This is a genomic window from Metallosphaera sedula DSM 5348 (genome assembly GCF_000016605.1).
GTDB lineage: Archaea > Thermoproteota > Thermoprotei_A > Sulfolobales > Sulfolobaceae > Metallosphaera > Metallosphaera sedula.
The window spans coordinates 1-222913 of sequence record NC_009440.1; the positions used below are offsets into that span (position 1 = coordinate 1).

262 protein-coding genes and 14 tRNA genes are annotated in these 222913 nt (G+C 44.5%); 192 read left to right on the plus strand and 84 right to left on the minus strand.

Translation table 11 applies throughout. The annotated features are described in order from the left end of the window. Nucleotides 1-330 precede the first annotated feature (330 nt). Nucleotides 331-1521, plus strand: coding sequence for an ORC1-type DNA replication protein (locus tag MSED_RS00005; protein WP_011921147.1), 1191 nt, complete (start codon nucleotides 331-333; stop codon nucleotides 1519-1521). Next, nucleotides 1514-2017: an endonuclease dU gene (locus MSED_RS00010; protein WP_318248710.1), complete on the plus strand. Its 504-nt coding sequence runs from the start codon at nucleotides 1514-1516 to the stop codon at nucleotides 2015-2017. The genes MSED_RS00005 and MSED_RS00010 overlap by 8 nt, the downstream gene beginning before the upstream one ends. A gap of 20 nt (nucleotides 2018-2037) precedes the next feature. On the opposite strand, the gene MSED_RS00015 is transcribed toward MSED_RS00010, so the two are convergent. The 4 genes from MSED_RS00015 to cyaB are packed head-to-tail and all read right to left on the minus strand — an operon-like array spanning nucleotide 2038 to nucleotide 4778. After that, nucleotides 2038-2973 (minus strand): acyl-CoA thioesterase, encoded by a 936-nt coding sequence (locus MSED_RS00015; RefSeq protein WP_011921149.1) that lies wholly within the window; start codon nucleotides 2971-2973, stop codon nucleotides 2038-2040. Next, nucleotides 2970-3434 carry a nicotinamide-nucleotide adenylyltransferase gene (locus MSED_RS00020; protein ID WP_011921150.1) on the minus strand — a complete coding sequence of 155 codons (465 nt, stop codon included), beginning with the start codon at nucleotides 3432-3434 and terminating at the stop codon, nucleotides 2970-2972. The genes MSED_RS00015 and MSED_RS00020 overlap by 4 nt, the downstream gene beginning before the upstream one ends. Nucleotides 3435-3445: 11 nt before the next feature. Beyond that, entirely contained in the window at nucleotides 3446-4249 is an 804-nt protein-coding gene (locus MSED_RS00025; protein WP_011921151.1) for an SAM hydrolase/SAM-dependent halogenase family protein, read from the minus strand. After that, a complete protein-coding gene (gene cyaB / locus MSED_RS00030) occupies nucleotides 4230-4778 on the minus strand; it encodes a class IV adenylate cyclase (RefSeq protein ID WP_011921152.1) in 549 nt (182 codons plus the stop codon). The genes MSED_RS00025 and cyaB overlap by 20 nt, the downstream gene beginning before the upstream one ends. Here cyaB and MSED_RS00035 point away from each other — a divergent pair, their 5' ends adjacent. The 6 genes from MSED_RS00035 to MSED_RS00060 all read left to right on the plus strand — a co-directional run bounded on the left by MSED_RS00035 (nucleotide 4779) and on the right by MSED_RS00060 (nucleotide 9925). Beyond that, on the plus strand, nucleotides 4779-5789 hold the full coding sequence (locus MSED_RS00035) for an RsmB/NOP family class I SAM-dependent RNA methyltransferase (RefSeq protein WP_011921153.1): 1011 nt from the start codon (nucleotides 4779-4781) through the stop codon (nucleotides 5787-5789). Then, nucleotides 5768-6238: a hypothetical protein gene (locus MSED_RS11770; RefSeq protein ID WP_011921154.1), complete on the plus strand. Its 471-nt coding sequence runs from the start codon at nucleotides 5768-5770 to the stop codon at nucleotides 6236-6238. Before MSED_RS00035 ends, MSED_RS11770 begins: the two co-directional genes overlap by 22 nt. A gap of 66 nt (nucleotides 6239-6304) precedes the next feature. After that, entirely contained in the window at nucleotides 6305-7279 is a 975-nt protein-coding gene (gene radA / locus MSED_RS00045) for a DNA repair and recombination protein RadA (protein WP_011921155.1), read from the plus strand. 34 nt (nucleotides 7280-7313) lie between these two features. After that, nucleotides 7314-7823, plus strand: a complete 510-nt coding sequence (locus MSED_RS00050) for an HIT family protein (RefSeq protein ID WP_011921156.1) — start codon at nucleotides 7314-7316, stop codon at nucleotides 7821-7823. Between the two features lie 26 nt (nucleotides 7824-7849). Continuing rightward, complete coding sequence (ilvA, locus tag MSED_RS00055; protein WP_011921157.1) at nucleotides 7850-9058, plus strand: threonine ammonia-lyase; 1209 nt, start codon at nucleotides 7850-7852, stop codon at nucleotides 9056-9058. Nucleotides 9059-9136: 78 nt separating this feature from the next. Next, nucleotides 9137-9925 (plus strand): prephenate dehydratase, encoded by a 789-nt coding sequence (locus MSED_RS00060; protein WP_225938916.1) that lies wholly within the window; start codon nucleotides 9137-9139, stop codon nucleotides 9923-9925. Here MSED_RS00060 and MSED_RS00065 read toward each other — a convergent pair. The 5 genes from MSED_RS00065 to MSED_RS00085 form a co-directional block, all read right to left on the minus strand. Next, nucleotides 9918-10883, minus strand: a complete 966-nt coding sequence (locus MSED_RS00065; protein ID WP_011921159.1) for an Lrp/AsnC family transcriptional regulator — start codon at nucleotides 10881-10883, stop codon at nucleotides 9918-9920. The genes MSED_RS00060 and MSED_RS00065 overlap by 8 nt on opposite strands. A gap of 45 nt (nucleotides 10884-10928) precedes the next feature. Next, nucleotides 10929-12335, minus strand: coding sequence for an NAD(P)/FAD-dependent oxidoreductase (locus MSED_RS00070; RefSeq protein WP_011921160.1), 1407 nt, complete (start codon nucleotides 12333-12335; stop codon nucleotides 10929-10931). 1 nt (nucleotide 12336) lies between these two features. Then, on the minus strand, nucleotides 12337-13350 hold the full coding sequence (locus MSED_RS00075; protein WP_011921161.1) for an adenylosuccinate synthetase: 1014 nt from the start codon (nucleotides 13348-13350) through the stop codon (nucleotides 12337-12339). Between the two features lie 135 nt (nucleotides 13351-13485). Next, the gene (locus MSED_RS00080) at nucleotides 13486-14529 is read right to left on the minus strand and encodes a formate--phosphoribosylaminoimidazolecarboxamide ligase family protein (protein ID WP_011921162.1); all 1044 of its coding nucleotides are present in this window, start codon (nucleotides 14527-14529) and stop codon (nucleotides 13486-13488) included. After that, nucleotides 14526-15524: a formate--phosphoribosylaminoimidazolecarboxamide ligase gene (locus MSED_RS00085; RefSeq protein WP_011921163.1), complete on the minus strand. Its 999-nt coding sequence runs from the start codon at nucleotides 15522-15524 to the stop codon at nucleotides 14526-14528. Before MSED_RS00085 ends, MSED_RS00080 begins: the two co-directional genes overlap by 4 nt. Before the next feature lie 50 nt (nucleotides 15525-15574). On the opposite strand from MSED_RS00085, the gene purB reads away from it, so the two are divergent. From purB to tes, 4 genes are all read left to right on the plus strand, one after another. Next, entirely contained in the window at nucleotides 15575-16951 is a 1377-nt protein-coding gene (gene purB / locus MSED_RS00090) for an adenylosuccinate lyase (protein ID WP_011921164.1), read from the plus strand. A gap of 23 nt (nucleotides 16952-16974) precedes the next feature. Then, nucleotides 16975-17060 (plus strand) — tRNA-Thr (locus MSED_RS00095). A gap of 14 nt (nucleotides 17061-17074) precedes the next feature. Further along, a complete protein-coding gene (locus MSED_RS00100; protein WP_011921165.1) occupies nucleotides 17075-18016 on the plus strand; it encodes a thiamine-phosphate kinase in 942 nt (313 codons plus the stop codon). Between the two features lie 67 nt (nucleotides 18017-18083). After that, nucleotides 18084-19829: a tetraether lipid synthase Tes gene (gene tes, locus MSED_RS00105; RefSeq protein ID WP_011921166.1), complete on the plus strand. Its 1746-nt coding sequence runs from the start codon at nucleotides 18084-18086 to the stop codon at nucleotides 19827-19829. A gap of 22 nt (nucleotides 19830-19851) precedes the next feature. On the opposite strand, the gene MSED_RS00110 is transcribed toward tes, so the two are convergent. From MSED_RS00110 to MSED_RS00140, 7 genes are all read right to left on the minus strand, one after another. Further along, nucleotides 19852-20472 (minus strand): 2,5-diamino-6-(ribosylamino)-4(3H)-pyrimidinone 5'-phosphate reductase, encoded by a 621-nt coding sequence (locus tag MSED_RS00110; protein ID WP_011921167.1) that lies wholly within the window; start codon nucleotides 20470-20472, stop codon nucleotides 19852-19854. Between the two features lie 167 nt (nucleotides 20473-20639). After that, the gene (locus tag MSED_RS00115) at nucleotides 20640-21164 is read right to left on the minus strand and encodes an MBL fold metallo-hydrolase (RefSeq protein WP_011921168.1); all 525 of its coding nucleotides are present in this window, start codon (nucleotides 21162-21164) and stop codon (nucleotides 20640-20642) included. Beyond that, nucleotides 21161-21868: a phosphoribosyltransferase family protein gene (locus tag MSED_RS00120; RefSeq protein WP_011921169.1), complete on the minus strand. Its 708-nt coding sequence runs from the start codon at nucleotides 21866-21868 to the stop codon at nucleotides 21161-21163. Before MSED_RS00120 ends, MSED_RS00115 begins: the two co-directional genes overlap by 4 nt. Nucleotides 21869-21946: 78 nt before the next feature. Continuing rightward, nucleotides 21947-23374 (minus strand): Asp-tRNA(Asn)/Glu-tRNA(Gln) amidotransferase subunit GatB, encoded by a 1428-nt coding sequence (gatB, locus tag MSED_RS00125; protein WP_011921170.1) that lies wholly within the window; start codon nucleotides 23372-23374, stop codon nucleotides 21947-21949. A 2-nt stretch (nucleotides 23375-23376) separates the two neighbouring features. After that, nucleotides 23377-23781 (minus strand): cytidine deaminase, encoded by a 405-nt coding sequence (cdd, locus tag MSED_RS00130; protein ID WP_011921171.1) that lies wholly within the window; start codon nucleotides 23779-23781, stop codon nucleotides 23377-23379. Continuing rightward, the gene (gene upp, locus MSED_RS00135; RefSeq protein ID WP_011921172.1) at nucleotides 23756-24403 is read right to left on the minus strand and encodes a uracil phosphoribosyltransferase; all 648 of its coding nucleotides are present in this window, start codon (nucleotides 24401-24403) and stop codon (nucleotides 23756-23758) included. Before upp ends, cdd begins: the two co-directional genes overlap by 26 nt. A 4-nt stretch (nucleotides 24404-24407) precedes the next feature. Then, nucleotides 24408-24650 (minus strand): 30S ribosomal protein S28e, encoded by a 243-nt coding sequence (locus MSED_RS00140; RefSeq protein ID WP_011921173.1) that lies wholly within the window; start codon nucleotides 24648-24650, stop codon nucleotides 24408-24410. Nucleotides 24651-24723: 73 nt separating this feature from the next. On the opposite strand from MSED_RS00140, the gene MSED_RS11890 reads away from it, so the two are divergent. After that, a complete protein-coding gene (locus MSED_RS11890; protein ID WP_011921174.1) occupies nucleotides 24724-24909 on the plus strand; it encodes a 50S ribosomal protein L24e in 186 nt (61 codons plus the stop codon). Nucleotide 24910: 1 nt separating this feature from the next. Further along, nucleotides 24911-25333 (plus strand): nucleoside-diphosphate kinase, encoded by a 423-nt coding sequence (ndk, locus tag MSED_RS00145; RefSeq protein WP_011921175.1) that lies wholly within the window; start codon nucleotides 24911-24913, stop codon nucleotides 25331-25333. Here the strand turns inward: ndk and infB are convergent. After that, on the minus strand, nucleotides 25323-27116 hold the full coding sequence (infB, locus tag MSED_RS00150; RefSeq protein ID WP_011921176.1) for a translation initiation factor IF-2: 1794 nt from the start codon (nucleotides 27114-27116) through the stop codon (nucleotides 25323-25325). The two genes, ndk and infB, sit on opposite strands and share 11 nt — an antisense overlap. Nucleotides 27117-27199: 83 nt before the next feature. Between infB and MSED_RS00155 the strand changes: the two genes are divergently transcribed. From MSED_RS00155 to MSED_RS00190, 8 genes are read left to right on the plus strand one after another with little or no spacing between them, the layout of a single operon-like run. After that, entirely contained in the window at nucleotides 27200-28486 is a 1287-nt protein-coding gene (locus tag MSED_RS00155) for an NAD(P)-dependent malic enzyme (protein WP_011921177.1), read from the plus strand. A gap of 55 nt (nucleotides 28487-28541) precedes the next feature. Continuing rightward, nucleotides 28542-28793, plus strand: a complete 252-nt coding sequence (locus tag MSED_RS00160) for a DNA-directed RNA polymerase subunit H (RefSeq protein WP_011921178.1) — start codon at nucleotides 28542-28544, stop codon at nucleotides 28791-28793. Nucleotides 28794-28795: 2 nt separating this feature from the next. Then, the gene (locus tag MSED_RS00165) at nucleotides 28796-32170 is read left to right on the plus strand and encodes a DNA-directed RNA polymerase subunit B (protein WP_011921179.1); all 3375 of its coding nucleotides are present in this window, start codon (nucleotides 28796-28798) and stop codon (nucleotides 32168-32170) included. Continuing rightward, nucleotides 32163-34823: a DNA-directed RNA polymerase subunit A' gene (gene rpoA1, locus MSED_RS00170; RefSeq protein WP_011921180.1), complete on the plus strand. Its 2661-nt coding sequence runs from the start codon at nucleotides 32163-32165 to the stop codon at nucleotides 34821-34823. The genes MSED_RS00165 and rpoA1 overlap by 8 nt, the downstream gene beginning before the upstream one ends. A 5-nt stretch (nucleotides 34824-34828) precedes the next feature. Next, entirely contained in the window at nucleotides 34829-36007 is a 1179-nt protein-coding gene (gene rpoA2 / locus MSED_RS00175) for a DNA-directed RNA polymerase subunit A'' (protein WP_011921181.1), read from the plus strand. 7 nt (nucleotides 36008-36014) lie between these two features. Continuing rightward, nucleotides 36015-36326 (plus strand): 50S ribosomal protein L30e, encoded by a 312-nt coding sequence (locus tag MSED_RS00180; RefSeq protein WP_011921182.1) that lies wholly within the window; start codon nucleotides 36015-36017, stop codon nucleotides 36324-36326. A 12-nt stretch (nucleotides 36327-36338) separates the two neighbouring features. Continuing rightward, complete coding sequence (locus tag MSED_RS00185) at nucleotides 36339-36770, plus strand: NusA-like transcription termination signal-binding factor (protein ID WP_011921183.1); 432 nt, start codon at nucleotides 36339-36341, stop codon at nucleotides 36768-36770. 11 nt (nucleotides 36771-36781) lie between these two features. After that, nucleotides 36782-37222: a 30S ribosomal protein S12 gene (locus tag MSED_RS00190; RefSeq protein WP_011921184.1), complete on the plus strand. Its 441-nt coding sequence runs from the start codon at nucleotides 36782-36784 to the stop codon at nucleotides 37220-37222. A gap of 19 nt (nucleotides 37223-37241) precedes the next feature. Here the strand turns inward: MSED_RS00190 and MSED_RS00195 are convergent, their stop codons facing one another. Continuing rightward, nucleotides 37242-37706, minus strand: coding sequence for a bifunctional nuclease family protein (locus MSED_RS00195; RefSeq protein WP_011921185.1), 465 nt, complete (start codon nucleotides 37704-37706; stop codon nucleotides 37242-37244). A gap of 87 nt (nucleotides 37707-37793) precedes the next feature. Here MSED_RS00195 and MSED_RS00200 point away from each other — a divergent pair, with 87 nt between their 5' ends. From MSED_RS00200 to MSED_RS00220, 5 genes are all read left to right on the plus strand, one after another. After that, the gene (locus tag MSED_RS00200; RefSeq protein ID WP_011921186.1) at nucleotides 37794-38378 is read left to right on the plus strand and encodes a 30S ribosomal protein S7; all 585 of its coding nucleotides are present in this window, start codon (nucleotides 37794-37796) and stop codon (nucleotides 38376-38378) included. Nucleotides 38379-38431: 53 nt separating this feature from the next. Beyond that, the gene (gene tuf, locus MSED_RS00205) at nucleotides 38432-39739 is read left to right on the plus strand and encodes a translation elongation factor EF-1 subunit alpha (RefSeq protein WP_011921187.1); all 1308 of its coding nucleotides are present in this window, start codon (nucleotides 38432-38434) and stop codon (nucleotides 39737-39739) included. Nucleotides 39740-39759: 20 nt separating this feature from the next. Beyond that, entirely contained in the window at nucleotides 39760-40068 is a 309-nt protein-coding gene (rpsJ, locus tag MSED_RS00210; protein WP_011921188.1) for a 30S ribosomal protein S10, read from the plus strand. 21 nt (nucleotides 40069-40089) lie between these two features. Continuing rightward, a tRNA-Ser gene (locus tag MSED_RS00215) sits at nucleotides 40090-40185 on the plus strand. Nucleotides 40186-40200: 15 nt separating this feature from the next. Beyond that, nucleotides 40201-41490, plus strand: coding sequence for a cobyrinate a,c-diamide synthase (locus MSED_RS00220; RefSeq protein WP_011921189.1), 1290 nt, complete (start codon nucleotides 40201-40203; stop codon nucleotides 41488-41490). Here the strand turns inward: MSED_RS00220 and MSED_RS00225 are convergent. Further along, the gene (locus tag MSED_RS00225) at nucleotides 41464-42219 is read right to left on the minus strand and encodes a DUF2208 domain-containing protein (protein WP_011921190.1); all 756 of its coding nucleotides are present in this window, start codon (nucleotides 42217-42219) and stop codon (nucleotides 41464-41466) included. The genes MSED_RS00220 and MSED_RS00225 overlap by 27 nt on opposite strands. Before the next feature lie 548 nt (nucleotides 42220-42767). On the opposite strand from MSED_RS00225, the gene MSED_RS00235 reads away from it, so the two are divergent. From MSED_RS00235 to MSED_RS00255, 5 genes are read left to right on the plus strand one after another with little or no spacing between them, the layout of a single operon-like run. After that, nucleotides 42768-43430 carry a 3,4-dihydroxy-2-butanone-4-phosphate synthase gene (locus MSED_RS00235; RefSeq protein ID WP_011921192.1) on the plus strand — a complete coding sequence of 221 codons (663 nt, stop codon included), beginning with the start codon at nucleotides 42768-42770 and terminating at the stop codon, nucleotides 43428-43430. Between the two features lie 47 nt (nucleotides 43431-43477). Beyond that, on the plus strand, nucleotides 43478-43897 hold the full coding sequence (ribC, locus tag MSED_RS00240; protein WP_048060216.1) for a riboflavin synthase: 420 nt from the start codon (nucleotides 43478-43480) through the stop codon (nucleotides 43895-43897). Further along, a complete protein-coding gene (gene ribH / locus MSED_RS00245; RefSeq protein WP_011921194.1) occupies nucleotides 43878-44333 on the plus strand; it encodes a 6,7-dimethyl-8-ribityllumazine synthase in 456 nt (151 codons plus the stop codon). The genes ribC and ribH overlap by 20 nt, the downstream gene beginning before the upstream one ends. Nucleotides 44334-44338: 5 nt before the next feature. Next, the gene (locus tag MSED_RS00250; RefSeq protein ID WP_011921195.1) at nucleotides 44339-45031 is read left to right on the plus strand and encodes a GTP cyclohydrolase IIa; all 693 of its coding nucleotides are present in this window, start codon (nucleotides 44339-44341) and stop codon (nucleotides 45029-45031) included. After that, entirely contained in the window at nucleotides 45010-46110 is a 1101-nt protein-coding gene (locus MSED_RS00255; RefSeq protein WP_011921196.1) for an amidohydrolase family protein, read from the plus strand. The genes MSED_RS00250 and MSED_RS00255 overlap by 22 nt, the downstream gene beginning before the upstream one ends. Here MSED_RS00255 and MSED_RS00260 read toward each other — a convergent pair. The 3 genes from MSED_RS00260 to MSED_RS00270 are packed head-to-tail and all read right to left on the minus strand — an operon-like array spanning nucleotide 46082 to nucleotide 48773. Further along, nucleotides 46082-46825 carry a DNA polymerase sliding clamp gene (locus MSED_RS00260; protein WP_011921197.1) on the minus strand — a complete coding sequence of 248 codons (744 nt, stop codon included), beginning with the start codon at nucleotides 46823-46825 and terminating at the stop codon, nucleotides 46082-46084. The genes MSED_RS00255 and MSED_RS00260 overlap by 29 nt on opposite strands. Next, nucleotides 46825-47133, minus strand: coding sequence for an RNA polymerase subunit Rpo13 (locus MSED_RS00265; RefSeq protein ID WP_011921198.1), 309 nt, complete (start codon nucleotides 47131-47133; stop codon nucleotides 46825-46827). The genes MSED_RS00260 and MSED_RS00265 overlap by 1 nt, the downstream gene beginning before the upstream one ends. Then, nucleotides 47130-48773, minus strand: a complete 1644-nt coding sequence (locus tag MSED_RS00270) for an ATP-binding protein (protein WP_011921199.1) — start codon at nucleotides 48771-48773, stop codon at nucleotides 47130-47132. The genes MSED_RS00265 and MSED_RS00270 overlap by 4 nt, the downstream gene beginning before the upstream one ends. A 39-nt stretch (nucleotides 48774-48812) precedes the next feature. Here MSED_RS00270 and MSED_RS00275 point away from each other — a divergent pair, with 39 nt between their 5' ends. The 7 genes from MSED_RS00275 to MSED_RS00305 all read left to right on the plus strand — a co-directional run bounded on the left by MSED_RS00275 (nucleotide 48813) and on the right by MSED_RS00305 (nucleotide 54267). Next, complete coding sequence (locus tag MSED_RS00275) at nucleotides 48813-51530, plus strand: DEAD/DEAH box helicase (protein WP_011921200.1); 2718 nt, start codon at nucleotides 48813-48815, stop codon at nucleotides 51528-51530. A gap of 41 nt (nucleotides 51531-51571) precedes the next feature. Beyond that, entirely contained in the window at nucleotides 51572-51862 is a 291-nt protein-coding gene (locus tag MSED_RS00280; RefSeq protein ID WP_011921201.1) for a 50S ribosomal protein L14e, read from the plus strand. Then, nucleotides 51863-52117 carry a tRNA pseudouridine synthase A gene (locus tag MSED_RS00285; RefSeq protein ID WP_011921202.1) on the plus strand — a complete coding sequence of 85 codons (255 nt, stop codon included), beginning with the start codon at nucleotides 51863-51865 and terminating at the stop codon, nucleotides 52115-52117. A gap of 64 nt (nucleotides 52118-52181) precedes the next feature. Continuing rightward, nucleotides 52182-52883 carry an RNA-guided pseudouridylation complex pseudouridine synthase subunit Cbf5 gene (locus MSED_RS00290; protein WP_011921203.1) on the plus strand — a complete coding sequence of 234 codons (702 nt, stop codon included), beginning with the start codon at nucleotides 52182-52184 and terminating at the stop codon, nucleotides 52881-52883. Beyond that, on the plus strand, nucleotides 52871-53431 hold the full coding sequence (locus MSED_RS00295; protein ID WP_011921204.1) for a class I SAM-dependent methyltransferase: 561 nt from the start codon (nucleotides 52871-52873) through the stop codon (nucleotides 53429-53431). The genes MSED_RS00290 and MSED_RS00295 overlap by 13 nt, the downstream gene beginning before the upstream one ends. Nucleotides 53432-53454: 23 nt before the next feature. After that, a tRNA-Ser gene (locus tag MSED_RS00300) sits at nucleotides 53455-53550 on the plus strand. Between the two features lie 644 nt (nucleotides 53551-54194). Next, nucleotides 54195-54267: transfer RNA gene (locus MSED_RS00305), tRNA-Gln, on the plus strand. 87 nt (nucleotides 54268-54354) lie between these two features. On the opposite strand, the gene MSED_RS00310 is transcribed toward MSED_RS00305, so the two are convergent. Continuing rightward, a complete protein-coding gene (locus tag MSED_RS00310; RefSeq protein ID WP_048059934.1) occupies nucleotides 54355-55947 on the minus strand; it encodes a hypothetical protein in 1593 nt (530 codons plus the stop codon). Between the two features lie 155 nt (nucleotides 55948-56102). Here MSED_RS00310 and MSED_RS12235 point away from each other — a divergent pair, with 155 nt between their 5' ends. Further along, entirely contained in the window at nucleotides 56103-56258 is a 156-nt protein-coding gene (locus MSED_RS12235; RefSeq protein WP_155464914.1) for a hypothetical protein, read from the plus strand. Nucleotides 56259-56541: 283 nt separating this feature from the next. On the opposite strand, the gene MSED_RS00315 is transcribed toward MSED_RS12235, so the two are convergent. Continuing rightward, nucleotides 56542-56616, minus strand: a tRNA-Asp gene (locus MSED_RS00315). A gap of 417 nt (nucleotides 56617-57033) precedes the next feature. Between MSED_RS00315 and MSED_RS00320 the strand changes: the two genes are divergently transcribed. Further along, nucleotides 57034-58632, plus strand: coding sequence for a hypothetical protein (locus MSED_RS00320; protein ID WP_011921206.1), 1599 nt, complete (start codon nucleotides 57034-57036; stop codon nucleotides 58630-58632). A gap of 136 nt (nucleotides 58633-58768) precedes the next feature. Here the strand turns inward: MSED_RS00320 and MSED_RS00325 are convergent. Beyond that, nucleotides 58769-58865: transfer RNA gene (locus tag MSED_RS00325), tRNA-Leu, on the minus strand. An 81-nt stretch (nucleotides 58866-58946) separates the two neighbouring features. Between MSED_RS00325 and MSED_RS00330 the strand changes: the two genes are divergently transcribed. Genes MSED_RS00330 through spn form a run of 8 tightly spaced genes read left to right on the plus strand, consistent with a single transcriptional unit; the run spans nucleotide 58947 to nucleotide 64016 of the window. Continuing rightward, a complete protein-coding gene (locus MSED_RS00330; protein WP_011921207.1) occupies nucleotides 58947-59246 on the plus strand; it encodes a 50S ribosomal protein L21e in 300 nt (99 codons plus the stop codon). Between the two features lie 13 nt (nucleotides 59247-59259). Then, nucleotides 59260-59598 carry a DNA-directed RNA polymerase subunit F gene (locus MSED_RS00335; RefSeq protein WP_011921208.1) on the plus strand — a complete coding sequence of 113 codons (339 nt, stop codon included), beginning with the start codon at nucleotides 59260-59262 and terminating at the stop codon, nucleotides 59596-59598. Between the two features lie 44 nt (nucleotides 59599-59642). Further along, nucleotides 59643-60278: a DUF655 domain-containing protein gene (locus MSED_RS00340; RefSeq protein WP_011921209.1), complete on the plus strand. Its 636-nt coding sequence runs from the start codon at nucleotides 59643-59645 to the stop codon at nucleotides 60276-60278. After that, the gene (locus MSED_RS00345) at nucleotides 60275-60928 is read left to right on the plus strand and encodes a 16S ribosomal RNA methyltransferase A (RefSeq protein ID WP_011921210.1); all 654 of its coding nucleotides are present in this window, start codon (nucleotides 60275-60277) and stop codon (nucleotides 60926-60928) included. The genes MSED_RS00340 and MSED_RS00345 overlap by 4 nt, the downstream gene beginning before the upstream one ends. Beyond that, nucleotides 60880-61479: a HemK2/MTQ2 family protein methyltransferase gene (locus MSED_RS00350; RefSeq protein WP_011921211.1), complete on the plus strand. Its 600-nt coding sequence runs from the start codon at nucleotides 60880-60882 to the stop codon at nucleotides 61477-61479. Before MSED_RS00345 ends, MSED_RS00350 begins: the two co-directional genes overlap by 49 nt. Further along, nucleotides 61451-62146 carry a tRNA (cytidine-2'-O-)-methyltransferase TrmJ gene (gene trmJ, locus MSED_RS00355; protein ID WP_011921212.1) on the plus strand — a complete coding sequence of 232 codons (696 nt, stop codon included), beginning with the start codon at nucleotides 61451-61453 and terminating at the stop codon, nucleotides 62144-62146. The genes MSED_RS00350 and trmJ overlap by 29 nt, the downstream gene beginning before the upstream one ends. 33 nt (nucleotides 62147-62179) lie before the next feature. Next, nucleotides 62180-62830 (plus strand): 30S ribosomal protein S3ae, encoded by a 651-nt coding sequence (locus tag MSED_RS00360; protein ID WP_011921213.1) that lies wholly within the window; start codon nucleotides 62180-62182, stop codon nucleotides 62828-62830. Beyond that, on the plus strand, nucleotides 62802-64016 hold the full coding sequence (gene spn, locus MSED_RS00365; protein ID WP_011921214.1) for a bifunctional sugar-1-phosphate nucleotidylyltransferase/acetyltransferase: 1215 nt from the start codon (nucleotides 62802-62804) through the stop codon (nucleotides 64014-64016). The genes MSED_RS00360 and spn overlap by 29 nt, the downstream gene beginning before the upstream one ends. Before the next feature lie 78 nt (nucleotides 64017-64094). Here the strand turns inward: spn and MSED_RS00370 are convergent, their stop codons facing one another. Then, nucleotides 64095-65297, minus strand: coding sequence for a redox-regulated ATPase YchF (locus MSED_RS00370; RefSeq protein WP_011921215.1), 1203 nt, complete (start codon nucleotides 65295-65297; stop codon nucleotides 64095-64097). Between the two features lie 70 nt (nucleotides 65298-65367). Between MSED_RS00370 and MSED_RS00375 the strand changes: the two genes are divergently transcribed. The 15 genes from MSED_RS00375 to MSED_RS00445 all read left to right on the plus strand — a co-directional run bounded on the left by MSED_RS00375 (nucleotide 65368) and on the right by MSED_RS00445 (nucleotide 76346). Next, the gene (locus tag MSED_RS00375) at nucleotides 65368-66018 is read left to right on the plus strand and encodes a 50S ribosomal protein L15e (protein WP_011921216.1); all 651 of its coding nucleotides are present in this window, start codon (nucleotides 65368-65370) and stop codon (nucleotides 66016-66018) included. Between the two features lie 5 nt (nucleotides 66019-66023). Further along, nucleotides 66024-66467, plus strand: coding sequence for an RNA-binding protein (locus MSED_RS00380; protein WP_011921217.1), 444 nt, complete (start codon nucleotides 66024-66026; stop codon nucleotides 66465-66467). After that, entirely contained in the window at nucleotides 66442-66981 is a 540-nt protein-coding gene (locus MSED_RS00385; RefSeq protein WP_011921218.1) for a hypothetical protein, read from the plus strand. Before MSED_RS00380 ends, MSED_RS00385 begins: the two co-directional genes overlap by 26 nt. After that, nucleotides 66962-67387 (plus strand): Rpp14/Pop5 family protein, encoded by a 426-nt coding sequence (locus tag MSED_RS00390; protein ID WP_011921219.1) that lies wholly within the window; start codon nucleotides 66962-66964, stop codon nucleotides 67385-67387. Before MSED_RS00385 ends, MSED_RS00390 begins: the two co-directional genes overlap by 20 nt. Nucleotides 67388-67480: 93 nt before the next feature. Beyond that, entirely contained in the window at nucleotides 67481-68203 is a 723-nt protein-coding gene (psmA, locus tag MSED_RS00395) for an archaeal proteasome endopeptidase complex subunit alpha (protein WP_011921220.1), read from the plus strand. A 14-nt stretch (nucleotides 68204-68217) separates the two neighbouring features. Continuing rightward, on the plus strand, nucleotides 68218-68916 hold the full coding sequence (locus MSED_RS00400) for a ribosome assembly factor SBDS (protein WP_011921221.1): 699 nt from the start codon (nucleotides 68218-68220) through the stop codon (nucleotides 68914-68916). A 1-nt stretch (nucleotide 68917) separates the two neighbouring features. After that, nucleotides 68918-69661: an exosome complex RNA-binding protein Rrp4 gene (gene rrp4, locus MSED_RS00405; protein WP_011921222.1), complete on the plus strand. Its 744-nt coding sequence runs from the start codon at nucleotides 68918-68920 to the stop codon at nucleotides 69659-69661. Then, nucleotides 69627-70364, plus strand: coding sequence for an exosome complex exonuclease Rrp41 (gene rrp41, locus MSED_RS00410; protein ID WP_011921223.1), 738 nt, complete (start codon nucleotides 69627-69629; stop codon nucleotides 70362-70364). The genes rrp4 and rrp41 overlap by 35 nt, the downstream gene beginning before the upstream one ends. A gap of 1 nt (nucleotide 70365) precedes the next feature. Next, nucleotides 70366-71208, plus strand: coding sequence for an exosome complex protein Rrp42 (gene rrp42, locus MSED_RS00415; RefSeq protein WP_011921224.1), 843 nt, complete (start codon nucleotides 70366-70368; stop codon nucleotides 71206-71208). Next, complete coding sequence (locus MSED_RS00420; protein ID WP_011921225.1) at nucleotides 71208-71426, plus strand: 50S ribosomal protein L37ae; 219 nt, start codon at nucleotides 71208-71210, stop codon at nucleotides 71424-71426. Before rrp42 ends, MSED_RS00420 begins: the two co-directional genes overlap by 1 nt. Before the next feature lie 82 nt (nucleotides 71427-71508). Next, nucleotides 71509-71910 (plus strand): hypothetical protein, encoded by a 402-nt coding sequence (locus MSED_RS00425; protein WP_048059936.1) that lies wholly within the window; start codon nucleotides 71509-71511, stop codon nucleotides 71908-71910. 216 nt (nucleotides 71911-72126) lie between these two features. Then, the gene (locus MSED_RS00430; RefSeq protein ID WP_011921228.1) at nucleotides 72127-72513 is read left to right on the plus strand and encodes a prefoldin subunit beta; all 387 of its coding nucleotides are present in this window, start codon (nucleotides 72127-72129) and stop codon (nucleotides 72511-72513) included. A gap of 33 nt (nucleotides 72514-72546) precedes the next feature. Further along, the gene (gene xpf / locus MSED_RS00435) at nucleotides 72547-73239 is read left to right on the plus strand and encodes a 3'-flap repair endonuclease Xpf (RefSeq protein ID WP_011921229.1); all 693 of its coding nucleotides are present in this window, start codon (nucleotides 72547-72549) and stop codon (nucleotides 73237-73239) included. Between the two features lie 164 nt (nucleotides 73240-73403). After that, entirely contained in the window at nucleotides 73404-75614 is a 2211-nt protein-coding gene (locus MSED_RS00440) for an elongation factor EF-2 (RefSeq protein ID WP_011921230.1), read from the plus strand. A gap of 6 nt (nucleotides 75615-75620) precedes the next feature. After that, nucleotides 75621-76346, plus strand: a complete 726-nt coding sequence (locus tag MSED_RS00445) for an HAD family hydrolase (RefSeq protein ID WP_011921231.1) — start codon at nucleotides 75621-75623, stop codon at nucleotides 76344-76346. On the opposite strand, the gene MSED_RS00450 is transcribed toward MSED_RS00445, so the two are convergent. After that, on the minus strand, nucleotides 76329-77633 hold the full coding sequence (locus MSED_RS00450; protein ID WP_011921232.1) for an aminopeptidase: 1305 nt from the start codon (nucleotides 77631-77633) through the stop codon (nucleotides 76329-76331). The genes MSED_RS00445 and MSED_RS00450 overlap by 18 nt on opposite strands. A gap of 34 nt (nucleotides 77634-77667) precedes the next feature. Between MSED_RS00450 and MSED_RS00455 the strand changes: the two genes are divergently transcribed. The 34 genes from MSED_RS00455 (at nucleotide 77668) to MSED_RS00620 (ending at nucleotide 99667) form a co-directional block, all read left to right on the plus strand. Further along, nucleotides 77668-78240 carry a DUF447 domain-containing protein gene (locus MSED_RS00455; RefSeq protein WP_011921233.1) on the plus strand — a complete coding sequence of 191 codons (573 nt, stop codon included), beginning with the start codon at nucleotides 77668-77670 and terminating at the stop codon, nucleotides 78238-78240. Nucleotides 78241-78252: 12 nt separating this feature from the next. Beyond that, nucleotides 78253-79263 (plus strand): isocitrate/isopropylmalate family dehydrogenase, encoded by a 1011-nt coding sequence (locus tag MSED_RS00460; protein ID WP_011921234.1) that lies wholly within the window; start codon nucleotides 78253-78255, stop codon nucleotides 79261-79263. A gap of 50 nt (nucleotides 79264-79313) precedes the next feature. Beyond that, complete coding sequence (gene ileS / locus MSED_RS00465) at nucleotides 79314-82463, plus strand: isoleucine--tRNA ligase (RefSeq protein WP_048060219.1); 3150 nt, start codon at nucleotides 79314-79316, stop codon at nucleotides 82461-82463. Continuing rightward, a complete protein-coding gene (locus MSED_RS00470; protein ID WP_011921236.1) occupies nucleotides 82464-83192 on the plus strand; it encodes a putative RNA uridine N3 methyltransferase in 729 nt (242 codons plus the stop codon). It begins immediately after the preceding gene. 154 nt (nucleotides 83193-83346) lie between these two features. After that, nucleotides 83347-84372 carry a 50S ribosomal protein L3 gene (locus MSED_RS00475; protein WP_011921237.1) on the plus strand — a complete coding sequence of 342 codons (1026 nt, stop codon included), beginning with the start codon at nucleotides 83347-83349 and terminating at the stop codon, nucleotides 84370-84372. A 5-nt stretch (nucleotides 84373-84377) separates the two neighbouring features. After that, complete coding sequence (rpl4p, locus tag MSED_RS00480) at nucleotides 84378-85169, plus strand: 50S ribosomal protein L4 (RefSeq protein ID WP_011921238.1); 792 nt, start codon at nucleotides 84378-84380, stop codon at nucleotides 85167-85169. Then, complete coding sequence (locus tag MSED_RS00485; protein WP_011921239.1) at nucleotides 85166-85411, plus strand: 50S ribosomal protein L23; 246 nt, start codon at nucleotides 85166-85168, stop codon at nucleotides 85409-85411. The genes rpl4p and MSED_RS00485 overlap by 4 nt, the downstream gene beginning before the upstream one ends. 9 nt (nucleotides 85412-85420) lie before the next feature. Continuing rightward, the gene (locus tag MSED_RS00490; protein WP_011921240.1) at nucleotides 85421-86137 is read left to right on the plus strand and encodes a 50S ribosomal protein L2; all 717 of its coding nucleotides are present in this window, start codon (nucleotides 85421-85423) and stop codon (nucleotides 86135-86137) included. 32 nt (nucleotides 86138-86169) lie between these two features. After that, complete coding sequence (locus tag MSED_RS00495; protein WP_011921241.1) at nucleotides 86170-86592, plus strand: 30S ribosomal protein S19; 423 nt, start codon at nucleotides 86170-86172, stop codon at nucleotides 86590-86592. A gap of 5 nt (nucleotides 86593-86597) precedes the next feature. Beyond that, nucleotides 86598-87068, plus strand: a complete 471-nt coding sequence (locus tag MSED_RS00500; protein ID WP_011921242.1) for a 50S ribosomal protein L22 — start codon at nucleotides 86598-86600, stop codon at nucleotides 87066-87068. Nucleotides 87069-87071: 3 nt separating this feature from the next. Continuing rightward, nucleotides 87072-87794, plus strand: a complete 723-nt coding sequence (locus MSED_RS00505; RefSeq protein ID WP_011921243.1) for a 30S ribosomal protein S3 — start codon at nucleotides 87072-87074, stop codon at nucleotides 87792-87794. Beyond that, nucleotides 87775-87981, plus strand: a complete 207-nt coding sequence (rpmC, locus tag MSED_RS00510) for a 50S ribosomal protein L29 (RefSeq protein ID WP_011921244.1) — start codon at nucleotides 87775-87777, stop codon at nucleotides 87979-87981. The genes MSED_RS00505 and rpmC overlap by 20 nt, the downstream gene beginning before the upstream one ends. Continuing rightward, the gene (locus MSED_RS00515; protein WP_011921245.1) at nucleotides 87968-88222 is read left to right on the plus strand and encodes a ribonuclease P protein component 1; all 255 of its coding nucleotides are present in this window, start codon (nucleotides 87968-87970) and stop codon (nucleotides 88220-88222) included. The genes rpmC and MSED_RS00515 overlap by 14 nt, the downstream gene beginning before the upstream one ends. Before the next feature lie 4 nt (nucleotides 88223-88226). Further along, complete coding sequence (locus tag MSED_RS00520) at nucleotides 88227-88562, plus strand: 30S ribosomal protein S17 (RefSeq protein WP_011921246.1); 336 nt, start codon at nucleotides 88227-88229, stop codon at nucleotides 88560-88562. A gap of 6 nt (nucleotides 88563-88568) precedes the next feature. Further along, complete coding sequence (locus MSED_RS00525) at nucleotides 88569-88985, plus strand: 50S ribosomal protein L14 (protein WP_011921247.1); 417 nt, start codon at nucleotides 88569-88571, stop codon at nucleotides 88983-88985. 9 nt (nucleotides 88986-88994) lie between these two features. Further along, nucleotides 88995-89330 (plus strand): 50S ribosomal protein L24, encoded by a 336-nt coding sequence (gene rplX / locus MSED_RS00530; protein ID WP_011921248.1) that lies wholly within the window; start codon nucleotides 88995-88997, stop codon nucleotides 89328-89330. Further along, complete coding sequence (locus tag MSED_RS00535; protein ID WP_011921249.1) at nucleotides 89327-90052, plus strand: 30S ribosomal protein S4e; 726 nt, start codon at nucleotides 89327-89329, stop codon at nucleotides 90050-90052. The genes rplX and MSED_RS00535 overlap by 4 nt, the downstream gene beginning before the upstream one ends. 1 nt (nucleotide 90053) lies before the next feature. After that, nucleotides 90054-90578, plus strand: coding sequence for a 50S ribosomal protein L5 (locus MSED_RS00540; protein ID WP_011921250.1), 525 nt, complete (start codon nucleotides 90054-90056; stop codon nucleotides 90576-90578). Between the two features lie 10 nt (nucleotides 90579-90588). After that, nucleotides 90589-90753, plus strand: a complete 165-nt coding sequence (locus MSED_RS11900; protein WP_011921251.1) for a 30S ribosomal protein S14 — start codon at nucleotides 90589-90591, stop codon at nucleotides 90751-90753. A 5-nt stretch (nucleotides 90754-90758) separates the two neighbouring features. Next, complete coding sequence (locus tag MSED_RS00545) at nucleotides 90759-91160, plus strand: 30S ribosomal protein S8 (RefSeq protein WP_011921252.1); 402 nt, start codon at nucleotides 90759-90761, stop codon at nucleotides 91158-91160. 9 nt (nucleotides 91161-91169) lie between these two features. Continuing rightward, on the plus strand, nucleotides 91170-91715 hold the full coding sequence (locus MSED_RS00550; RefSeq protein WP_011921253.1) for a 50S ribosomal protein L6: 546 nt from the start codon (nucleotides 91170-91172) through the stop codon (nucleotides 91713-91715). Further along, entirely contained in the window at nucleotides 91715-92119 is a 405-nt protein-coding gene (locus MSED_RS00555) for a 50S ribosomal protein L32e (RefSeq protein WP_011921254.1), read from the plus strand. The genes MSED_RS00550 and MSED_RS00555 overlap by 1 nt, the downstream gene beginning before the upstream one ends. Before the next feature lie 2 nt (nucleotides 92120-92121). Continuing rightward, the gene (locus MSED_RS00560; RefSeq protein ID WP_011921255.1) at nucleotides 92122-92577 is read left to right on the plus strand and encodes a 50S ribosomal protein L19e; all 456 of its coding nucleotides are present in this window, start codon (nucleotides 92122-92124) and stop codon (nucleotides 92575-92577) included. Nucleotides 92578-92583: 6 nt separating this feature from the next. Beyond that, a complete protein-coding gene (locus MSED_RS00565) occupies nucleotides 92584-93171 on the plus strand; it encodes a 50S ribosomal protein L18 (RefSeq protein WP_011921256.1) in 588 nt (195 codons plus the stop codon). Beyond that, complete coding sequence (locus MSED_RS00570) at nucleotides 93171-93815, plus strand: 30S ribosomal protein S5 (protein ID WP_011921257.1); 645 nt, start codon at nucleotides 93171-93173, stop codon at nucleotides 93813-93815. Before MSED_RS00565 ends, MSED_RS00570 begins: the two co-directional genes overlap by 1 nt. Before the next feature lie 7 nt (nucleotides 93816-93822). Then, nucleotides 93823-94284, plus strand: a complete 462-nt coding sequence (locus MSED_RS00575) for a 50S ribosomal protein L30 (protein WP_011921258.1) — start codon at nucleotides 93823-93825, stop codon at nucleotides 94282-94284. Nucleotide 94285: 1 nt separating this feature from the next. Further along, nucleotides 94286-94720 (plus strand): uL15 family ribosomal protein, encoded by a 435-nt coding sequence (locus MSED_RS00580; RefSeq protein WP_011921259.1) that lies wholly within the window; start codon nucleotides 94286-94288, stop codon nucleotides 94718-94720. Nucleotides 94721-94736: 16 nt separating this feature from the next. Continuing rightward, nucleotides 94737-96128, plus strand: coding sequence for a preprotein translocase subunit SecY (secY, locus tag MSED_RS00585; protein ID WP_011921260.1), 1392 nt, complete (start codon nucleotides 94737-94739; stop codon nucleotides 96126-96128). A 2-nt stretch (nucleotides 96129-96130) separates the two neighbouring features. Beyond that, a complete protein-coding gene (locus MSED_RS00590) occupies nucleotides 96131-96715 on the plus strand; it encodes an adenylate kinase (RefSeq protein ID WP_011921261.1) in 585 nt (194 codons plus the stop codon). Between the two features lie 473 nt (nucleotides 96716-97188). Then, a complete protein-coding gene (locus MSED_RS00600) occupies nucleotides 97189-97416 on the plus strand; it encodes an eL34 family ribosomal protein (protein ID WP_048060220.1) in 228 nt (75 codons plus the stop codon). Then, nucleotides 97413-97955 carry a (d)CMP kinase gene (cmk, locus tag MSED_RS00605; protein ID WP_011921264.1) on the plus strand — a complete coding sequence of 181 codons (543 nt, stop codon included), beginning with the start codon at nucleotides 97413-97415 and terminating at the stop codon, nucleotides 97953-97955. Before MSED_RS00600 ends, cmk begins: the two co-directional genes overlap by 4 nt. 18 nt (nucleotides 97956-97973) lie before the next feature. Beyond that, nucleotides 97974-98210, plus strand: a complete 237-nt coding sequence (cedA1, locus tag MSED_RS00610; protein WP_011921265.1) for a DNA import protein CedA1 — start codon at nucleotides 97974-97976, stop codon at nucleotides 98208-98210. 9 nt (nucleotides 98211-98219) lie between these two features. After that, the gene (gene cedA / locus MSED_RS00615) at nucleotides 98220-98990 is read left to right on the plus strand and encodes a DNA import protein CedA (RefSeq protein ID WP_011921266.1); all 771 of its coding nucleotides are present in this window, start codon (nucleotides 98220-98222) and stop codon (nucleotides 98988-98990) included. Nucleotides 98991-99259: 269 nt separating this feature from the next. Then, complete coding sequence (locus tag MSED_RS00620) at nucleotides 99260-99667, plus strand: archease (protein WP_011921267.1); 408 nt, start codon at nucleotides 99260-99262, stop codon at nucleotides 99665-99667. An 11-nt stretch (nucleotides 99668-99678) separates the two neighbouring features. Here MSED_RS00620 and MSED_RS00625 read toward each other — a convergent pair. Continuing rightward, a tRNA-Phe gene (locus MSED_RS00625) sits at nucleotides 99679-99766 on the minus strand. 221 nt (nucleotides 99767-99987) lie between these two features. Here MSED_RS00625 and MSED_RS00630 point away from each other — a divergent pair. Next, nucleotides 99988-100293 carry a hypothetical protein gene (locus tag MSED_RS00630; protein WP_144418718.1) on the plus strand — a complete coding sequence of 102 codons (306 nt, stop codon included), beginning with the start codon at nucleotides 99988-99990 and terminating at the stop codon, nucleotides 100291-100293. 108 nt (nucleotides 100294-100401) lie between these two features. Here the strand turns inward: MSED_RS00630 and MSED_RS00635 are convergent. Then, nucleotides 100402-100476, minus strand: a tRNA-Gly gene (locus MSED_RS00635). 129 nt (nucleotides 100477-100605) lie between these two features. Next, nucleotides 100606-101142, minus strand: a complete 537-nt coding sequence (locus MSED_RS00640) for a hypothetical protein (RefSeq protein ID WP_011921269.1) — start codon at nucleotides 101140-101142, stop codon at nucleotides 100606-100608. Between the two features lie 124 nt (nucleotides 101143-101266). On the opposite strand from MSED_RS00640, the gene MSED_RS00645 reads away from it, so the two are divergent. The 6 genes from MSED_RS00645 to MSED_RS00670 all read left to right on the plus strand — a co-directional run bounded on the left by MSED_RS00645 (nucleotide 101267) and on the right by MSED_RS00670 (nucleotide 106222). Then, nucleotides 101267-102160, plus strand: coding sequence for a DUF1464 family protein (locus tag MSED_RS00645; protein WP_011921270.1), 894 nt, complete (start codon nucleotides 101267-101269; stop codon nucleotides 102158-102160). After that, nucleotides 102121-103011 (plus strand): hypothetical protein, encoded by an 891-nt coding sequence (locus MSED_RS00650; protein ID WP_011921271.1) that lies wholly within the window; start codon nucleotides 102121-102123, stop codon nucleotides 103009-103011. The genes MSED_RS00645 and MSED_RS00650 overlap by 40 nt, the downstream gene beginning before the upstream one ends. After that, complete coding sequence (locus MSED_RS00655; protein WP_144418800.1) at nucleotides 102971-103855, plus strand: triphosphoribosyl-dephospho-CoA synthase; 885 nt, start codon at nucleotides 102971-102973, stop codon at nucleotides 103853-103855. Before MSED_RS00650 ends, MSED_RS00655 begins: the two co-directional genes overlap by 41 nt. Then, on the plus strand, nucleotides 103839-104273 hold the full coding sequence (locus MSED_RS00660) for a metallophosphoesterase family protein (protein ID WP_011921273.1): 435 nt from the start codon (nucleotides 103839-103841) through the stop codon (nucleotides 104271-104273). The genes MSED_RS00655 and MSED_RS00660 overlap by 17 nt, the downstream gene beginning before the upstream one ends. A gap of 99 nt (nucleotides 104274-104372) precedes the next feature. Then, complete coding sequence (locus tag MSED_RS00665) at nucleotides 104373-105032, plus strand: DUF5752 family protein (protein ID WP_048059938.1); 660 nt, start codon at nucleotides 104373-104375, stop codon at nucleotides 105030-105032. After that, nucleotides 105029-106222 (plus strand): glycosyltransferase, encoded by a 1194-nt coding sequence (locus MSED_RS00670; RefSeq protein WP_011921275.1) that lies wholly within the window; start codon nucleotides 105029-105031, stop codon nucleotides 106220-106222. Before MSED_RS00665 ends, MSED_RS00670 begins: the two co-directional genes overlap by 4 nt. Nucleotides 106223-106710: 488 nt before the next feature. Here MSED_RS00670 and MSED_RS00675 read toward each other — a convergent pair whose 3' ends face one another. Then, entirely contained in the window at nucleotides 106711-106953 is a 243-nt protein-coding gene (locus tag MSED_RS00675) for an ArsR family transcriptional regulator (RefSeq protein ID WP_011921276.1), read from the minus strand. Nucleotides 106954-107345: 392 nt separating this feature from the next. Between MSED_RS00675 and MSED_RS00680 the strand changes: the two genes are divergently transcribed. Continuing rightward, nucleotides 107346-107573 (plus strand): hypothetical protein, encoded by a 228-nt coding sequence (locus tag MSED_RS00680; protein WP_011921277.1) that lies wholly within the window; start codon nucleotides 107346-107348, stop codon nucleotides 107571-107573. A gap of 626 nt (nucleotides 107574-108199) precedes the next feature. Here MSED_RS00680 and MSED_RS00685 read toward each other — a convergent pair. From MSED_RS00685 to MSED_RS00700, 5 genes are all read right to left on the minus strand, one after another. Beyond that, complete coding sequence (locus MSED_RS00685) at nucleotides 108200-108511, minus strand: type II toxin-antitoxin system RelE family toxin (protein ID WP_048059939.1); 312 nt, start codon at nucleotides 108509-108511, stop codon at nucleotides 108200-108202. Nucleotides 108512-108615: 104 nt separating this feature from the next. After that, a complete protein-coding gene (locus MSED_RS12240; RefSeq protein ID WP_187146786.1) occupies nucleotides 108616-108762 on the minus strand; it encodes a hypothetical protein in 147 nt (48 codons plus the stop codon). Between the two features lie 108 nt (nucleotides 108763-108870). Further along, the gene (locus tag MSED_RS00690; protein WP_011921280.1) at nucleotides 108871-110484 is read right to left on the minus strand and encodes a helicase C-terminal domain-containing protein; all 1614 of its coding nucleotides are present in this window, start codon (nucleotides 110482-110484) and stop codon (nucleotides 108871-108873) included. Then, entirely contained in the window at nucleotides 110475-111779 is a 1305-nt protein-coding gene (locus MSED_RS00695) for a ParB N-terminal domain-containing protein (RefSeq protein WP_011921281.1), read from the minus strand. Before MSED_RS00695 ends, MSED_RS00690 begins: the two co-directional genes overlap by 10 nt. Next, on the minus strand, nucleotides 111779-112075 hold the full coding sequence (locus tag MSED_RS00700; RefSeq protein ID WP_011921282.1) for a MarR family winged helix-turn-helix transcriptional regulator: 297 nt from the start codon (nucleotides 112073-112075) through the stop codon (nucleotides 111779-111781). Before MSED_RS00700 ends, MSED_RS00695 begins: the two co-directional genes overlap by 1 nt. Nucleotides 112076-112173: 98 nt before the next feature. On the opposite strand from MSED_RS00700, the gene MSED_RS00705 reads away from it, so the two are divergent. From MSED_RS00705 to MSED_RS00735, 7 genes are all read left to right on the plus strand, one after another. After that, nucleotides 112174-112467: a winged helix DNA-binding protein gene (locus MSED_RS00705; protein WP_010979338.1), complete on the plus strand. Its 294-nt coding sequence runs from the start codon at nucleotides 112174-112176 to the stop codon at nucleotides 112465-112467. 111 nt (nucleotides 112468-112578) lie between these two features. After that, nucleotides 112579-112902 (plus strand): hypothetical protein, encoded by a 324-nt coding sequence (locus tag MSED_RS00710; RefSeq protein WP_011921283.1) that lies wholly within the window; start codon nucleotides 112579-112581, stop codon nucleotides 112900-112902. Nucleotides 112903-112907: 5 nt separating this feature from the next. Further along, nucleotides 112908-113204 carry a hypothetical protein gene (locus MSED_RS00715; protein WP_011921284.1) on the plus strand — a complete coding sequence of 99 codons (297 nt, stop codon included), beginning with the start codon at nucleotides 112908-112910 and terminating at the stop codon, nucleotides 113202-113204. Next, complete coding sequence (locus MSED_RS00720) at nucleotides 113201-113374, plus strand: ribbon-helix-helix protein, CopG family (RefSeq protein WP_011921285.1); 174 nt, start codon at nucleotides 113201-113203, stop codon at nucleotides 113372-113374. Before MSED_RS00715 ends, MSED_RS00720 begins: the two co-directional genes overlap by 4 nt. Before the next feature lie 86 nt (nucleotides 113375-113460). Continuing rightward, the gene (locus MSED_RS12245) at nucleotides 113461-113601 is read left to right on the plus strand and encodes a hypothetical protein (protein WP_158497963.1); all 141 of its coding nucleotides are present in this window, start codon (nucleotides 113461-113463) and stop codon (nucleotides 113599-113601) included. 2 nt (nucleotides 113602-113603) lie between these two features. Beyond that, the gene (locus MSED_RS00730) at nucleotides 113604-113789 is read left to right on the plus strand and encodes a hypothetical protein (protein ID WP_048059941.1); all 186 of its coding nucleotides are present in this window, start codon (nucleotides 113604-113606) and stop codon (nucleotides 113787-113789) included. Continuing rightward, complete coding sequence (locus MSED_RS00735; protein WP_011921287.1) at nucleotides 113786-114091, plus strand: hypothetical protein; 306 nt, start codon at nucleotides 113786-113788, stop codon at nucleotides 114089-114091. Before MSED_RS00730 ends, MSED_RS00735 begins: the two co-directional genes overlap by 4 nt. Here the strand turns inward: MSED_RS00735 and MSED_RS00740 are convergent. From MSED_RS00740 to coaBC, 3 genes are all read right to left on the minus strand, one after another. Next, nucleotides 114078-115364, minus strand: coding sequence for a tyrosine-type recombinase/integrase (locus MSED_RS00740; RefSeq protein WP_011921288.1), 1287 nt, complete (start codon nucleotides 115362-115364; stop codon nucleotides 114078-114080). The genes MSED_RS00735 and MSED_RS00740 overlap by 14 nt on opposite strands. Nucleotides 115365-115475: 111 nt before the next feature. Further along, nucleotides 115476-115550 (minus strand) — tRNA-His (locus MSED_RS00745). A 19-nt stretch (nucleotides 115551-115569) separates the two neighbouring features. Then, the gene (coaBC, locus tag MSED_RS00750) at nucleotides 115570-116799 is read right to left on the minus strand and encodes a bifunctional phosphopantothenoylcysteine decarboxylase/phosphopantothenate--cysteine ligase CoaBC (RefSeq protein ID WP_011921289.1); all 1230 of its coding nucleotides are present in this window, start codon (nucleotides 116797-116799) and stop codon (nucleotides 115570-115572) included. 49 nt (nucleotides 116800-116848) lie between these two features. Here coaBC and rimI point away from each other — a divergent pair, with 49 nt between their 5' ends. Then, nucleotides 116849-117349, plus strand: a complete 501-nt coding sequence (rimI, locus tag MSED_RS00755; RefSeq protein WP_011921290.1) for a ribosomal protein S18-alanine N-acetyltransferase — start codon at nucleotides 116849-116851, stop codon at nucleotides 117347-117349. 107 nt (nucleotides 117350-117456) lie between these two features. On the opposite strand, the gene MSED_RS00760 is transcribed toward rimI, so the two are convergent. Next, nucleotides 117457-117554, minus strand: a tRNA-Met gene (locus tag MSED_RS00760). Nucleotides 117555-117794: 240 nt separating this feature from the next. Here MSED_RS00760 and MSED_RS00765 point away from each other — a divergent pair. The 3 genes from MSED_RS00765 to MSED_RS00775 all read left to right on the plus strand — a co-directional run bounded on the left by MSED_RS00765 (nucleotide 117795) and on the right by MSED_RS00775 (nucleotide 120173). Then, a complete protein-coding gene (locus MSED_RS00765) occupies nucleotides 117795-118073 on the plus strand; it encodes a hypothetical protein (protein ID WP_011921291.1) in 279 nt (92 codons plus the stop codon). A gap of 67 nt (nucleotides 118074-118140) precedes the next feature. Continuing rightward, nucleotides 118141-119673, plus strand: coding sequence for an acetyl-CoA carboxylase biotin carboxylase subunit (locus tag MSED_RS00770; RefSeq protein WP_011921292.1), 1533 nt, complete (start codon nucleotides 118141-118143; stop codon nucleotides 119671-119673). Further along, the gene (locus MSED_RS00775; RefSeq protein ID WP_011921293.1) at nucleotides 119670-120173 is read left to right on the plus strand and encodes a biotin/lipoyl-binding protein; all 504 of its coding nucleotides are present in this window, start codon (nucleotides 119670-119672) and stop codon (nucleotides 120171-120173) included. Before MSED_RS00770 ends, MSED_RS00775 begins: the two co-directional genes overlap by 4 nt. A gap of 5 nt (nucleotides 120174-120178) precedes the next feature. Here MSED_RS00775 and MSED_RS00780 read toward each other — a convergent pair whose 3' ends face one another. Together MSED_RS00780 and MSED_RS00785 are read right to left on the minus strand one after the other, a co-directional pair. Next, a complete protein-coding gene (locus MSED_RS00780) occupies nucleotides 120179-121162 on the minus strand; it encodes an MBL fold metallo-hydrolase (RefSeq protein ID WP_011921294.1) in 984 nt (327 codons plus the stop codon). A gap of 22 nt (nucleotides 121163-121184) precedes the next feature. Next, a complete protein-coding gene (locus tag MSED_RS00785) occupies nucleotides 121185-122981 on the minus strand; it encodes an ATP-dependent DNA ligase (protein WP_011921295.1) in 1797 nt (598 codons plus the stop codon). Nucleotides 122982-123117: 136 nt separating this feature from the next. Between MSED_RS00785 and dcd the strand changes: the two genes are divergently transcribed. Then, on the plus strand, nucleotides 123118-123636 hold the full coding sequence (gene dcd / locus MSED_RS00790) for a dCTP deaminase (RefSeq protein WP_011921296.1): 519 nt from the start codon (nucleotides 123118-123120) through the stop codon (nucleotides 123634-123636). Here dcd and MSED_RS00795 read toward each other — a convergent pair. The 5 genes from MSED_RS00795 to MSED_RS00815 all read right to left on the minus strand — a co-directional run bounded on the left by MSED_RS00795 (nucleotide 123626) and on the right by MSED_RS00815 (nucleotide 126488). Beyond that, complete coding sequence (locus MSED_RS00795; RefSeq protein WP_011921297.1) at nucleotides 123626-124282, minus strand: hypothetical protein; 657 nt, start codon at nucleotides 124280-124282, stop codon at nucleotides 123626-123628. The genes dcd and MSED_RS00795 overlap by 11 nt on opposite strands. Nucleotides 124283-124335: 53 nt before the next feature. Then, complete coding sequence (gene pdo / locus MSED_RS00800) at nucleotides 124336-125028, minus strand: protein disulfide oxidoreductase (RefSeq protein ID WP_011921298.1); 693 nt, start codon at nucleotides 125026-125028, stop codon at nucleotides 124336-124338. 104 nt (nucleotides 125029-125132) lie between these two features. After that, entirely contained in the window at nucleotides 125133-125798 is a 666-nt protein-coding gene (locus MSED_RS00805) for a TIGR00296 family protein (protein ID WP_011921299.1), read from the minus strand. After that, nucleotides 125734-126234 (minus strand): DUF5615 family PIN-like protein, encoded by a 501-nt coding sequence (locus tag MSED_RS00810; protein WP_011921300.1) that lies wholly within the window; start codon nucleotides 126232-126234, stop codon nucleotides 125734-125736. Before MSED_RS00810 ends, MSED_RS00805 begins: the two co-directional genes overlap by 65 nt. Before the next feature lie 5 nt (nucleotides 126235-126239). Next, nucleotides 126240-126488, minus strand: a complete 249-nt coding sequence (locus MSED_RS00815; RefSeq protein ID WP_011921301.1) for a hypothetical protein — start codon at nucleotides 126486-126488, stop codon at nucleotides 126240-126242. Nucleotides 126489-126536: 48 nt separating this feature from the next. On the opposite strand from MSED_RS00815, the gene MSED_RS00820 reads away from it, so the two are divergent. From MSED_RS00820 to MSED_RS00830, 3 genes are all read left to right on the plus strand, one after another. Continuing rightward, the gene (locus MSED_RS00820; protein WP_048060221.1) at nucleotides 126537-128312 is read left to right on the plus strand and encodes an Rqc2 family fibronectin-binding protein; all 1776 of its coding nucleotides are present in this window, start codon (nucleotides 126537-126539) and stop codon (nucleotides 128310-128312) included. Between the two features lie 151 nt (nucleotides 128313-128463). Then, on the plus strand, nucleotides 128464-128745 hold the full coding sequence (locus MSED_RS00825) for a hypothetical protein (RefSeq protein ID WP_011921303.1): 282 nt from the start codon (nucleotides 128464-128466) through the stop codon (nucleotides 128743-128745). Then, a complete protein-coding gene (locus MSED_RS00830; protein WP_235579886.1) occupies nucleotides 128699-129520 on the plus strand; it encodes a carbohydrate kinase family protein in 822 nt (273 codons plus the stop codon). The genes MSED_RS00825 and MSED_RS00830 overlap by 47 nt, the downstream gene beginning before the upstream one ends. Here MSED_RS00830 and MSED_RS00835 read toward each other — a convergent pair. Then, entirely contained in the window at nucleotides 129486-130358 is an 873-nt protein-coding gene (locus MSED_RS00835) for an NAD(P)/FAD-dependent oxidoreductase (RefSeq protein ID WP_011921305.1), read from the minus strand. The genes MSED_RS00830 and MSED_RS00835 overlap by 35 nt on opposite strands. A gap of 31 nt (nucleotides 130359-130389) precedes the next feature. Further along, nucleotides 130390-130698 (minus strand): hypothetical protein, encoded by a 309-nt coding sequence (locus MSED_RS00840; RefSeq protein ID WP_011921306.1) that lies wholly within the window; start codon nucleotides 130696-130698, stop codon nucleotides 130390-130392. Nucleotides 130699-130835: 137 nt separating this feature from the next. Here MSED_RS00840 and cedB point away from each other — a divergent pair, with 137 nt between their 5' ends. Beyond that, on the plus strand, nucleotides 130836-132611 hold the full coding sequence (gene cedB, locus MSED_RS00845) for a DNA import protein CedB (RefSeq protein WP_011921307.1): 1776 nt from the start codon (nucleotides 130836-130838) through the stop codon (nucleotides 132609-132611). Here cedB and MSED_RS00850 read toward each other — a convergent pair. Beyond that, the gene (locus tag MSED_RS00850) at nucleotides 132585-133007 is read right to left on the minus strand and encodes a hypothetical protein (protein WP_011921308.1); all 423 of its coding nucleotides are present in this window, start codon (nucleotides 133005-133007) and stop codon (nucleotides 132585-132587) included. The genes cedB and MSED_RS00850 overlap by 27 nt on opposite strands. Before the next feature lie 55 nt (nucleotides 133008-133062). Here MSED_RS00850 and argC point away from each other — a divergent pair, with 55 nt between their 5' ends. The 12 genes from argC to MSED_RS00915 all read left to right on the plus strand — a co-directional run bounded on the left by argC (nucleotide 133063) and on the right by MSED_RS00915 (nucleotide 141583). Further along, nucleotides 133063-134112 carry an N-acetyl-gamma-glutamyl-phosphate reductase gene (gene argC / locus MSED_RS00855; RefSeq protein WP_048059942.1) on the plus strand — a complete coding sequence of 350 codons (1050 nt, stop codon included), beginning with the start codon at nucleotides 133063-133065 and terminating at the stop codon, nucleotides 134110-134112. 2 nt (nucleotides 134113-134114) lie between these two features. Continuing rightward, the gene (locus MSED_RS00860) at nucleotides 134115-134903 is read left to right on the plus strand and encodes a [LysW]-aminoadipate/[LysW]-glutamate kinase (RefSeq protein WP_011921310.1); all 789 of its coding nucleotides are present in this window, start codon (nucleotides 134115-134117) and stop codon (nucleotides 134901-134903) included. Next, entirely contained in the window at nucleotides 134900-135325 is a 426-nt protein-coding gene (gene lysM / locus MSED_RS00865; RefSeq protein WP_011921311.1) for an HTH-type transcriptional regulator LysM, read from the plus strand. Before MSED_RS00860 ends, lysM begins: the two co-directional genes overlap by 4 nt. Before the next feature lie 65 nt (nucleotides 135326-135390). Continuing rightward, on the plus strand, nucleotides 135391-135561 hold the full coding sequence (gene lysW/argW / locus MSED_RS00870) for an alpha-aminoadipate/glutamate carrier protein LysW (RefSeq protein ID WP_048060222.1): 171 nt from the start codon (nucleotides 135391-135393) through the stop codon (nucleotides 135559-135561). After that, nucleotides 135558-136409 carry a lysine biosynthesis protein LysX gene (lysX, locus tag MSED_RS00875; RefSeq protein ID WP_011921313.1) on the plus strand — a complete coding sequence of 284 codons (852 nt, stop codon included), beginning with the start codon at nucleotides 135558-135560 and terminating at the stop codon, nucleotides 136407-136409. Before lysW/argW ends, lysX begins: the two co-directional genes overlap by 4 nt. After that, the gene (lysJ, locus tag MSED_RS00880) at nucleotides 136406-137566 is read left to right on the plus strand and encodes a [LysW]-aminoadipate semialdehyde/glutamate semialdehyde transaminase (protein WP_011921314.1); all 1161 of its coding nucleotides are present in this window, start codon (nucleotides 136406-136408) and stop codon (nucleotides 137564-137566) included. The genes lysX and lysJ overlap by 4 nt, the downstream gene beginning before the upstream one ends. Beyond that, complete coding sequence (locus MSED_RS00885; RefSeq protein ID WP_011921315.1) at nucleotides 137517-138554, plus strand: N-acetyl-lysine deacetylase; 1038 nt, start codon at nucleotides 137517-137519, stop codon at nucleotides 138552-138554. The genes lysJ and MSED_RS00885 overlap by 50 nt, the downstream gene beginning before the upstream one ends. Next, complete coding sequence (gene uppS, locus MSED_RS00890) at nucleotides 138539-139306, plus strand: polyprenyl diphosphate synthase (RefSeq protein ID WP_011921316.1); 768 nt, start codon at nucleotides 138539-138541, stop codon at nucleotides 139304-139306. Before MSED_RS00885 ends, uppS begins: the two co-directional genes overlap by 16 nt. A 38-nt stretch (nucleotides 139307-139344) precedes the next feature. Beyond that, nucleotides 139345-139731, plus strand: coding sequence for a 30S ribosomal protein S8e (locus MSED_RS00895; protein WP_011921317.1), 387 nt, complete (start codon nucleotides 139345-139347; stop codon nucleotides 139729-139731). After that, the gene (locus tag MSED_RS00900; protein WP_011921318.1) at nucleotides 139728-140021 is read left to right on the plus strand and encodes a hypothetical protein; all 294 of its coding nucleotides are present in this window, start codon (nucleotides 139728-139730) and stop codon (nucleotides 140019-140021) included. Before MSED_RS00895 ends, MSED_RS00900 begins: the two co-directional genes overlap by 4 nt. A gap of 99 nt (nucleotides 140022-140120) precedes the next feature. Beyond that, nucleotides 140121-141041 carry an NAD-dependent epimerase/dehydratase family protein gene (locus tag MSED_RS00905; protein ID WP_011921319.1) on the plus strand — a complete coding sequence of 307 codons (921 nt, stop codon included), beginning with the start codon at nucleotides 140121-140123 and terminating at the stop codon, nucleotides 141039-141041. Between the two features lie 450 nt (nucleotides 141042-141491). Then, a tRNA-Lys gene (locus tag MSED_RS00915) sits at nucleotides 141492-141583 on the plus strand. Nucleotides 141584-141664: 81 nt separating this feature from the next. Here MSED_RS00915 and MSED_RS12250 read toward each other — a convergent pair. Continuing rightward, complete coding sequence (locus tag MSED_RS12250; protein ID WP_155464916.1) at nucleotides 141665-141826, minus strand: PIN domain-containing protein; 162 nt, start codon at nucleotides 141824-141826, stop codon at nucleotides 141665-141667. A gap of 254 nt (nucleotides 141827-142080) precedes the next feature. Further along, entirely contained in the window at nucleotides 142081-142335 is a 255-nt protein-coding gene (locus MSED_RS00925) for an AbrB/MazE/SpoVT family DNA-binding domain-containing protein (protein ID WP_048059944.1), read from the minus strand. Between the two features lie 218 nt (nucleotides 142336-142553). On the opposite strand from MSED_RS00925, the gene MSED_RS00930 reads away from it, so the two are divergent. From MSED_RS00930 to MSED_RS01000, 15 genes are all read left to right on the plus strand, one after another. Continuing rightward, a tRNA-Lys gene (locus MSED_RS00930) sits at nucleotides 142554-142627 on the plus strand. 263 nt (nucleotides 142628-142890) lie between these two features. Further along, nucleotides 142891-143415 (plus strand): hypothetical protein, encoded by a 525-nt coding sequence (locus tag MSED_RS00935; RefSeq protein ID WP_011921322.1) that lies wholly within the window; start codon nucleotides 142891-142893, stop codon nucleotides 143413-143415. Continuing rightward, on the plus strand, nucleotides 143412-143996 hold the full coding sequence (locus MSED_RS00940; RefSeq protein ID WP_011921323.1) for a hypothetical protein: 585 nt from the start codon (nucleotides 143412-143414) through the stop codon (nucleotides 143994-143996). The genes MSED_RS00935 and MSED_RS00940 overlap by 4 nt, the downstream gene beginning before the upstream one ends. Beyond that, entirely contained in the window at nucleotides 143957-145060 is a 1104-nt protein-coding gene (locus MSED_RS00945) for an ATP-binding cassette domain-containing protein (RefSeq protein WP_011921324.1), read from the plus strand. The genes MSED_RS00940 and MSED_RS00945 overlap by 40 nt, the downstream gene beginning before the upstream one ends. Before the next feature lie 17 nt (nucleotides 145061-145077). Next, on the plus strand, nucleotides 145078-145692 hold the full coding sequence (locus MSED_RS00950) for a trimeric intracellular cation channel family protein (protein WP_011921325.1): 615 nt from the start codon (nucleotides 145078-145080) through the stop codon (nucleotides 145690-145692). A 112-nt stretch (nucleotides 145693-145804) separates the two neighbouring features. Beyond that, nucleotides 145805-146134 carry a 4Fe-4S dicluster domain-containing protein gene (locus MSED_RS00955; RefSeq protein WP_011921326.1) on the plus strand — a complete coding sequence of 110 codons (330 nt, stop codon included), beginning with the start codon at nucleotides 145805-145807 and terminating at the stop codon, nucleotides 146132-146134. 139 nt (nucleotides 146135-146273) lie between these two features. After that, nucleotides 146274-146468, plus strand: coding sequence for a hypothetical protein (locus MSED_RS00960; protein WP_048059945.1), 195 nt, complete (start codon nucleotides 146274-146276; stop codon nucleotides 146466-146468). 14 nt (nucleotides 146469-146482) lie between these two features. After that, entirely contained in the window at nucleotides 146483-146734 is a 252-nt protein-coding gene (locus MSED_RS00965; protein ID WP_048059946.1) for a hypothetical protein, read from the plus strand. A gap of 101 nt (nucleotides 146735-146835) precedes the next feature. Beyond that, nucleotides 146836-148023, plus strand: coding sequence for a glycosyltransferase (locus tag MSED_RS00970; protein ID WP_011921328.1), 1188 nt, complete (start codon nucleotides 146836-146838; stop codon nucleotides 148021-148023). Between the two features lie 146 nt (nucleotides 148024-148169). Further along, nucleotides 148170-149381, plus strand: a complete 1212-nt coding sequence (gene thiD / locus MSED_RS00975; protein WP_011921329.1) for a bifunctional hydroxymethylpyrimidine kinase/phosphomethylpyrimidine kinase — start codon at nucleotides 148170-148172, stop codon at nucleotides 149379-149381. Next, entirely contained in the window at nucleotides 149378-150253 is an 876-nt protein-coding gene (locus MSED_RS00980) for a ribokinase (protein WP_011921330.1), read from the plus strand. The genes thiD and MSED_RS00980 overlap by 4 nt, the downstream gene beginning before the upstream one ends. Nucleotides 150254-150301: 48 nt before the next feature. Continuing rightward, nucleotides 150302-150988 (plus strand): MBL fold metallo-hydrolase, encoded by a 687-nt coding sequence (locus MSED_RS00985; RefSeq protein WP_011921331.1) that lies wholly within the window; start codon nucleotides 150302-150304, stop codon nucleotides 150986-150988. Continuing rightward, nucleotides 150981-151685: a class II glutamine amidotransferase gene (locus MSED_RS00990; RefSeq protein WP_011921332.1), complete on the plus strand. Its 705-nt coding sequence runs from the start codon at nucleotides 150981-150983 to the stop codon at nucleotides 151683-151685. The genes MSED_RS00985 and MSED_RS00990 overlap by 8 nt, the downstream gene beginning before the upstream one ends. Nucleotides 151686-151833: 148 nt before the next feature. Continuing rightward, a complete protein-coding gene (locus MSED_RS00995; protein WP_011921333.1) occupies nucleotides 151834-152664 on the plus strand; it encodes a zinc ribbon domain-containing protein in 831 nt (276 codons plus the stop codon). Between the two features lie 57 nt (nucleotides 152665-152721). After that, a complete protein-coding gene (locus tag MSED_RS01000) occupies nucleotides 152722-153777 on the plus strand; it encodes a M24 family metallopeptidase (protein WP_011921334.1) in 1056 nt (351 codons plus the stop codon). On the opposite strand, the gene MSED_RS01005 is transcribed toward MSED_RS01000, so the two are convergent. Together MSED_RS01005 and MSED_RS01010 are read right to left on the minus strand one after the other, a co-directional pair. Next, nucleotides 153774-154904, minus strand: coding sequence for an aminotransferase-like domain-containing protein (locus tag MSED_RS01005; RefSeq protein WP_011921335.1), 1131 nt, complete (start codon nucleotides 154902-154904; stop codon nucleotides 153774-153776). The genes MSED_RS01000 and MSED_RS01005 overlap by 4 nt on opposite strands. Then, nucleotides 154889-155800, minus strand: a complete 912-nt coding sequence (locus MSED_RS01010) for an ornithine cyclodeaminase family protein (RefSeq protein ID WP_225938825.1) — start codon at nucleotides 155798-155800, stop codon at nucleotides 154889-154891. The genes MSED_RS01005 and MSED_RS01010 overlap by 16 nt, the downstream gene beginning before the upstream one ends. A 91-nt stretch (nucleotides 155801-155891) precedes the next feature. Between MSED_RS01010 and MSED_RS01015 the strand changes: the two genes are divergently transcribed. Further along, nucleotides 155892-156206: a winged helix-turn-helix transcriptional regulator gene (locus MSED_RS01015; RefSeq protein ID WP_011921337.1), complete on the plus strand. Its 315-nt coding sequence runs from the start codon at nucleotides 155892-155894 to the stop codon at nucleotides 156204-156206. A 73-nt stretch (nucleotides 156207-156279) separates the two neighbouring features. On the opposite strand, the gene MSED_RS01020 is transcribed toward MSED_RS01015, so the two are convergent. Genes MSED_RS01020 through MSED_RS01030 form a run of 3 tightly spaced genes read right to left on the minus strand, consistent with a single transcriptional unit; the run spans nucleotide 156280 to nucleotide 159479 of the window. After that, the gene (locus MSED_RS01020) at nucleotides 156280-156759 is read right to left on the minus strand and encodes an RNA-binding protein (protein WP_225938824.1); all 480 of its coding nucleotides are present in this window, start codon (nucleotides 156757-156759) and stop codon (nucleotides 156280-156282) included. Next, a complete protein-coding gene (locus MSED_RS01025; RefSeq protein WP_011921339.1) occupies nucleotides 156749-158887 on the minus strand; it encodes a xanthine dehydrogenase family protein molybdopterin-binding subunit in 2139 nt (712 codons plus the stop codon). Before MSED_RS01025 ends, MSED_RS01020 begins: the two co-directional genes overlap by 11 nt. Before the next feature lie 25 nt (nucleotides 158888-158912). After that, nucleotides 158913-159479, minus strand: coding sequence for a M48 family metalloprotease (locus MSED_RS01030; RefSeq protein WP_011921340.1), 567 nt, complete (start codon nucleotides 159477-159479; stop codon nucleotides 158913-158915). An 86-nt stretch (nucleotides 159480-159565) separates the two neighbouring features. Here MSED_RS01030 and MSED_RS01035 point away from each other — a divergent pair, with 86 nt between their 5' ends. Continuing rightward, on the plus strand, nucleotides 159566-160582 hold the full coding sequence (locus MSED_RS01035; RefSeq protein WP_011921341.1) for a zinc-dependent dehydrogenase: 1017 nt from the start codon (nucleotides 159566-159568) through the stop codon (nucleotides 160580-160582). On the opposite strand, the gene MSED_RS01040 is transcribed toward MSED_RS01035, so the two are convergent. Both MSED_RS01040 and MSED_RS01045 read right to left on the minus strand, forming a co-directional pair. Continuing rightward, entirely contained in the window at nucleotides 160511-161419 is a 909-nt protein-coding gene (locus MSED_RS01040) for a cobalamin biosynthesis protein (protein WP_011921342.1), read from the minus strand. The genes MSED_RS01035 and MSED_RS01040 overlap by 72 nt on opposite strands. Further along, nucleotides 161386-162126 (minus strand): adenosylcobinamide-GDP ribazoletransferase, encoded by a 741-nt coding sequence (locus MSED_RS01045; RefSeq protein ID WP_048059947.1) that lies wholly within the window; start codon nucleotides 162124-162126, stop codon nucleotides 161386-161388. Before MSED_RS01045 ends, MSED_RS01040 begins: the two co-directional genes overlap by 34 nt. Nucleotides 162127-162143: 17 nt before the next feature. On the opposite strand from MSED_RS01045, the gene MSED_RS01050 reads away from it, so the two are divergent. Together MSED_RS01050 and MSED_RS01055 are read left to right on the plus strand one after the other, a co-directional pair. Continuing rightward, nucleotides 162144-163547, plus strand: a complete 1404-nt coding sequence (locus tag MSED_RS01050; protein WP_011921344.1) for a cobyric acid synthase — start codon at nucleotides 162144-162146, stop codon at nucleotides 163545-163547. Next, complete coding sequence (locus MSED_RS01055; RefSeq protein ID WP_011921345.1) at nucleotides 163547-164656, plus strand: GMP synthase (glutamine-hydrolyzing); 1110 nt, start codon at nucleotides 163547-163549, stop codon at nucleotides 164654-164656. The genes MSED_RS01050 and MSED_RS01055 overlap by 1 nt, the downstream gene beginning before the upstream one ends. A gap of 6 nt (nucleotides 164657-164662) precedes the next feature. Here MSED_RS01055 and MSED_RS01060 read toward each other — a convergent pair whose 3' ends face one another. Next, nucleotides 164663-166288 carry a thiamine pyrophosphate-binding protein gene (locus MSED_RS01060; protein WP_048059948.1) on the minus strand — a complete coding sequence of 542 codons (1626 nt, stop codon included), beginning with the start codon at nucleotides 166286-166288 and terminating at the stop codon, nucleotides 164663-164665. 45 nt (nucleotides 166289-166333) lie between these two features. Continuing rightward, nucleotides 166334-166445: transfer RNA gene (locus tag MSED_RS12120), tRNA-Cys, on the minus strand. A 59-nt stretch (nucleotides 166446-166504) separates the two neighbouring features. Here MSED_RS12120 and MSED_RS01065 point away from each other — a divergent pair. Next, the gene (locus MSED_RS01065; protein WP_011921347.1) at nucleotides 166505-167068 is read left to right on the plus strand and encodes a nucleotidyltransferase; all 564 of its coding nucleotides are present in this window, start codon (nucleotides 166505-166507) and stop codon (nucleotides 167066-167068) included. On the opposite strand, the gene MSED_RS11910 is transcribed toward MSED_RS01065, so the two are convergent. Further along, the gene (locus tag MSED_RS11910) at nucleotides 167055-167225 is read right to left on the minus strand and encodes a 50S ribosomal protein L40e (RefSeq protein ID WP_011921348.1); all 171 of its coding nucleotides are present in this window, start codon (nucleotides 167223-167225) and stop codon (nucleotides 167055-167057) included. The two genes, MSED_RS01065 and MSED_RS11910, sit on opposite strands and share 14 nt — an antisense overlap. 70 nt (nucleotides 167226-167295) lie before the next feature. Between MSED_RS11910 and MSED_RS01070 the strand changes: the two genes are divergently transcribed. After that, the gene (locus MSED_RS01070) at nucleotides 167296-167802 is read left to right on the plus strand and encodes a transcription elongation factor NusA (RefSeq protein ID WP_011921349.1); all 507 of its coding nucleotides are present in this window, start codon (nucleotides 167296-167298) and stop codon (nucleotides 167800-167802) included. Further along, nucleotides 167802-169091, plus strand: coding sequence for an aspartate--tRNA(Asn) ligase (gene aspS / locus MSED_RS01075; protein ID WP_011921350.1), 1290 nt, complete (start codon nucleotides 167802-167804; stop codon nucleotides 169089-169091). The genes MSED_RS01070 and aspS overlap by 1 nt, the downstream gene beginning before the upstream one ends. On the opposite strand, the gene truD is transcribed toward aspS, so the two are convergent. Continuing rightward, nucleotides 169092-170183 carry a tRNA pseudouridine(13) synthase TruD gene (truD, locus tag MSED_RS01080; RefSeq protein WP_048060223.1) on the minus strand — a complete coding sequence of 364 codons (1092 nt, stop codon included), beginning with the start codon at nucleotides 170181-170183 and terminating at the stop codon, nucleotides 169092-169094. Nucleotides 170184-170185: 2 nt separating this feature from the next. Beyond that, entirely contained in the window at nucleotides 170186-170539 is a 354-nt protein-coding gene (gene pth2 / locus MSED_RS01085) for a peptidyl-tRNA hydrolase Pth2 (protein WP_011921352.1), read from the minus strand. A 142-nt stretch (nucleotides 170540-170681) separates the two neighbouring features. On the opposite strand from pth2, the gene MSED_RS11915 reads away from it, so the two are divergent. From MSED_RS11915 to MSED_RS01170, 18 genes are all read left to right on the plus strand, one after another. Continuing rightward, complete coding sequence (locus MSED_RS11915; RefSeq protein ID WP_011921353.1) at nucleotides 170682-170879, plus strand: zinc finger domain-containing protein; 198 nt, start codon at nucleotides 170682-170684, stop codon at nucleotides 170877-170879. A 9-nt stretch (nucleotides 170880-170888) separates the two neighbouring features. Then, nucleotides 170889-171164 (plus strand): elongation factor 1-beta, encoded by a 276-nt coding sequence (locus MSED_RS01090; RefSeq protein ID WP_011921354.1) that lies wholly within the window; start codon nucleotides 170889-170891, stop codon nucleotides 171162-171164. Nucleotides 171165-171220: 56 nt separating this feature from the next. After that, on the plus strand, nucleotides 171221-173527 hold the full coding sequence (locus MSED_RS01095; protein ID WP_011921355.1) for a CDC48 family AAA ATPase: 2307 nt from the start codon (nucleotides 171221-171223) through the stop codon (nucleotides 173525-173527). 6 nt (nucleotides 173528-173533) lie between these two features. Beyond that, a complete protein-coding gene (locus tag MSED_RS01100) occupies nucleotides 173534-173764 on the plus strand; it encodes a hypothetical protein (protein WP_011921356.1) in 231 nt (76 codons plus the stop codon). Further along, nucleotides 173761-174810, plus strand: coding sequence for a flap endonuclease-1 (fen, locus tag MSED_RS01105; protein WP_080512748.1), 1050 nt, complete (start codon nucleotides 173761-173763; stop codon nucleotides 174808-174810). Before MSED_RS01100 ends, fen begins: the two co-directional genes overlap by 4 nt. A 45-nt stretch (nucleotides 174811-174855) precedes the next feature. Further along, complete coding sequence (locus MSED_RS01110) at nucleotides 174856-175518, plus strand: precorrin-2 dehydrogenase/sirohydrochlorin ferrochelatase family protein (protein WP_225938903.1); 663 nt, start codon at nucleotides 174856-174858, stop codon at nucleotides 175516-175518. After that, nucleotides 175502-176776, plus strand: a complete 1275-nt coding sequence (locus MSED_RS01115) for a glutamyl-tRNA reductase (RefSeq protein WP_011921359.1) — start codon at nucleotides 175502-175504, stop codon at nucleotides 176774-176776. Before MSED_RS01110 ends, MSED_RS01115 begins: the two co-directional genes overlap by 17 nt. Then, entirely contained in the window at nucleotides 176688-177698 is a 1011-nt protein-coding gene (gene hemB, locus MSED_RS01120; protein ID WP_011921360.1) for a porphobilinogen synthase, read from the plus strand. Before MSED_RS01115 ends, hemB begins: the two co-directional genes overlap by 89 nt. Continuing rightward, the gene (gene hemL, locus MSED_RS01125) at nucleotides 177695-178948 is read left to right on the plus strand and encodes a glutamate-1-semialdehyde 2,1-aminomutase (protein WP_011921361.1); all 1254 of its coding nucleotides are present in this window, start codon (nucleotides 177695-177697) and stop codon (nucleotides 178946-178948) included. Before hemB ends, hemL begins: the two co-directional genes overlap by 4 nt. Continuing rightward, nucleotides 178945-179817, plus strand: coding sequence for a hydroxymethylbilane synthase (gene hemC, locus MSED_RS01130; RefSeq protein WP_011921362.1), 873 nt, complete (start codon nucleotides 178945-178947; stop codon nucleotides 179815-179817). The genes hemL and hemC overlap by 4 nt, the downstream gene beginning before the upstream one ends. Continuing rightward, nucleotides 179798-180472, plus strand: a complete 675-nt coding sequence (locus tag MSED_RS01135) for a uroporphyrinogen-III synthase (protein WP_011921363.1) — start codon at nucleotides 179798-179800, stop codon at nucleotides 180470-180472. The genes hemC and MSED_RS01135 overlap by 20 nt, the downstream gene beginning before the upstream one ends. Further along, nucleotides 180465-180728, plus strand: coding sequence for a hypothetical protein (locus MSED_RS12125; RefSeq protein WP_011921364.1), 264 nt, complete (start codon nucleotides 180465-180467; stop codon nucleotides 180726-180728). Before MSED_RS01135 ends, MSED_RS12125 begins: the two co-directional genes overlap by 8 nt. After that, complete coding sequence (locus tag MSED_RS01145) at nucleotides 180729-182330, plus strand: alkaline phosphatase family protein (protein ID WP_011921365.1); 1602 nt, start codon at nucleotides 180729-180731, stop codon at nucleotides 182328-182330. It abuts the gene before it with no gap. Then, nucleotides 182314-183693 (plus strand): hypothetical protein, encoded by a 1380-nt coding sequence (locus MSED_RS01150; RefSeq protein WP_011921366.1) that lies wholly within the window; start codon nucleotides 182314-182316, stop codon nucleotides 183691-183693. The genes MSED_RS01145 and MSED_RS01150 overlap by 17 nt, the downstream gene beginning before the upstream one ends. A gap of 5 nt (nucleotides 183694-183698) precedes the next feature. Continuing rightward, nucleotides 183699-184796 carry an NAD(P)/FAD-dependent oxidoreductase gene (locus tag MSED_RS01155; RefSeq protein WP_011921367.1) on the plus strand — a complete coding sequence of 366 codons (1098 nt, stop codon included), beginning with the start codon at nucleotides 183699-183701 and terminating at the stop codon, nucleotides 184794-184796. Nucleotides 184797-184928: 132 nt separating this feature from the next. Beyond that, nucleotides 184929-186287, plus strand: coding sequence for a phosphoglucosamine mutase (gene glmM / locus MSED_RS01160; protein WP_011921368.1), 1359 nt, complete (start codon nucleotides 184929-184931; stop codon nucleotides 186285-186287). 1 nt (nucleotide 186288) lies between these two features. Then, entirely contained in the window at nucleotides 186289-186675 is a 387-nt protein-coding gene (locus MSED_RS01165) for a Trm112 family protein (RefSeq protein ID WP_011921369.1), read from the plus strand. Between the two features lie 72 nt (nucleotides 186676-186747). Continuing rightward, nucleotides 186748-187167: a DUF2153 domain-containing protein gene (locus tag MSED_RS01170; RefSeq protein WP_011921370.1), complete on the plus strand. Its 420-nt coding sequence runs from the start codon at nucleotides 186748-186750 to the stop codon at nucleotides 187165-187167. Nucleotides 187168-187322: 155 nt separating this feature from the next. Here the strand turns inward: MSED_RS01170 and MSED_RS01175 are convergent, their stop codons facing one another. Both MSED_RS01175 and MSED_RS01180 read right to left on the minus strand, forming a co-directional pair. Beyond that, nucleotides 187323-187802 (minus strand): hypothetical protein, encoded by a 480-nt coding sequence (locus MSED_RS01175; protein ID WP_011921371.1) that lies wholly within the window; start codon nucleotides 187800-187802, stop codon nucleotides 187323-187325. 4 nt (nucleotides 187803-187806) lie between these two features. Then, nucleotides 187807-188490 carry an orotidine 5'-phosphate decarboxylase / HUMPS family protein gene (locus MSED_RS01180; protein WP_011921372.1) on the minus strand — a complete coding sequence of 228 codons (684 nt, stop codon included), beginning with the start codon at nucleotides 188488-188490 and terminating at the stop codon, nucleotides 187807-187809. A gap of 92 nt (nucleotides 188491-188582) precedes the next feature. Here MSED_RS01180 and MSED_RS01185 point away from each other — a divergent pair, with 92 nt between their 5' ends. Further along, a complete protein-coding gene (locus MSED_RS01185; RefSeq protein WP_011921373.1) occupies nucleotides 188583-190178 on the plus strand; it encodes a CTP synthase in 1596 nt (531 codons plus the stop codon). On the opposite strand, the gene MSED_RS01190 is transcribed toward MSED_RS01185, so the two are convergent. After that, complete coding sequence (locus MSED_RS01190) at nucleotides 190140-190445, minus strand: ArsR/SmtB family transcription factor (RefSeq protein ID WP_048060224.1); 306 nt, start codon at nucleotides 190443-190445, stop codon at nucleotides 190140-190142. The genes MSED_RS01185 and MSED_RS01190 overlap by 39 nt on opposite strands. Nucleotides 190446-190548: 103 nt before the next feature. Here MSED_RS01190 and MSED_RS01195 point away from each other — a divergent pair, with 103 nt between their 5' ends. Continuing rightward, nucleotides 190549-190812, plus strand: a complete 264-nt coding sequence (locus MSED_RS01195; RefSeq protein ID WP_011921375.1) for a U6 snRNA-associated Sm-like protein LSm6 — start codon at nucleotides 190549-190551, stop codon at nucleotides 190810-190812. Between the two features lie 33 nt (nucleotides 190813-190845). After that, complete coding sequence (locus MSED_RS01200) at nucleotides 190846-192063, plus strand: methionine adenosyltransferase (RefSeq protein ID WP_011921376.1); 1218 nt, start codon at nucleotides 190846-190848, stop codon at nucleotides 192061-192063. On the opposite strand, the gene MSED_RS01205 is transcribed toward MSED_RS01200, so the two are convergent. Together MSED_RS01205 and MSED_RS01210 are read right to left on the minus strand one after the other, a co-directional pair. Beyond that, entirely contained in the window at nucleotides 192050-193858 is a 1809-nt protein-coding gene (locus MSED_RS01205; RefSeq protein WP_011921377.1) for a DUF460 domain-containing protein, read from the minus strand. The genes MSED_RS01200 and MSED_RS01205 overlap by 14 nt on opposite strands. Next, nucleotides 193855-194712, minus strand: a complete 858-nt coding sequence (locus tag MSED_RS01210; protein WP_011921378.1) for an RIO1 family regulatory kinase/ATPase domain-containing protein — start codon at nucleotides 194710-194712, stop codon at nucleotides 193855-193857. Before MSED_RS01210 ends, MSED_RS01205 begins: the two co-directional genes overlap by 4 nt. 130 nt (nucleotides 194713-194842) lie before the next feature. On the opposite strand from MSED_RS01210, the gene MSED_RS01215 reads away from it, so the two are divergent. From MSED_RS01215 to MSED_RS01225, 3 genes are all read left to right on the plus strand, one after another. Then, the gene (locus MSED_RS01215) at nucleotides 194843-195619 is read left to right on the plus strand and encodes a nucleotide-binding protein (RefSeq protein WP_048059951.1); all 777 of its coding nucleotides are present in this window, start codon (nucleotides 194843-194845) and stop codon (nucleotides 195617-195619) included. Nucleotides 195620-195669: 50 nt separating this feature from the next. After that, nucleotides 195670-195897, plus strand: a complete 228-nt coding sequence (locus MSED_RS01220; RefSeq protein ID WP_011921380.1) for a hypothetical protein — start codon at nucleotides 195670-195672, stop codon at nucleotides 195895-195897. Between the two features lie 40 nt (nucleotides 195898-195937). Then, nucleotides 195938-196012: transfer RNA gene (locus MSED_RS01225), tRNA-Val, on the plus strand. A gap of 258 nt (nucleotides 196013-196270) precedes the next feature. On the opposite strand, the gene hxlB is transcribed toward MSED_RS01225, so the two are convergent. The 8 genes from hxlB to MSED_RS01265 all read right to left on the minus strand — a co-directional run bounded on the left by hxlB (nucleotide 196271) and on the right by MSED_RS01265 (nucleotide 204996). Next, nucleotides 196271-196855 carry a 6-phospho-3-hexuloisomerase gene (gene hxlB / locus MSED_RS01230; RefSeq protein ID WP_048060225.1) on the minus strand — a complete coding sequence of 195 codons (585 nt, stop codon included), beginning with the start codon at nucleotides 196853-196855 and terminating at the stop codon, nucleotides 196271-196273. 343 nt (nucleotides 196856-197198) lie between these two features. Next, nucleotides 197199-198014 carry a class I fructose-bisphosphate aldolase gene (locus tag MSED_RS01235; RefSeq protein WP_011921382.1) on the minus strand — a complete coding sequence of 272 codons (816 nt, stop codon included), beginning with the start codon at nucleotides 198012-198014 and terminating at the stop codon, nucleotides 197199-197201. A 287-nt stretch (nucleotides 198015-198301) separates the two neighbouring features. Next, entirely contained in the window at nucleotides 198302-199819 is a 1518-nt protein-coding gene (locus MSED_RS01240; protein ID WP_011921383.1) for an MATE family efflux transporter, read from the minus strand. A 60-nt stretch (nucleotides 199820-199879) separates the two neighbouring features. Continuing rightward, a complete protein-coding gene (locus MSED_RS01245) occupies nucleotides 199880-200266 on the minus strand; it encodes a CBS domain-containing protein (protein WP_011921384.1) in 387 nt (128 codons plus the stop codon). A gap of 113 nt (nucleotides 200267-200379) precedes the next feature. Continuing rightward, on the minus strand, nucleotides 200380-201135 hold the full coding sequence (locus MSED_RS01250) for a nucleotidyltransferase family protein (protein WP_011921385.1): 756 nt from the start codon (nucleotides 201133-201135) through the stop codon (nucleotides 200380-200382). Between the two features lie 159 nt (nucleotides 201136-201294). Continuing rightward, nucleotides 201295-202449 carry a UDP-sulfoquinovose synthase gene (gene agl3, locus MSED_RS01255; RefSeq protein ID WP_011921386.1) on the minus strand — a complete coding sequence of 385 codons (1155 nt, stop codon included), beginning with the start codon at nucleotides 202447-202449 and terminating at the stop codon, nucleotides 201295-201297. Between the two features lie 61 nt (nucleotides 202450-202510). Then, entirely contained in the window at nucleotides 202511-203470 is a 960-nt protein-coding gene (gene htpX, locus MSED_RS01260; RefSeq protein ID WP_011921387.1) for a zinc metalloprotease HtpX, read from the minus strand. Nucleotides 203471-203568: 98 nt separating this feature from the next. Then, nucleotides 203569-204996 (minus strand): gamma-glutamyltransferase family protein, encoded by a 1428-nt coding sequence (locus MSED_RS01265; protein ID WP_011921388.1) that lies wholly within the window; start codon nucleotides 204994-204996, stop codon nucleotides 203569-203571. A 42-nt stretch (nucleotides 204997-205038) separates the two neighbouring features. Between MSED_RS01265 and MSED_RS01270 the strand changes: the two genes are divergently transcribed. Genes MSED_RS01270 through MSED_RS01280 form a run of 3 tightly spaced genes read left to right on the plus strand, consistent with a single transcriptional unit; the run spans nucleotide 205039 to nucleotide 207926 of the window. Next, entirely contained in the window at nucleotides 205039-205398 is a 360-nt protein-coding gene (locus MSED_RS01270) for a hypothetical protein (protein ID WP_011921389.1), read from the plus strand. Next, nucleotides 205388-205633, plus strand: coding sequence for a MazG nucleotide pyrophosphohydrolase domain-containing protein (locus MSED_RS01275; RefSeq protein ID WP_011921390.1), 246 nt, complete (start codon nucleotides 205388-205390; stop codon nucleotides 205631-205633). The genes MSED_RS01270 and MSED_RS01275 overlap by 11 nt, the downstream gene beginning before the upstream one ends. A 4-nt stretch (nucleotides 205634-205637) precedes the next feature. Continuing rightward, nucleotides 205638-207926, plus strand: coding sequence for a tRNA(Met) cytidine acetyltransferase TmcA (locus tag MSED_RS01280; protein WP_011921391.1), 2289 nt, complete (start codon nucleotides 205638-205640; stop codon nucleotides 207924-207926). 26 nt (nucleotides 207927-207952) lie between these two features. Here the strand turns inward: MSED_RS01280 and MSED_RS01285 are convergent, their stop codons facing one another. Further along, nucleotides 207953-208729, minus strand: coding sequence for a hypothetical protein (locus MSED_RS01285; RefSeq protein ID WP_011921392.1), 777 nt, complete (start codon nucleotides 208727-208729; stop codon nucleotides 207953-207955). A gap of 307 nt (nucleotides 208730-209036) precedes the next feature. Continuing rightward, nucleotides 209037-209621 (minus strand): ParA family protein, encoded by a 585-nt coding sequence (locus MSED_RS01290; RefSeq protein ID WP_144418805.1) that lies wholly within the window; start codon nucleotides 209619-209621, stop codon nucleotides 209037-209039. A gap of 129 nt (nucleotides 209622-209750) precedes the next feature. On the opposite strand from MSED_RS01290, the gene MSED_RS01295 reads away from it, so the two are divergent. Both MSED_RS01295 and MSED_RS01300 read left to right on the plus strand, forming a co-directional pair. Then, nucleotides 209751-210071 carry a hypothetical protein gene (locus tag MSED_RS01295; protein ID WP_011921394.1) on the plus strand — a complete coding sequence of 107 codons (321 nt, stop codon included), beginning with the start codon at nucleotides 209751-209753 and terminating at the stop codon, nucleotides 210069-210071. 189 nt (nucleotides 210072-210260) lie between these two features. Then, nucleotides 210261-211661, plus strand: coding sequence for an APC family permease (locus MSED_RS01300; RefSeq protein WP_011921395.1), 1401 nt, complete (start codon nucleotides 210261-210263; stop codon nucleotides 211659-211661). A gap of 6 nt (nucleotides 211662-211667) precedes the next feature. Here MSED_RS01300 and MSED_RS01305 read toward each other — a convergent pair whose 3' ends face one another. From MSED_RS01305 to MSED_RS01325, 5 genes are all read right to left on the minus strand, one after another. After that, the gene (locus MSED_RS01305; protein WP_011921396.1) at nucleotides 211668-212435 is read right to left on the minus strand and encodes an ABC transporter permease; all 768 of its coding nucleotides are present in this window, start codon (nucleotides 212433-212435) and stop codon (nucleotides 211668-211670) included. Then, nucleotides 212432-213385 carry a daunorubicin resistance protein DrrA family ABC transporter ATP-binding protein gene (locus tag MSED_RS01310; protein ID WP_011921397.1) on the minus strand — a complete coding sequence of 318 codons (954 nt, stop codon included), beginning with the start codon at nucleotides 213383-213385 and terminating at the stop codon, nucleotides 212432-212434. The genes MSED_RS01305 and MSED_RS01310 overlap by 4 nt, the downstream gene beginning before the upstream one ends. A gap of 37 nt (nucleotides 213386-213422) precedes the next feature. Then, complete coding sequence (locus MSED_RS01315; protein WP_011921398.1) at nucleotides 213423-213815, minus strand: universal stress protein; 393 nt, start codon at nucleotides 213813-213815, stop codon at nucleotides 213423-213425. A gap of 64 nt (nucleotides 213816-213879) precedes the next feature. Beyond that, nucleotides 213880-215199: an MFS transporter gene (locus MSED_RS01320; protein ID WP_011921399.1), complete on the minus strand. Its 1320-nt coding sequence runs from the start codon at nucleotides 215197-215199 to the stop codon at nucleotides 213880-213882. A 35-nt stretch (nucleotides 215200-215234) separates the two neighbouring features. Beyond that, a complete protein-coding gene (locus MSED_RS01325; protein WP_011921400.1) occupies nucleotides 215235-216422 on the minus strand; it encodes an MFS transporter in 1188 nt (395 codons plus the stop codon). A 193-nt stretch (nucleotides 216423-216615) separates the two neighbouring features. Between MSED_RS01325 and MSED_RS01330 the strand changes: the two genes are divergently transcribed. The 7 genes from MSED_RS01330 (at nucleotide 216616) to MSED_RS01360 (ending at nucleotide 222864) form a co-directional block, all read left to right on the plus strand. Further along, nucleotides 216616-217563, plus strand: a complete 948-nt coding sequence (locus MSED_RS01330; protein WP_011921401.1) for a 2-hydroxyacid dehydrogenase — start codon at nucleotides 216616-216618, stop codon at nucleotides 217561-217563. Then, nucleotides 217547-219727, plus strand: a complete 2181-nt coding sequence (locus tag MSED_RS01335; RefSeq protein WP_011921402.1) for a tRNA(Met) cytidine acetyltransferase TmcA — start codon at nucleotides 217547-217549, stop codon at nucleotides 219725-219727. Before MSED_RS01330 ends, MSED_RS01335 begins: the two co-directional genes overlap by 17 nt. A 76-nt stretch (nucleotides 219728-219803) precedes the next feature. Then, nucleotides 219804-220988, plus strand: a complete 1185-nt coding sequence (locus tag MSED_RS01340) for an MFS transporter (protein WP_011921403.1) — start codon at nucleotides 219804-219806, stop codon at nucleotides 220986-220988. A gap of 69 nt (nucleotides 220989-221057) precedes the next feature. Continuing rightward, nucleotides 221058-221426: a hypothetical protein gene (locus MSED_RS01345; RefSeq protein WP_011921404.1), complete on the plus strand. Its 369-nt coding sequence runs from the start codon at nucleotides 221058-221060 to the stop codon at nucleotides 221424-221426. Between the two features lie 52 nt (nucleotides 221427-221478). Then, a complete protein-coding gene (locus MSED_RS01350) occupies nucleotides 221479-221862 on the plus strand; it encodes a putative metallopeptidase (protein WP_011921405.1) in 384 nt (127 codons plus the stop codon). A 61-nt stretch (nucleotides 221863-221923) separates the two neighbouring features. After that, complete coding sequence (locus tag MSED_RS01355) at nucleotides 221924-222328, plus strand: hypothetical protein (protein WP_011921406.1); 405 nt, start codon at nucleotides 221924-221926, stop codon at nucleotides 222326-222328. After that, on the plus strand, nucleotides 222328-222864 hold the full coding sequence (locus tag MSED_RS01360) for a hypothetical protein (RefSeq protein ID WP_011921407.1): 537 nt from the start codon (nucleotides 222328-222330) through the stop codon (nucleotides 222862-222864). Before MSED_RS01355 ends, MSED_RS01360 begins: the two co-directional genes overlap by 1 nt. The last annotated feature ends 49 nt before the right edge of the window (nucleotides 222865-222913 follow it).

Consider the following 222913-nt stretch of genomic DNA (forward strand, 5'->3'; position numbering starts at 1 on the left):
TTTATTTTATGAGTATATCTGAAATAGTGAAGAAAGAGGAAACAAAACCGACGCTCCCTGAACCTCTGCAAACCATTATATCACGCTTCGCAGAGACCCCTTCATTTCCTCTGGAAACACTCGGTTTTGGCTTCTCAACTCTTCTCTCACCCTTTTATACAAACCGTTTCTTTCGCCCTCTCCACTCTCTAGTTCACTAACTTTCTCCAGTGGAAACAGAGGGGTGTCTCCACTTTCCAAACTTTCTCCAGTGGAAACAGAGGGGTTATTTACTCCCCGGTTAAAGCCAGTCCGAATCCTTAAAATCAGTAGAGATCAAGTACAACCAATATGAGTGACATTATCGACGAAGTGTTATCCTCAGTTAAGAACTCAGCCATCTTCAAGAACAGGGAATATCTCCTCCCCGACTACATCCCAGAGGAGTTGCCTCACCGTGAAAATGAGATAAAGAAGCTTGCAAGCATTCTCGTTCAGTTGTACAGGGGGGAGAGACCCAGTAACATCTTCATTTACGGTCTCACAGGTACTGGAAAGACCGCAGTAACCAAGTATGTTCTGAGTAATCTGCAAAGGAAGCTCAATAACTTCGAGTACGTGTACATAAACGCCAGACAGACCGACACCCCCTACCGGATCCTGGCAGATATAATTGAGATCCTAGGGGATAAGGTTCCCTTCACGGGCCTTTCCACGGCGGAGCTGTACAGGAGGATGGTCAAGGTTTTGGAGAGGTCAGAAAGGGTTATGATTATCGTGCTGGATGAGATTGATGCACTGGTCAAGAAGCACGGTGATGATATACTCTACAAGTTAACCAGGGTGAATTACGACGTTCATAAGAGTAAGATCTCCATCGTAGGAATAACCAATGACGTAAAGTTCATAGATGGGCTCGATCCCAGGGTTAGGAGTAGCCTTGGAGAGGAGGAGTTGGTGTTTCCCCCATACAACGCTGAACAACTGGAGGATATCCTCAAGAAGAGGGCAGTCCTGGCCTTCAGGGAGGGAGTGGTATCGGAGTCCATCATCAAGTTATGCGCAGCCATAGCTGCCAGGGATCACGGAGATGCCAGGAGGGCCCTAGATTTGCTTAGGGTTGCCGGGGAGATCACGGAAAGGGAGAGGAAAAACCAGGTAGGCGAGGAAGAAGTTGAGAAGGCCAGGGTAGAGATAGAGAGGGATCGCGTGTATGAGGTAATCGCGACCTTACCCTTCCACTCTAAGCTGGTCCTGTTATCCATCATTAAGGGTCTAACCAAAAATACCAGGCTTACCACGGGGGAAATTTACGACCTTTACAGGAACATTGCCACCTCGATGGGATCCGAATTTGTGACCCAGAGGAGGGCAAGTGACATAATAAACGAACTGGACATGATGGGGATAATCTCAGCTAGGGTGGTGAACAGGGGAAGATATGGTAAGACAAAGGAAGTTGTTCTGGCAGTCGACTCCGGAATAGTCCTGAAAGCCCTCCTGGAGAGTGACGAAAGGTTTGCTGATTTCTGGAGTGGATGATGGATATTTTCCCTTGAGATATAAGGGTCAGAGGGGTAAGGCTCCCCTCGTGGTTACTCTTTTTGACGGAATGAGACTTAAGGACTTGAGGATAGGCCTTATCACGGTAGATGGTAGAGATGCTAGAGACGTCTTCTCTCAAATTAACTGGGGAGTTATAACCATGTATGACGGGATAACTTTCGGTGGCTTCAACTACATTATTCCAGAGAGGAACTTCATCGTGGTATATGGGAATAAACCCAACCTAGAGGAAGTTGAGAAGGCCTTGAGGGCCCATTTTCAGGATGATAGAGGGAGGGAGATAATGGGCGTTCTTGAGAGGTTAACCAGGATTGAGACTAGGTGGGGCCCCCTATACCTCTATACTGACCTGGATCTAGCGGACGCGAGGAGGATCGTGGAGGGGTACCAAGTCATTTCCAAGTACCCGGAGCCCATAAGGTATGCCCACGTCATAGGAAGGGCTGTGGGCATGTGGAGAGAAAAATCCTAGCTGGCGTTATCGTACCCGTGTCACGAATCGTAGCAAGTCCTCTTCTGAAGAGACTTACCCATGCTTATCCTTTCCTCCCTTTCCTTAAGCCTCTCCTCCATGATCCTTCTCTCGTATTCTGAGGAGGGTTCCAGTTTCTGTATGGGCCTAGGTTTCCCATTCTCGTCGATGGAGACGAAGGAGAACACTGTCCTAGATACTAGCCTCCTGCTACCGGTGAAGTGATTTATGGCAAATATCTTGGCTCCCACATCCAGGGAAGTATTCCCCGTATATTCCACTGCTCCCTGAATTTCAAGTATATCACCTATCTTCACTGGAACAAGGAAGTCGGCCGAACCTGCACTCGCCGTGAAAGTGTTACCCTTAGAATACATCTTCGCGACTATGGCCAACGCCTCATCTAGCATCATGTACATTTTCCCTGCGTAAAGTATACCGTTTCCGAAACCGTGTTCTGGATATATGGTCCTTATGTAACTTCTTCCGAAGGTCATTCCAGGCAGGAGTTCAGACGTGTCCTCAGAGACCATTTTCTTCCTTTCCAGTCTTTTCACTCTTCTCTTCTCGGCTCCTTCATCGCCCTCTATCTTAACGGTGAGGGGTCTGGGTCTCCCGTTTTCATCCACGGCGACGTAACTCATTAACCCTATGGCACCCAACTCCTCTGTATTCCCCCTCTTGATACAACCAGTTACCTCAATTTCCACCGAACTTTTCCACGAGGCCTTGGCCTCAGCAGTAACTCTCAGAATGTCTCCCAATCTAGCTGGCTTGAAGAGGTAGAGGTAATCCACAGAAGCCAGGAGATAGTTTCCTTGGCTCACCGATGACATGAGAATGCCTGCAGTATCTATGAGCCAGCTCATGTAGATTCCGCCGTGAAGCGATCCGAAGTGGTTAGTGTGCCATGGGAATACGTTATAGTAAGTTTCTGTTCTATACGTGTACGTCACCTCTTATCAGTACCTACTATTTCTCTTAATCGTTCATCTCCCTTAATACTCTTTATGAAATCTGATACCTCTCCTGGAACTAAACTTTCCCACTTCTCTCCTGTTATCATATTCTTCCTGATTAGGGTGGAGTTGTACTTCTCCCTGTGGAATGAGGGGGGTATGAGGATCTCGCTTCCGGCTTCCTTAAACAGTCTTAGTACCAGTGGGTTCCTAGCTATAACCGCCTCAAACGACGGAACATACATCTTGACGTGATATGCCCACACGTTGTTCATGAGGATATCCGGTACTGGTATGAGATAGTACCTGTCTCCCGGTATTCCCTCGGCTTTCATGGCTCTCCTAATCATCTCAATTCTCTCCCCAGCCGTGAAGGGATTAGAGAGAGTGTGACTCTCTTGGGCGCTCCCAATTAGGATTATTAGCTCATCTAACCTCTCCAACCCCCACTTAACCACGCTTAGGTGGCCTAAGTGAAAGGGCTGAAATCTTCCAGGATAGATTCCTCTAAGCAGACATCATCACCTTCTTTTACATTAAGCACTACTGAAGCATCTGCCTTATTTAATCCTAATTCAAGGAACCCATATCCGTTTCGGTAAATTATGAGGTCGCTTCCCCCTTCCTGGAATGTTCTAGCCCCAATTCCGGTGAAGGTTCCATCCCTGGTTCTTATCTTAGCCTTTTCCCCAAGTTTGATCCTGACATTTCTCAGGGATAGGGCTACATTACCGAAGTGGTCAACGAAGAACACCTTGGAGCATATCATTCCGTTCTCTCTCCTACTCTCAAGATTTAACTTCACGAGATCAGTTTCGTCCACTCTCGTTCCCAAAGTCTCTATTGGAACTCCCCTACTCAACAACGCTGCGCTCACGGAGAAAATATCTCTCCCGTGAAATGTATTGGATATTTCCCTAGATAGATATATCCTTTCATTATCAATGCTGTGAACCTTGAGTATGCCGTCCTCCCTTATCGCAGGTAGGAGGACACCGTTATCGGGACCCACAAAGAAGTAGTTTCTGGTCCTCACGGCTAGGGGTCTCCTTCTAGTTCCTACCCCTGGATCTATCACCACAAGGAAGGTGGTGTATTTCCTAAAATACCTATAGGAAGTGTAGAGCTGATATGCCCCCGCAATCACGTTAAAATTTTTCGAGTTTGGTGAAATGTAGACTACATCAACATTCTTGTTAATTCGCCTTATTACGGCCTCCATTACACCGTTATAGTTGTCGGAGATCCCGAAATCAGTTAGAACTGCTAGCAAGCTTCTCGACCTTAAGCTCCAGGTAAGATTTCGTGATAACTTCACCACTTATTCCAAATCTAGATTTAAATTCCTTAAAGAAGTCGAGTAGCTTCTCCTCGTCGATGTCTATTCCCTCTATCTCAACGAAGTTACCCAAACCCTCCACTATGTCTATGCAGACGCTGAACTCCCCCTTCTTCAGCACATGGCGCGTTTTTCTCACGCTCTGTGCCTCCCTGTACCCCAGCTTCTCGAGAATCCTTATCATGCTATCCTTGTCGTCGAGGGAGACAGTTATTTCCTCCCTGGATTTGCTCCTGGAGCCCATCTTGGGGCCCTTGTAGGTAAGCTCTATTTTATCGTTCACAAGCCGTATCCTCAATGCCTCATCTGTCTTCCTAAAGTCCCTTGTATCTCCGTTGAGATAGATATCCTCTTGGGTTTCCTTGCCCACGTATACGTAGCCGTCCTGCAGTAGTTTTTCCATCAAGGATTGGGGGTCAACGTTGAGCTTCACTTTTATTTCACGTTCAATCACATCGGTCATATGAGTGAAATTGATTCCTATCTAAAAAATAATGATTCGCTCCTTTACACTTATCGTATCACTCCAGATATAAAAAGAATTGCTGAGAAGTATGGCTTCCTGGACTACATGGTTGAGAGGTACCTTGAATTTCTAGGAGAAGGGACAGAGGATTTCCTTTCCTCCTGTTCCGTGCCATTGACGAAATCCATAAGGTGCAATTCTCTAAAGATAGATTGCGGGAAGCTGGAGAAGCGGTTAACTGATAAGGGCTTCTCGCTCAAAAGGATTGAGTGGAGCAGGTTTGGATACAGGGTGGAAAAGGTCCCACCTAGGCCTACTCTTGGGGCAACAGTGGAGTACATGAAGGGTTTCTATTACATTCAGGGAGAGGCTTCCATGATTCCTCCTGAGGTCCTATCACCCAAGGAGGGTGAGCTGGTTCTGGACATGGCTTCCTCCCCTGGAGGAAAGACCACCCACATGGCTCAGTTGATGAATAACAGGGGGACAATAGTGGCACTTGAGAAGAATCCCGCAAGATTAAGAAAAATAAGATCCAATATCTCTAGGTTGGGAGTATCCAATGTTGTGCTGTTGTGGATGGGTGGAGAGGATGTCCCAAAGCTAGGAATCGAGTTTGATAAGATATTGTTAGATGCACCTTGCTCGGGCGAGGGATTAATACCCCTGGATCCTTCCAGGAAAACCAAGACCAAACCGGAGGATCTGAAAAATTTTCAGCGAACTCAATTAACACTCCTTGCGTCTGGGTTTAAGGTACTTAAAAGAGGTGGATATATGGTTTACTCAACGTGTAGTATAGCCCCTGAAGAGGATGAGGTAATAGTTGATTTCGCAGTTAAGTACCTAGGCATGAGGGTTGAGAAGATACAGGGAATACCGGGAGAGAGGGGCTTAACTAGCTTCAAGGGTCTCTCCTTCTCTCCAGAACTCACCCAATGTCTTAGGATCTATCCTCATCTGCAACACATGGAGGGATTTTTCGTTTGCCTGCTGAGGAAAGAGTGAGAAAGGTTAATCCAGGTTTACTCGCTCACGTCCTTCACGAGTATGGATGTGACAAAATCCCCGTAAAGCTGGACCTCTATGAGATACGGAATGTAATCTACGGTACTACGGTAAATCCAGGGGTAATAGACATGTTGAATGGAAATCTTGTTGAGATGATTGGTGTTCCCCTTCTCCTGAAAAAGAGAACTGGGATGGTCCCCCTCCTACCCCTCGGTGATTACATGGTTAAGTCCTGTTCCCACAAGGTTATCTTGCCAGACAAAATAATTGAGAAAGTACTCTACGGAAAGCCTGTGATCGTTGAGGAGGTATATAATTTCAGAAGGGCTTTGCTGGTCGATGGGTACAACGATTTCGTGGCCTTCGTCACTCTCAGGAGGAGGAACAGGGGTACTGAGATAATACCGGTTCTAGATATAGGATGGTATTTAAGGGGCGGGGGCTAATAATAGGCAAATATTTATTGTTAGACACACGTCTATTAACTTTAGAAAAGGTGAAGTGGTGGAAAAATGGCAGACCAAGTAGAGGAGAAGAAAAGGATCAAGACAGTCAAGGATCTATCGGGCGTAGGCCAGGCAGTACTTAATAAGCTCACGGAGGCCGGTTACTCAACCCTAGAATCCATAGCGGTGGCATCTCCACAGGATTTGAGTACCGCTGCTGGAATACCCATAACCACAGCTCAACGCATTATCAAGGAAGCTAGGGATGCCCTTGATATTAGGTTCAAGACTGCCCTAGAGATAGAACAGGAGAGAGCGAGTGTTAAGAAAATAACTACCGGAAGCCAGGCCCTAGATGGCCTTCTAGGAGGAGGTATAGAAACAAGGACCATGACAGAGCTATTTGGCGAATTCGGTTCGGGCAAGACTCAGATATGCCATCAGGTTTCCGTTAACGTTCAGCTTCCCCCAGAAAGGGGTGGACTTTCCGGCAAGGCGTTATACATAGATACTGAGGGTACCTTTAGGACTGAGAGAATAAAGGCGATGGCATCTGCGCTAGGCCTTGAGCCCAAGGAGGTTCTTCAGAACATCATGAGTATAAGGGCCATAAACACCGATCACCAAATTGCCATAGTTGAGGAACTGCAGGATATAATAGCAAAAGACAACTCCATTAAACTAGTGGTAGTTGACTCTATAACGTCTCATTTCAGGGCAGAGTATTCAGGGAGAGAGAACCTGGCGGTTAGGCAACAGAAGTTGAACAGGCACCTGCACCAGCTTGTGAGACTGGCCGAGATATATGACTTGGCAGTAATAGTTACTAACCAAGTTATGGCTAGGCCAGATATGTTCTACGGAGATCCAACGGTTGCTGTGGGTGGCCATACCCTATATCACGTTCCAGGGATAAGGGTTCAGATAAAGAAGAGTAGGGGCAATAGAAGGATTGCTAGGATGGTTGACGCACCTCATCTCCCAGAGGGAGAGGTAGTCTTTAGCATAACCAACACGGGTATAAGGGACGCAGAGGAATAAAACTTCTTAATAATCCGCTTCCATAAAACACTCCATGGATCATTTGTGGGCGCCTTGGCGCTCTAAGTATATTATGGATGCCTCTAAGGGAAAACAGGAAAGTTGTCTTTTCTGTAGAGTTACAACCGAAAAGAGGGACCAGGAGAACTTAGTCGTGTGCAGGGGCAAGAAAGCTTTCGTCATACTCAATAAGTATCCCTACAACCCTGGTCATCTCATGATAGTCCCATATAGACATGTGCCTACGCTTGAACTTCTTGATCAAGAGGAGGGTTCAGAACTCATTGTATTAACCTCAAGGGCTGTGAAGGCGTTAAGAGACATCTATACTCCTGACGGTTTTAATGTTGGGATTAACATTGGTAGGGTAGCTGGAGCTGGAATAGAGCAACATATTCATGTTCACGTAGTGCCTAGATGGAATGGGGACTCAAATTTCATGCCGGTAATAGGCAATACAAAGGTTCTTCCAGAAACGCTAGAAGAGACGTATAAAAAGCTTAGTGATAAGTCAATATGTGGTGAAGAAGTCTTCGATCGCTGATTGATGAAGAGGGCAGGGTTTTACTGATGATGCGAAAAATTCTAGATGATATATTTAGGGCAAGGGAGAGAATATCTCCCTATATCCATGAGACGCCCGTGGACTATTCCACTACTTTTTCGAGAATGACTCAGTCCGAAGTTTATCTAAAACTGGAGAACCTACAGAAGACTGGCTCATTCAAGGTTAGAGGGGCCTTTAATAAGATCTTGGAAATGAAGGAAGAGGAAAGAAAGAGAGGCGTAATAGCCGTTTCTGCCGGCAATCACGCCCAGGGTGTAGCCTATGCTGCAATGACATTGGGTATAAAGTCCACCATTGTTATGCCAGAAACTGCCCCTATCTCCAAGTATAAGGCAACAAAAGGTTACGGCGCCGAGGTAATTCTATACGGGAAGTTCATCCACGAGAGCATGAAGAAGGCGGAGGAGTTGATACGGGAGAGGAACTTGACCCTTGTTCATCCATACGATGATCCGTTGATAATCGCTGGCCAAGGGACAGCTGGGCTTGAGATGGCAAAGGAGAAACCTGATGTCGTAATAGTACCCATTGGAGGTGGAGGGTTAATCTCTGGAGTTTCAGTTGCCCTAAAGGGGATTAACCCAAACACTAAGGTGATAGGAGTTCAATCTTTCGCCTCTCCTTCGTTAAAGATCTCAAAGGAACTTGGAAGGTTAACTGATATAGAGCCCTCCTATTCTATTGCGGACGGAATCCTGGTTAAGTCCCCTTCTTCCCTCACATTTGAAATCGTCTCAGAATATGTAGACGACATAGTTCTAGTGGATGATGACGAGATAGCCTGGGCTATGATGATGCTTCTGGAAAGGAGCAAGACGGTAGTAGAGCCTGCAGGAGCTGCTCCATTGGCAGCGCTACTTAGCGGTAAAGTTGAGGCTAGAGGGAAGAAAGTTATGGCACTCCTTAGCGGAGGTAATGTAGATCTGTCCCTTCTGGCGAGGATAATTGATAAGACATTGTATAAGACCAAGAGGATTGTTAAGGCAAGGGTAATAGTTCCGGACAAACCTGGCTATCTTAACAAGGTTCTTAATCACGTAGCCCAAATACGAGGAAATATAATTGACGTGGTTCACGATAGGGTAAGCAGTGATGTTTTGCCTGGTTACACAAAAATATATGTCATGTTTGAGGTCGCAGAACAAGAGGATCTAGGAAAATTCATAGTAAGCCTTCAAAATGAGAATATAGAGGTTAAACTCATAGAATAGGTTCTATTTCAACCCTCTCTTCATTCGAAATTCTTAATAACTAGAAGCTATGAGAACTCACTGGTTGATCCAGATGGAATTTACTATCTAGGGCCTAAGGGTAGTTTCTCCCACGAGGCTGCACTTAAAATTGAGGGAAATCATATAGAAGCCTCTTCAATATCTGAGATATTCGATAAGCTATCCACAAATGCGATTGGGGTTGTTCCGGTAGAAAACACACTAGAGGGGCCAGTTAATGAAACATTGGATAACCTATACACCAGAAAGGGAGTGTATGTGAACAAAAGGATAGACATGAAGATAGACCTAGTCTTAGCCTCAAGGCCTGACGTAGAACTGGAATCAGTGACTAAAGTTTACTCCCATAATCACGCAATACATGAGGCCAGAAACACCCTATCCAAACTCGGACTTACAAATTTCATTCCAGTGAACAGTACATCTAAGGCGGCTCAACTAGCCCTAGAGGATAAACAATCTGCGGCGATATGTTCTAGATTTGCGGCGAAGTTGTACGGGTTAAAAATTCTCAAGGAGAACATCCAGGATGGGGTTAATATAACTAGGTTCCTTGTGGTGTCCAGAGAACTGACGGAGGTTGGCGAGAGGACCATAGTGTTTTTCACAGTTCCCGACGTTCCAGGTTCACTATTCAAGGTCCTAGAGAAATTCTATTTGCATAACGTTAATCTGTCAATGATTTACTCTAGGCCAACCAAGATAATTCCATGGAATTACTATTTTTATCTGGAGTTTGAGGGAAGCATTTCCGAGGCAAAGAGAACAGGCCTTCTGGACGAGTTATCCAAGGTTACGCAGGAACTAAAAATAGTAGGAAGCTACACTACAATACCTGTCACATAACTATTCCGGGCTTTAAATTGTCAAGACTGTATAGGAGCATGTAGCTTTTAGCTCCGGTTATCCCCAAGGCCTTCATGGAGGCTTCCCTTATAACTGCCTTGCTCCTACCATGCAGCATGCAGTAGCACAGGTAATCCCAGGGCTTATTGCTTTCCCTTAACACCACGTGCGTGGCCTCGTTCAGATTTTCAGCTATCCTGTTACAGGATTCTTCGATATTATCAGTATTGATGAGTAACATAGCGTTCTCAGTAATTCCTACCTTTTCTCCATTTACTGTGGCTCCGTAATCCTTGATAACGTGCTTTGATCTTAATTCAGAAATCAAGTCCACGAGTTCCGCTTCTCTATACCCAAATCTCTCGGCAAGTGCCTTGAAAGGCCTCTCTACTATGGGAAGGGGATAGGACAAAGCCTTCAGGAATTCCATGTTTAGCCCTAGTTCATCAGCCGTGGGAATTTTCTCAGGTGTTTTCTCATTTTTGCTCCATGAGATCCCGCGTATTAAATCGTACTTTACACTTAATTTGAGATTCCTCTTGGAGAAAAGTATTACATAGTCTTCAGCTTTTACCTCCTCCATCAGATCCCTGACCCTCTTCTCTAAGGCTTCTTTCGATTCAGCCTTAAGGACGTACCAGACGTTATATCTTGGATGGTTCCTGATGAAGTTATGCGTGAGTTCCCTTATGTGAAGCGCTTCTCTCCTGAACTTATCCAGTTGATCTAGGGGTATGGATGCGGCAATTAACGCTCCTTCCATTCCCTTAGATCTAAAATTGACATACATTCCAACTCTTTTTATAATTTCAGAATCTATAAGATTCAGTGTTTCCTTGAGGACTAGGTCAGTTCTTAGATTCAGCTTGCCAGCTACTATATCGAAGGGTTTCTCATCGAGAGGGAAGTTGTATTGAAGTTCCATGAGAAGCTTAATCTGGGTATCGGCAAGATCCATGATTATATAGCAAGTTTACTGGATTAAAAACCCGTTATTTGTCTCTCAATAATCAATTCCCAGCTTATTCAGTATTCCTCTAGCTGCTAGAACCCCAGTCGCAGCGGCTATATTTATACCTCTAGAGAGACCAGCACCATCTCCTGCAGCATATAAGTTATCTACCACTGTTTCCATATTACTGTCGACAACTGCCTTCATGCTGTAATATTTTATCTCTGGAGCATAGAGGAGCGTATTGGACGAGTAAATCCCAGAGGCCATGTTGTCTAGCCTCTCTAGACCCTCAACCAGGTCTGCAACTACCCTGTAAGGCATACCCATGCTGATATCTCCAGGTGTCACGTCCTTAAGCGTAGGCTTAACCGTGGATCTCCCTATTCTCTCCCACGTGCTTCTCCTACCCTTCTCAAAATCTATAAGCCTCTGAAGGATTGGTTTTTCTCCACCTAGTCTAGTCATTAGTCTGGCCACGCTCTTTCCGTACTCAATAGTATCCTCTAGGGGATCCGATAGTTTTACAGTTGCGAGGAAGGCAAAGTTGGTATTTCTGCTTTTCTTATCCACATAAGTTTCGCCGTTAACACCTATGGTACCATCATCGTAAACTTCCTTCATAATGAATCCTCCTGGATTCACGCAGAAAGTTCTAACCTTGTCGTCATACTTCCTGGTGTACATGATAACCTTGGGATCCCAGACAGCGCTAGTTAGGTCTTCCATGATAAATGATTCCACCTCAACCCTAACACCTATATCTAGTGGCCCTGATACCATGTCCACACCAAGTCTCTTGGCCTGGTCATAGAACCACTTCGCGCCTGAACGACCTGGCGCAGCTAGCACTGTTTTGGCTTCTATCTCTCCCTTATTCGTCTTTAGGTTGAACATGTTTCCCTTCTTCTCGAGTTGGTAAACCTCCGTGAGCTCCGAGATTTTTACACCGTTTTTCTCCACATAGTTTGTCATCTCCTCTATTACAATAGGGCTCTTGTCAGTACCTATATGTCTCTGAACAATCGGAACAAATTCCGCACCAGCCTTAGCTGCCTTTCTCTGAACTTCCTTGACCCTCTCCTCATTGGGTCTAAATAATCTGTCCTTAGGAGCGCCAAACTTCACGAAAACCTCATCAATATAGTTGACCAGGTTTTGTGCCTTCTCCCAGCTCCTCATTATCTCGTGAAGTTCTCCGCCTATGTCGGGCCTAAGATTTATTATTCCACTGCTAAACGTACCTGCACCTCCAAGCCCGTAGTTTATATGACACGGAGTGCAGAAGGTACACTTTTCCTTGGGGGTTAGCAGAGGGCAACTCCTTCTAGACGCCCTAACTCCCTTGTCTAACAACAAGACCCTATATTCTCCGTTCTTAGGCATAGCGTTGGCTATCTCATATGCTGCGAACAGGCCAGCGGGACCTCCTCCTATAATTACCACGTCATACTCCATCTCAATCACCCATCTTCTCCTTTCGTAGATCTATGGTATCCAGGGCGTCCTCCCCGGTTCCAATGAGTGTAACTGGAACTCCAAGCTCATTTTCCACGTTCTCAACCCATCTCTTAGCTTCCCCTGGTAGTTTAGAGTATTCTCTGACCCCCTTGGCGTCCTTGAACAGGGCGTCCAGCTTTGTTATGGCAACCTGCGTGGCTGAATTTATTTGAATTGCCCTTTTAGCAAGAGTTAAGTTAAATGGAGCAGCTCTTCTCATTCTCCCAGTAACGGTTCCCCTTTCCACAAGACCCATCTCCTCCGCCTTCTCCTTGGGTAGTTCGTTCTCCAGGTAGCCTTCACCAACTCTGGTCACAAACGACTTGAATATTATGATAATTTGGTCCACGTATTTAGGCCCGACCCCAATTTCGCTTAAAACTCCTCCAGACGTAGTATTCCTGCTTGTTACGAAGGGATACTCCCCATGATAAAGACTCAAATAAGTTCCCTGAGTTCCCTCACCTAATACCCTTTCGCCCCTCTCAATGAACTCTAGCACACTCTCTGGCACATTTGAAATATATTTCTCAAGATCTTTAAAATCCTTAGCAAGTTTAAGTTTTCTAAGTACTCTTTTGGCCTCAGAGGTTCCTACACCCTGACCCGTACTACCTATCACTTTCATTAGATATTCGTCTTTTCTTTCCTCCTCTACTTCAGTTTGGGTGATAATCCCCACGTGTGGATCTATCATGAATCTATCCGTTGAGCCGGTTTCGTTTAATTCCTTCATTAGTTGCTCCACGCTTGTTAGTGCCCCTGGCCCCAGAGCTAGCTTAACCTTAGGATTAACGAAGGCAGAAGGTATTATCCTAATTTTCCATGTTTTACCTCCATATGACACCGTATGACCAGCATTTATGGATCCAGTCCTCACAGCTAGGGAATATCCGCCATTCAAACCTAGATAAGATGCTATTTTCCCCTTACCTTCGTCTCCATAAAAACCTCCAACCAAAATATCTAGCATTAAGCACCGTTTTGGTTAATCTCCTTCCATAATATAAAAACCTTAACGTAGGGAATTTATAATGATAAATCTCCGATAAATGGAGAGATTGAATAATGAGTCTAGTTCTTTATGTGGATAAATGTTAATTATCAACTAGCTTATAACCTTGTCCAGCTCCTTCTTCTGTATAGCTTCCTTGATTTCTATGGCTATTCTTCTTCCTAGACTGATGGGCTTGCCGAAGTATAATTTAGAGTATTGACTTCCTATTCCCATGTACGCGTTAGTTCCGCCACCTATCCTTGGGGCAACGTCGAAGACCACAATGTCTAAGTCTGGAGTAACTGCAAGTTGAAGGGTGAAAGGCCCAATTATACCCCCCTTTTCCAGCTTTCTTGTAGTCTCTACGAACGAGTAGCCCGCGTCGAACAGCTTTTCGAGCATGCTTTCCCTGATGGTCGCAGGCTCGTGGCCCACCTCAATTAGTCTTGGATATCTCCCCAGCTTACTCTGTATGTCAGAGGGAAGTCTGTAAAATGAGTCCCAATCGCTTTGTATCCTTCTATCTACGCTAATTATTTCAACTCTATCAAATATTGGCGAGTAAAAGTAGTTGATATTGAAATAAGCCCCAAAAATGAACTCCTCTATGACCATTTGCGATATTCCCTGTTGATCTATTATCCCATCCTTCTCCAGTTTCCTCAACTTTTCCTGAAAATCTTCCCTATTAGCTGCGAAGAAAAATCCCCTTTCTACCTTTCTCTTAGCCTCGGGTATTTTGACTATAACAGGTCTATCAACTTCCTCAGGCCTTAGGGTCTTAGGCCTCCTTATTTTAGCCTCGTCAAGTATCCTGTAGTAATTCTTTTCACCAGTCCTCTCCTCCCATCTAAGCATCATTCTATTACCGAAGAACTTGACCTTCATGGCCTCTATGGCATCGTAACCTAGATACACTGCCATACTTCGGTTCGGGACTATTAGCGCGTCTTGCTCGATCAGTCTCGTCTGAATCTCGTCACTGGATATCTCCTTAAAATCGTTGAGGATGATGCAAGTGTCAACTATTCTCTTGAATTCCTTATATGGTCTTTCTCTCCCCTTTTTACAAAGGGCTATTGTACTAAATCCCTCGTCCTTAGCACCATCAAACACGTCCAGGGCTGAGTGGCTGGCTACCGACGCTATTTTCATGTGGTCACCTCATTTAACCTGTTCTTTTGGATTGCTAGATTTATTTCTCTCCCTATCCTTCTTCCGACGCTCATGGGTTCATCCCAATAGAGCCAACTGTAGGGACTCCCATCCACATAAAGGTTAGTTCCGGCCACTATCCTTCCCGAGAACTCAAAGACAACCACATCAAGGGTATCCGTAACTATGGATTCAAGGCAGAAGGGACCTATGGCCCCGGGAGGCACCACATTTTTTGTAGTTTTAACAAAATTTTCTGCGTATTCATATACTGAAGGCAATATACTCTCTCTGGCTACCGCTGGGATGTTGCCTGCGACCACGAACGTGGGCTCGGCTTTAATATCACTTGGAAGTCTCCTCAGACCGTCAACGTTGGTCTCATACCTGATATCAATCCCAGTCATCTCCACACGCTGTAGCATTGGACTGTAGAAGAATTGAAAGTACATAGGAATCCCAATCACGTATTCCTGTATTATTAATTCCTCTACGTTGTTGATCAGCCCTTTTTCCTGGAGCCTCCTTATCCCCTCCTTGACCTCCTGTTTATTCCTACCTATGAAGTAACCTCTTCCACCCTTGGCACCTGGCAATTTCACGATAACCATTCTATCGACATCCTCAGGGTTTTCAAACTTCATCGGTGTTTTTATATTGCTTAGCTCCAATAATTTCATTTTTTTGGATTGATTTGATTCCCATGGAAACAAGTTCCTGTTACCGAAAATGGGCGTCCTTATCCGTGAAACCCTCTCCATGCCGATGTACTCGATGAGACTTCCATGTGGTACAAAAACGGAGTTGGAAGTGCCATTGATCTTTTCCACAGCCTCATCTTCACTGGAATACACATAGAAGTTATCTATGAAGCTGAATCTTCTGTAAAAACCTTCCCTCTTGCCATTTACAACTATCCCAGTCTCGAAGCCTTCCCTTTTGGCCCCGTGAAGAATCTGAAGCGAGGAATGGCTTGCTAGAGTGAGTAATAGCATTTCGGGACTCACAATAGGGAAATGTACTTTTAAACTTCCTTGATCTTGCAATGAGTATGGATGTGGTTTGTCCCATAGACTGGAGATATGGTAGCAAGGAAATGAGGAGGATATTCACTAGAGAGGGAATCATTGAGTACAGAATTAAGGTTGAATTAGCGTTACTTTACGCCCTAAAGGAACTGGGCTACGTATCTGAGGAGGAATATGGTAAGGTGGAGAAAGCCTCAGAGAGCGTCACGCCCGAAGAGGTGGATAACCTAGAGGCCAAACTTGGACATGATGTGATGGCCCTTGTGGTATCCATGGCAGAAAAGGCTGGGGATGCGGGTAGATTCGTACATTTTGGTGCAACTAGTTACGATATAGTGGACACTGCCTATGCCTTGATGTTCAGAGATGCGCTATCCATCCTGAAGGCTAAGTTCGTCAAATCTTTAGATAAATTAAAAGATCTTAGCCTGAAGTATCAGGACCAGGTTATGGTGGGCAGGACTCACGCTCAACATGCAGTACCCATCACCTTGGGATTCAAATTCGCGAACTACTTGTATGAGATGACAAGGTCATTGGAAAGGTTGGTAGAGACCGAGAAGAGGGTAGTCCTGGGTAAAATGAGCGGAGCTGTCGGTACTATGGCGAGTTGGGGAAAGGATGGACTCAAGGTGGAAGAGTTGGTTATGAGGAGGCTTAACCTGAGGCCTCACTCCATATCCACTCAGGTTGCACCTAGGGACGGTTTTGCCGAGTTGATCAGCGATCTAGCCATAGCTGGATCGGTGATGGACAGGTTCGCGATAGAGGTTAGGGAGCTCATGAGGCCTGAGATCGGGGAGATGGCCGAGGGAGTAGGGGACAGGGTCGGTAGCAGTACCATGCCCCACAAGGAGAACCCGGTAACTGCGGAGAAGATTAGTGGTCTCTCCAAGTTACTAAGAGGAATGGTCGTATCTGAACTGGAAAATATTCCACTCTGGCATGAGAGAGATTTAACCAATAGCTCAAGTGAGAGATTTATCATATCCCACGCCTTCCTTGTTATGGACGAGATGCTAGACAGCTTTAATGAATTATTATCTAACTTGAGAATTAATTTAGACGCCATGGAAAGGAATCTTCGGCTAAGTAAAGGATTGAATATGGCTGAAAGCTTAATGATTAACCTCACATTGAAGGGTTTACCTAGGCATAAGGCCCATGAGATAGTTAGCAAGATCTCCAGAGAGGCCAGAAAAGGAAATTCCAGTCTCCTGGAGGAGGCCATCAAAGACAAAACAATCTCGTCGATGTTCAGTCAAGAGGAGCTTGAAAGAATATTGAATCCCAAGGCCTATCTGGGCCAGTATAAAACACTTATACAACGGGCTATAGATTACTATGAGAACCTAGTAAGAGAGCTTAATGAGACCAGGGGAGTAATACATTAATACTCCAAGCCAAAATTTTCCATGCCGCTGTAGCTCAGCTGGTAGAGCGCCGGCCTCGTATCCCTGGAGAGATAGCCGGTGGTCGCGGGTTCAAATCCCGCCGGCGGCTCATTGGTGATTCTGATGAAGCTAAAGGAGTTAGGAGAGCACAGTTTCATTGAAACAGTCATTTCCAAGTACGTAAATTCGGATGTGAACCTGGACGTCTACAGGCAAGGAAATGTTGTTCTGAAAATAGACGGATTTCCTATTAAATATACAATGCCCTTTATGGACTTTTATGATCTAGGATGGAAGGCAGTAGTTGCCGCTATGAGTGATCTAGTCTCCTATGGCGCTACACCTCTAGTTGTTCTATCGTCTTTCGGGCTTAGTCCTGAAATAGAGTCTAAGAACGCCGAGATGATGATAATGGGAATAAGTGACGCCTCAAAATATTACGGAGCTACCTATGGCGGAGGGGATACAAATTCTTCAGAAGACTCTGGCTGGATCGATATAGCGATATTTGGTAATCCTGTTTGTAACACAAGACCCAAGGCAGAACCCGGAGACTTAGTTTATGTTACAGGAGAGTTAGGAAGAACTACAGGCGCCTTTCTCTGGTATAGTTCGGGTGGGAAGTTTCCCCTACCCTTAGACTCAGTGATCAAGCTTAGACATCCTGTAATCAACAGGGCCATTTTGCGTGCTCATAGGGAGCTCTGTAGCGTTGTGGCACTTGGAACTGATGTGAGTGATGGGATTCTAGTTAGTCTTAACAAAATAGCCCACTATATTGGACACGGAATTGACATTGCTAATATTCCATTAGTGGAATATATACAGGAGTTAGTTGATAAGAACATAGTTAGTCTAAATGAAATATTAAAATCTGGAGGAGAAGAATATGAGACGATCTTCGTAGTGAAGAAGGAGACATCATCCATTTTTCTGGACGCAATGAAAAGGTATGGCGTGATCGTTAAAGAAATTGGAAGAGTAATTGATAGTGAACCAGAAATTAGATTGAATTCAAAGAAATACGAGGTTCACGGTTGGGATAACTTCAAGGGTTGGTTTTAGCCAAATAACCAGTTTGTAAGGAGAATAGACTTATATATAGTCCTAGCAATTTCATGTGTAGATCTACATGGCTCAAGTTGAGACAGAAAATAAGGGTTTTAGACTGCTACCAGCGCCATCAAAATTCGAAAATGGGGAAGTAAAGTTTGGCGACAGGGACATCAAGATTGGGGGACCTTTACCTAAGCTTGCCCAGGACGAGAAGCTTATCAGGGTTACGCATTCTTTGTGTCCTGCTTGCTACAGGCTATTACCAGCAACCATATTTGAGAAGGACGAAAAGATGTACATTAGGAAGATATGTCCTGAGCATGGAGAGTTTGAGGACCTTTATTATGGAGATGTGGGGATGTACTATAAGTTCGATTACTGGGAGTATGAGGGTAAGGGTCCTAGAGTTCCTTACGTTGACCTTAAGTCTCCCTGTCCTTATAACTGTGGACTATGTCCAATGCATCATCAGCACTCGGCACTTGTGAACCTGGTTATAACTAACAGATGTGATTTGTCTTGTTGGTACTGCTTCTTCTATGCCGAGAAGGCTGGCTACGTCTTTGAGCCAACACTGGAGCAGATAAAGTTCATGGTAGATCAGTTAAAGAGGCAGGATACTACCATAGTTATCCAGGTTACAGGAGGCGAACCTACACTTAGGGAAGATATTGTTGAGGTAATTAAGCTCCTCAGGGAGTCAGGTGTCAGACATATTCAGCTCAACAGTTGGGGGGGAACTTTCGCCAAGATGTACATGGCTGATCCGGATAAGGCAGTGAGATACGCCATAGCCCTGAGGGAGGCAGGAGTCAACACTGTTTACATGAGCTTTGACGGGACTACCAGAAAGACCAATCCCAAGAATCATTGGGAGGTTCCTTACACCTTAGAAGTGTTCAGAAGGGCAGGGATGACCAGCGTCGTTCTAGTACCCACAGTTATCAAGACTGTAAATGACCATGATCTAGGAAATATAGTGAAATTCGCTGCAAGGAATATGGACGTTGTGAGAGCCATAAACTTCCAACCTGTCAGCTTGACAGGAATGATGAAGAGGAATATGAGGGCCAAGTTTAGAATAACCATTCCAGAAGTCCTGAAGAACATAGAGGACCAGACGGACGGCGAGGTCACTAGGGACAGTTGGTATCCAATAGGCACTTCAGTCGTGTTCTCGAGATTAGTCGAGGCTTTAACAGGTAAGGAGCAATTCGAAATGGCCAATCACCCAAGTTGCGGTGCTGGCACCTATATCTACATAGAGTGGAGAAACGGAGAACCACACTTCATACCCATTTCCAAGTTCATTGACCTAGAGGGTCTTCTAGAGTACTTCAAGGAGAAAGCAGAGGAACTCAAGGAAGGAGCTAACAAGTACTGGATTGGGATGAAGTTACTCTATAACGTCAGGAAGTTCATCGACAAGGAGAAAGGACCCAAGGACTTCGATGTATATAAGATGCTGTATAATGTGGTGGTAAGTCACAACTATGAAGCTCTAGGCGAATGGCATTACAGGACATTGTTCCTGGGAACCATGCACTTCATGGACCTCTACAATTACGATATTAACAGGGTCATGAGATGCGATATTCACTATGTTGTACCAGATGGGAGAGTAATTCCATTCTGTACCTACAACGTTCTTAATGATCTATACAGAGATAAAGTACTCAGGGAGTATCAGATACCTCTAGATGATTGGATAAAGAAGCATGGGGAGAACAGTCTTGGAGATGCAATGAAGTATAGAAGGGTTGCAAGTACTCTAGAGAAGGGAGAAATATACAAGGAGACGTACAAGTACTTTAACGAGTGATTTTCTTTTAATTTTTGTTTGACTACTTCTTGTAGATTAAGACTATTTCTTCTCCACACTGGCATCTATATGCTGAATGTAGCTTAAGAGTAGGTGACATGGATCCTGGAAAACCATCTCCATCAAAGATAGAGGTGCCGGAACCAAATACTCTTGGAGAAACAGTTACCCTGACCTCATCTACGCATCCTTCTTTCATGAGTGACCAATTCAGTTTCCCTCCACCCTCAACCATTACCGTTCTCACTGAAAACGTTTTATAAAGATCAGCCATTGCATCACATAGAGTCGAAAACGTTCTAACGTATACACCCTTTTTTGTCAGCTCTTTTAGGGAATCGCTAAGATTCCTGGTGTAAACTACTGTGGATGGGGGAATATTGAATATTTTCAATCCAGGATCCAAATCCCCGCTGTTAGTTACGATAACCCTGATAGGATTTTTCCCCGTGTAGTATTTTAGAGTCAGGCGTGGATTATCCACCCTAGCAGTTCTGGCTCCTATCATCACAGCATCTACTTGCGCTCTTAACATATGTTGCCTGATCTTGTCATACCTACAGCTGAGTTCGCTGAACGAATCCTTAGCTGCAATCTTACCATCAATTGTCATCGTGCTAGAGATAATTATGTAAGGTCTCATCTCATCGAATTACGGGCTTTAGGCTATAAAACCAAACTCTCAGATCGCATTTAGATCTCTTTTCGCAATTTACACAGCATTCATGGCACACATTGATATTCCTTACACCGCAGAACTTGACTATTCTGGGCCTAAAGCAAGATCCACAATTTTCCTCGTATACCATTTTAGTACCTCTTGTATTCATATAAGCCGAAAATATATTTAATCTTGGGGTCGAATGGGGTCAACCTTGAAGCCCCAACGAAGAGGCTATCGTTGTTCCTCAAAATAATCGAACCTTGTGTAGGCGAACTGGATCTAATTATTTCAAGGTTTCCTAAGCGAGTCTTCTTTTCCCTTATTACCATAAAAGGTGAAGTGGCTGGATATTCTTCTTTAGCGCAACTTCCCATCCTTAGCCCTGTCGAATCCCTCTCGTGAATAATTATTCTAGCGTTTATCATGTCAACTAGAAATTTTGCACCAGCAGCAGCGTCCCTTAAGCAACTAGTCAAAATCACATTCATGGATTTAGTTTTTTCCTTGGCTATCTCCAGGACATTTCTTAGTAATTCAGTTGGCTGTTCATTCCCACCCGTGTCAACTAGGTAGAACGTATCTTCACTTTCAATTAAATAAGAGTTTGCTAGATACCCATACGTCTTACCAGCTACCATGTAAACTCCCTTAGCTATCCTGGCAATACTCAAAGGTCGAATACTACCTCCATCGGAAACTCGTTTACGGAGTTAATGTTTTCTCTCTTGGCTACAACGATGAGAGCCCCTGCTACTCTACCACCTGCTTTTCTGACAAGTTTTGACGTGGAAAGTAATGTTTTCCCGGATCTCATGACATCATCGACTATGAGAACCCTGTCTGATTTAGAAATGAAATCTTTCCTTGCATATATGCTAACAACAACACTATCCGATTCCCTCACACTCTCTTCCACATATGTCAGATGTATGGAGTCCTTATGTTTCTTAACGATGATTAGCGGTTTATCAAGTATGGTGGCTACGATGGTGGCAAAGGGTATTCCATTACTTGCTATACCAACAATCTTTTCTACGTCCTCGAAGCGAGAAACGTGAGTTTCTAGGAGTATCTTTAACATGCTAGGGTAATGAAGGAGCTCAGACGTATCTATAAAGGAATCTGGAAATTTCCTTATTTTATCCTGAAAAAATCTGTGAAGGAACCCTTTCTGACCTACCTTACTAATCAAGTCTCTTGCCTGTTGCTCGCTAGGGACCGTAGATCCATTGACATATCTGCATAGGAGGCTCTCCTGTAGTCCCAATAGCCTAGAGAGTTCTTTATAGGTGTACTTGTTTTTTAGTTCCCTTAGCAGATCTACAGCCAAAAGCCTATCCCTTAGGTCCCTGTCCTTGCTTCCATCGCGAATCATTAAAATATCCCCTTCCAATTCTTGTTACAGATGATTGAGATCTTAAGTGCTGATCAAATGATGTAAAAAAATCACTGATTAAATGCCTAGCTTTCTTTTGATGATGTCATTGACTAGCTTAGGGTCTGCTCTCTTTCCTGTTTTCTTCATTACTATTCCTACGAGGTAATTGGCGACCTTAGGATCCTTCTTAACCTTCTGAAGTAGCTCGGGCTCATTCCTCAGTGCTTCGTCGACTATCCCCTCTATTAATTTTTCATCTGACACTGTAGTCAGACCCATCGCCGTTACTATATCGCTGGGCATCTTACCCTCGGTGATTATAATGGGCAATATCTCCTTAACGATCTTTATCGTTATGGTACCCTTATCCATTAACTCTAGCAACTGGCTCAGGTGTTGTGGTGTGGCCTTAGAATCTGTTATCTTCATGTTTTTGTCGTTTATCCATCTGAGGTAATCGTTGATTATTAAGTTGGATAATTTCTCGTAGTTATTGTAATTCTTGGCAGTCGCCTCAAATAGGTCAGCCAGGGCCTTGTCCATCACTAGAACTGTAGCATTATACCTACTTATTCCATATTGTTTTATCATTCTCTCTATCCTAGCATCCGGAAGCTCTGGTAGGTTTTCCCTAATCTTCCTGATAAGATCGGAGGAGATCTCATAAGGAGGAAGGTCTGGGTCTGGAAAATACCTATAATCTTCATCGGTCTCCTTTGCCCTAGACGAGACTGTAACCTTCCTGGCAGAATCCCAGTGCCTAGTTTCTCTCGGCACCTTTTGCCCCTGTAATATAGCTGCCCTCTGTCTGGCTACCTCATACTCTATTGCTTCCTTAACGTCCTTGGGGGATCCAACGTTCTTGACTTCAACTCTCTCTCCCCCCTCCACAGAGATGTTTACGTCAGCTCTCATGGAACCTTCAATCTCACAATCGCACACTCCTAAGTGTTCCAATATAGACTTTAGCTTGTCCAAGAATAATTTGGCTTCCTTAGAGTTTTCTAGGTCAGGCTCCGTAACTATTTCTAGCATTCCCATTCCAGACCTGTTGTAGTCCAGGAGAGTATATGTACTGGTTAACATGGATCCTGTGGGATAGATAGTCTTAGCTGGATCTTCTTCTATATTTATCCTTCTAATTCTAATAATTTTTTCACCAAGAGCGATCTTACCATTTCTCGCAATAGCCATACTTCCTGGCCCATCATACTGAGAAATTTGATAATTTTTTGCCATATCAGGATAGAAATAATGCTTCCTAGTAAAAGTCAGATACTTGGGATACTCGCATTCCAAGGCTATAGCGACCATCAAGGCCTTGTTTAGGGCCTCTTCATTTAGTACTGGTATGGCACCGGGAAGACCTAGGCAAACTGGGCACAAATCCGTGTTGGGATCCAGATTCACGTAATCCGCGGGGCAAGGGCAGAAAAGTTTCGTTTTCAGGGAAGTCAAGTGGACGTGAACTTCCAGACCTATTCTAGCCTTAGGTTCGCTCATCCTTACTCACCTTTCAATGTAAATGAATGCGGTAACAGATCATCTAAATAAAATGTTGTGGTTTTCCCAGTTTTATCTCTAGTTATCACTAGGATATCCCTTCCAAACTCCCTAAGGACTTGCCTGCAGGCTCCGCACGGCATTATCCCGCTCCCATCAGAAAGGGAGATAGCGATTTTCTTGAATTTTCTAATACCCTTCGTTACCGCGGTGAACACTGCAACCCTCTCGGCACAAATGGATAAACCATAGGACGAGTTCTCCACGTTAGTGCCCAGTATAACCTCTCCGTTCTCTCCAACTAATGCCGCCCCTACCCTTATCCCTGAGTAAGGCGAGTAGGAATTTTTGGCTGCGTTTGCAGCCAGATTCAAGAGTTCCTCATCCGAAGGATCTGTCACCTGCATCACCCAACCCAGGCACAATGTAGCCCCTGTTATTTATCTCAGGATCTATGGACACCGTGAAGATATCAACATCGGGATACTTGTTACGTATTTTGGTTATTCCGTATTCAGACGCGATCACAGATGCAATAATTATTCTCTTGGGTTGAAGCTGAGATACCATGCCAAGTATCCTCATCATGGTGCTCGCGGTAGCTATCATAGGATCGGCAATAATAGCGATGTCATTTTTTGAGATTTTTGGAATCTTCATGTATGTTATTTCAACTTCCATCTCCGTGGGTGGAGAGGAACTTTCCATCTCCCTTCTGGAGGCGGCCACGACACCCTGCTTCGCTGCCGGAAATGCTTTCAAGAGCCCCTCAACTAGTGGTGTAGCTGCTCTTAACACATTGACGATCATTATGTTATCTAGGTCTTTAATTACTACCCCCTTTGCTTCCACTCCTAGCGGAGTGACCACCTTAACTATATCGAAATCGAGGTGGTTGGCTATTTCGTACCCAATAAGCCTTCCTAATCTGACCATGCCTTTCCTAAACATTATTTGATCTGTCTTAATATCTCTCAACTGAGTTAATATATGTAAAAATAAAGGCTTATCAAGTAAAAATACAGCCATGAGGTTACCTCTTGGTTGTTAGCTTTCTTGCCTCCCTTTCTGTCTCCCTAAGAATTACAATGTCACCCAGTCTCACTGGACCCTTAATATTTCTGGTTAGTATCCTACCCTTGTCTCTTCCTTCAAGAACCCTTACCCTTACCTGTGTAACCTCCCCAGTTACTCCAGTTCTGTCTAATAATTGAATGACCTCAGCTGGAAAGCCGAATTCCTCAATGATTGAAGAGGACTGTTGTTTTTCGCTCATGTTTTCTTACCTTGTATAAGCTCACAGCAATTCACTTATATACTTCACTCATATTGAGATAAGGTAGATCAAGATGGTAGTTTCCCACAAGTGCAGTTTCTGTGGAGGAGATATACCGCCAGCCACTGGCATGATGCATGTGAGAAATGACGGTACGATTCTTTGGTTCTGCTCAAACAAATGCAGGAAATATATGCTAAAGTATCATAAGGATGCTAAAAAACTGAAGTGGACAACCTCCTACTCGAGGGTAAGATAAATTGGCTACCCAGAAGACCTTTGTAATGATAAAGCCTGACGGTGTTAGAAGGAAACTCATAGGAGAGATAGTAGGAAGGATAGAGAGGAAAGGGCTACGAATAGCCGCAATGAAGATGGTCAAGATTGATAGGGAAACAGCTAACAAGTTATACGAGGAACATATAGGGAAGTCATTCTTCAACGAGCTTGTAAGCTATATTACTTCAGGTCCAGTAGTTTGTATGGTAGTGGAAGGAGACGAGGCTGTTAGGGTCATGCGTACTCTCATAGGAGCCACCGATCCCAAGGAAGCCTCACCTGGTACCATTAGGGGGGACCTTGCTCTATCAAAGGCTGAAAACGTTATACATGCCTCAGACGCAGAAGAGAAAGCTAAGAGGGAGATGTCACTTTTCTTCTCTCCAAACGAGATCACTGAATGAAAATACCATAGAGGGGATTCTCGGCCTTTTTTATCTTTATTAGCTCCTTGATTACCTCCATCATATCCTCTGTGATCGAGTCCTTATAATTCTTGAAGAGGATCTCTAAGTCCTCTTGAGGAACATCGGTGTACAGAACGTCTCCCTCCTGGACCTGTCTACCTATCATAATGTTTCCTTTTATTGACATGGAAACCTCCATCCCCTTTGTGGCTCTCTCAATGTTTTTCTTATTATCCTGAATAGCTAAGACCTCTCCCACTCTCTGTCCATCCTCTCTTATCAAGGGATACTTTGGCCTCACTACGCCTCCTAAAACTTCTACACCTACTATAGCCGGATCACTTCTTCTAAAAACATATCCCGGTAAGATCTTGATCTTTCCTGGTAACACAAGGGAATCCAGGGTCCTCCTTTTTCTCCTCTCCCTGAGATCTTCAATGTATTTGATAGTGTCGTCTATCAACTGGTAGATTATATCGTTGTAAATTATCTTAACCTTAGATGTGTCTAATCCTGGGATGGGTTTTACTCTGAAGGCTGCAATTATTCCGTACTCCTCAACCTCCTTGGCTGAGAGCTCAGCCTCGATCAAATCCCTCTTAGTGATTGGGCCTATATCAGCCACTCTTACTGGAATTCCTATTTTTTCGAATCCTGCGACCAAGGACTCCAGTGATCCTAAGCTATCTGCCTTTACCACTATACCTGTGGAGTTTTTAGAAAACCTCACCTTAGATAGCTCCTCTTCAATAAGTTTTCTAGCTTCCTGAAGTTTGGCCTCATCGTTAGCCACGTATAGGGGGGATCCTGCAAGAGCCTCCTCAAGGCCCGGTGCTGAGATTTTAACTCCTGCTGCCGCGGATATTTCATCTATGCTCCTATAACCTGATCTAGTCATTCTCATATCCTGTAGGGGTGCAGGTAGTAGGATGTTCCTAATTTTAGTGACTATTACTCCGTTTATTCCGCCCAGAACTATCGTGTCACTTTTTCTTAGTATCCCATCATAGATTATCACATCGATAGTATGTCCTAACCCTTGCTCCTCCTTGACCTCGAGAATTACCCCTTTAGCAGGTCCTTCCACTGCCCTTAGTCTTGTCTTAAGATATTGCTGTGTCAGACCCGCTAAAAGCGCCAGCAATTCAGGTAAGCCTTCACCAGTCTTCCCAGAAACTGGAACAATGGATACGTAACGTGTGAAGTCCCTTACTCGGTCAAATCTCTCTGCGTTAAAGCCCATTTCTGCCAACTGCATTACCAGTTTGTATACATAATTATCTAGGGCTTTCTGAACACTCTGTGATTGAGATCTAAAGGATTTTGTAAACGTTTCGTTCTCTATGGGCCTCCATCCAGGTATCCTGTCTATTTTATTGGCAGCGACTAGGAAGGGTACCTTCTTATCTTTTAAGATCTCAATAGATTCTATGGTCTGTTTCTGAAATCCTTCTGTTATGTCTACCACTAGAATTGCAATATCAGCTACGCTTCCACCTCTCCTCCTTAAATTTGAGAAAAGCTCATGACCTGGAGTGTCTATGAAAAGCAATCCAGGAATCTCAAGCTTCACGGGGATTATACCTTTTAAGGGTTGAGCAACTTTTTCGATAACGCTGCTTGGGACGAAACTAGCCCCAACCTCCTGGGTCATTTCGCCTGGTTCCTTCTTAACAACTGCAGTTCCCCTAATCTTGTCCAAAAGGGTAGTCTTACCGTGATCAACATGACCTAATACCACGACAATTGGCTGTCTAAGTCTCACTTCTGTCTTTGACAAACAGAATCACCGAACCTGAATGATATGATGGAGCTTTGTTTATTATTTTTAAGTAAGTACGGTTTTTCCTTTGATTGAGAAAAATGGTCGTAACTGATTTCGAGAGTATGGCTTTGGACGTTGCAGTGAGATACAAAGGGAAAATCCAGGTAATGCCTAAGGTTCCTGTGAACTCCCTGAACGATTTCTCTATACTTTATACTCCCGGGGTGGCGGCCGTTTCTCAGGCTATACACAAGAATAGAGAGCTATCATTTCATTATACATATAGGTGGAATGCTATCGCAGTGGTCACAGATGGATCCAGGGTACTGGGTTTAGGGGATATTGGTCCTGAGGCTGCCATGCCAGTCATGGAAGGTAAAGCACTCATCTTCAAGTTTCTAGGTGGGGTAGATGCTATACCCCTTCCCTTAGGGACAAAGGACGCAGACAAGATAGTGGAGACAGTTAAGTTATTGGAACCTGCATTCGGAGGAATCAACCTTGAGGACATAGAATCCCCTAAGTGCTTCTACGTTCTTGAGAGACTCAAGAGCATTATGGAGATCCCTGTTTGGCATGACGATCAGCAAGGTACTGCAGGCGCTACCTTGGCGGGATTGATTACAGCCCTTGAAATAACTGGGAAGAACCCTAAGAACATCAAGATTGTTCTCTTTGGTACAGGTGCAGCTAACATAGCTACCGCGCGATTGCTTGGAAAATTTGGAATTCCTCTAAAAAACATAGTTCTTGTAGATTCCGCAGGAGTCATATACAGGGGGAGACAGGACGAGGAAAGAATGAAAACAGAAAATCCCTGGAAGTACGAGTTACTTAGGGAAACCAATGGAGAAAATGTGACCACTATAGAGGATGCCTTCAAGGGAGCTGACGTTGTGATAGCGGCCTCAAAGCAGGGACCAGATGTGATTAAGAAGAGTTGGATAAAGCTCATGAATACTGACCCCATAGTATTTGCTCTAGCTAATCCAACACCTGAAATATGGCCAGAGGAGGCAAAGGAAGCCGGAGCTAAAATTGTGGCGACTGGAAGAAGTGATTTCCCGAACCAAGTCAATAACTCCCTCATTTTCCCAGGTGTTTTCAGGGGTTCCCTAGATGTTAGGGCCAAGGCGATAACGGACGAGATGGTGATTGATGCAGCAAGGGAGCTGGCCAGTCACGTAAGGGAGAAAGGAGCAACGCCTGACTATATAATTCCCAAGATGACGGAGTGGGAAATATATCCTCGTGTAGCGGCAGCCGTGGGTGTAAGGGCCATACAGCAGAACGTCGCTAGAGTGTCTAGAAATTATAATGAACTATTTGACAACGCTAAGACCTTGATCGAGAAGGCAAGAACCCAGTTAAGATCTATAGCTTAAATTTTTATAACTATATACACTATGAACCTTTGCCTAGTATACTAGGGTGTAGGTTATGCGTTCATCTTCTAAAAAGATAGATCCGAGTGTGCATGTGCTTGTTCCTAAACATGAAGTACTCTCTGTTGAGGAAGCGTTCAAGGTCCTTAAGGAGCTTGGTATTGGGCCTGAGCAACTTCCTTGGATGAGAGCCTCAGATCCTATGGCGAGGACAATCAATGCAAAGCCGGGAGATATAGTGAAAATAACCAGGAAAAGTCCCATAGTTGGAGAACTTGTAGTTTATAGGTATGTGGTGAGTGGATAAGCATGCTTTCAGTTGACGATAGATGGGTAATAGTAGAGGCATACTTTAAGTCCAGAGGGTTAGTAAGACAGCATTTAGACTCATTTAATGATTTTATAAAGAATAAGCTTCAGGAAATTATAGATGAGCAGGGAGAAATAATCACCGAGATACCTGGTCTAAAGATTAGACTAGGTAAGATAAGGGTAGGAAAACCTAGGGTTAGGGAAGCAGACAAGGGCGACAAGGAGATAACGCCCATGGAAGCCAGGCTGAGAAACCTGACCTACGCTGCCCCAATTTTCCTAACCATGACACCTGTAGAGAACAACATAGAGGGAGATCCCACCGAGGTTCATATAGGCGATATTCCTATTATGCTCAAATCGATAGCTGATCCAACTTCGGAGTTCAGCCAAGACAAACTAGTGGAAATAGGAGAGGATCCAAAGGACCCAGGTGGATACTTTATCATTAATGGAAGTGAAAGAGTAATCGTAACTCAGGAAGACTTAGCAACAAATAGAGTTCTGACTGATGTGGGAAAGGCGGGCTCCAATGTTACCCATACAGCTAAAATAATTTCGAGCACCTCTGGGTATAGGGTTCCTATCACCATAGAGAGATTGAAAGATTCCACAATCCACGTTTCATTCCCTTCAGCGCCCGGTAGAATTCCATTCGCAATATTAATGAGAGCCCTTGGGGTAGAGACCGACGAAGATATTACACTGGCAGTGTCCCTTGACCCACAAATACAGAACGAACTTTTACCTTCTTTGGAACAGGCGAGCTCTATTTCTTCAAAGGAAGACGCATTGGACTTCATAGGCAACAGGGTAGCTATAGGTCAGAAAAGGGAAATGAGGATACAGAAAGCTGAACAGATTTTAGATAAATATTTCTTACCACATATAGGTACTAATCCATCAGATAGAGTAGCCAAGGCTTACTATCTGGCCTTCGCAGTCTCAAAGCTGATCGAGCTTTATCTTGGCAGAAGGGAACCCGACGACAAGGACCATTATGCTAACAAGAGGCTGAAATTGGCGGGAGACTTATTCGCTAGTCTCTTTAGAGTAGCGTTTAAGGCCTTTGTTAAGGACCTAGTGTTTCAGCTCGAGAAGTCAAAGGTTAGGGGAAGAAGGTTAGCCATTAATGCCCTTGTAAGGCCTGACATAATTTCGGAGAGAATTAGGCATGCACTTGCCACAGGAAATTGGGTTGGAGGAAGAACAGGCGTAAGCCAGCTTTTAGATCGTACCAATTGGTTATCAATGTTAAGCCATCTAAGGAGGGTTGTATCTTCCCTAGCCAGGGGTCAGCCTAACTTTGAGGCCAGGGATCTACACGGAACCCAATGGGGCAGGATGTGCCCATTCGAGACACCAGAGGGTCCTAACAGCGGTCTTGTGAAGAACATAGCTCTCCTGGCCCAGATATCAGTTGGAATAAATGAGAAGAGCCTTGAGAGAACTCTTTACAATTTGGGTGTAGTCCCTATAGACGACGCCATAAAGAAGGTTAAGTCTGAGGAAGGCCAATCTGAGAATTATCAGACCTGGAGCAAGGTAATTCTAAACGGGAGACTAATAGGCTATTATCCTGATGGGCGTGAACTGGCAGAGAAAATAAGAGAGAGCAGAAGAGAGGGTGAGTTAAGCGATGAGGTTAATGTAAGCTATAACATTACAGAAACCTTTAACGAGGTATACATTAATTCAGATAGTGGAAGAGTAAGAAGGCCCCTTATCGTTGTTAAGCACGGTAAACCACTTGTGACTAAGGAAGATATAGAGAACCTGAAAAAGGGTAAGATAACCTTTGATACCTTAGTTAAAGAGGGGAAAATTGAATTCCTTGATGCAGAGGAAGAAGAGAATGCGTATATAGCTCTTGAGCCAAAGGATGTAACCAAGGACCATACCCACTTAGAGATATGGGCTCCAGCAATTCTAGGCATAACAGCTTCAATTATTCCATACCCTGAGCACAACCAGTCTCCTAGAAATACCTATCAGTCGGCTATGGCAAAGCAGGCCTTAGGACTGTATGCAGCCAATTATCAAATAAGGACAGACACTAGAGCTCATCTCCTTCATTATCCTCAGAAGCCAATAGTCCAAACTAGGGCTTTAGAGGCCATAGGATATACGGAGAGACCTGCAGGAAATAATGCGATATTTGCCCTTATGTCCTACACAGGATACAACATGGAAGATGCCGTTATCATGAATAAGTCGTCCGTGGATAGAGGGATGTTTAGGTCCACTTTCTTCAGGCTTTACTCCGCCGAGGAAATCAAGTATCCAGGAGGGCAAGAGGATGAAATCCTTCTTCCCGAGCCCGGCGTAAGGGGATATAAGGGAAAGGATTACTATAGGCTTCTGGAATCTAACGGAATAGTTTCTCCTGAGGTTGACGTTAAGGGAGGAGATGTATTAATAGGGAAGGTAAGCCCACCAAGGTTCCTTCAGGAATTCAAGGAATTGTCACCTGATCAGGCTAAGCGTGATACGTCGATAATAACTAGGCACGGAGAACGTGGTACTGTAGATCTAGTATTGGTGACCGAGACCTCTGAGGGAAATAAGTTAGTAAAGGTGAGAGTTAGGGACCTGAGAATACCAGAAATAGGAGACAAATTCGCTACTAGACATGGGCAGAAGGGAGTAATAGGAATGCTAATACCCCAAGTGGACATGCCATATACAACTAGTGGGCTAGTTCCAGATATAATACTGAATCCTCATGCGCTTCCCTCCAGAATGACTGTAGGTCAGATAATGGAAGCGATAGCAGGAAAGTTCGTAGCAGCCACTGGTAATCCTATTGACGCAACACCGTTCTATAATACTCCCATAGAGGAAATTCAGAGGAAGCTTCTGGAACATGGTTATCTAAGCGACGGATCAGAGGTTGTATATGATGGTAGAACAGGAGAGAAATTGAAAGGAAGAATATTGTTTGGTATAGTTTACTATCAAAAATTACACCATATGGTAGCGGATAAGATGCATGGGCGTGGTAGAGGGCCAGTTCAAATACTCACTAGACAGCCCACCGAAGGAAGAGCTAGGGAAGGAGGACTTAGATTTGGGGAAATGGAAAGGGACTGCCTTATAGGATACGGTGCAGCGATGTTAATCAAGGATAGATTACTAGATAACTCAGATAGGGCAACAGTATACGTTTGTGAACAGTGCGGATATGTAGGCTGGTATGATAGGACTAAGAACAAGTATATATGCCCAATTCATGGTGATAAGACAACTTTATACCCCGTGGTAATATCATATGCCTTCAAGTTGTTGCTTCAGGAACTTATGAGCATGGTTATCGCACCTAAGTTAGTTCTGGGAGACAAAGTTCCTGTTGGAGGTAATTCCAATGAGTGAGAGGTATCAAGTTAACGAGAAGATAATAAAGGGAGTTAGATTCGGGATACTCTCCCCCGATGAAATAAGGAAGATGTCAGTTACTGCCATAATAACCGCTGATGTGTATGACGAAGATGGGACGCCCATAGAAGGAAGCGTAATGGATTCAAGACTCGGGATAATAGAGCCTGGTCAGAAGTGTCCAATCTGTGGAAATGTTATAGGCAACTGTCCTGGACACTTTGGACACATTGAATTAGTAAGGCCCGTTATACATGTTGGATTCGTTAAGCATGTCTATGATCTATTAAGATCCACATGTAGGAGATGTGGTAGGGTAAAGATCAGCGAGAATGATATAGAGAAATACAGGAAGATTTATGACGCGATAAAGAAGAGGTGGCCCTCAGCGGCTAAAAGACTCATTGATCACGTGAAAAAAACGTCTATGAAGGCAGCTGTATGTCCGCATTGCTCAGAGAAACAACTGAAAATCAAACTGGAGAAGCCCTACAACTTTTACGAGGAGAGAAAGGAGGGTGTAATGAGGCTCACTCCCTCCGATATCAGGGAAAGATTAGAAAGAATACCTGATTCTGATGTGGAGCTTCTAGGTTATGATCCAACCACTAGCAGACCCGAGTGGATAATTCTTACCGTACTACCTGTACCTCCTATTACCATCAGGCCCTCAATAATGATAGAGAGCGGGATAAGGGCAGAGGACGATCTAACTCACAAGCTCGTGGACATAGTTAGAATAAATGAGAGACTAAAGGAGAGCATAGATGCAGGTGCCCCTCAGTTAATTGTGGAAGATCTTTGGGATCTCCTGCAGTATCATGTGGCTACCTATTTCGATAATGAGATACCAGGCCTGCCCACATCTAAGCATAGATCGGGTAGACCGCTTAGAACTCTGGCACAAAGACTCAAGGGTAAAGAGGGAAGATTTAGAGGTAACCTTTCAGGAAAGAGGGTTGATTTTTCAGCCAGAACCGTAATATCGCCTGATCCAAATATCAGTATAGATGAGGTTGGAGTTCCATACGACGTCGCACAAATTCTCACTGTACCAGAGAAGGTAACTAAATGGAACATAGAGAGAATGAGACAATACGTTATAAACGGTCCAGATAAGTGGCCCGGTGCCAATTATGTGGTTAGGCCTGATGGAAGGAGAATAGACCTTAGATATGTTAAGGACAGAAAGGAGCTGGCTGCAACCCTAGCTCCTAACTTTATAGTGGAAAGGCATTTGGTTGACGGAGATATAGTAATTTTCAACAGACAACCATCGCTTCATAGAATATCCATGATGGGTCATAAGGTGAGAGTTCTCCCAGGGAGAACCTTTAGGCTTAACCTTTTGGTGTGTCCACCGTATAACGCTGATTTTGATGGCGATGAGATGAACCTCCATGTTCCTCAGTCAGAGGAGGCAATAGCGGAGACCAAGGAATTGATGACAGTTCATCGCAATATATTAACCCCTAGATACGGAGGCCCCATTATAGGTTCAGCCCAGGATTATATTAGTGGCGCATATCTGCTCACCGTCAAAACGACTCTACTCACAGAAGATGAAGTTCAGACGATACTGGGGGTAGCTAACATTAACAAGAATTTAGAGGAACCAGCGATCCTGGCCCCTAAAAGGCTCTACACGGGGAAGCAGATAGTCAGTCACTTCCTTCCTGAAGATTTTAACTTCCACGGTCCTGCAAACATATCGAGCGGTGTAAGGTCATGCAAGGATGAGGACTGCCCTCATGACTCTTACGTGGTGATCAAGAAGGGGAAACTCCTGGAGGGAGTGTTTGACAAGAAAGCGCTAGGAAACCAGCAGGCTGAGAGTATACTCCACTGGCTCGTCAGAGAATATGATGAGGATTATGTTCTCTGGTTAATGGACAATCTGTTTAAGGTATTCCTTAGGTACATCGAGCTCCACGGTCTAACCATGACACTCTCTGATGTAACTATTCCGGAGGAAGCCACAAAGAAAATCGCGGAAAGGGCACAGGAGGCGAGGAAAAAGGTTAACGAGCTCATTGAAAGTTATGAAAAAGGCCAACTCGAGGTCATCCCTGGTAGAACGTTAGAAGAAAGTTTGGAAAGTTACATCCTTGATGCGCTAGACAAGCTAAGAAATGAAGCTGGAGAGATAGCCACGACTTATCTGGATCCATTTAATAATGCCTATATCATGGCAAGAACTGGAGCAAGGGGAAGCGTACTCAATATCACTCAAATGGCAGCCATGCTAGGTCAACAATCAGTCAGAGGAGAGAGAATAAAACGTGGGTATGCCACTAGGACGCTCCCTCACTTTAAGCCTGGGGATATAACGCCAGAGGCTAGGGGATTCATTTACTCGTCCTTCAGAAGCGGATTAAATCCAATCGAGACCTTCTTCCACGCTGCAGGTGGTAGAGAGGGTCTAGTGGACACCGCTGTGAGGACGTCTCAGAGCGGTTACATGCAGAGGAGGCTCATAAACGCGCTCTCCGACCTCAGGGTTGAGTACGATGGTACGGTTAGAACGCTGTATGGAGAGATGATCCAGACTCTCTACGGTGGAGATGGAGTCCATCCAATGCAAAGTGCACATGGCAAGACCATAGATGTAGATAGAGTCCTAGAGAGAGTAGTTGGTTGGAAGAGGTGATCCACATGATAAATAACACAGATAATGAATATCTGGAACAGAAGTTATCCGAATTAAGTAAAAAAGTTCCTGCCTCAATTATATCAAAGTTAAGGGAATCAATAACTAATTCCCCTATAGAGATTACAAGGGATGAAATAGACAAAATAATAGAAATAGTAATGAAAGACTATCTAAGTTCCCTTGTCCATCCTGGAGAGGCAATAGGTGTTGTGGCTGCCCAATCAATAGGCGAGCCGGGTACGCAGATGACATTGAGGACCTTCCACTTTGCGGGTGTAAGGGAGTTAAACGTAACCCTAGGTCTTCCGAGGCTCATAGAGATTGTAGATGCGAGGAAAGTTCCTTCAACTCCTATGATGACCATTTATCTCAACGAGGAGTATGCAAAGGACCGTGATATGGCATTAGAGGTTGCTAGGAGAATCGAATATACTAGAGTGGAGCATGTGGTGGAGACGGTTAACCTGGACGTTGGTGGTATGGGCATTATACTCAAACTTGATCCAGTACTGCTTAAAGATAAGGGATTATCCACAGAGGATGTGGAAAAGGTCATCAAGAAGCTCAAGATGGGCGATTATAGGGTAGAAAACTCCGATGAATATACAATAGCGATATACTTTGAAAACATGGAGACAGTGACCGGATTATTCAAGGCTAGAGAGAAAATCCTTTCAACGAAAATAAAAGGGGTTAAGGGAATTAAGAGGGCGATAATCAGGAAAAAGGGTGACGAATACGTTATTATTACCGATGGGTCTAACCTTGAGGGTGTTCTTGGAGTTAAGGGAGTTGATGTCTCGAGGATAGAGACAAATAATCTACACGAGGTAGAAAGCGTGCTGGGTGTGGAGGCAGCAAGGGAGTTAATAACGAGAGAGATAAAGAGGGTCCTCGAGGAACAGGGTCTGGACGTCGATATTAGACATATCGAACTAGTTTCCGATATAATGACAAGGACAGGGGAAGTTAGGCAGATAGGGAGGCATGGTGTCACAGGTGAAAAGACTAGCGTATTGGCAAGAGCCGCCTTCGAGGTTACAGTAAAACACCTTCTCGATGCCGCTGCTAGAGGTGACATGGAAGAGTTTAAAGGAGTGGTAGAAAACATTATTATAGGCCAACCAATTAAGCTGGGTACCGGAATGGTTGAACTTTTAATGAGACCCGCAAATAGGTGAATGAAAAATGTCACAATCAATTACTTTCGAGTCAGAAATTAAGGTCCTTCTCAAGACAGGCAAAGTACTCCTAGGAAGTAAAAGGACTATAAAGGCCTTGAAGATGGGGAAGTTAAAGGGTGTGATAGTGGCTTCAACGCTCAGAGGTGATATAAAGAGTGATATCATGAGATACGCATCTTTAGCTGGGATCCCAGTAGTCGAATATAAGGGAAGCGGATGGGAATTAGGAACTATTATGGGTAAGCCTTTTCTTGTATCTGCTGTGGGCGTAGAAGAGCTTGGAGATTCTCAGATAATGAAATTAGCGAATGGATAGCGGTGATATTAAGTGCCTGATATAAAGTTAACCCCTGAAGAAATGCGATACATGTCCCTTTTCCAAGACGTTACAAAGGTCACTGTTAGGGACTGTGTAATAGATGAGGAAGGCAATAGAATAATTTTCCTAGTAGATCCAGAAAATATGGGAATGGCTATTGGAAAAGGAGGAATGAACATCAAAAAACTAAAGAAGATTATCGGTAAGGACATCGAGGTAGTAGCATATAGCGAAAACTTGGAAGATCTTATAAAGAACCTTATGTCTCCCGCTAGGGTTAAGAGCGTCAAAACTATAGATAGTAATTCAAGGAAGACGGTACACGTAACAGTAGATCCTCAAGACAAGGCTATAGCAATCGGTAAAGCAGGCAGAAACGTTTCTCGGGCCAAAATAATTTTAAAAAGATACATGGACATAGACTCCGTGATAATTAATTAAGAGGTGTCGATTTGGCAGATAAGTCTCCAAAAGGTATATTTGCGGCTAGAAAATTAAAGCTCAGAAGATTAAAGTTTAGGTGGAGTCAGAGGAAGTTCAAGACCAGGGTATTGCAATTAAAGAAGAGATTTGATCCTTTGCAAGGAGCTCCCATGGCAAGGGGTGTGGTTCTGGAGAAAGTTGGGATAGAGTCTAGACAACCCAATTCAGCTGTAAGAAAGTGTGTAAGGGTTCAGCTAGTCAAGAACGGGAGAGTCGTAACTGCGTTCGTTCCAGGTGACGGTGGAGTGAACTTTATAGACGAACACGACGAGGTGATTATAGCCGGAATAGGTGGCACTTTGGGTAGGTCCATGGGTGATTTGCCCGGAGTAAGATATAAGGTAATAATGGTAAACGGAGTCTCCCTTGATTCGTTGTACAAGGGGAAGAAGCAAAAGCCCGTTAGATAACTTTCTAGTTCTTTCTAGTTTAGGCTTTATTTCCTCTCTCTGTAGATCTATCTACCAGCTCCTTCTTTACCTTTATTGGTTTCCCGGTCAATAGGGCAAGATATATAGCATGGCTTGGGATCATTCTCTTTTGGATTATTAAACCGCCAAAGTTTAACTCCACCGTAGCAATGTAAATATCATCTTGTATATCGTCAATGATAACCTGAGTGACTCTTTTCTCCAACTCCTCTATTACTTCTGGGATAAACGAGATAATATCATATACTGTCTCCCTCCTGGCCAGCTCCGATAGACTTCCAGTATCATTAGGTTCATTTTTTAGTAATTTGTTTATTGCATTTACTATATCAGGGGGAACATAAAACAGATTGAATTCCCTACCATCCTCTAGATAGCATATTATTACTGGCACACCGTTCATGGGCGATATGAAAGCATCTACCTTATTTACTCCTATGAGATCGTGCTCCTGTTCAGCCATTATATATTATCTTATCCCACGAAGACTATTAAACCCTTCATGAATAGTTATTTAACCCGTTAAGTTCGTATAGTGGTGAGTGTAGAAATGGATAGTTACGAGCTATCAAAACTGGATATAAGGATATTCGGCAAATGGGATACCAAAGTAGATATACGAGACCCTAGTTTGAAGAAGTATATCTCACTCATGCCAGTATATCTACCTCACTCGGGAGGAAGGCATGAGCATAGGAGGTTTGGAAAAGCTAGGGTCTCCATCGTGGAGAGGTTGATAAATGAGCTGATGAGGCCGGGAAAGAATAAGGGAAAGAAGATCCTGGCATATAACATTGTGAAGGCTACCTTTGAGCTGATTAATGCTAGAACAGGTCAAAATCCTCTGCAGGTATTAGTTAGGGCTATTGAGAACTCAGCGCCTAGGGAAGAGGTGACAAGGATCATGTACGGTGGAATAGTTTATTACGTCGCTGTTGACGTCTCTCCCCAAAGAAGAGTGGATATAGTTCTAAGGAACCTAGTAGATGGTGCTAGACAGGCTGCGTTTAACAATCCGAAGCCCATAGAGGAGGCATTGGCTGATGAGCTAATCGCTGCTGCCAACGGTGATAACAGAAGCTTCGCCATAAGGAAGAAAGAAGAGATGGAAAGGATAGCCCTGAGCTCCAGATAAATAGCTAAACTTTTATTAACTAAGACCTTTATCTCGGGTAGGAGTTGAGCTAGATGTCTCAAAAGCCACACTTGAATTTGATTGTTATAGGACACGTAGACCACGGAAAGAGCACTCTAGTTGGAAGACTTTTAATGGATAGGGGTTTCTTGGATGAAAAGACCATTAAAGAGGCAGAGGAAGCTGCAAAGAAGCTAGGAAAAGAGTCAGAGAAATACGCTTTCCTTCTAGATAGGCTCAAGGAGGAGAGGGAAAGAGGTGTTACAATCAACCTAACATTCATGAGATTCGAGACAAAGAAGTACTTCTTTACTATAATTGATGCTCCTGGGCACAGGGACTTCGTCAAGAACATGATCACTGGAGCTAGTCAGGCCGACGCAGCAATATTGGCAGTTTCGGCTAGAAAAGGTGAATTTGAGTCAGGAATGAGCCTAGAGGGTCAGACTAGAGAGCACATAATACTTGCCAAGACCATGGGTCTTAACCAAGTTATCGTAGCTATCACAAAGATGGACGTAGCAGAACCGCCATACGATCAGAAGAGATATAATGAGATAAAGGAGACCATCGAGAAGTTCATGAAGTCCTTCGGATTTGACATGTCTAAGGTTAAGTTCATCCCAATTGTCTCAATCACTGGTGAGAATGTAACCAAGAGATCAGAAAACATGAAGTGGTATAACGGACCCACGCTGGAGGAAGCCCTAGATATGTTGGAGATCCCACCGAAGCCAGTTGACAAGCCTCTAAGGCTACCCATACAGGAAGTCTATTCAATATCAGGTGTTGGTACCGTACCAGTCGGCAGAGTTGAGAGCGGTGTCATGAAGGTGGGCGATAAGATAGTTTTCATGCCTGCAGGGAAATCCGCAGAGGTCAGATCTATCGAGACTCACCACACTAAGTTGGAGAAAGCAGAACCAGGAGACAACATTGGTTTCAACGTGAGGGGTATAGACAAGAAAGATGTTAAGAGGGGAGATGTAGTAGGTCATACTACTAACCCACCCACAGTTGCTGAGGAATTCACGGCGAGGGTAATAGTTGTGTGGCATCCAACAGCTCTGGCAGTTGGTTATACCCCGGTCGTTCACGTTCACACAGCGAGCATTGCTTGTAGGGTTTCGGAGATAGTAGCAAGATTGGATCCGAAGACCGGTAAGGAGGCTGAAAAGAACCCACAATTCATTAAGCAAGGAGAGTCGGCTATAGTCAAGTTCAAGCCCATAAAGCCGTTATGTGTTGAGAAGTTCAGCGACTTCCCGCCATTAGGAAGATTTGCTATGAGGGATATGGGCAAGACTGTAGGTGTGGGAGTAATAAACGACGTTAAGCCCAGTAAGATAGAGATAAAGTGACAGGATAACGGTGTACATTAATGCCAAATAAAGCTAGAATACGACTGTGGAGCACCAACGTTAACAACCTTAATTATGTTGTAAATCAGATAAAGGGTATAGTGGATAAGACAGGCGTCAGTATGAGAGGGCCTATACCACTTCCCACGAGGAGAATGGAAGTACCTGTGATGAGGTTGCCGCATGGCGAGGGAAGGAAGAAGTGGGAGAAGTGGGAAATGTCCCTCCACAAGAGGATAATTGATATTTCTGCTGATGAAAGGGTAATGCGCCAGCTAATGAGAGTAAAGGTTCCAGAGGACGTGTATATAGAGATTCAACTTATTTAGGACGTTTTTCCCTTCAAAGGTGCCGGGGTGCCCGAGCGGACCAAGGGGCTGGCCTGGAGAATGTTCCGGCTAGCCAGTAGGGGCAACCCTACGCGGGTTCAAATCCCGCCCCCGGCGCGTTAGGTGATTTTCATGCTTCCCAGAGTTCTGGTCTCAGCTGATCGTAGTGGATCAGGAAAGACTCTCGTAACATCAGGTATCATGAAGGCCCTCTCGAAAAGAATGAATGTGAGAGGCTTCAAGGTTGGACCAGACTACATTGATACAGGATACCACAAACTAGCTACTGGAAGACCATCAATTAACCTAGATCTTTTTATGATGGGAGAGGAGGGTGTAAAAAAGTCCCTTGTTAAGTATTCCCGCGGAAGTGATATTTCTGTAATAGAGGGAGTGATGGGGCTCTATGATGGCCATGGTATAGAGTATAGCACATATAGGTTATCTCAGGCTACTCAGACTCCAATTATCCTTGTCCTTGACTGTAGTTCCATGGGCACTACGGCTGCGGCTCTAATTCATGGGCTCAAGAGTTTTGGTAATGCAAATATAAAAGGCGTTATCTTTAACAAGATAGCCTCTGAGCCCCACTATTCCTATTGCAGGGAGAAGGTGACTGATGTCAAAGTGTTAGGTTATATTCCAAGGATTAACTTAACAGTACCCTCTAGGCATCTTGGACTTTTCACGATTGAAACCTATAACAAGGCCATGGAAGCGGTTGAGGAAATGTCTAGACTGGTGGAATCTTTCATAGACCTCGATGAGATAGTAAACATTGCTAGTGAGGCCCCTGATATACAAGTAGACTTGGAGGACGACACAACGAGCAAGAAGAAAGGTATCATGGCAATTGCATACGATTCTGCATTTTCTTTTTACTATCAGGAAAACTTGGATATACTCAGTAAGTTCTATACTATCAAACTGTTTAGCCCAATAAATAACGAGACTGTGGATGAGGCAGATTTTATCTACCTTGGCGGAGGATATCCGGAACTGTTCCCCAAAGAACTTTCTGAGTCCTACTCTACTATCAAGTGGATAAGGGAGTCAGTCTATTCAGGAATCCCAGTTATTGCAGAATGTGGAGGACTCATGTATCTCTCAAGTTATATCAGAACTAAGGAAGGTAAGTTCCCCATGGTGGGTGTTTACGATATGGGAATTTCAATGAGCAAGCTTACTCTAGGTTACAGGATGACAGATATCATAGAAGATATTCCTCTCGGAAGGACAGGAGACATCATTAGGGGACACGAATTTCACACCTCATCTCCAGAATATGTTAATGAGAAAAGGTTTACACTAAAACATAGAAATGGAAAAGGTATACAGGACGGTTTCGATGGTGTTAGGGTAAATAACGCGATAGGATCTTATCTTCATGTGCATTTAGCCAGTTTGAGACTGTCTCTTTAATTCTAGTCTCTTTACTCTCTCCAGCATGTCCAATAGTTTGTCAATATCCTTAGCATAAAGTCTAATCTTGTATGGATATTTTGCCTCAGTCGAGTCTATCTCAACATATTTCTTTTCCCTATTAACCACAAAATTGGAGTTAAGTAAATGCTTGGCGTGAAGAAAGACAGACATACCTCCCGATCCAATTACTCCCTTCTCCGTTACCTTATAACTTAATGGAGCCATTGTTGACATCATGCTAGGCTTAAACAGCCTCCTGTATACAAAGAATCCAAACAGATATATTATTTCAAAATAAACTAGATAAACTGCAAGCCTATAATATGGGTCCGTCTGAGAGGTAGCAATTTTAGAAACGTAACTATACACGAAGAATAATACAACAATATAGATAAGGTACGAGAACAACATGGTCATATTCTTCTTGGCGAACTGCATGTACTCCCTTTGATATTCCTCGTCCTTCATGACAAGATCATTAGCGTTCTTCTCCTCATATAACGTTCCAGAATTTGCCACTTCCATCATTAATTTCCTATCCCTAAGCATTGGATTAGACTTGTAAGTCATGGAAAAAGTGATTGCCATTATTATAATGAAATAAGAGATAAACGCCTCAAGGAAATATTTTGGATAAAATCCTAATACTATAGATATTACAACGAGATATGTCTGGCTAATAAGCGCAAATTTCCAATTATAAGGATTGGGTGTCGCTGAAGACATACTAACTGGTATATAACGGTGTGACTTATATACTTATATAACAATGCGTGAACTTTTTCTCCTACTCTTGGCGTTCAGCTCCGTATTGTCTCAGCAGAGTACATTTACCTATTATTTTCAATCCCCAAATCAAACCCTTATTGTAAACGTAACTTCTGTACCCTCGGATTACGCGAAGCCTTACAATCTCTCCAATGGAATTTTATTGGTTCTTAACTCTACCCCGCAGAATATCTCATCTAATGTCTCGTTTGATAGGATAAACTCCACTGCCGTCATTATACCCCTCTATGCGCTGGAACCCAACTCGATATATCAGATAAATTTCACCCTCCCAAAGCTCACCGTGGTGGTCTACCTATCCTCCACGCTTAGAAATGATAGTTATCATCCAGTGAGCTCAGGTAAAGATTCCTCCTCCAATACAAACCTACGAAACCTACCTTTCATCGTTTTTATTGTAGTAATGGTTATCATTTCAATACTATTAAACCGGAGAAAACGACATTAGTATATACGCTTTTATACTATTCTGAGTATAACTCCCCATGCTAAGGTTGGAAGAGATAAGAAAGGATCTGGAAGCCGGTATCCCAGTTTTGATATACGATTTTGACGGTAGGGAGGAAGAGGTGGACATGGTATTTTACGCCGGTGCTGTCTCCTGGAAAAGTGTGAAAGCTCTGAGAGCTCTGGCTGGGGGTCTAATTTGTTATGCCACTGGGAAAAAGGAGGCAGAGTTGCTGGGTCTTCCTTTCCAGGTCGATATTCTAAGGAGTAGTCAGGAGCTTTCGAGACTCGTGAAGAGGCCCAAATATAATGACGAGCCAGCTTTCTCCATATGGGTCAATCACGTGGATACCGTGACAGGGATATCGGACCAAGATAGGGCCCTTACCATAACAGAACTCCATAAAGTAGTGTCACATCTAAGTGAAGATAGCGAGAACTACAAGGAGTTGTTCTACGAGAAATTCTATTCTCCGGGTCACGTCCCCATACTCATTTCCAGAGGAATTAGAAATAGACGTGGACACACTGAACTGAGTGTAGCGTTAGCAGAGGCACTGGGTCTAGAGAGGAGTATGCTCTTCGCCGAAATGTTGGGAGAGAAGACTAGCCTGAGAAAGGAAGAGGCCATAAAGTTTGCAAAGCATAACGGGTTTCATTTCCTAGAGGGGAAGGACATTCTACAAGAGGTGGTAGCGTGAAGGAGAGGGTGTACGGAGTGGCCGATACGACTTTCTCAAGGGTTAATATGGGCGAGATAGCGATCAACACCATCAGGAGGGAGGATCCAGAGGCCGACATAGTCCGTTATACAGTACCAGGTATTAAGGATCTACCAGTGGCTGCCAAGAGACTTATCGACTCAGGATGTAACGGTGTTATAACCCTAGGCTGGGTAGGGAAGACACAGTTGGACAAATACAGCTACCTTGCCACCAGCATAGGATTGATTACCGTTCAGATCATGACCTCGACTCACGTCATCGACGTAACTGTCCACGAGGATGAGGCTGAGGATGAGGAATCACTTAAGGAGATAGCTATTGATAGAACCAGGAAACACTCTGTGAACCTGGTTAGACTGGTTAGGGACGGCAAGAACGCGCTCACCGGGATGGCCGGTAAAGGATTGAGGCAGGGGTATAGAAATGCAGGACAGCTCGATTAAGCTAGGGATAGTGGTTGCGGAGTTTAACTACGACATCACCCACTTGATGCTAGACAGGGCGATTTCTCACGCTAAGTTCCTCAATGCGGAAGTCAGGGCAGTATTCAAGGTCCCTGGAACCTTCGAGATCCCTCTCGCCGTGAAGCAGTTGCTGTCCAGGGATGATATAGACTGTGTTGTTACCCTGGGGGCAGTAATTAAGGGAGAAACTAAACATGACGAGGTAATTGCCAATCAGGTAGCCAGGTTGGTATCGGACCTATCCCTTGAGTTCAACAAGCCTGTTTCCCTGGGGATTATAGGACCCGGAGCCACGCATGAGCAGGCCATGGAAAGAATTGAGGAGTATTCCACTAGGGCAGTCGAATCAGCCGTGAAGATGGCAAGGAGAATGAGATCCATGATGGAGGGTAGTTCCTCGGTGAACATAGAGTGAAGGTGATGGTTGTCGAGCTGTATAACTACAGGGAATGGACTGAATTGCTGGGAAATGACAGGGAGTGGAAGATCCAGGTGAATCAACATCTTCTCTCGTCAAAGATGATCTGGAAGGCGTCTCAAATGGGCGGTATGGTTTTTCCCATGAGATATGATCAAGCTATCATGCTTGCTGACGGGATAAAGCCCAGTGATCTTAGGGCTTTCCTCCACTACGTGTCAAGGGTAGCTCCTGTAAATATTAGGGCATGTCTAGGATACGGGGAAACTCCACGTAGGGCAGAGGAAAATGGGTACAGTTGCCTTAAGGGGTTGGAGCCCGGAACTTTTCAGGTCTTAGCGTATCCTGACTCACCTGTTGCTGTGGCCCATTTTGACCTCAACGGTTTCACCGACTTCACCAATGGAACCTCCACGTATAGGTCCTTCACAGAGGCACAGAAGTTTTATTCTGAGATAGTAGCGCACATCTACTCACTGGGTGGTATAGCCCAGTATATGGGAGGGGATAACATTGTTACAGTGATCAGCACAGACGTGATAGACCAGGTTATAGCTAAGGTGGAGAATGAACAAAGAATGAAGGTAGGTATAGGAATCGGTAAAAATGCGAGAGATGCCATGAGGAACGCGACAAAGGCCTTAACTGAAATCAGGAAAGATAGGCGAGAAACTTGGAAGCTTCTTCAAGAATAGTAAACGTAGAATATGCTCTACTGGGTCAAGATTTAGAACTGGTACACAAAATTCACCTGGAGATCAGTGACGGGATAATCTCCCACATAGGAAAGGGATGGGATGTTAAGGGCGAATCCTACCCTAATTCCCTTCTCATGCCTGGGCTGGTAAACTCCCACGTTCATACCTTCGATGGGATCGCACCTGAGTTAGGATGGAACCTAACCCTTAAGGAGGTGGTAGGCGACCCTCATAGCGAGAAGTATAGAGTACTCTCCCTGAGGAGCCTCCCTGAGTTAAGGGCCTCAACCCTTAACTTCCTTAACAGGTCCTTGGAGCTTGGGATTTTCACTGTAATCGACTTCAAGGAAATGGATATCAATGGTGCAAAAATCTCGAAAGAGGTTAAGGAAATCTCACCCATTAACTACGTGACTCTGGGGAGATTGGACGGTGAGATAACAAGGGATAGACTTGAAATCCTCAAGGAGTTGGTGGACGGGTATGGGGTAAGTAGCGTATCCATAGGGATGGAAAAGCTTAGCCTCATTCGAGAGGTATTTAGGGATAAGATGACCGCTATCCATGTTTCTGAAACGCTTAGGCATAACTTGGCCTCAGACCTTGAGACCTCTCTTTCCACTCTTAAACCTGATATGGTGGTTCATGGCATCCATCTATCTGAGGAGGAGATGGAACTCTTGGCAGAAACGGACACCAAACTGGTTATATGTCCTCGAAGTAACCTATGGTTCTCAACGGGTATTCCCAACATTCCCATGATGATAAGAAAAGGGGTTAGACTACTAATCGGAACCGACAACGCCGGGATCACCGATCATGATCTCTGGAAGGAGTTAGAGGTTGCATTACTTCTATCGCGACTTCTGGATCCAGGAAGTGATTTTTCCAGGGATATCCTTAAGTCTGCTACCGTTAACCCTGGAAAAGGGGTTTATCCAATAGAGGAGGGAAATAGGATGACAGGAATAATCATGGGGCCACTCCCCAGGTTCGAAGTCTCAAATAACAGGTATATGGCACTAATCAAGGAACCTGGAAAAATAATTAGAGTCTTGGGGCTACCCAAAATCTAATGCCCGCACCCTTCTCAAGGGGGGCCGTTAATTTCATGGGAATCCCTGCCCCAAAGCCTATCTCTATTTCCTTGGAGAAGGAAAGTGCACTTGATACCTTTTCCAGGATTGCTAAACTATACCTGGAACTTCCCTGTTTCTCTATTTCAAGCTTCGTCAGCGGTTTCCCGTTTTTTAGAACGGCGGAATATTTTTTCCCGGCCTCTTCAACTTCAAATGACACGTGATCATCCTCGGCCTTTATTTCCACTTCTTCCCCTACCTGCATGGATTCGTCAACCAGAATCGAGAGTATATCACCACCGATCCCCATGGTAACAGAGTGGGCTACGGAAGGCTCCTTCAAAATTTGAGGTTCCCCCTTCTCAGCCTTGATTGAGAGACTACTCCTTGTGCCCGTTTTCTCATCCTTCATGGATATCCTGATACCTTCGTTAGTTTCAGTTATCTCGACACTGGACCTCCCCTTCATCTTCGAAAGTATCTTCTTCAACTCTCCCAAGTTGAGCTTTACAGAAATCGGCTTCTCAATGCTATATTCCTCTAGTGCATCTTTACCTATCTCAACTACCCCCATCATTACCTTATCGTCAGTAAGGTATTTGCTACCTATTCCTTCCTCCGTGAAATTAAGGGTTAACTCGTCACTGATCTTAGAAATGGAGGACACAATGTAGTAGAAATCCCTAGAACTGCCGTATATTGCCCTGAACATTACTCTTCCTTACTCTTCTTGGTTTTTTTAGTTTTCTTAGTCGTCCTTTTCTTGGCTGTCCTCTTTTTACCTTTCTCGGTCTTACTCACGAAAATCGAGTTATTGTCCTCAAACTCTTTCTTTGCCTCCTCTATACTGATTTTCCCTGACATAAGTCTGTGCCACACCTCGGTGTTCTTTGTAAGTAACTCTATATCCTGAAGGGACATAGCTGGTACTCCTTCTTCGTCTTCCTCCACTTTGCCAGCTTCATCCACCGATGTTTCCGGTTCATTTTCGTCATCGTAATCCTCTGACGTGGAAATCACCCCTGATTTAGGCGAACAACTACTATATCATTCGCCGTTATATCTCTTGTTATCACCTTTCCCCTTTCAAGTACCGAAAGAGTTTCGTAAATAACTCTCCTCGCCTCTTGACTCTCTCCTCCAATCAACCTAGCGATGTAATTTAATTCGTCGGGATCATTCATTCCCATTATCATGGTCATTGAGGCATTGTTTATCATCTTTTCAAGTTTATCGGAATATTGTGAAATTAGTATAAAGCCATATCCAAATTTTCTTCCCTCAGCGAAAAGTCTTTCGGCTAGGGCCTCACCACTCTCCCTTCCCAGTAGAAAGGGTGCCTCGTCTATCACTACGAGCTTTCTTAGTGAGGCAGATTTCTCAAGGTACATACTCCCCAGAATAGAGGTTAGAACGGTCTCCATGAGGATGTACTTTATGTTCGTGGTGGTTATCCTAGAGAAGTCTAGTATAACTTTTCCTTCAAGTAGTTTTCCCAGGTCCTCGCTCCCATAAAAGATGTTTGAGTCTAGGAACCTCAGGTAAGGATCTATGCTTCCCCACCTATTCAAATCCTGTGAATTGAATGATGCCCTCTTTTTCCTTTCTAGGAGTAGAAGCACATCCCTTATCGTAGGAGGGTCTAGAGACCAAGTCCTCTCATCCTCGTCATATATTCCCCTTTCCTGGTACGCCTCAACGAACAGGTTCGATAGGTCCATGGTCTGAATACTTCCCAGATTGAAGATAGATTTAAGCATCAGGGCAATTTCAATGGATCTCTGTTTAGGGGACCTCCCGAAAAGAGAGAGAGGATTTACCCCGTTAAGGGACATATCCATCCTCCTCCCTGGGACATCTTCATATTCCCCGTGTAGGTCGAAGACGATGTAATCTACGTTAGTTTTTGAAAGGATTAATTTAGCCAGGGTGGACTTCCCATATCCGCTCGACCCCACTATTACCATGTTGTAATTCTTCATCTTAGAAAAATCCACACAAAAGGGCTTCTTCACATTAATCCATTTATATCTGTATCCTGCTTGAAACAACCCAGGTGTAAGACTTCTAACCAACACCTTCTCTTCATTGCCTATACATATCCCAGTACTAGTTTCCTTGGGTTCTACCATGAGAAGGTAGGGAAGAGAGATCCAGGATAGGGAGGACAAAGGGCTCAACTCGATCCTTCCGATAAAGGAGAGAATAGCCCCGTCTATTATCACTCCAGTGGCCATAAATGGCGATCTCGTGAGTGCATAGACAGCCGGTGCTAGTATTGCCGAGACTAGGAGGATCTTCAGGTCAGGTGTCCTCTTGATCCTTCTCCATAGCCTAAAGGTAGTATCCCACAGCGACCTCGTTAAGTAAAGGAATGCCGATGATATCCCAACCCCGGAGAGATATTCCAAAAGAATGAGGGGATCGACGGACCCATAAACTAGATTAAATAAGGCAAATATGCTGAGGGAGAAGAGAAGGCTCGGGATCAGGGAATCCAAAACTAGGAGGGAAAAGACCCCATCCAGAAATAATAGAACGGATAATATTAGGGCACCGTTAAACCCGCCAATGATAGGTTGGAGGCTTTCCAGCTCAACGAAGATCATCTCCGCAAGCACTAAGCCTATTGCTATGAGATACCGCGTTACTTTTTGCATATGCTTAATAAGCCTTAGGGCCGAGAGTAATATGCCTTCATGTCTTCAGTATCTCAAGAGTTTATCTCTAGGCTACAATCTCTAGGATACAGGGAACTTACACCCATTCAGAAGCTGGCAATTCCTAGTATTCTAAAGGGCAAACACACACTGGTCATAGCTCCTACAGGTTATGGTAAGACGGAAGCTGCCATAATTCCAGTAATGTATCAGATCTTTGCCAAGGGATATGAAAGGATATCAGCGCTTTACATTACTCCCTTAAGGGCACTCAACAGGGATCTGGAAGGGAGATTGAAGAGCTTTAGTCAGACCTTTGGAATTAGGGTAGCAACTAGACATGGGGACAACTCCAGAAAGGAGAGAAGGGAGATCATCCTTAATCCTCCAGATCTTCTCATTACAACACCTGAGACCCTACTCTATCTAATCGTGGATAAGAGGGTTAAGAAGCTACTAGCTAACCTCAAATGGGTTATCATTGACGAATTGCAAGAAATGCTTGACCAGAAGAGGGGTTATGAGCTATCTGTGGTACTTCAACGCCTCAAGAGGATCTCCAGAAACCCGAGATTTATTGGCCTCTCCGCAACTATCAGCGACGTTGAACTGGCGAAGTCCTATCTGAGCCTAGACGAGGAGGTCGAGGTTGCCAAGGTAGATGGGAGGAAGGACACGGAAATTCTCATTGAGACCCCAGAGCCCTCACAGGAGGTCGTTGATCTAGCGGTAAAGAGAGGAATGGACCCCATACTGCTAGCTAGATTACTCAGGCTTAAGGACGTAATAGAGAAAAATAGGCCAGTTCTCATTTTTACCAACACAAGGGAGACCGCAGAATTCCTTGCCAATCAACTACAAACCATGTTCAATCTGAGGGTTGCAACCCATCACGGTTCGCTCTCCAAGGAGATTAGGACTAACATGGAGTCCAGTTTTAAGGCAGGTGAGCTGGACGCAATTGTTGCGACGTCAAGCCTGGAACTGGGTATAGACATAGGTACTATTTCCCTAGTGGTTCAGTACATGTCTCCAAGACAGACCATAAGGCTTCTACAGAGGGTTGGGAGGAGCGGACATTCCCTTAACAGGAAGGCTAGGGGACTCGTCATCCCTGGGAATTACATGTACGACGTACTTGAATGTAAGGCTATTACGGAACTATCTAAGTCCTATTTAGAGCCCATGATAAAGGAGGAGAACCCCCTGGACGTATTGGCCCATCAGATAGCAGGGATGGTGATAGAGGGACCGCTTCTCATGTCAGATGCACTTGAAATATTTAGGGGCTCCCCCTACTTCAGAAACCTCACCCCAGAACTCCTTGAGGCAGTCGTGGAACAACTTGAGGCAGAGAGGGTAGTGAAAAGGGAGGGAGAGGTCCTGAAACCCTCTAGGAGGACTTGGAAGTACTATTACACTGTGAACATGATTCCAGACTCCAACATGTCCTACCTCGTCATTAACACCAACACCAACTCCAGGATAGGAAATCTAGATTTCGATTTCGTGTCAATTCTAGACGAGGATAGCGTTTTCGTCCTAGGAGGGAGACTTTGGAGAGTGGTGTCCATAGAGGAGGGTAAGGTCTTTGTGTCCCCAGCTGAACTCAAGAAGGGTGATCTACCCAGTTGGTTCGGCGAGGCCATACCAGTGGAGAAGGAGGTCTCAATGAAGGTTTACGAATATCTAACCGAATCCTTTGCGGGAAGAAGGGAGATCGAGCCTGAACTCAAGGCCAAGATAGAGAGTCACCTCTCGAGGAATTACCCAGCCCTAAGGAGGGATTTGATCCTGGTGGAACTAGTGAACTCGGATCTCCTTGTAATCCACTCTCCCTTCGGTACTAGGGGTAACAACACCTTGGGGTCACTCATATCCGCTGTTCTCTCCTCCATGGGATACAGAACCTCGTTCAGAAGCGACCCCTATCATGTGGTGTTAACCTCCATGGTGCCTCTAGATGTGGGGGTAGTGGAGGACGTCCTGGGCAAGGTTAAATCCATGGACCCTGAATATGCCTCCAGGTTACTGGAGCAGCAAGTCGTTAATGAACCTGAATTCAAGTGGATTTTACTCATAGAGGCACAGCGTTTTGGTGCCATAGAGAAGGGAACCGAAATCAAACTGGGCCATTACGTCCTGAGGGCCTACATTGACACCGTGATAGGGAAAGAGGCGATCAAGGAGTTTATGCTAAGATTTCACGATGTATCTATCCTTTCAATTCTCAAGGGGATGGCATGGGAAGTCGTGGAAGTTCCTTCGCCATCTCCTCTTGCCCAGGAGTTTCTCGATCGTCTCCTTGTCTTCACCTCCATAGATGACAAACCAGTTATGGTCGAGGTATTCAAGAGGAGACTCCTGAACAAGGAGATACTTTCAATCTGCCTATTATGCGGTTGGAACTCCAGGGTGAAGGTATCCGATGTCCCAGAGAGATGCCCCAAATGCGGGTCGGTGTTCATTACCTCAACCTTTCCAGATGACAGGGAAGCTCTCGATATCGTGAAGAGAAACATAAGGGGAGAAAAGCTCAACAGAAAGGAACAGAAAAGGCTCTCAGAGCTAAAGTCCATAGCCTCGCTTTACTCGAATTATGGAAGGACAGCCTTTCTGGCCCTTGCCGTTAGGGGAATAGGCCCTACTAACCTAGGCAGAGTCCTGAGGTCCCTCTCCAAAGGAGAGGATAAGTTTTATCAAGCTCTCATGGAGGAGGAGAGGAAGTTCATCAGGTACAGGAAGTACTGGCAGTAAGCTTTTAATAGTGACCGAGAACTTTTCACAAGTGTTCTGATATGGCCATAATTGAAGTGGGTAGGATTTGCGTTAAACTATCTGGACGCGAAGCCGGGAGTAAATGTGTCATAGTTGATATAATAGACAATAATTTCGTCCTTGTAACAGGTCCAAAGAGCATCAGCGGGGTTAAGAGAAGGAGGGTAAACATATCCCATCTGGAGCCCACCGATAAGACAGTGGAGATAGGGAAGGGAGCCTCGGACCAAGAAGTAGAGGCCAAGCTGAAGGAGCAAGGACTAGTAGATTTTATGAAGGAAAAGGTGAAGGTAAAAATTCCAGTGATTTGAATGGATTTTTCTCCCTTCGTGGAAAGGATAGACAAGTTTTGTGGTTATAATCAACCCTGGGAAGTTCGGAAGGATTACGTTCCGGCTGGGGATTTCGGAGTCCAGCCTGATAAGAGAACTATCAAGGACCTCATAAATACCTCTATTATTAACGTGGATAAGCCCCCTGGGCCAACTAGTCATGAAGTGGCCTTCTGGGTAAAGACCATGTTTAACCTACCCAGGGTGGGACACGGAGGGACCCTAGAGCCCTAATGGGCGGGGCAATCCCAAGGTAACCGGCGTCCTACCCATAGGTTTAGGGAAGGCCACCAAGATAATGAGCGTGGTAACGAAGTCGGGTAAGGAGTATGTATGTTTAATGGAGGTCCATTGTGATTTTCAGGAGGAAAGGCTTAGGGCGATTGCCAAGGAGTTCGTTGGGACAATATATCAAAAGCCACCCGTGAGATCTTCGGTGAAGAGAAGGGTAAGGAAGAGGAAGATCTATTCGCTGGAGGTTCTTGAGATGGAAGGAAGAAGAGTCCTCATGAAAATCTCCTCAGAACCTGGAACCTACATGAGGAAGATTTGCCACGACATGGGCATCCTCCTGGGTTGCGGTGCCCACATGAGGGAATTGAGGAGAACAAGGTCAGGAATATTCACCGAGGATACAGTTGTAACGTTACAACAGGTTTCGGAGGCCCTCTATCTTTACCGCAACTGCGGTGAGGAGGATGAGCTGAGGAGAATACTCATTCCCATGGAGATGGCCTTCTGCGGGATACCCAAGATAATCGTAGACGATGAGACAGTGAACTCCCTAGCCTACGGCTCCCCCTTGATGGCGCCAGGAATAGTGGCCTTTCAGGGATTTAAGAAAGGAGATACGGTGGCGCTCATAACTTGGAAGGGAGAGGGAATAGCCTTGGGAAAGGCCCTGGTAGATTCAGTGAGTATGGGTAAGAGGGGAGAGGTAGTGAAGCCTGAAAGGGTATTAATGGATAAAGATGTGTACCCGAAGGCATGGAAGAAATGATGTTCGTGGTAACCGACGTGGTTAACGGAGTCCCTCTGAACTTGATCAGTTACCCAGGTCTCTTCTCCAAGAAGAGGCTAGACCTGGGAACTAGGGTACTCCTGGAGAACCTCATAATCCCTGAGGAGGGAGCAGTAGCTGATGTGGGATGCGGTTACGGACCCATAGGGATATACGTTGCCATCATAAATCCTAGGCTCTCAGTTTACATGCTCGACGTGAATCCGTTGGCGGTGAAGGCCTCAAGGGAGAACGTAGAGAGGTATGGATTAGGGGATAGGGTGAAGGTGCTCAAGAGCGATCTGCTCTCAGGATTTGAGTTCAGGGTTAAGGCCATTTACTCGAATCCTCCGCTTTCCAAGGGAGTAGATGTACTGGAAAGGCTTGCCAGAGATGCTCCAGAAAGACTGGAGAAGGGTGGATGGGTGCAAATGGTCCTGTATAAGGGAGAGGGAAACGCTGTGAAAATATTTAGTGAGTACTTCCCTGAAGTTAAGGTCATGAAAAGCGTGAAGGGATACTCAATTGTCCTTGCCGTAAACAATTAAAGAGAGCAGACAGATAGTTAAGTGCCGGGGTGCCCGAGCGGACCAAGGGGCTGGCCTTGAGAGCTTCCTGGTTAGCCAGTAGGGAACTCCCTGCGCGGGTTCAAATCCCGCCCCCGGCGTCTGGAATCCTTTTAGTCAGTTGGTAGGTTCCTTGGAAGGTATTATGAACCCATCGCTCTACAGGTAGCCAGTTGTACAATGCTAGATACTCGCCATAAGGAACGGGCTCATGCGTCCTCGATTAGGTTTAATTGGTATCAGCCCTCTTGGTCGGAGACCGATGGGTAAGAAGTCTAGGGGCTGACCTTCTGTCACAAAAGTAGTGAAACGAGTTTACTCAAAACTTGTGCAATTCATTGTCCATTCTTGTTGGTTACACCTCAGTTGATAGACTCCTAAGACCTAGCTAAACTGGAGGGGTATGAATGCCTCCAACTGTCCAAAACTTAGCTCAGGATGTTCTTTAGATTTGAGCGTTCAGCGGGTTTTTAGTCCTCTATTAGAAAATCAGAAAATGTGAAATCGGCAGCTCTTGCGCTCGGAAGCTGTACGAGTTAAGGTTCCTAACCTTTTGCGCTACTTGTAGTGCTATCCTGTTGGATATTTCCCTCAAGCTTACTGTCCAAAATAAGTAGCTTAAAGATTTTAAAGTACCATCTAGGATGATTCAACAAAATAGCTCAAGGAGCGGACATCGATCTTGACGGAAACTTAAGGACTCCCTTAAGGAAGCTTTATAACGCAGAATTCTAAATTCCTAATTAGCCGGGTAGTCTAGCGGCCAAGGATCCAGGGCTTTGGCCCCTGGGACCAGGGTTCGAATCCCTGCCCGGCTACCTCCTCGTGATTTTTTGGGTCCTAAAATCCCACTTGATACACTAATTCACGTGAATTTGACATTCTTTCCATGGACTAACCTCGCGTTATGGCACCGCTAGAAGCATGGATATAACAGATAAGATTACGAGAACCAGGAGTACATTCCTATACTCCTCTCTCAACTCCCTCTCCACTAAAACGAAGGCCAGTTCTAAGACCACCACTATTGCAAACTCTATTTCTAGATACGCGAACGAAACGTAGCTCAAGGGATTTCCTTTAATAGATCCAAACTCCCCTAATAGGCCCACAATTGTCATGATCATTATGACGAGTAAGGATATAGCCTCTGGTTGTCTCCTTGATAACCTCCCCAGCAAGGATCGTATGGCCTTACCAACGTAACCTATGTTGGCCTGGATGTAATACGGGAAGGAAAGCAGTCCTACCACTAGGCCAAGCAAGAACGCTAAACTAAACCCAAAAGACGATATTTCGAACCCAGGGATTCCCAGAAGCTTGAATGTTTCCCCCAGGTGCACCACAAACTCCTGTAGAAAGAGTCCCCACAACAACATGTTCATCAACCAAAGAAAAGACCTCCAAAAGCTAAGGTATTGAAACTCTAGATTGTACGTAACCTTAACGTAGACCTGGGTCCCCTTTGAATCGATTTCGGTTCTAAACTGCATATCTATGGCACTATTGGACTCGATTACCCCATTAACGGGTTCTGGGTTACCGAATAAGTCCAACTTGACGCCAGGGAAAAGTTCAACCTTCCTCTTATTCCAATTATCTAAACTCACCGTTTTTTCTTCGGGTCTCTCCTCCTCCAAACGGGTAAAGCTGATTTTTCCCAGATTACTAATCACCTTGTAACCTCTAGGCGGTATTATTACTATACCCTCCGTTATGTTCCCAAATAGCTGTATCTTTATCTCGAACCCTTTCTGGTCTCTCCTTATCTCATCATATCCCTTGAAGCTTATTATACGACACTCTCCAGGATTAAGTTCTCTCTCCAACTCAGCAATCACAGTGAACTCAACCCTGTTCACATCTTCGCCTAATAGTTCCCTCAGTTGGCCATTTGTTAACAAGATGAGAGACTCACGGTTCTCCTCCACACGTAAACCTCTGACGTAACTATCTAACTTGAAGTAGACATGTTTTACGGGAAAATCCGTGTTGTTACAGATTGTATATTCATGTTTTCTGAGGCCCCTCATGGAATCTTCATGCTTGAAGAATATTCTCGTTCTGGTGATGGAGAGATTGTCTACGATCTCCAGGCTATCAACTTGGATTTGAGACTGGGTAATCCTCATCTCACCGGACATGTTAAAGTATACGTATCTAGGTTTCCCTGACTCAGCCAGATAAATTGCGAGATTGAGGAGATCAATCACCTTTAGCTGAAACCCTTCTACCTGACCTTCTTCCTCCTTTGGTTCAGCGACGCTGGATAACACGGTGGAATTTATCCTAAGCCGGTTAAACTGAACAGAGAAGACTTTACCATCCTCTGCTATTGCCCTGACCTCTGCCTCTATCTTTGAGTCTCGTTCCCTCTTCACCGTTATTTCCAGTTTAGTCAAGATAATGTAGGATTCGTGAGATTCGCGATACCTCAATTTCAAATAAATTCTGTACGCAACTCTCTCTGAAATAGCACCTGTACTATCCTTTTCCATGGACATGAACAATAAGAGAATTTAATAAGTTTCAACCATTCCCACGTTTATTTCTGTCGCTATCTCGTCGTTATGCTCTTGTCCAATTACTAGCAGTTCCAAAGATTATATCAGATAATTTTAAAACGTAAATAGATTAGTATAATCTTGGAAGGATGGTCGAAGTCAAGATAATCGGAAAGGATATATTTGAGACCATTAAGGAACTGGAGGAAGGGCCCAAGATGCCAGGATGGGCCGAATGGAGAGCGGTAGAAGCTAACGGGAAGGATAAAAGAAGATCTCAAAATCGGGCAAAGAGTCTATTCTAACCTTGAAAACCAAGCCTTTTGTTACGCTCAAGCTGTAAATGCCCTAAACTGTTTAGGAAAATAAGCCAGGAAAATTACTGAGACTTGGATTGGCCATGAAGGTGTAGGATAAGATATTTCATGTGTGTTAATCTTCTGGTTAAGCGCAGGCCATGCTAACTTTGTTTTGAACCCCAGTGTTTGTGACTAGGTCGATGCCTAGACCTGAGGCTTAACAGTCTGAATTAATCAGGAATTCGACTGATATCCTGGTCCGAAGAGATCAAACTTTTAAAATGAAAGGCGCCGCAGCCGGGATTTGAACCCGGGTCAGGGGCTCGACAGGCCCCCATCCTAGACCGGGCTAGACTACTGCGGCATATTAATATTATTACATTCAATATTTAAAGTTATCTTTTCTTTTTCTTCGGCTATAAATGGGACTAAGTTCAACTGTTCTGATGGTGTTATTAGAACTTTCTAAGAAAAATCTAAAGGCAAACCTCCAAATTTGCTAACTTTGATTGTAGAACCTTGATAGCTGTTAAATCGTGAAGCATTGGCTGGATGTTTGGTTATTGCTGAAGTTAGTGGGTAGCTTGATCCCACTGCCCACTCCACCAAAGTAACTGAGTGGTCCAAACGCGACGAGCCTTATTTACGTTCTAGAAATATCGCCAAAATGACAATGCCATCCGAGGATATATGCATATGTGTGGCAAGTCCACTTACTTTCGGCTAACCCTGTAGTATATAAACTAGATATACTTATATAATCCTAAAACTATTGTTATCCATGGAAACCCTTCAAAGAGAACAGTTAGTTCAGGCCGAGATAAACGGGGATTCTCAGGCCGTTTTGACCCAAATGAGGGTGATCAATGAGCAACTCAATAACTTTGTTCAGAACGATAGGGTACTGGAATCGATCTCCTTTAACGCAATAGCCATGGTGCGGGTTGGGTCACCTTTCACGTATATCACCAACAACGATGAGGCCAACGAGGAGGCCAGATGTAACGGCAGAACCGAGGATAACATGAGGGATAGATTCAACGCGGGGGACAGGGAGTACATGAAGCTCGCCTTCGTTTCCATAGCCAGCGACGATGACATATCTGCGCAAATCGTGGGCAAGCCCGTCAAGGAAGCTCCCAAGCTCGTGTTCAGACAGGGCGTTATGGTAAAGCTCACGAATCCCTCAGGAAAGGAAATTATGGTATACGTGGGTGGAATCTCGCCAGAGTGGAGAGGGGATAGAGTCTCAACTTATCAGTACGGTGCAGAGAGGAGATTTAAGTTCAGTTCCGGGGTTAGGAATAGGATCTCGGGCGTGTTGGGCAGGTTCAACATTGGCGTGCTCTTTGGCGCAGAGAGGGCATCTCAGGTATTTGTGAATCCTCCCTCACCCAAGTCGTCAAGCTACTCCGCGTTCTTGCAGTCATATAGGAGAGATATACTGGAGGATAGCATCAAAAAAGGCCCTGGCCTATTTTACAAAACTCCAACTTCGCACGGAGGGTGTAATGCATGTACCTCTATAGCGTTATCTACTAGCTCTAACTTTCCAGATCTTCTCCCGGCTTTCTCCACTCCCTTTGTCCCATTCATTGACCAGAGCTATTACTTGATCCCTGGCTATCCTGAGAACCCCATAGACGAGTATTACCTTGGGTCTCCCGTCTATGCTGGTAACTCCAACTGCGACACACCCACCATCGTAGGTTTCATCTCCTCCCTTGTACCCTTTTCCCAGGCCCTTCAGGCTTACGCCCAACTCCAGAACAGGTCAGTCCAGTCTAGTAATCAGCTAGAAAGTCAGCTGAACCAGTTCCTCTCATCCTCCTCGGTCGCATTCGTCTTCCCCCCACCAAGGAGCTGGAGCTACGACGACGTAATACAGTGGTCCTACTCCTTGGGCTACTCGCAGGACTACATATCCACGGCCGTCAATTTCGCGGTGGTGTTGGGAATTATCCTTTCCCAGTACCCTGAGGACGTCGTCGACGACCTCGAGAAAGAGCTGTATAGGCACGAGTTCAGTTGTTCCAACCAGGACCAATGTTACTCTGAGATGAGCAAGATAACGCAGGATATCTACAACGTGCTCTCCCAGCAGGGTTCGGACAAGGAACTTGAGGCATTACGTGTATGTCACGCGGAGGCCACCACGCTCGACGAGACCTGTTACTGGAACTGTGTGGATAGGGTCTACGAGTCCCTCAAGCGTCTCCCGCTCTTTGAAAGGCTACACATATCACCTTCGCCCGAGGAGTTAAGGTGGGATGCGCAAACCCAATGCAAGGAGGCCTGCATCAAGTTTAACGAGAAGAGGTACCTCGAATGTCTGAAACAGATATATCCCTCCAGGGGCACTCACGTGACGCCCCAGTGAGGAAACCAAACATTCTTTCTCGATCTCGTGTTTCAAGATTCTCACGTTACGGTTATTGAAATCGTGTGATACATGAGTCACCCACAAAACTCTCTATTTCTAGGGCCAGGTTCTCACAAGCTCATCCAAGATGAAGTGCGGGGGGCGGGATTTGGACCCGCGCAGGACTGCTCCAGCGGATCACCTATGTGATCTTAAGTCCGCCCCCTTTGACCAGGCTCGGGCACCCCCGCAGAAATAAACTTGATCCAGTTGCTTAAAGGTTTATCCGAAAATTTAATTTATCACTGATACTCTCTGTTACCAGATTTACGATGGTGAAGCATTCGAGAGGAAACAGGACAAGGAGCAGGAAACTTCTCAAGAAGTCACCTAGGGAAAGGGGAGCGGTTCCTTCTTTGGGTAGGCTAATGCTTGACCTGAAGGAAGGTGAAAGGGTAGTTATAAAGATAAACTCCTCCACCCATAGTGGGATGCCACACAGGAGATATCAGGGTAAGGTTGGAACCATTCTCGGGAAAAGGGGCAAGTCCTACGAAGTTAAGGTAAAGCTGGGAGATAAGGAAAAGATCCTCATAGTTAGGCCAGAACACCTGAATCAGATAAAGGCTTAAAAGTGATTTTTCTATGTCCTCTATCCAGATCATTGAGGAAGATTACGTTCCCTACTCGGTGGCCAAGGAGATTCTAAAGGAGGCCATTGAGTCAGGATCTTCCTCCTCCATTCTACAGAAGACCTTCGAATACCTTAACTCTCTAGAGAAGTGCAGCGCTGAAAACGCGCGGAAACTCATGGAGGAGCTTAAGGGAATGATCTCCAAGAAGGAGGTTATGGCAATGATAAGCAGTCTTTGCCCCGACAACCCCGATGGCCTTAGGGCTATCCTCACCCTAGAGGGTAAGACGTTTTCACAGGAGGAACTTGAAAAAATTCTAGATTTAATAAAAAGATACAGAAACAACTGATTGTCTTTAATATTCTAATTGCATATATCCTTATCTGTGGCACTATGAGTAAGAGAGGGCCTAGGGAGCGCTACGTTTATGTGTTAGACCACCTTAGGGAAGGAAATCCGCTGGATAAGCACAAGTGGCATAAGAACAAGCCCCTGGTACAGGTCATAGGTGAGGATTACTTCATTCTAATGGAGGCTTTCCCGTTAACTGAACAGATTCAGATAGAGGAGAGGATAGATAGGGATCAGGAACCCCCCGTACTCAAGGTCGATGTCCTCATTGATTACGAGGACCTTACCTCGCTTGCCAAGGATAATCTGGGAAAGATCCTGGAGAAGATAGTTACGGCAAAGGAGAGTCAATTTGTCAACTTCTTCAATAAGGCCGAGCCTCTAACCCTGAAACTTCATGCCCTTGAGCTTCTCCCAGACATAGGGAAGAAGACTCTGAGAACAATCCTGGAGGAGCGAAAACGCCTCCCCTTCTCCAGCTTTGCAGACATAGAGACGAGGGTGGGAATTAAGAACGTGAAGGAGATACTCGTGAAGAGGTTGCTCATAGAGATTAAGAGGGAGGACAAGTATTTCCTTTTCGTGTATCCAGGTGAGTCCGAAAGGGGGATTGAGGGAGAGAGGAAGCCTCAGGAGCAGAAATATATAGGCTACTTAGAAAGATTAAAGCAGGGATGAATTATTCACAGAATTTTCTGGTAGATCAAGAAATAATTTCTCGTATTGTGGGTTATGCTTCTGAATTGAGGCCCCTCATAGAGATAGGATGTGGGAAGGGGAATCTCTCCAGGTTTCTAAACCCCGACGTCTGTATTGAGCTGGATTCTCGCCTACTTCCCTTTCTTTCCCAGTATAACCCTGTTCAGGGAGACGCTAGAAAGCTTCCAGTGTCCAGGGGACAGATAGTTTCCTCGCTTCCATACTCCATAACCTCAGATTTTTTCGTCGAAGTTTCAAGGCTGGACTCATTCCCTAGGCTTCTCCTTGTTCTACAGGAGGATTTCGTGAATAAGATACTGGATTACCCGACCTTTCTATCCTTTCTCCTGAATTATTATTACAGGATTAGCGAGCTCATGGTGATCCCGCCCAAGGCATTTAGGCCCGTACCCAAGGTTTTCTCATCCTTGGTTCTCCTCGAAAGGAGGAGGAATTACAACGAGATAGTGACTGAGATAATAAAATGTTTGAGCAGTTATAGAAACAAGACCTTGAAAAATGCCTCGCAACTGTGCGGTTTAAGCTCAACTGAAACTAGAAGGGTGAGGGACTTCAAGCCATGGATGGTTACAGAGTTATTGGGTTCGGTGGGTATAAGCTCTGCGTGAATGAGGAGGTTTATGAGCCAGCGGAGGACTCTGAGATTCTAGCCTCTATTCTGGACGTAAAACCGGGAGAAAAAGTGATAGATGTGGGCTCAGGAAGCGGGATATTGGGGATAGTTGCAGGCAGGATGGGAGCCTCTGTCATCTCAATAGACGTGAACCCCTACGCCACAGAGGCGACCCTATGTTCCTCGAAGTTAAATCACGTGAATATTGAGGTGATAAATTGCGATTCGGTTACGTGTTTGAGGGGGTTCAGGGTTGATGCCTTGATATTCAATCCGCCCTATCTACCCGTGGAGGAGACATCTAGCTGGATAGGATATAGCTGGTCCGGGGGAAAGGGAGGGACTGAGGTCCTCATAAGGGTAATGAGCGAAGTCAACGCAAGGAGTTACTATTTTGTGTACTCTAGCTTCACAGATGAGGAGGAGATAGACAGGTTCCTCAAGTCTCGTGGTTTAGAAATAAATAAAGTCAAAGAAAGGGTAATCGGGTTTGAGGTTCTCAAGGCGGTGAAGGTAGTTGCTAAGGGTTATACTGGTGGAGCCTGAAGGGGAATATAACGTAGGATTTGTAGCGAGATTATGTAAGAACTTTGAAGTCGATCAACTATACATAGTTAATCCCAGGTGTGACCTCAACAAGGCCTTGGAGTTCTCGGCAAAGGGAAGAGATTTCATGGAGAAGGTAGTAGTTACCTCAACCCTGGAGGAGGCGCTGCGTGACTTGGATCTAAAGATATCCACATCTAGTATTGCCGATTCTAAGGGAGATATGTTACGAAAGTCCATGCCTCCCTGGGAGATCGTCAAATTGATGGAAAATAGGAAGACAGGTTTAGTGTTTGGCAGGGAGAGCGTGGGCTTAACGAGGGAGGAGATATTAATGACAGATATCATGGTTCACATCCCAGCCAATAGAAGCTACCCAGTCCTCAATCTGTCTCATGCTGTTGGAATAGTTCTCTATGAGATCTGGAAGTCCACCCATCTGCGTGGAGGCGAGACCGGTCCTGCTCCTTCCCAGGAGACATTGAGCCTAGTTGATAAGTACGTGAAGACCCTTTACGACGCGATCAAGAGGTCTAACGGAGATGAAGCAATGTATATTGCAACCAAGAGGTCACTACTGCGGGGCATTAGGGACGAGGAAGAGGGGAGAGCAGTGGTTAGGTTCCTTAGAAAGGTCTACATGAGAATGATCCATAGCAATGAATGAGTTTTTATACTCTTTACTAAAGATGTTTGTTCAATGTCAGCTAGATCAGGTGCCAAGGGTAGTGCTGGTGCACTTAAAGATAAGTGGAAGATGAAGAAATGGTTCTCAATATATTCACCTAAGGTATTTGGAGAAGTATCCTTGGGTTCTACCCCAGCCTTTGACGTATCACAGACCATGGGCAGGAAAGTGGAGACTACGCTTTACGACCTGACAGGAGACTTCAGCACGGTATACGTTCACCTTTACTTTAAGGTTGTGAGGAATGAGGGAGAAAGGCTTTTCACTGAATTTGCTGGTCACGAACTCTCAAGGGATTATGTGAGGTCTTTGGTAAGGAGAAAGAGTTCCAAGATTAACAAGGTGGTAGACATAACCACTAAGGATGGCTTCACACTTAGGGTTAAGACTTTGGCCTTAACGGCCTACAGGGTTCACAGGGAACAGGCTACTACCATTAGGAAGATCATGGAGGATGTGGTTAAGAAGACGGCAGAGGGTAAGACCTTCGATGAATTCGTTCAGGAAATGATATTCGGGAATTTAGCAAATAATATATTCAATGAGGCAAAGAAAATAGCTCCTCTTAGGAAGGCCGAGATAGAGAAGTCCAAGGTTCTCTTTGCACCCCTTATTAAGGAGGGTAAGCAAACCGTTGAAAGTAGTGCTCCTGGCAGCGGGTAAAGGAGAAAGACTGGAACCCATTACCCATACCAGGCCTAAGCCCTTTGTTCCCGTTCTCGGCGAAACCCTTATTGAGAGGAATTTAAGGATTGTCAAGGATATTGTGAAAGATCCTGATATTTTTGTAGTAATCCCTGAGGAGTATCCTCGCGAGTATGAGAATTTCTTTTCGCGATTGCAGGGAGTAAGGCTCGTGAAACAGGGCGAAAGAAAGGGAACGGGAGGCGCTCTTCAGTATATTCCTAAATTCTCCGATGACGAGGTTGTCATTTTTTACGGTGACGTATACACCACTAGGAACTCCGTGGAGAGGTTGATATCTGAGCCAGGTAATGCCATGCTTGGTATTGAAGTTCCCAATCCCAGCGAATACGGATCTCTTCAAATTGATGGGGAAGGGAACCTTCGAGGAATCGTGGAGAAAAGTCCTAACCCACCCTCTAAGGTGATTAATGGAGGAATCTATAAGCTGTCATCGTCAATCTTAGATTTGGTGGACTCCCTGGAGATCTCTCCCAGGGGAGAGTATGAGTTTACTGACGCTCTTACGGCCTTCGCCAAGACACATAAGGTAAAGGTGGTTAAGAGCAATGATTTCTGGAGGGATGTGGGAAAGCCCTGGGATGTCATTGACATAAATAAGGCTGAACTGGACTCAATTCCAGGTAGAATAGAAGGGGAATTGGAGGAAAATGTTAAGATAGTAGGAAAAGTGATCATTGAAGAGGGAGCTAAGGTCCTATCTGGTACAAGGATAGAGGGACCTGTATTCATAGGTAAGAACTGTGTAGTGGGACCTAATGCCTATCTAAGGCCCTACACCCTTCTCACTGGTAACGTGAAGATAGGGTCATTCGTGGAGATTAAGGAATCGGTAGTAATGGAGGGGACAAAGATTCCTCACCTGAGTTACGTTGGGGATAGCGTGATCTCAGAGGACGTTAATTTTGGGGCCGGTACATTAGTGGCGAACTTAAGGTTTGATGAGAAGGAGGTCTTCATGAATATTAAGGGAAAGAGACAGGGAACTGGCAGGAAAAAGATGGGAACTGTAGTGGGGGGACATGTAAGAACAGGGATAAACGTGTCCATTCTGCCTGGAATAAAGATCGGGGCTTACGCCATGATTTATCCAGGAGCAGTGGTAAACAGGGACGTGAACAGGGGAGAATTCTATAAGGGGTAGGATACTACAAGAACTTTCTATAGTTACATGTACGTGATGGCAGGAATATAATGGACCCTGGGGAGTTAAGGGTTCCAGCTATGCCTTAGCCAATGTGGACACTATCTTTATCACATCTCCATCTCTGAGTTCGTAGTCCTCTCCTACCCTAACCCTTTTCTTAGCCTCTATGGCGTATAGGAACCCCTTTCCCAAATCCGTGTGAATGAGAAAAGCCAGATCCCTCGGCGTTGAACCTTTCTCCACAAGGAACACGTCTGGTAGAACATCTCCATCCTTGTTAGTATATTTCCTTTCATCCTCTACAGGATAAACGTGGATCATGTTTAGTGCCCCAAAGACAGCCTCGTTTATGGCCTGTTGTACGCCAGTGCTCCCGTACACATCAAGAACGTTGGTCTTGATGTAGTTTAGAGCTTTCATCCTCTTTTCTTCAAGATTTCCTATTATCTTGAAATGTCCATCACCGGGAATATATTCAATAATTCCAGCTTTGGCTGCCCTCCTGAGCGCAAGCTCGGACTCAGCGCTAACTGGAACTACGTGGGGATACTTCTCCTTAAGTTTGGAGATATTGTGCCTCGAGACCGGTATATCGGCTTTGTTAGCCGCAATAACAATGGGCTTTGATATTCTACGCAAGGTTGAGCTGAACTGCCTGAGTCCTTCATCTCCCCATTGGATCAACTTAACGTTTTCTAAACCACTGGCCTTCAGTGCCATAACCACATGTTTCCTGTTCACGGATAACCCAGATACCTTACTGAGAAGGGACTCCACTACGTCCTTACTGCTGAGGTCTGTTGTCCTAGCGAATTTATCCCAATCCTTTTTTATAACCGAGAAGAACCATTCATCAATTTCGCTTTCCACGAATTTGATGTCCTCTTCAGGATCCCTAGATCCAGGGCTTACCATTACGCCCTCTTCGTTTGTGGAACCGCTTGCATCCACAACATGGATTAATACGTCAGCCTTTCTGAGATCGTCAAGAAATTTATTCCCCAGTCCTCTCCCCTCATGAGCTCCTGGAATTAATCCAGCAACGTCCACTAGCTTGACCGGGATGAATCTGTAGTCTCCTATACAGATGGAATTCTTTGGTTGACACTTGACTCCTAACTCGGTGTGGACGCATTTCTTCCTGACGTAAGCTACACCTACATTTGGCTCTATTGTTACGAACGGTCTGTTAGCTATCTCCACTTCCAGCATTGTTGCGGCGGAAAAGAACGTGCTCTTGCCAACATTAGTTTTGCCAATGAGACCTATGGTTATCATGTATATTCTGTGATATAGGTACCGTTCAGTTTTTTAAGTAGTTGATAGCTAGCACTATAGGAGAGATGATATGGTAGCGTCAGCGTATTCTTTCATGGCAAGTACCTGGGCCAGTGAGGAATGGAAAAAAACAGTTATTAGGCAAAGGCTAGTAGAGTGGAGGAATCAGAACACTGTTACCAGAATTGAGAAACCAACCAGGCTGGACAGGGCTAGAGCACTGGGATACAAGGCCAAACAGGGGATTATTGTTGCGAGAGTTAAGGTGGAAAAGGGAGGAATGGATAAGCAGAGACCCAACAGTGGTAGGAGACCCAAAAGAATGGGTGTCTATGGTTTCTCCCCTGCCAAGAGTTTACAGTTCATTGCTGAGGAGAAAGCAGCGAGGAAGTTCCCTGGTCTAGAAGTTCTAGGAAGTTATTATGTAGCCGAGGACGGGAAGTACAAGTATTATGAGGTAATACTAGTAGATCCGCATAACCCAGTCATTATGTCAGATCCTCAATTTAACTGGCTGAAGAATCCGGCGAATAGGGGAAGGGTATTCAGGGGTCTAACCTCAGCTGGTAGGAGAACTCGCGGGCTTCTCAAGTCCCGTGGCCTAAAGGGAACAATCCACTACAAGATAGCTAGAAAGAAGAAGGAGAGAGAACAGAAGAAGAGGCATGAGGCAAGCAAGTACTATAGACTAGCTAAATACGACAGGATACCAGGCAAGTAGGGGACATGCGAGTTAACAGAATAACCGCTTCTGTATTTTTATATTCTACTGAAGATGAAAATAAGGTTCTTAGCGCCTTGCTTTCCCTTCTTGATGATCAGAAGGGAACCTCCATTACCAGGTATGATGCCACCGGTCATTACGGCGACTCAATCGTAACCTTCAAGGTTGAGCTTGAGGGTAAGATTGCTGGGGAAGTTACCCAGAGGTTACTTTCTAAGCTAGATAAGGGTGACATCATATTCTTATTGTCGACGATACAGAGCAGATCCGAGGGTAACAGAATATACCTAAGAATAGATAAGCAGGCCCTGATATCTCAGGGAAGAGTTTTACTAAAAGATGGTGATGATGTAATAAAAATAGTCATAAGCTTAAAAGATAACATAAAACAATTTATGGAGGAATTGAAGAGACTTGCTAGTGGAAACTTGTATACAAGATCCTAAACTAATTGAGATATCTAGTCGGCTGGGATTTCAGGGATACATTGTTGAGTCAAGAAAACTGGATGAGGCGAGGTGGCAAGGAGTTAAGAAGAGATTGACCTTGGTGGGCGACTCACAGGTGAGCCCTAACACACCTATCGTGTTTTCCAAGCCCTTATCTAGGGCTCAATTGGTCAAAGTCCTGAATGACATCAAGATTCATGGGATAAGTTTAGACAACGATAATTTCTATTTACTGAAAAAGAATCTCTTAAATTTGGCAAAGAGTAAAGGAAAATACATTGAAATAAGGTTGAACAGCTCATCATCTAGTGTTATCCGCAGGGCTATAGAATGGGGATATAAGGGCGCAAAAGTGATATTTTCGTCCTGCGCCTCTAGAAAATCGGAGTTATGGGCTCCCTTAAGCTTGGTAAACTACCTGGCATTTCATGGGGCGGACATGAAGGATGTAATAACGTGGGTCTATACATATCCCTTGGAGTTGTTTAAACTTGTATCAGACAATTCTTGATGTAATATTTGTAATATGGCTATTGGTTATTACTATCCTGCTCCTGACAAGGAAAAACGTGATAATCGTCAAGAGTAAACGTAAGGTTGGTAGGAACAAGAGGAGATACATTGTTTTTAGAGTTGTGGGACAAGGCGAGCTATCTCCTAGGGCTCTGGAAACATCAGTTAGGGAGGCCGTTAAGGAACTTGTGGGAAGAATGTGGTTAGAAATCTCTGATCCTCATGTAATTTTTTATAACCCATCAAATATGAGCGGTATAATATCCACAAATAGGCTAGGCTATAGGGCCGTTTTAGCATCAATGCCTCTTGTTAAGTCTGTTAGTGGAACGGAGGTTCTCCTAGTTCCCTTTAAAACAACCGGAAGTTTAAAAAAGGCCAAGAGTCTCATACGAAGTGGATGATGACGCCGCTCCAGACTGTATGATGATGTTCCCTGCGACGATCTGATTATGACACTTTTATTAGCCTCTAGGCTTCGTATAAATTGATCATATATGGCTTTTGGACCAGCCGCAATGGGTTATGATAGGGCAATAACAATATTTTCGCCCGACGGCTCCTTATACCAAGTAGATTACGCCTTTGAGGCAGTGAAGAAAGGATGGACTACTTTGGGCGTTAAAACCAAGAACGCAGTGGTCATCCTAGGAGAGAAGAAGAAAGCTTCCCAGCTACTTGATGTGGACAGCATAGAGAAGGTCTTCCTATTGGATGATCATGTTGGATGTAGTTTTGCAGGTCTAGCGTCAGATGGAAGGATACTTATCGACTACGCCAGGAATTCCTCTCTTCAACACAGGCTAGTTTACGACGAACCCATCAGTATAGATTACCTTACCAAATTAATATCAGACGTGAAGCAGATGTATACTCAGCACGGTGGAGTTAGACCGTTCGGCGTTGCACTAATAGTGGGCGGAGTAGACAGGGGCGTTACTAAGTTATTTATGACTGAGCCCAGTGGGCAGTTCATGCCCTATCAGGCAGTGGCCATAGGACAGGGAGGGTATAATGCAACAGATTATCTGGAGAAGAACTACAAGGAAGATTTAAGCGTAGAGGAGACCATCCTGTTAGCACTGAATGCCTTGAAGGTAACTCTAAAGCCTGGAGAGAAACTGGGCCCTGGAAACGTCGAAATAGGATTCGCGACCAAGGAAGGACAGTTCAGGAAAATGACTCTCGAGGAAAGGGCGAACTATCTGCAGAAAATTTAAGGTGATAAAAATATATGGGCCCGAAGGATTACGTCATAGTCAAATATGAGAGTCACGGAGAAAGGTTTGAAATTCTTGTCAAACCTAAGGAAGCTATGGAAATAAGGGAGGGCAAGAGCGTATCTCTTTCGGACGCAGTAGTCTCGGATACTATTTACAAGGATGTTAAGAAGGGGTTAAAGGCCTCCCCATCTTCTCTAAAGAAGGTTTTTGGAACCACAGATTTTGAAACAATCTCAAGGGAAATAATACTCAAGGGAGAGATCCCAATTACGGCCGAGCAAAGAAAAGAGATGCTTGAGGCCAAGAGGAAGCAAATAATTGATTTTATTCATAGAAACGCTGTGGATCCTAAGACCAATCTTCCCATACCTCCAGCTAGGTTGGAAATGGCCTTGGAACAAGCTAGGGTACAGATAGATATAAATAAGGAGGTTGAGGCCCAGGCTCTACAAATCATCCATGAATTAACAAGGATAATACCCATCAAGATAGCCAGAGCTCTCCTAGAGGTTAAGGTTCCCCAAAGGTACTCTGGAAAAGCGAAGCAGCAGCTTAGCTCCCTGGGGAGCGTTAAGAAAACAGTGTGGCTTGATGATGGTACTCTAGTGGCTGAGATAGAAATACCAGCTGGAGCTCAACAAGATGTAATAGATAAGTTAAATTCTATAACTAAAGGTGAAGTAGAAGTTAGAGTACTTCAAGTGAAGTGAAATGTCCACAGAAAACAAGATATATCTACAGGATAGGACCGTGGTAGTCCCTGGAGATCTAATAGCTGAGGGAAATTTTCAAATACCATGGTCTCCTTACGTAATTAAGCAGGGAAACAAGTACTACGCTTCGGTTATTGGAGTAGTTGAGGTTAAGGATTCTATCTTTGAAGTGATTCCTCTGGAAGGCTCCCACTATTATCCCAGAATAGGGGATACTGTGATAGCGTTGGTCGAGGATGTAGAACTGTATGGTTGGACTACTGACATCAAAGCTCCCTACTCTGCTTACCTACCAGCATCGTCTCTTTTAGGAAGGCCAGCCAATGTCGGTGAAGATCTAAGGCGTTATATAGATGTGGGGGATTACGTGATTGCGAAGGTTGAGAGCTTTGATAGAACTAGCGATCCTGTTCTATCAGTGAAGGGAAAGGGACTAGGGAGAGTTTCATCTGGTACGGTTATTGATATCCTTCCAGTCAAGGTTCCTAGGGTTGTGGGAAAGGGAAAGAGCATGTTGGAGACTTTGAGCACAGAGACCGGATGCGATATCCTTGTGGCTCAGAATGGGAGGGTACTAGCCAACTGTCCATCAAAGGAAAAGGAAAATGTTCTAATAATGGCCATCAGGACCATTGAGCGTGAGTCCCACACCAAAGGATTGACTGATAGAATTAAAAAACTAATAAAAGAATCACTAGGTGATAACAGTGTTACAAGTTCAGAAGCCCAAACTAATACTTGATGATGGAAGAAGACTTGACGGAAGGAGACCAGATGAGCTAAGACCAATGAAAATGGAGATAGGAGTACTGAAGAATGCCGACGGCTCGTCTTTGGTGGAGGTAGGAAATACTAAAATTATTGCAGCCGTTTACGGTCCTAGGGAAATGCACCCAAGGCATTTGGCCCTTCCAAACAGGGCAACGCTGAGGGTGAGATATCATATGACCCCTTTTTCTACTGACGAGAGAAAAAGCCCCGTACCTAGCAGAAGAGAGATTGAGCTCTCTAAGGTAATAAGGGAAGCATTGGAATCTTCTATACTTGTGGAGCAGTTTCCAAGGTCGTCCATTGATGTATTCATGGAAGTTATTCAAGCAGATGCTGGAACTAGGTTAGCCTCTCTCATGGCTGCTTCACTGGCTGTGGTGGATGCAGGAATTCCAGTGAAGGACGTGATTGCAGCAGTGGCCGTGGGTAAGGCAGACGGTGTAGTTGTACTGGATCTTAACGAGCCCGAGGACATGTGGGGTGAGGCAGATATGCCTGTAGCTATGTTACCGTCGTTAGGACAAATAACCCTTATTCAGCTCAATGGTAACATGACTCAGCAAGAGTTTAAGCAGGGATTGGAGTTGGCATACAAAGGTATTAGCACTATTTATAACTTGGAAAAGGAGGTACTACGAAACAAATTCGCCGAAATTCACGAGGAGGGATCCTAACATGTCTATGACACCAACAAACGAGAATGTAATCCCACTAATAAAGAAGGAAAGCATAATTGCTCTACTGGAAAGAGGTACTAGAAGTGACGGAAGGAAATTCACAGATTACAGGCCTTTATCTATTACTTTGGGATATGCGAAGAAGGCTGATGGATCTGCCCTAGTGAAGCTGGGAGATACAACCGTTCTAGCAGGAGTCAAGGTAGAGGAAGACGAACCATATCCAGACACGCCCAATCAAGGAAACCTTGTGGTTAACGCTGAGCTACTTCCCTTAGCCTATGAAACCTTTGAGCCTGGCCCCCCTGATGAGAATGCTATAGAACTATCTAGGGTGGTAGATAGGAGCCTTAGGGATTCAAAGGCAGTTGATCTATCAGGGCTGGTCATAGAGCCCGGCAAGAAAGTGTGGACTGTATGGGTTGACATTTCAGTTTTGGATTACGGAGGAAACGTGTTGGACGCTTGCACCATTGCGGCCGTAGCTGCACTTTACGACGCTAAGTTACCCAAGGTAGTGAGAGAAAACGATAACATAATCATACAAAAAGAGGAGAAGGTCACTCCACTCCCAATTAAGTACCCTGTTGTTACCGTTTCCGTGGCAAAGATAGGAAAGTTTCTCGTGGTGGATCCAGACCTAGAAGAAGAGGGTATAATGGACGCTAAAATATCATTTTCCTACATACCCAGCGGCAATATCGTTGGTATACAGAAGTCAGGTGAAGGGAGTTTCAGCCAGCAAGAGGTGGAAGTGGCGGAGGGAATGGCATCTGCTACTAGTCAGAAGTTATTAGAAGAGCTTAAAAGTCTCATAGGAATTGGAAAAGGTGAGTCGTAATGCCATCCAAGAAGAGCTCAAGGATAGCTGGTAGATTTGGTGCAAGATATGGTTCCTCTCTAAGGAAGAAGTGGAGCGAGATAATGGAGAAGAGGTACGCTGATCACACTTGTCCCGTCTGCAAGACCACAGGTAAGGTTTACAGGATTGCGTCTGGAGTTTGGAGTTGTAAGAAGTGTGGTAGCAAGTGGGCTGGTCAGGCCTATACACCGAGTTAGAATCGTGATTACTAGCTCTAGGGATACATCCAGTAGAACAAGGAGTTTTTTAAATTATTTAGAGTACATTTTTCCTTATTCAGTGAAGGTAAATAGGGGAAAAAGGAGTATTGATGAGGTTTTTAAGATAGCGAGTCTATTGGGTGGAGAGTTACTCCTATTAGTTAATGTTTTAAAGGGCAATCCTAGTTCCCTGGAGGTTTATGATGTGATTACCAGAGAAAAATTGTACAATTTCTCGATAAAGGGCCTGAGGCTCAGAAGCGATTATGAGAAGTTTTCGTTATATAATTCCAGACGTAGATTATGCATTAAACATGCTGAGTTCGGGTGTAGCAAGGTGATTTCTCTCCTCATAGATCTCGGGGCCACAAGGGCATCAGACTGCACGGTCCACGCTGAGATAAAGTTTAACGAATACTGTACAGTAAGGTTTTCGAATTCTCAGGACAAGGAGATTCTCCTTCTGGGGTTAGCAGAATGATAACGATTGATATTTCACTAAAGCCGTTTAATTCGGGGCTTAGAAATTTAATAAAGAATTCTCTTATCATTGAAGATATTGACAAGGAATTCGTTTCCATCGTAGATGATTCCATTCTTATAAAATGTGATAGTGTTTCTAGGTGCAGAGCTATAATGAATTCTTATATATTCTGGATCTACAGTGTGTTGAGTACTCTAAATGAGGTAGAACAAGATGGCAGAAAGAATTCCTCCTGAACTCCAAACCCAGCTTCTAAAATTACAACAATTACAAAGCCAGTTAGAGAGGCTGACCTATGAGAAGAGTGTTATTGAGGGCGAGTTAAGAGAGGTCAATGAGGTTTTGAAGGAACTAGCTAATATACCGCAGGACTCGCCTGTCTACAAGATTGTGGGCAACCTCCTAATTAAACAGGACAGAAATAACGTTCAAAACGAGCTTAACGAAAGGAAAGAATTACTTGAACTTAAGAGCAGGACATATCAAAAACAAGAAGGACTTCTCAGGAAACAGTTTGAGGATCTACAGAAAAAGGTCAATGAGTTAATTCAGAAGTACTATCCGCAGGGCGCACCAGGAGCTTCTCCTCCAAAGGCTTAATATTTTTAGTTTAGCAACCAGAAGAATATTGTTATGCTGAGAATTTACGCCGATACTAGGGAGAAGCAATCTGGAATTCCTGACCTTTTACGCGATCTGGGTGCTTTAGTCTTCTTACAGCAGTTATCTGTTGGGGACTATATAGTAGCTGACGGGGTTGCAGTGGAAAGGAAAAATGTTTTTGACTTGATGAATTCTGTTTTTGACAAGAGATTTTTCGACCAACTGGAAAGGCTCAGGGAAGTCTACTCAAAGGTATTCATTCTTGTGGAGGGGAATTTGGAGGGAGCCAAGACAATTACAACTAAGTGGAAGATTTTCAACTCTGCCCTCATTACTGCCACTGTGGATTATGATGTTGGCGTCCTTTATTCTCTAGATAAGAGGGAATCTGCAGAAGTGTTGGTTACCCTGGCAAGAAGGTACCAGGAGAGGGGTGTAGAGAGAAAGCCTATTTCCCTTCATGACAAACCTAAGTTTGAAAGTTTAGATGAGATGCAGCTCTACCTCGTTCAATCTCTGCCCAACGTGGGAGGAAAGATAGCCCTAAGGTTGTTAACAGAATTTTCCACAGTAAGAAATATATGTAATTCTAGTATAGCAGACCTTGAGAGAGTAATGAAGAGCAGGAAAAAAGCGGAACTTCTGTATAAGATATTCAATACGAAGTTCTCTAGTAATTCAGATAAGAAGTCTGCGTCGCTGACAGATTTTGTAGAGGAATAAAGATTTTTGACTGTTTAATCAAGAATCTTCGTAACCCGGTAAATGGATCGTATTAAGGACCAGGCAGGAACTAGTCTGCTAAAAGCCGATGATAACTTTCCTATAATCACACTTTAATACCTCTGCTTATAGTACTACATGTTTACGATACTAGGTGAGATATCTTGCCCAAATATAAGACATCAGAACAAGTTTTGAGCCTAATGAAGGATAGGACAAGGGTAAGGAATATTGGTATCATTGCACACGTTGATCACGGTAAGACAACCACCAGCGACCAACTATTGGCTGCCTCAGGTATAATTTCACCTAAGGTAGCTGGAGAGGCATTAGCCCTGGACTATCTATCCGTAGAACAACAAAGGGGTATAACTGTTAAGGCAGCTAACGTAAGCTTGTACCACGAAGTTGAGGGTAAAGGTTACGTCATTAACCTGATTGATACTCCTGGACACGTTGATTTCAGCGGAAGGGTAACTAGAAGCCTCAGGGTGTTAGACGGATCCATCGTAGTGGTAGATTCTGTGGAAGGAGTAATGACACAAACTGAGACTGTGTTGAGGCAAAGCCTAGAGGAAAGGGTAAGGCCAATTCTGTTCGTTAATAAGGTGGACAGGCTGGTTAAGGAGTTGAAGTTAGGTCCTCAAGAAATGATGCAGAAGTTAATGGATATCATTAAGGAAGTAAACAATCTCATTAACATATATGCTGAGCCTGAACTAAAGGAGAAATGGGCCATTAATCCAACCTTGGGCAATGTGGTGTTTGGTTCGGCAAAGGACAGGTGGGGCTTTAGTATACCAATGGCTCAGAAAAAGGGCATCAACATGAAACATGTGATTGATGCCTATTCAACTACCGACAAGACAAAGATTAATGAATTAGCGTCTCAAGTACCCATAAACGAGGCACTTCTGGACGCAGTGATTAAGTTTGTACCAAATCCTGTGGACGCTCAGAAGTATAGAATTCCCAAGATATGGAAAGGCGACCTGGATAATGAGCTGGCAAAGTCCATGCTTAACGCGGATCCAAATGGTCCCGTCGTGATGATGATCACAGACATGAAGGTTGATCCACATGCAGGTCTGGTGGCGACAGGTAGGGTATTTTCCGGTACCATTAGGCCCGGTAGTGAGGTTTGGTTAGTCAATGCCAAGGCACCTCAGAAGGTCCTACAGGTCAGCATTTACATGGGTCAGTTTAGGGAGCTAGCAGATGAAATACCAGCAGGAAATATTGCTGCAGTGCTGGGCTTGGAAAGGGCCAGATCCGGTGAGACTCTCATAGACATTAGATATAAAGATCTTCAGGGAAGCTTTGAGAAGCTTCATTACGTCTCAGAGCCCGTGGTAACCATAGCAGTGGAGCCCAAGAATCCAAAGGACTTAACAAAAATGATTGATGCGCTAAGGAAGCTAAGTATTGAGGATCCTAACCTAGTGGTCAAGATTAATGAGGAGACCGGAGAGTATCTCCTCTCTGGAATGGGATTCCTACACGTTGAGGTCTCGTTACAGTTGCTAAAGGATAATTATGGCGTTGATGTAGTTACTACTCCACCAATCGTGGTGTATAGGGAGAGTGTAAGGAATAAGAGTCAGGTGTTTGAGGGTAAATCTCCCAACAAGCATAACAAGTTCTACATCAGTGTTGAACCGCTTAATGATAAGACGATTGAACTGATCTCTAACGGTACCATCAAGGAGGACATGGATTCTAAGGAGATGGCCAAGATTCTCAGGGATCAAGCAGACTGGGATTACGACGAGGCTAAGAAAATAATCGCTATTGATGAAAACGTTAATGTACTCATAGATGCCACGAGCGGTGTCCAGCATTTAAGGGAGATAATGGATACAATGCTCCAAGGTTATAGGTTGGCAATGAGAGAAGGGCCTTTAGCTCATGAACCTATCAGGGGAGTAAAGGTTATACTTCACGACGCTACCATACATGAAGATCCTGCACATAGGGGACCTGCCCAAATCTATCCGGCAGTGAGGAATGCCATATTTGCTGCAATGCTCATGTCTAAGCCAACACTCCTAGAGCCACTTCAGAAGCTTGATATAAGGGTTCCGATGGAATTTGTGGGTAACGTAACAGCGGTTCTAAGCAGAAAGAGGGGCAAAGTGCTTAATATGACTCAATCTGGAAGCGTCGCTAGGATACTTGCAGAGATCCCTGTGTCAGAGTCCTACGAGCTAGCCAGTGATCTAAGAGGCTCCACCGGCGGTAGAGCGTTCTGGGGAACCGAGTTCAGTAAATGGGCTCCAGTTCCAGATAGCATCCTTACTGATGTGATTCTGAAGATTAGAGAAAGAAAGGGTCTCCCCAAGGAACTGCCCAAGGTTGAGGACTTCCTGTCGTGAATCGAAATGGAAGAATTCAACCTTTTTGCTGGCTCCAAGGCAATCCTATTTGATTACGATAATACGCTAGTTAACTCTAAACCTGTTTTCAGGAAGGCTATTCAAGCCGTTTCCTCGGATATTTACAATTTTCTAAAGGATAATGCACAAACACTTGTCTCTCCTGAGCTATTGGAGCAGAAGCTTCTCTACATCTCTGAGAAGCTCGACTCAGAGGGAGTTTATGATAGGAACGCCTGGTGGGTAGAGGTTCTGAAAGAGATTGGGATAAATGAGGTTGAGAAGGATCAGCTATTCGAATGGACTAGCCTCTACTGGTCAATCGCAGGAGAGACTCTTCCCTTCGAAGATGCGATGGATATTCTAACCTATCTCAAGCAGAAGGGGTATAAACTAGGCCTTGTTACCAATAGTGATGGTGAGGGTGGAGATAAGAAGTCTAGAATATCAAAGTTTCCCTATATTGATAAATTTGATATAATGATAATAGGTGGTGAAAATAATGTTAAGCCTAAACCCAGTATCCAGCCCTTCATTCTTGCCTGTGAGGAGCTAAAGGCTAAGGGAAACGAGTGCGTAATGGTTGGAGATGATCCAGTTAAAGATTGCTTAGCTGCCAAGAAGGCCGGACTTAAGAGCATACTTGTAGATCGGGATAGGTCCGTAAAATATCCTGAATTGTATGCTGATTTTGTAGTGTCAAGTTTAAAGGAGTTAGAGGAGTTCCTGTAAATCTTCGTGTAACCTGTAAATGTAAGAGTTTGTGATTTCCCTATCTAATCCTGATCTATAGCTTGCGAGAAACCCATTTCTCGTTACCTCTATTCCTAGCGCTGGATTGTCCTCTGCGAACATGAACCTGTGTTTGAAGGATTTCCTTACAGCCACCAACTTATGAAAAAGTGCATATTCAATCCTTCCCGGCAACCCCATGTACCTTCCTAGGTATCTGACAAGGTATTTAGCCTCTCTTGGTTTTCCGCTGAGGTTGGTGAGTAGGGATTTCACCTCAGGGGGTAACAGGGAATACTCGTCAAGGAGATCATTTATTAGATCCTCTAGAGAGAATTTGAAATTAGAAGAGAGAGCCTTCAGAGTCTTTATTACATCAGTTTGATCTGTGGAAGTATCTCCTATTCCCAGGGTCACAGATGGTATCCCATTCCTCAATAACTCGAAAGACGCTGACATTGGGGAAATCAGATCACCCTTCATGTCTTGATATCTCATTCCAGGTGACAGCTCTAAAGCTAGGTTATCTCTAACCTCTATTGCCAGATCCCTGTCTGTAAATTTCTTACTAAGTTGCCTAGCCATGTATCCCCAATAAAGTGATGAAAATCCAGGTGCTCCAGACTCCATTCCAGATATACAAAGGTATTCCCATTGGTTACTAGGGTCATTTAGCTCTCGGAAAATTTTCGCTGACACTACCCAGCTTTTACTTTTGCTAAGCCATGTATCGTGATTGGAGACCAGAAGGAGTTTTTTGGACCTTTCTCTTCCATTTTTTATCGCATGGATAGCGTAAGCGTCTACGATCCTTGCCTTGGTTTCGAGATTTATCTCCACCAGATTCCCTTTCTTAGGATTTGCACCTTTTATCGATATCAGACCCAGTGGGGGTTCCGAGGCTCCAGACTGTAGGTAAGGAGGCGAAATCGAGACAGTCTCGACTTGTGTTAATAGTAAGGCTTCACAACCAAACCTCTTGGCCAGAATAATGTCGTAATAAACATCGAACCTCGAGTTACCCCTATTTACAAGTACTGTGTCTTTCCTACAGTCTTCAGGATTCTCCACTACGTGTCCTCTGATATACGAGGTAGGCGAGTATGGTAGTGCCTGATGTTCTACCCTTTCACCGTTTATGGTTACCAGAGAATGGTTAACCTCCCACGTTAATATCCTCTCCCTGTAGACCTTAATTTCATCGCTGACGTCTTCTAAGATTTCTCTTAGTCTCCCTATCCTTCTTCCCTCGTTTATATCGCCTGCTAACCCATGATCAATGCTCATTATTCTAACCTTGTTAACTTAATCGATAGTCTACATGTACAAAATAAATCAAGTTTTTCCGCACCCCGGAATTTATGAGGTACTATTGGGTACCACTGGAGTCTCTGACAACATCTCCCCTGTGGGCTTGAGATACTTCAAGGAGTATAGGTTGAGGCTATACGAGGGATCTATTACCTCTAGAAATATCTCCGTGCATCCTTATTGCTCCATCCTCATAACTCAGGACCCAACTCTCTTTTATCAAGGACTAAAGGGCGGTTTAAGGCCTACCTCCTTTATGTACGGTTTACCCGTGATAGACGTCTCATGCGTATTCATTGCAAAGTGCAATCTCGAGACTCTGGGAAACCCCAGCGAGTACACGTTAAATTTTCTAGAATTTAAGGGAGAGTGCAGGGAAAAATCCTTTTCTAGAGGAGATGGGTTATTCGTGGATCTCCTTGTCCATTTGACAAGGTTGGATATCCTACCCCAAGAGAGGGAAAAGTTGCTTGAAATAATGAGCTATGAGATAGGCGTGATTAAAAGAACTAGTCCGTACCTGGAGGGATACCTCCGAGAGATCTTGGAGACGCTGAGGTCAAAAGGATATAAGCTTGATTAGGTATGCCAACCCATGTTTAGGGTTTCGGTAATTCCGGGCGATGGAGTAGGACCAGAAATATTTTTTGCAAGTAAGAAAATCTTAGCGAAACTTGTGGAAACGTACTCTCTCGGAATAGAGTTTATTGAGGTGGAGGCTGGGGATTCGGCTCAAGCCAAGTACGGGGAGGCATTGCCAAAGAATACTCTCAAGGTAATAGAATCGTCTGACATGATACTTAAGGGCCCAGTAGGCGAGTCAGCCATGGACGTAGTGGTAAAGTTAAGGCAGATGTATGATATGTACGCCAATCTGAGGCCTGCTAAATCACTTCCAGGAGTTCCCAACAAATACGGAAACGTGGATATCCTAATAGTTAGGGAGAACACTGAGGATCTCTATAAGGGGTTCGAGCATGAAATCTCAGAAGGAGTCGCTGTTGGACTTAAGGTGATATCAGCTATGGCTTCCACCAGGATAGCCAACGTTGCGCTGGATTATGCAAAGAGGAGAAGAAACAAGGTTACCTGCGTTCACAAGGCTAACGTGATGAGGATAACAGATGGGTTGTTTGCAAGGTCCTGTCGTTCCGTGCTAAAGGGGAAAGTAGAATATAACGAGATGTACGTAGATGCGGCAGCGGCTAATCTAGTGAAGGACCCAAACATGTTTGACGTCATTATCACCACGAACATGTACGGAGATATACTGAGCGACGAGGCTTCACAAATAGCTGGAAGCTTAGGCTTAGCTCCCTCGGCAAACATTGGGGAAAGGAAGTCGCTATTTGAACCCGTTCATGGAGCTGCCTTCGACATAGCTGGGAAGGGAATTGTGAACCCAACAGCTTTTCTGCTCTCCGTGAGTATGATGCTGGAACGCATGTATCAACTAAGTAAGGATCAGAGATATTTACAGGCCTCACAATCACTTACTAACTCGATTTACAAGGTTTATAGCGAGGGTAAAAATCTCACGCCCGATGTGGGTGGAAGCTCCAAGTTAAGTGACATAATTGACGCGATATATTCGAAGCTAACATAGTGTTTTTAAATTCATACAATGAAAACCCTTTCGTGTCAGACTTATCTCCAGTGAGGCCCCTTCAATCGAAATTTGAACCATTGAAGATAGAAAAAGAGGTTTCAGATTTTTGGGTTGAGAAAAAAGTTTACAAGGCCTTAAAGGAATACAACGGGAAATTTACAAAGAAATTCCTTTTCATAGATGGACCACCTTATCCATCCGCACCCATACCCCATATAGGCACCATTTGGAATAAGGTAATCAAGGATTCCATCTTAAGATACAAGAGGCTTGAAGGTTATAGGGTCCACGACCAGCCAGGTTATGACACCCATGGATTACCCATTGAGGTGGCCGTTGAGAGGAAGTTAAATATTTCTCAAAAAAGGGATATATATGATAAGATAGGTGTAGAGAAGTTTGTCCAGCTCTGTAGAGATTTTGCACTAACTAATCTGAATTCCATGTCCGAGAATTTCAAGAATGTCGGCGTATTCATGGATTGGGAGAATCCCTATCTTACCTTGGATTCAACGTTTATCAGCAACTCATGGGCTGTAATAAAGAAGGCACATGAGAAGGGGTTACTGGCAAGGGATGTTCAAGTTTTGCACTGGTGTCCAAGGTGCGAAACGACGTTATCCGATTACGAGGTGTCCGAGTACAAGGATATTGAGGATCCTTCCATATACGTCAAGTTTAAGGTAGTGGGATCCCAGAACAAGTTCCTGGTTATATGGACCACAACCCCATGGACCTTGCCCTCTAACGTCTTTGTGATGATAAACAAGGACTACAAGTATGCTGAAGTTGAGGCTAATGGTGAGGTCTATATCATTGCAGAGCAAAGAGTGGAGGCGGTAATGAAGGAAGCTAAGATACAGAAGTTCAAGGTCCTTAGAACGTTCAAGGGAGAGGAGATCCTTGGACTTCGCTATGAACACCCATTACGGGACATAGTACCTGCACAGCATAACATTGACCAATATCACGTTGTGGTAGACGCGGGAGATAGGGTAACCCTGGAGGACGGTACTGGTCTTGTGCACTCTGCACCAGGGCACGGTGATGTGGATTTTGAGGTAGGCAAGTCCAACGGAATGCCTGTGGTGATGCTAGTAAATGACAGAGGTCAGTTCACTGAAATGGCAGGAAAGTATGCTAACATGAATGTCAGAGACTCGGCTAATGTGATAATTCAGGACCTGAAAGAGAGAGGCGCCCTTCTTCATGCTGGTAAGATAGTTCACCGTTATCCCATTTGCTGGAGATGTAAATCTCCACTAATATTGAGGGCAATAGACCAGTGGTTTATTAGGGTCACCAAGTTAAAGAATAAACTACAATCAGAGATAGACAGAGTTAACTGGATACCTTCTTGGGGGAGGACGAGAATAGGGAATATGGTTGCCGAACTCAGGGACTGGGTGATAAGTAGGCAGAGGTTTTGGGGAAATCCGCTTCCCATATGGGTATGTGAAAATGGGCATGTGAACGTAGTTGGGAGCGTGGAGGAACTAAAGAAGGTAGCCTTGAATGAGGTTCCCGAAGATCTTCATAAGCCTTGGATAGATAACGTTGTTATTCGATGTGAGAAATGCGGGGCCAAAGCTAAGAGAGTTCCTGATGTAGCGGATGTCTGGTTTGACAGTGGCGTAGCCTTCTTTTCCAGCCTAGGAAAAGACTGGATGAGCAAGTGGAAGGAGTTAGGCCCAGTGGACTTAGTTTTAGAAGGCCATGATCAATTAAGGGGTTGGTTCTTCAGCCTCCTTAGATCGGGAGTTATCTTAGATGATAGGGCTCCCTATGAGGCAGTATTGGTTCATGGTTTCATGCTTGACGAGCAGGGAAGGGAGATGCACAAGAGCCTAGGTAATTACGTTGAACCTTCTGTTGTAATCGAGAAATATGGAAGAGATGTACTAAGGCTAATGCTATTGAGAAATACCACATGGGAGGACGTCAAGTTTTCTGAGAAAAACCTCGAACTATCACAAAGAGACCTGCAAATTATATGGAACGTATTCCTCTTTACCTCAATGTACATGAACCTAGACAACTTTAGTCCCACGAAGATGAGCCTCGAGGAGGCGTTGAAATATGCTAGGGTGGAGGATAGATGGATAGTGTCGAGATTTTACAATATGCGGTCTAGGGTTAGCGAGGCGATGAGGGATTACAAGGTTCATGAGTTAGCCAATGAATTGGTAAGATTCATGATAGAGGACATAAGCAGATTCTACTTGAGGCTTGTGAGGAAGAGGGCCTGGGAGGAAGGATTAAGCCAAGATAAGCTGGTCCTCTACACTATCTTGTATTATATAATGCGTGAATGGTTGATAATGGCCTCAGCCGTCGTTCCATATTTCGCCGAGAAAGTATATCAGACCTTTGTGGTTAACGACAAGAAACTATCTGTCTCCATGGAGATCTTAGGAAATGTAAGGAAAGACTTGATTGACAATGAGCTCGAAGCCACGGTAGAATTAATGAAAGCTATCTCTGAGGCTAGCTTGAACGCTAGGGCAAAGGCCAACATTAAACTTAGATGGCCAGTATCAGTTGCCCACGTTTTCTTAAAGGACTCTGGCTTAATAGCTAAGCTCGATGAGAACAAGGAGCTATTAAAGACCCTCCTCAACTCCAAGGAAGTTAGATTCTACGATATGGCGAAGTTTTACGAGTTCAGTCAGTTGAAGATAGAGCCAGATAAGGGAGCCATAGGGAAGGAGTACAAAAGGTTGTCCCCTAGGATCGTACAATACGTGGAGAGCAATAAGGAGGTCATAGCTAAGGATATCCTTGAAAAGGGGTTCCACACGGTGTTTATAGATGACACGGAGGTAAAACTATCCACAACACATCTAAGAATTACAGAGGAAGTGAAGCCAGAATATACCAGCGGATCCTTTGAGAGCGGGGTTGTACTCATACCTAGGGAGATTAGCGGTAAGGAAGAGGAGGAAGGAATAGTCAGAGATGTGATAAGGAGAATACAATATATGAGAAAATTAATGAACTTAAATGTAACCGATTACATAATTGTCAGTATAGTCCCTCCACAGGATAGAGCTGAGGTTCTGGAAAAATTCAGGGACTACATCTCTGCGGAGACCAGGTCTAAGGAAGTTATCATAGGACAACAGGAGGGAGACCAGATTACCACCTGGGACATTGATGGAGAAGAATATACAATAGGTATAAGAAAGGTTCAGTAGATGTTTCCCTTTCCCAGGGCTCACCCCCTTAATGTAGCTATCTATCCTGATATGTTTACCTTGAAAAACAACCTTACGGTTTTTACCCTGGAGGTTTCTGACGTAATTAGGGCTTTGGTTGAGTTCAGGGTCACAAGGCTCTACCTAGTGGATCGGGGCGAACGTTCGCACTTGTCTAGGATAAGGAAGCTCATGACATATGCTATGACCCCTCCTTACCTTAAAAGGAATATAGGGATAGACCCGGACCTCAGCAAGGCAGGTTTACTTCAGCCTATTAATACTCCCTATCATGCTGTATCTAATGTTCCTGTAGAGGGGGAGATAAGACTGGTCCAGCGGGGGAATAGTGGTCTGAAGGGTTGTGAAGGGAAGAACGGTTTCATGCTAGTGGTTAACTCTGAGAAATGCAAAGCATTGAGGTACACTTCACCCTTCTATGAAGGACCATCAATTGAGACCATCTCTGAACTAGATTTAGGCAAGATTAACAACGTCGTAATAGCTAGCAGATCTGGTCTTGATCCTTTGGAGAGTATCGGTACCCTAAGATCTATGTATCAAAGTCATGGCATCACGCTTTTAATAGGACCTCCAAGCGGAGGTATAAAGTCATTGTTCAAGGCCTATCCATCCTTTAACTTCATACGTAAACAAGGGGTATCCGACGTTAGGTCTAAGGAGGCCTTAATTGCAAGTCTCACTGTACTAAATTTTATCTTAATGTGAGACAATTGTCTACTCAGTTATCTCATATCCAGCTAAATCGTACTTTAAGGGTGTTCGATTTCAGGGGGTTGGGGATCTAATATTATGTCCTCATAGTTGGGCATCAAATTTATTATTGGTCATCGATCTGATGTGATAGGAGAAGGGGTATAGGATGGGACATAGAAAGTTATCCTCGCCAAGGAGAGGATCAGCCGGATTAAGACCCAGAAAAAGATCAGAGGAGCTTTTACCATCTCCAAGATCTTATCCTGAAGTGAACTTACCCAATCCCGTAACTCTTGGGTTTGTGGGATATAAGGTGGGCATGACCCACATCTTTATGATAGACGAAGATAGATCCTCGTCTATGTTTGGGAAGGAGATTTATGTCCCCGTTACTGTTCTGGAGACTCCACCCATTTACGTTCTTGCGTTAAGAGCTTATGGGTTAAACAATAGGGGAGAACATTCAGTAATGGGCGAAGTGTGGGGGGATCTGGGAGACTTTGGCAAGTTCATCACTAGAAGAATAAGGGGATTAAAGATTGATAAAGAGAAGAAGGAACATCAGTTAAAGGACATTGAGTCTAACCTTGAGAGCGTTAGCTACTTTAGGCTTCTCGTTTCAACCCAACCGCATCTTATTCCAGCCCTTGGTAAGAAAACTCCGGATATTGTAGAGGTTCAGATAGGTGGTGGAAACACAAAAAACCAACTCGAGTATGGTTTAAAGCTTCTCGGCAATACTCTTTCAGTAAGGGACGTCTTCAAAGAAGGTCAGCTTATGGATATAATAGGTGTGACCAAGGGACATGGTTTTCAAGGTGTGATCAAGAGGTACGGAGTACAGGAGTTACCTAGATGGCATAAACATAGGAAAGGTAGCAGGAAGGTTGGTACAAAAGGTCCATCTTTGGGAACTCCAAGTTATGTTCCTCAGCCAGGCCAGATGGGATTCCACAGGAGAACCGAGTACAACAAGAGGATCCTGAAGATATCAGACGATACCAAGTTGATAAACCCCAAGGGTGGTTTCGTGAGATATGGACTAGTCAAGAATACCTACCTTCTAGTTCAAGGCTCCACGATAGGATCCATAAAGAGACCTCTCTTCCTGAGGTACCCCATCAGACCTTATTCCGCACAACTTCCGGTTCCGAAGGTTACCTATGTGGATGTGAACAGTAAGCAGGGGTGAAATGAGTGTATACAACTCTTTTAGAAAAAAGTACAAAAGTATTGGATCTATCAGGAAACAAGGTAAAGGACGTTCAGCTACCTTTAATCTTTAGTTATCCTGTAAGGAAGGACCTAATAAGGAGGGCATTTCATTCGTCATTTACGCAAGGTCTACAGCCTAAAGGAAGGGATCCAATGGCTGGCAAGAGAACCACAGCTAAAAGTTTTGGTATAAACCTAGGTTTGGCGAGGGTTCCACGTATAAGGGGAGCAGGTGAGGGTGCACTAGCCCCTAATACAGCGGGAGGAAGATTGGCTTTTCCCCCGTCTCCTAGGGAAAGAGTAAAGGAAGACATAAACGAGAAGGAAAAGAGGTTAGCCGTGATAAGCGCGTTGGCCTCTACTACTATAAAGGAGATTGTAACAAATAGAGGACACAGGTTTACGGGTGATCTACCGCTAGTTGTGGTCGATGATCTTGGAGGTATCAAGAAGACAGCAGAGCTAGAGGAGATCTTGATTAAGCTAGGACTGGAACAGGAATTAAAAAGGGCCTCTTACAAGAGAATAAGAGCAGGTAAGGGGAAGATGAGAGGGAGAAAGTATAAGCGTACGGTCGGACCATTGCTTGTTGTTCATGATCCCAAACTGCCTATTGTGGAGGCAGCTCTAAACTTGCCAGGCGTAGATGTAGTATCAGCTAAAGATGTGAGTGTAATTCATCTGGCACCAGGAGGACATGCGGGTAGATTAGTAATTTATACCGAATCTGCCCTTAAGGTTCTCCAGGATAGATTTAAGGGGCTGATAAAATGATCAAAGAAAGTATTTCCACGGAGAAGTCGGTTAGATTGTTAGAATCAAATAATACGCTAGTTCTCGTAGTAGATAGGGAGGACAATAAGGCAACTATAAAGAGTGAAGTGGAGAAGGCGTTTGGAGTGAAGGTAGAGAAAGTTAACGTGGTGATAACACCTAGAGGTGAGAAGAAGGCGTATGTCAAGCTGGCGCCTGAATACAAGGCGTCAGAAATAGCCCAGAAGCTTGGAATTCTTTAGGTGATTTAAATGGGTAAGAAACTTTTACAACAAAGAGCAGGAAGAGGAAACATAAATTTCCGAAACCCAGGTTGGTTAAGGGTAGGAAAGGTCAGATATCCAACTATAACCGGGCATCATATCGCTAAGGTTGTTGATATTTTGCATAATCCTGGAATGACAGAACCAGTGGCAAAGGTTAAGTTAGATACTGGTATTCAGTTCTTCATTCCTGCCGTTCAGGGATTAATATCAGGTCAAAAAATAGAGGTTGGAGAGGGCTCCCCAGCATCCTTGGGTAACATAGTTCCAGCGAAAGATCTACCTGAGGGTGTGTATGTATCTAACGTGGAACTTCATAGAGGAGATGGTGGAAGATACGCAAGAACGGCTGGATCATACGCAATTGTAGTGGGGAAATCTGAGGGAAAAGTTATTCTAAGGTTACCCTCTGGAAAGATAAAGGAGATAGATGAGAACGCTTTGGTCACTGTGGGAACTGTGGCAGGTGGAGGGGTCTTAGAGAAACCTCTTCTAAAGGCTGGAAATAATTACTGGAAGTATAAGGTCAAAGCAACAAAGTGGCCTGATGTTAGAGGTGTTGCGATGAACGTTGTGTCTCATCCACACGGAGGAGGTCTTCATCAGAGCGTTAGCAGGTCTAGCACTGTAGCTAGGAATACCCCGCCAGGCAGAAAGGTTGGACATATTGCAGCACGTAGAACGGGTAGGAGGGATAGGAAGTGAACTTAAATAATACTAGGGGGGATGATCTGTAGATGTCAGTGGAGATTCCTGCCGAGTGGAAGAAGTTTAGGTATAGGGGCAAATCATTAGAAGAATTGTTGAACATGCCAATGGACGATTTTATCAAGTTGTTACCCGCCAGACAGAGAAGATCTTTGAGGAAGGGTTTTACTCCTTCAGAAAGGACTTTAATTGAAAAGATCAGGAAAATCAGAAGAGATTCAAAGGCAGACAAGCCGATTAAGACCCATGTGAGAAGTCTGGTAATTTTACCGGAGATGGTAGGTTTGAAATTTGCAGTATATAATGGCAAGCAATTCGTTGAGTTTCAAGTGGTGCCTGAGATGATAGGGCATTATCTAGGTGAGTTCTCTATACCGATCCAGAAGGTAGAACATGGAGAACCTGGCCTTAAGGCTACAAGATCCAGCCTCTTCATGGCCATGAAAGGGTGAAGAAAATGGCAGCATGGAATTATCCTATTCTATCCCTTGATGATAGTAGAGTTGGTAAAGCAGTGATTAGAAATGCTCCTGTTTCGATAAAGGATCTCTATAATGTGTGCAAGGCAATTAGAGGAATGAATGTTAAGGAAGCCCAGGCTTTCCTCCAGAGAGTTATGGAGGAGAAGGAGGCCTTGCCATACTGGAGATATGACCACGGTGCTTCTCACAAGTCAAATATCTCAAGAAAATGGAAAGTCAAAAGTGGCAGATATCCTAAAAAGGCTATAAAGTATGTAAACAAGGCCCTAGAGAACGCATTGGCTAATGCGCAAGGAAAGGGATTGGATGAGGATAAACTCAAGGTTGTCCATATAGCAGCGCATAAGGGCATTATTATAAAGAGATTTATGCCTAGGGCGTTTGGTAGGGCCACTAAGAAATACAACAGGACTTCTCACATAGAGGTTATAGTTGGTGAGGTGTAGAGCTTGGTTGATATAAAGAAATACTTCCTTCAAAAGTCCATGACAAGAGTAATGGTAGATGAGTTCTTAGCAAAGGAATATTATAACGCTGAATATGCTGGTTCTGAGATCAGCAAGACTCCCATGGGTACTAGAGTTACAATCTATGCGGGTAGACCAGCGATCATTATAGGTAAAGATGGAAAGACAATAAAGAGGTTGGCCCAAATATTGGAGAAGTACTTTAACCTAGAGAATCCTCAGATCACTGTAACTCAGCCGGAGAAACCAGAGCTGAACGCTAGGGTAATGGCGTTCAGGCTAGCGGTGACCCTTGAGAAGGGATATCACTTCCGAAGAGCTGCCTTCATGACAATCAGGAGGATAATGAACGCTGGAGCCCTTGGAGCAGAGGTGATAGTTAGCGGAAAGATTACTTCAGAGAGAGCTAAGTTCGAGAAGCTTAAGGAGGGAATAGTCTACAAGACCGGCAATAACCTAGATGTAATGGTGGACAGGGCCATAGCCATAGCCACACTCAAGATGGGAATATATGGCGTTGAGGTGGTTATAACGAAGCCCCTGAGGACCATAGATAAAATTTCGCTTAAACAAACTGCAGGCACTAGTACTGGGGGCGAATCTGGAGAAGTTAGGGTAACAAACGTGAGGATAATTGATGAGACCCAAAACGTTAAACTTGAGGAACAATTAGGAGGCGCAGAAAATGACCAAAAGAGTCAGTGAACTCAGGAAATTAAGCGAAGAGGACCTAAAGAAACGCCTGGAAGAGCTCAAGGCTGATCTTCTCAAGAGAAAGGCCGAGGCGAGGATGGGAACGATCAAGAATACTTCCTCGATAAGGAATATAAGGAAAGATATAGCCCGTATATACACTATACTTTCAGAAAAAAAGAGAAATGAGAAAAAATAGATTTTTAGAGTATGATCTAATAGGGAAAAGAGTAAGGATTTTAACTCATTCTGATCCCTCCTTGGTTGGGAGGGAAGGAATAATAATTCTGGAAACCGAGAAAACCTTTCTCGTTAAGGCAGGGGACAACGCATTTTCCGTATATAAACCCAATGGAATTTATGAGATAGATTTTAAAAGACGTCGATTAACTATATGTGGCGACGCCTTGATAGGCAAGCCGATAAAAAGGTTGAGGTGATTTCATGTCTCAAGTAAAAACAAAAAACGTGGGCATTCCTGGGATCACTCCTCCTAGTAGGGAGTGTGAGGACGAGGATTGCCCATTCCATGGGAGTTTAAAGGTTAGAGGTACTCTAATTGAGGGTACCTTGGTTAAGAATAGGGCACCCAAGATGGGTGTGATCGAAAGAACTTACCTGTTCTACGATCATAAATACAAGAGATATGAAAGGAGAACGAGCAGAATTCATGCGAGAGTTCCCAGTTGTCTGGACGTCAAGGAAGGAGACAGAGTTATAATAGGGGAAACTAGACCCCTATCTAAATCGGTTTCCTTCGTAGTTCTAGGCAAGAGGTGAAAATGAATGCCAGAAAAAATGCAGGTATTAGGATCGAGGAAGGGCCTAACTCCCGCAGTTCAAAACTATACTATGGTAAATGTGTCTGACAACAGTGGCGCTAAGGAGGCCATGATCATTAGTGTCTTCGGCTATAGAGGTGCTCTAAGGAGAGTACCTTACGCAAACGTAGGCGATCTTGTGATGGTATCTGTTAGGAAAGGAGCTCCTGACGTCAGAAAGCAGAAGTTTAAGGCGGTGGTAATAAGGCAGAGAATGCCCTTCAGAAGGCCAGATGGTACTTGGATCTCGTTCGATGATAATGCAGTAGTTATTGTAAACCCAGATGGTACAGCAAAGGGAACAGAGATAAGAGGTCCAGTAGCAAGGGAAGCTGCAGAAAGATGGCCAAAGGTAGCTAGCCTGGCTACCTTAATAGTTTAGGTGATTTCGATGGTATCGTCTAAACTGATTGCCCCTCTTTCCGATGAGCTAGCGAAGGAATATGGAATGAAAAGAATCGGTATAAGGAAGGATGATACTGTGAGAGTAATGAGGGGAGATAATTACGGCTTTGAGGGAAAGGTGACTCAGGTGTTCCCTGAGTCTGGTAGAATAGCTATTGAAGGTCTGACTAGGAAGAAGGCAGACGGCACTCCAGTCTACATTAAGATTCACGCTTCTAAGGTAGAAATTACTAAGTTGAATACAAATGATCCAAGGAGGAAAGACATTATAAATAGGAAAGCTTCAAGGCAGAAAGAGGAGCAAGGAGGTAAGGCTCAATGACTCATATTACTAGATTAGAGGCTCCCTGGTTCTTAAGAGCGAGTAAAAAGGAGTATAAATGGACCGTTAGAGCCTCGCCTGGTCCCCATCCGTTAGGCAAGAGTATCCCACTAGGTTTACTTCTGAGGGATTATCTCGCGTTTACTTCTTCGCTTAAGGAATCTAAGAAGATAATTTCAGACGGTAAGGTGCTAGTGGATGGAAGAGTAAGACGTGATTACAAATATCCTGTAGGTTTGATGGATGTGATTGCTATTCCTCATGCTGACCTATATTTGAGAATAGTTCCAGATCGTGCTAGGCTTCTTAAACCTGTAAAGATCTCGGAAGAGGAAAGTAAATTCAAACTCGTGAGGTTGCTGAACAAAACGCTCGTGAAGGGGGGTTTACTTCAATTTAATCTCGAAGATGGGAGGAACCTTTTGATAAGCAAGGAGTCCACTGAAATGTTCAAGCTTCCTACCCTGACAACCTTAAAGATATCAATTCCAAACCAGGAGATATTAGGTGTGTATGGGTTTAAGGAAAATGTATATGTTATGGCTGTAGGTGGAAAGAACGCAGGAATCATAGGTCAATTAAAGAGAATTCAGACCTCTCCTTACAAGACCAGGCGTTACTCCATTGTTGTAATTAGAAGCCCAGACGGTTCTGAATACGAGACTAACCTTGAAAATGCAATGGTTATAGGAGAGGAAAAACCTGAGGTGAAGGTGGAGTAAAATGGAGCAGGTAACTAAACAAAATCCAATGAGAAATGTGAGGATCGCCAAGGTAACGGTAAACATTGGACTTGGTGAATCGGGAGAGAGGTTGCAAAAAGCTTACCAATTAGTGGAAGAGCTAACAGGAGCTAAGCCAGTTTACACAAAGGCTAAGAAATCCATTAAGGAGTTTGATGTGAGAAAGGGAGCTCCGATCGGTGTAATGGTGACTTTACGTGATGAAAAGGCTGAGGAATTCCTAAAAAGAGTGCTGGCTGCCGTTAATTATAAGATTAAAGCCAGTAGCTTTGATAAGCACGGAAATGTAAGTTTCGGTATTGCAGAACATGTGGTGATTCCAGGCACACGTTATGATCCTGAGGTGGGTATATTCGGACTTGATGTGGCCATAACATTTGAGCGCCCAGGTTTCAGAGTAAGCAGGAGAAAAAGACAGAAATCAAGGATTCCAGATTCCGTGAGGGTAAGGAAGGAAGAAGCAATGAAGTTCCTCACGGAAAACTTTGGGGTTACTATTGTTTAAGGTGATATGAATGGGTAAGTATAAACCACCGGCTGAAAGGAAACATGGAAAGGGAGTCCAATATTGTAGAAGATGTGGAAGCACAGACTCTGTAATACAGAAATACGGGATATATTTATGCAGGCAATGTTTCAGAGAAGTTGCATATCCATTAGGGTTCAAGAGGTTGAGGTGAGATAGATGACGGTAATCAACACTTTGTCAAACGCTTTAAGCTCCCTGTATAATAACGAGATGAGAAGAAACAAGCAAGCAATTATAATGCCCTCGTCTAAATTGATAGTAAATGTTCTGCGTGTAATGCAAAAAGAGGGATATGTAGGAGAATTTGAGTACATTGACGATGGTAGATGGGGCAAGATTCTAGTACAATTAATGGGCAGAATCAATAAGTGCGGTGCTATAACTCCTCGTTACTCCTTGACTTACAGGGAAATGATCAGTCTTCCAGATTACATCAGGAGATATCTGCCATCGAAGGAGATTGGCGTAATAATAGTTTCAACGCCAAAGGGAGTTATGACCCATAAGGAGGCAGCAAGGCAAAGAACGGGAGGAATTGTCCTGGGTTATGTATATTGAGGTGAAAGTATGCAGATGGTATCCTTCAGAGAGGAAATACAAATACCTTCTGGGATAACAGTTAACATTGATGGTAAGACGGTGAAGGTAAAGGGGAAGAAGGGTGAACTATCAAGAGACTTCTCCTTTGCCAAATTCCTTACCATTTCCCTTGAGGATGGCAAAATAATACTAGAGGGATCCTTCCTGGGGAGAAGGGAGAAGGCCACAGCATATAGTATTGTAAAGCATATCAAGAACATGTTCACCGGGGTTCAAAATGGATACAGATATTATCTGAAGATAATATTTACTCATTTCCCAATAACTGTAAAGGTTGTTAACGATGAGGTTCAGATCACTAACCTAATTGGAGAGAAGAATGTTAGAGTGGCCAAGATAATGCCAGGCGTTAAGGTGACGGTTAAAGGAGAGGATATAGTGGTTGAAGGGATTGATCTAGAAAAGGTGTCGCAGACCGCTGCTAATATTGAGACAGTAACTAAAATCAGAGATTTCGATAGGAGGATATTCTCAGATGGGATTTATATTTACAAGAAAGAGGTGATCTCGTAATGAACGGTAAAACTAGTTTAAGTAGGAAAAAGATATATAAAATGAAATTGAAACATAAGGCTCTGTTGCCTAAATTCCTTAGGTATGATTGGGATAAGTACTTTAGACTGGAGAGGCAAGAAAGGTGGAGAAGGACAAGAGGTCAAGATAATAAAACCAGGCTAAGGATAAAGGGATTTCCGAAACCTGTCATGGTAGGCTTTAGGAGCCCTAAGCTCATTAGATATCTTCATCCTACAGGTTTGAGGGAAGTTATAGTGAATAACGTCTATGAAGTGGAAGAACTCAAGGAATCAAAGGACAGAGTTATTCTAAGGATTTCTGGAAAAGTCGGTCTTAAGAAAAGGTTAGAAATAATAAGTAAGGCCAAGGAATTGGGATTTCGTGTAGCTAATGGTGAGTAAACATGGCAGAGCTTGAACTTCAGAAAAGGCTCGCAGCTGATATAAAGAATGCTGGAGTTAGTAGGGTAAGGATACCACCAGAGCATGTGGATGAGGTAGCAGGTGCATTAACTAGGGAAGAAATAAAGAGGCTCATAAAGGATGGTAAGATTGTAATTCTTTCTACGCGTGGGAATAGTAGAGGAAGAGTAAAGGAGAGGAGACGCAGTAGGAAAAGAAAGGGTGAAGGCAGAAGAACAGGAAGTAAAAAGGGTAGAAAGGGGGCTAGAACTGGTAAAAAGGAGGAATGGATTGTCAAGATTAGAAAGATAAGAAGATACTTGCAATGGTTAAGAGATCATGAAATTATAGATACAAGGACCTATAGAACCTTATACATTAAGGCCAAGGGAGGCACATTTAAGAACCTCAATGACGTAAAGACTTTGCTCAAACAGATGGGCAAGATAAAGGAGTGATGATAGATGGCACATGGTCCAAATTACAAGGTTAAGTATAGAAGGAGAAGAGAAGGCAAAACCAACTATTACAGAAGGTACACTTACGTATTAAATAGATCGGATAGGGTAGTAGTTAGGTTGACAAATAAGTATGTAATTGTTCAGTTCGTTAAATTTGACCCTAAGGGTGACATAACAGTGGCTGCAGCTCATTCGAGAGAACTTATGAAGTTTGGTTGGAAGGGGGATGAGAACAACTCGACTGCCTGTTATCTAACAGGTTATCTGGCAGGCCTTAGGGCTAAGAAGGCAGGAATGACCAGCGCTAGCGCAGATCTGGGATTGTTCACTCCAACTAAGGGGGCCAGGATATTCTATGTGTTGAAAGGAGTCATTGACAGTGGCGTCAAGGTCCCCATGGGCGATGTTGGGGTTAATAATGATAGGTTAGCAGGAAAGCATATTGCTGAATACGCTAAGAAGCTTGAGCAAGAGGATCCGGATAAATATAGAGGGTTATTCTCAAGGTATCTGGCTAGGGGTCTTGACCCTAAGGATCTACCCGCCCATTTCAAGGAGGTTCTAAATTCTATTAAATCAGGTGAGAAGTGATGGCTGAGGAAGTACCTGTTTCAAATGTAGAGGAGTGGAAACCCAGGACCAAAATTGGTCAGTTGGTTAAAGAGGGCAAGATAACTTCAATTAAGGAGCTCTACGCAAGGAACATGAGTATAGCAGAACCTGAAATTATTGATGTTCTATTGCCTAACATGAAGTATGAGGTAATTGATATAGGAATGGTACAGAAGCAAACAGATGCTGGTGAACTATCCAGGTATAAGGTTCTCGTAGTAATGGGGAATTACGATGGTTATGTGAGCATAGGCGTGGGTAAGTCTAAACAGTTGAGGGTGGCCATTCAAAAGGCAATTAGAGACGCAAAAATGCATGTTATACCTGTTAGAAGAGGATGTGGAAGCTGGGAGTGTACTTGTGGTGAATCACATAGCTTACCTTTCCTTGTCTCAGGTAAGTCAGGTAGCGCAGAGGTTGTGTTGAGGCCTGCACCTAAGGGAACAGGTTTAGTAGCTGGAGGAGTATTAAAGACCTTGCTGACCTATGCCGGAATAAAGGATGTCTGGTCATTTAGTAGGGGAGAGACAAGAACAACGGACAATTTCATCATGGCAGGCTATAGAGCTCTCTATAATACGTATAAATTCGTAACCCCAGTTGATTGGGCAAGGAGAAGGTGAAGGTTTTATGTCGTCTATCCTTATTGTAAGGATAAGGGGAAGTGCCTCAACCCCCTGGGATCTTCAGGAGGTTCTGGAGATGCTTAGGTTAAGTAAACAGTATAGCGCAATGGTGTATCCAAAGCAGGATGATATTGTAGGAATGGTGAGGAAGGTTCAGTCTTACGTTACCTGGGGAGAGCTTAACATGGACGGAGCAAAGGCGTTAATGGCAAGAATAGAGACCGTTAAAGGCGCACTAGATCAATCCTTTATTGAAAAGGAGCTGGGGCTATCAACGGAAGACTTCATTAAGAAATTAGTAGACGGAGAACTAAAATTAAACTCTATTCCCTCTATAAAACTTCCCATAAGACTTCATCCACCTAGGAAGGGATTCAAAGGGAAGATAAACTCCTTTATTGGATCGGGAGGAGAGCTAGGTTACAGAGGAGAAAAGATTAATGAACTTGTAAGGAGGATGGTGTAAGATGGTAGTTAGGCGTGCAAAGAAATCGAGGAAAATGAGAGCCCATAGAACAATGGGCTGGGGAACAAAGGGACAGCACAGGGACAGGGGAGCCGAGGGCGGAAGACATGTAGGAATGCATAAGGAAAAATGGTCCTGGATAGTAAAGTATGGTAAGGATTGGTACGGGAAGCATGGGTTCGTTAATCCCACATCCAAGAAGTTGAATGCGATATCATTGAGAAAGCTTGGAGAGCTTATAGAGTCTGGTAAGATTCAGGTTACCAACAAAGATGGGAAGCTCGAGGTAGATCTTGAGAAACTAGGATATGACAAATTACTAGGAGGAGGTCAGGTTAAGGCTCCCTTAATAGTTAAAGTGGCCGTTGCAACCAATAAAGCAAAAGAGAAAATAGAAAAATCTGGTGGGCAAGTTATTTTAACCCCCCAGAGCTAACTGTTTTGATTAGTTCATGTCACTTACTGACGCGCTAGCCAAGTTGGGTCAGGTTCTCCCAGCAGTTACTAAGCCAGAGGAAAAACCAACGTTAAACAAGAAACTGCTATGGTCCATAGTGGGAGTAGTAGTCTATCTATTAATGTCATCTGTTCCCCTTTATGGGATCCAGAGTACTGCCCTAAGTAACTTCCTCTTGGAACAAGTAATATTTGCGTCTACCGCTGGCACGTTAGCCCAGCTTGGAATTGGACCCATAATCACTGCCGGACTAATAATGCAAATACTTGTTGGATCTAAACTGCTCAATCTTAACTTAAACGATGAAGAAGATAAGGCAAAGTTCACAGAAGCACAGAAGGGGTTAGCCTTTCTTTTCATCTTGTTGGAGTCATTTCTATTTGCATTTGCATTGACTAGGTCAAGTGGATTGTCCAATATCAATATTCCGTTAATTGTCGCTGGGCAATTGATTGTTGCAACTTACCTTATACTATTACTGGATGAATTAATTCAGAAAGGTTGGGGACTAGGCTCTGGAGTAAGCTTGTTCATCCTCGCTGGAACAATGAAAATAATATTCTGGTATATGTTCGGAATTGTGAACGTTCAATCTCAAAATCTCCCTGTCGGATTCTTCCCGTCGCTCGTCACAACCATAATCGATCACGGCAACTTACTTAATCTGGTGGTCAACACGACGAAATCTTTTCAGCCTGACCTAGTGGGGCTAATTACTACAATAGGTCTAATATTTCTAATAATATATCTGACTTCCATAAATGTTCAAATACCTATTACCTCTCAGAAACTAAGGGGAATAAGAAGAACGATTCCGCTCAACTTCCTTTATGTCAGTAGCATACCCGTTATATTTGTAAGTGTTCTTGGTGCAGATATTGAACTTTTCTCTTCCTTAACCTCTTATATATCATCCTCTGCTAGCAGTGTTCTAAACGCAATCCAATCCGCATTTATATTTCCACCACCTAGCACCACAATACCTCACAGTGTCTACGCTGTGGTACTAGACCCAGTAGGCGCAGTGATTTATTCTGTAGTTTTCATCGTGTTAGGTATACTCTTTGGAATAGTATGGGTAGAGGTATCTGGTCTTGATCCTGCCACTCAAGCTCAAAACCTTGTTGATGCTGGGATAGAGATCCCTGGCATGAGGAACAATCCAAAGATGATAGAGGCTGTATTGGCCAAGTATATCTATCCTCTAGCCTTCTTTAGTTCCCTAATAGTCAGTGTGATAGCGGTAGGGGCTACGCTTTTAGGAGTATACGGAACTGGTGTTGGAATACTCTTGGCGGTGTCCATAGCGATGCAGTATTACAGTCTATTAGCATACGAAAGATCTATAGAGATGTACCCCTTGTTAAAGAGATTGATAGGTGAATAGTCGTGAAACTGGGCATCGTAACTGGGATCCCAGGAGTTGGTAAGACAACTATCCTTAATACTATAAAGGAGATTTTATCAAAGGAAAATTCTAAGTTTCTAATAATGAATTATGGAGACTATATGTTGAAAACTGCTATGGAGATGAAATACGTTAGTAATAGGGATGAAATGAGGAAATTACCCCTTAACGTACAAAGACAACTCCAGTTGGAGGCCGCTAAGAACATATACAAGGATGCCTCTTCATTGGGAGATGGTTTATCCTTTTTAGATACGCATGCTGTAGTACGTACGCCAGGAGGGTACTTACCCGGTTTACCTAAGCATATAGTAGAGATTCTTCAACCCCAGGTGATATTTCTTATAGAGAGCGATCCAGAGCTTATTCTGAAGAGACAAGAGAACGATAAGACTAGGGCCAGGACCGATTATTCGGATCCAGCGGTAATCAAAGAGACCATGGATTTCGCAAGGTATTCGGCTATGGCATCGGCAGTTCTGGTAGGTGCTTCAGTAAAGGTCGTGAAAAATGTAGAGGGAGATCCATCCATAGCAGCGCATCAAATAATTAAATCGCTGGTCTAGGATGATTATTCAAATACTTGAAATTCTGTTTTTTTCGTTTCTTCTGAATTTTGTTCTGTATCTTGTCTACAGATATTATATTTCTAGGAAAATTTCCCAATACTTGTTAGTTTTGGAAGATCTTAACTCTAGAATTAATAAGGTTACCTCAAAGAGGAGGGAAAGGGTATATAGGAAGCTCTCCAAGGATATAAGAAAATATAATAGTGGACTCTACTTTTATTCAATGTTACAATCCTTCGCTCTCCTTGGCTTATATATCTTAGGTTTATTTCTTATTTTTACCATGAGATTTACAGTATATATACCATTCTACATACCAGTTTTAACACAGTCTGTTTCTTCAAGGCACGTAATTCTGGAGGGCCCCATTTTGGTCTATATCCTGTCGTTTTTACTTTTTACTCCACTATCCTTACGAAGGCCCAAAGCAAATATAAACTAAACATCTAATGATCTACAAGGGTGATCTCATGAAGCCTTATCAGAGGACATCTTCGTTGAAAAAGGTGTATAGAAGACTACCTTCCTCTAGAACTGGTGTATTGCTGAGGAAAAAGAGACCCAGTGTGGCCAAATGTGCAATATGCAAGAAACCTCTGAGGGGTAGCGTGGGATCAAAGCAGAGGATGTATGGAGGCTTCGTCTGTCATAAATGCCTTCAGAGCCTCATTAAACTGTCAATGAGAGGAATTTCATGATACTTGTGGTTAGTGGGCCTTCGGGTAGCGGGAAAACGACTGTAGCTAAGTCTCTCTCAGTTAAGTATGGACTTAGGTTTGTTTCAGGAGGTCAAATCTTTAGGGAAAAGGCATCCTCGATGGGGATGGATCTGCTTTCATTGAATAAGGAGGCTGAGAAAGACTTTGACATAGACAAGGTTATTGATAAAGAGATATTGAACCAAGCTAAAATGTCCAATGTTGTAATAGAATCGCACATAGCTGGCTGGATATTAGCGGGAGAATCTACAGTAAGTATTTATCTTTGGGCGCCGTTGGACGAAAGAGCTAGGAGGATATCTAAGAGAGATGGAATCTCTTATGAGAATGCACTATTAAGTATTCTAGAGAGAGAACAAAGCCATTATTACAGGTTCTGGAAATATTATGGTATAGACATTCAAGATCTTTCCCTTTACGATCTAGTGATTAACACCTCTAAGCTTTCTCCCGAAAAGGTGTTGGGCCTTATAGAATACTTTTTAGATTCATACATTCAGTTAAGTCCCCGTAAATGATTAGGATTGTAACTTTTGATGGCGGGAGTAGAGTCATTTATACAACAATTGACGACTCAGGTTACGGAAATATCGTGGAGTGTTTTTATACTAGCTTGGGCCATTGGTTGGGCTCTAAGAGGATCACCCATACCTATCTTTAAGGTAAAGAGAACTGGACAGGACTTCATTGAGGATGCGATAATGGCCGCTTTTTGGTTAGCCCTTGGGACCACCGTGTTTGCCCTTATCTCATATATTGCAGGACAATTTTAGGTGACAACAATGAATGTTTTTGAGATTTTGGCAATTTCACAGGATCTTGCTGGCCTAACTTACTTTCTGGGAACCCTCTTAATGGCTGTCCCAATTCCGGTATACGGGGTAAAGAAATGGGGGCCTAGATTAGTAATAGATGGTATATATTCATCGGTACTAGTTAATTTGTACGAGACCTTAATTGCGATTATAGCGCAGTTAGGCAGCTACCTAGGAATAAACTGGAGTTACTATATGAACTGGCTTTATCAGCTTCTTACCGGAGAGCTTCAAGTCTACACTCTACTACGGACCCTTTACACAACCATAACCTCATTTCCTTACGGTGGTATAAATCCCATAGTTGGCCCCCTTAGCCTTTTCCTCTCCATGATATCTGGGTTCATGAGTATTACTGGCACACTGATAGTTATCTCTCAGCTAGTGTATAATTACGTGGGACTAATATTAGCCTTGGGAATTTTACTCATCTCAATTCCCTTTAGAGTCGGTAGGTCGATTGGTGGTTCCTTCATAGGGTTTTCCATTGTATTTTACATCGGTTTACCGCTACTTCCCTCATTTCTAAGCGCATTTAATGTGAATGTGCTTCAAAATACTGTGAATTCCGCTGACAACCTTACCGTACTGGCAACTCAGGTGATCCCGGCTTATATAGAAGGCACTATTTTAATGCCATTGGTGTATATTGGCATACTAACTTCGTTATCAATTGGTATTGGATCAGCGATATCGGGGTCCTACTCAAGACTACCTATACCTGTTGACTTCCTATGAGCGTGGAATCATGAAATCAAGAACAATAATGGTATTTCTTTTAATTTATACCTCTATAATCTCTTTTGTTGAGACAAAAAATCCAGGTTTATCTATCATAACCTTGATAATAGCTATAGCTATATTTATCCTTCCAAAAATTACTTCTGCGTCTGCTGATTAGGTTGCTTCTTTTCCTTTTTCACTTCCTTGTTCATGAATATGGTAGTTTTCTGTCTTCCTCCCATTTTGATCTATAACGTTAAAGTTCTTCGGGTTATAAATCTGTTATGGGTTTCCAATTCTTCGATCATACGGCTGACGTGGGAATCAAGGCTTGGGGAAAGACCTTGGAAGAGGCATTTGAGAACTCGGCGTTGGCAGTATTCGAAATAATGACCGATACGTCAAAGATTGAGCCCAAGGTCTCAGTTGACATTGAGGTGGACGGCTATGATCTAGAGAACCTTTTATACAGGTGGATTGAGTCACTTCTATTTTACTATGACACGGAGTTACTGATATTCGGTAGATTTCAGGTGAAAATAGACGGGCTGAAATTGAAGGCAAAGGCTTTTGGTGAAAGATTTGATGAGACGAAGCATGAAAGGAGAACAGTGGTCAAGGCTATGACATATCACGAAATGTCCATTAAGACGAACGGAAATGTAGAGATAACGTTTGTAGTCGATATTTAAAATTCAAGAAATGCCGCCGCGGGGACTTGAACCCCGGACAACCCGGTCTCTATACCGAAGTCTTCAGCCGGGTGCTCTCCCGGGCTGAGCTACGGCGGCACGAAACTACTTCTACTAGCCTAAACTTAAAACTTTTGTCCCGCATGGTTCAATGGGGCCCGGCGACACCCGAGGAGTACCCTTATTAGGGTGTCTGTGAATTAGGGTCTCCAGGGGCCCCGACATTGAACGTCTTGTTGGTAAGTGCCAATAGGATTGACAGGATGTTTCTGGATGCATTCAGGGAAAGTTTAGAAAAAAACGGAATTAAATCCTACACTATGATTGAAATAATTCATGTTAGCCTTACGGCCTATGACTGGGACAAGGGTATATTTGACGGAACCAAGGTAATTGAAAAGATAAAATCTAAGATACCGAGGATGCCGAGTACGCTGGTTATTAGTATATTCTCACCTGAAGTGGAATATAATGGCACTTACCCCGAGTGTATGGTTAGGGAAAACCTAGTGTTATTCTCCATTGGAAATCTAATGAGAAGGGGCACGATAAAGGATCCAGTTAGTTACATCAGGGATAACATAAGTAGATTTATTCGAGCCGAGAATTGTATAACCTTAAACTAGATATAAGGCATGAATCGAATCTAGACCCTAAATCAAGCAAGTGTAGCCTCGATTGTAAGAAGACTAGGCACAGTTATTCTCATCTAATCTTGATAAAAAAGAATTTAGTGCGACCGCCGGGATTTGAACCCGGGATCTCTGGCTTGGGAGGCCAGCGTCCTAACCAGGCTGGACTACGGCCGCACTCTAAATATTTTTGGAGTGAGCCCGTTAATAAAGCTACAGCAGTTGATGATTTGGATTGTTCCCCCAAAGGACCAGATTTGTCATTATCACATGCCCAACAAAGAAAAGGAAGTTGCTTAATCTCACTTAATAAATTTTCAGCCCTAAAACTCCCTTATCGTGAATGACCTCACCCTGAATTGATGAACTCTCGAGCAGTCCCTCGAGAAGGTCTTTCAGGTTGTTTATTACATTTTCCGATAGCAGGTTCGGCGACATTATCTTTACCGTGTTACCGCTCTCCTGAATTGATCCATATACCTGTAAGATGGATTTGCACATTCTAATCACCCCTTCTTTGCTGTTCTGAAAGCTCTCTCTAGCAATGATTCCAAGCCTCTTTCCAAGATCTCTCCATTCACCGCTGGTCTCTGTCATGGAGAAGGGGGCTATTGTTATTGTACCCTTGTAGCTCTGAGAGATTTTTCCCAAGACTATGATGAGTTCCTTGACGCTTTCCAGGCTGACTCCACTAGACTCTATTTCAAGTGCGCTACTTAACAAATAGTTGGTATAATCATACAGGCTCATCTTCTTGGAAGATGCCAGTTCACTTAATCTAGAATGTAAATCCTTATCCATGAAACATGGGTGCCTGCTGGACTTATTCTTCTTCTCTGACATAGTTAAAAGCAGTATACAATCGTATAAAAATTTACAATCTTAATCAGTGGCTGCCCGCTCCTTTCATCGTTCAAGGAAAAATTTTCATCATAAAACTTGTAATCTGTAGGTAATTAATCACTTTATGATTTTCGCAGGCGTCGATCCTGGGACTTCCACGTATGCTGTGGCCATGGTAAATGAGTTAGGCAAGGTGATAAGTTACGCCGAGTTTCCAACTGACCAGGTTGAAAAGGACATAATGTCCATCTTGGCCTACATTCTTAGGTATAGGCCCTCACTTATCGCTTTACCCTCTGGTCATGGTCTTCCCTTCGTTCGAGCAAGGGATTTGGACGAGGATAGTATTTTCCTCATGACCCTATCTGCATCAGGCAAGGGTCCTCTTCACTCGTTTTTGAGAGCATCCAGGCATTTACCAGGGGTAACTATTCCCTCTGTTATAGAGCTATCCAGTGTTCCAAGGCACAGAAAGGTTAACATGATTGATTTGGGAACAGCAGATAAGCTGGCCTCTGCGTTTTTCTACAGGACCATGTTCAGGGATTTCGTGCTGGTGGAGGCGGGATCCAGGTTCCTCTCAGCGTTAGTGGTACTAGACGGGGTGATAGTTGACGGGCTGGGGAGCTCAATCCTGCCCGGTTCAGCTGGCTTCATGGACGGTGAGCTCGCCTATCTAATGTCGCAGAGAAGACCCTTGACGAAGAGCCAGATTTACTCAACAGGGACGTTCGAGAGAGCCGTCGAAGTGGCCAGAATGTTTGCAGATTACTATTCTAAGCACTATCACATTCCAGTGATAGTATCAGGTAAGAGAAAGGATGCAGTTCCATTCGGTCTAAAGTTTGATTTCAGGTTCAAGGAATCCGCAGTGGGATCAGCCTATATAGCCTCGGCGGTCTCAGGATACAGGTTCAGGGAACATATTGACATGCTTAATAGTGCCGGCACACCCATTGATTACGTGGAACTGGAGGGATGGGAAGAGAGCATTTCCTGGATAAGGATGCGATCATAGATAGGCAGGGAAATATAGGATTCGTGTTTACAAATCAGAATCCACCGGGCTACGTGTTCGGCTACACTAAATACATTTACACTGGAAGGGGACTTTGGAGAGGATATGAGAGGGTTCTAAAGTATTATGGGGTTCACAACCTTATTGATTCCCCGCAGAAATTTTCAGTGGAGCCCTGTTATGGTGTGGAATTTCCAGTTATTTCACTCTCTCAGGTAAGGAAGCGCCTGTACCCAGAGGAAGGATTTAGGAAGATACTGTCAAATGAAAGGAAGGTAGACCTAGCCCCTCTCTTCTCCCTCCTAGATAAAATACCCAATATCCGCCTAGGTATTACCGGTTCATATCTAGTTGGGATTGAACATGCAAATTCCGACGTTGATATGGTGATTTACGGATGTAAGGATGCATATGACTTCCTGAGTACGTTTCAAGGAGGTAGCCCTGACAAGGAATGGGTTGCAGAGACTGTGAGAAACTATTCCCTTGAGATAGAGGAAGTGAAATCCCTGTATGACGTCAGAACGAGGGGGATTTACAGGGGCATGAAATACTCCTTCCTCTTCGTTGACGATAAACCCCATCCTTACTGCAGAGATGTATGTTTCCCTGTTAGGGAGGTTACAATTCAAGGTGAAATTCAAGGGGATTGCAGGTCCCTTTTCTACCCCGCAGTGGCAGAACTATATTCCCGCGATTATTATGAAATAGTATCATGGGAAGGAATATATTCCATGGCCCTATTTAAGGGAGGGCTAGCTAGGGTAAGAGGGCTCGAAATGAACTGTTCAGGGAGGAGAGTGATACTTGTTGGCGACAGAAGGGTTAAGGGATCTATTAGAATTTTGTGAGAAGGTAGGTAGAGCACTGACTCTGTCATCGTTCGTAGAGGCGAGTATTCCAAAACCAGGTAATGCGGGACCTATGCAGGACATTCCTTCAGTGAAGTATAGGAGCCTTCTGGAATCTGCAATGAAATTGGAGGCATCATATCGTGATGCATGTCTGAGAGGTTATCGAAGGAAACTTCCCTTGATGGATCTGTTATATAGGGTATCAAGCAAGGATTTCGTCCTGCTGGGAACTGGAATATTATTATTGCCTCTGGCATATTCCGCTCCGTCCCTAAGTCTTGAGGGAGTAATTGCAGGAGCGTCTCAGGTAGTTCGTTCCATGGGATACGAGGATTGGAAGTGGTTTAGTCAAACGTTATCCATTATCCAACCTAGTTATTTGGGAAAGGTAGAAACCATGGACTATAGATCTGGGGATCTAGAATTTTGGAGAGTTTTGCAATGGTCTGCCATGTTTGATACGGTCTCCAGGGAACTGGTGGAGGGATATAGAAGGTCCCTCAAGGTCTTCCAGATGCTAAGGAGAAGGACTTGTGGCTCTTTCGTTCGAACAATACAACACGCTTTCATAAGGTTACTATCTGATGAGCCTGATGGATTGATTTTAAGAAAGTGGGGGAACAAAGCTGCCCTTAATGTCTCCTTGATGGCATCGAGAATACCAGATTGTCCGTCTGACGAGGAGCTAGCGAATTTCAATGAATTCTTAACTTCCCATGGGTTCAATCCAGGATCCACAGCTGATTTAATAGCCTCAGGGATTGCTCTATATGAACTGAATGAGCTCTTTAATAATGGTGTCAGGCCTTTCCTGCAGAGAGGATGTGATAGAGTCACTTAATAGACTGGGCACTAGGGTGATAGGCCTAGGGGATATTGAGTGTCCTCAGAGGATAAGGAACTTTAAGGGAATTCTAGGGGAAATGGATAGTATAACAGCAATGAAGTACATGGAGAGGAATAACCTCATGATCAGTAGGGAGGACGACTTATCGGTCGATTTCTCAACTCCCTATGTAATAGTTCACGAACCTCCCTTTGGAGTAGGTACTGGTTACATTAATGGAGTGAGCGTGGGCTCCCTCAGTTTAAGGGCAAAGATCCTAACTTACAGGCCTAGTGTGGTTTTTCATGGCCATTCGGAGGTACAGAAGGAGGTCGACTTTCAGGGTACTAGGGTAGTATCAATCGGTTTAGGTTCGTTGAGACAGTTCGTGGAATATTTTGGAAACGGACGTTATAAATTTATTACACTTTAATAAACATGAGCTCAATCAAATATCTTTTTATCAGGTATGGATTTAGACAATCACTTTCTCCTTTACGAGTCCTTATTAGCTAAAATGGTAGTATTATGTATGGTCTCCAGTCTTCTAGATCAGAGAGTTAGAAATCCGTTTGAATTTTATGCAGCATATTATCCACCAATAAATGCGGGTAGGAAGGCCTACACCATTGAGGAGCTTATGGACAGTATACGAAAAGTGGATGGATATTCGATTTTTTATCACGTATTCCATCCCATTTTTTCAAGCCATGTGGTACCCTACGACTTACATAACGACTTTGCGTTCTGGATTAGGGACGAGCTTCATGACGAGTCTCTGGCCTACAAGGTTTCAGATGTAGAAGGAACAGAGCCTAGAACTGTTGAGCAGGTAAGAGATGAAATCCTCAAGATCCTAGAGTCCTCTCAAAATAGGACTAGAGCCAATAAGCCGTTTCATTTTATTTCTTGTAGACCAGTGATATATGACACAGGAAAGAGGGCGTGGAGCATTGGCGAATTCATTGATGTGGTGTCAAGTATAACTATGCGATCCGTGGTGTATCACTTTGTCTTCAGGCGAGTTATGGGATACTCGAGCAGGAATGACTTCTCTACCTGGCTGGAACAGGAGTTCCAGGCCTCAGCGATAGCTGACAGGCTTTCGAAAATAGATCCACAAACATATGTTAATGAGGAGGTTCTCAGAGAGGACATACTTTCTTTGATAGAGAGGGTGATTTACTCATGATAGAAAAATACGCTGAAATAATAGGAGAAAACGAGCTAGATGCAATCTACAGAATAGCTGAGAAGTTGAAGGGATTGTCAGTTCTTCATGTTAATTCAACACCTAAGGGCGGTGGAGTAGCTGAAATCTTGAGCAAACTTGTCCCTATGATGAACGAACTGGGGATAAACACTCAATGGAAGGTCATAAGGGGGGACAATGAGTTCTTTAACGTAACAAAGTCATTTCATAACTCCCTACAGAACGGTTCGGGAAATGTAAATGATGAGACTTTCGCAGTTTACGAGAAATGGCAAGATATTAATGCATCGGAAATTCCGCTGGACTACGATGTGGTCTTCATACACGATCCTCAGCCTGCAGGATTAATCAAGGTAAGAAAGAAGGGAAAGTGGATATGGAGATGTCATATTGATATTTCCAATCCATATCCAAAGGTTTGGGAATTCCTTCGTAAGTATGTTCAGCAGTATGACGCCATGATAATATCGTCATCGGTATTTGGAAGAGAGGACCTTACCATCCCACAGTACGTGATTCCGCCGTCGATAGATCCCCTAAGCGTTAAGAACAGAGAGATATCACGATTTACTGTCGAGAGGATCCTAAGGAAGTTTGAGGTTGATCCTGATAGGCCACTGGTGACTCAGATTAGCAGATTTGACCGGGCAAAGGATCCAATAGGAGTAATATCTGCCTTTAAGGGGCTAAAGAAGCACATAGATGCTCAATTGGTCTACTTGGGAAGCCCCGCATCTGACGACCCCGAAGGGGATCAGGTATATCAGGAGACGGTAAAGGCAGCTGAAGGAGTGAAAGATGTTCATCTCTTAATGCTACCCCCCGACAGTGATCTGGAGGTTAATGCGTTCCAAAGGGGAGCAGACGTCGTAATGCAGAAATCGATTAAGGAAGGCTTCGGTTTAACCGTAAGCGAGGCCATGTGGAAAAGGAGAGCAGTAATTGGTGGTAATACGGGAGGAATTCCCTTACAGATAATCCATGGTTATACGGGATTCCTAGTGAATACGCCCGAGGAGGCCACACATTATCTCATTTACTTACTGCGAAATAGACAAATAAGGGAGAAGATAGGTCAGGACGCTAGGGAGCATGTTAGAAATAACTTCCTGATGACTAGGGAACTTCGGGATTACCTAATGGTAATGTTATTGTCAATTCAAGGCTGAGAGCTTACGCCTGATCTGATTGGCTCCAATCTTTTTCGTAATATCAAAACGGCGGATCACAATTCTGAGCCTAATAGGGCAGGGCTCAGGCCGGGATTTGAACCCGGGACCACTGGGTCCACAGTACTCATTTTTCTTTCAAGGAACGTTAAGAACTGTAATATGAGACTATGGCAAAGAAATGGTTTCATGAAACATGAATAGATAATGTTTAACGTCGTTTAACCAATCTCCTTACCAGCCTGGGTTTTATTGGGGAGTAAACTCTGGAGGGGCCGAGGGCCAAGCGCTGCTCCAGGATGTAGGCCTTCCCAAAGAGGGGATGGTCCAGGTCTAGGTCGCCCGTGGGCCGTGGGACTCCAGCTGCCGAGGTCCTAGGCCTTTACCGGGTCCGCTGCCGAGGAGGCCGAGGAAGTCCTCTTTACCGGGGAGTAAAACATGCGCTGCCCGGCCTCCAGGAAGGCCTAGGAGGTCCTAGCTGGGCTTAATCATTCTAGTTTAAGCTCTTCTTTGTATTTCGATTTCAGAGAGTACTTTCTGAAGGTCTTCCCTCCAAAGTGACCCCACCCGCGATATACTAGTCCTTCTTTCGCAAGCCGTGTTAAGTGAACTAAAAGAACATTCCTTTTTATCCTTGTATATTTCTCCAATTCTTCCAAAGAGCAAGAACCTTTTTCAGCGAGAACTAGGAGAATTTTTTCCTTAGCTGTAAGATGACCTTTGTAAGTCATATTTCCTCACTCTATATCATCGTATCTTTTTAAACCCCTCAAGCAGGATTAAGAAATCCTTAATGCTCATAGGACGTCTCAGAAATTGAGCTAGTGCTAGAGGGGGAGCAGGATTAAGAAATCTTTAATCTTGTTTCCATAAATGCGGGAGCAAGCTCTTTCTACGAAAAAATCGGGGATCCGGGCAGGATTAAAGTTATTAGTTATAAAGTACAAAGAAGTATAAGGCGGGGTCAGCTCGTAACAGGCTCATCATGCGTCAGTCCACCGTCGCTCATCACCATTTGACCCCGCCATGTACCATATTGTACTTTCAGATATTTAAATTTTGTGGTACATTATGGTACAATAAAGTTTTTATATTAAAGTACAATAAAGTATATTAAGGTAAAATGCCTAGACCCGGTTATAAGTCGGTTTACTTCCCTGATGACGAGTTATGGAAGAAGATAGTAGATGAAGCTGAGAAGAGGAAAGTAAGCGTTTATGAAGTGTTAAAAGACGCTTTTGAGTGCTACATGAAGGAAAAGGAAGGAAATAAAATGAGTCTAGAAGAAGTGGTTAAAGAACTTCAACAGTTAAAGAAAAGAGTTGAGGAGTTAGAAAAGAAAGTTAAATAGAATTTTTCAGTAAACTGGGGAGTTTGATGTAGAGAGCTTTTTAAATAAATTAATTAAATATGAACAAGAAAAATCTTCTTATATCATTCATTATTTTGAGTGTTGTCATAACTATAGCTGTAATATTAACGCATTCTTTCGTTGTAAGAGTTTGTTTAGATCTAGGAATGTTTGATTCAATTCAAAGACATATAGTAATATATATTTATCAGTGCATTACGTATGTATGTTGTATTATCTCACTTCTTACTTGTATTTATTGTACATTATCAGCTAATATTGAGGAATTCTATAAAATAAAAGAAGAGGGAATTTTTATAAAGTAAACTTTATTTTTAAAATTTTTCTAGCATAAAGAGAAGGAATATAAAGTTTTTCTCAATAAACTGGGGAGTTTACTGAATTTTTATCACGCAAAAAAACGACGACTAGTGCTTATCCTACTATCAATACAATTTTTCAAAATTCAATGAGAAGAAACCAGCATATCCTTTTTAATGCTAGTAACAAACATATAATTATGAGAATTGTTGAGGATAAGGATGGAGAAAGGTTCTTAGTTATTGAGAACGATGAGGACTTCGAGAGGTTTAAGGAAGACTTACTGAGACTTGCAAGAGAGAAGGCTAAGGGTCATGCCCGTAAACCTTCTTATGAGACCCAATCTCCCAAATGAAAACTATACAGTTTTTTGGATCCACGCTGTAAAGTATCCTTATATCACCCGTAACTTCTATTGAGAACATGGGATTTCCGTATTTATCTCTTCCAAGCTTCTCTCTGGAATATTTTAGTGGGTCTTTTCTTAGTAAATCTAATTTTTCAAGTATTAACATTACTGTTTTATCAACGAAATTATCTACTGCATACTCCATAAACTCATGATAGTTCTTTGCTTTCCTCATTGAAAACCTCAATTCCCACTTTTCACAAACCACAATAAGATAAAAAGAAAAACATATTTAAAAATCTTTCTCTTTTCGTATATTATCTCATTAGGAATAATAACTAAATAAATAGTAAAATCGCTTATCCAAAAAGCTTAATCTCTTTCCCGCTTTCTCATCTCTTCTTCTAATACCTTCTCAAACTCTTCCTCATCGGCATTTAATAATCTGACAAAGTGATCAATGTCCTCAGGGCTTTCCAAAACCGCAAACTTCCTACCCTTAAACTCTACTACTCTCATCTTCAGCCTCCCTCTTTAACTCCTCGAATAGATTTCTCAACTCCTCACTATTGTTAATTATTAAAACCTCATCGGTCTCGGGCTTAATAACCTTCATAAAATATAATTCTAAGCAAAAAGCTTAATCTCTTTTTCGGAAATACCCAAGTCAGAAAAGTACTCCCTGTATCTTGAATCACAAAGGTAAATCTTGACATAATCGTTAGGGTCACGAAAAGCCCTGCCAATAGTCTGCTTTATAGTAATCAAAGTTAGTTCCTTTGCCACTTCCTCCTCAGTCTTCTTAGTAACCTTAGATAGTTTCTCAATTCTTCTCTTAATTAAAGCATCACTGACATCTGGATAAGGCAAACCAGCAAGCACCATATCACTAAATAAGTTCCTATTACCCTCATCTCTAAACTCCACTCCCTCACTTTCCTTTGCCCTCATAACCAAAAGTACCGCATATTTCCCCTCCTTCATAAGCTCCAGTATTTCCTCATGAGTTATCCTCTTACTCTCCTCCAACATGGGTAAACCGTTAAGGTACTTCTTCACCTCACTCTTAAAATCATAGCTTGGAAAGAAGACTAAGATATTTGAGGAAGCCCCATCATAGACCTTTTTTATGATTTCTGCATATTTTTCAGCGTTAGCCCTCCTGTACCTAACTCTGGAATTAACAGAACTGCAGTAATAGTATTCCGCTTTCCCCAATCTAACTTCAACGTTTATCCTATATCCTTCTAAACCTAAATCCGGCAAAGTACCGCTCATTAATACCCTTTTATCTGCAAAATTGAATGACTCTTTTATCATCTCTATAGTATCTGAAGGGATTACCATGAGCTTTCCGTTGCAGTTAAACGTATCACCTTCAGTATTAAAGAAATCGTATACTGACCTCAAATAAGACCTCTTAATAGGTCCTTTTATCATATTAAGGTAAGATAATGAGGCTTTATGGATTTGCAGTAAGACTTCAGCTGAAGGTTTAGGATACAAAGGCAATTCCCTACACCCTCCATCATCCACTATATTTTCCAAAAACTTACCCAGTTCTACGAGAAATGCCCTAACATCACCCAAATCGTTATTCGTATTGCTCTCTACCTCATCCAACTCCTTCAATGCATTGTTTACAGTCTTTTTGCCTATCTTCTTAGAAAACCACTCATCCCCATTGATCAAATTGTGAGCTTCATCTACAATTACTAAGAGCTCGTCCGGTTTAATACAGTCTTGTGACCCGCATACTATCTTCCTCCTCAGAAAGGGGTTGAAGAAGTACATGTAGGAAGCTACGATAACGTCTACCTTAGTTATTAAAGCCCTAAGAGAATGGTAAGGGCAGAAATCAGAAGCGTCCTTACTCAATTGAAGTATTTGAAATGGCTTTAATCCACTTAAGTCCTTAATTTTATCCCTCAATGAACATTCCCTGCACTCTATGTCCTCAGGCTTAACGTCATCGGTTGCGAATGGACAGACAGAGTTCTTGCCAAAGAGGTAGGCTACTTTAAGCCCTAATCTTTCTGCTTCCCGCCTCACTGCCTCAAACTCACTGTGCGTTCTTGTAAGGAATAGGATCTTCTTATGCAGTGCTTTACCTAACAGTAGTGTAAATAGTGTTTTTCCAGCTCCAGTAGTTACATTGAGGAGAAGCGTATTTTTAGTCTTTAAAGCGTTCAAAGCTTCATCGAATTTCTGTTTCTGCCATTCCCTCAAAGTTATTTCCATTCGTTACACCTTCCTAACAGTTTCCACGGGATAACGTAGAGTCCTTCAACCTCATCCGGGATTATAATGCTGTACTTATTTAGGAAGGCTTCAAGACCCTTCCACTTCTCTGGAAGTCCCTGTTCTAAATCACGCAGAGCTCCTACGTTTATTGCATAACATTTCCCTTCAATCTTAATTAGTGCTATTTCAAAGGGTAGTTCTGCAAACCCCTTAGTCTTTAAGTCGTTTAGGAAATCGTTCTGGGTTTTACTTTCAGTTACCTCTTGTTTTACTAAGAGTTGCCCGTTTAACTGGGGAGTTAACTGTTGTTTAGCCTCTTGTTTTTCCTCCTCTTCCTTAGCTTTTTGCCATTCACCCACAAAGTCATATTCTTCGTTATCATTTTCATCTAACTCTCTCTGTCTGCCTTTACTTTCATCCTCCTCTCCCTCCTCTTCTTCAGTTTCGTCTAAGTCCTCTTCCTCTTTTGCCCTGGACTTCTTAGACTTAGCTAACTTCTCTTCGGTCTTCAGTTTGTTTATTGCTTGAGAAACAGCCATCTTATGGTCTAAAATCAGCTGTAGTAGATCGTCTCTTTCTGAGATGATTTTGCGACCTTCTCTGGTAGTGAGTAATAATTTCAGCTCACTCTTTGGAATTCTTCTGTCCAGGTCCAGTAAGTTCTTCCTTTTTAATGCTAGATAGATATCATAAGCAGTCCTTATACCAATCTTACCGTTTTTGGGATCACCGATATAGTTGGTCAGCCATGGAGCTTCCTTCTTTATTTGAACATAACGTCTGATGGTATCGTTATCAATTACATTATCTGGCGGTAATTTCGCTTCTAATTCTTTTCGTATCTCATCAGCCTCTTCTCTAGCAGAAGGTTGGGGATGCATCCCCAGATTTTTATCATTTGTACTAGATTTTTCCAATTCCTCTACTTTTTTCATTAACTCCTTCTTCTTTTCTAATATTTTATCAATAAGTAATATTATTTCGCTTTTTGTTAAATGCCTCCTTTTTAGATTAAAGCTTGCAATAATGTCCAGCTCTTCTTCCCTTCCAGAAGTCTGATAAACCTCAACGGGAATTTCCTTAATTCCTAACTCCTTTGCAATCCTATACCTCGTATAACCGTCTAAAATCTCATAATTTGTATTGACAGTTATTGGGTCTAGGAAGCCTAATTGTTGTATTGAGTTCTTTAACTCCTCATAGCTGTTGTTCTCTGGTATTAACTCCTTATATTCTTGTACTTCTTTGAGTTTATCAATACTGACCTTAGTTATTGTAATGAACTTAGCCATTATGCAGTCACCAGCTCCTTTATTTTGTTCTCTATGAATTCTTTACCTTTCTCGGAAAGTTTTACATAAGTTATTGTTTTCGTTAATTTTCCTCTTTTCTCCTCTCTTTGCTCAACTTCTATTAATTGATATATCTGTAACTGCGGTATCTTCTGAGATATAGTACTTCTTGGGATTCTGGTAATTTCGGATATCTCATCTATATTATGAAAACCTAGGTTTTTATATAAAAAAATCAGTATTTCTCCCTCTGGACTAAATAAGAGGTATCTCTTTTGTTTGAGCATATTTATCATGTGTTATGTTCCAAATAACAAATATATAAATTTATTTGATAAATGTTATGTAACATAATAAAAGTCCTTATTATGTTACTGGTTAGATTACACATAACATGGAAGATATAGTAAGGCTTAACGAAATCGATCAAGATGTCTTGTTAGCTTTATTAAATAAGGATAAGCTGGGGATAAGGGAGTTAGAGGAGGAAATAAAAAAAGTTTCGAAACAGAGGTCTCCTAATGCTATAACTAAGAGCGTAGATAAGCTCCTTAAGATGGGGTTAGTAAAGGAGGAGAAGGAGGAAAAACCGCCCAGAGGTAAGAGACTAATTTACCTAACTGATAAGGGTAAGGAGGTGGCACAACACTTAAAATCGATTTATGAACTTATCGGGAAGAGTGGGTAAACATTATGTTCATGGTTTTTATAAACTGAGCAATTTAAGGTTTTTGTTATGTGTCACATAACAAGCAAAAAGTTTAAATATTTGTTATGTAGTACATAACATGAAACAAACATGATTTCCGCACAAATCCCCAAAAACCCAATCAAAAGGTTAGATGTTTTTTACACTCTGGGTGAAGGTGTAATCGTAAGTGCAGATATAGAAAGTAAGTCAAGGAAAGATGTAGTTCACTACACTAGGATTGTTTTAGATCCGTTATCACTAAAGGTAATAAAGACTTCTTGTGATTGTGAGGGATATACATTTAGAAGACACTGCTGGCACATCGAAACACTAAAGCAGTTATTAAATGATACTAAGGTCAAGGAGGAAGTAGAGAAGGCAAAGGAGAAGGCAAGGAGGATACAACAAATCTTAGAAAAAATTGGAAGGTGAAAGGCTTGGCAATTAAGCTGCAGGAGGAGGAATTACAATTCAAAGATATTAGGAATCTATGGAGGAAAGCGCAGAGCCTAGGGGCCAAGATGGTTAGCAGGTATTTCAATTTCGAGATTAATCCGGACACGGATATATTGATAGAAAGCATGTTGATTCAACAAGGATACGCACTAATTACTGCAGCGTACAGCAAGATCCCGCTGCGCTTCAGACTTACCGTGACTCAGAAGAAGGCAAAGTTGCAATTAATCACGAGCGAAGTGACCTTCGAGGAAGATATAGACGGTGAAGGGGAATGAGGGTCATCACGTTCAAAGCTGAGGAAGATCTCGTGATGATGCTAGAACTGTACGCGATAAGGAATGGCCTCAATAGGAGTGAGGCCATCAGGAAGGCCATAGAGGCAATGGTAAAGGAAGAGCGGGGCAAGAAGGGTAAGAAGGGGAGAGTGGAGGTAGTTAAGTTATGATAAACGCAATAAGGAGGAGGCTCAGAATACTCTGGTGGCTCCCTACCCCAAAGGGTCTAGGAAAGATGCTGGTACAGGTGCTGCCTATGATGGACCGGGTGGAGTATGCCGATGCCGAGGGAGCGGTATTCGTGACGCTGCCAATCACGGATGACCAGGTTGAGTGGATACAGGAGCTAGCAAGGGACCTTAAGATAGAGGTCTACTTCGAGGACACTGGGGAGTAAACATGACCAGAAGGCAGCTAAGGAGAGAAATTAAGGAGCTTAAGGAAAGAGTAGCCCAGCTTGAAAACAAGTATTTAGATCTGTATGGCCAAGTCATTCTGTTGAAAAGCGAGTTTGAGGAAGCTATTATGGAAGGAGCGAATTACACAATAGCAGAAAGGAAGTTGAGGAGGTTGACGAGATCATGAAGGAGATGCAAAATATCATTCCACTGAATTCAATTGTCGTACCCAGGCTTAAGGTGTCGAAGATAAGGGATGACTATTATGCTGTCCTTATTCCAGCAGCCTTTAATGAGTACGTCGTAGACAAGAGTTTCATCATCTATCTGAAGACAAAGAGTGGGATAATTCCCTTAGGCCCTAAGAAAGTGAGCAGGCTTAACAATAAGAATCATTGTATATTTCTACCAAAGAACTTCAACGAAACTTGGCAGACGTTACACGGGAAAAAGGAAAGTGTCGACGTTATCTTAACTACTGTAGGGTAGGAGCTTTCTCTTCATACACCTTTTGTAATTCCTCCATGGAAATTACGAAGTAGTGTTCTTGAAGGATCTTAAACTGCTGCGGCGGCGCTCTTCCCTGAAGAATGTTTATGATAAGGGGGCTTACTCCCTGCTTTGCTAAATGTGAAGCAAAGAAACTTCTCACGTCATATAGCCTGAATTCCACCCCAACTCTCCCCATGGCCTGTCTTATACTCTCCCTTATCATATCCTCACTGAATGGGAAGAATTTGCTTTTCCATTTCTCTTCATCAATATCCTGGAGTTCCTTGTTAGCTTCTTTTAATTTCTTTAATGACATAATGTATTTATTCACAAAGTCTTCCCTATACGTCAAATACCAGTTCCTTATCCATTGAGCAGTTTTTTCGTGAATAAAGCTGATGTATGCCCTCTTTGTCTGGTTATCCTTCATAAGGTAAATTATTCTTCTATCTAGATCCACCTGTTCCAAAGTCAGGCCAAAGAGTTCTCCAGTTCTCAGGCCAGTCTCCGCTAGGATCCTGAAGTAGGCCTTTGCCCCAGGCTCCTCTATTTCGCTGTATACTTTCTTTAACAATTCAAGGCTTAACGCGGGAGGCTTGTATCTCGTCTTTCCCTTAGGCGTTTTAAATGAGGTATAGAGGAGGAAGGCTAACTGTGGATCCCTGGGCCTAATAATTTCCTTTATGAAGACCTTGAGCGGATATGACGTATGCCTGGCAACGTTCACATTTTCGCTCTGGAGCTCTAGCATGTACTCCTTCAGTTTCTCAGGTGTGAGTTCATAACCCAGGTCTGCCAGAGCTCTCCTCAGGTAAGCTATATGTTCCTTAGATGTTACTTTCGACCTGGTCTGTGATATTAATTTCTCGTAATGTTCCACATCGTCTTTGGTCACCACATACTTGAAGGAGGTCCCTCTCAGGTAGTCCCCCAGTATTTTACTTGCCAGAGCCAGGAAGAGGTTACGAAATTCCGGGTCCCTGGCCGCCTTACTCAGTATTCCAATTATATCGTTTGGTGTGTAATTCTTGGTGTTAAACCCTTCCAGTACCTCATATACCTCATCAATGGGGAGCATGCTCATTACTTTCCCCACTACTTCGTCAGGGATGTGCGTTCTAATTCCTCTCTCATCGTGACCTCTGAGATACACGTAGACTGTTCTTCTACTCTTTCCTATCATTTCGCACACCCTGCTAGTCCCCAGTTTCTCCACCGCCCTTTTCAGTAGTTTTTGTCTCTGTTCATCCGTAAGTTTTTCTACATCCACTCTAATCCCCCCATGTTATTATGGTATAATCTATTGTTATGCATTTTGTCCTCCAGCGTTATGCAATGGGAATAAAACCGTCCCAGTTCAATGAAAATAAACGTAAACAAGGGCTCAGGCCGGGATTTGAACCCGGGACCACTGGGTCCACAGCCCAGCGCTCTAACCGAGCTGAGCTACCTGAGCCACGATAGACCCGTGAGATCTATATCAAATCCCTGTTTTTAAGCTCTTCCTTAACTACGTCAAGTATATTTCTAGCCACGATACTCTTGGAGTCCTTATTTATCTTTTTAATGAAATTATTTCCTACAATTATTACCTCATTGTACTCTGAAGCGAATCCGATGTCCTTTCTCGCAACGTTATTGGCTATAATGATGTCGAATCCATGCTTCTCCTTCTTGGCCTTGGCCTTCTCTATCAACTCTTCGTCATTGTCCGCCGTCTCAGCGGAGAACCCTACCAGAAAAGCCTTTCCCTTTAGTTCCTGGGAAATCTTTGGAGTCTTCTCCAGCTCAACCTTGGGAACTTCGCTGTGACTATCTATCTTCTTCTCCCTGGTCTGCTTAAACCTAAAGTCGGCAGGAGCAGCTGCCATTATCACTATCCTGTATCCCCTTTCCACCAGCGATACAACAGCATCTCTCATTTCAGCCGTCGTTTCAACGCTTACAGAATTTTGTACAAAACTTTTCACTCTGGAGCTCAAGGGTCCGTGAACAAGATAGACGTCTGCCCCCCTGAAGTATGCCTCATTGGCAATTGATACTCCCATGGTCCCGCTACTGGGATTACTGATATATCTTACAGGATCCATGTACTCCCTCGTGGGACCTGCAGTAATCACCATTTTTGCTCCCTTAAGGTCTTCTCCTCTCAACAACTGAACAATGAAGCTCCACGTTATGAGTTCCACGTCTGGGTAATGTGCTAGGTCGTTAACTATTTCAGGCTCGATTACCTTCACCGACATCTCCCTGAGCATTCCCAGTGCCCTCTTCACTTGTGGAGATTGATACATGGGTAAATGCATTGCAGGAACGATGCACACTGGCTTACCGGAGCCCATGAAATTTAGGGCAGTAGATACCAGTGGAGAGTCAGCTACTCCCTCAGCGAGCTTCACAACTGTATTAGCCGTGGCCGGGGCAATCAAAAATCCATCATTCTCCTCTGCCAATTCCACGTGTTCCAGATCCCCGGTTAACTGTGAGATTACGTTGTTGCCTGTAGCCCATTTAAACATCTCAGGCGATATTAGCTTAACCGCCTCCTGGCTCATTATAACCTTGACGTCGCCACCTCTCCTCATCAGTGCCCTTGCCAGATCTAGTGACCTGTATAGAGAAATGCTCCCCGTGACTCCAAGAAGGATAGACTTTCCAAGAAGCTCTTTACTGACAGTTCCTACAATTTTCTTAGAAGGGTGCATCAGTTATCTTCACGCATGTATATATTCTACCGTTATAAAGCATTATAGCATGGTCGAATCGGTAGAAGAGAAGAGAGGGTACACCATTAGGACTGTGCGGGCAGATGATATAGATGCTATTATAAAGATTAACAGACTCACGCTACCTGAGAATTATCCCTACTATTTCTTCGTTGAACATGTGAGGGATTGGGGAGAGGCTTTCTTTGTGGCAACAGTAGATGGGGAGGTTGTAGGTTACATCATGCCCAGGATAGAGACGGGATTTAGCAACCTGAAGTCCTTCATTCCCCTGGTGAGGAAGGGACATGTAGTCTCGATTGCCGTGCTCGAGGGTTACAGAAGGAAGGGAATAGGTAAGCAGTTGCTTACCTCCTCCATGGAGAAGATGAAACAGGTCTATGGGGCCGAGGAAGTATATCTAGAGGTTAGGGTAAGTAATTACCCTGCAATATCATTATATGAGAAACTTGGATACAAGAAAGTCAAGCTATTAAAGCATTATTACGCTGATGGAGAGGATGCCTACTTAATGGCAGCTCCTCTCTAAATTCAGTTAAGTTTTCTTTTTAGTTATCAAGCTATTCCTTCATAGTCTTGATTACGCAGTTATCAATTCCCCTAGCAACCTAATCTCAGAAATGGAGGTAGGGGAAGTAGCGGCGCCTGGACTTGAACCAGGGACCTCAGGGTTTCTCAACGGGTTTTACACCCATATATGAGCCCTGCGGCCTACCAGGCTGGCCTACGCCGCTGTTTTACCCTACCGAGACTAATAACAACTGTGGCTCATTTAAATCTTTCCTGGGGATGTCAGGATCCAAAAACACCCATACTACCGATATAGCAAAGCCCCGGCATATTTTATAGCTGGTTTCCTCACAATGCATAATCAGTGATGAGAAGAGGGTCGTATGATTAGTGATTAGCGCTGGAAATTCTGAAACCTTTTCTCCCATAACAGCTTTTAGTGAGGGGTTTAATGTTATCTTCACATGATTATTTCTGCTAGATCGGCACAGAAGGTAATCTTCTCGACTTGTAGGAGGCTTAAAATTGGAGATGGTGTAAGGGTAGAAAGCTATAAGAGGGACAGGTTTATAGAAATTTATCTAGTAAGTAACGATAAATATAAGATAATAGAAAACGGTTATATCAGGAGGGAACTAACTATATCGGGACAGGAATTAAAGGACTTTCTAAAGGGGATACTTTCGATCGAGTTTCCCAGGAGTAACGTGCTTTACCTGAGCGAAGTACATAGTATAATATAAAACTTCATAAGAAAAACTGATAGATAAAAACTTTTTAAACTATTCGAGTTATATTTATGTGATTCTTATGCCACCCTTTAGTAGAGTTTTGGTTGCAAACAGGGGAGAAATTGCAGTAAGGGTAATGAAGGCAATAAAGGAAATGGGAATGACAGCAATAGCTGTTTACTCTGAGGCTGACAAGTACGCAGTCCACGTTAAGTATGCCGATGAAGCTTATTATATTGGACCCTCGCCGGCCTTGGAAAGTTACCTCAACATACCCCACATCATTGACGCAGCGGAGAAGGCTCACGCTGACGCTGTTCATCCTGGATATGGATTCTTGTCGGAGAATGCTGACTTCGTGGAGGCAGTTGAAAAGGCAGGAATGACTTACATAGGTCCCTCTGCTGAGGTCATGAGAAAGATAAAGGATAAGCTGGATGGGAAAAGGATAGCCCAGTTATCTGGTGTCCCCATTGCCCCTGGCTCGGATGGCCCCGTAGAATCCATTGACGAGGCTCTTAAGTTGGCTGAGAAGATAGGATACCCCATCATGGTTAAGGCCGCTAGCGGGGGTGGTGGAGTAGGTATAACAAAGATAGATACACCTGACCAGCTCATTGACGCATGGGAAAGAAACAAGAGGTTAGCTACACAAGCCTTCGGACGATCTGATCTATACATAGAAAAAGCCGCCGTAAACCCTAGGCACATTGAGTTTCAGTTAATTGGCGATAAGTACGGCAACTATGTCGTTGCTTGGGAGAGGGAATGTACTATTCAGAGAAGAAACCAGAAGTTGATAGAGGAGGCACCATCTCCAGCAATCACAATGGAAGAAAGGTCACGAATGTTCGAGCCTATATACAAATATGGGAAGTTAATTAATTACTTTACCCTGGGTACTTTCGAGACAGTTTTCTCTGATGCCACAAGGGAGTTCTACTTCCTTGAGCTGAACAAAAGGCTTCAGGTAGAACACCCAGTTACTGAGTTAATATTCAGAATTGATCTGGTAAAGCTACAGATAAGGCTAGCTGCAGGAGAACATTTGCCATTCACGCAGGAGGAACTCAACAAGAGGGCGAGAGGTGCAGCAATAGAGTTCAGGATAAATGCCGAGGATCCAATAAATAATTTCAGCGGAAGCTCAGGTTTCATTACGTACTACAGGGAGCCCACGGGTCCTGGAGTGAGAATGGATAGCGGTGTAACGGAGGGAAGCTGGGTACCTCCTTTCTACGACTCTCTAGTATCGAAGTTGATTGTGTATGGAGAAGACAGGCAATACGCAATACAAACTGCCATGAGGGCACTAGACGATTACAAGATTGGCGGAGTCAAAACGACTATACCGCTATACAAGCTCATCATGAGGGATCCCGACTTTCAGGAAGGAAGGTTCAGTACTGCCTATATTTCCCAGAAGATTGACTCAATGGTTAAGAAACTGAAGGCCGAAGAGGAGATGATGGCTTCAGTGGCCGCAGTTCTTCAGAGCAGGGGACTCCTTAGAAAGAAGGCTTCAGCTCCTCAGGAGCAGGCGAAACCAGGCTCAGGATGGAAGAGTTACGGTATCATGATGCAGAGCACTCCTAGGGTGATGTGGGGATGAAACTGTATAGGGTTCATGCGGATACAGGAGATACCTTCATTGTGGCCCACGATCAAAAGGAAAACAAGGACAGACTAAAGACGGAAAATAACGAGTTTGAGATAGAGTATGTCGGTCAGGGTACAAGGGAAGGAGAAATAATCCTGAAGATTAACGGTGAGATGCACAGGGTCTTCATAGACAACGGATGGATAATTCTTGACAATGCAAGGATATTCAGGGCAGAGAGAGTTACAGAGCTTCCCACTCAGGAAGGACAGACACTGGACGAGATGATCAAAGGTAAGGAGGGAGAAGTGCTATCACCGCTTCAGGGCAGAGTAGTTCAGGTCAGGGTTAAGGAAGGCGATGCGGTGAATAAGGGACAGCCCTTGCTATCGATTGAGGCCATGAAATCTGAGACCATAGTGTCGGCACCAATAAGCGGGCTAGTGGAGAAGGTATTAGTTAAGGCAGGTCAAGGAGTAAAGAAGGGAGATATCCTAGTGGTGATAAAGTAAGCTGGTTATTCTGGGAGGCTTATGGAATTTCTTTTAAGAATATTTCTTATATGTTTTGAAAGTTCTTTTGAGTAACCCCTTCTTCCACCCTCCGCAATTATTAGTTTTGCCTTGGAGTTGTCCACGTAATATATTAAATCCTCAAAATCTGCATGATCACTAAATGCTATACTGGTGGATACCTTGTCTATCCTCTTAACGGGAACCTCAAATTCCCATCCGGAAAGTAGAAAGTTTGCATGAAGAGAGTCCCTTTGCTTGAATTGATTAAAGTGGAGAAACTCTATGTACCATCGGTCCTTCAATATGCCCTGGGCCTCGGCTTCCTCCTTGGAGAAGACGTCCTCGATTTGTATCCCGTTGGAGATGGCGATCCGCGTTATATCCCGTACCTTTCCGTCAACTATAAATGGGGCAATGACACCGTTCTTCCTAAGCACCCTCATTACCTCCTGTAACTTTCCGTGATAGCCGTATATTCTTACGGGCATTTTCACTACCGCGTCATTTATGAAATCCGACATCAGCTGTTCAACCTCTCCCTTAAACTTTCTCGTAAATTCCGGTTTGCCGTAAGTGGACTCTATAATTAGTATGTCAGGGTTAAGTATGGGGGTCCCCTTTTCCGGATTTTTGAAATCCCCTGTATAGGCTATGGTTTCCTCGTTGGTGATAATTTCTACTTGCGCCGATCCAAACACGTGATCGGAGGGGTGAAGAGTTAGTCTCTCTTCATCCACGTTGATCGTAACCCCGTAATTCAAATCTAGTCTCTTATTTCGGGCTATCTTATATCCGAGGACCTCAAGAACCTGCATAGTGGGTGGAGTAGCTATGACCCCTAAGCACTCCTTGACACTGCTGGAAAGCTGTAATGTGTGATCTGAGTGGAAATGTGTAACTATCCTGAAGTTCCTTTTCCAATGACCGTCAACTGTAAAGTTCTCGCCAATTAGTATTGCGCCGTTCCTCTCTATCCTGACGTTCATTCATAGGTAATAGGTCTTTACTCTAGATATTTTCATCTACAGGTTTTTCCTCTATTTTCTTGAGCTGTTTCGAGTACATCTCCATTATCTCCTGGTTAGTGGTAGCATCCTCTGGACTTTTGTCATCCCTCCATCTGATAAATCTTGGGAAACGTATGGATAGTCCTCCTTTTTCGCCTCTGCAACAGGTATGCAAGGGAGAAATCGTGATTTCGGCACCTATCACCTCAGCTACTAGGGTTGGCGATACCCAGACATCAGGGATCATGTCGGATACAACCCTTGGATGCTTCTGCTCCCTCTTGAGTTCGTTTATCTTCTTCTGCATCTCATCTAGTTCCTGGTCACTGAAACCAGAGGCAACCTTACAAACCGTCTCAAACACATCCTTCTCTGGGTTGTAAGCTGCCATAAGCAAGGAGCTAAACTTACCTCCCCTTTTACCCTTACCGTAAAAGGCACCAACTACCACTAGATCTACCGTATCAGCCATTTCGCTCTGGTAATCCCTCTTTAACTTTATCCATAGCCACCCTCTGGACCCTGCCTGGTATATGGAGTCTGGTCCAATCGACTTAACCATAACTCCCTCTGCACCCTCAGATATTGCTTGATAGAAGTACTCCCTTAGCTTATCCACTCTATCAGCAATTATATGTGACGCGATATGAACCTTGTCGTTACTTGCAAGAATCTCCTCAAGTTTGGCCCTCCTCTCTGGGAGAGGCTTCGTGGTGTAATCCTCTCCCTCAAAGAACATTAGATCAAAGAGGAATAGGTTGACCGGATATTCCTTTATGGCTTCCGCTATGTTATTTTTCCTTCTCCTATGCATAAGCTCTTGGAAGGGTCTCATTTCACCGCTCTCTGGATCAACAGGTACAATCTCACCCTCCACAATGAAGTTGTCACCCTTAACGAATTGTTTCACGTACTCTGTTACATCAATGTACTGGTCAGTTATATTTTCCATTCGTCTAGAGAAAATGGTGACCTTATCTCCCTTTCTATGAATCTGAGCCCTCTCACCATCATATTTGTAGTCCACTAGCGCCTTTCCGTTCATTTTCTCCATTATCTCCTCTGGATCGGGCAACCTTTCAGCCAACATTGGTCTGATTGGAATCCCAGGGGTTGGGGAAATATTCTTCAGTTTCTCTATTCCCTCAGTAGCTATTACTCTGGCTATATCGCCAAGGTCAGCCCTTAAGTTGTATGCCCTTTCGACTATTGGCCTATAGTCTGCAGATCCACCAAAGGTTATGGCCAACGCATCCAGTACCGTCGCATCTCCTATCCCTAGCCTTAGCCTCCCCTCAACAAATCTGACGAGATACTTGGCCTCTATGGGGGTTGCCTTCTTTATCAGACCAGCGAAAATCCTTATCTTAATGTCCCTGCTTCCCTCCCCAGTGCTAGTGGCTATCTTTACTAGCTCGTTATATACCTCCATCACGTCAAGTTCTCCGGCCTCCTGATTTCCTCCGACGAATGAGAGAATGCTCACGCCCTTTACCTTACTCCTCAAGGAATAGGCAACTTCACCTAGATCACCTATATTCTTGTATAGTTTTTCAACTTCCTCTTCCTTATTTCCATAGGCCATTGCTATTGCCTTAATCAGAAATTTCTCTCCCATTCCTATCTCAGGCATTCCTGTAAAGTCTGGCCAGAGCCTTCCCTGGATAAGGTACACTACCTTATCTATCACTTCCCTTTCAGTGTTCTTAAAGAGGTCCGAAAGAAGAGATGTTAGCTGTATTCTAGAGGATATTTTCTCAAGTCTGTCGAAATACTCTGCGATAAGCTTAAACTTCATATATGATTATTTGTAGGTTGTAACTTAAATAGGATTGGTGATGATCACTTAGAGCTGAACGATGAAGTATCAGAGTTACTCTGATAAGAGTTGAGCCCTCTATCTTATGAATGTAACGTGAGAATACTAAAGGTAAATGATTCTAGGGGATAGGGATCTCAAATACTACTTGGAAAAGAAGTGGATACTTGTGGACCCATTAACGGAAGATAGCGTTAGGGAGAACGGTATAGACATGAGAGTTGGTGGTGAGATTGCTAGGTTTAAGAATGTGGATAGGCCTTTCGAAGAAGGAATGAACCCTGACGACTTCTTCGTTAGGGAAAGGGGGAATGAGTTCGTGATTTGGCCCAATGAACATGTGTTAATGGTAACGGAGGAATATCTTAGACTCCCGCAGGATATAATGGCTTTCGTCAACATGAGGTCCAGTTTTGCCAGGTTAGGCCTTCTAGTTCCCCCTACGATCGTGGATGCCGGATTTGAGGGCCAACTCACGATAGAGGTCATGGGGTCAGGATTTCCTGTCAAAATTAGAAGGGGTACCAGATTCCTTCATCTGATCTTCGCGAAGACTCTTACGCCCGTAGAGAACCCATATAAGGGAAAATATCAAGGACAAAGGGGAGTTACTATACCAAAGTTCACGAAGTGAGCTTCCAATATTTATCTTGGTTATCAAAGTATATACTTCCAGTCTTCCTGAGCTTTTGGAATAACTCATGTTCCTGTTTAGAAAGATATTTTTGAGCCTCTGTCTCGTCCGGTGTATGAATTTGAGTTAGTTTTGTGATAAAATTCTGAAAGAATGTGGGGTCTACTGCTATCCTTTCTTCGGCAGTCCAAATTATCTTGGCTCCCTGAGACTCGAGCCTATCAAAAAACGCGTCGAGGTTCTTGATGTTAGATAACTTACTCTCGTACATGACTCCCTGTTCCCTCAGATAGTCCATGGCACTTCTTTTCTCCTGTTGAGGCATCTTTTTCCCCTCCCTAGTCTCATCTCTCCTCTCTTTCTTGACCTCCTGGGGTTGAGTTCCAGGTTTGGTGGAAAGGGTTGTCTCAATTGTTTCAACTCTCTCAGCCAACTCCCCAAGCTTCTTCTTCACGTTTAGCAATTCCACTGTAAGTGGGTTCACTACGTCATCCATGACCTTAGAATCCTGAGGTCTTGTAGCCGGTGGGCTACCAAGAAGCTTGTATTTTACGTACTCTGAAAGTAGCACGAATCCGTTGTTCCTGGCCTCATCCTCCAGTCTCTTGTACTCCTCGTCTGATAATTTTATAATTAGACTTCTCATCCAAGAAATATCTCGCTTATCGATACATAAAAATTTGATTGTAAAAAGTAATACTACATTTGCTTTTCTAGGAGAGTATTCAAGAAGTTTTCCTCTTGCGGAACTCCTATGAATTCCACGGATTCATTCACGGCAACCGTCGGAACTGACATAACCTGATACTTCTCTGCTATGTCGGGATTCTCGTAGGACTCAACCACATCAGATATTACGTTGCACTTTTCTGCCTTGCAAGCTTCGTATGCTACCATGTGAGCTAGAAGGGCGGCATATGGGCAGTATGGACAAGAGGGAGTAACCATTACCTCAACCTTTACCTTTCCGTTTAGTTTCTCCCTTATTGCGTTCACAGTCTCAGGACTTAAACCGCTTTCGCCTTGAGATAATCTGACTATTGTCTCCACTAGTGCCCTTATTTCCTCCCCAAGTGGCGCACCTGTCCACCTTATCTTGCCCTCGAGGAAGGCGACTGTGGGAACCCTAGATACCTCATATTTTTTAAATGACTCCTTATCCTTCGCTAGATCGTGTACCTTTACCTTAAGCAAGTAATCTCCGTCTTGACCTTTTGGTGAGGCTTGTCTCACGAATTCCATAAACTTCTCCGTAACACCACAATACTGGCAATTGGGATTACTCGAGTCTATAAATACATGAGCCTCAACTTCCCCCTTCATGTCCCTTAAAGCGTCCACAAGGGCATTCTTCACTTCCTCTGTGAATAACTCAGCATATTCTTCCTCCATCTTTATCACTCTTTATACCTAGATTCTGGGGAAATAAAAGTTTATCATAAAGGTTAGAAATTGAGGAGTACTAGTATAGATTAAAGTAAATTTCGGAAGGAAAGTTACTCATTGAGAGTTAAGGGTAGTTTACATTTAATGTCTGATGGCTTCATTATTGTAACATTTCCGTTTGGTGATTCCTCTCTAATAATAATACCTTGAAATTTTTTAATTTTAACTGAGTTCTCCAGCCAACAATCTGGTAGAAGTCCAGCCTTTATGCAGGTCTCCGCGAGAAATGTTTCAGCGTCCCAGCAGTATTCCACAGGAACCTGCGGAAGGAGTAAACCTGAGTACATGATACCTTTCTCGACAATTAGGCCATCCTTACCCACCTCTATCATGGAAGGTAATTTTCTCCTATCATCGACCTCGATATTTTCAGGTTTGGTCAGTATGGTCACTTCTATTACCAGTTGATCTAGTTCTTCGGGCCTAACTGGTGGGAATCTAGGATCAGAAAATGCCGCTGCTAGCGCTGCTTTAGAGACGATCTCCTTGATGGGAGCCACAGCCTCTATGTAACCAATGCAACCCCTAAGTTCATATTTTCCCCCTAGATCAGACTCGAGTGTAACAAATGCCATCCCGTATTTATCTAGAACCGGGTCTTCAAACTTGGGACTTTCACCCTTACCTCTCAATCTTCTCTCAATCGAGGATCTAGCTATTTTCACCAGATTCTTCCCTACTTGCAGGTCTATGTCCTCTATGCTTAGTAGATTCATATGAATCCTTCAGTGATCTCGCCTTAATAAGAATCTCAGTGATCGTGTCCCAATGTCTACCTTTCCAGTACTCCTTTTTGCATTTCGTACAAACCCAAAGGTTTTTATCCTTTTTTTCCAGTATTCCGTTACATTCTGAACATCTTGATGCATCCGGATTGATGTCCAGTAATAGCCCGAACTTATGTGATAGAAGAGCTAACGTCTTCTCTATTTCCTCATCAGGCAAGACAAGGAAACACTCAATGGAGTTTTTCTTGGCCCTGTTACAGAGACCCCTATCTCTGGTTAGTATAATTCTGTTCTCATTCTTGGCTATTTTCAGTATTTTCCAGTCCTCCATATCCTTGAAATATAGAGTATCGTAACCCAAAATCCTGAGCCAGCGGGCCAGTTTTCCCAACATGGCGTCAACTATAAACTTCTGATATGCCATGGAACTTAAACTAGGCTGTTGTATGCAATAATCAATATTAAAAACCATGCAACAATCAATGTTATAATTCCCTTCGTGTAGGCAGTTCTTCCCAGTTCCATATTAAGGACAAACTTGGCCAAGGGTAATGAGATGAGATAGATAGCTATCACTATTAATAACGAGTACAGAAAGCTCTGGGTAAAGGCTGAGATTAGGCCTGCAACCCCACCTAGAATCCCTCTAAAAACTAATAATTTATCCTCGGGCTCCACAATATAGCCTACGGAACGATGTCTATAAAGTTATCAAGAAAACTTTCAATGAGCTATATTGATCTAGTGGCCTGGTTAGCTGAGAATAGGGAGAGGTTGGTCGGTTGTAGAATAGATAACATTTTTGCTACTAATTTACCGCATCTGTACATCTTCGTTATTCATTGCCACAACGGCGATTCTCAGCTTGTGATCCAGCCCGGTAAAAGGGTACACTTTACAAAGTTTAACCATGAGAGACTGCTTGATTCGAAGGCAAAGATGCTACGTGAGTTAATAAGGGGTGAACTGATAGAAGACGTTGATGTAGTTAATGGAGAAAGAATTTTAAGAATGAAACTAAAGGACAAAATTGTATATATAGAGCTTCTTCCAAAGGGTACGTTAATTGTGACGGATAACGATAATAGAATCAAGTTTGCACTGGAACAAAGGGAGTTCAAGGACAGAACACTGAAGCCTGGGGAGCTCTACGTTCTACCTCCGTCTCCAACAGAGCTAAAACCTAACGAGATAGAAAGCTATCTAAAGAAGGGCGCCCTTTCCAGGGTTCTAGGGGTTCCACAGGAATTTCTTAATATTCTCTCAATAAATGCAAATAATCTAGATGAATTGGAGGAAGCTAAGAAAAAACTGGAAAAAGTTATGCAAGATATACAACACGGCGTAATTCAGCCTTGCGTGGATTTGGAGAGAACGGTGTGGCCAGTTCGCTTTCCGGGATGTACCGAATTACCCAGTTATAATGAGGCCTTGGACAACTATTTCACCTCGCTGGAAAAGGCGGAGCTTGAGAAACTGGTTGATGAGGGGGAAGAGAAGAAGCTTGAGGCCACAATCTCCAAGCTCAAGGAGACTTTGACTAAGATGGAGGAGGAAGCTGAGACTTTGAGGAAGAAAGGTAAGGCAATAATGAATAATTATCTAGAGGTTGAGGAAAAGATTAAGGAGGGTGCGAAGGAAATAGAGATTGAAGGGTTAAAGATAGAGATAGATCCCAAGATTTCAGCTTCTAAAAACGCATCTCAATATTTTGAAAAGGCCAAGGAATTAGATGCAAAGATAAGGAGGACAAGGGAGACAATCGAGGAGTTGGAAAAGAAAAAACAGGAAATTAAGGCTAAGTCTAAGGAGACCATTGAAGGAAGCAAGATTCTGGTAAGAAAGAAGGAGTGGTATGAAAGGTATCATTGGACCATCACATCTAATGGTTTCATTGTGATAGCTGGGAGGGATATTGACCAGAATGAGAGTATTGTGAGGAAAATGCTAGAGGACAAGGATATCTTTTTGCATGCAGATATCCAGGGGGCTCCAGCCACTGTGATTAAGAATCCAGTTGGTATAGGAGAGCAGGATCTAATGGACGCTGCAGTGTTGGCAGGTTGTTACTCTAAAGCGTGGAAATTGGGGCTAGCTAGCATAGATGTGTTTTGGGTTTACGGAGAGCAGGTCTCAAAGTCGCCACCCTCAGGCGAATATCTGCCCAAGGGATCCTTCATGATCTATGGGAAAAAGAATTACATCAAGAACGTGAAACTAGAGTTGACAATTGGGGTAAACGTGGAAAGCGATTTCAGGATTGAGGTGGGTTCATTTGAAGCTATTTCCAAAAGATGTAAGGTATTTGTCACCATAACTCCAGGAGATTCTGATCCAGAAAAACTAGGAGATAGAATCAGCAGGATATTCGCTAGGGAACTGGGTGTGGATGGGGTTAAGGCTCTGAAGGATGAAATAGTGAGGATGATCCCAGGGAAATCCAAAATTAAGGGCACAACACACCAGCTGGCTAACTCAACCGGATTGAATCTTAAGGATTAAGATATGCCAGCTTATTCCGCGTCTTACTTATAGCCCCCTGAGGCCTCTGGTTCAAACTACCAATAGTTGAGTCCATGAAACATTCTATCTCTAGACCCTGAAAGTATAGTCGTGTTTACTTTTTAACTCCTAACAAAAAGATAGATTGTTAATGTCTAGTAGATGGGCACCTAGATGGGAATTAATAAAGATTACAGTTAACGGAAGACAGGAAACAGTATGTTATGATCAAGAAACTAAGCTATACTTATGTCCAAGATGCGGACCGGAATGCTTGAAGGGAGGGATACCAACATCGGGTTCATATTTCTTCAACCAACAGGATTTACTCAATCATTTGTTGGCTCATAGGTACGAGTTATGGAATAAGAAGAAACATAAGGAGGTTGAGGAAGAGGAAGAGGGCGGAGAGGAGGATGAGGACGAAGAGTAAGGTGGCTATAGTTGGGGCAATGACAATAGATGAAATTGTAAATGGCCAACAGTTGCTGGAAAGACCGGGAGGAGCTCCCGTGTACTCGGGCCTCGGAGTAACCATGGCAGATGGCGTAGCTGGAGGCTACGTCTCAGTGGGAAAGGACTTTAATTATGATATTCCATCATATCTAAAAATAATTGAAAAAATAATATTTGAGCGAACAATGAGGTTTCTACTGGTCTTTAACGGAAATACTAGGAGACTAACACTGAAATTTTCTCACGGTAAAATCCCATTACATCTCGAAAAATTGTCTTCGTGGGATGGGATTCTGCTTAACCCAGTATGTGGAGAGATATCCTCTTCAATTTTCGAATTTAAGGCAATAGCTGTGGATATACAGGGTTTCATAAGAAATTGTGTTGAAGGTCAAGAAATTTCCTATACCAACAAGTTTAACGTAAGGGTTAAGTCTGAGCTATCAGTGTTCCACGCAAATAGGGACGAACTTTTAGCCAGTGGTTTATCAATTTGTGACCTTCATGAAATGGGATATCAAGAGATAATCATCTCCAACGGGAGCGACGGTTTCCAACTATATACTAAGAACGAAGAACTAAAGCTAAAGCCAAAGGTCGTGGGAAGTTATGAAGTAGGGAACGGTGATTTTCTCTTGAGTTCCTATTTTACGTTTAGGCTTAATGGAGCTGATCCGAAACTGGCCTCACAGTACGCCCTAGAACTATCAGAAAAGTTTAGCACTCAAGGGCTGAACGTATTGCCCCGTTAAGGTCCATGTTTTCCCAGGCTCCCAATCTCCCACATTCCCTTAGAAAGTCTGGTCTCTGTCTCTCTTTCTCGCCATATAGAAGACACTCATTGATGTATCTAGCCCTTAAGGACAAGACGTTCTCCCTAGATTCAATGAATCTCGTTCTTTTGAGATCAAGGATTATCCTGTCCACATCAGGCAGTTTACCCTTGTGATAGAAACTGTAAATGTAATATAGTCGTTCATTATCTGGAAAGCCTATGATGTGGGAGAAAGATATACCCGATTTTCCATTGACGTAGACATCCCAGTCTCCAATCTTCCTGTCAAGGAGTACCTCCAGGATAAGACAACCTATTGCGTCTATCCTTTCGTTCAGTCCAAGGCTTCTATTAAGTCTCTGTCTGGACCCGGTGTTTAAAAGAGTTCTAAAGTCATAAATGCCCCTGTTAGTGAACAAGGTCCCGTTTGTTATCCTCACCGGATAACCTCTCACTATCTTTACCTTACTGGCTAAATGACTCAATATTTCTGGAAAATTTCTGATAAACAGAGATTTTCTAGGAGGTATTATCCAGCTAGGAAGTGTTTCGCAAACGGGACATACTTTTGACCTTAAATGTACCTCATCCACGATCCTTAAGGAGAGACCGATTTCGGCGAGATCTGCATCAGGATATATCTCAAGTATTTCCTTCTCTCTGCCCACTAGGGGTGGCAAGGCCGGTATCTTAACATTGTCCATTTCCTCCGATCCATATAATCCCCCATAATTCGCCTGCTCCTCAATAATCGTCGCTCCTTCACGTTTAGCTAGGACTAACCCTGTTATTCCTGCACCAATAACCAGGCTCACAGGTATCCGTATTGAGTTTCTTCAATAAAGTTTAAGATGCAAAGACACCATCACTAATTACCTTATCGTCTCTTATAACAGGTGACTTTGGAGACCTTTGCGAATAAATTTCTCCTCTTATCAATTTCATTATCTGATCTCTTATCTCGTCATCAGTAAAGTAATCCAGTGTCATTCTAATTCCATTAAATTCAATCGTGGGGTTCACGAGGTCATAGAGCAAATCCATACTTGCTTCTACTTCTATGTTCCCAATCCGATACGATCTGATCAATTCATATATGACCGGAATTACTCCTTGATCTCCATTGGTTCCAAAGATCACCCTAATTGTACTCATATCAAGATTATCATTCGACCGTATTCTTGATTTAAAATATCCCAGTTGATATTACCAACCTTCTACATGTTGTTTCTACTCGGAATAGTTTCGTTGATCACTCCTCTCATTTTATATTTCAGGTCGACTGAAGCTGGATGGAAACATTTGACAGATATACGCCATACATAATTCTCTTGCTTCCAATAATCTTGGCATTAGTATTTAGGAACCCTTTTCTCCTCTCCCTATCTGGTATATTATTGGTTCTAATGCTATATACTGGCTCAATAAAGATTCCTGTAAATATTAGTTTTCCAATAAAGAGAGGAGATGGAATAGCGCATTCGATAGAAAAGGGGTTGATTATTCGAGGTAATTCTGCTATTGGGGTTGTCATCGTAGACGATATCCCCTATGATTATAGGGATCTTTCGGACTCATCATTAAGGGCCTCGATAAATGCCTTTCATAAAATAACCAATATAGGGGAACATGTGGATATTATTTTCAGGAAAAAATATATCGATCAGAGAATATATACCGAAAGATTACTTAATAAATTACAAAATCTCAGAATAATAATAGAAAATGACCCATCTAATGCCAAGGCAAAGAAGGAGATGGAACTTCTTCAGAGTATTTTAGATAGGTTGGAGCAAGGAGAGAAACCTTTCTCGTATCAGGTAGTTCTGTTAGTCCATGGAAAGGATAAGCAAGAGGCGAGAAGTCTCGGTGAGGTTCTCATAAGGGGTTTAGAGAGCCTCAATATCAAATCGAGGTTCGCCACAGTCAAGGAGATAGAGGATATCCTATCTCTTAACCTTACTAGGTTTAGGAAAGAGGGATTGCCTTCTCAAATACCATTTCTAACTCCATTCTCCCTAGAGAAGATGCCGGTGGTCGAGAAGTGGAGCGATGGAGTATATCTAGGAAAGGATATGGAAAGGCAAGTTCCGGTATTCTGGAATGTGGAAAAGTCCGAGAACCCTCACATCATGATAATAGGTCCAACTGGATCTGGAAAAACTGAGTTACTGATTTGGCTCGGGAGCCTAATGTCCCTACAATATTCAGTTCCAGTTGTATTTTTTGACGTAAAGGGAGATATTAGGACGAGGTTGAGGAGATATGGCTTCAACTTCAAGGTTCTGAATCCTCTTTTCTATTCACTGAAGTTACTGGACTTTCCCTACGTGGCCCCGTCAATAAAACCATTGTTTATAGAAAAAATAGTAGGAGTTTCATTTAAGCTAAATCGCGAAGAAAGGGCAATACTTTTCAATGTGTTGAATAGGCATTTGAAGGAAACCCATGGGAGGCCTGAGTGGAGAACCATACTAAGGTATGAGGAAATAGGAGACAGATATTCCATAAGGAGATCCTTGGAACTAGTAGAGTCTTTTGACTCTGACGGTCCGTTTATCTTGGACGGTATGACGCATGGAATAAACGTAGTGGACCTAACTCAATTAAAGGATGAGACTCTGAGGAGATTTGTCATATATTCCTTTATATCAATGCTTTATGCATACTACTCGTCCGATGCCGATGTCGGTCTCAGGGTAGGTTTGGTAGTGGATGAGGCGTGGACAATTCTTAAGGACGATGACGAATACGGGATAATAGGTGATCTAATAAAGAGAGGCAGGGGTCATGGTATATCCTTATTAATGGCTACTCAGAACATCCAGGATCTTGGACAAAACGCGGACATATTCATGGATAACATAGGTACCCTTTGCTTCATGAATAATGGGGATAAGAATTTCTGGAAGGATGTGGTTAAGAGGTATTCCAATATTCTGGATGGTGAAGTTGAGAATAAACTGGCATTCCTAGGTAGAGGGGAGATGTTGGTCAGATTCCTGGGAGATCCAAGGCCAATCCTTGTGGCCCACAAACCGTTAACTGGAAGCTCTTTCCAGAATTGACTGCAATCCTGCCTTGATCTTGTTATACAGTAACTCGTCCTTAACGCCCGAGATAGAGATCTCCTTAATATCCTCCTTGTCTAGCACGATGTTGTACTCTACCTTATCCGTCAACTTTGTGTCCTCTAGAATCTTACTCATGGCATTCATGTAGCTCTTGGGCAAGCTCAACTTCTTTTTAACAAGTATTTTCATTGACGGCGGAGAAAAGTATATCTCGCCAATTATCTCGCCCTTTCTATTCTTGATGTAGTCAAGGCTCACCTTACCTCCTCTGGAGGGGACGTACCCAGACTCTATCACGCTCAGGAGATATTCGTAAAACTCTAACTCCTTTTTCAATGAAGAGATCTTACCTTCTAGGAACTTCCTAAGTTCGTCTGTATTAGTCTCCACATCTACTAATAAACCACAGTATTATTTATAAGCAAGGTGTTAGTTAAGATTGCAGATGATACGAACTGCAATAATCGGAGGTTCGGGTTACACTGGTGGAGAACTCCTTAGACTGTTAGCAGTACATCCGCAAGTAGAAGTTACAATGGTGACGTCTAGGGAATATGCAGGCAAGCCAATCTCTTTGATTCATCCAAATCTTAAGGGATTTTATACGATGAATTTTACAAATTTTTCAATTGATAAGATAGGGGAAAAGGCAGACGTGGTGTTCCTAGGTTTACCACACGGCGTTTCGCTCAATTACGTTCCGAAATTGCTTGAGATTGGACTACAGGTTGTCGACCTCAGTGCAGACTTCAGATTAAAGAACCCTGAAGTATATAAGTACTGGTACGGAATTGAACACCCTTACCCTGACCTTTTACAGAAAGCCGTTTACGGTCTCCCAGAGCTACATGCTGAAGAATTAAAGGGAGCCAAGCTTATAGCCTCACCAGGCTGTAACGCCACAGCGACGATCTTAGCGTTAGCTCCAGCAGTAAAGTGGGGCTTTGTGGGGCAAATGAAGTTCGTTAGTGACGTAAAGGTATCGAGCAGTGAGGGTGGTGCTAAGCCCTCTGAGGGAAGCCATCATCCCGAGAGACAGAATGCTATTAGGCCCTATGAGGCAGATGGACATAGACATGCAGCGGAGGCTGAGCAGGAACTTTCCTTACTAGCAAACAAACAGGTGGAGGTTAGCATTGTTCCTCACGCAATAAGTAGTGTCAGGGGAGCCATGGCCTCTGTCCACATGTGGACAGAGACGGACATGGATGACATGGATATTTGGAAGAAAATTGCTGAATTTTACAGAGGGAAAAAGTTCGTGAGAATTATAAGAGGAGGGATTCATCCCTATCCTGATCCCAAGTATATAATTGGTAGTAATTTTGCAGATATTGGATTTGCCAATGAGAAGAGGGTGAGGAGACTCACCATGTTTTCTGCAATAGATAATCTTATGAAAGGGGCAGCTGGCCAAGCTGTACAGAGTTTCAATATATCAAGAGGATTCAACGAAGACGAAGGTCTTAAATTACCACCTCTGAGGCCTGCGTAGCCATGATTGTAGTAAAGATAGGAGGGAGGGTAGTGAAGAACGCCCTCCAGAACGTTATAGAGAGCGTTCTAAGATACCCGGGAAAATTGATACTAGTCCATGGAGGTGGAGACATTGTCAGCGAGTATACGAAGCGCATGGGCATGGAGCCCACATTTGTTACATCACCTGAGGGCATAAGGAGTAGGTATACTAGTAAGGAAGAGTTAGACATTTACGTTATGACCATGGGCTTGATCAACAAGAACATTGTCACGCAACTAATTAGCAAGGGGAAGACAGCAATTGGTATTACTGGAGTAGACGGTGGGTCTGTTATTGGGACAAGAAAGAAAAGGATCATGATCTTAGACGAAAGAGGAAAGAAGAGGATAATAGACGGTGGCTATACGGGGAAAATAGTTTCAGTTAATTCTCAACTTATATCTTCCTTAACGTCTTTAGTTGATGTAATAGTGATTTCACCGATAGCTCTAGATACGGAGGAGAGTACTCCTTTGAATGTAGACGGTGATCAAATGGCCTTTAACGTGGCTAGGGCTGTCAAAGCGGAGGCCCTTCTACTCCTGTCAGATGTGGATGGTGTGCTTCTAAACAACGCCGTTGTGAAGAAACTTAGTAAGGAGGAGGCAAAGGAGCTAGCCACAAAGATTGGGCCCGGGATGAACAGGAAAGTTCTCATGGCTGCCGAGAGTGTGGAGTCGGGAGTTAGTAAGGTAATAATAGGCTCGGGCTTAGTTCCTGATGCAATAAATTCCGCTTTGGCAGGAAGGGGGACTGAGATCTCATGAGCGAGAAAATAGATGCTAAAGACATAAAAATACTGGAAGTTCTGAAGAAGAACGCACGCACTCCATACACTATGATCGCTAAGGACCTGAAGGTGAGCGAAGCTGCAATCAGGAAAAGGATCGAGAAATTGACAAAATTGGGTGTCATAAAGAGGTTTACCATAGATTACGAGCTAGAGAACGAAGTAAAGGCAATAGTTATGGTAAAGTCGACTCCGCAAATACCTACGCCTGAGATTTCTAAAAAAATAGCAAAGACACCGGGCGTAGAAACCGTATACGAGACCACAGGAGATTATGATATAATTGTTATTGTACGGGGAATAAACATCTCATCTATCAACAGGACAATAGATGAAATAAGGAGTATACAGGGTGTTATGGGGACCAATAGTACTATAATCCTTAGGACTTGGTTCTAAGTTCGAACTATTTATTTTCATAAAAGCTTTTGAACACTGAACTACAGATGATGATTCGATCTGCAATGGTTTCGCTAAAATGTCCTGTCTGTGGAGGAGAGGTCCAGGTAGACGACAATGCCTTACCTGGGGAGATAGTAGAGCATGATTGTGGCGCACAGCTTGAGGTATACAGCGATCACGGAAGATTATCCTTGAGGTTAGCGGAACAAATAGGAGAGGACTGGGGAGAGTGATACTAGGAGTTTCCTACGATCTCCTTAGGTGGGAAGAGAGAAATTTAATAGATGAAGCAAAGAAAGCTGGTAATAAGGTAATACCACTTTTTACCAAGGACCTGACTTTTCTGTCAAGCGAAGATACCGGTTATCAGGATATGGAGGCAGTCATTCAAAGAAACACTAGCCATAGCAGGGCTTCGGCAACCTCCATGCTGTTTGAGACCTACGGGTTTAAGGTATTTAATGATTCCCTGACTCTTAATAGGTGCGAGAACAAACTCCTCACGACATTTCTACTAAGGAGTAGGGGCGTGGCAGTTCCGAGAACAGCAATAGCGTTCTCGAGGGAGAGAGCACTGGAAATAGCTGGAAAACTAGGTTATCCTGTGGTCATAAAGCCTATTGAGGGAAGTTGGGGAAGGATGGTAGCTAGAGCGCAAGACGAGGATACCTTGCGTAGTTTAATTGAATATCAGGAGTTCACAACGCTTCAGTATAAGACGATCTTTTACATCCAGGAGTACGTAAATAAACCGGATCGCGACATCAGAATCTTCGTTATAGGTGATGAGGCTCCAGTGGGAATATACAGGGAAAATCCCAAGAATTGGAAGACTAACACTGCACTGGGTGCCATAGCTAAGCCCCTAAAGATAGATGAGGAGTTGAGGGAACTAGCCTTAAAGGTGAAGGAAGTAATTGGAGGGTTTTTCCTTGGAATAGATGTCTTTGAGGATAAGGAAAGAGGTTACCTTGTGGGAGAAGTGAACGGTGTACCGGAGTACAAGAATACGGTAAGGGTAAATCAGTTCAATGTTAGTGGTTTCCTTTTAAACAAGCTCACAGAGGTAATTAAGAAATGAAACTAATCACGTTTTACGGGTCAAGAGGATTAAGGATAGTAAAGGGAGAAAATCAGTATGTCTGGGACGATAAGGGAAGAAGGTATCTGGATCTCCACGCGGGACATGGCGTGGCCTTTCTAGGTCATAGAAACCCTAAGGTTGTGGAATATCTAAAGAGACAGCTGGATACCATTATCACCTTAACCACCGCCTTTGATATTGACATAAGGGATGAAATGCTGAAAGAGATAGATGATCTGAAGCCTGAAGGTATGGATAACATATTCCTACTAAACAGTGGGACTGAGGCTGTGGAACTTGCCATGAAGATAGCTAGGAAAATCACTGGAAGAAAGAAGTTCATTGCGTTCAAGAATTCGTTCCATGGGAGGACTATGGGTTCCCTTTCGATTACATGGAACAAGAAATATAGGGAGCCCTTTGAGCCCCTCATTTCTCCCATCGAGTTCTTGGAGTTCAATCAAATAGATGAACTTAAAAAGCTAGACGATAGCGTGGCTGCAGTTATTCTGGAACCAGTACAGGGAGAGGGAGGCGTAATACCAGCTAAGCCTGAGTTTGTAAAGGCGTTAAGGGAGGAGACCGAGAGAAGGGGAATACTTCTGGTTTCCGATGAAGTGCAGGCTGGTTTTGGGAGAACAGGCAAGGTGTGGGCGTATCAGCATTATGGGATAAGGCCAGATATCTTGACTGCAGGGAAGGCCATAGGAGGAGGATTTCCGGTTAGCGCGGTTTTCGTCCCAGATTCAATAGCTGAGAAGCTGGGCGAAGGGGATCATGGAACCACTTACGGAGGCAACCCGATGGCAGCGGCCGCGGTCACTGCTGCATCAAGAGTGCTCAAGGAAGATAAGGTGCCCGAACAAGCTAAGGTTAAGGGCGAAACGTTCATGAAAATGCTTAGAGATGCACTGGTGGACTTCAAGTCGGTCAGGGAAGTCAGGGGATTGGGGTTAATGATAGGTGTTGACCTTAGGCTTAATCCAGGTACTGCAATAAAGGTGCTCCAGGATAATGGCGTGCTATCCCTTAAGGCCGGTGTCTCGACCATAAGGTTCCTATCACCCTACATGATAACTAATCAGGACATGGAGTTGGCAGTTGATGCAACTAGAAAAGGAGTTGCTGAAACAGAAGGCAAGAAAACTTCTTGAGCAATTATTAAGCGTTTATACGCCTTCAGGCCAGGAGGGTCTAGCCAAAGGGATTTTTCAAAAGATAGCTGATGAGCTGAATCTGAATCTGTATGTGACTTCGACGAATTCCTTTTTCCTTGGTGATGGAGAAATACTACTAGCCTCCCACATTGATACCGTCCCAGGTTACATACCACCTTCAATATTAGGCGAAGAGATTACAGGAAGGGGAGCGGTGGACGCAAAGGGACCTCTAGTTTCAATGATACTTGCATCCTGGATAATGAACGAGAGGGGTTGCAAGGTCCAGGTAGGTGCTCTATCGGATGAGGAGAATAAAAGCGCAGGAGCCAGGGAACTAGTTTCCTCGGGAAAAAGATTCTCACACATAATTGTGGGTGAACCTACCAACACCACACATATCGCTGTGGAGTACAGGGGATTATTGAGGATCAACGTTAACTGTCACGGGAAACCAGAGCACTCGTCCTCAGCCACGGATAACATTATCCTTAAGTATATTCCCGCCATCCTAGAGTCCTCACAACTTCCTTCACAATATTCTTCACCGAGTATTGTCCCAACCATAGTTAGGAGTGGCGACTCTCCTAACGTTACCCCAAGCGACTTTTACGTCCATTTTGACGTGAGGTATCCATATGGAATCTCAGAAGGTGATATTCTGTCCAAGATTTCTGAGAAATTCGAAGGATGTGATCTGACCGTGGGTGAATCCATTCCCCCTGTAAAAGTTGGACCCTCGACGCCTGCTGTAAGGGCACTCATGAGGGGGTTACTTCAACAGGGAGTAAAGCCATCCTTAGTGAGAAAGGGAGGAACGAGTGATATGAACTTGCTAATCTCTATTACCCCCAGTATAGCAACATATGGACCCGGCGATTCTAGATTAGAGCATACTGAGTTTGAAAGGATAACTCTCGATGAAATATATATAGCCACACTCACCTATGTCAATGCACTAGAAGAGTTATGCTTAAAGCATTGATGAAACCCCTCTATCCCATTTACGAGCAGATACTTTGGAGGGAGATAAGGAAGGGTCCTATACCCAATCATGTTGGAATCATACCTGACGGCAATAGGCGATGGGCCAGAAGTAACAACTCCTCTATAAATGAAGCTTATCTCATGGGCTATAAGAAACTAAGGAACGTCTTAATCTGGTTATTGGATCTGGGTGTCAAGAACGTTACGGTGTTTGCGCTTTCCACAGAGAATTGCACCAAGAGAACTAGGACCGAACTAGACGTCATTATGGGATATATAAAGAGGGGAATCGAGGAGATGGTCACAGAGAACTTCGTTGATAGGTATAGGATAAAGGTCAGGGCTATTGGTAAACTTGAAATGGTCAGTGACGATTTACGTGACACCGTGAAGAAAGTAATGGAAAGATCAGCCAGCTACTTGGATAGAAAGCTCACCCTTGCCATCTGCTATGGCGGGAGACAGGAGATTCTTGATGCGGTTTCTCGGATGATAAGGGACACGAACAAGAAGGATCTATCAAACCTGACAGAGGAGGAGTTCAGGAAGTATTTTTATGACGAGGAATTGAGTGATATTGATTTAGTCATCAGGACATCAGGGGAGATGAGGATAAGTAACTTCCTTTTGTGGCACCTTGCCTATTCAGAACTCTTTTTCTGTGAAGCCTACTGGCCAGACTTTAGGAGAATTGATCTCTGGAGAGCCATAAGGGCATATCAAAGACGAGTGAGAAGGTTCGGGGCTTAACCTTTTTAATCCTCGGACAAATGATTTTCTGAACGCTAATGGGTGTATATCAAGGTAGGGACTTGAGGAAAATTACAGGTGGAAAGAAGAACGTATCAAGGGGGAAGAGGAAATTCGAGATAGGTAGCCAGCCTACAGAAACAAAGGTTTATTCCGAGGATATAAGAGAGAAGGCAAGAGTGTTAGGAGGAAACGCTAAGGTGAGGCTCACGTACGCTGCTTACGCTAATGTAATAAACTTAAGCGATGGCACGGCCAAGAAGGTAAAAATTTTAGAGGTTATTGAAAGCTCTGCAAACAGGGAATATGCTAGAAGAGGAATAATAGTAAAGGGATCCATAATTAGGACTGAGATCGGGAAAGCATTAGTTACGTCCAGACCAGGACAGCATGGAGTCATCAACGCTATACTGATGCAACAATGAGCTTAAGGGATTTTGAGAAGGAGAGGGTCGTTGTTTGGCTGGCCTACTTTATAGCTCCAAGCAGAAGGAAGGGTAGGAGATTTCCAAGGCTAAAGGTAACACTAAAGGACCTTCTTGATTCGTCCAAGGCATTAAATCTAGACCCTCTTGTTTTAGAGAAGGAGCATCCAGCTAGTAAGATAAAGGGATTAGTTGCGGTGAAGAAGTTAGGCTCTAAGGAGGCCACCGTGAAGGCGATTTACCAAAGGTTAAAACAATCACCCCAATCAGGCAGTTACAGAAACCCATGAGTCGAATTTTGGTCCAGTTCAGGCATTTCGCAGGAATTAGTTCTCACCTGAAGTATGGCACAGCTCACTATTTAATCTGTAACGTGTCTAGAACTTTAAATGGTCTCAGTTGTTACTGGAGGAGCAGGTTACATAGGAGGACATCTAGTGGATGCCTTACTTCAACAGGGCAATCAAGTCCTAGTGCTGGACGATCTTTCAAGTGGTAACTACATTAATTCCATGGCTAAGTTCCAGAGGATAGATCTTCGGTCACAATCCCCTAAGCTTGAGAGTTGCGACACAATGTATCACCTAGCAGCTAACCCAGACGTGAGAACGTCCATGGAGAACATTGAGGAACATTTCGAAAGGGATGTAAAGGCTACCCTTAATGCACTAGAGTCGGCAAGGAAATCAGACTGCAAGTTCTTCATCTTTTTCTCGTCTTCTACAGTGTACGGGGAGGCAAAGACCCCCACCCCAGAGACTGCGGAGACAAATCCAATCTCCAACTACGGTCTCTTCAAGTTAATGGGGGAAGAAATGACGAGGTTCTACTCTCAGAATTATGGGATAACGGCCCTATCCCTAAGGCTAGCAAACATTACGGGTGGTAGAGTTTCTCATGGCGTAGTAATAGATTTCATTAAAAAGTTAATGAAAGACCCCACAACCCTCGAAATTCTGGGAAATGGGAAACAGCGCAAGAGCTACCTTCATGTTAGCGATCTTATTCAGGCGGTTCTTTTCCTTAAGGATAGACATAGGCGAGGATACGATTACTTCAATGTGGGGAATGAGGATTGGATCACCGTAGACGAGATAGCTAGTATCGTGGAAGAGGAAATGGGACTAAGGCCTGTTCATGTGTACCGGGATGCAGATAACGGAAGGGGCTGGAAGGGAGACGTGAGATTAATGTTGCTTGACATCTCTAAGATAAAGTCCCTCGGTTGGGCACCGACTCTCTCCTCTAGGGAAGTGATTAGACGGGCCACGAGGGAAGCATTAAGGTTGTTAGGCTATGAGAAGGTTTAGGCTACTTGGAGCCTTAATGGTCACCTTTTCCATTCTTATTATTATCTTATCATTCGTTAATCTATTTCTAGGATACAGGTTTGAGATATTTCAGAAAATACCTCCTATATTCATCCATTTCATAGAGTTTCTAGTTATTTTAATTGTGTTTGGGTACATAGCCTATACCGGGATCATTATGTTAACTATTCCAGACGATGAGAGATGACTCTCTCAGTCCATTCAATTAGTGGGTGGGTCTTTTCCCTGTGAGGGGCGATTTCCCATTCAGCTCCCATGGTTATTTTCAACTCTCAAATCATCTTGACTTATCCCTCGCGCTACGCGATTGCGTCAGAAGTCCCCATACGTGAACTACCCACGCGTATGAGGGGCTTCAGGGAGTGAAGGATAGGGTATGGCTCGTTTACTTTAAATATCCACTTGATCTATTTTGCTTAGCTTTACCCTGGGCTCGTAGCTTAGCCAGGTAGAGCGACGGGCTCTTAACCACAACGGGAGGTACCCGTAGGTCCCGGGTTCGAATCCCGGCGAGCCCGCCACACTTATAGTTCTCGCTTCTATACCTCTTGGCAAGGACTGTAATACAGGAATCTTGTAAGCCTAAGTGCTGGCTTCGAGCTCTATTTCATGAGGATCTTCCTGATCTTATTCCAGTTTATTGTATTTTCTAGTTTTAGCAGAGCATTATCTAAGGTCAGGAATTTCATTTCATTCACCAGGCTTGATGCGTATAGCATTCTGTCGAAATAGTCTTGGATTGTCTCCATGTATTTATCAGCCATCTCCTCAATCTCCGGCGTTGTTATATCAATCCGGTGAAGCTCATTGTTATTCAGTATATATCGTAGACCGTCAATATAATCTTCTAGTCGATACTCAATTCCCCCTTCTTCGAAGCCGTAAGAGCACCCACTTAGCTTCAACTAGCGACAGTGGACTATAACTAGCTTCAAATTGCCCGATTAATCGGGGAAAGAGATCATTGAAATCTTCAATCCCTATGTCCACATTAAATAGAGGCAAGAGGAAGGATGTATCAAGAAGAATTTTCTCCTTCAGCGATTTCACGCTGAACTTCCTCGCTTATTTCCTCAAACTCCTCAGGGGTTAGTTTAACCGTTTTCCTTTTTGATAGGAGATCCTCCAGAGATGGTATCACGTCGATTATTATCCTGTCTCGCTCTATTCTGACTTCAACCTCAGAATTTACTTTAATCCTTGTTTTCTGCCTTAGAGCCTTTGGAAGATATAGCTCCCCTTTCTTTCCGACTCTCACCCTGTATTTCTCCATATGATTATCTTTACCGTATTCTAAATAAACGTTCCGAAAATTGACATGATATTCCCACAGTCCTACTAGCTCTAGTGCTCCTTGCATTGGAAAGCTACTATCGTGAACAAAAAGATACCAATCTAGCTTACCTGACACAAATAGATTATGAAGCGAGATTTACATGTCATGAAGTAAGTTCCAAAAATTTATATCGTAGAGTTTTTCATGTATGACGGGGGCCCGTAGCTCAGCTAGGTAGAGCGGCGGGCTTTTAACCCGTAGGCCCCGGGTTCGAATCCCGGCGGGCCCGCTACATCCCCCACTTTCCACGCTACAGCGTTCTAGGAGAGATATTGACGAATAAACCCTAAACTTAACATAGAGAGGTCTACAAGGACTTTTCCACTCCATTTTGCCTTGAGACTAAGACGAACAGCGCAACATTCAGCAAGGATTGAAATTACTTAGTGACGGACTTTCTGTGCACTCTAGTGTGTTCAGATCATAGCCGAAACTCGATCTATCAGACTGACATAGCTTAAACTTTTACCGTCTACCCTGATATAATATCTCATGAATAGAAGACTACTTATTTATTCTTCAATCTTCTCAGTAGCCTCCTTTGGAGTAGCAGCAGTCATGAGCCTTTCGCTCTCCCTCTACGCCCTTAGCGTGTTTCTTGATCCAATTCTTACTCTCACAATCCCCCTCATAATAATCTCGGTTGGGATTCAACTGATTAATGAGAAAAACGGCCCACTTCTTGTGGGGCTAATAAGTGCACTCCTCTACGGGCTATTCTTCCTTCTCTTCTTAAGCGCGACCTTCCTGGTTGTGGGTGTAGTTGTAGAGGCTGTGTCTAGGAAAGTGGGTTACAGGGGATTTAAGGCAGTAATGGTCAACACGACCCTAGCTGGAGGACTTGCAGGGGTGCTCAGCGTTGTGTTCGGGTTCATCTTTCTCGGGATACCCGCTGTTCATGAGCTTCCCCTTCTAACCTTGGCCTTCAGTCTCCTTTATTTTGGAGAAAGCGCAATCATGGGAGTAATATCCAATAATATAGGAAAATTCCTCATTAAATCAGGTGTAATAAAGTGAAATGGAAGGTATGGTATGGTCTATTTTATGCCTCCTGCGTCGTTATGGCTTCCTATCTTGTCCCACTCTGGAGCTTAGTAATTTCCCTTGGATTAACATATAAACAATACAGGTTTATGATACCTGAAATACTGGCGCTCTTCCTCTCCTACCTTGTCACCTCCCACTTCAACCCCTTAATCTTCACGTATGTGATGAGGGCTTTCACTTTCATAAACGTCTTCCTCTCCCTTTCCGAATTTCTTGATAGGGTATCCTTGGTGGGCCTAGTGGGCGAGAAGGGGATACCACTGGTGATAACGTTAAGTTACATTCCGTTATTCTATCAGTTGGCCTCAGATGTGTTCTTCTATAGGAGGGCAAGAAAACTAGGTTTCAGTGTTGAAAAGTTATCAAGACCCATAGTCGTTGAGATGGTGAAGATAGCGGAGGACTTAAACAAGGCCTACGAAATAAAGTTACACGGTAAATTCTCTAGGAGAATAGACCTCAAGCCCTCAAAATACGATATCCTACCCATTACTGCGGGGGTTGTTACAATTTGCTTGTCATTACTCATCCCTATCTCCCTGGTAAAGTAGAGCTGGAAAGGGACGAGATAGTAGGACTGGTGGGAAGGAATGGGAGCGGTAAGACTACCCTGATCAACTCCATTCTGTGTCAGAAGCACAATGTGTTCCTGGACGAGCAAGATTTCTGTGAGAGAAAGGATTACTCGCTGGTCTCCGCCGTATTCCAAGACCCAAGTTCCCAAATTCTGGCCACCACCCTTGAAGATGAGCTTAGACTAATGTCCCATTTTCATCATGTGAATTTTGAGATCGGGAAGAGGTTAATGGGTCCCTACTTCTCCACGGATTTCTTCAAGTTGTCCGATGGATATAGGAAAAGGTTTGTGATATCCTCGGTGCTCTCCTACGGACCTGAGTACCTGCTAATCGACGAGCCACTATCTAACCTCGACGACGAGGGAATCAAACTTGTCCTAGGCTCAATACCAAAGGGAAGTTTAATATCAGAACATAGGACTAAACATCTCCTCAACCTCGTTCAAAGAGTTTACCTCCTGTCAGGAGACGTGCGAGAGGTTGACAAGGAGAAGCTGGAGGACCAGGAATTCTTGAGGAGGAACGGACTCAGGGGGTTTCAGATAGAGTATCAAAGAGGGTCACCAGGATCCGAGATTCTAGACGTTCAAGTGGGGCTGAGGTTGAAGGTAAGAGAGGGAGAGGTAGTCTGTTTAATAGGTAAGAACGGTGTCGGAAAGACCACCATACTCAGGAAACTCTCCAAGAAGATCTACTCGGTCTTTCAGAACCTTGATTTGCAGTTCTTTTACGAGACCGTGGCTGATGAAGTGGGTAACGATGACGCGCTTTCCCTTTTCGGTCTCACTGAACTGAGGGAGAGAAGCCCCTTTACGCTTAGCCTAGGTCAGAAGATGAGGGTGCTTATAGCCTCAGCCTACGCTTCAGGTTACAAGGTCATAGGACTGGACGAGCCTACCACGGCCATGGACGGTGACGGATTACAAAATTTTGTGAAAATGGTCGAACTTTTAAGGGAGGAAAGGAGAGGTTTAATTTTGGCTACTCATGACAAGGACGTTATTCCCATCTGCGACCAAATAATCTCTTTAAGTTGAGGATCGTGATAAGAATCATGCTACAGGACATCCTATCCGCGCTGAACCTGGTGGGGATAGTATCCTTCTCGATATCAGGTTCTTTAAAGGCCTTTGAGAAGAAGCTGGACCTGTTGGGCGTGTTTGTACTGGGTTTTTCCACAGCACTTGCGGGAGGTATAATCAGGGATATCCTTCTCGGTATCTATCCTCCAACCAACCTTAGGGTAATGGATTATCCACTACTCGCCATCTTAGGCTCTGTCCTTGCAGTGTTCTTTTACAGGTACATAGAGAACCTTTCAAAGGCCCTACTTATCGCTGACGCCATAGGGCTAGGTACCTTCACCGCCACGGGGGCAGAGATAGCCATAGAGCATGGACTCAACGTAATAGGGGTAGCGATATTGGCCTCAATCACGGCAGTTGGGGGAGGAGTAGTTAGAGATCTTCTTTCCAATGAGGTTCCGAGCGTCTTGAAAAGGGACTTCTATGCTACCCCCACGATTCTAGGTGGTCTAATCTTCTATCCCTCCTACAGTTTATTAGGGGGAAGTTCTGCCCTTATCTCTACGTTTGTGTTCGTAACCGTCCTTAGAATAGTAGCGATACTAAGAAAGTGGGAACTCCCGAAAGTAGGCCTGAGCCGTTAGGCACAGGGAAAGTGTAATTCAAGGGTGAAGGAAAATTCCCGTTCGGAGTATCACGTAAATGTTCGGGGTCAAATTATTTTTAGTGTGGTGGATAGTAGTGGTCGGATAAACCATGGGAATCGATCCCAACTTCAGGACATCTAGGCCAGTAACCGGGGATCACGCTGGCCACAAGGTATATGCGCCGGCTGACCCTCCACCAGTTCCAAAGGAGAAGGCACTGGGGATTCATGGGACCATAGTGGGGGTGGACTTCGACCTCTGCTTAGCCGATGGCTCATGTATAAACGCATGTCCAGTGAACGTGTTTCAGTGGTACGATACACCTGGTCATCCGGCCAGCGAAAAGAAGGCGGACCCGGTCAATGAACAGGCGTGCATATTCTGTATGGCCTGCGTGAATGTATGCCCAGTGGCAGCAATAGATGTGAAGCCTCCATAACTTTTTCCCCTTCTATGGCAAGGTCCTACGCACTACTTTGTTTTCCAGACTTTCTAAAATGAGGAGATGGTATCCAGATCTCTTCTTACGTAGTAGAGGTTGTAAATCAAGATCAAACTAAGTTTAGAATAGTCTTATATTGTTCAAGGTTTACAACGACATGTTGGGTAACAGGTCAAAGTTGTACAACGCTGGGTGGACCGGAAGAAACAAGAGGTTCAGGATTAGTAAGAGACTTGCTTTAAAGTTAGCAAGGCAACAGAGCAGGTATTCCCAAAGGGCAAATAGGAGCTGGATCAGAAGAATATTTCAGCCAATTCTGATTAAAGAGTAGCCGACAATATCGTTATCATGAAAGATTTATTGGGTGATTATGAGCCCCGTGGTAAGGTAATACAGGGGGTAGGTAAGTTCATAGCCTTTGGATTAGACGATCCATTTCATTTAACGACTGTGACAGGTTTAGCCATTTACGGTGCGGGTAAATTAATGGAGAGAAGAAGCAATTATGGGATCAGGAGGGCCAAGCTCGATATGACTCTAACAATGCTGGAGTTAAAGAACTTAGTAGAAGAGATTCACGGAATAAGGATTCAATAATACCTTCTTTCTTATTGTAGACTAGTTCTCGGTCATAAAGTCAAGTTTTAGAGGTTTAGGGTACCGGCAAGATATATTAGGAGTCCAGAGAATAATCTTCAATGCTTGATGACATTGTAATTGGACTTAGTATCATAGTATCCATATGGAGCGTCTATAACTCTGCCTTCGCTATCTACGGGTTGTCCTGGAAATCCGATGAGCCCAAAACCTCCTCAGGCCCATCCTTTTCCTTGTTAGTTCCGGTGAGGAACGAAGAGAAAGTCCTAGGGAGACTCCTTGAAAGGCTAGTTAACCAAGAATATGATAGGTCAAAGTATGAGATAATTGTCCTAGAGGACGGATCTACAGACAACACGTTAGGGGTATGCAATAAATTTTCAGAAATGTATAGTATTATCAAATGTGTCCATCTGGAAAAGAGCAATGTCGTTAATGGGAAGAGCAGAGCCCTCAATTATGGATTGAAAATATCAAGGGGAGATATTATAGGCGTATTTGACGCCGATACTGTACCTAGACTTGACGTGTTAGGTTATGTAGCCCAGAAGTTTATTTCTAATTCTAGAGTAGGAGGCGTACAGGGAAGGTTAGTCCCCATCAATGTTAGGGAAAGCATAGTGGCTAGGTTAGCCTCGCTAGAAGAGTTGTTCAGTGAGTACTCGATTTCAGGAAGGGCCAGAGCAGGCCTTTTCGTACCACTTGAGGGTACATGTAGTTTCGTTAGGAGAGATGCCTTGGAGAAAGTGGGAGGTTGGAACGAGAATGTACTTACAGAGGACCTAGATCTCAGCCTAAAACTAACAAGCTTGAACTATTTGATCGTTTACTCACCTTCTGTTCAGAGCTGGAGGGAAGTCCCGGTTACATTCAGTTCACTAGTTAGGCAGAGATTAAGGTGGTACAGGGGTAACTTTGAGCTTACCATGAGGATCTCTAGGTTTAAGTTTACTTGGAGGTTGGTAGATGCAGCTATGTTAGTAGGCACTCCAGTATTCATGGTTTTAAGCTTGGCGAACTATTCCCTTGTCTTTATTTACTCATATCAATTGCACGTCCTTATAGCTGCTATTATCTCGTTTTCGTCCATGATGACTCTTCTTCTAATAATTATGATATCCAGGAGACATATGATTGAAACAATTTATATAATTCTATCCGCATTATATCTTAATTTTACCATAAGTCTCCATTTAATTTCCATTGTTCTAGAATTGGCTGGCGCACCTAAGGGATGGAGTAAGACGGAAAGGTCTGGTAAGATCACGGTAGATGTGCCGAGACCATAGATGCGTAGTTGAGATGCTGGCTCTCTGAGTCCGAGTATTCATGGTATTGTACTAGATAGTTCATGACAGGCAGGATCTACCTTCTCCCAATTGATGGGACTTGAATCCAAAGAAATATCTCTAACTCCATCCACATTTACCTTGACATGATGCAAAGACCCATTGCGATGACAATAGCAGGAAGTGACTCAGGAGGAGGGGCTGGAGTTCAGGCAGACCTCAAGACCTTTACATCTCTTGGCGTGTTCGGCGTATCTGTCATAACTGGTTTGACTGCCCAGAATACAGCTAGAGTCACCAAGGTCCTGGAAGTCCCCCCAGAGTTTGTGGAGTCCCAATTCGATACTATAATGGAGGACTTTCAGGTTAAGTATGCCAAGACAGGAATGCTTGCATCGAGCAGGATAGTTGACGCTGTGGAGAGAAAGCTGACACAATATGGAATTAACCTAGTCCTAGACCCAGTTATGATATCAAAGAGTGGTTACCCTCTAGTAACCGAGGAAGTGGTAAGGGATATAGTGAGGCTAGCTAGAAAATCCCTGATAATAACCCCCAACAAATATGAGGCGGAAAGACTAACTGGATTTAGGATAAGAACTCGAGATGATCTAAGAAATACAGCATTGCACCTCTATAAGAGCTTGGGTGTAAACGTTGTGGTAAAGGGAGGGAAAGCCATTGGAGGATATGATTTCGCAGTCGTTGATGGCGATGAGATTGAGCTACGTGGAGAATTAATAAATACCGATAATCTTCACGGGAGTGGTGATGTATTTTCCGCCTCAATTACGGCCTTTCTGAGCAAGGGTCTTAATCTACGCGACGCGTTAAGGGAGGCTAAGAAAGTTGTAAGTGAGGCAATCAAATTCTCTCTTGCAATTGGTCACGGGAACGGGCCAGTGGATCCTTTCTCCTCTGTGGAGAGGGTGGTTAAGATTAACCAAGCCAGGGAGGATCTCGAGAGACTTGTGGAATTTCTTGAAAGGAACAAGGAAATCGTTAAGAAAATGATAACTCATGAGGAAAAAATGAACATTGGTGTCCTAACAGAGTATGGGGATTTCGCAACTTTAGCCGGGGGGATCATAAGGTACATTGACTGGATTAAGGTAGATGGTCCCATTGTGGTGAACTGGTACTACAATATAGTACACAAGGCCTTGAAACAAACTGGCAAGAGGCTTGGTATTTTGGTGTCCTTGACAAACGAGATATTAAATGCTTGTGAGGGCGGTAAACTGAAAATTTCTGAAAGTGGAATTTACGGCGATCTGGTAATGATAGATGGGAGGGCAGTCTTGGTGGGAAACAGTTTAAGTGAGATTATGGAGAAACTGGAGGTCCTGAGGAATTGATAACCGTAGTGGGAAGTTATAACCTTGATATGACGTTCAAGCTCAATCACTTTCCTATACCTGGAGAGACAGTATTTGCTCAGGAAGTCAGAGTAGGTCATGGGGGAAAGGGCTCCAATCAAGCAGTCTCAGCTTCTAGATTGGGAGCAAGAGCGAGGTTCGTAGGCGCAGTCGGAAATGACGCGAATGGTAAAAATGCGATAAACTTTCTCAGCTCTGAGGGCGTGGATACCTCATGTGTAAGGGTGAAGAATGCCCATACCGGATCGGCTTACATCTTACTCAATGGTGGTGGAGAGACTATGATAGTGGTGAACCGAGGGGCAAACTACGAATTAACCCCAGAGGACCTAGACGGGTGTCTAGAGGGGAAAGTATTGCTCACTCAGCTCGAGATCAGGGAAGATGTGGTGAAGAGGGCACTGTCAGGGTTTTCCGGTATCAGGATTTTGAACCCCGCTCCCGCAGAGTTAAATGATGTTGAAATACTCAATTATGTGGATATATTAACCCCCAATGAGGTTGAGTTCCAGGAGATCAGTAATTCAGATGATATGTCGTATGGAGCACAGATATTGCTAAAGAGGGTCAAACGTGCTGTGATAGTGACTCTTGGAGAAAACGGTGCAATAATCTATACCAAGAGCAAGTCGGTGAGGATACCCACAATCAAGGTAAACCCCGTGGATACCACTGGCGCAGGCGACGTCTTTAATGCAGCTTTGGCGGTTTTCCTTGAAAGGGATTACGACCTGGAGACCGCGGTTGAAAAGGCAAACATTATAGCCTCGTACTCAGTTACCACTTATGGAGCGCTTGGACCAACGTGGAAAGAGATCAAGGAAAAGTACCCGGAAATCCCACTCCCATGAGTGTCCAGGTCTCTGTGATCTAGAGGACGCAGATGAGAGGGTATAGGAGTGAAAATCACATTTCTAGGTACAGGGGCAGGAAGTACCGCAGGATCGAGAAGGTTTAAGGCAGGAATACTAGTTGAGGGGAAGGAAGGGAAGATTGTGTTGGATTTTGGGTCAGGTATTAACATGAGATTGGAGGACATGCGCGTAGTTCCTGACGCCGTCTTCATAACCCATTTGCACATTGACCATTTCTCTGGAATATTTGATCATCTCGTGAGAAGACAAATCGATAGGGTACCAGAACTCAAGGTATTCTCTCCGCCTGGATTTTCAGAGGTACTTAGAGTCTACCAAAAGACTAATAACATTTCAGCTCAGGTTATGGAAGACCACCTCCCCTCAGGAAAAATAGGTGATCTAGAGGTCTATTCCTTGGAAGCCTGTCATAAGATATACGCCGTGTCCTATATCATCACAGACGGAAAAAGGAGAGTACTTTACTCAGGCGATACCCTGGAGCCCTGTGATACAGTGCTAAGAGAGATATCAGGGGTTGACCTGGTTATCCATGAAGCCAGTTGCTTAGAGAACTGTAAGGAATGGGGACATACCTCTGTTAAGGAGGCGATTAACCTGTTTAGGAACCCTGTCCTAACTCACGTCCCAGCACAGCTCGAGGGTGAGGTTGAGAATTCCGTGAAGGGCAAGGCCTTACTCGCTAAGGACGGGTTGAGTTTGGATGTGTAGATTTGTCGCCTTCGCGGGAAAGGGGGAAATTGACGGCGAAGTTATAGGAGCTCTCATGAAATCTTCAAGGAAAGACGTTCTTTCCAGTAACTCGCATCCAGACGGATGGGGATACGCCATCTATGTACTGGATGGTGAATGGAGTAGATTTCAATATGCGTCTGCGAGACCTATGTACGCTGATGAAAACGTCTCAATTCTATATACGATTAGGGGAGAAAGGATAGTCGGGATAATTCACGCTAGGAAGACTTTGAAAAGGTTTCTCACGGGGGTTTCTCACGCTCATCCATACCACATAAGGGCAGGCCCCTATGACCTCTTCTTCGCCCACAACGGTTCAGTCTCCAGATCCGCGTTCAAAGACTCCGATTTGCCATATACTGATAGCTATATGATACTCAGGGAAATAGCTAAGGAGGTCTCCTCCATGGATCCAGCTACGGCGTATTTGAGAGTGATGAGTAGATTAAAGGGAAATGCCACCAGTTTAAATTCAGCTCTTCTCTCTTATGCTGAGGGGACAGGGCCCGAATTATTTGCGTACTACTATTATAATAGAAATAACATGAGAGAGATGGAGGAGTATTACAAGATGTATTCTCACGATTCCTACGTTTATTCTGCCACGGTCAACTACTATCTAGGGGGGAGAGGGAAAGAATTGCCCCTTGATAGGGTATACAGGATCAACTAGGTTCAATTCCCAGCTAGTTTAATACATGGCAGGGCAAGAGTTTATACCTTGAGACTAATCTTGGGTTTTTACAATCAAATAATTCAGATATTCTTTCTAGAAGATCTATGGCTTAAGTTCATAAACATGTGGAAGAATAATTATTCTTATGAAAGAACATTTGGTTGAGGCCAAAATAATTGATTACGGTAAGCTAAAAACTATACACAGCGACATAGTTTACTACGTGTCCTACTATAAAACGTTAGAGAAATCAGGAGTAAAGACCAAGCCCTCTCCCCCTCCCAGCCTGAAGGACATGAACGTAATTTATACGAAGCCAAGGATAGGCCCCCTGAAATTAATCGGAGAAGGACCAGTTTACAAGCTAGATAAGGTAGGGGCAATTGTGAGTGTGGATTTTCCAGGAACTCCGCTATATGCCATAGTGGACTTTGAGGATAGCATTAGGGTATATCTTGCGTATCCAGTGGAGGACCCTATTGTGGGAATAGATCTAGGAATAAGACACCTGTTCACAGTGGTTGCAGTTACCAAGAACGGAAAGATATACAAATCAAAGTACATAGGTAACGGTAGTATAATGGAGACCTTTACTAAATACATGAGCGAGACGCAGGGACTCTCCTATGTCAGGGAGATAAGGGAAAAGGTCAGGATATCTTTAAGGGAGTTGATGGATTTCCTTGTCGAGTTAAGCCCTAAGATTGTCGCGCTGGAGGATTTGAGATTATATGACGCGAAGATAGGCAGAGGTCTCAAACTGATCGAAGATGAACTGGAGAGGGAATTGTTGGAGAAAGGGATAAGATTCAGGAGATTGGATCCTAGAAACACCTCGAAGGTTTGTTCCCAGTGCGGGTACAAGAAAGGTGAAGTTATGGGATCCCTGTTCGTGTGTCCAGCGTGCGGATATAAGGTGGACAGGGACTTCAACGCTGCATATAACCTCGCACTGAAGTGTTACTATACCTGTTAATAGTACGAGTGGTCAAGCCAAGGTAAATCGTTTTATCTAGCTATCTACTATTCTGTCATGAATTATAAGAACAGGGTACAAAGGGTAAAGGAGCGTCTAAAGGGAAAGGCGGACTACCTTGTTCTGGGCCCTGGAAGTAACATGTTTTACCTCACGGGTTTCACGGAGGAACCAATGGAGAGACCGATCCTCCTGATACTCGGAGAACAGGATTACATGATAGCCCCAAAGATGTATGAACAACAGTTATCAGGTCTCAGCCTAGAAGTAAGAACTTACGTGGACGGAGAAGATCCCTATTCTCTTTTACAGATCAAGAAAGGTTCTTCTCTTGCTATCGACGACCAACTTTGGTCAATGTTTCTAGTTAGTATACTTAATAGGTTCTCCCCATCGGACCTAATCCTGGTTTCACCACTCATAGCTCCAATAAGATCAGTTAAGGATGAGGAGGAGATAGGGATAATGAAGGAAGGGTTGAAAATTGCAGAGCAATCCTTCATGGAATTTATTTCGAGGGTTAAGGAGGGGGAGACGGAATGTCGCTTGTCGCAGATATTGGAGGGGATTTTCAGGGAGAATGGAGTAACGCCATCCTTCTCTACAATCCTCACCTCAGGTCCAAACACGGCAATGCCACACCTGAGATGCACTGAGAGGAAAGTGCGTAAAGGAGAACCTGTGATTGTGGATTTTGGTATCAAATACCATGGGTATTCCACAGATACCACAAGGGTCGTTACTATTGGGAAGCCATCACAGGAGGTGACAAAAATTTGGGAAATAGTTCACGAGGCTGTGGTAAAGGCTGAGGAGTCCACCTATGGATTGTCGGGGATGAAGATAGACCAAAGGGCTAGAGGCGTCATAGAAGGTAGGGGCTACGGTAAATACTTCATTCATAGAACCGGACATGGAATTGGAATAGACGTTCACGAGTTCCCCTACATCTCTCCCGACAACGGCGATGTGATACCTAGGAACTCCGTTTTTACCATAGAACCTGGGATCTACATACCCGAGAAATTTGGGATTAGAATCGAGGACATGGTCATTATGCGAGACAGGGCGGAGGTTCTCTCTTCCTTGCCTAAGGAGATCTATCAAGTCTAGCCTCGAATAACCCTCTTCAGTATCTCAACTCCGGCCTTGATCTGCTCCTCATTGGGAACTGTGATACTCAGCCTAGCCATTGTCTCTCCGCCCCGTAGGAAGAAGTCCTTAGCAGGAACGAAAGCTAGGCCTTGCCTTACCGCTTCCTCCAAAACTCTATGGGCATCCCTCTTAAGGTCAAGCAAAAGGAAGAACCCGCAACTGGGCTGATTAAACTCTGATATCCCTGCATCCGTTAGGGAGTCCACAAGGACTTTCATTTTCTTCCTGTAGTGCTCTGGAAGAATCTTCGTTCTAGATAAAATGAATCCAGATCTCAAAAGGCGCGAGACGACATACTGATTTAGAGTTGAAGTGGAAAAGTCCAGTTGTTCCATGAGGCTCAACTTCTCCGCTATTTCTGGAGGGGCTACCACGAAACCTATCCTTAGACCCGGTGCCAAGATCTTACTGAAACTGCTGACGTGTATGACCCTGCCACTACGATCGTAATTTTTTAATGGAGCTGGAACGCACCCAGCTATGGGTCTGTAAGGGTCGTCTTCTATCACATAGAAGTCCCTTTCCTCAGCCAACTCAACCAGTATCTTCCTCCTTTCCTCATTCAAGTTCACTCCAGCAGGGTTATGACAGTCCGGTATCACGTAGACTAGATCTGGCTTAACTATCTTGGTAACGAGCTCCAGCTCATCTGTGGAAATACCCTTTCCATCCACAGTGACGGGTATCGTGACCGAAGCCCTTAACTTAAAGGCTGAAAAAGTCTCCACGAAGGTTGGGTTCTCCACCACAACTGTCCCGTTCTCGAGGAAGTACTTCGACAGCAACTCTATGGCGTGTTGAGCACCGCTGGTTATGACTATCGGATCCTTACTTCTCAAGCCTATGGCAGGAAGATATTTGTTCACCTCCTCAATTAGCTCCTGCTGACCTCCAGCACCTGGGTAGAAAAGTGATCTTGGGCCCAGGTCGGCCAGCACTTCCTCGTAGGCTCTTCCTATCTCATCAACTGGAATAGTTGACGGATCGGGTGACCCGCTGGCCATGTTAATTTTTACGTTACGCCCGAGCCTAGATCCCATCTCCACGGGCGAGAGTTCTATTTCTCTTCCTATCCTTGAGACCATTTTCCTCTTACCTCCAGCTTTGTACCAGCTCCCTTATCCTTGGCCTTAAGATAGAGCCTCTTCATGACACTAACATCCTCTAGGCCTATGCCAACTGACTTGAAAATAGTTAATCCAGACTCCACGGAAACCTTCCCACTCACCAACTCGGAGAGTGTGACTAACTTGTTCCAGTCCATCATTCCCATCTTCTCGGCTAAGATTAGATCTCCCGCCTCCTCCTTCGCCTGTTCCTTATCCTCCACCGCGACTATTTTAGACGCCTTGATCACTTCTGGGAAAAGCTCTACCCTTTCAGGTAGATTAGATCCCATGGCGTTTATGTGAGCCCTTTCCTTCAGATAATCCAGTTTCAGGATCGGAGAAGTCGCGGTAGTTATAGTAACCACTACCTCCACCCTTGAAACTAAATCCTTCAAGTTGGGAACTGTCTCGAGCCTAATTCCCATCTTTGAGAGAGCTTCCTTTGCCCTTGCCTCTCTCTCCTGGCTCCTTGTATATCCCATGATCTTGAGCCCAGGTTTAAGAGAATGGAAAGCCTCAACCTGGGCTATTCCTTGCTTTCCTAGTCCCACTATCCCTACAGACGAGTAGTCTCTCCTGATGATGTCCGAAGCAAGTACCGAGAGAGCACCTGTCCTCAGGAGAGATAACCTATCGGCCTCAGATATCATGAGAAGCTCTCCATCACCCGAGAAAAGAAGCGACACAAAGTTTCCCCTTATGTAAGTTTTAAAGCCAATATACCCCTCCATTGCTCCAGCCTGATAGGTAAGGGTAGACCCTGAAAATGACGTCCTAATTCTTTTTGTGTTTACAGCCTTCTTGTTATCTTCAAGGATAAATGCTTCCCTTAAGGCATCATATGCATCCTTAAAGCTTAGAAGGGAATTCACCTCATTCTCCTTTATTAAAAGCGTCAATGAAGGTCCTCAGTAAGATAGGGGCCCAATTGCTTAAAAATAGAACGGTTTAACCATTGATTTTATGGAGTTAACGCCCAGACTGCAGGATATTGTTAACATCATTAGAAACAAAGGAGAAATAAACATCCAGGATATAGCTCTTTTCCTTAAGGTCTCACCTAAAACCGCAAAGGGATATGTAAGAGAACTTGTTAGGTTAGGTTACGTGTCCATGGACGAGAGTGGGAACGTGAAACTAATTTTAGCGTCAGAGAATCCAATTGAACGAATAACCAAGATAGTTGAAATACACGAGGGCGAGATCTCCATGCTTAGGAAGCAGATTGAGGAATTGAGGGAAGAGCTTCAGAAACTTAAGAAAAGGGGAAAGAGTTAAGGCATGACATGACCAGGCTTTCTTGAAGGAAATTGGTTTCATGATATTCTCTGGAAAATCTAATGATTCCAGTCTAAGATTTCGATCTGCATAAATTCCACATATCATCTCCGATCCAGTGCAATGCAGACGCCACTTTCCCCCTTTTGTTCTTTAGGGCTTCGTCTGCCCCTTCCACGGTATTCATGATGGCGACTGGCTGATCAAGCTTCGTCTTTACCACAAGAAGACGGCCCGGTTTCACGTCTCCAGAATGCTCCACAACGCCAGGCGCGTAAAGGTCTGCTCCTCTGGCGACAGCCTTCACTGCGCCCTCGTCTATCTTTACCCAGGGAAGGTTAGTTCTGTGCTTTAAAAGGAAACATAGTGTTGGAGTCAGATTCTCGCCGAAAAAACTCAGAACATCATCCACAAAGTAAAACAGTTGTCTTTTCTCCTTTCCTATCTCGATCTTATCTGATGTCAGATCTACACCATAGAGATTTCTAACTTTCTCCTTGAACTCCTTGGCCTCCTTTTGGGAAAGGAGATGTCTCTGCAACCTACTGGTCACCTAATACCTTCTCCAATAAGATAGGCATGGTACTGAACTTCCTCTTCAGACAACTGGAGATCGCATTGGATATAACCGGAGTTCCTACGACCGTCCCGGCCTCGCCTATTCCCTTGCTTCCAGTGGGATGGGGTGAAAGACCGTTGGTGAGATACTTCCATGTGAAGCGTGGGGTCTCTACCGCTGTGGGTAACGCATAGTCGCCAAAGGTAGGATTCTGTAAGGTACCATCATTAATTACGGCCTCCTCATATAAGGCCTGGCTTATTCCTTGAAGCGCACCTCCGTGGATCTGTCCCTCAGCCAATAGGGGATTAATAACGTTCCCCACGTCATCGACGGCAATGTATTTCTTCACGCTAATTAGTCCAGTCTCCCTATCTATCTCCATTAATGCCATGTGAACTCCATAAGGTGATGTGGGCTTTTTGACCGGATAGACGGAGGTCACATCAAGGGAAATACCGAGCTTATAGGCTGACTTGATGATCTCAGCTAACTCTAGACTTTTTCCAGTCTTTTTATGAACCACTTTGCCCTCCCTATACTCTACCTCCTCTACGTCAGCTTCAAGGGCTTTCGCGCCAGCCTCTGTTAGCCTTTTCCTAAGTTCTTGAGAAGCCATTATTACTGCCGAGCCTCCAATAGTAACTGTTCTACTTCCCCAAGTCCCAATTCCATCTTCAATCACATCAGTATCTCCCCACCTGACCTCCACAAGATCCATGGAGATTTCCAAGGCATCGGCTGCGAGCTGTGCAAAAGCAGTTGCATCACCTTGGCCGTGCGGTCCAGTGCCAGTGACCACAACTATCCTTCCGTCGTACTTAGCGTAAACCCTGGCTGTCTCCCAGGGGCCGAACGCTGTTATTTCAACGTACATCGCCAGTCCTACGCACTGGTTGTCTTTAGCTTCAGCCTTAAGTTGTTCATAGTATGATTTAGCTGAGTTTAGTAACTCTGGGTAGTTTCCGGAATCATAGGTTATACCAAACACGTTAGTGTAGGGCATCTCCTCAGGTCTTATCACGTTTCTGAGCCTGACCTCTAGCGGGTCCAGCTTCAGCTCTTCAGCTATCTCCTCGATTATACTTTCAATGAAATAGGTAGCCTCTGGTCTACCGGCTCCCCTATATGAGGTAGTCGGAGTTAGGTTAGTGTTAACGCTGTAAGCAGCGACAAACCCATGCTTTATTCTATACGGTCCAGGGAGCATCCTAGCGGCGCTCATGACGTTCCCAGAATCATCGTCGTTGGCATCACGATAGGGAGCCCCTAGATTTCCCACCACAGTTCCAACAACTGCCGTGATAGTTCCGTCCCTCTTTACACCAACCTTGTATCTCAGCCACTTATCTCTTCCATGTCCAGCGCTCAGCATCTCCTCTGTTCTCGTGGGTATCCACTTTAGGGGGATCCCAAGTTTAAGGGCAAGGAAGCTCACCGCATATTCCTCTGGGTGAGTTATTATCTTGCTCCCAAAGGCCCCTCCCACGTCTGGTTGAATGACCCTGATATTCTGTATTCCCAGGAAGCTCACCAGGTTTCTCCTTAAATAGTGCGCCGACTGAGTAGAGGACCAGACGTTCAGCCTATTACCGTCAAACCAGGCTAGAGTCCCTCTGGTCTCCATGGGCGAAGCTATAATCCTTTGGTTATGGAGTTCTCCGGATAACACGATTGGAGATTGTTCCAGCTCTTTCTTCGCTTCTCCTCCAACGAACTCCTTTTTCGCGTAAATATTACTTTCAGCCTTAGAGTAGACCTTGACCTTGTCTTCCATGGCCCTGAAGGGATCTGTTTCATAGGGTAGTTGCTCGTATTCCACTTCAACGCTCTCTAAAAGATCGTAAGCCTCATATCGGTCTCTGGCGATCACTGCTGCAATAGGTTGACCTGCATATATGACTTCGTTAGACGGAATAGGAAAATCCTTCCCTGGATTTATTTGAGAACCAGTGAAAACGTTCTGACTTGGTTTAACACTAATCCGCGCGTGTGGATATTTAGATCTTACAAAGGCCACGTAGTAGGTCCCCGGTATCTGGATGTCGTCAACAAATGAACCCCTTCCTGTTATAAGCTTCGGATCCTCAACCCTTCTAACAGGTTTACCTACGTATCTCATTTGTTTTTACTAGATAGAGGGTACTTTAAATCTTCTTAAGCCTATTTAACACTGTAGGATGCGTGGAAAGAGGAGACGATTTCTCCCTAGGGTTCATGTGAAGCGCAAGAAGACGCGTATACCGTTCCCTTCCCACCAATTCCGCGGCAAACCTATCCGCTGAGTACTCAAAGTGCCTAGAAACGTACCTCACAAGAACTATACCTATTAACATTAGGCCAAGCCCTAGAACCACATCCACGTCGAGAAGATAAATGGAGATGCTCGTTATCCCTAACAATAAGATGAAGGTCTTAAGGTGATGTCTCCCCTGGAGATGGCCTAGCTCATGGGCAATAGCTGATGTTAAGCTCTCCGTACCCTCCTTGACCAGTCCTGACGTAACCACTATCACGTTGTTTGGGAGCGATAAGGCATTAACGAGTGGGTCTTCCTTCACCCTTACCGAAAACTCAAGGCCTGTTCTCAGCTTAAGATCAGTTAGGGACTCTCCATTAATCTCCCTATACCTTTTAAGGGATATGGCCGGGACTGAGAAATACAGACCCGTTAATACTGAGAGACAGACTAAGATGAAAATAATCAATAACACGTGATATTATGGGCCGTAGTACTATTTAATCTTGAGTAGATCGCCAACACTTTCACTTTAAATTATTGGGGGATTTGAATTGTACCATGAAAGCCATTATCATGGAGGGAGGAAAGGCAGTACTCAAGGAAGTCCCAATTCCCAAGCTGGGTCAGGGCGACGTCCTTGTGGAGATGAAGGCATGTGGACTTTGTGGAACAGATATAGAGAAAATGTGCGGACAATACACGGCCTCTCAACCCATACTGGGACACGAGCCCGCTGGGGTAGTAGCCGAATCCATGTCAGACGCAGTTAAGCCTGGGGATAGGGTATTCGCACATCATCACGTCCCATGTTACGAATGTTATTACTGTAAGAAGGGAAGCCCTACCATGTGCCCGTATTATAGGAAGACGAACTTAGATCCTGGGGGCTTCGCCGAGTTCTTCAGGGTGCCAGCGTGGAACGTGGAGAAAGGAGGAATACTCGTATTGCCCAGTAACGTTTCATTTGAGGAGGGTTCCTTCGTGGAGCCCCTAGCTACAGTGGTTAGGGCCCAGAGGCGCGTAGGAATATCGAGGGACGACTCGGTTCTCATAGTCGGTGCAGGTCCCATGGGGCTATTACATCTTCTAAAGATTAAGGACATGGGAGTGTCAAACGTAATCATTTCTGACGTATCGGAGTACAGGTTGAACTTCGCTGAATCTCTAGGTGCTTCCCTCTTGCTCAATCCCACCAAACACCAAGTGGAACAGGAAGCGAAGAAGGCCACGGATGGTCGTGGCGTAGATGTGGCGATAATAGCCTCAGGGGCTCCTCAAGCTATCCTTTCAGGTCTGAACTCTGTGAGGAAGGGAGGTAGGGTGCTACTGTTTGGGGTTCCCTACAAAGGAACGATACTCAACTACGATATTAGCGAGCTCCTTAACAACGAAATCTCAGTAATTCCCAGTAATGCAGCTGTAGAGGAGGACACAAGGGAGGCCCTGAAACTCATCTCTGAGAGAAGGGTTGATGTAAGGAAGCTTGTGACACATAGATATGACCTAGAGCAGTTCCACGAGGCCGTAAGGGTAGCCAAACAAGGAAACGCCATAAAGGTAGTAATAACTAGTTAAAATGAAAAGGAGATAGAGAAGCAAGGTAAGCCTAAACAAGGCTAAGGCTCTCTCCACGTCCCTAGAGTCTGGAAGGTTCCCTGAACCTGCAGAGTAGGCATTTATCTTTTCGAGTCTGACCTCGAGGAGGCCAGCTGCTATAGCTATAGGGTACCTAGCGTTGGGACTCTCCATCTTAGTGTTGCGTAGGGTGACAATTGCGTTTCTCACGTTCAGTCCCAGGAGAAGACCGGCAAGTAGCATCATTAGTCCGGTCAATCTCGCAGGAACGTAGTTTAGAGCAGTGTCCATCCTTGCTGAGAAGTACCCCTCATTAATCAGGTCTGGGGTCTTATACCCAACCATGCTATCCATGGTATTGGCAAACCTTTGAAGTAAGGCTCCAGGAAGCCCAAGCAAGAGAAACCAGAACAGGGGGGAAGTTATCCCGTCAACAAGGCTCTCAAAGAGAGACTCTATGGACGCCGATGCTACGTGACCCAAGGAGACCTCTCTCAAATCCCTTCTGACTATGTTCTGCACAATCCTTCTAGATTCCTCCCTCAAGGGAATAGACGATCTCACAATCATGTATAACATCCTGATCGAGAAGGTGGTTTTCAGAACGAGAACAAGCAGGATTGCCTCTATTAACCTGGGTAAATACAGGGGCGTCAGGCACAGTAGAAGGACTGGGATTACCGAGGCTAGCCACAGAATTACTCCGTAGACTTTTCCCTTGAATGGCCTTATCAGCTTCTCCGATATCCTCCCAACATACACCACAGGGTGTATGAAGGTAGGTGGCTCACCCATCACTAGGTCTAAAGCAAGTGAGGCAATGAGAATGGGTAGCATTTTACTTCACTGATCAGCATGATGGGGAAGCTTAATGTTATCGCCATACCGGTTAGGTCCCCCGAAGAACCTCCCAGCACCCTCTTCCCCGCGTATACAAATAGAATCGTAAGAATAGCAGTAACTATCAGGGAACAGAGGGATAGGAATGGGACGCTCTCAACAAGTAGGACTGGCCACTTTCCCTTAAGTCTTTCGTGGAAAGCCTTACCCAGCGAGCTCCCCTCCATGGGCTTAGAGATCGAAAGGGAGAGCAGACCTACAACCCTGGAAAGGACCTCCGCCGAGATTAGTTGATACAAGGTAGTAAATCCTGTCCCACCCATTACCTGTGTTGCAACGTAAAATATCGTGAGGTACACAACCAGCAGACCCACACCGCCGGCCCCTACTGCCACGTCCCTTAGAGCCCTCCTCCTCTCCTCCTGTGTCCCCCTTATCATGAGGGCATCACCGAAATCGAGCAGTCCGTCCAGGTGATTGAACCCCCTCACCCCCTCGACCACAGGAATCAGGAGAACCCAGGCTAAATGACCTAGGATAAGGTAAAGCGGGAGGATAGCTAGGTAGTCTATAACTCCAGTTACTATCCCAACCACCAGGGGTGAGAGGAAAGCGTATTCCATTACCAGTTCGAAGTCTACCTTTCCCGCTGGAATTACAGTAAAGAAGCTTAGCTGTCCCAAAATTCCCTTTAATACTCGCACACTCTCATACTGGTGACATGGCGATTATAATATCTTCCAGCATGAGCGATTCCGGCAAATCGCTAGTCACATCCGCTCTGGTAAGGCATTTCAGGGGGATTCCCTTTAAGGCGCAGAACATGTCGCTGAACAGTTACCCCACACATGACGGTGGGGAGATAGCCTTCATTCAGGCGTTTCAAGCCATGGGAAGTGGTCTACAACCTGAGAGGTTCATGAACCCTATTCTCCTTAAACCCTCAGGAAAAGGGATCGAGGTAATCTTCTGGGGGGAGTCACAAGGCAACTTTTCGCCCAATGAGTATTACTCGAGGTTAACTACGTATTGGGAAAAGATTAGGTCAAGTGTTAGGGAGGACATGGTTGTGGAGAGCGCTGGCGGGCTCGGAGAGCCAAACTTCATGGAAAGGGATATCACAGGTTTCAAGCTCATGCAGGAAGGTATCCAGGCCATTCTCGTGTTGGATATAGATAGGGGAGGAGCCTTCGCCTCAGCCTTTGGGATTTACCAGATGTTGCCGTCATCGGTTAGGGACAAGTTAAGGGGATTTATCATCAACAAGTTCCGAGGAGACGAGAAGTTACTGGAACCAGCCATATCCTGGCTTGAGTCCAAGACCTCCATGAAATATCTAGGAATTATCCCGTATGACGATAGGCTTAGAATAATGGCCGAGGACTCCATGAACGTGTCTGATCTAGGGGATGGCGAGCTGGAAGTTGACGTGGTCGCCTACCCATACATGAGTAACTTCAATGAATTTCACGTCTTCGAGAAGTCCAATGCTAGGCTCAGGTTCGTTACCAGGCCGTCCCATTTAAGCAAGGCCGACCTTATCATTTTGCCCGGAACCAGGAACACTAAACTGTCACTTTCGTGGCTAGTGGAGAGAGGTTTCACGGAGGTCTTGAGGAGGAAGCCTGTCCTTGGGGTATGCGGTGGGTTTCAGATAATGGGTAAAACTCTCCACGATCCCTACGGACTAGAGGCTGGAGAGCCCTCGTCTTATGAGGGTCTAAATCTTCTTCCAATCAACGTGAGATTCAGGAGGAACAAGGTGGTCTCCCTATCCCTTGGGGAATCGGAGTATGGATTGATACGCGGATATGAGATCAGGAGGGGGGAGATAGAGTACATCGAAGGCAAACCCCTCCTCCTCATCACGAAGAGAAATCATGAGCACGTTGAGATTTATGACGGATCTAGGAATGGTCAGTACGTGGGATTAAGCGTTCACGGTTCCCTCTTCTCTGAGGGGGGTAGGAGACTCCTTGAGGATTTCGGGATAAAACTCAGGGCTGGATCCATAGAGGAAGAGATAAGCACCTCGGTGGATAAGGTGTACCATCTCCTAAGGGATACGCTAGATCTTGACGCAATAGAACAGATTTATATGGATAGTATGGTTAAACACGCTTAATGTTCTCTCCAGAGAAGTTTATTGAGGAGATAGAGCCTCAGATCAGGTCAGTCGTCGGGGACAATAGGGTTGTGGCTGCAGTGAGTGGTGGAGTTGACAGTACAACCGCCGCAGCCTTGATGTATAGGATTTTAGGGGACAAGGTCACTCCGGTCATGATAGACACGGGGTTTCTCAGGGAGAATGAGGCCAATAGGGTCAAGGATCTCTTGAAGAGCGTTATGCCCCTCAAGATAGTGGACAGGAGCGAGAGGTTCATAAGCTCAATAGAGGGTCTAGAGGACGCTGAGGAAAAGAGGAAGAAATTCAGAGATGTCTTCTACTCAACTATTTCTGAGATCGTGGCACAGGAAAATTCTAGGTTCCTGGTTCAGGGCACCATTGCACCTGATTGGATAGAAACCCAGGGCGGAATCAAGACGCAACATAATGTGCTAGTCCAGTTGGGCATAAATACTGAAAAAACCTGGGGCTTCTCCTTAGTGGAACCGTTGGCTGACCTATACAAGAATGAGGTAAGGGAACTGGCTAGGTACCTGGGGCTTCCCAGGGAAATATCGGAGAGGCAGCCCTTCCCCGGGCCAGGGCTTCTGGTGAGATGCGTTGGAAGACTGTCCAAGGAGAAACTGGAGATAACTAGGAAGAGCAATGCAATTGTGGAAGACCTACTTGAGCCCCTGAGACCTTCCCAATACTTTGCTGCGGTGTTTGAGAGCAATTCCTCACTTGATACGAAACTATCGGAACTACTTCACGACCAAATCATGGTTTACTCCGTAAAGTCAACGGGGGTTAAGGGAGACGTTAGAACTTACGGAAAGATGGCGTCGTTCAGCCTCAGGGATAATTACACCCAGATAAGGGAGATATCTCAAAAAATAACCAGCGGTGAATACACTAGAGCCCTTATGAGGGTGAGAACTACTAAAGGAAAGTATACTGTGGCCATCAGGGCAGTTAGCACCGAGGACTTTATGACCGCCGATATCGTTGAGATAGATCCCTCACTACTTTCAAGGATAGCGGATGAATTACTCAGAATTCCTGGAGTAGGAGAAGTCGTCTACGACGTAACAACTAAGCCTCCGGCCACGATAGAATTTGAGTAAAAAGGCTTATGGTTTTAGAAGAACGATTGACTCGTAATCCGGATCTATCTTCACGTTTATTACCTTGAGCTTAGGGTCTCTCCGCTCCAGGATGTCCTTCAACCCTCCGTAGGTATCCACTGTGACTGCCCCCGTGGATCTCTCTAGGAATTCATCCACGTCCACAAACGTTCCCGATTTTCCTATAGACGGTATGTCCGATTTGAACGTGTCAAGGTAAGTGGCTCCCCCGTCATTGAGCACAAGGATTACTCCCTTCGCCTTTTCAGCCCTTTGCTGAATGAGGCCAACATTTCTTAGTACACCAGCTAGGTCAGTAATCCCGAGGGCACCTGGATCGTTGGACTGCAGCACACCAGCGACACCTATTCCCTTCTCGAGAATTGATTCGCTCGTGTTCCACACAGGGCTCTCGATGGGCAGTCTAACCAGGTCGAGAGTTGGGGCACTCAAATCCACGAAGTATCTCGAAAACTTGAACTGTTGTAGAAGCCTAGTAACGTCATATGGCCATAGTCCCGAGTGGGGTTTCATGGTGAACACTCTCCTGCTTGACGCTATCTCGCTTCTCACCTCCCTCTTGATGTTTTCCTTTAGTTTCTGTTTGAGTATTGTTATCAGTTCCTTAAGGAAGAGGCCTGTGTCTGCAACAATGGGAAGTTGTGGCATTACTACCTTGCCTATATCCTCTCCATCCACATTGTTGTGCATGAGGAAACCCTTATACCTCATGGACCAGCCGGCAGTACTAAGTTGAGGCAATCTAGACCCAAGTACTAGAATCGAGTCTGCTTCCATCATGAGCTTGGAAGCAACTTCCGTGGAAAATGCTCCCAATCCCTCGCCTGCGTAGAGCGGATGTGAGGCCGGGAAAACTCCCTTGGCTCTAAAGGTTGTGATCACCGGCGCGTCAAGTAACTCCGCGAGTTCCAATAATTGAGGTGACGCATTGCTTGCCCTAACTCCATACCCTGCAACCACTACAGGCAACTTGGAGTTTCCCATTACCTCAGCCACCTTGGCCACTGTGTTTTTGTCTGGCGTCTTCCTCTCAGGCTTCTGCTCTGCGGTAGAGAGTGGATATGCCTTTAACCGGAAAAGCTCCTCTGCTATCTCCACAAGAGCGGGCCTCATTCTATTGCTCAGAGCTTCCTTGTACCCCTTCTCCACAGTGACTGTAATCTCCTCTATGCTGATTACCCTCTCCTTGAACTTGATGAAGGGTGAGAGGGAACTTGATACGTCGTCAGGTGACTTCAGTTCGCCAACTCTAGCCTTTCCCACATCCCTATAGGACCTCAATGTACCGATCATGAGTAGCGGAACGGAATCGGAGAATGCCTGAGCCACTACACTGCTACCCTCGAGTAATGAGCTTCCTGGAGTGCTGATTACAACTCCAGCATCTCCTGAATCCCTGGCGAAAGCGTCTGCCAGTTCCAGAGCCTCCCTTACACTCAAGGAAATATCTATTTCAAGGCCATACTGGGCTAATCTCTCCCTAAGGAAATCTGGGACTGCGTTCGAGGTGAACACTCGCTTAACTCCTATTTCCTTAAGGACGTAAGCTAATGCCTCATCTCCCGTCATCTCCCTACCTACGGTCTCCTCTTTCCTCTTAGGCTGGCTCAAAGTTGGATCGCTATAATACCAGAAACTGGTCAATATAAACTTGAGAGCCGGGGGCGGGATTTGAACCCGCGAAATAACGGGTTTCCAACCTGAAACCCACTGCAGCCCCTAGCGCTACCTATGGTAGTGCCGCCTTAGACCGCTCGGCCACCCCGGCGGTATTAGAGTTGGAGTAAAAAATTATAAAGTAATTGTGGTTGATCATGTGTGGTTTAGTTGATCGCATTTGAGAAAATTGGAGAAATCTTGAGCCAAATAAAGGAAAAAATGGACTTCGTAATAATAGGCGACACTGTGGTGGACTTGTCTTTAGGAAGGAAGGGAACCGAGAGCGACGTGGATCTATTTCCCACTAACTTCAGCGTCCTAGTTGAGTATGACGTTCTTCGCGATCTTGCGGATGAGAGGGGTTGGGATATGGGCTCTACCCCCATTGATACGCCTAGAATAGTAGTTCCCCTGGGCGACGAGCAGTTGCAAGTGGATTTCTATGAGAATATACAGGACTTCTTTGTCCCGCCCGTTGTAATAGAGAGCGCAGAGGAGAGGGAAATAGGAAAGGACACGTTCAAGGTCATAAAACTAGAAGACTATATTCTTCTCAAGGCTAATGCGTTCAGGGAGGAAGACGAGGAGGAGCTGAAGAGAATTGTTCAGTTGATAGGAGAGAAGAAACTAAAAATAGACTTGAAACTTTTGAAGCAACACAGCGAAGCCTTCGAAGAAAATAGCGAAAGCGTGAGAGAGAGATTGTCTTCCCTTGGGTTCAAGCTCTCTTAGTTGGCAACTCCTTCTTCTTTGGTCTGAGATTTGTACTATGACATCTTCTGCATTTTGTAGCCCTGATCGAGTTAAGGGCACCGCAGTTTCTGCACACCTTCTTTATAAACACTCTCTCTTGGACTATCTGAATTTTTGCCTGATCTGTTAAAGGCATCCGTTCCTACCCAGTACTTATATAATAGCTAGATTCAAAAGTATTGCGGTAAAGGGAGTGTGGACTTAGAATGAAAATTCCTCTTGATTATCTTTGTGTGAGGAGCGGCCTTCTTTGCAATCGTTGCCAAAGCCTAGTGGATAGTGGCCAAGTTGATCAGTTTGAGGTCAAGGTAATGGAAGCTTTGTTGGATTTAGAGGAGACTCAGTTCAGGGAGTTAAAGGATGCAACCTACTATAAGGCAATTAGGTCTGGAAACTTGTTGATCCTTCTGGTTGAAAGTCCGCCCTCCATAGATTCCTCTAAGTGGATTAAGATAGCTCGCGCGCTTCAGGATAAGCTAAAGCTTAAGGTTAGAATCCTGGAGAAGACCACGAGCATAAAGAATAGTGCTGTTCAGCTTCTCTCCCCGGCAAGGGTCCTGGGTGTGAATACGGTTTGGCTTCCCGACGGTTCAGTTCAGTATGTGATAAGAGTAGCAAAGAATGAGAAGAGGCTCTTGCCAGCCAACGCTGTAGATCTAGAAAACGCTTTATCTAAGATACATGACACTAAGGTCAAAATAAGGGTTGAGTAATGCTCCGGACACACTTTATCCAGGATGTAACACCTGATCTGGATGGAAAGGAAGTTGTTTTAGCGGGTTGGGTTCATAACGTTAGGGACTTAGGTGGAAAGAAGTTCATTCTTCTCAGGGATAAGAGCGGAATAGGACAGGTAGTAGTGGATAAGACATCTCCTTCGTTTGAGGTCGCAAAGGAGCTAAGTCAGGAATCAGCCATTCAGATTAAGGGGACAGTTAAGGCTGATAAGAGAGCACCAAATGGAGTTGAGGTGTCCTGTAGCGAGCTGAGGATCCTCAGTAAGGCTAAGGCTCCTCTTCCGCTTGACGTCTCCGATAAGGTCAAAGCAGATATAGAGGTCAGGCTTAAGGAGAGGCTACTGGACCTGAGAAGGCAGGAAATGCAGGCTATGATAAGGATTCAATCCACAGCTGTGAGGACGTTCAGGGAGACCCTCTACAAACACGGGTTCTACGAGATATTTACACCAAAGATTATAGCCACGGGGACGGAGGGAGGTGCTCAACTCTTTCCCGTTATATACTTCGGGAAGGAGGCGTTCCTAGCTCAGAGCCCGCAGTTGTATAAGGAGCTGTTGGCTGGTGCCGTGGAGAGGGTTTTTGAGGTTGCTCCAGCTTGGAGAGCCGAGGAGTCTGATACTCCCTATCACCTGGCCGAGTTCATTAGTATGGACGTTGAGATGGCCTTCGCTGATTACAACGATGTAATGAAGATAGTTGAGGATGTGATAGCCAACGTACTTGAGAACGTGGCGAGAAACCATCAAAACGATCTGGCCATACTTAATCATAGACTCCCATCCATCACCAGGCCCATTAAGAGAGTTACCTACGAGGAGGCAATAGAGATACTCCAGTCCCAGGGTCTACCCACGAAGTTTGGGGATGATATAGGTACTCCAGAGTCGAGGGTACTTAACAAGGTGCTGGAGCAGGATCTCTACTTTATCACTGACTGGCCAGCTGAAGCCCGTCCCTTCTACACTAAAAGGAGAGAGGATAACCCCAAGATTAGTGAGAGCTTCGACCTGGTTTATAGATGGCTTGAACTAGTGTCAGGGAGTAGCAGGAACCATACTAGGGAGGTTTTGGAGAGGGAGCTAAGGGCAAGGGGTCTCAATCCAATTAACTTTGAGTTCTTCCTGAAGTGGTTCGACTACGGTATTCCGCCTCACGCCGGGTTTGGAATGGGACTTCAGAGATTCATGTTAATGCTTACCGGTCTTCAGAGCGTCAAGGAGGTATCCTTGTTCCCGAGGGACAAGAAGAGATTGGTCCCATGATCAAGTGAACTCTTTTGGATCGGCGTTTAGGATCTCAGATAGAACCACAGTTGCATACATCCCTCTTTCCAAGGAAAACGTTACGAACTCGCCGTCAAAATGCAGGCCTCTGACATTCATGAAAGCGTTTCTTTTCACAGGTCTAAGGGATATTCCCAGTTCCTCAATGTGGAAACTGCCCCTCTGTATCCCTTCAACCTCGAAGACTTCCAGGCACTCTGCGTCGCATTGTTTGGGATCCGTGGGAATGGTTATCTCATCCCTCTCGTGCACTGTGGAATATCTTAGTTTCCTGGATAGCACCCTGTTGAAAAGGTAACTTTGATAAGCCTCCACATAAAAGCTAAGTTTAACCCGCGATTTCCTGAGAGCAGAGAGGCAATCTTCGGTCTTCCTCAACTCAAGGTAAATGTTTCTCTCCTGGCTCGGTATCTTCCTGAGAAGTTCCTCTTTTACCTCCCCTTTCATGTATTCCTCTCTAAATAGCCTGATGTTCTCGTTCTCCCACACGAAGGGATAACCTAGAATGAAGTCCACCGCCTTGCACCAGTCCCTTTGAGTTAAGGCCTTCCCTACCAGATGCGTTATGGGTCTTCTGGTTCCAAACCTTTGATACCCTATGAAGGCTGGTAAAACGCCTTCACCCTTTATGGTGTTGACCCTTCTTTTGAGCTCCTCCTTATCCCCTGTCTCAAGCTTTATGGAGAAAATGTTACCGGTGTGGTTCAGTTTTGTCGAAGTGAATCCCATGAACTCTATGGAAAAGGACTCCTCCCTGTGGAAATCCTTTGACTTCCTCGTTACGTATATTAGTTGCTCCGTAACTGCATTAGTATCCTTTATTCCTAGGTACCTTGGTTTTTCACCGAGAATAGAGGCCAGCCTGGACATAACCGCATTATGTTCCATTCCTCTTTTTCTCAGGAGATAAACGGCATATTTGCCACTCTCTGATCCTCTCCAGGCTGTACACGGTTTTCCGTCAATCTCCTCCGTTACCCGAAAGCCGTCAGGCCTTGGAATTTCTGCACGAATTGAAGCCCATCTATGCACCTTAAACTCTATTCCTATTGCTAAGTCCAGTAAACTCATTCTCACAGTAGTTTCAGGTCACCGGTTATTTTATCAATTAGATCGTCTGGTCCTGGTCCTATCCCCGCACATGTCACGGTTCCCGGTTCGACCTGGGTCCTCCCCGCGTCAGATATGACGGTCGTGGGCAGTCCCTGCGATCTGGCCTTATCCACCCTAGAAAGAAGATCCTCTAGGGAGCTCACCTTGACGACAACCTTTGGCTGTCCCTCGTGAAGCCAGCTATCTAGCCAGTCCCTCCAGCTTGATCTACTCATACAATCCAGGACCAGGCTGACCGCGGCGTGAGCGACTTGTGCAGCTATCTTACCTTTACCCATGTTGATATCTGTTCTCACCATGACTACCATTTTCATGTGGTTCCTCTCTAGATACCACAGGATTAACATAACAACTAGTTAAGCCTGACATCTCTGACTCCCCTCTTTCGTGTCAGGATCTGAAGAGGCTATATTAGATTTAATAAACCCTAAGTGTTGGTATTAGAGAGGATTCATTATGACAATGAGGCTAAGCTTAAGGGAAGAAGTGGAACCGCCTGTATGCTCCAGTTGCGGGAAGATCATGCATCCCAAGGAGAAGGGTGCAATTTTCAACTGCCCCAACTGCGGCGAAGTGACCATATACAGGGACATGTACTGTAGACTGCAGGGCGTATCCTACACTTGTCCCAAGTGTGGATTCGTTGGTCCTTAGGGTGATTTTATGACAGATGTTATGGTTGTATTGAAGGTTTTCCCGGAAGGAGATGAAACAGATCTGGAAAAGGTTGCCAACGAACTTGTCTCGAAACTTCCTGAGGGTTATAAGCTAGTTAGAAAGGAGACAGAGCCCATAGCCTTTGGGTTGAAGGCTCTCGTGGTATACGTTTCAATGCCTGAGAAAACAGAGGGCGGCACTGATACCCTGGAGGAATTGGCATCTAGTATAGAAGGAGTAAGCCACGCAGAGGTAGTGGGGATAACAAGGCTCGGGTTTTAAAACAGAGTATAAGTTAATCTCTTTTATCCTGTAGTGCATATTTAACTTGATTAGATTTGAGTGCTGGTTCTAGCCCAGAGCAAAGGTCGCCAAGACGAGAGTTGTCTCTGAAGGTGATGGAAGCAAGGCAAAAGGATGTTGGTAGAGGAAAGGTAAGAATAGACGTTGAGATGCTTGCACAAATCGATGTTAGTCCAGGTGATGTAGTGGAGATTGAGGGTACTAGAAAGACGGCAGCAATAGCGTGGCCACTGTCCCCAGATGACGCCACTAGCGAGAGAGATATAATCAGAATGGATGGCATAACTAGGAAGAACGCAGGTGTCTCCATTGGAGACAAGGTGATAGTAAGGAAGGCCTCTGTGAAGCAAGCTGCATCCATCAAACTTGCCCCTTCCAACTTTTCGATTACCGTAGATCCAGGTTTCGTGGCATACGTCAAGAAGAAGCTTAAGGAGTTCCCACTGGTTGAAGGTGACACTGTTCTTATCCCAGTGCTGGGTCAGGCTATTCCCTTCACGGTAATACAGGTCAGACCGGCGTCGATTGTGATGGTTGTCGACGAGACCAGTATTTCCATCTCTGACAAGCCCATAGAGCAGACCAGGTATCCCAGGGTCACGTACGAGGATATAGGAGGAATGAAAAACGTTATACAGAAGATCAGAGAACTTGTGGAGTTACCGTTGAGACATCCAGAACTCTTCAAGAGGTTGGGAATCGAGCCACCAAAGGGGATCATGTTATACGGTCCTCCAGGTGTGGGTAAGACCCTGCTGGCCAAGGCTGTTGCCAATGAAACTGAATCCTATTTCACCTCAATAAACGGGCCAGAGATAATGAGCAAGTTCTACGGCGAGAGCGAGCAGAGGCTCAGGGAGATCTTCGAAGATGCTAAGAAACATGCCCCAGCCATAATATTCATTGATGAAGTAGACGCCATAGCTCCCAAGAGGGATGAGGTTATAGGAGAGGTAGAGAGACGTGTTGTCGCGCAGTTGCTGACACTCATGGATGGTCTAGAGAGTAGGGGAAATGTAATAGTCATTGCAGCTACCAACAGGCCAAATGCAGTAGATCCTGCACTGAGAAGGCCTGGGAGATTTGACCGTGAAATAGAGATACCCCTACCAGATAAGCAGGGCAGACTGGAAATACTTCAGATCCACACTAGGAACATGCCACTTTCAAAGGACGTGGAACTGGAGAAATTGGCTGATATAAGTCATGGCTATACTGGGGCCGACCTTTCTGCCCTAGTCAGGGAGGCTGCAATGAACGCCCTGAGAAGATATTTGCCCATGATAGATATCAGTCAGGACAAGATCCCGCCAGAGATCCTAGAGAGAATGGAAGTCAAGATGGAGGACTTCATGAATGCATTCAAGGAAATTGTGCCCAGCGGCATGAGAGAGATCTACATTGAGGTTCCAGAGGTAAAGTGGGATGACATAGGCGGTCTCAACGAGATTAAGGAAGAGCTTAGAGAGGTAGCAGAGTATCCGCTGAAGTTCCCAGACTACTATGAAACCGCAGGAGTGGAACCACCAAAGGGAATACTCCTGTTTGGACCTCCAGGCACAGGTAAGACCATGCTGGCAAAGGCTGTAGCAACCGAGAGCGGAGCGAACTTTATTGCTGTGAGAGGTCCTGAAGTTCTCTCTAAGTGGGTAGGGGAGAGTGAGAGGGCAATCAGGGAGATATTTAGAAAGGCGAGAATGTATGCACCATCGGTGATATTCTTCGACGAAATAGATGCCATAGCTCCCATGAGGGGAATCTCCTCTGACTCTGGTGTAACTGAGAGACTAGTTAACCAACTTCTAGCTGAGATGGATGGCATAGAGAACCTAGACAACGTTGTTATTGTGGCAGCTACCAATAGGCCAGATATACTAGATCCAGCCCTACTGAGGCCTGGAAGGTTCGAGAAACTTATGTACGTACCCCCACCTGACAAGAACGCTAGATATGACATACTAAAGGTTCACACCAAGAAGGTTGCTCTCTCGGACGAAGTTAACCTAGAGGAACTAGCTGAGAGGACAGAGGGATATACAGGCGCCGATCTGGCAGCCTTGGTTAGGGAGGCTGCAATGAGGGCCATCAGAGAAGGGATGAGGGAATGCGTAAATAGGGTCAGTGCAGCTTGTCCACCTAATGATAAGGATTGTCGCGACGCGAAAATGAGAGATTGCATGAAGGGCGCAACAATTAAGGTGGAGAACAGGCATTTCAACGAAGCCTTAACTAAGGTTAAGCCATCGCTCAGCCAGGAGATGATACAATTCTATCAGACATGGATTGATAAGGCAAGACAGCAACTACCAAGACAGACTGTGAAGCCCAGTACGTTTACGTGACAATTCATGTGGAGAGACACACCTCTGATCTATATTGTCCTTGAGAAGTTGCGCAAGATTAACGGCACCATAAGGGACGAGGACCTCTACAAGGAAGTCAAGAAGGACGTAAATTACGAATTTTCATTTAGTGATTTTCTTAAGGCGCTAATGGCCCTTGAAATAAGGGGAGTCATTAGCGTATCGTTAATTAGGGAGAACACAAGAATGGTTACCTATCTAGGTGAAAAGGAATAGGCGTAGATCTTTCCGATCTGGTCTCGGAGATAAAGAGGGATCTTAACTTAGCTGAGGTCAGGGGAAAGAAGGTCGGAATAGATGCCTATAACGCAATTTACCAGTTTCTCGCAGCGATCAGGCAGTATGATGGAACTCCTCTTATGAATAGACAAGGCAAGGTAACTAGTCATCTAAATGGAGTCTTTTATAGAACCGTGAACCTTCTTGAGGAAGGGATCATTCCAATTTACGTTTTCGATGGGAAGCCTCCTGAGTTGAAGGCCCAGGAACTGGAGAACAGGAGAAAAATGAAGGAGGAGGCAGAGAAGAAGCTAGAGAAGGCCAAGGAATCGGGAAAGGTGGAGGAAATGAGGAAGTACTCGCAGATGACTTCCAGACTGACCACCGATATGGCGAAGGAAAGCAAGGAACTCCTGGAATACATGGGAGTCCCCACAGTTCAGGCCCCATCTGAGGGTGAAGCTGAGGCTGCCTACCTTAATGCGAAGGGAATTACGTATGCCTCCGCCAGTCAAGACTATGATTCTCTGCTCTTCGGCGCAGAGAAGTTGATCAGAAACCTCACCATAAGCGGGAAGAGGAAACTGCCCAACAAGGACGTGTACGTGGAGGTAAAACCTGAACTCATCGAGACAGCTTCCCTCCTCAAGAAGCTAGAGATAACAAGGGAGCAACTGATTGACATTGCGATTCTGGTGGGAACGGACTACAACCCCGATGGAGTAAGGGGCATAGGCCCCAAGAAAGCCTATAAACTGATCAAGACCTACAAAAAAATTGAAAATATAGATAAAAGGGAGTTACCTGAGCCTATTTACTTTGACTACGAAAAGATAAGGGAGTTGTTCCTTAAACCTCAAGTAACTCTTCCGTCCACACCACTTGAGCTGAGCGATCCCGATCCCAGCAAGATAATTCAGTTTCTGGTGAACGAGAACGATTTTAACGAGGAAAGGGTTAGGGGAACGATAGAGAGGCTTCAGAAGGCTATGAAGGAGATTAAGGATATAAAAAGACAAACAGGGTTGGATCAGTGGTTTTAACAAGTTCATAATGTGAATTTAAATTTTAAGATACGTATTTGATTTGTGTCATTTACGAGTACTCGCTACTTTCCTGTATTTCTTAACCTGAGAGGGATGCGAATCCTAGTGATTGGCGGAGGCAAGGTTGGGAGTAAGCGAGCTCTTAAATTCAGTGAGTATGGCGCTGAGGTTACAGTTCTCTCCCTGGCCTTTTCAGAGGAGTTGTCTAAAAGGGATGATATTAAGAAGATTTCCCTTGATGCCAGGGAGGTTAATCGAGAGTTTATACGGAACTACGATATCGTAATAACTGCGACCAATAACCCTGAGGTAAACTCTAGGATATGTGATCTCTGCAGGGAGGAGAGAAAGCTTTGTAACAACCCAACCAATCCCTCCGAGTCCTCGTTCATTGTTCCCATCTTTTACGAAGATGAGGACATAGGGATAGCCGTGACTACTATGGGAAAATCCAGTATTATGTCTAAGGTAATACTGGATAGGGCCTTGGAGGCCTTGAGGGAAGACCCCAAGATACTACTGGAGCTGAAGGTTATGGCTGACGTCAAGGCAATGCTTAAGAGGAAGGTCGCTGATCCAAGCATTAGGTATGTCCTATATCAAAAAATATTTGTTGATAGAGAATTCGAAAGTTTCATTAATAATGGAAACGTGAACAGTGCAATGAAAAGGGCGGAGGAGATCATCAATGAATCCAGTCAATGACATCATAGATTCCTATTCTGCAATAGTTTACACCCATAAAACCGTAGGAGTGGATAAACTAGCTTCCCATTATCTAGGATGGAACGAAATAAAGGAACTCTCAAAGTACTATGACGGCGAAATGGCAGTTCTGCAGACGTGCAACAGGATAGAGATTTACCTTTTCTCGAGGAACGAGTCAAGCGTAAATGAGATACTTCACTACCTCAACGAGGTTCACAACAAGGTAATATCCACTGATGCCACAATCCTTAGAGGAGAGGAGGCAATTAAACATCTGTTTGAGGTTGCCTCGGGTATCGACTCGCTCTCGGTGGGCGAATACGAGATATTGAAGCAGATAAAGGACGCCATGAGGGATTCCATAAAGCTAGGCATTGGTTCCCGTTACATAAGGGCACTACTCGAGAGGTCCCTAAAGGTAGGGAGAAGGGTTAGACTGGAGACGGGAATTTCCCGTGGGAAGGTTGGAGTTTACTCGTTAGCTGTAGAGTTCGCCAAAAGTCGTTTCGGTGATATCCTAGGCAAGAAAATAGCCATACTGGGTGCAGGGGAGATTGGGGGAAAGCTAGCACTCATTCTTCACAACGAGGGAGCAACAGACGTGACCATCTTTAACAGAACCTTTGAGCGCGGGAGGAACCTCGCAATCAAATATGGGTATAGTTACTTCCCCCTGGACTTTAGCAGGTTGCATAACTATGATATAATTTTCTCGGCCATATTCTACCCTGAGAAGGTTAAGGCTCCCGAGGGAACGGTGGTCATAGATCTGGGATCTCCGCCAGTATTTGAGGGTTCAAACGTCTATACCCTCAAGGACCTGGAGGAGTTGTCTAAGGCCACGCTTGAGGAGAGGCAGAGGGAGATAGAGAGGGCCGAGTCCATAATCAGGGAGGGATTAGAGGAGTTCAGGAAGGACTGTCTGAACTTAGTTTATGACAACTTTGTTTCCTCTTTCATGTCACGGGTTGAGGAGACAAGGAAGGAAGAGGTGGAGAGGGCGCTCAAAGTCCTTGGTGACGATGGCGAGGAAACCAGGGAGGTGTTGGAGGCAATGACCAGGTCTATGATCAAGAAAATCTTCTCTCCTATGTTCCAGAACCTGAGACGAGCAGTGGAAAACAATGAGATAAATTACATTAACTTAGCCACATCACTATTAACCCATGGTGGGATATCCCAAGATAAGACCAAGGAGATTAAGACAGAACAAGAATATAAGGGACGCAGTAGCGGAGACGAAACTGACTCATGATAACCTAATCTTACCCATCTTTGTTAAGGAGGGTATATCTAAGCCCGAGGAAATTTCCTCAATGCCTGACGTTTATAGGTACCCTGTGGGTGATCCCCTAATTAAGTTCGTAGAGGGGAATTATTCCAAGGGAATAAGGAAGGTTATCCTGTTCGGGATTCCATCCTTCAAGGATAACATAGCGAGCTCCGCATATCAGAAGGATGGAGTAATTCAGAGGTCGTTAAAGCTATTGAAGGAAACATTTGGAGACAAGATACTTCTCTTCGCAGACGAATGCACTGACGAGTACACTAGTCATGGACACTGTGGGATAGTGAATTACAGGGGGAAACAATATTACATTGACAACGATGAGAGCTTGAAGGTCCACGCGAAGATAGCCCTGTCTCAAGCCGAGGCAGGTGCCGACGTGATTGCACCCTCTAGCATGATGGATGGAGTTGTTGGCGCCATTAGGGAAGAGCTTGACAGAAATGGCTTTACTGATACCCTTATCATGTCTTATAGCGTGAAGTACGCCTCAGTCTTCTATTCCCCGTTTAGAGAGGCAGCCAGCTCAGCCCCTGCATTTGGGGACAGGAAAAGCTACCAGATGGACCCACGAAACGCCAACGAGGCGATAAAGGAGGCCAGATTGGACTTAGAGGAGGGGGCTGATATACTTATGGTGAAACCGGCCCACACTTACCTAGACGTGATAAGGCTGGTAAAGGAGACCTATCCCGAATATCCCCTAGCAGCATATCATGTTAGCGGAGAGTATTCCATGATCAAGGCCGCGGCCATAAACGGTTGGTTGAACGAGAAGGTGGCCGTCCTCGAGATCACTCACGCCATTAGGCGTGCGGGGGCTGATATGATCCTGACCTATTACGCTCCAAAACTGGCAGAGTGGATTTTGGAGGCGAGTCCGTTTTGAGCAGTGATTTGTGGAATAAGGCTCAAGCTGTCTTTGCAGGTGGAGTAAATAGCCCAGTAAGGGCTGCGGTAAAGCCATTTCCCTTCTATACTAGATCTGCTAAGGGCGCATACCTAGTTACAGAGGATTCAAGGAGACTCATTGATTTCGTTTTGGGATATGGTCCCCTGATTCTTGGTCACGCCCACCCCAAGGTAATCGAGGCAGTGAAGGACCAGTTAGAGAGGGGATGGTTATACGGAACCCCCAGCAGGGCGGAGGTTGAGCTTGCCTCCATGATTACCAAGCATGTACCATCTGCCCAGAAGGTCAGATTCGTGAATAGTGGCACAGAAGCTACCATGACCGCACTCAGGTTAAGCAGGGGATTCACTGGTAGGAGTAAGATACTCAAGTTCGACGGTAATTATCACGGGGCCCACGATTACGTTCTCATCGACGCGGGAAGCGCAGCTTCGGAGTTCGGAGTTCCCTTCTCTCAGGGAATACCCACGGAGGTCTCATCCACCGTGTTGGTTTGCCCCTACAATGACTTGACCTGCGTGGAGACGGTATTGAAGAGGGAGGAGATAGCTGGGGTAATAGTGGAGCCTGTGATGGGAAACATGGGAGTTATTCCACCTGAGAAGGATTTCTTACCAGGTTTGAGGAAGCTCACCAGAGAATACGGGTCAGTGCTAATTTTCGACGAAGTGATTACGGGCTTCAGGTTAGGATTAGGTGGCGCGCAATCCTATTTTGGGGTGACGCCCGACCTGACAACCTTGGGTAAGATAATAGGCGGAGGTTTCCCCATAGGTGCAGTTTGCGGTAGGAAAGAGATAATGGACCAGCTCACCCCCTCTGGAAGAGTGTTCAACGCTGGAACCTTTAATGCAAACCCAATTTCCATGACAGCCGGGATAGCCACAATACAAGAACTTGAGAAAAAGGAGGTGTACACGGTGAGCGAGAGGGCTGCAAGGGTCTTGGCTGAGGAGATAGATCGGGCCATAAAGATGGACCACGTCGTGAACAGGGTCTACAACTTTTTCCAGTTCTTCCTTGGGGTGAAGGATGTCAGAAACGCTAATGATGCTCGTAAGGCAAAGAGGGATCTTTACGTTAAAGTTCACGAGAGTTTACTGAAGGAGGGGGTATTCATCCCTCCAAGTCAGTTTGAGGCCCTCTTTACCTCAGGAGCTCATGATGACGACGTGGTGAATGAAAGTGCTAGGGTCTTCAAGAAGGTACTGGAGGATCTAACGTGAAGATAAGGATCGCCGCGAGGGGAAGTAAGCTAAGCCTTAAGCAAGTGGAGATAGTGACCACTTATTTACAGGCCAAGGGATATGAAACGGAGTTCATCGAAATCAAGACCAAGGCAGACCTATTTGGAAATAAACCCCTCCATGAGATAGGCAAGGGCGTTTTTGAGAAGGAAGTCAATGAGGCGGTTCTTCAGGGAAGGGCGGATATAGCTGTACACAGCATGAAGGATATGTCATCCGAGTTACCCCCAGGTCTAGAATTGTTGGCAACTCCCAAGAGGGAGAACCCGGTAGACGTTCTAGTCTCTGAGTTAAACCTTGAGGAATTGCCAGAGAAATCACGAATAGGCACAGGGAGTCTAAGGAGGGCTAATTTCCTTAAGGTCGTGAGACCCGATCTGGTAGTCGAGAATATAAGAGGTAATGTGGACACCAGACTTAGAAAGTATAGGGACCATGAATATGATGGAATAATTTTGGCTGAGGCTGGGTTAAGGAGGCTTGGAGTCGAGGTTAAGAGATTCCCACTCGACGTAGAAAGCTTCACTCCTGAACCCAACCAGGGTATAATAGCTGTTGTGGGAAGTCCCAAGTTCCTGGGTCTATTTCAAGAGCTTAACGATACGGGGACCATGAAGGAGGCTCTAGCAGAGAAGGAGACGGTAAAAGTAGTTGGGGGTGGGTGTCACTCACCTTTGGGAGTTCTGTTTAGGCTGGAGGATGACGTGTTACATGGTATAGCGAGTTACAGCAATGGAGTAAAGAGAGTCACCGTTAAGCTCTCGACGCGTGAGTCACCTCAGATTGCCGGTAATCAACTAGGTAAAGCCCTGGTAAAGGCGATGAAAGATGAGGGTCTTATACCTTAGACCTGAGGGGAGTTCGTTACCAGAGCTTCCAGGGTTTAGTATCCTCAACGTCTCTATTTTCTCCGTAAAGTGCCTCGAGTATGACAACTCGTATCTGAAGAGTGACGGAGTTGCGTTTACTAGCGTAAACGCGGTAAGATGCTTCAAGGACTTTGATAGTATACGGGGAAAAAGTATATTTTCCATAGGTCCGGGGACGGCTGAGGAGTTAAGGAAGCATGGGTTCGAATCGATCTATCCAGAAAGGTATACTAGCAAGGATCTAGCTCTCCTGATCCTCAGGAGTGGCGTTCGCGAGGTTTCTGCCTTCAGGAGCCTCAAGGCATCAGATGATATGAGGAGGATACTAGTCTCTATCCTATATCATGAAGTATACGACTACGATCTAATCTTAGATGAAGAGAAGCTAAACCAAGTTAAGGAACTTCTCGCTACGTGTTCCGTGGATGTTGTGGTGCTGACGAGTTCATTAATAGCTAAAAGTGTAGCTAATTTCATAAGGGATTGTCATAAAGTAGTTACCATAGGACCAATGACATCTGCTTCACTGAAAACACTTAGACCGGACTTGAGTTTCACTGAAAGCGACGAGTCCACAATAGATGGGACCGTTAAGGTTTTGAAGAGTTTGAAAGGAGGTGAAAGAGATGGATGACGTTCGAGACCTATTACTTAAGGTGCTCAGGAAAATAGATCCCACCATCATTGAGGACACTGTGGATATCAAGTTTATACAGAACTTCAAGGACAGATATGACGTGTTCGGCCAGTTCAAGAATGCCAAGGGGATTTACGAATTTGCGGTGAGCTTTGATAACAAGGGAAATATTAAGAGAGAACACGTTAACATGATAGTCCCTCATAAGGTTAGAGATGATATTGAACGTAAAGTTTACGATAAAGGTGATTGATTGAAAGTTTTATTGGTTGTTGTGGACGGGCTGGCCTATCATTTAATGGAGAGATTCATAGATCAACTTCCCACTATTCAGGAGATGGCGGAGGAAGGGGTGTATGGTCCCCTTGAGAGCACTTTCCCGTCCATAACCCCTGTGGCTTTAGCCTCTCTTTTCACTGGGGTATCACCAAAGGTTCACGGTGTTGTAGCCCCCAGAATATTCGTGAAGGGAAGAAAGATTCAGTCTAGCATATCTGCCTTTTCCAGTAGCTCACTCATGGTAGACCCTATCTGGGCTACGCTGGGAAGGAAAGGTTACAAGGTTGTGATAACCTCTGCTCCTCAGGCCTTACCAGATAAATGGAAACTAGATAATGTGATTCTGTTCGATCCATACAAGGCCAAGGTTAAGAGATGCTCCGAGGGAACCCTCCTCAAGGAGGGCGAAAACGAGTTTATTGGAAAGAAGTGGAGCGTAAAGGTAGAGGACCAGATTTACCTTGTGGGAGTGGAAGGACAAGAATTCAAAGTGGAGATGGGGTCATGGATTGGACCTCTGGAAGTAAACGGAAAGTGCGGAGAGGAAGAGTTGAAGGCTTCTATCTTTCTTCATGCAACTCCCCGTGGAGTATATGTAACTCCGCCAGCCTTTCTGAACTTTAAGTGGGGAAACAACAGGGACCTTCTCCTTGAGGTTTGGGAGAATGTAGTCAAGAAAGTTGGAATGTTGCTGGACGGTGATTATAAGGGATTAAACAAGGGCCTAATCACGTTCGATGAGTATTTAAAGACAGCTGAACTCTCCTTTAACTTTTTCGTGGAATACTCGCTCTACCTCCTTAGGAGAAGCGATTGGGATTTTGGAGTCACCTATCTTCCGATAGTGGATAATCTTCAGCACCTTTTGTATGGCGTGGATGATGGGAAGGCACTAGAGCACATTTTTCAGGCTTACAAAATGGCTGATAAGTTTCTAATGTTGCATAGGAGTTTAGCAGAAAATATATTCCTTTGTTCCGACCACGGAATAACAAAAATAAAGAAGAGAGTCTATGTCAATAAAATATTGGAGAGGTTAAACGTGTTGAAAATGGACGACGGTAAAATAAACTGGGGGAAAACTAAGGCCTACTATGGCGGGGGAGGCTTAATCAGGATAAACCTTAAAGATAGGGAGGAAGCCGGCGTGGTCTATCCGAAGGAGTATCAGAAGCTGGTAAGGTATATCGTGAAAAACCTAGAGGATCTTAAGGACGATGATGGTGAATCCATTTTCACGGGTATTTACATGAGGGACACTCCTGCCTCAGACAGACAGGGTGACATTGAGCTTAGCATTAGGGACTATTATTCGCTCAGTTCCAACGTTGATCATGAGAACGAGATAGATACCGTGAAACCCTATTCCACTTCCACGGGAGATCACGGGTTTTACAGGAAGGAGGACCTTTATGGAGTGATCCTAGGAATAGGACCCAAAATAGCCAGGGGTAAGAAGATAAAGGCCAAGATCGTCGACATAGCTCCCACAATCCTGAAGATTATGGACGTTCAAGGTCCTAAGATGGAGGGAAGGGTCCTAGTGGAGGCCCTGAGTAATGGAGGTCAGGAGTAAGAGACACAACAGGGTCAGGGCACCGTTTGATTGCGAGAGAGGGTTGCCCTATACAGAGGTAAACGTGAACGGGAAAATTGTGGAGAACTGTGAGCCTCCTACAAGACTTCATGGGCTTAGCTTTCCCTTAAGCGGGATGTATCTACATCGAGTCAAACTTCTGAGAACCTTTCCCTGGCTCCTGGAAAAGGTAGCAGAACGGATGAATGTTCCAGAAGGATACTCCACCGTGGAGGATTACAGGGTTGAGAGGGTTAGCGTGGATACGCTAATAGTAGGATCAGGACTTTCAGGTTTAACAGCTCTATCCAAGAGTAAGGCCATGCTTGTCACGAATGATCTTTACACAGACCTCTTTGACGATCCCTTGAATCAGGGAGAGCTTTTGGGGAAGGTCAAGGACATTATCAAGCAGAACGAGGGTAGGATAATTCAGGGCGACTTCCTAGGAAAGTTTACTGAGGGCTTTGTGGTCAGAACGGGTAAGAAACTCGTTCTAGTTTCCCCCTCCAGGGTGATCTTCGCCGTTGGTGGAAGATATTTGCCTCCTATCTTCGAGGGTAATGACTATCCCAACGTGATTTCCAGGAGACTTTATCTCAAGAGGAGATCTGCCTATAGAAGGATAGTGGTTCTTGGATCTTCGGATGATGCAATTAAAACTAGTCTAATTTCAGGAGGTAAAATTCTGACTCCGCGTGGGGTAAGGCTCTTCTCAAGAAGGTACTTGGAGTTGGCCGAAACTAGGGGGGTGGAGATAGAGGAGGTCGACTCTCTTAAGGTGAAACCAAGGGATGGCAAACTTTTCGTGGAGTGGAATAGTAGTAATCTTCTGGTTGACGCTGTGGTTTTCGCTCCAGTTAAACAGCCCAGACTGGAACCCATAGCTAATGCAGGGTGTGAATACAGGTTTTACCCAAACATGGGACTATACGTTCCGGAACATGAGATGGACGGTTACATGAGGAGTTGTGGGCACTTTGTAGTTGGAGGGGCCAGAGGCATCATGGACGAAGAAACGTCGATGTTAAGTGCTGAGGCTCCTTTTAGCGCTGAGGCCCTCTCTACCCTAGCCAGTCATCTGAAAGAAACTCCCCTTCACGAGTACTACACAAGGAATTTCGTATCTGTGAAGAGTCCATATTACTATTCTCCAGGAGGTTACGCTTGTTTCTGCGAAGATGTGCTCTGGAGTGATGTGGAACAGGTCATGAAAATGGGTTACGACAATGTGGAGTTAATCAAAAGGGTTGGTGGGATTGGTCTTGGCGAGTGTCAGGGCAAGGTTTGCACATACGTTACTGGTAGTATCCTGTCAAGTCAGAGGCTGATAACCTTCAGATCACCGCTTTACCCGATGTGATAGCCATGGTGGTAATTTTAGGGGCTGGAGGACACGGGATAAGTCTAGCTTATCATTTAGCAAAGAAAGGCGTTTCTTCCACCGTCATTGAAATGTCTAGAATAAACTACGGATCCAGTGGAAGGAACGCTGGAAGGTTTAGGTACCACTTCTACACGAGGGAAAATGTGGAGTTTGCAAAGGAGGCCATCCCCTACCTCCTAAAGATGTGCAAGGAATTACCACTTAACCCGGTCTGCGTTAAAACCGGTTATCTTTGGGTCCTTGAGGACGAGAAAACATTGGACGTCATCAAAAAAATGGACGGATTGTGGAAGTCCATGGGAGTGGGTGGAAAGTTCCTCGATTGTTCGGAGATAGACTACCTGAAGAGTGAGAGTCAGTGCTACCTTGCTCCACAGGACGGGGCATTTCATCACGATTACCTTACCTTCGGGATGTATGAGGAAGTGAAGGAGGAGATTACCCTAATCACGGGAGAGGCCAAGGAGCTAGTTGTGTCGGGAGGGAAAGTGAAAGGAGTTAAGGTCAATGGAAAGGTCATCAACAGCGACGTAGTTGTTGTAACCTTGGGGGCTTGGAGTGGAAAGTTCATGAAGGAGAACGGAATCTCACTTCCTGTAGAGCCAGAGAAGAAGGAGATCTTCATCACAGAGGACCTGAGGTATAGGGTAAAGCCCCTTGTGATAACTCCCAAGGTGTACTTCTCCCATACACTAAAGGGAGAAATAATTGGTGGAGTTGAGGATGTTAGGGAAAGAGGTTTCCTTGACTTTAACGTATCCCTAGAGAGAACAATACTGTTCTTAAGGGATGTAAGGAGGCTAATTAAAGGGGCCGAGGGGATAAGGGTGTTGAGAGGATGGGCAGGCTATTATGAAATGACACCAGATCACTCCCACGTAATGGGTTATTCCGAGTCTTGGCCCGAAGGCCTCTTTGTCGATGCTGGCTACAGCGGTCACGGCATGATGTTCTCCCCTTACTCTGGCAAGGTAATGGCGGACCTAATTCTGGATAATGTGAAGAGCAGGTTTATTGACATTTTTAGTCCGGAGAGATTTGAGAAGAATAGGTTAGTAGATGAAAGAATGGTCATTTGAGCTGGGATCTAACGTCAGAACTCTTTTCATTTCTGTCAGGCCAAACTCCTGTAGCCTGGTATCGTGGGGGGGGGGACCTATTCTTAGCCTTCCAGCGCGCGTTTTTATTAATCTTCTCCCATTTAGATTGTTATGGGAAAACTGTTTGGTACAGACGGAGTTAGAGGAATAGTAAACCAGGAGTTAACAGTGGAACTGGCTCAAGGGTTGGGTAAGGCAATAGGCACGTTCTTTGGAGAGGGTAGCAACATCCTCCTGGGGAGGGACGCGAGGGCAGGAGGGGACATGTTAAGCAGGGCGGTTGAGAGCGGTTTACTTAGTACAGGGGTAAGAGTCTTTGAGGGAGGATTTGCGCCCACTCCGGCGCTTCAATACGCTGTAAAAACACTTGGCTATGACGGTGGAGTGATAATAACCGCGAGTCATAACCCAAGGGAACATAATGGGATTAAGGTTCTGGATAGGGACGGCGTTGAAGTCTCTAGGGAAAAGGAGGACAAGATAGAGGAAATATACTTCTCAGGAAGGTTCAACGTCGTCCCCTGGAATAGGCTAACATACGACGTAAAGAGAGATGACAGGGTAATAGACACTTACGTTCAGGGAGTTCTATCCCACGTTGATGTAGAAAAGATAAGGGCAAGGAACTTCAAGGTACTCGTGGATGGTGCCAATAGCGTTGGATCAATTTCAACTCCAATGGTCGCAAGATTACTGGGTTGTAAGATCTTCACAATCAACGCAAACTTAGATCCTACTTTCCCTGCAAGGAACCCAGAGCCGACCATGGAATCTCTTAAGGAGACTGCAGGGATTGCCTCGTCTCTTAAGGTGGACTTGGCAGTAGCTCATGACGGGGATGCAGATAGGGCGATCTTTATAGACTCTAAGGGTAGGGTGCAATGGGGAGATAGGAGCGGTTCTCTGCTCAGTTGGTGGGCTTCAGGTAAGGTGAACTTCCCCAGGAGAATATTCACTGCAGTTTCCAGTTCCTCGCTGGTTCAAGAGTTCCTATCTCGTTATGGAATAGAGGTTGTATGGACTAAGGTGGGAAGTGTGGATATTGCCAGAAAACTTATCCAAGAAAAGGGGATAGCGGGCTTTGAGGAGAACGGTGGATTCATTTTCCCAGGACACCAGTATGTGAGGGACGGTGCAATGTCCTTTGCCCTCATGTTGGAGATGATGGCCTCTGAGGGGGTTAGCTCGGCCGACCTCTTCGATAGACTACCCCAGTATTATTTGGTCAAAACCAAGGTTGATCTTAAGCCAGGGATGGACGTTGCCAGAATCTATGAAAAGGTGGAAAGAGAGCTTGGCACAGGGAACCAGGTGGTTAAGATTGACGGTGTAAAGATCATTGGGAAAGACTTCTGGATCCTAGTGAGAAAGAGCGGTACTGAGCCAATAATTAGGGTGATGGTTGAGGCTAAGGAGCAGGGAATGGCTGAAAGCTTGGCAAACCAAGTCAAAGCCCTGATAGGTGCTTGACATGAAATACAGACTAATGGACATTCTGGCTTGCCCCATGTGCAAACATTTTCACCTGGATCTCTACGTGTTCCAGGAGAAGGAGTATCCCAAGAGGGAACCTAACGGACAGCTTCCCCTCTGTGAAATTTACTGTGCCTATAAGAACACCGAGGTAAAGTCCCTAGAGTCTCCACCTTGTCAAGAGTGCATAAAGAAGGAGGTAGTGGAGGGCCTACTGGTGTGCCCGGCGTGTAACAGATGGTACCCCATCATCGACGAGATACCTAGGATGTTGCCAGATAAGTTAAGGAAAAGGGAGAGCGAACTTGAGTTTCTTGAAAAATACAAATCTAAAATTCCCCAAAAGGTGCTAGAGAGCGGACTTCCCTTCAATCTCAAGAGTTAACTATCCCAGCTTTACTCAAATTAAAATGAGCTTATTAATGGCCATTCCCTAACTTACTATGGTGTAAACATTATGGAAGGCTCATTCATTAGTAATCTGGATGAATGGATTAAGATGCAGAAGAATCTGCTTGCAACAATCAAGGACATGGAGAAGAAAGAGGAGACAATGGAGGAGGACAGGTTAGACCTAATTCTCGCCTCGAGGGTAGCTTTCCAGCACATGATGAGGACCTTGAAGGCTTTCGATCAATGGTTACAGGACCCCATGATAATCAAGCATATGCCAAGGGAGATGCTTGAGGATGTTAAGAAGACCAGTTGGGCTATACTTCAGCAACTCCTAGAACTAGATGTGAGACATACGAGCCAGGCCAAGGAATTGATAACGAAGCTTGGGAAAGAGGGGAAGTTAGATCCCTTAATCTGGAGCAGACCGCCAGTGGAAGAACAACCTAGCCAGCCAAAGAGAGGTACCTTCACAACAATGTAAGCTTAAATGTTTTCAATTTTAGTTACTAAGTCTAAATTAACTGAGACATATTTTGGCGTTAAGATTTTCTACTTTTTATATTTACTATTAATTAGATAAATAATACCAACTACTATAATGGTATTTCTTAACTTTAATCTTACGAGAGAATTATTCTATCTTCTCCTTCTTCTTTCAGATCTTAACTTAAGGTTGTACTCCTGGTCAATGGACACTATTTTCTGTTTCAGCTCAGTAACCACATTGTTTACCGTGTTAATGAAACCCTCATCTAACAGTTGTTTATTTGCAGCTAAGGCCTCCTCTCCGTCATTAGTTAGTTTAAGCTTCTTGGTCTGGTCTGACTCGATATATCCTAGATAGAGCAGGGAAGTAATATCCTCTTTCACAGTGGGACTAATCAGGTTGTTCCCTAGCGTGTTGAATTGATGCCCCATGTTTAATCCCTTCTGGGCCCCCTCATACAACAACGTGATTAATCCCTTCTCTGTAACTCCTCCAAGAACCTTTATGATGTATAGTAACTGAAGCTTTCTCTTGTCCTCCTTGAGCACCGAGGGAGAAATCACTTGCTTAGATGACGTCTTAAGTTCCTTGGATTTGCCTGGCTGTCCTCCTTGACTTGGTTGAGACATTCAATCACCGTGTTGCTATAGTACTGGTGGATAAGATTTTAATTATTTCCTCAGCCACCTTCCTTGGAGTGCTACTCCTAGTTATTGCTCCACCCACAACGTAAATCGAAATGGGAAGCTCAGCTAGCTCGGGTATTGTCTTTGGACTTAACCCTCCTGCAACTGAGATTAATCCGTACTTACCAGCTTCCCTTATTTCCTCCTTGAGGTCCGCTACGGTTACTCCTCTCTTCTTTTGTACATCCAGGCCAATGTGAAATCCCACAATGTCCACTCCAATTCCAAAGAGCTCCTTTGCTCTTTCCACGGTGTTCTTAACTCCTATTAGGTCTGCCTGAACCACTATTCCTACCTCTCTAGCTCTCTTCACTGCGCTCTCCACCGTGGAATCATCCATTGCGCCCAGGACAGTCATTATGTTTGATTTGCCCCTGAGGGCTATTTCCACCTCAACATCTCCAGCATCCGCGGTCTTTGTGTCAGCTAAAACAATGTTGTTGAACTCACGAAGCTTTAGTAATCCCCTAATTCCTTCAGCCTTTACAAGTGGCGTTCCAGCTTCAATTATAACGTTTCTTAGATCCGCCACCTCTCTCGCCACCTTAAGGGCGTCATTTATATCAATGAAGTCCAAAGCTACCTGGAGATGCTTCGCCTGTTTTAATCTTTCAAGAATCTCCGATCTCATACCTGCTTTACCTATTCGGGGGTAATAATTAAACTATCCTGCAATGGCTTTTTATTCTCGCCGTGAGAAACTTGTTTACTGTGATTTCCTAGGTGACAAAATACATCGTAGTGACCGGCGGAGTTCTTTCCAGTGTTGGCAAGGGTACTGTTTCAGCCTCGTTAGGGCTCATCCTAAAAAACATGGGTTATAACGTGAGTATAATCAAGGTGGATCCCTACATTAACGTTGATGCAGGGACAATGAACCCCTATATGCATGGTGAGGTCTTCGTTACAGAGGACGGTGCTGAGACTGACCTGGATCTGGGTCACTACGAGAGATTCCTTAACATTAACACAAGCAAGCACAACAATATAACCGCTGGGAAGGTCTATTTCGAGGTCATAAGAAAGGAAAGAGAAGGTAAGTACATGGGCCAGACGGTCCAGATTATCCCTCACGTGACAGACGAAATCAAGGCTATGGTCAGGAAAGTCGGTGAAGTGGAGAAGGCTGACATAGTGATAGTTGAGGTAGGAGGGACCGTTGGGGACATCGAGGGACTGCCGTTCCTTGAGGCCATGAGGGAACTCAGACTAGAGGAGGAAGAGCATAACGTAATATTCGTCCATGTAGCCCTTGTGGAGTACCTTTCTGTTACTGGGGAACTAAAGACAAAGCCTCTACAGCACAGCGTTCAAGAGCTCAGGAGGATAGGGATACAGCCAGATATAGTTATTGCTAGATCCATAATAGAGCTTGACGAGGATACCAAGAGGAAGATCGCGCTTTTCACCAATGTAAGGCCTGAGTACATATTCTCGAGCTATGACGTGGAAACGGCATACGAGGTACCGCTCATTCTCCAGAGACAGGGACTAGGGGCAAGGGTCACATCTAAGCTTGGACTCCCACAAAAAACTCCTGATTTTGGAGAGTGGGAGAAATTTGTGTACTCGGTAAAGAGGAAAGAAGGTAAAAGGGTAAAGATAGCCCTTGTGGGAAAATACACAAAGCTCAAGGATAGTTACCTTAGTATAAAGGAGGCAATATATCACGCCTCTGCTCACCTTGGCGTGATTCCTGAACTACTTTGGATCGAGTCGTCGGACCTGGAGAGGGAGAACCCAGAGGCAATACTGAAACAGGCAGAAGGTATCATAGTATTGCCTGGATTCGGCTCCAGGGGTACAGAGGGAAAGATCAAGGCAATTAACTACGCTAGGGTTAATAACGTTCCCTTCCTAGGAATATGCTTCGGGTTACAACTGGCAGTGGTTGAGTTTGCCAGGAACGTTGTGGGTCTTCAGGGTGCACATAGCACGGAAATAGACCCTAACGCTCCCCATCCAGTGGTGACCCTGTTAGATGAGCAGAAAAAGGTTACGCAATTTGGCGGAACAATGAGGTTGGGAGCCCAGAGGATAAGCCTAGTTCGAGGAACCCTGGCCCACTCAATTTACGGGAAGGACGTAATCTACGAAAGGCATAGGCACAGGTATGAGGTGAACCCCTCCTACGTGGATCTACTTCAGAAGCACGGGTTAACAATCTCAGGAATTAGTGACAATGGTCTTGTGGAGATGATAGAGCTTAAGGATCACAGATTCTTCATAGCTACCCAGGCCCACCCCGAGTTCAAGAGTAGGCCCTTAAATCCAGCTCCCCTATTCCTTGGTTTCCTCAGGGCCGTCGTCGGGAACTAGGGAGATAATTATCCTGGAGTACTTGGCTTTGATCAATTTTTTCAACCCCTTGTTTCCCTCGGTGTATCTCACCTCCACTAACCCTGAGCTCTCCAGTAACGCAACTTGAGAGCTAACGTTTCCCTTAGTCATATGCAGTTCTTCGCTCAGGTCCGTGATGCTCTTTTCCCCCTCGGCTATCAGTCTGAGAATGTTGACCCTGGTAACGGATGAGAGAGCCTCAGTGACTCTAACTACGTCCTCAACGTCAGAGACCACCAGTTCCATGGAGAATATATTTTTCACTTTATTCATAAGGGTTTGTCCCTGAATCCTTCACGTCATTCTTTTATAGTAGTGAAGCCTTAAGATTAAAGGAGGAGGTAAAATTTTGCAGGCAAAGGTAGAGAATCCTTTGAAAAGCCTAAGGATGGCTACAAACAAGATTGTCCTTGTTAAGCTGAAGGACGGTTCTGAGTATATAGGTAAAATGGAACAATCAGATGGGACTATGAACCTGGTTCTAAGGGACTGCACAGAAATGAGGGAAGGTACTGCGGACCCCATAGCGAAGTATGGCAGAGTCTTAATACGTGGTAGTAATATTCTATTTATCAGTGTGGATTACGAGAACATCATTAACACGGGCAAGTAATTTTTTAAAAGTAGCAGGGCAGTTGAGGGTGAAATGAAAAACATCAACATTGAGTCATTTAGAACTTTGGAACCAGATTCCTTACCTGTAGAATTGGCCGAAAGGAAAGGAACAGGACACCCAGACTACATAGCTGATTCAGCCTCAGAAGAGGCTAGCAGGAAGCTATCGCTTTACTACCTAAAGACATACGGAACTATACTTCATCATAACTTGGATAAGACCCTTCTTGTAGGAGGTCAGGCCTCTCCAAAATTCAAGGGCGGAGATGTCATTCATCCTATTTACATTGTGGTAGCTGGTAGAGCCACTACAGAAGTGAGGACCAATGATGGCGTGGATAACGTTCCAGTGGGTACAATAATCGTCGAGAGCGTCAAGAACTGGATAAGGGAGAATTTCAGGTATCTAGATGCGGAGAAGCACGTTATAGTTGATTATAAGATAGGAAAGGGTTCAGCGGATTTGGTGGGCATATTTGACAAGGGCAGGAAATCAGTTCCTCTCTCCAATGATACAAGTTTTGGAGTAGGTTTCGCACCTTACTCGAAGCTGGAACAGTTAGTATTCCAGACAGAGAGAATGCTCAACTCTAAGAAGGTGAAGACCGAGCTTCCGGAGGTTGGTGAGGACATAAAGGTGATGGGACTCAGGAGAGGGAAGGAGGTCACGCTTACCATAGCCATGGCAGCCATAAGTCCCCTCATTGAGGATAAGAACCACTATATCTCCGTGAAGGAACAGGTAAAGGAAAAGGTACTGGATCTAGCCTCTCAAATAGCTCCGGATCTTAGCGTTAAAGTAAACGTGAACACAGGTGATAGGGAAGACCAGGGAATACTTTATCTAACCGTAACTGGCACCTCAGCTGAGCATGGAGATGACGGGATGACTGGGAGAGGAAACAGGGGTATAGGGCTCATAACTCCCATGAGGCCAATGTCTCTTGAGGCGACTGCTGGTAAGAATCCAGTTAATCACGTGGGTAAGCTCTACAACATAGTGGCTAACCTTATTGCTAAGAAGGCCTCAGAGCAGGTTAAGGATGTTAGGAACGTGCAGATAGAGGTTCTGGGTCAAATAGGTAGGCCAATAAACGACCCTCTCATTGTCAACGTGGAAGTTGCGACTCATTCTGGAACCATAACATCTGATACAAAGGCCGAGATATCAGGAATTGCAGAGGAGTATTTAGATTCATTCGACAAGATAACCCAAATGATACTTGAAGGAAAGGTTATGCTATTCTAGACCTTGAAGATCTGTATTCTTCGACCAATCTTTTTAGCAGGTCTTCACTCATTTCACGGCTTATTTCCTTCTCCTTCTTAAGAAGGTTTAGATCCTTAATGAGGCGCTCGTCAATTAGGGCGAAATCTCTCCCCACGTACTCTGCCAGATCGTTGCTTATTCTCCATTCTCCAAAATACAGTTGGCCATCCCTAACCTCCAACCCCTTCAGGTATCCCCTCACCACTGTGACCTCATTCTTCACCAGTTTCTCGATAATTGAGGAAAGCTTAGCCAGTGATTCCGATTCTGCCTGAGATAGTTCCTTCAATTTGATTATCTCCTTGTTCTTCTGCTCCAGTATCCTTTTCAGTTCCTCCACTCGCCTATCCCTGTCCAGTTCAGCATTGTAAAGCCTCTTTATTTCCTCGACCCTCCTCTCAAGCATCTCCTTTTCATGAATTAACCTAGACACTGTCCTGTTGAGTCTGATTAACTCCTGCTTGAGCAATGTGTTCTCCTCAGCCAACTTCTCGTTGTGTTCAGTCTTTACTTCCTGTTTTACTATACCGGCGTTTTGCGGAACAGATATCTTCTTCTCTATCTCGTTCTCAATGCATTCGGCAATGGTTCCCCCGTTTACAACGCACCTGAACACGTTGTTTCTGTCTATGTCTATTCCAAACCTACCTATCATGCCCTCAGCCTGCCTGAGTTTCCTCTCTACGTCCCTATACGCAACAATGGCAGCAGCTAGGGAATCCCTTATGTGCGGGTCGCTTACGTGAATTCCAAACTTCGTGGAATATTCGTCAAGGAGAGCTTGTTTTTCGTCCACCGAAAGCGACCTCTCAGGAACGTAGAGTCTAGCCTTCAGAATTGCGCTCATCTTCTTTACCGTGTCTGGCACTGGATTAACGTCTGTGGCAATGAGGGCTGGGGTCCCCTTCTCTAGAACGAGCTCTATCACAGACTCCCTGTCAATTCCCCTCTTGGTAGTGAGGAGTACAGGATTTCCGTACATGTCGAGGATCGAGATTCCAACTTCCAGACCTGGATCTAACCCTACTATAACAGGTCTCTGGGAAACCCTCTTAGTGTCCACAAACTCAATTCTATCCCTATAGTAGGCCCTGATCTCGAGATTAACGTCGTGTCCACTCATTTTCTTGACTAGACCGTATAGGCTCTCCCTTGGGGCATAAACAATGAACATAGCCCCTTCCATTCCAGCCTTAGTTCTCCTGACAACCACGTCATAGTCAAAGTTGTGTCTGTCCAGTTCTTCCTTCACTCTTCTAAAAACCCTGAGCACCAATCCCCTCAGATGCCTCTTGTATCTATTGGAGCTCATTCCCCCTGGTCCTGATCTTCTCCCCTTGGAAATGATGATTTTGGTCCTGTTTTCAACGAACTTTATCTTGGTCCCTGCCCCCTTGAGAGCTAGGGTCGCCACGATAAAGGCAGTCCTGGACGGAGTCGGCTTCCCCTGAATCTCAATACCGTACTCCTTAGCTACATCCTTTAGGTCGAGGAAGACGCCGTTCTTTACTGTAACCTGAACTACCTCCAGTTTCTCGGGTAACAGGGATAGAAGCGATATTACTTCCTTGTCGTTGCTACCTAGCTCGTAAATGTTGTCAGTTCCAAGAAGTGAGACGTCGTACTCCCAGGCCAGTCTTACTAACCTACTCCTAGTTACATCTTCGACCTTAACCACTGTTTCTCCGTTTTCGTCTAGAATTACCACTGAGTATCTAGGCTGTTCCGTGGAATTGGGCGACCCCCTCTCTATGTCGATACCCATTACCCTCATGAATATCCCTTTACGTAGTCCAAAACCTCCTCAAGGTCTCTCTCAAGGGAATACTCCTTTTCGAAGAAGGATAATATCCTAGTGACGTCGCCTATCAAGACGTCTTCATCCCTGGTAGCCTGTGGCCAATCTATAACCCTTACGTCCTCATCCTTGCTCACCAAAACGTTGAACTGGCTTAGATCGCCGTGGGTTAATCCCTTACAGTAAACGTAGGCAATTCTCATGGTTCCGAGGATCGCATCTAGTACCTTCTCAGGGTCACTTAGTTCCGCTCTATATAGGGGAGTTCCCTCGAAGTACTCCATGGCCACAGCGTTTGTCGTGAAGGTTATTGGAGTTGGGACGTAACCCATGTTGTTCTTGACGCACTGGAGGGCCTCATACTCCCTTTTAGCGTTCTCCAAGGTCATGGATACCCAGTTCTTACTGGGGAAGTTACTGATCCTTTTCTTGAAGCTCTTCCTCCCTATTCTGTGATACTTTATGGCTAGAGTGTTATCTTCGTGGTCGTATCCGAACATAACCCTGCTTTCCTTCCCTTCACCAATGGTTATTCCAAGGCTCTTGATCACTTTCTTGGAGTAGAGGGACTTGGTTGCCACAATGTCCAGGCCTGTGAACGTGATGGAAAAGGAGTCTTCTCCTCTAATTCTTTTCTTAGTGACTGCGCCGTTCTTGATGAGCCTCAATAAGCTTATCTGGGCCTCTCTCTCCGTAAGGGATAGGTTCTCCTTAAGAACGCTCTGTGGAACGTACTCAAACTTTTCCCTCTTCTCGATGAGGTACTTGAGGATAAGGTAATCCACCTTGTCTGTGACGGCTACTCTTTCAGCTAAGGTAAGAGAGTTCATAAGATAAGAGAAATATGTTGTATGACCTATTTTTGCTTTTACGTATCAAGTGTCTTGTTTAGATACCAGATTGGAAAGAAGATATGGACCAACAACAAGTTATAAAAAACAATCTCTCTACCCTAGAACTGTGAGAGTATCTATACTAAGTTCTAAGGGAGGAGTCGGAAAGTCAACAGTTACCATTTCACTGTCGAAGGCCCTTGCCATGATGGGTTTCTCTGTTCTTTTGATTGATAGGGATCTTGTGGGATATGCATCATACGTCGCAGGTATTAAGGGCCCTGGATTAATAGCAAGTGTGTCTGACGGTGTTGACTCCACGGTGTACAAGGAAATAGCCCTAGGGGACGGCTCCGTTACCGTACTGAAATATTTTGGGGACGGTCCACGTTATAAGATTGACATTGATAAGTTTCACAAGGATAGGAAACTAGGAGAAAAGGGATGGGAGATATACAGGAAAGTCCTTACCACGAAGAAGTTCTCCTTTGTGTTGGTGGATAACGCACAATTGGTAAGACCTGAAGATGATATTGTGAAACATGAATTGGAGAAATTCATAGAGATCTATCCAGGATTTCCCATTTGGCAGTTGTTTGTGTCGGACTCTTTGGCTAGAACTATAGAGGACAACGTAAGTTATGCAGAGTCGATAGGTTCTGTTAGAGATGGTACAGTTTTAGGTTTCATCATAAACATGATACGTCCTGGAGAGGTAGAGAAGTTCAGAGGCGTACTAGATAACGTGTTAAAGAGAGTTAAAGCCAAGTTTGGAGTCTTGTTACCCTTCTCAGAAGATATCTTCCAATTCACTGGAACTTTTGAGGAATTTCCAGTCCTTCAAGAGATAAAGGACCTCGCCTCAAAGGTGGTGGAGCTCAAAACTATGGCTAGTAGGAGTTGATCATCATAAAGGCAGTGAATACATATTAACCTCACATCAAGAATCATATCATGAAATCGGTGGTAGGTCCTGTTATACTTGGTTCGTCTGGTGTTTTTGGGTATTTCGTAGACCTTGCAAGTGCTAGAATGGGGCTTGAATTAGCAAGAAAACTTTACCCAGACTTTCGAGTGTCCCTTGTCGACCTATCCGTGCCTGAGGATAAGATCCTGGCTGTTGATATCGATCCTGACCTAGGAGACTTTGACACTGGTTATGCTGTCCTTGTGGAGGCTTAAACTAGCAAATTTTTTATGGGATAAACGAATAGTGTGCTGAGGACCCGTCGTCTAGCCTGGTTAGGACGCAGCCCTCACACGGCTGAGGTCGAGGGTTCAAATCCCTCCGGGTCCATCTTTTTACGATATTTTTGTTTCAATTCTGACGTTTACATTATCATTACGCGACAGTAGCATAACACGTGAAGACAAATGTAAGTGTTCAAAGAGAGATTCAATAACATATTCTTAACGATTTGAACTATTTAGTTGAGACCATCTGAATAGGCGTATCGTGGAGTCGCACCATCATTATCTTTGAGTTAAGTTATACTTATTACACATCTATTCAAAATTAAATACATCAAGTGGAAAATGAGGTTGGAAACGCAAGTTAGAGCTCTATATTGGCATGAACTCTCCTAAGATCTTCCTCTGTCTTCTTCAATCTCATCATTAATTCAGCTACTATACCATCTAGGAAGACCTGGGTAGTGTCCTCAAACAGTGTACCAAGAGGTGCTAGAGGTTCGGTTATACCTAAGATTTGCCTAGCGAAGTAATCCTCATTTTGAGAGTATTTGGTTCTTCCAGGAATCTCCACCACCACATCTGCAATCCTCCCAAGGGGGCTATCGTAATAGCTGGTTAAGGCTACCAGGGTTGCCTTAGCATCCTTTGCTGCCTCAGCTGCAGTAACTATTAGCTTGGTTCTTCCTGATCCAGATATGGCTATAGCTAGATCGTTCTCCCTTATGGCTGGGACTATGGTTTCACCCAGGACATAAGCATTATACCCTAAATGAAGAAGCCTCATGGCAAAGGCCCTGCCTACAAGTCCACTCCTCCCAGCCCCCATGACAAGAACTTTGCCTCCCTTGTTCTCGTAAAACCTAGCTAGCGTATCTACCATTTTCTCGGTTTGATCAGGGCTTATGAGTTCCACAGACCTCAAGATAAATTCCGCGATGTCATACATGGTCTTGAGACTAAGAGGAAGATTGATAGATGATGGAGGCTCCACCCTATCCGCCGAGCCTTAATTTGAAAGATATCTTTTAAAGTTACCTTATCACTTTCTGAATTTATGATCCTTAAAATAAGATCAAGATATTATCTTCCTAAAATCTAAAATTGTTTATGGATGTGTCCAGTTGTCGCGTCGGCCAGGTAACCCGTCTTCGATTAACATCCTTCTACCTTAGGTTACCCTACGGTAGCACGGGAAATATGAAATTCTTCTATCTAAAGAGCAATCATAAAGGTGTCCGTAACTTTCTAGGTGTGGTAATCTTAGGTCACTCCTTCAGAAAGGTAGGGCCTCATTTTTGCAATATCTTTACAGCCTCCTCAGGAGATACTCCTTCGTGAACTAGTTTGGAAACAGCCTGTGCCATAAGATCTGGATTCTGCGATTGCCATAGATTCCTCCCCACAGTAATCCCAGAGGCGCCTGAGTCTAGAGCATCTCTCAGCATCTTCAAGAATTCGAGGTCGTTTGAGGTTTTTGGTCCGCCCCTTATGAGAATGGGAGCAAAGGACGCCTCGACCACGGAAGCAAATCCGTTCTTATCTCCCGTGTAGTCTACCTTTAACAGATCTGGACCTATTTCCGAGGCCAGCCTGGAAACGTATTTTACAGCGTTGGTCTCCTTAATAGAGTCCGTTATCTCCTTTCTCACGAAGAGTGGCTCTATAATGAAGGGTAGCCCGTAATCTTGAGCTTCTCTTCTAGCCCTGGAGAGTTGTTCCAGGTTGTATCCCTCTATCCTGTCATCTCCGTAGCCCACCACTAGGTACGTGACCACGGCGTCTGCTCCTGCCCTTACGGCTTCCTTGACCTCATAGACCATGGAGTAGTATCCTTGATCGTACTTTCTAGCGTCTCTCCAAACGTTTGCAGTATCAAGCCTAGCAATTAACATTGGAGATGACCTGGAGTAGAAGTTCTCCTCTACCGTTCTTAGCATGGCTGGGGTCATCTGCAAGGCATCCGGATAATTGCCCATCTTCTTTACCACGCTCATCGCGTTTTCTATCCCTCTAAGGGGACCCATTACTAGTCCGTGGTCCAAGGCCACAACAAAGGCCTTACCCCTGTGAAATAGTTTTTTCAACCTAATGTCGAGTCCGCTCATCAACTATCCTTGTTTGGAATCACTTTAATTTTTACTCATGATGAGGCTAGATAAGGTAGCGTGAGGCCTATTCCAGACAGGATAGTATTTGAGAGAAGATTCTCTTGGCTTAGGGAATTCAGGTGTATCTGCCAATGTCCTCGTATTAAGGCTTTAGTTACGATTTCTCCTAGAGATAAACTAGACGTGAAGGCCCTTTACTCACCATTCACTAAATTCCTAAGTCACTTGAGATTGTTACATATTTGACGTTAGAGAGACCAGGACTTAGATGACAAATTCTCTCACTATCTATTTCTAGTTGATGAGAGAACAGGCTTTATAACGCCTATAGCTCCACTTACAATTTGTCTCGAGTACTTGTTTAAAGCTAGATTTACAACTATGAAGGGAATCAGGGCCAACCCCGCCCTTTCAGCCATAATGTATATATCCTGAATAAACCTAGATCCGTGAATAGGAAGGATTGGATAAAACATCAAAAACAAACCTATCACCAGGGAAGATGCAACAGGCACGCTCACCTCCGGAATAGGAAAATGGAAGTTGTACAGTTCCTTTGAACTCTGAAATGCCGAGACCAGGATTGCCACTGAGTTAATCAAGAGGCCTAAACTCATTGAGGCTGAGTATATGGCAGGATCTGTAACATGCGATAAGTAGAGAAACCCCATCAACCCAATTGCTATCCCAGTACCTATCACAGAAAGAATGGAATTCCTCTTAGCGAGCCTAGCTAGGTGTCCCTTTAGCTCCTCCCTGGATTCAACGCTAAGGGTCTGGTCGTTCATGTAAACGCTTGTGTAAAAAATCTGGAAGAATCCTCTTAACAAGTTAGAGATCGAAAGTATAATCAAGGAAATATATGCAGCTACGTACTCAGGTCTCAGCAAGTAAAGGAGAGGAAGTCCATCCGCTAAGGCTAGCAGGAGAAACAGCGAACTCGCAAGAGAAAATAGCTTAAGTGACGTCTCAATAACTGAGGGATCCTTTGTCTCGCTAAGTTTAGGGATGAGACCACTAAAGGCTCCAGTCGACCAGATAACCAGGTTAGAGATTATCAGGGCTGATTCGAAATATGAGACAGGGACCGTATTCCTTACAAGAAAGACTGCAACCCAGGTCAGGGTTGCCTCTAGAATATACTGAATATATGGGATCATGAAAACCACCGATTTCCTCAGGGCCATAAACGCTACGTGAAGGTCCCTCCTAAAGTTTGCCTTTACAAAGAACATGTTTATTCCTATCTGTGCAATATATCCTAACATGTAGGCCAGAATTACAGCCTCTATGGAGAGTCTTAGGATCAATAACCCATAAACAGCCACCCCGAGTCTGATTAACTGGAAGGTCAGAGCTGCTATAGCGTTAACCCTAGGACCTCTTCCCAGTGAAATGGCATTTGAGGCCTTCATAAAGAAGATCGTGAATATTAGGAGAACCCCTAGATAGAAGTAGATCGGCTCATCATAATGAGAAATGCTAACGAAATAGGGTACAAGTGCGACGTAAATCACCGAGCTAATCACGGCTGTTATCATGTCAATGAAGAGAATCCCTCCCACTGGCTTGCCCTCTGCTGTATATCTGGAGGTTATATTAGAGAGAAGGTCTCCAGGTATCGTGAAGTACCCCGTGACTAAGACGAAAATGAACTGCCAGGCCCCAAATGTCTCCACCGAAATGGCCGATAGGTATCTGGCAACAACAAGAGAGAAAAGGAAAGAGATAGGAGAACCAATTAACCTGAGAGCTAAACTGAAAATACCAATTTTCACTAAGCCTGGCTTAGATTTGCTCAAGCAGAGGACACCTGATTACGACCAAATAAAAAACCATGAATTAAAGACTAATCGTAAGCCTCAGGATTCAAACATGTCATCCAAGGCTTTAGCTACGTCCCTAATAGAGATTATACCAGTGAGTTTACCGTCCTCACTAATAACAGGGAGGTGTCTTATGTTATAGGTTCTCATTAGACTGAGAGCTCCAGTAATAGGTGAGTCTTCTCTCACGGTGATTAGCGACACGGTCATTATATCATCAACCTTATCGTCAAGCTTGTGGTCCTTACCAATGGCCCTGACTACATCTCTTTCAGTAACTATGCCAATCGGCTTACCGTTCTCGGTTATAATGACTGAGCCAACGTTCTTCTCAGTCATTATCTTAGTTATCTGCCTTAATGTGGCTCCTTTTTCCACGGAAATAACTTCAGTTTTCATATAGTCTTTGACGATCTCTTCCATGTAAACGAATAAAACTTCATGGATTTAAAATTAAGCCAAGAAAGATCGTAAGGATAATTTGTCGCAGGTAATAAGGATCAAGGACTTGAGCTAGTAAAATATCGTCGCGTCTTTCATATCTTGTATGTGAATTCTAATGCCCTAAAGTAATTATCTGGGTCTCCCACATTTAACCATCTCTCCTTTTCTAGGAGAATAGCGTAGACCTCTCCTCCCTGTCTGAGAATGTTTGATATCCCATAGGTTAGTTCCAGCTCTCCCTCCTTCACATCAACTTGCTCCAAAGCGTTCATGATCCTCGGGGAGAAGATGTAAACGGCGGAGATTCCTAGGTCAGACTTGGGTACCTTCGGTTTCTCCTCAGCTTCCTTTACCCTTAGAAGCTTGTGGTTCATTGTCTCCCCCACCTCCTCAACTGTGACGACACCATATCTCTGGGGATTGTTTACCTTCCTGACCATGAGTACAGCATCTGGTTCCATTTCCTCGAAGATCTTAGTGGCCTCCACATAACCGCCTGTTAACACACCGTCATCGGCATGCACGAAAAAGGGATCATTCCCCACGAAGTCCTTTGCCCTTAGCACAGCGTCCCCAAATCCCCGAGGAACGTTTTGTGTAACGAAAGTGACTCCTCTCTCTGCGAGATAGTCCACGAGTAGCTTGCCTTGGTTTCCTACCACTATGCAAGGCTTCGTAACTCCAGCCTCTCCTAGGGAATCTAGTATCAGATCAATAACAGGTCTCATTACAAATTTTCCATCCTCCTTTCTGAAGAGGGGTAGAAGGGCTTTAGGTAGTACAGAAGTGATATATTTCATTCTACTGCCCTTACCTGCCGCAGTGATCACTGCTTTTTCCACTTTCATGGATGAAAGGAGACATATCTCAATTTAAATTATATGCTATATTTAGTACCCCAAGACAAGGGGCCTACACAGCCCAAGGAAACAGAAAGCGTTCTTTCTGGTTTCCAAGATCGATTGTCCATGACGTCCTCGCGTTATAGGGAAAGTATGCAGTTAGTTTTACTTCCACACCGTCTTTGGCATTATAACATGCTTGAAGCTTTCCAGTCTCTCCTTATATGGGAGGAGATCCTTTATCATAACCTTGGTCTCATCTCTAATGTTCCTTTTAGGTTTGAATCCAAGTGAGGGTAGAACTTTTACCTCAGGGTTGTAGTAGTGTTCCTCGGCCTCAACTCGAGGGTTCTTCACGTGTGTTATATCAGTCTTCAGCCCCAATTCCTCCGCAGCGTTCTTTACAATCTCGGCAAGTTGTCTCACATTGTAAACCTCAGCGAACTGATTCACGACCCTATACTCGCCATCCTTGGGTGGATTTTCTATGAGCAATCTTAAGGCCTCTACACTATCTTCAAGGGAAATGAAACCCCTAGTCTGTTTCCCTTTACCGTAAGGTGTTAAGGGTAAACCCAGTACTGCCTCCACACAGTACCTGTTTATCACTGTCCCCCACGTTTCGTCGAAGTCAAACCTAGTGCGTAGCTCCTCGTCTGTTATCTCTTCCGTCCTTGTTCCATAAACGGGTCCCTGCATTATGTCAGTTACGGTGAGATTGGAGAGCTTTCCCTTAAACAGGATAAGAAATGTGTCGAAGATCTTGCTCCAGTGATAGTATGAGCCACCCCACTTCGGGGTTGGGATTGTATCCTCTTTCCCTTGGATAATGGCTTTGACGAATGCCGATTCAGGTATGTCGAAGTTTGGGGTACCATACTCACCCATGGTACCCATCTTGAGTATGTGAATTGAAGGATCTATCTCGCTTACTGCGTACAATAGGCTAAGGGTGGACTTCAGGTTATTTTCGAGAGTGTACCATGCATGTTCGTAGTCCTTCATTGAGTAGGGAGCCGATCTTTGCTCGGCAAAATGAACTATCACATCAGGTTTGAAATCCCTAATGGTCTCCTCCAGTAATGCCTTATCCTTTGCGTCTCCTACAATGAACTTAATGTCAGCGCCCAGTTTCCTCTTCACCGCTTCTACCCTTTCCTTTGGGGACGGCAATGGAAATGCGGAGTCTGATCCCACTTCGGCCGAAAATCTCCTCGTGGAAAGGTTGTCAATCCCTGCAACCTCATGCCCTTTGGCCACTAGCCTCAGGGCCAAGGCCCACCCAATGTACCCATCAATGCCAAGGATAAGAGCTTTCATAGGGACTAATTCGAGATAAGGCTAAAAATCTTCTGACTACAGAGACGAAATGAAAAAGAAATCATTGATATTTCAGTTTCTCCAACATCTGAATCCTTTTCGCTGGATGAGGGTGATCGCTGAAGAAATCAGCATACCATGGAACTCTCTCCGTCTTCCAGTAGTTAATGAGTTCATCCACGTCCCTATACACTTCCTGTGGTTGTGTTGAAGTGAAGAACAGCATTTTCATCACGTTGTTCTTGTTCCTGTACCTCTGCACTGCTCTTGGATCTACGGCTAGGGTTATCTTGGCCAAGGCCCTTTCCAAGTCATCTGTTCCTCCAGGTATTGTCTTGGCTGAGTTGAAGTCTGCATATGCCTCTCTCATCCTGTTTATGGCCAAAATGAAGAACTGGAAGATGAAGCTAACAACTAGAAGACCTATTCCCACTGCCCAGGCATAAAGGGATCCTCCGTTCCTCTGTCCTCCACCTCCGAGGAAACCGCTCCACATTAGCGAGTAACCAATCCAATACATGATAGCTGGTATGAGTCCTATGGCAAGCAGAAGCTCCACATCCCTGTGTTTTAGGTGACCAAGTTCATGGCCCAGTACCGCCTTTATCTCATCTGGAGTTAGAACCTTCAACAGTGGAAGAGTTATGGCAACCCTCTTTCCAGCTATTGGGCTTCCATAGGCGAAGGCGTTGGGGAACGGTACGTCAGCTATGTACACCTTGGGAGTGCCAATCTTGTTGTAAAGTGCTACCTCGTCCACAAGGTTGACTAACCATCCATATTGCGGATCAGTTGGGGTAACCTCTCTGGCCCTATACATGGCATTTATCAGGTATGGACCCACAAGCCATTGAATTATGTTAAATATACCAACTAGAATTAATGCACCCACAATGATGTAGGGAGTGAAGGATCCATATAGATAACCTAGCACCCCATAGACTAGGGCGAAACCGGCTACGAAAACTGCTAGACTCAGGAGAATCATTCCCAGCTTTAGCTTGATTGAGACCAAGTTCATCTGTATCAAAGTAAATGATACAAACAAGGGATAAAAAAGGTTTTCAAGATATGTCTTTACAAAAATGCTCGAAAACCGCTTTCCTGAGGTGGGGTTAGTTAAACTGGTAGGGAGACTCCCTCGCTCCTAGGATCCGCCACGGCTATGTGTAAGTCCCTCTTCGTTTTAAGTGCCTGAACTATCCCTACCTGTGGGGAAAATGGTTCCAGTTTAGTGGAAGGAGTACCCAGTCTGCTCTCTGCAACGACCTTGTTACCAGTGAACATAAAACGCGGTGCATTGACGGCTTCATCTATTTCCATCATGTAGTCAACATAATACTCTAGGACTTCCGAATGGATCTGTGGCCTTAAATCTCCACCCGCACAACCAATGATAAGTTCGTCGTCTCTTCCCTCAGCGTAGAGTATTGAGAGAGTATGAAGCGGACGCTTTCTTCCCTCAGGTTTGTTCCTTCCTTCGGTGAAATTGTCTCCGCGATTATTGAAGACTATGTCGTTAACCACAATCCCCGATCCGAAGGGTTGGAACAAGCTCTGTATGAAACCTACTTTGTTCTCCTCATCAGCTACGGTGAAAAAGGTAGTGTCCCCATCTTGGTTAACCTTTGCCTCCATCCCCACTTCCATCAGTCTTTGAGTCAGGTAGTTGTTATCAAGGAGAAAGGCTGGCAATGGATGAAATCTAGGGTCAGCAACGTACTGGTCCCTATCCTCGTAGGCTAGGGCCGAGATCCTAACATGTTCGTTTACTCTCTTAACGTCATTATAGGGCAATTTGTTTATCCCGGTCATCTCCACCATCCTGAGGATCTGTAGCGTAGTGATCCCTTGAGTATTGGGCGGAAACTCGTAAACGGTATATCCCTTGTAATTGGTCTTTAGCAACTCTACTCTTTCGGCCCTAAACTCCCGAAAATCGTCAAGTTCAACGGGCACCCCTCTCTTTCTAAGTCCCTCTACAAGTTTCTCTGCCACTTCCCCCTCATAAAAAGACCTGGGGTCCCTCGCAACACTCCTCAGTACTTCTCCAACTCCTCTGACCCTTATCCTATCCCCGAATCTCTTCCCTCCGTAAAGGGATTGCCAATCCTGGCTTAGCTTTTCTGAATTGACTATGGCGTGATGGAGCCCTCTCCCTACGTGAAATCCGTTAACTGCCAGTTTTATTGCTGGTTCAAGGAGTCTATCTAAGCTCATTGTAGTGTAATCCTCCATGGCATGCCAGAGTTCCACTAAACCTGGGATAACAATTGACCTGGGACTCCTAGGATCTATCTTGTCCTCTCCAATATTCTTGGGTGCCCATCCAGTGGAGTTTATGGCAATTATACCTTCAGGGGTCTTAGCTAGAAGTAAGCCATCCCCTCCTAACCCGCTCGTATGGGGTATCACAACGGAAAGTGTAGCGCTCACAGCTATTGCAGCATCAAACGCATTTCCACCCTGTTCAAGTATCTTTGCTCCCACGTAGCTCGCGACGTAATTCTGGGAGGCTACGACTCTCCTACCAGCGGCTGTTGGCATATTTCCTTAATAACGTGCTAAGAAATAAAGCTTAGATGATCCTTGCGAGTTTCCAAGGACTTTCTTGAAAAGGTAGAGAGGGATAGCTGTGTTCCGTATAGGGACAGCGAGGTTGTATGTCTTACGGAGGATCTACCTGGATCAGATAATGTCCCCGTGCAACTCGAAGTGGACCGAGAGGGTGGTAACGTGTTACTAAGACATGTAATTATGGACAGGGAAGACAATCCACTATATGTGGAGTACTTCATTGACAGGAACTTCCTAGAGAGCATATCCTCCACCAAGACCGTTAGTATACTTTTCGTGAACGTGGAAGGAGATATAAGGAAAAGATTCTCCATACCCCTGAGTGACGAGGATATACGACTGATAAGGAGTGAGATGAGGATTGGAAGTTAGGGAATTGCAAAATCGGTTAAGGGAGATGTATTTTGAGAAGGACAAGGAAAGGGGAATTTTTGGCACATTCACCTGGTTCACTGAGGAAGTAGGAGAGCTGGCCGAGGCCCTTCTACAGGGCAAGAGGGGATCCATAGAGGAGGAGTTGGCGGACGTTATAGCCTGGGCTATTTCAATAGCCAACCTGACTGGGATCGACGTGGAAGAAGCTTTAAAGAAGAAGTACGGATTGTGACACCATGGATAGTGAGGAGTTCTTTTCAGCACTGAGGGAGGCGTTGATAGATTCAAGGAAGCGGTTCTATAGGAACTTGGTATACATAGAGAAGACAGATTACCTAGAGGACCTGAGGCGCGTTCTTTCCCTGTTCAACGAAACTCAAGGGGGTAGTAGAAGGGCCTATGCCTTTCATCCTTGGGCTACTGGTTCCAAGGAAAGGCTTTCAGCGTTGAAGGACCTCCTGGGGCAGGTAGATGACATAGATTACTCCAGTTCTGAGTACTACCTAGGAAGGACATATGACCTTGTAGTCCTTGACCTGGTGGATAACTTCCAGCCAAACTATGTGGGCAGGCTTACCGATCTTACCAGCGGAGGCGGTCTGGTGGTAATGTACACTGATAATCTAACGCAAAATAAAATATTTCGAAATTCCATAGCGAGGAAGGGAATAGTCCACGATTACTATGAGCAGAGGTTCAGGAGGAAACTCAATGAACATGAAGGCATGTTTAGAATAGATTCTAGTTATGAGGCTAGGCCCTTCAAGGGAGAGGTCAAGCCCACAACCGAGAAAAAGCGTCTCAAGAGCATGTATTTCCCTAAGGAACTTCACGATCTCTGCCTCACCGATGAACAGGACAAGGTTCTAGAGGAGTTCAGGATCCTGTACAGGGGAGGTAAAAGGATCCTCGTGATAACTGCGCCCAGAGGGAGGGGAAAAAGCGCTGTCACTGGGCTAGGCATAGCGGCCTTGATAGCTGATTCCAATAGGGAGAGAACTAGGGTAGTGATAACAGCTCCGTCCCTCGCCTCAGCTTCGCAGATCATGGAGTTCGCCAAGAGGGGACTAGATACGCTTCAGGTCCCCAATGAGGCAGAGATGTCTGATATAGGAATAGTGAGGGCCATTAGAGGGGATAATTTCTCAGTTGTTTATGTCTCACCCGAGACGGCTGTGGGTGAAGACGGCACTTTCCTGGTTGTGGATGAGGCAGCTGCAATTGGGATAAATCTTCTAGCCCAGTATGTTAACAGATGGAGAAAGGTAGTCTTTGTCTCCACGGTATATGGCTATGAGGGATCAGGAAAGGCCTTCCTGAGATATCTTAAGAACATTCTAGAGGAGAAGAAAGCCTGGACACGTTGGCTAACAATGAGTAAACCACTTCGTTACGCAGAAGGCGACCCAGTGGAGAAATGGCTCTATGATGCCCTACTACTCAACCCTGAGCCCGCTAAACCTAAGAGCTTGGAATCGGTTGAATTCGTAACGTTAGACAAGGAGACACTCTTTCACGACGACGTACAATTGTCGCAGGCCTACGGCATACTGGTCTCAGCACACTATCGGAACAACCCCGACGACCTAATGATAATGGGGGATGGGCCACATCACATTCTGAAGGCAATTAGGGCTGAGGATGGGTTCATCTCAGTCTCCCAAATCTCCGAGGAGGGGAGCCTTTCGGATTCAATGATAGATCTTGCCCTCAAGGGAGGTACCTTTGATGGTGATCTTATTCCAGATAGACTATTGAAGCATGTTAGAATTAAGGAGTTTGGGAAGCTTTCAGGCTGGAGAATAGTGAGGATAGCCACGGTCCCTGAGCTTCAGGATAAGGGTTTTGGAAGCCAGCTTCTTCAAATGATACTTGAAGACGCTAAGTTACAGGGGGTGGACTGGGTTGGCTCCTCCTTCATGGGAGACCCCAAGGTTTTAAGGTTCTGGATAAGGAATGGCTTCATCCCGGTTCACGTCTCCCCCAAGAGGAATGAAAAGTTTGGGGACTTTCCCGTGGTCGTGATCTATCCAATATCTAATGTATCCAAAAGGATCGTGGGCATAGCCTCCCACGTATTCAAGGAGAAGTTGCTGAACACCATACATGACGTCTACTTTAACATGACACCTGACATGGCCATGCTACTTCTTCAGGGCAGTAAAGCTCACTTGGACGTTAGTGTAAGTAAGGTTTATCTAGCAAAGCTTGTAGCATTTCTACAGGGTACCAGTCCCTACGAGTCCTCTGCTGACGCCATTCACGTTCTCGTAATGAAGTACTTCTGGGACGGAAAGAGGGACTGGAAGCTAGATGATAACCTAGAGAAGGTTCTCCTGGCTAAGGTTCTTCAGGGAATGCCTTGGTCATATCTAAATGTTGTTATTGGAAAAGGGAGAACGAATTCCACGGAGGCAATACATGAGGCTGTGAGCATCTTAGCAAAAAGATATTATAACTTAGATGAGGAAGGAGAAATTGCAGTTTCGTTACAGGATTTAGGTGATGAGTTCACAACACGATGAATTGTGATATGATGCATCTCAACTGATCAGGCAACTATGGCTAGGGAGTTGAGAATTATCGCCACGACCGTCAATAGAGAGAATAGCTGGTGGAACCCGATAGACATACCAGGTTTCTCTGGGTTTTTGTTGATTGACCTATACACCCAAAGGCCAGCGCCTATTTCTAGGACAGTGAAGGCTAGGGTTAACCAGTAATGAAGGTAAATAACTGCAAACAGGAATATTACCGCAAGTAAACCGTGAATAGCCCAGGCCCACTGAATTTTCCCCTGAGGCTTCCTTACTTGACCAATGGGCCTAGACATTCTTCTTAGTCCTGTAACCACTCCTCCCATAAAGATGACGAAATACAGGAAGTGCGGTGGTATTATTGCCTGTTCAAGGAATTGAATAACGTTTACATGATAACCTAAACCCTCTAGGAAGATGAGAAGGTAAGTAACAAAGGTGGTATATGCAGCGATATCGTGAAGTCCTTGAAATATGGAGGGTAATTTCCCTGCTAGCACGTACAATGTTGCCATTCCCAAGAGAGCCGTAAACACTACCGCAACAAATCCTATAATGGTAATAAAAGATGGTGACATAATTAGGAACGCTAGGGAGATCAGTCCCACAATTGTGGCACTGATTCTGTGAAGAGCCTCAGGATCTCCCTTCATAGCCACCTGATGGATGTCTCTGGTGTAAGGCCATTTGGTACCCAAGGACAGGCCATAACCGTAGCCCTCAACTATACCACCTAATATCACAGTCATACCAGCTAAAATTGATGCAACAATTCCTAACGTGTATAACATGATATAGACTACGATTTCACCTGGTAAAATAATTTGATGAAATCGGAGTTAACAGTTTGAATGCTTATGTTCAGCGGGTGTAGTGGAGAGTCATGAAGTATGGCCTCATAGATGCAGGTCTATACTCGTGTATAATGTGCCCGGATGTGAAAGCAGAGAAACTACGCAATCTCATTCATTGTGATCTCAATAAGTTGAGGATCATCGAGGATGGCAGTGCATAACTCGTGTGGATATGGTTCCTGAAACTCTCACTCCCCTGGAGGACGTAAGTCTGAGTTGATGAGGACCTCCATAGACGATGAAGCTAGATGAAGCTATTTCTCCTCTCTACTATACTCATTACGACGGACTGAAGGTACTTCCCAAAGCTATTCTCCTCAACAAAAGGAATACTCACAACTATTTGAAAAAGTTTTTCTACATCTTTAGATACTGAGTATTCCTCAGGTACCTGGTTAATCACGAGTCCGAACTTGCTATAAAACTTCTCGCTATATTCTAGCGTTACCCCAAGGTTGAGGGGATCAGTAACAAAGAGAGGAAGTGAATCCGCATCCACTTTTATAATGGGATTATGCGGAACCGCACAAGAGAAATTATCTATCACTACGTAATCCCAGCTCTGAGAGTAAACCTCCTGCAACTTTCTACAGGCTATCTCTAGATCATTTGAATCTATTCTAAAAGGTTTCCTGAAGAGCTTAAGAATGCAAAGGTTACCTTCGCATAGCATCTCCCCATTTATCCACATCTTCCTCCCAAGGCCACAGGTAGGGGTTTTATCCACTATCAGAGTCTTGCCCAATTTAGCCAGTTCCCTAGACAGATGTAAGGCTACGCTTGTCTTCCCTACTCCTTCTTTGACCCCTAGTACATTTACTTTTATCAACAAGCAATAAGTTTTAGGAGAGCTATTAAAATCTTCAAGGCTGTATAGTTAACCGCTTGGAACCCATTTGCCGAGTTCCAGGATCGAAGTAATTTATTACCTCAAACGAGTTGAGATAAGTCGGTCCAAATGGATCCCTTTATGTCGAAGGTCTGGAAACTCATTGACCTTCAACTTCCGTTGGTCGTGACGGATGCTGAGACCTATCTGGTGAGAGAGGGTAATTTAACTCAAGAAGACTATGAGAAACTCAAGAATTCTACCAAATCTATAAAAATCTCCTACTATTCGGGGGATTTGAATAAACTTAAAACTTCTCTAAAAGAAGCATTAAATCAGTTAAAAACTATTCAACCTAAAAAACCCTTTCCACCTGAGATGAAAGCTAGGTTTGATGCTGTTATCAAAACGTTATCTGAGTTAGCTGAAACCGCACAGGCAACATCTTAATATAGTCATCGGCCTCTAAAGTCTAAATATTATAGAGATATCCCTAGCCTAGTCTGATACTTTTTTATTTTACCTTTAAGCCAACTACTAAGTTTTTAAGGGCTTTATCCTTTAAGCTTTCATGAAAACGAGGGATTTTTCCAGGGTAATTTTTTAAACTTTTAGGATCGAAAAGCTTAAAGGGAGATCATGAAGTTAAGCCGAGGCGTTATTTCTCTTAAGGAAGCTTATGGCCAAGCTATGGCAGTCACAGCCCCATTGGGAAGCGTGGTTTCTACGTCTACTGCAGCCATACTATACGCAGGTCATTCAGTGGTATTCACGACACTACTCGCTTTACTTGGAAGTGCCTTATGGATATACACTCTCACGAGTTATACGAGGAGGGTCGCCTCTCCTGGAGGCTATTATACCTTTGGTTATAGCGCTTGGAGGAATAAGACAGTGTCATTCTTTGAGGCGTTGACGGAGGTATTCGCTTATTCTCTATTAAATGCAGTGAACGCTATTACCTTATATCTCCTCGTGAGTATAGGCCTTCAGGTAATCGGGATCTCCCCTCCCTGGTGGGTTGAAGTTCTCGCGATAGGCCTCGGTTTAGCTTACCCAACTTTAATCTCACTCACGGACATTAAGAAACTACTGGGCTACGTGGTTACAATCAGTGCCTCTGCTGAGGTTGTTCTTCTACTGGCCCTTTTCATTCTCTCCTTATCTAAGCCATTTCATCCGGAGTATTTCACACCAGATGGAGTGAGCGGAAGTAACATCGCTCAGGCGTTTGTGCTCTCCATGGTTAGCATATCAGGAGCTGGGGCAGCTTCCTACCTTGGTGAGGAAGCCAAGAAGCCTTTCAAGACCATAACACAGGGCATGTGGTTATCCCTTGTTATAGGCGGTATTGCCATGTTTCTGGGGACATATGCCCTAGTGGCCTTGTGGAACGGCTCCCTCTCGGCTCTAGCCAATTCTCCTCAGCCTCTCATTTACGAGATGTTTCAGTACGGCAAGATACCCATGATAATAGCGTTAGTACTAGCTGCGAATAGTCTACTTGCCTCTAACATTGGCACTACCCTAGGATCGGCCAGAATTCTGTTTAACTTAGCTAGGGAGAAATCAGCACCAATGTTGTTAGCGAAGACAGCGAAGAATGGTGAGCCACTAGTTGCGACTATGATGATAGGAGGCCTCTCTACTTTGGTCGTAGTGGTTTCGGTTCTAGGCTTAGGCATATCCAATGCCTTCGCTGTAGTGAGCGTGATAACGGGAATATTCTGGCTTACTGGCAGGATTGTGGACGGCTTTGGGGTTCCAGTATTCTACTACAGGATAGGTCAACTATCCTGGAACACCTTGTTCATTCCCTTGATAGCTACTGCCCTGAACGTGTGGGGAGTTGGAGAGTCCCTTTCCTCACCTGACCTATTCACTATTTACACTCTCGTGGCCATACTCCTAGTAATCGGAGCCTGGTACTTTTTAATGGGAAGAAAGGGTAGGCCAGGCTCCCTCGTCGTTGACGAGAACAACCAGGTAATTACAATCGAGGAGTACATGGAAAGACTGAAGAAGAAAATTCCTAGTTAACCATTTTTATTCTGCATTTAGATACTTATTTGTTAATATGCTTCCCAAGAGAACCATTACAAGAGCAAACACGGCAAGGTATCCCAGGTAATTCCACGATGGGTCATTATAAAGCAACATTCCTCTGTTAAGTTCAGCAGCATAAGTGAGAGGGTTAACGTCGCTTATTGCCCTTAACCATCCAGGGAAGAAGGCCTTTGGAAAGAGAGCTGTACTAGAGAACATGAGAGGTAGATTTATCAGGTTTGATATAACTCCGGGTGCTTGCCAGTCAGCAGTCTTTAGGGTGAACATGGAATAGAGTGAGGAGAAACCCAATCCAACGAAAGCTAGAGATAGGAACAGGACTCCGAGCGAAAGTGGAGTAAGATTTAACCTTACTCCTAGGAAGTAACTGGCTACCAGTAGAATTGGAACCTGCAATAATCCCCTTGTCATTCCACCTAGCGTCTTAGCTAGAAAGACGTCGTATTTCGGTGTCGGGGTAATGAGGACTCTCTTCAAGTAACCGAACCTCTTGTCTTGGATAAGGCTCATGGAGCTGAACATCCCCACGAAAAGCATGGATATGGATAACTCACCGGGTAGAATGAAGGCTATGTAGTTGGTAGTGTGAAAGAAGCTTATTAGGACTTGAGAAGGTACACCAGAGAAACTGCTACCGAAGAACACTAGCCACATTATGGGCTGTGAGATTAGCATTATCCACATATACACGCTTCGGAATATCCTCTTTGCCTCCCTCATATAGAGCGCATAAAGTCTGTCTATCATCTTCTCGCCCTCCTTATCATGGCGTAGAACTTCCTGGCGTCAAAGTCCTGCTCCTCAATTGTTCCTCCCGTGAGATTTATGAAAACCGTGTCGAGGCTAGACTTGTTTATCTTAATGCCCTTGATGTTATCGCTTCCTATCGCCCTTATGACGTCCATTAGCATGGTCTCCGCATTGTTCACCTTTATCCTGACCTTGCCATTACTAACTACCGCATTCTCGAGCCCCACGTTGACGTTTGCCCCGTTCTTAAGCTCGATTTCTATTATATCCCCTCCATATCTGGCCTTCAATTCCTCTGGAGTTCCCAGTGCGATGATTTTCCCCTTGTTAATGATCCCTATCCTTGAACACAAGGAATCTGCCTCCTCCATGTAATGGGTAGTCAAGAGTATTGTCACCTGGTAATCCCTGTTTATTTCCCTTATCAGATTCCACATGGTAGCCCTGGTGTTCACATCTAGCCCAATTGTGGGTTCATCCATGAAGATCACTTCTGGGGAATTGAGTAGGGCCATGGAAACCTCTAGTTTCTTCCTCATTCCAGTGGAGAACTTTCCAGTCCTACGATTGGCGAACTCGAGGATTCCAAAGTACTTAAGAAGAGAGGTTGCCCTTTCCTTCCAGTTCTTGACTCCTGTGAGCCTGGCCTGAATTTCTAGGTTCTCCCAAGCAGTTAAGTCGTCATCCAGGATGACTTCCGAAGAGATCCATCCTATCCTCGACTTTACCTCTATTGGATTTTTCCTTATACTATACCCCGCGATTATTGCCTCCCCCTCCGTAGGTGGAGTTAAACCTGTGAGCATCTTGATGGTGGTAGTTTTCCCTGCCCCGTTCGGACCCAAAAGACCAAATATCTCCCCTTTCTCCACCTTGAATGAGACGTGATCAACAGCTACAAAATCTCCATATTTTTTTGTAAGATTTTCTGTCTCAATCGAATACATACCTGAATATCGGATTATAGACTAAAAAAGATATATCTCATTTTACCACGAGGACCGGGATATTTGATCTACTTACCAACTCACTGGACACACTTCCCAACACTATCTTCTTGATCCCGGTCAACCCCCTGCTCCCCGTCACAATGAGGTCACATTCAATCTTGTTGCAGTAATCTATGATCGCGGAGGGGACATCTGCGGATTCCAGGACCTTGGTGACCACCTTGTAGCCCTCAATCTCCTTCTTCACGGCGTTAAGGGCTTCCTCAGCTTTCTTGTCATTCTCAATTGTTACCTGTTCAGGACTTCTCGGAATTTCCTTCACAACGGTGACCATGTGAAGTTCATCAATATCCCTCATCAGTTTCAGGGCAAACAGTAACGCCTTCCTCGCGTAGTCTGACCCATCATAGGCTAAAACAATTTTCATGATTATAATATATCAACTTCATAGTATATGAGCTTTTTATCATGGTAATTAAAAAATTGTCACTTTAACCCTCTTTCACAACGCTTTGGGACGATACTTCTATGGGAGTCATGTTTACGTCGTAGCCCTTGAAGTACCAGGTAATGGTCGCAATGGCTCCTAGGGCCCATAGGGCGGTATTATATAGCACGTAAAGGAACGGGGAGTTAATAAAACTCGTAAAGTACACAGAGAGGGAGCTCAGAGTGATGGGAAAGACTCTAACGAGCCCTATCATGAAGGCCCTATTACTGCTTGGAAGGATTAGGGGTTCGTAAATGGTTCTCACAGCCCAGCCGAACTCACTAAAGGCCATGTTAAGGAGAAGGAGGCCGTAAAATAGGCCCATGTTACTGGAGACAGAGTTGATTGTGAGAAGTATTCCCAGGATCGTGACTGTCCCTCCCAGGAACGAGAAAAGTGAGAATTTCCTGCTCTTTACCCTGTTAACTGCGAAGCCCGCAATTACCCCAGCTACGCTAGCTCCTACGTTAGCAATAAACACAATGAAATTCTCCAGACTCGGGAAATAGAAATCTCCTATGTAGAAGGCCATGAGGCCGTAGGTCAGGTATTGCGATATGGCAATCGCAACCAAGAACCAGTATCTAGAGAGCAGGCTCAACTTGCTTACGTTCCGGTTCTCTTTGACCTCTTGTATCCTGTTCCCCAACTTGGAAAGTTCGGCCTCTACTCTCTCCCTAAACCCCTTCACGTATAGCCATCTAACGGACTCGGGTAATCTAAGTCTCACCGCTATGAGAAAACCTAAACCTACTAGTGCGGTGAGGGACAGGGAGAGCAACTCTAGAGTTGGAGCACTTGACGAGGCCGATACAAGAACAATTGCTGAGGCTACCATGGCCCCTATATTGTCAAAGTTTGGGGCAAGAACTAGAACCTGGTCCCTCCTCACGATGGGCATCATCTCAGCCGCATACGACAACATAACTGGAACTTCCCCTTCCACCCCAAGTACTCCTAGGACTATTCCAAAGGTTAGGGTGTAAAGTAGAGCGGGACTAGTGAGAGGAATCTTAGTGAATTGTGAAACCAGGGACACAATAGCTATAATGAGCGCTCCACTACCGTACATAGACATTGTAACAATAAAGGTCCTTTTCCTTCCGTACATCTTGTCAGAGATGAAAGGGAAGATCAAGTTCCCAGCTAGGGTTGCGACTATGGGTGCTATGATAAAGAACACGTTGTTTATAGAGGGGTATAGAAGGGGAGCTATGGTACTAATTGTTCCCCACATGAAGAAGCCTAAGGCCAGAGAAGCAAAGAGTAGACTATGGGTTGAGGTCCATACAGCCTTATCTACTTTATCTAAAGGTTCCATAAACTTTTGTTATATAACTTGGTTATAAATCTACTTTATACATTATGGCTCGAAGTATGGATGGCTGCCCTTGGCCATGTAATGACTGAAATAAACACCGTGATGAGAGCAACCAGATTAATGATGTCGATTATCTTGGCCATTCCCAAGATACCCATGTATTGCATTGCTATCCCCGTGATGACTTCCGCAATGCCTCCCACAAGCCCGCCTATGTTATAGGACATTCCCGACAAGAGCCCCCTAACCTCCACGGGAACGGAGTGGGCAAGGAGAAGCGGTATCAGGGGCCAGAATCCGCACGATGAGGCATAAACCATCGTAGAGATGATTGAGGCAAGAGGGCCTAGGTTGATGAATCCAGGAACGGTAAAGAAGAGGGATACTGTGAGCGTAACCAGGGCAGAAAGGATTAGTTTCCTTACGTTTATCCTGTCTGCAAGGCGACCAAACACGATAAAGGATATTGCAAGTCCTACGTTGGAGATCAGTAGTGTTAACCCTAAAGTAGAGGGAGAGATTCCAATTAATTTTTCCGCAAAGGTTGGATAATTTCCGAAAACAGAGAAGTAGGCTACAAACATCCCTGACATTGCCAAGGTAGACTTAAGGATGAGGTTTAGGTAATCCCTGTACTCAACTTTTACCTTGGATACCCTTGTGGGTTTGGATTCTGGAACCTTCAGTTTCATGTAAGGTACCAGAAGGAGGGGAAACGTTCCAGTGGCTAGAAAGATTCTCCAATCCTCCGAAATGAGAGGTGAAAAGTAGATGTACATTGCCCCTGTGAGCGCGTAACCCATTCCATACCCAGACTGGACTATCCCTGTAAGTATTCCCCTGACTGATACGGGGGCACTCTCATAGGCTATTACTGTTCCAGCAGTCCACTCTCCTCCCATGAATACTCCCTCAAACAGTCTCGCCAGGAAAAGTACTATCACGTTTGGGGAAAAGGCCATAATCCCATGAGACAACGAATACCCCAACGTAGTGAATATCAGGACAGGTTTCCTTCCGTACTTGTCCGAAAACCTTCCAAAGAGTGTACCTCCAACCACCCTCCCCAATAGTCCAAAGGAAAAGAGTAGGGAAACCATTACATAGCCTATGTGAAATGTGCTTTCAATATATTGATAAACGTAAGTAATAATTAGCAGGTCATAAATATTTCCTGCCCATGCGATTGTGGAGGCAAGTGTTGCGTGTAGGTACGGTTTCATTTCGAAAAAATGGTTCAAACAAAACTTAATAAATTTCTTGTGTCACGGCACCTCTTTAAGAATCAAGTAAGGATGTATGGGACTGAAATTGCATTTCTTGATGGACACATCCAGTTATTCAACTAGTTGAATTACTCCAGAGACGTAAGCCCACATCAGTTGTGGTTAAAATGTGCCACTTCTCATTTCTCCTATGTATAAGGTACTGGTAACTAGAAGGATCCCAGGACCTTGGCTCGACCTTCTTAAAAGAGAGACTGAAGTGGACATCTGGGAGGGAAGAGATCCTCCACCTAGGTCTTGGATACTTTCCAGAGTAAAGGATAAGGATGGGTTGTTGGTCACCCTAACCGAGAGGGTAGATAGGGAAGTGATAGACGCTGGAGTAAACCTGAAGGTGATTAGTACCTATAGCGTGGGTTTCGATCACATTGACGTGAAATACGCCCTCAGTAAGGGGATTAGGGTAACAAACACGCCAGACGTTCTGACTGACGCTACCGCAGACCTCATATTTGGCCTTCTATTAGCGGTAGCCAGGAGGATAGTGGAAGGGGATAGATTGATAAGAGATGGTAAATGGAACCTTCCATGGTATCCGGAATTCATGCTTGGTAAGGAAGTGAGTCATAGCACCCTGGGAATCCTTGGAATGGGAAGAATAGGCAGGGCTGTCCTGAGGAGGGCCAAGGGATTCGACATGAATGTGATATATTACAGCAGGAAACCTCACGATGTGGATGCGAAGTTTGTGGATTTGGACACGCTTCTCACAGAATCCGACTTTCTAGTGGTCACGGTGGATCTGAACCAGGAAACATATCACATGCTGGATTACTCAAAGTTAATGAAGATGAAGAGGACGGCTTTCCTTGTTAATGCGTCCAGGGGACCAGTGGTCAAGGAAGAGGATCTGGTCAGGGTATTGTCGGAGGGGAGAATTGCGGGGGCTGCCCTAGACGTATTTGAAAGGGAACCAATTTCACCGGACAACCCACTGGTTAAGTTTCCCAACGTGGTATTAACTCCTCACCTAGGGAGTGCCACGAGGGAGACAAGGGAGAAGATGGCTGAGATAGCCGTGAAAAATCTGCTCAATTGTCTTAAAGGAGAGAGCCCACTTTATGAAGTCAAATTATGACATTCAGGAGATATTTAGGGACGCAGTGTCAGGCAACTATAGGAACCTTGTGGTGATAGAGGGGGACTATCGAGAACCCCTCCTTGAGTTCATCCATGAGTATCTGAAGGTGGAGAGGAATCCGTCCACTGGATATTACTTCCATCCATGGGCGCAGGGAAGTAAGGAGAGGCTAAACTGGATAAGGTCAGTTCTAACAACCGTGACTGACATTGATTATTCCTCCTCCGAGAGGTATCTGGGAAGCACGTTCGACCTTTCCATAATAGATGCGGTAGATGATTTTAGGCCGTCATATGCGGCTAGGGCCGTAGAGACCGTTAGGGGAGGAGGGCTCATAATCCTTTACACAAACAGATTGGAGGAGGGGAAACTGTACAGGGACACGTTAACGAGAGACGGTAAGGTTAACAATTTATTCGAGGAAAGGTTCAGGCATAAACTACTTTCCCACAGGGGTATACTATACTGGAATGATGGGGAACTAATCGTAAGGCCCTACTCGAGCTCGGAGGTAAGCAAGCCTAAGAGATCTAGGAAGGGAAAATACCCTGAGCTTGCCAAACTCTGTAAAACGGATGACCAGGTTAAGGTACTTGACGAGATAGATTTCCTCCTCGAGGAAGGGAAGAAGCTCTTGGTTGTAACGGCTCCACGCGGGAGGGGTAAGAGCGCCTCAGTGGGGCTCGCCCTGCCTCTGCTTATTTCCCAGAGCAAGTATCCCCTCTCCATTGTAGTTACTTCCCCGACCTACTGGTCAGGTGCTGAGATAATGAGATTTTCAGAGATGTCCCTAAAGGCCCTTCACAAGAGGTTCAGGAAAGTTATCTCTAGGGATGGCAAAATCCTCTCTCTGGAGATTGGAGAGAGTAGAATAAGATGGCTTCCCCCTGAGCTAGCTAGGGATCAGCATGGGGATATACTCGTTGTGGACGAGGCAGCTGCTCTCGGTAAGGAGTTCGCTGATTACGTCCTGAGGCGATGGAATAAGGTTGCCCTGGTCACCACAGTTCACGGATATGAGGGATCAGGAAAAATATTCCTGAAAATATTCGATAGCTATGACGGGGAGCACGATGTTCAGAGGCTGAAACTGGATTTCCCCGTGAGATATGGGAAGGGAGATCCGGTGGAGAGATTTCTAAATGATGCTTTCCTGTTGAACGCAGATGCCACCGAGGGAGAAGATCTGAACAAGGTAGCAGAGGTCGACGTGAGGTCCCTCTTCGAGGATGAGGAGAGGTTGGCTTCAGTCTACGGAATCTTGGTAACTGCCCATTACAGGAACACTCCTGACGATCTCATGATGTTGGGGGACATGGCGTTTCAGAGATTATTTGTGGCTGAAAACAATGCTGGTGTTGCTCAGGTTGTAGAGGAGGGAGGACTTTCTCAGGAGGCAATAAAATCCATAGCCCAGGGAGAAGAAAACCTGGGGCATCTGATTCCCCATAGGCTCGTAAAGTACTGGAGGCTGTTTGAATTTGGTGAGTTACGTGGCTGGAGAGTGATGCGTATAGCAGTCGCTCCCGCACTTCAGGGGAGAGGGATAGGATCTAAGCTCCTCAGGGAAATTGAAATTAAAGGTGAGGGGGAGGGTATTGATTGGATTGGATCATCCTTTCTCGCTAGCTATAACGTTATCAAGTTTTGGGCAAAGAACGGTTACATACCAGTTCATGTCTCCACGAAGAAGAACGAAAGTCTAGGGGGATACTCGGTTATTGTTGTGAAGCCGTTCTCGTCCGCGGCTAAGGAAATGAGCAGTCGCGTTTCCCTACTGCTTAAGGACAAATTGCTCAGGACATCCCATCAGGTATACTTCAATTTAGATCCAAGGATACTAGCCATTCTACTCAAACTCACACCTCCCGCTTCCAACGTTACAATCTCAGATCTATATGTGAAGAAACTCAGAGCCTACCTGGAGGGACTTCTACCCTATAACTCTGTCGCGGAGGCTGTTCACCTTCTAGGGGAGAAGTACTTCAAGGAATTACGATTTGACGTGGACGACGTTTCCCTGGCCACGCTAATCTCAAGGACATTCCAGGGCAAGAGCTGGTATCATGCGGGGGTATCTCTGGGCCTAACGAGCTCTCAGGTCGAGCAGAGACTTAAGGACACGATCGCATTGATCTTAGAAAAATATCAGTTATCATAGCAACTATTGTTACATTATTCATATATCTCTATTAAAAAGTTTAATCTTATGTCAAGTTTTTTAAGCCACACCGATAATGATGCGGATCAAGTTGAGGAGAGAACCATCCTTTGCATATATTGCACTCACTCTTTCCTTGATGACCATAGCTGCGAGGTCAACCAATAACATGGTGACCACTACAGTCGGTCCTCTGTCAAAGTATCTTCTAGGTTTCTCTAACACGCTTGTTGGTGTGATAACTGCGGTGATGTTTGCTACCACGTTCATCGCAACGTCATACATAAACCCGAGCTTGAACTCATCAGTCAGACGTAAGGCGTTCATTTTGTCTAACCTTACCGTTCTACTCCTTTTACCGCTGTTCTTCTTTGTAAGCAGTGTCACAATCTGGATAATTTCCGCTTTGATAGGTCTAGCCTTCGGTCTGGTAATGCCCAACCTTATCACTGCGGCATCCTTAGTTAATGACAGAAAAACTGCGGAAAGACTATTGGCGCTTTACTCCACAAGTCTTAGCATAAGCCTGATACTTGGACCTGCATATGAGAGCTTCGTCTTAAGTAAGTTCCCATACAATTACGTGTTTCTAGCCTTCCTTCCAATAGCTGCCTTGGCCTTTGCCCTGTCTTGGACCGTGAAATTTCCAGATACCAAGAGAGAAGTTAAGGGATCTAGGGCCCTGAGAAACAAGGGGTTCTTGTCCTCCGTGCTTGCAATAACCACCTACAATGTTCCCTTCGCTGCCATAACTGCCTTCCTCACCATACTTGCAGTGGATAGATTTCATGTTCCAGGCGATTTAGCCTACTCAACGTATATCCCCTTCTTCACAATGTCCTTTCTAACAAGGCTATATATGACCATAAGGCCGTTCAACTCGTTGAGGATGCCAATGTTTATATCAATCCTTATAACAGTTCTCACACTGGCTGGAACGCTCTTCTCTCCAACTTATGCCGTGTTCCTATTGGTCATGGCATTGCTTGGCATCCCTCACGGTTCCGTATTTCCCATGTCAACTATCATGATTCAGAGGGCAACATCTAAAGAGGAGAGAAACGCCGTTAACTCCTATTTCCTAGCATACAACAACTTCCTCTTCATAGCTGTACCTACAGTGGTAGGTTATCTCTCAGAGTTCATTGGCCTATCCCTCACCTTCGGACTACTCTCAATACCTGTGGTGCTGACCAGCTTGGTCTTCTTCGTCAAGTTCTGGAATGATGACATCCTCACCGGAAAGTTGCCTCAAAGTTAACACTGTTTATGACTAAATGTCATGCTGAACTTGGAAAAGTTATATAAATAACAAGGCTTGTAGAAGCCCATGTTAAGGCCGTTAATAGCCATTGACCTAAACAGTAATGTTGGCAGTAGATCCATTGCCAGGTTTGTGTCCAAGATCCTGAGGGTATTTGGGATAGCTGACGTTATTTTCATTATGGACGATGAGAGCATTGTGGAGTTTAACGACGCACGCGTGTTCTCTGTCTCGGACCCAGAATCAGTTACGTCCTTGACGGAAAATCTGAGAAAGTTGTCGGAGAAAAAGGACGTTCTTGACCTGAGAAGCGCAATTACCTTGAAAAGGGAATTGGGCAGGAGTTTACTCATAGTCGTCTCAGACAGAAAAATAAAGAAGGCGCATGAGCTAATATTCAAATATAATGGCAGAAAGGTTCAGAAACTTGTTTGACGTAGTGCAATGATAGTTAAAGGTAAAAGTGACCCAGTGAGTTTGTGATGAGTTGAGGTTTACTAGAGCGGAAGATGTAAGGTCCATGGCCCTCTTTCTAAATGAAAACCTGAGCATTGGGCTGGACCTAGGGAAGGTAGAGTTCATACGAAGCTACGGCTCAAGGTCAAGGGCTTATGCGCGAACCTTTTCTCTTCCAAGTCAATGGAGATATGTACTCAACACGGACAAGCTCTACGTGATAGAGGTGATATCGGAGAAATTTGACAGACTATCCTGTGAAGACAAGGCTTACGTGGTAATCCATGAGCTCATGCATATTCCCACAAAGATGACAGGAGGGTTAAGGAATCATAGTTACGCAGGTTTTAGGAGGATAAGAGCTCTCCTCAAGAAGGCCAACCTGTCGGGTATTTGCAGACCAGCCTATCCCTGATGGGAAAATCCATTCAGTTTATATAACTCTCACACTTTAAAATTATTAAGGTAATTCGAGCATGGACGCCGTAAAGCTCTCTGCGACCCTCATTGCCATAGCCTTTCTCATAGCCTTCGTTGTCCTGCTTAATGTAAAAGCGATGGTCATAAGCAGTGTAAATCAAGTTTTTCAGTTGAAGGATTCACTGAACCAGGTTAAAATCAGGAGCATTTCAAGCACTGAACACAACATAACCCTTTCCCTAAGTAACCCATTCAATGTTTCCATGTACGTTTACAATGCGACCGGACAGTACGTTTACTTGAAAAGTCCTATACATGTTCCGCCGATGAGCCAGGGAAACTTCACTCTTGTGATAACTAATCCCAAGATGTTCTATGAGCTGGCACAGGCTCGGCAAGAGAATATAACCCTTTACCTGGGAATAGGGACCTTCAACTTCACGCAGGAAGTGAACGTATAATGCAGTTCAAACTTACAACGATTTACTACGTCCTTGTGGCCATAGTGTCCATCATACCTTACCCTTGGTGGTATTATAGCGTCGGCGGAATAGTCACCATAGAGGACTCGCCATTTCAGGTCCTCATATATTTCCTAGGAACTAGATTGATCCTTTCTGACGTATTGACTTTCCTTCTCACTGCTTTTAGGCTCTACGTGTTCGTCGTAGCGGTGGGATACGCCTTTCAATCCATGAGAGGTAATCCCAAGGTTTACTCAACAATGTTCTGGTTTCCCGTGCTTTACGTCCTAGATCCCATCCTGATTTACGTTCTCTTCAAGTTTATCCCTCAACTTTTGGGTGTCCCTATTCAGTACCCATTCTTCATATGGGGGACCGAAACATTTACCTCTAGCTTCAAGGGAAATCAGGTGATCGCCGAGGTAATTAGTTACCCCACACTGATTTACTGGTTTGCCCTGGGTACAGCCATCCTATACCCCTTTTCTAGATGGGAAATCAGGGCATCAAGGAGAAAGGCTAGACAACCCTAGTCTATGTTTAATTTATTGCATCTTTTTAAATTTCTAGTGATTTACTCTC

What these genes read in the sequence shown, in the direction of transcription:
- MSED_RS00550 (WP_011921253.1), top strand. Translation starts at nt 91,170, where the DNA reads ATGCAGATGGTATCCTTCAGAGAGGAAATACAAATACCTTCTGGGATA.
- MSED_RS00445 (WP_011921231.1), top strand. Translation starts at nt 75,621, where the DNA reads ATGGAAGAATTCAACCTTTTTGCTGGCTCCAAGGCAATCCTATTTGAT.
- MSED_RS01245 (WP_011921384.1), bottom strand. Translation starts at nt 200,266, where the DNA reads ATGGAAGAGATCGTCAAAGACTATATGAAAACTGAAGTTATTTCCGTG.
- MSED_RS01300 (WP_011921395.1), top strand. Translation starts at nt 210,261, where the DNA reads ATGAAGTTAAGCCGAGGCGTTATTTCTCTTAAGGAAGCTTATGGCCAA.
- MSED_RS01360 (WP_011921407.1), top strand. Translation starts at nt 222,328, where the DNA reads ATGCAGTTCAAACTTACAACGATTTACTACGTCCTTGTGGCCATAGTG.
- MSED_RS01305 (WP_011921396.1), bottom strand. Translation starts at nt 212,435, where the DNA reads ATGATAGACAGACTTTATGCGCTCTATATGAGGGAGGCAAAGAGGATA.
- MSED_RS00810 (WP_011921300.1), bottom strand. Translation starts at nt 126,234, where the DNA reads ATGGCATATCAGAAGTTTATAGTTGACGCCATGTTGGGAAAACTGGCC.
- MSED_RS12250 (WP_155464916.1), bottom strand. Translation starts at nt 141,826, where the DNA reads ATGGCTGATAAATACATGGAGACAATCCAAGACTATTTCGACAGAATG.
- MSED_RS00540 (WP_011921250.1), top strand. Translation starts at nt 90,054, where the DNA reads ATGGAGCAGGTAACTAAACAAAATCCAATGAGAAATGTGAGGATCGCC.
- MSED_RS01190 (WP_048060224.1), bottom strand. Translation starts at nt 190,445, where the DNA reads ATGGAACTGGTGGTCTCTGACGTTGAGGACGTAGTTAGAGTCACTGAG.
- MSED_RS00050 (WP_011921156.1), top strand. Translation starts at nt 7,314, where the DNA reads ATGGATCATTTGTGGGCGCCTTGGCGCTCTAAGTATATTATGGATGCC.
- MSED_RS00575 (WP_011921258.1), top strand. Translation starts at nt 93,823, where the DNA reads ATGTCGTCTATCCTTATTGTAAGGATAAGGGGAAGTGCCTCAACCCCC.
- MSED_RS01320 (WP_011921399.1), bottom strand. Translation starts at nt 215,199, where the DNA reads ATGGAACCTTTAGATAAAGTAGATAAGGCTGTATGGACCTCAACCCAT.
- MSED_RS00475 (WP_011921237.1), top strand. Translation starts at nt 83,347, where the DNA reads ATGGGACATAGAAAGTTATCCTCGCCAAGGAGAGGATCAGCCGGATTA.
- MSED_RS01115 (WP_011921359.1), top strand. Translation starts at nt 175,502, where the DNA reads ATGAATCCAGTCAATGACATCATAGATTCCTATTCTGCAATAGTTTAC.
- MSED_RS00235 (WP_011921192.1), top strand. Translation starts at nt 42,768, where the DNA reads ATGCTAAGGTTGGAAGAGATAAGAAAGGATCTGGAAGCCGGTATCCCA.
- MSED_RS00490 (WP_011921240.1), top strand. Translation starts at nt 85,421, where the DNA reads ATGGGTAAGAAACTTTTACAACAAAGAGCAGGAAGAGGAAACATAAAT.
- MSED_RS00180 (WP_011921182.1), top strand. Translation starts at nt 36,015, where the DNA reads ATGTCACAATCAATTACTTTCGAGTCAGAAATTAAGGTCCTTCTCAAG.
- MSED_RS00455 (WP_011921233.1), top strand. Translation starts at nt 77,668, where the DNA reads ATGTACAAAATAAATCAAGTTTTTCCGCACCCCGGAATTTATGAGGTA.
- MSED_RS01090 (WP_011921354.1), top strand. Translation starts at nt 170,889, where the DNA reads ATGACAGATGTTATGGTTGTATTGAAGGTTTTCCCGGAAGGAGATGAA.
- gatB (WP_011921170.1), bottom strand. Translation starts at nt 23,374, where the DNA reads ATGAGCGAACCTAAGGCTAGAATAGGTCTGGAAGTTCACGTCCACTTG.
- MSED_RS00360 (WP_011921213.1), top strand. Translation starts at nt 62,180, where the DNA reads ATGTCAGCTAGATCAGGTGCCAAGGGTAGTGCTGGTGCACTTAAAGAT.
- MSED_RS00260 (WP_011921197.1), bottom strand. Translation starts at nt 46,825, where the DNA reads ATGTTCAGGGCAATATACGGCAGTTCTAGGGATTTCTACTACATTGTG.
- MSED_RS01180 (WP_011921372.1), bottom strand. Translation starts at nt 188,490, where the DNA reads ATGAGATCGGAGATTCTTGAAAGATTAAAACAGGCGAAGCATCTCCAG.
- MSED_RS01250 (WP_011921385.1), bottom strand. Translation starts at nt 201,135, where the DNA reads ATGAAAGTGGAAAAAGCAGTGATCACTGCGGCAGGTAAGGGCAGTAGA.
- rpoA2 (WP_011921181.1), top strand. Translation starts at nt 34,829, where the DNA reads ATGATAAATAACACAGATAATGAATATCTGGAACAGAAGTTATCCGAA.
- MSED_RS00675 (WP_011921276.1), bottom strand. Translation starts at nt 106,953, where the DNA reads ATGACTTACAAAGGTCATCTTACAGCTAAGGAAAAAATTCTCCTAGTT.
- MSED_RS00430 (WP_011921228.1), top strand. Translation starts at nt 72,127, where the DNA reads ATGGCAGAAAGAATTCCTCCTGAACTCCAAACCCAGCTTCTAAAATTA.
- MSED_RS00310 (WP_048059934.1), bottom strand. Translation starts at nt 55,947, where the DNA reads ATGGAAAAGGATAGTACAGGTGCTATTTCAGAGAGAGTTGCGTACAGA.
- MSED_RS00895 (WP_011921317.1), top strand. Translation starts at nt 139,345, where the DNA reads ATGGGTGTATATCAAGGTAGGGACTTGAGGAAAATTACAGGTGGAAAG.
- MSED_RS01235 (WP_011921382.1), bottom strand. Translation starts at nt 198,014, where the DNA reads ATGAGCGGACTCGACATTAGGTTGAAAAAACTATTTCACAGGGGTAAG.
- MSED_RS11890 (WP_011921174.1), top strand. Translation starts at nt 24,724, where the DNA reads ATGGTAGTTTCCCACAAGTGCAGTTTCTGTGGAGGAGATATACCGCCA.
- MSED_RS01005 (WP_011921335.1), bottom strand. Translation starts at nt 154,904, where the DNA reads ATGGTCTCAAGGATAGGAAGAGAAATAGAACTCTCGCCCGTGGAGATG.
- MSED_RS01025 (WP_011921339.1), bottom strand. Translation starts at nt 158,887, where the DNA reads ATGAGATACGTAGGTAAACCTGTTAGAAGGGTTGAGGATCCGAAGCTT.
- MSED_RS00705 (WP_010979338.1), top strand. Translation starts at nt 112,174, where the DNA reads ATGGAAGATATAGTAAGGCTTAACGAAATCGATCAAGATGTCTTGTTA.
- MSED_RS00805 (WP_011921299.1), bottom strand. Translation starts at nt 125,798, where the DNA reads ATGAATCTACTAAGCATAGAGGACATAGACCTGCAAGTAGGGAAGAAT.
- htpX (WP_011921387.1), bottom strand. Translation starts at nt 203,470, where the DNA reads ATGAACTTGGTCTCAATCAAGCTAAAGCTGGGAATGATTCTCCTGAGT.
- MSED_RS00195 (WP_011921185.1), bottom strand. Translation starts at nt 37,706, where the DNA reads ATGGCTGAACAGGAGCACGATCTCATAGGAGTAAATAAGGTAGATGCT.
- MSED_RS00785 (WP_011921295.1), bottom strand. Translation starts at nt 122,981, where the DNA reads ATGAAGTTTAAGCTTATCGCAGAGTATTTCGACAGACTTGAGAAAATA.
- MSED_RS01175 (WP_011921371.1), bottom strand. Translation starts at nt 187,802, where the DNA reads ATGTCTCAACCAAGTCAAGGAGGACAGCCAGGCAAATCCAAGGAACTT.
- MSED_RS00200 (WP_011921186.1), top strand. Translation starts at nt 37,794, where the DNA reads ATGGATAGTTACGAGCTATCAAAACTGGATATAAGGATATTCGGCAAA.
- MSED_RS00565 (WP_011921256.1), top strand. Translation starts at nt 92,584, where the DNA reads ATGGCACATGGTCCAAATTACAAGGTTAAGTATAGAAGGAGAAGAGAA.
- MSED_RS01015 (WP_011921337.1), top strand. Translation starts at nt 155,892, where the DNA reads ATGGAGTTAACGCCCAGACTGCAGGATATTGTTAACATCATTAGAAAC.
- MSED_RS00860 (WP_011921310.1), top strand. Translation starts at nt 134,115, where the DNA reads ATGATTGTAGTAAAGATAGGAGGGAGGGTAGTGAAGAACGCCCTCCAG.
- rpsJ (WP_011921188.1), top strand. Translation starts at nt 39,760, where the DNA reads ATGCCAAATAAAGCTAGAATACGACTGTGGAGCACCAACGTTAACAAC.
- MSED_RS00320 (WP_011921206.1), top strand. Translation starts at nt 57,034, where the DNA reads ATGGAAACCCTTCAAAGAGAACAGTTAGTTCAGGCCGAGATAAACGGG.
- MSED_RS00670 (WP_011921275.1), top strand. Translation starts at nt 105,029, where the DNA reads ATGATAGAAAAATACGCTGAAATAATAGGAGAAAACGAGCTAGATGCA.
- MSED_RS00335 (WP_011921208.1), top strand. Translation starts at nt 59,260, where the DNA reads ATGTCCTCTATCCAGATCATTGAGGAAGATTACGTTCCCTACTCGGTG.
- MSED_RS00070 (WP_011921160.1), bottom strand. Translation starts at nt 12,335, where the DNA reads ATGGAGTATGACGTGGTAATTATAGGAGGAGGTCCCGCTGGCCTGTTC.
- MSED_RS00350 (WP_011921211.1), top strand. Translation starts at nt 60,880, where the DNA reads ATGGATGGTTACAGAGTTATTGGGTTCGGTGGGTATAAGCTCTGCGTG.
- MSED_RS00555 (WP_011921254.1), top strand. Translation starts at nt 91,715, where the DNA reads ATGAACGGTAAAACTAGTTTAAGTAGGAAAAAGATATATAAAATGAAA.
- lysM (WP_011921311.1), top strand. Translation starts at nt 134,900, where the DNA reads ATGAGCGAGAAAATAGATGCTAAAGACATAAAAATACTGGAAGTTCTG.
- MSED_RS12240 (WP_187146786.1), bottom strand. Translation starts at nt 108,762, where the DNA reads ATGAGAGTAGTAGAGTTTAAGGGTAGGAAGTTTGCGGTTTTGGAAAGC.
- MSED_RS12125 (WP_011921364.1), top strand. Translation starts at nt 180,465, where the DNA reads ATGGATGACGTTCGAGACCTATTACTTAAGGTGCTCAGGAAAATAGAT.
- ribH (WP_011921194.1), top strand. Translation starts at nt 43,878, where the DNA reads ATGCAGGACAGCTCGATTAAGCTAGGGATAGTGGTTGCGGAGTTTAAC.
- secY (WP_011921260.1), top strand. Translation starts at nt 94,737, where the DNA reads ATGTCACTTACTGACGCGCTAGCCAAGTTGGGTCAGGTTCTCCCAGCA.
- MSED_RS00120 (WP_011921169.1), bottom strand. Translation starts at nt 21,868, where the DNA reads ATGATTCGCGATGGAAGCAAGGACAGGGACCTAAGGGATAGGCTTTTG.
- MSED_RS12235 (WP_155464914.1), top strand. Translation starts at nt 56,103, where the DNA reads ATGGTCGAAGTCAAGATAATCGGAAAGGATATATTTGAGACCATTAAG.
- MSED_RS00935 (WP_011921322.1), top strand. Translation starts at nt 142,891, where the DNA reads ATGAATAGAAGACTACTTATTTATTCTTCAATCTTCTCAGTAGCCTCC.
- MSED_RS01220 (WP_011921380.1), top strand. Translation starts at nt 195,670, where the DNA reads ATGAAATCGGTGGTAGGTCCTGTTATACTTGGTTCGTCTGGTGTTTTT.
- cedB (WP_011921307.1), top strand. Translation starts at nt 130,836, where the DNA reads ATGGAAACATTTGACAGATATACGCCATACATAATTCTCTTGCTTCCA.
- rrp42 (WP_011921224.1), top strand. Translation starts at nt 70,366, where the DNA reads ATGTCTATGACACCAACAAACGAGAATGTAATCCCACTAATAAAGAAG.
- MSED_RS00710 (WP_011921283.1), top strand. Translation starts at nt 112,579, where the DNA reads ATGATTTCCGCACAAATCCCCAAAAACCCAATCAAAAGGTTAGATGTT.
- MSED_RS00500 (WP_011921242.1), top strand. Translation starts at nt 86,598, where the DNA reads ATGGCAGCATGGAATTATCCTATTCTATCCCTTGATGATAGTAGAGTT.
- MSED_RS00780 (WP_011921294.1), bottom strand. Translation starts at nt 121,162, where the DNA reads ATGAACGTCAGGATAGAGAGGAACGGCGCAATACTAATTGGCGAGAAC.
- MSED_RS00970 (WP_011921328.1), top strand. Translation starts at nt 146,836, where the DNA reads ATGCTTGATGACATTGTAATTGGACTTAGTATCATAGTATCCATATGG.
- argC (WP_048059942.1), top strand. Translation starts at nt 133,063, where the DNA reads ATGATACGAACTGCAATAATCGGAGGTTCGGGTTACACTGGTGGAGAA.
- MSED_RS00285 (WP_011921202.1), top strand. Translation starts at nt 51,863, where the DNA reads ATGGATTTTTCTCCCTTCGTGGAAAGGATAGACAAGTTTTGTGGTTAT.
- tuf (WP_011921187.1), top strand. Translation starts at nt 38,432, where the DNA reads ATGTCTCAAAAGCCACACTTGAATTTGATTGTTATAGGACACGTAGAC.
- MSED_RS00570 (WP_011921257.1), top strand. Translation starts at nt 93,171, where the DNA reads ATGGCTGAGGAAGTACCTGTTTCAAATGTAGAGGAGTGGAAACCCAGG.
- MSED_RS00110 (WP_011921167.1), bottom strand. Translation starts at nt 20,472, where the DNA reads ATGAGACCTTACATAATTATCTCTAGCACGATGACAATTGATGGTAAG.
- MSED_RS00545 (WP_011921252.1), top strand. Translation starts at nt 90,759, where the DNA reads ATGACGGTAATCAACACTTTGTCAAACGCTTTAAGCTCCCTGTATAAT.
- MSED_RS00345 (WP_011921210.1), top strand. Translation starts at nt 60,275, where the DNA reads ATGAATTATTCACAGAATTTTCTGGTAGATCAAGAAATAATTTCTCGT.
- MSED_RS00600 (WP_048060220.1), top strand. Translation starts at nt 97,189, where the DNA reads ATGAAGCCTTATCAGAGGACATCTTCGTTGAAAAAGGTGTATAGAAGA.
- cdd (WP_011921171.1), bottom strand. Translation starts at nt 23,781, where the DNA reads ATGCAGGTGACAGATCCTTCGGATGAGGAACTCTTGAATCTGGCTGCA.
- MSED_RS00820 (WP_048060221.1), top strand. Translation starts at nt 126,537, where the DNA reads ATGAGCTATATTGATCTAGTGGCCTGGTTAGCTGAGAATAGGGAGAGG.
- MSED_RS00280 (WP_011921201.1), top strand. Translation starts at nt 51,572, where the DNA reads ATGGCCATAATTGAAGTGGGTAGGATTTGCGTTAAACTATCTGGACGC.
- MSED_RS01285 (WP_011921392.1), bottom strand. Translation starts at nt 208,729, where the DNA reads ATGTTATACACGTTAGGAATTGTTGCATCAATTTTAGCTGGTATGACT.
- MSED_RS00995 (WP_011921333.1), top strand. Translation starts at nt 151,834, where the DNA reads ATGAAAGAACATTTGGTTGAGGCCAAAATAATTGATTACGGTAAGCTA.
- MSED_RS00075 (WP_011921161.1), bottom strand. Translation starts at nt 13,350, where the DNA reads ATGCTAGATATTTTGGTTGGAGGTTTTTATGGAGACGAAGGTAAGGGG.
- MSED_RS11915 (WP_011921353.1), top strand. Translation starts at nt 170,682, where the DNA reads ATGACAATGAGGCTAAGCTTAAGGGAAGAAGTGGAACCGCCTGTATGC.
- MSED_RS00885 (WP_011921315.1), top strand. Translation starts at nt 137,517, where the DNA reads ATGCAACTAGAAAAGGAGTTGCTGAAACAGAAGGCAAGAAAACTTCTT.
- MSED_RS01135 (WP_011921363.1), top strand. Translation starts at nt 179,798, where the DNA reads ATGAGGGTCTTATACCTTAGACCTGAGGGGAGTTCGTTACCAGAGCTT.
- MSED_RS01265 (WP_011921388.1), bottom strand. Translation starts at nt 204,996, where the DNA reads ATGCCAACAGCCGCTGGTAGGAGAGTCGTAGCCTCCCAGAATTACGTC.
- MSED_RS00765 (WP_011921291.1), top strand. Translation starts at nt 117,795, where the DNA reads ATGATTATTTCTGCTAGATCGGCACAGAAGGTAATCTTCTCGACTTGT.
- MSED_RS00495 (WP_011921241.1), top strand. Translation starts at nt 86,170, where the DNA reads ATGTCAGTGGAGATTCCTGCCGAGTGGAAGAAGTTTAGGTATAGGGGC.
- MSED_RS00700 (WP_011921282.1), bottom strand. Translation starts at nt 112,075, where the DNA reads ATGATAAATATGCTCAAACAAAAGAGATACCTCTTATTTAGTCCAGAG.
- MSED_RS01150 (WP_011921366.1), top strand. Translation starts at nt 182,314, where the DNA reads ATGGAGGTCAGGAGTAAGAGACACAACAGGGTCAGGGCACCGTTTGAT.
- MSED_RS00330 (WP_011921207.1), top strand. Translation starts at nt 58,947, where the DNA reads ATGGTGAAGCATTCGAGAGGAAACAGGACAAGGAGCAGGAAACTTCTC.
- MSED_RS00270 (WP_011921199.1), bottom strand. Translation starts at nt 48,773, where the DNA reads ATGCAAAAAGTAACGCGGTATCTCATAGCAATAGGCTTAGTGCTTGCG.
- MSED_RS00375 (WP_011921216.1), top strand. Translation starts at nt 65,368, where the DNA reads ATGGTAGCGTCAGCGTATTCTTTCATGGCAAGTACCTGGGCCAGTGAG.
- pth2 (WP_011921352.1), bottom strand. Translation starts at nt 170,539, where the DNA reads ATGAAAATGGTAGTCATGGTGAGAACAGATATCAACATGGGTAAAGGT.
- MSED_RS00925 (WP_048059944.1), bottom strand. Translation starts at nt 142,335, where the DNA reads ATGGAGAAATACAGGGTGAGAGTCGGAAAGAAAGGGGAGCTATATCTT.
- MSED_RS00955 (WP_011921326.1), top strand. Translation starts at nt 145,805, where the DNA reads ATGGGAATCGATCCCAACTTCAGGACATCTAGGCCAGTAACCGGGGAT.
- thiD (WP_011921329.1), top strand. Translation starts at nt 148,170, where the DNA reads ATGATGCAAAGACCCATTGCGATGACAATAGCAGGAAGTGACTCAGGA.
- MSED_RS00840 (WP_011921306.1), bottom strand. Translation starts at nt 130,698, where the DNA reads ATGAGTACAATTAGGGTGATCTTTGGAACCAATGGAGATCAAGGAGTA.
- aspS (WP_011921350.1), top strand. Translation starts at nt 167,802, where the DNA reads ATGCTCCGGACACACTTTATCCAGGATGTAACACCTGATCTGGATGGA.
- tes (WP_011921166.1), top strand. Translation starts at nt 18,084, where the DNA reads ATGGCTCAAGTTGAGACAGAAAATAAGGGTTTTAGACTGCTACCAGCG.
- MSED_RS00695 (WP_011921281.1), bottom strand. Translation starts at nt 111,779, where the DNA reads ATGGCTAAGTTCATTACAATAACTAAGGTCAGTATTGATAAACTCAAA.
- hxlB (WP_048060225.1), bottom strand. Translation starts at nt 196,855, where the DNA reads ATGTATGACATCGCGGAATTTATCTTGAGGTCTGTGGAACTCATAAGC.
- MSED_RS00400 (WP_011921221.1), top strand. Translation starts at nt 68,218, where the DNA reads ATGGGCCCGAAGGATTACGTCATAGTCAAATATGAGAGTCACGGAGAA.
- MSED_RS00990 (WP_011921332.1), top strand. Translation starts at nt 150,981, where the DNA reads ATGTGTAGATTTGTCGCCTTCGCGGGAAAGGGGGAAATTGACGGCGAA.
- MSED_RS01040 (WP_011921342.1), bottom strand. Translation starts at nt 161,419, where the DNA reads ATGCTACCCATTCTCATTGCCTCACTTGCTTTAGACCTAGTGATGGGT.
- MSED_RS00160 (WP_011921178.1), top strand. Translation starts at nt 28,542, where the DNA reads ATGCGTTCATCTTCTAAAAAGATAGATCCGAGTGTGCATGTGCTTGTT.
- MSED_RS00065 (WP_011921159.1), bottom strand. Translation starts at nt 10,883, where the DNA reads ATGGATCTTGCCGATACCCAGATTAAGCTTCTCATGGAACTTCAATAC.
- MSED_RS00650 (WP_011921271.1), top strand. Translation starts at nt 102,121, where the DNA reads ATGGGAAGAGAGCATTTCCTGGATAAGGATGCGATCATAGATAGGCAG.
- MSED_RS00005 (WP_011921147.1), top strand. Translation starts at nt 331, where the DNA reads ATGAGTGACATTATCGACGAAGTGTTATCCTCAGTTAAGAACTCAGCC.
- glmM (WP_011921368.1), top strand. Translation starts at nt 184,929, where the DNA reads ATGGGAAAACTGTTTGGTACAGACGGAGTTAGAGGAATAGTAAACCAG.
- purB (WP_011921164.1), top strand. Translation starts at nt 15,575, where the DNA reads ATGAGTATGGATGTGGTTTGTCCCATAGACTGGAGATATGGTAGCAAG.
- cmk (WP_011921264.1), top strand. Translation starts at nt 97,413, where the DNA reads ATGATACTTGTGGTTAGTGGGCCTTCGGGTAGCGGGAAAACGACTGTA.
- MSED_RS00225 (WP_011921190.1), bottom strand. Translation starts at nt 42,219, where the DNA reads ATGTCTTCAGCGACACCCAATCCTTATAATTGGAAATTTGCGCTTATT.
- MSED_RS01345 (WP_011921404.1), top strand. Translation starts at nt 221,058, where the DNA reads ATGTTAAGGCCGTTAATAGCCATTGACCTAAACAGTAATGTTGGCAGT.
- cyaB (WP_011921152.1), bottom strand. Translation starts at nt 4,778, where the DNA reads ATGACCGATGTGATTGAACGTGAAATAAAAGTGAAGCTCAACGTTGAC.
- MSED_RS11900 (WP_011921251.1), top strand. Translation starts at nt 90,589, where the DNA reads ATGGGTAAGTATAAACCACCGGCTGAAAGGAAACATGGAAAGGGAGTC.
- MSED_RS01355 (WP_011921406.1), top strand. Translation starts at nt 221,924, where the DNA reads ATGGACGCCGTAAAGCTCTCTGCGACCCTCATTGCCATAGCCTTTCTC.
- MSED_RS11910 (WP_011921348.1), bottom strand. Translation starts at nt 167,225, where the DNA reads ATGCCTTTAACAGATCAGGCAAAAATTCAGATAGTCCAAGAGAGAGTG.
- rplX (WP_011921248.1), top strand. Translation starts at nt 88,995, where the DNA reads ATGGTATCGTCTAAACTGATTGCCCCTCTTTCCGATGAGCTAGCGAAG.
- MSED_RS00220 (WP_011921189.1), top strand. Translation starts at nt 40,201, where the DNA reads ATGCTTCCCAGAGTTCTGGTCTCAGCTGATCGTAGTGGATCAGGAAAG.
- radA (WP_011921155.1), top strand. Translation starts at nt 6,305, where the DNA reads ATGGCAGACCAAGTAGAGGAGAAGAAAAGGATCAAGACAGTCAAGGAT.
- MSED_RS00380 (WP_011921217.1), top strand. Translation starts at nt 66,024, where the DNA reads ATGCGAGTTAACAGAATAACCGCTTCTGTATTTTTATATTCTACTGAA.
- MSED_RS00250 (WP_011921195.1), top strand. Translation starts at nt 44,339, where the DNA reads ATGGTTGTCGAGCTGTATAACTACAGGGAATGGACTGAATTGCTGGGA.
- MSED_RS00720 (WP_011921285.1), top strand. Translation starts at nt 113,201, where the DNA reads ATGAGGGTCATCACGTTCAAAGCTGAGGAAGATCTCGTGATGATGCTA.
- MSED_RS00680 (WP_011921277.1), top strand. Translation starts at nt 107,346, where the DNA reads ATGCCTAGACCCGGTTATAAGTCGGTTTACTTCCCTGATGACGAGTTA.
- MSED_RS00295 (WP_011921204.1), top strand. Translation starts at nt 52,871, where the DNA reads ATGGAAGAAATGATGTTCGTGGTAACCGACGTGGTTAACGGAGTCCCT.
- MSED_RS00485 (WP_011921239.1), top strand. Translation starts at nt 85,166, where the DNA reads ATGATCAAAGAAAGTATTTCCACGGAGAAGTCGGTTAGATTGTTAGAA.
- MSED_RS00290 (WP_011921203.1), top strand. Translation starts at nt 52,182, where the DNA reads ATGAGCGTGGTAACGAAGTCGGGTAAGGAGTATGTATGTTTAATGGAG.
- MSED_RS01295 (WP_011921394.1), top strand. Translation starts at nt 209,751, where the DNA reads ATGGATCCCTTTATGTCGAAGGTCTGGAAACTCATTGACCTTCAACTT.
- ribC (WP_048060216.1), top strand. Translation starts at nt 43,478, where the DNA reads ATGGGCGAGATAGCGATCAACACCATCAGGAGGGAGGATCCAGAGGCC.
- MSED_RS01315 (WP_011921398.1), bottom strand. Translation starts at nt 213,815, where the DNA reads ATGAAAATTGTTTTAGCCTATGATGGGTCAGACTACGCGAGGAAGGCG.
- MSED_RS00620 (WP_011921267.1), top strand. Translation starts at nt 99,260, where the DNA reads ATGGGTTTCCAATTCTTCGATCATACGGCTGACGTGGGAATCAAGGCT.
- MSED_RS01280 (WP_011921391.1), top strand. Translation starts at nt 205,638, where the DNA reads ATGGATAGTGAGGAGTTCTTTTCAGCACTGAGGGAGGCGTTGATAGAT.
- MSED_RS00900 (WP_011921318.1), top strand. Translation starts at nt 139,728, where the DNA reads ATGAGCTTAAGGGATTTTGAGAAGGAGAGGGTCGTTGTTTGGCTGGCC.
- MSED_RS00535 (WP_011921249.1), top strand. Translation starts at nt 89,327, where the DNA reads ATGACTCATATTACTAGATTAGAGGCTCCCTGGTTCTTAAGAGCGAGT.
- lysW/argW (WP_048060222.1), top strand. Translation starts at nt 135,391, where the DNA reads ATGGTTTCGCTAAAATGTCCTGTCTGTGGAGGAGAGGTCCAGGTAGAC.
- ilvA (WP_011921157.1), top strand. Translation starts at nt 7,850, where the DNA reads ATGATGCGAAAAATTCTAGATGATATATTTAGGGCAAGGGAGAGAATA.
- MSED_RS00080 (WP_011921162.1), bottom strand. Translation starts at nt 14,529, where the DNA reads ATGAAAATAGCGTCGGTAGCCAGCCACTCAGCCCTGGACGTGTTTGAT.
- MSED_RS01050 (WP_011921344.1), top strand. Translation starts at nt 162,144, where the DNA reads ATGGCGATTATAATATCTTCCAGCATGAGCGATTCCGGCAAATCGCTA.
- MSED_RS00630 (WP_144418718.1), top strand. Translation starts at nt 99,988, where the DNA reads ATGATTGAAATAATTCATGTTAGCCTTACGGCCTATGACTGGGACAAG.
- MSED_RS00795 (WP_011921297.1), bottom strand. Translation starts at nt 124,282, where the DNA reads ATGAGAAGTCTAATTATAAAATTATCAGACGAGGAGTACAAGAGACTG.
- MSED_RS00690 (WP_011921280.1), bottom strand. Translation starts at nt 110,484, where the DNA reads ATGGAAATAACTTTGAGGGAATGGCAGAAACAGAAATTCGATGAAGCT.
- MSED_RS00825 (WP_011921303.1), top strand. Translation starts at nt 128,464, where the DNA reads ATGTCTAGTAGATGGGCACCTAGATGGGAATTAATAAAGATTACAGTT.
- MSED_RS01000 (WP_011921334.1), top strand. Translation starts at nt 152,722, where the DNA reads ATGAATTATAAGAACAGGGTACAAAGGGTAAAGGAGCGTCTAAAGGGA.
- MSED_RS00645 (WP_011921270.1), top strand. Translation starts at nt 101,267, where the DNA reads ATGATTTTCGCAGGCGTCGATCCTGGGACTTCCACGTATGCTGTGGCC.
- MSED_RS00950 (WP_011921325.1), top strand. Translation starts at nt 145,078, where the DNA reads ATGCTACAGGACATCCTATCCGCGCTGAACCTGGTGGGGATAGTATCC.
- MSED_RS01335 (WP_011921402.1), top strand. Translation starts at nt 217,547, where the DNA reads ATGAAGTCAAATTATGACATTCAGGAGATATTTAGGGACGCAGTGTCA.
- MSED_RS01205 (WP_011921377.1), bottom strand. Translation starts at nt 193,858, where the DNA reads ATGAGGGTAATGGGTATCGACATAGAGAGGGGGTCGCCCAATTCCACG.
- lysJ (WP_011921314.1), top strand. Translation starts at nt 136,406, where the DNA reads ATGAAACTAATCACGTTTTACGGGTCAAGAGGATTAAGGATAGTAAAG.
- MSED_RS01100 (WP_011921356.1), top strand. Translation starts at nt 173,534, where the DNA reads ATGTGGAGAGACACACCTCTGATCTATATTGTCCTTGAGAAGTTGCGC.
- MSED_RS00905 (WP_011921319.1), top strand. Translation starts at nt 140,121, where the DNA reads ATGGTCTCAGTTGTTACTGGAGGAGCAGGTTACATAGGAGGACATCTA.
- rpoA1 (WP_011921180.1), top strand. Translation starts at nt 32,163, where the DNA reads ATGAGTGAGAGGTATCAAGTTAACGAGAAGATAATAAAGGGAGTTAGA.
- MSED_RS00035 (WP_011921153.1), top strand. Translation starts at nt 4,779, where the DNA reads ATGAGTGAAATTGATTCCTATCTAAAAAATAATGATTCGCTCCTTTAC.
- MSED_RS00165 (WP_011921179.1), top strand. Translation starts at nt 28,796, where the DNA reads ATGCTTTCAGTTGACGATAGATGGGTAATAGTAGAGGCATACTTTAAG.
- MSED_RS00470 (WP_011921236.1), top strand. Translation starts at nt 82,464, where the DNA reads ATGTTTCCCTTTCCCAGGGCTCACCCCCTTAATGTAGCTATCTATCCT.
- agl3 (WP_011921386.1), bottom strand. Translation starts at nt 202,449, where the DNA reads ATGAAAGCTCTTATCCTTGGCATTGATGGGTACATTGGGTGGGCCTTG.
- MSED_RS00735 (WP_011921287.1), top strand. Translation starts at nt 113,786, where the DNA reads ATGAAGGAGATGCAAAATATCATTCCACTGAATTCAATTGTCGTACCC.
- MSED_RS00340 (WP_011921209.1), top strand. Translation starts at nt 59,643, where the DNA reads ATGAGTAAGAGAGGGCCTAGGGAGCGCTACGTTTATGTGTTAGACCAC.
- MSED_RS00100 (WP_011921165.1), top strand. Translation starts at nt 17,075, where the DNA reads ATGAAGCTAAAGGAGTTAGGAGAGCACAGTTTCATTGAAACAGTCATT.
- MSED_RS01155 (WP_011921367.1), top strand. Translation starts at nt 183,699, where the DNA reads ATGGTGGTAATTTTAGGGGCTGGAGGACACGGGATAAGTCTAGCTTAT.
- MSED_RS01200 (WP_011921376.1), top strand. Translation starts at nt 190,846, where the DNA reads ATGAAAAACATCAACATTGAGTCATTTAGAACTTTGGAACCAGATTCC.
- truD (WP_048060223.1), bottom strand. Translation starts at nt 170,183, where the DNA reads ATGAGTTTACTGGACTTAGCAATAGGAATAGAGTTTAAGGTGCATAGA.
- xpf (WP_011921229.1), top strand. Translation starts at nt 72,547, where the DNA reads ATGCTGAGAATTTACGCCGATACTAGGGAGAAGCAATCTGGAATTCCT.
- upp (WP_011921172.1), bottom strand. Translation starts at nt 24,403, where the DNA reads ATGGCTGTATTTTTACTTGATAAGCCTTTATTTTTACATATATTAACT.
- MSED_RS00730 (WP_048059941.1), top strand. Translation starts at nt 113,604, where the DNA reads ATGACCAGAAGGCAGCTAAGGAGAGAAATTAAGGAGCTTAAGGAAAGA.
- rrp4 (WP_011921222.1), top strand. Translation starts at nt 68,918, where the DNA reads ATGTCCACAGAAAACAAGATATATCTACAGGATAGGACCGTGGTAGTC.
- MSED_RS00770 (WP_011921292.1), top strand. Translation starts at nt 118,141, where the DNA reads ATGCCACCCTTTAGTAGAGTTTTGGTTGCAAACAGGGGAGAAATTGCA.
- MSED_RS00560 (WP_011921255.1), top strand. Translation starts at nt 92,122, where the DNA reads ATGGCAGAGCTTGAACTTCAGAAAAGGCTCGCAGCTGATATAAAGAAT.
- MSED_RS01340 (WP_011921403.1), top strand. Translation starts at nt 219,804, where the DNA reads ATGATGCGGATCAAGTTGAGGAGAGAACCATCCTTTGCATATATTGCA.
- rpmC (WP_011921244.1), top strand. Translation starts at nt 87,775, where the DNA reads ATGACCAAAAGAGTCAGTGAACTCAGGAAATTAAGCGAAGAGGACCTA.
- MSED_RS00515 (WP_011921245.1), top strand. Translation starts at nt 87,968, where the DNA reads ATGAGAAAAAATAGATTTTTAGAGTATGATCTAATAGGGAAAAGAGTA.
- MSED_RS00525 (WP_011921247.1), top strand. Translation starts at nt 88,569, where the DNA reads ATGCCAGAAAAAATGCAGGTATTAGGATCGAGGAAGGGCCTAACTCCC.
- rimI (WP_011921290.1), top strand. Translation starts at nt 116,849, where the DNA reads ATGGTCGAATCGGTAGAAGAGAAGAGAGGGTACACCATTAGGACTGTG.
- cedA (WP_011921266.1), top strand. Translation starts at nt 98,220, where the DNA reads ATGAATGTTTTTGAGATTTTGGCAATTTCACAGGATCTTGCTGGCCTA.
- psmA (WP_011921220.1), top strand. Translation starts at nt 67,481, where the DNA reads ATGGCTTTTGGACCAGCCGCAATGGGTTATGATAGGGCAATAACAATA.
- MSED_RS00275 (WP_011921200.1), top strand. Translation starts at nt 48,813, where the DNA reads ATGTCTTCAGTATCTCAAGAGTTTATCTCTAGGCTACAATCTCTAGGA.
- MSED_RS00085 (WP_011921163.1), bottom strand. Translation starts at nt 15,524, where the DNA reads ATGCTATTACTCACTCTAGCAAGCCATTCCTCGCTTCAGATTCTTCAC.
- MSED_RS01035 (WP_011921341.1), top strand. Translation starts at nt 159,566, where the DNA reads ATGAAAGCCATTATCATGGAGGGAGGAAAGGCAGTACTCAAGGAAGTC.
- MSED_RS00370 (WP_011921215.1), bottom strand. Translation starts at nt 65,297, where the DNA reads ATGATAACCATAGGTCTCATTGGCAAAACTAATGTTGGCAAGAGCACG.
- cedA1 (WP_011921265.1), top strand. Translation starts at nt 97,974, where the DNA reads ATGGCGGGAGTAGAGTCATTTATACAACAATTGACGACTCAGGTTACG.
- uppS (WP_011921316.1), top strand. Translation starts at nt 138,539, where the DNA reads ATGCTTAAAGCATTGATGAAACCCCTCTATCCCATTTACGAGCAGATA.
- MSED_RS01330 (WP_011921401.1), top strand. Translation starts at nt 216,616, where the DNA reads ATGTATAAGGTACTGGTAACTAGAAGGATCCCAGGACCTTGGCTCGAC.
- MSED_RS01210 (WP_011921378.1), bottom strand. Translation starts at nt 194,712, where the DNA reads ATGAACTCTCTTACCTTAGCTGAAAGAGTAGCCGTCACAGACAAGGTG.
- MSED_RS01170 (WP_011921370.1), top strand. Translation starts at nt 186,748, where the DNA reads ATGGAAGGCTCATTCATTAGTAATCTGGATGAATGGATTAAGATGCAG.
- MSED_RS12245 (WP_158497963.1), top strand. Translation starts at nt 113,461, where the DNA reads ATGATGGACCGGGTGGAGTATGCCGATGCCGAGGGAGCGGTATTCGTG.
- MSED_RS00580 (WP_011921259.1), top strand. Translation starts at nt 94,286, where the DNA reads ATGGTAGTTAGGCGTGCAAAGAAATCGAGGAAAATGAGAGCCCATAGA.
- MSED_RS00640 (WP_011921269.1), bottom strand. Translation starts at nt 101,142, where the DNA reads ATGTCAGAGAAGAAGAATAAGTCCAGCAGGCACCCATGTTTCATGGAT.
- pdo (WP_011921298.1), bottom strand. Translation starts at nt 125,028, where the DNA reads ATGGAGGAAGAATATGCTGAGTTATTCACAGAGGAAGTGAAGAATGCC.
- MSED_RS00460 (WP_011921234.1), top strand. Translation starts at nt 78,253, where the DNA reads ATGTTTAGGGTTTCGGTAATTCCGGGCGATGGAGTAGGACCAGAAATA.
- MSED_RS00450 (WP_011921232.1), bottom strand. Translation starts at nt 77,633, where the DNA reads ATGAGCATTGATCATGGGTTAGCAGGCGATATAAACGAGGGAAGAAGG.
- MSED_RS00155 (WP_011921177.1), top strand. Translation starts at nt 27,200, where the DNA reads ATGGTCGTAACTGATTTCGAGAGTATGGCTTTGGACGTTGCAGTGAGA.
- MSED_RS00775 (WP_011921293.1), top strand. Translation starts at nt 119,670, where the DNA reads ATGAAACTGTATAGGGTTCATGCGGATACAGGAGATACCTTCATTGTG.
- dcd (WP_011921296.1), top strand. Translation starts at nt 123,118, where the DNA reads ATGATTCTAGGGGATAGGGATCTCAAATACTACTTGGAAAAGAAGTGG.
- hemB (WP_011921360.1), top strand. Translation starts at nt 176,688, where the DNA reads ATGGTGGGATATCCCAAGATAAGACCAAGGAGATTAAGACAGAACAAG.
- MSED_RS01070 (WP_011921349.1), top strand. Translation starts at nt 167,296, where the DNA reads ATGAAAATTCCTCTTGATTATCTTTGTGTGAGGAGCGGCCTTCTTTGC.
- MSED_RS01165 (WP_011921369.1), top strand. Translation starts at nt 186,289, where the DNA reads ATGAAATACAGACTAATGGACATTCTGGCTTGCCCCATGTGCAAACAT.
- MSED_RS00140 (WP_011921173.1), bottom strand. Translation starts at nt 24,650, where the DNA reads ATGAGCGAAAAACAACAGTCCTCTTCAATCATTGAGGAATTCGGCTTT.
- MSED_RS01310 (WP_011921397.1), bottom strand. Translation starts at nt 213,385, where the DNA reads ATGTATTCGATTGAGACAGAAAATCTTACAAAAAAATATGGAGATTTT.
- coaBC (WP_011921289.1), bottom strand. Translation starts at nt 116,799, where the DNA reads ATGCACCCTTCTAAGAAAATTGTAGGAACTGTCAGTAAAGAGCTTCTT.
- MSED_RS01055 (WP_011921345.1), top strand. Translation starts at nt 163,547, where the DNA reads ATGTTCTCTCCAGAGAAGTTTATTGAGGAGATAGAGCCTCAGATCAGG.
- MSED_RS00665 (WP_048059938.1), top strand. Translation starts at nt 104,373, where the DNA reads ATGGTCTCCAGTCTTCTAGATCAGAGAGTTAGAAATCCGTTTGAATTT.
- MSED_RS00420 (WP_011921225.1), top strand. Translation starts at nt 71,208, where the DNA reads ATGCCATCCAAGAAGAGCTCAAGGATAGCTGGTAGATTTGGTGCAAGA.
- MSED_RS00520 (WP_011921246.1), top strand. Translation starts at nt 88,227, where the DNA reads ATGTCTCAAGTAAAAACAAAAAACGTGGGCATTCCTGGGATCACTCCT.
- MSED_RS01325 (WP_011921400.1), bottom strand. Translation starts at nt 216,422, where the DNA reads ATGAAACCGTACCTACACGCAACACTTGCCTCCACAATCGCATGGGCA.